The sequence below is a fragment of the Sphingobium vermicomposti genome (assembly GCF_011762025.1).
GTDB lineage: Bacteria > Pseudomonadota > Alphaproteobacteria > Sphingomonadales > Sphingomonadaceae > Sphingobium > Sphingobium vermicomposti.
Window position 1 is genome coordinate 281,213 of sequence record NZ_JAASQR010000003.1, and the last position, 220,690, is coordinate 501,902.

Here is a 220,690-nt window from a genome sequence, read left to right on the forward strand (position 1 = left end):
CCGACCGGGGCGATTGGCCGACGCTGCGTCTGCGCAAACGTCCACGCATCGGCTGGAAGCGCCCGCAGCGGATTGATCGCAGCGCGCGCGGCGAAGCCCCTGGGTTCGGCACGCTATAAGGAGCTACGCGATGACAATCACGCGCCGCATCATATTGGACGAAGGCCCCGGCGGCCTGTTCGAAAGCATGGGCGTGATCGACGATGCCGCCCCGGCACCGGTGCCCGGAATCCTCCTTTTCCCCAACGCATTGGGGACCAAGGAAGCCGACTTCGCCTACGCCGAAAAAGTGGCAGCCCTTGGCTATGCCGTGCTGGTCGCGGACCTTTACGGCCAGGGAAAGCGCCTGACTCGCGCCGATCCCGACCTCGCGCTCTACATGGCTGAACTGGATGGCGATCGGGCGTTGCTGCGCGACCGGGTAAATCGCGCCCATGCTCTTCTCAAGGACATGGCCGAAGTTGATAAGGGACGCACCGCCGCAATCGGTTTCTGCTTCGGGGGCAAATGCGTGCTGGACCTCGCGCGCAGCGGTGCTGACATCGCTGGCGGGGTCAGCTTCCACGGCATTTACGATCCACCGCCCTTCCCCAGCGCTTCGATCACGGCAAAGCTGCTGATCTGCCACGGCTGGGACGATCCGCTCGCACCGCCCGCATCCACCATGGCGTTGACGGGTGAGCTGACTGAAGCGGGCTGTGACTGGCAAATCCACGCTTATGGCCATACCGGCCACGCCTTCACCGACCAGGCGGCAAACCTGCCCGATCGCGGCCTTGCCTACAGCCCCGCCGCCGACCGCCGCAGCTTCCGCGCGATGCGGGACTTCCTTGCCGACCTGTTCGCCTGACGGAAAGCCCACTCTCCACAGCGCTCGCCTCTGCGACCTCAGATTTCGCTGACCATCTCCGCCAGCACCGCCAGGCAATCCTTGGCCAACTGCATTGACCGGGCAGGCGACCAGCCAAAATCGAGGTCGGGCAGGTCATCATTGTCCTTGAACGGCATTTCCAGCGTCATCGCCACAGCGCCGAAACGCTCGGCAACTTGATTGGTGGACATGGTGAGATTGGCCTTGCCCTCCGGCGCGGCAGGATAACCTTTGCGCGTCTGAAAATCCGGCGTTCGCAATGCCAACGTGTCGCGATAGCGATGAAACAACGCAAGCTGCCGCTCAGTGATCGAAGGGATGCCTTCGAATCCCGCCAAGAAGACGGCCGGGATAGCCTCATCCCCGTGCACATCCATCGCAAAGTGGACACCGCTTTCATCCATAGCCTGGCGGACAAGGAAGACCTCCGGGCTCCTCTCCATCGAAGGCTGGTGCCATTCGCGGTTCAGGTTCACTCCTGCGGCATTGGTGCGCAGGTGCCCGCGTCGGCTGCCGTCCGGGTTCATGTTGGGGACAATGTGAAAGGTCGCCTGTTTGCGCAGCAGTCGCGCTACCGCGTCCTCTGGATCACACAGCCGGTCAAGCGCGCCCTCCATCCACCATTCCGCCATAGTCTCGCCGGGATGCTGGCGGGCATAGAGCCAGACCTGCCTCGGCCCCTCTCCCAGCGTCAGCAGGTCGATCGGCTGCTGGTCGAGGGTAAGCCCCAGTTCGCGATGAACGACGCCCGGCTGCACCGCTGCCCAGCCGATCAGATCATGGTGCCGCTCCATCGAATAAGGCGCGAAATAGGCGACCCAAACGCTGTTCACCTCAGCCGACAGTCTTATGGTGAGCGTGTCTGCGGCGTAGCTGGTTTCAGCCTGACGCCAACTTTCACGGTCTTCACTGATGCGGGCTCGATAGCCGGGCCACCCGTCAGGATAGGCCGATTCACGGCAATTGGTGATCGCCAGTTCTACATTACGCCCTGCCACGCCCGACACGCGAAAGTGAAACCATTGGTAGAAATCGCTGTGCAGGTCCTTGACGATCTCCAGCTCCGCCCTGACCGCCTGCTCCGTGTCGGAAATGGAAATGACGCGAATGTTGCCGCTGTCGAAGCCGCTGGTGATGGAAATGGTCATCTGACGGTTATAGTGCGCCCCGATTCACCGGGATAGCCCCCGACCAGCGCAGCGGCCAGCTTTTGCGCGGCGATGCCCGGCTGGGCGGCGGGCGTCCCTTCCCGCGCCACCGACACGGCACGGCCTTCCCAGATCGTGGTCGAATCCGACCGGCGGCGGATTTGCACCTGCAATTCGGTCGCCACCTGATCCTTGGGCTTCCCCGACAGGTTGATGCCGATACCAAGGCCCAACCCTGAATAGCCGCCGCTGCCGACCGCCCCACCGACGCCAACACTCACTGGTCGCCCGCCCTCATCATATCCAGTGGGCCGGAAACTGCGGCGGAACGCCACCAGCGCCACATAGTCGCTCCTGACGCCGGTTGCGGCACCGGTAAAACCAGCGCGCAGCAATTCCTGCTCGACCGCAGCGGCATAGGTCCGAAATTCCAGGCCCACGTCAGGATTGCCGGGCAGCTCCTCTACCGAAATCGTGCCGCTGCGTGCCGGATCGCCCACATGAAATCGCGTGACTTCAACCGGCGGCACAGCCGTCGCGCACGCCGCCAGCGACAATGCTGACAAGGTTGACAGGATGATCCGCTTCACCATGAATGATCTCCAACCGGGATGTCCGTCCATAAACACTGCCAGACTGTATTTCCGTTGAACGTTTGAAGCCACGGCTTTGCTGCATGCGGGATGAACAGGGGCAAAAGAAGGGGCGTCGCCCTTGACTTTGCGCCTCCTCAGCCATAGGGGCTGCGCTTCAATTTTCCGATCAAGCAAGAATCATCAAAGGCTGGCTTCCATGAAGATCCGCAACTCGCTCAAGTCGCTCAAGGGCCGTCACCGGGACAACCGCGTGATCCGCCGTCGCGGCCGCACCTACGTCATCAACAAGACGAACCGTCGTTTCAAGGCACGCCAGGGCTGATCCATGGCGGACATCACCGCCGTCATCTTCGACGTCGGCAATGTCCTGTACCACTGGAATCCAAGGCTGCTGTACGAGCGTCTGATCCCCGATGATCAGGCGCTCGACGCGTTTCTGCGAGATATCGTCAGCCCCGAATGGCATTTTCAGCATGATGCCGGACGTCCCTTCGCGCAAACCAGCGCCGAACTGATCGCCCGCCACCCGGATCATGCAGACCTGATTCGCCTGTGGGGCGACAAGTTCATCGACAGCGTGAAACCGGCAATCTCTGGCATGCCGGAAATCATCCGCGACCTGGATGATGGCGGCGTTCCCCTGTTCGCCATCACCAATTTCAGCGCAGAATTCTGGGAACCCTTCCATGCGCGGGAGCAAGCCCTGTTTGCTCCGTTCCGGGATATCGTCGTGTCCGGCGCGGAAAGGATGGTGAAGCCCGAACCCGCCATCTATCGGCTGGCGCTCGCCCGCTTTGAAATTTCCCCTGAGCAGGCGCTGTTCGTGGATGATCGGGCAGAGAATGTCAGCGCCGCGCAGTCGGAGGGGATGCGGGGCCACCTGTTTCGCGACGCGGCCTCGCTCCGGGCAGAACTGGCCGCGCTCAACCTGCTCTAAGCCTAGTCCCGCCCACGCAGTTCATCGCCGCGCAGGGCGGTGACATGCAGCACATTGGTGGACCCCGGCGTTCCGAAGGGTACGCCCGCCAGAACAACGATCTTGCCGCCCTTTTCCGCCATGTCATGGCGCAGCGCCATGCGCCGGGCCTTGCCGACCATCTCCTCAAAAGTGCCGATATCCTTGGTCCGCACGGCATGCACGCCCCAGGTCAGGCCTAGCTTGCGGGCAGTATCCTGCCGTGGCGTCAGCGCCAGGATGGGCGTCATGGGCCGCTCACGCGCGACCCGGCGCACGGTGCTGCCCGACAATGTGAAACAGGTGATGGCGCTCGCCCCGACGACGGACACGATTCCCGCCGCACCTTCGGCTAGCGCATCGGCGGTGGTGGGGTCCGGCTTGGTCTCGGTAAAGTGAAGCCGCGCGAAATAACCGGGGTCGCGCTCGACGCTATGGGCGATGCTGTCCATCATGGCGACCGCCTCTTCCGGCCAGTCGCCAGCGGCTGTCTCTGCCGACAGCATGATGGCGTCCGCCCCGTCATAGACCGCGGTCGCGACGTCTGACACTTCGGCGCGGGTCGGTGTGGGCGACTTGATCATCGATTCCAGCATCTGCGTCGCCACCACGACGGGCCGCCCCATGCGCCGCGCGGTCGCGACGATCTGCTTTTGCAGCGGGGGAACGGCCTGGGGCGGCAGTTCCACGCCCAGGTCGCCGCGCGCCACCATGACGCCGTCGGCCAGCTCCAATATCTCCTCCAGCCGCTGCACGGCGGAAGGCTTTTCTATCTTCGCCATCAACGCGCCATGCCCGCCCATCAGCTTGCGCGCTTCGGCCAGATCTTCTGGCCGCTGCACGAAACTGAGCGCGATCCAGTCACAGCCCTGCTCGACCGCGAAGCTCAAATCCCGGCGGTCCTTTTCCGTCAGCGCGGGGACCGGCACGACCACGTCCGGCACGTTCACGCCCTTCCGGTTCGATAGCGCGCCACCCACTTCCACGACCGTATCGATGCGGTCAGCGGTCACTGCCTTGACGCGCAGGACCAGCTTGCCATCGTCCAGCAGCAGCCGGGTTTCGGGCAGCAATGCCGCATATATCTCTGGGTGGGGCAAATTCACGCGATCCGCATTGCCGGGTGCCGGGTCCCGATCCAGCACGAACGCCGCCCCCGTTTCCAGCACGGCAAGGCCGCGTTCAAACGTGCCGACGCGCAGCTTGGGGCCCTGAAGGTCGCCCAATATGGTGGTCGGTCGACCAAATTCCTTTTCCAGCGTGCGAATGATCGCGATCCGCGCGGCATGATCCTCATGCGAACCATGGCTCATGTTGATGCGGAACGCGTCGGCCCCTGCAACGAAGAGCGCCCGGATGATTTCCGGGCTGTCGCTCGCCGGGCCAAGGGTCGCCAATATGCGGACCTTGCGCGAACGGGGCGGTAATCGAGTCATTCAGAAATGCTCCTGATCGTCATGAATGCCTTCATTTGCCAAGGCGCCGTTTTCGATTATCCATGCTGCACGACAGGATGATGTAGATCAGCGAAAGGATCGCCGTGGCGGACAATATGCTCAACGATGCGGTTGCCGCAACCGCCTTCCGCAGGCTGGTGGCGCATTTGCAGCATCGCACCGATGTTCAGAACATCGATCTGATGGGAATGGCGGGCTTTTGCCGCAACTGCCTGGCCGACTGGATCGCGGAAGCCGACGGCGCGATGAGCAGGGATGATGCGCGCGCGATCATCCACGGAATGCCTTTTTCCGAATGGAAACAACGCTATCAGGGCGAAGCCACGCCTGAGCAGATCGCAAAGATGCAGGAGAGTGTGGCGAAGAACGCCGACACGCATTAGACGCGACCACCGACCGATTCACATTTACCCGGAGACAGACATAATGAGCGAGGGCAACGTCGCCGCCGACCAGCTACGCCTTCTGATCGAGAAGATCGAGCGGCTCGAAGAGGAAAAGAAGGGTGTCGGAGACGACATCAAGGACGTTTATTTAGAAGCTAAAGCGACGGGTTACGATCCGAAAATCATGCGACAAATCGTCCGTTTACGAAAAATGCCGCAGCACGATCGACAGGAAATGGAAGCGATCCTACAGACTTATCTTTCTGCTTTAGGGATGGAATAACAACTCAGTCGTCCAGTTCCCGATGCGCTCGCTCATACAAAGCCAGCGTATCGGGATCCCCAGCAACTAAATCTCCAATAATCTCCTTTGCCAGCGCCACATGTCTGCCAAAGGCTTTGACCGTCTGCTCCATCACTCCAATGGACGTGTCGAAGAACCAAAAGAAGCCGGTTTTCGCCGCCTCAATTTCCACATCGGACAATAGCAGGTCGCCATTGCTTTTGGGATGCGTAATCCGATTTCGGGCAGCGATGGCCCTCTTCAGATTTTCCCACTCAGCGCAGCCGAAATCCACGTCGATTTCTTTACAACAAGATTTAGCGACCTTGGTTGTCAGCCTGATCATCGCCGGAAGTGAAACATGGCGTGGCTGTTCGAGGATTTCCCCTGTTTGGCTGACAGAAAAAGAAGCCTCAGCAAAAGCCATTTCCATCAGCGGTGTGGCGACATCAAATTCCCTTGCGATGGACAACACATGCATCCGATAGACCCACGACATCCCCTCCGCTGCGGAAACCGTGGTTCGAAGCAGGTTTCGACGTTCGACAGGTCCGTCAGACGCATGGAGATGATCGAGCGCCCATTGCACATCATCTGTTAGCGACTGAATAAATGCGATCATTCCACGGTCCATATTGCCCCCCTTTGAGGAGCAAGTTCCTACTCAGCACCACCGCTAGCGTCTAGTTGCGCTTGGCCGGGACCGCCGCTAGAGAGCGCGCTTGGATCACAGATAAAATTTAGGAGCAGGCCGTGGCCGGCCATAGCAAATTCAAGAACATCATGCATCGCAAGGGCGCGCAGGACAAAAAGCGTTCGTCGATGTTCTCCAAGCTCAGCCGCGAAATCACCGTCGCGGCGAAGATGGGTCTGCCCGACCCTGACATGAACCCGCGCCTGCGGCTAGCGGTCAACGCGGCCAAGGCGCAGTCGATGCCCAAGGATAATATCCAGCGCGCCATCGACAAGGCGTCGAAGGGCGAGGGCGAGAATTACGAAGAGGTGCGCTATGAGGGCTATGGCCCCGGCGGCGTCGCCATCATTGTCGAGGCGCTGACCGACAACCGCAACCGCACCGCCACCAATGTGCGCACCGCCTTTTCCAAAAATGGCGGCAATCTGGGCGCGTCCGGCGCGGTCAGCCATGGCTTTGATCGCATGGGCCTGATCACCTATCCGGCGGGCGCTGGCGATGCCGACGCGATTTTCGAAGCAGCTCTGGAAGCGGGCGCGGAAGATGTGTCGTCGAACGAAGACGAACATGAAATCTGGACCGCCATGGACGCGCTGCACGAAGTCGCCAAGGCGCTGGAGTCCAACCTGGGTCCGGCGGACGGCGCAAAGCTCGCCTGGAAGCCACAGACCAGCGTCGACGTCGATGAAAGCAACGCAGCGACCCTGATGAAGCTGGTCGACACGCTGGAAGATGATGACGACGTCCAGACCGTGTGGGGCAATTATGACGTGTCCGACGAGGTCATGGAAAAGCTGGGCTAAAATGCCCGCCTTCCGTCCGTGATCATCCTGGGCCTTGACCCCGGCCTTGGCACAACGGGCTGGGGGCTGATCGCGGCGGACGGCAATCGCCTGACCCACATCGCCAATGGACAGATCAAGACGGACGCAGCCATGGCGCTGGCGTCCCGCTTGCTGGCGCTGGATCTGGCGCTGGCCGACCTGATCCTGGAACATCAGCCCAGCGGCGCGGCGGTCGAAGAGGTGTTCGTCAATGTGAACCCGCAATCGACGCTAAAGCTCGGCCAGGCGCGCGGCGTCGTCCTGCTCGCCGCGTCCCGTTCCGGCATGGATGTGGGCGAATATGCGGCCCGGCTGGTCAAAAAGTCCGTGGTCGGCGTCGGCAATGCATCAAAGGATCAGGTGCACGCGATGGTCGCCCGGCTGCTGCCCGGTGCAAAGATCGCCGGACCCGACGCATCGGACGCACTCGCAGTCGCCATAACCCACGCCCACCACCTCGCCAGCGCACGTCGCATTCCGCGAAAATGATGCGGCGATAGTGACCGTTAGAGCATGATCCGATCCGCCATGATCGGATCTTGCCTTAGTCGCCGTTGGCATCCACTGTGAAAATCATCGTTTTGCCTCGTGACGCGGGGTCCCATCCTGCCAATAACGCCGCCCGCACGCCCCTTGCGGCAATCGTGTCGTTGATGTGGGAACGCCCTTTCGGCAATCCTTTCATCAGGCGTTTGGGCGTGGGAAATTCCAGTACCGCCTCGCGCGGCATGTCTTGCTGACGCAATGAAACCGTCATGCCCTTCCAGCCATCGCCAGAAGATAGCTGAGGCTCGCTCAGGAGTTCCCAATCAAATTTGGATCCGTCGATTTCAACTGTGCCGCCATGGCTGCGGATATTGGACATGGCATCGCCCTAACATGCCAATGACGGCATTTCACCCCTTTCACTGATGGTGACCCCTCATTCGCCGATGGAGCGAACGCCCCCATCACCGCCAATCAAACGCCAGCGGGGCTTCGCGGAAGGCGAAGCGGTTCAGGTGGTCGGCGACTACCTGCTTGAAATTTTCGACATCGACGCCGTCCTGCGGTTCAATCGTCACGGACAGGGTTTCATCCGCCGCCGCCATTCGGATGGGTCCCATGGGGAATGCGATCACGCCTTGCTGGGCGTCGAAGTCGGTTTCGAACTTATGGCTCCAATGTTTGCAAAGCTGCTGGAGATAGCGGCTGCCATTCTTGGTCGGGACATTGGCGGTCAGGGTCATGCGGGGGAGCCTTTCAGTCTAGCCAGCCGCATGCCGGATCAGCGCAACGGCGTCAGACAGGTCTGGGGAGCCGAAGCTTCCCTTTCAAGCCCAGCGCCAATCACGCGCCAATCGGCCATGAAAAAGCCCGCCGAAACGCTGTCCGGCGGGCTTCTCATATATTCAGGCGGATCGCCGCTTCAGTCAGGCTTTTTCGCAACGCTGACCAGCGCGGGGCGCAGCAGGCGGCCCTTGATCGTGTAGCCCGGCTGCATTTCCAGCAGGACCGTCCCCGGCTCCGCTTCATCCGATGGGGTTTCCATCATCGCCTGATGCAGGTTGGGGTCGAGCGGCTGGCCGACCGACACCAGCTTTTCAATGCCGTTGCGTCCAAAGATATTGTCCAGTTCCCGCCCGGTGGCTTCCAGGCCAGCGACCAGACCCTTGAACTTGTCATCTTCCCGCAACTCCGCCGGAATCGCCTGAAGCGCGCGGCCCAGATTGTCGGCGACCGACAGCATGTCCCGTGCAAAGGCGGTCGCGGCATAGGCGCGCGCGTCGGCCAGTTCTTTTTCTAGCCGCCGCCGGACATTCTGCGTTTCGGCATGGGCGTAGAGGATTTCCTGCTTCGCTGCCGCCAGTTCGCCTTCCAACGCGGCGATCCGTTCCGCTGCGGCATCGCCCGCGGGCGCCGCATCTTCGGGAAGCTCGTCCACGACTTCGCTATTTTCGATATTCTGTGTTTCTTCAATCATCTCATCAATCTCGACAAGGTCTGCGCGGTGAAGTCCACCATGGGGATCACCCGCGCATAGTTCAAGCGCGTGGGGCCGATCACCCCGACTACGCCGACGACGCGGCCATCGGCCCCTCTATAAGGGGCGGCTATGACCGAAGAACCGGACAGGGAAAAGAGCTTGTTTTCCGAACCGATGAAGATTTTCGTCGCGCTGCCCGCCAGAGCGCTTTCCAGCACGCGCGAAATTTCCTGTTTGCCCTCCAGCTGTTCCAGCAACTGGCGCACCCGTTCCAGGTCGGCGGCGGTGCCGTCATCCAGCAAATGGGCCTGGCCCCGCACGATCAGGACGGGGCGATCGTCGGCGTCATGCGACCAGACGGCAATGCCGCGCTCCACCAGTTCCCGCGCCGCGCCCTGGAGCGCGCTGCGTTCATTGTCCATCTCCCGCTGCAGGGCGTCGCCCGCGTCGCGCAGGGTCATGCCGCCAAAGCGCGCCGACATGAAATTGGCCGCTTCATTCAACATCATCGGCGTCACGTCCGCAGGCAGGTCGAGCACGCGATTTTCAATCGACCCATCCTGTCCCACCAGCACGGCCAACGCCTGACGCCCGTTAAGGGGGACAAAGCCGAACTGGCGCAGGATCGGCTCCCGCTTTGGCACCATGACGATGCCCGCGCAGGCGGACAGGCCCGATAGCGCGGCGGTGGCGGCGGACAGGGCTTCTTCAATAGGGCCGCTTTCGCCGATGCCCGCTTCGATCGCGCGCCGTTCCTCCATCGACGGTTCGGCGGCCTGCATCATGCCATCGACGAACAGCCGCAGCCCCGTTTCGGTCGGCATCCGCCCGGCAGATGTGTGCGGCGCGGCGAGCAGGCCCAGCTCCTCCAGGTCCTGCATGACGTTGCGGATGGATGCGGGCGACAGGCTGAGCGAGGCCAGTTTGCTGATGGTGCGCGACCCCACCGGCAGGCCCGTGCCGAGATAGCTTTCCACCACCAGTCGAAAGACGTCGCGCGCCCGTTCGTTCAATTCGGTGATCGGAGTGACCGGCATGGGTCCCTATCTAGGCAAGCAAGGGCTAGCACTCAAGCCAATGCGCTAACGCGTGGCAGAAGGCTTCACCATGGGTTCGATCTGCAGCATCCGGGGAATGGACGCGATGGTGGCGCGCAGCTTTCCATAGCTGGCGTCCATGCAGCCGGACTGAAACTCCAGCCGGGTGGGCGGCGCTTCCCCCCTCACCCACTCGATCCGGTAACCGGCCATGTCGGTGGCGAAGCGGGCGCAATTTTCGCCATGGCCGATCCGTTTGGCCGTGCCAGCGGGCGGACGAAACTGATTCAGCGCGGCACGAAACCGGCGATATTGCGCGGGCGTGACCGTGAAGCGCGTGGGGCCGGGAACGGCGGTGAACCGCTCCGGCTCCAGCAGGCCCGATCCATCGGGGGTCACGCTTAGCGTGTAGGCGGGGCAGGTGCCGAAACAGGGTCCTGCGGAAAAACGAATCGTGTCGCCCACGGCCACCGGCTTTTCCAGTTCCGCTTTTTCCGTCGCGCAGCCCGAAAGGAGCGCCGCACAACCCAAAATCATCATCCATCGCAACTGCATGGCTGCTTCCTACCATCTTTCTGGCGGATCGCCACTGGCATGAGGGGACGCCCGGCGCTAAGTCCCCCCGATTGAACGTTTCGGAGTAGAAAATTTATGCGTCCTTCCGGCCGCGCGCCCGACCAGATGCGCGACATCACCATGGAGCCCGGCTTCACCATCCATGCCGAGGGCAGCTGCCTGGTCAGCTTCGGCGATACGCGCGTACTCTGCACCGCTTCGGTCGAGGAAAAGGTGCCCCCCTTCCTGCGCGGCAAGGGTTCGGGATGGGTCACGGCGGAATATGGCATGCTGCCCCGCGCCACCCACACGCGCGGCAGCCGTGAAGCAGCCAAGGGCAAGCAGTCTGGCCGCACGCAGGAAATTCAGCGCCTGATTGGCCGGTCGCTGCGCACCGTGGTCGACATGAAAAAGCTGGGCGAACGGCAAATCGTCGTCGATTGCGACGTGATCCAGGCCGATGGCGGCACCCGCACGGCGGCAATTTCCGGCAGCTGGGTGGCATTGCGCATCGCCATCGACAAGCTGATGGCGTCGGGCGCTCTGGCCGAAGACCCGATCATTCAGAAAGTCGCGGCGATCAGCTGCGGCATCTATAATGGCACCCCCGTCCTCGACCTCGACTATGCCGAAGACAGCAACGCGGAAACCGACGCCAACCTGATCCTGACAGGCGATGGCAAATTCGCCGAAGTGCAGGCAACCGCCGAAGGCGCGGCCTATGATGAGGAAGAGCTGCTGCGCCTGCTGCGCCTCGCCCGCATCGGCTGCTCACAAATCTTCGCGGCGCAGGACAAGGCCACGGGTCGATAATCGAAAAAATACCCCGTTCGTTTCGGTCGCAGGAAGATGATAGCGCAACTTGCGCGTTTCTCGTCTACGCTCGAAACGAACGGAGTGGGGTAAAGCATGAGCGACGAGTTCGGACAGGAACAGGCAATCCGCAAACTGGGTCCAGGCAAGCTGGTGATAGCGAGCCACAATCCCGGCAAGGTGCGAGAGATTGGCGAATTGCTGGCGCCCTTTGGCATCGAAACCGTATCGGCTGCGGCGCTGGATCTGCCCGAACCGGACGAAACCGGCACCACATTCATCGCCAATGCCGAATTGAAAGCAATGCAGGCCGCCGACCTGTCCGGCCTGCCCGCGCTGGCCGACGATAGCGGCCTTTGCGTGGAAGCACTAAACGGCGATCCGGGCATTTTTTCCGCGCGTTGGGCCGGCGAGACCAAGGATTTCGGGCTGGCCATGCAGCTGGTGTGGGACGCGATCCAGGCCAAGGGGCCGGATGTCGGGCATGACGCGCACTTCGTATGCGCCCTCGCCCTGGCCTGGCCCGACGGGCATGTCGAAGTGTTCGAAGGGCGCGTCGACGGCACGATCAGCTGGCCCCCACGCGGGACCAAGGGGTTTGGCTATGACGCCATTTTCCAGCCCAACGGCCACACGGTCAGCTTTGGCGAGATGGAGCCGGAACAGAAGCACGCGATGAGCCACCGCGCCGACGCCTTCGCCCAGATGGTGGCGGCGGTCTTCTGAACTGACGGGCGGGCGCTGACACTGGCCGCGTGGACCAAAGCCGTATAAGGACGCCCCGCCCATGTCCTTGCACCTGTCCAGTTCCGCGCCGCCATCCTCCGAAGCGATGGCCCTGTATATCCATTGGCCTTTTTGCGTGTCGAAATGTCCCTATTGCGACTTCAACAGCCATGTCCGTGCGGAGATTGACACGCAGGCCTGGCGCGACGCGCTGCTGAGCGACCTGGCCCACGAAGCGGCGCTGAATGAAGGGCGGGCGCTGGGTTCGATCTTCTTCGGCGGGGGCACGCCATCGCTCATGCCGCCTGACATCGTCGCCGCGCTGATCGATGCCGCAACCCGCTACTGGACGCCGGTGGCGGACATTGAAATCACGCTGGAGGCTAATCCCAGTTCAGTGGAGGCGGCACGATTCGCCGATATCGCGGCGGCGGGCGTCAATCGTGTGTCGCTCGGCCTCCAGTCGCTGGACGACGAAGCACTCCACTTCCTGGGCCGGGCGCATGATGTGCGCGAAGGGCTGGCGGCGCTGGATGTGGCGCAGTCGGTGTTCGATCGCGTCAATTTCGACCTCATTTATGCGCGACCGGGACAGAGCGAAACGGACTGGGAAAAAGAACTGGCCCAGGGCCTGTCCTTTGGCACCGGCCACCTGTCGCTTTACCAACTAACGATCGAACCGGGCACGCGGTTCGCAACATTGGTTGCCCAGGGTAAGCTGACCCCGGCGGACCCTGATCACGGCGCGACGCTATATGAAATGACGCAGGCCATGACCGGCGCGGCTGGCCTGCCCGCCTATGAAATCAGCAATCATGCCCGGCCGGGGCTGGAAAGCCGCCATAACCTGACCTACTGGCGCTATGGCGACTATGCGGGGGTCGGGCCGGGCGCGCATGGGCGGCGGTCAGGTATCGCCACGCTGCGTCACAAGAAGCCCGAAAACTGGATCGGGGCCGTGGGTCGCAACGGCCATGGCCTGCAACGCGAGGATGTGCTGGAACCAGCGGACAGGGCGCGCGAGGCGCTTCTGATGGGACTGCGCCTGGACGAAGGTATCGACCTCAACCGAATTGCGCGGCTGTCAGGGCTGGAGATAGGCGAACTGGTCGATGACGGCGCGGTGACCCGCTTAAGCGCGCTCGACCTGCTGGATCGCGACGGGCCGCTGCTGCGGGTGAAGCCTGCAGGGATGCTGTTGCTGGATGCGATCCTGCCCGAAATCGTCGCGATCTGACGATAGGCTGGAAACCGGGCGCGCCAGTAGGCCGACCCGCCGTCAGCTGGCGGGGGCGACGCCGCTTTCGGACATAAGCTGCTGAAGCTCCCCTGCTTCATACATTTCCATCATGATGTCGCTGCCGCCGACAAATTCGCCCTTCACATAAAGCTGCGGGATCGTCGGCCAGTCGGAAAAGCCCTTGATCCCCTGCCGGATCAGTTGATCCTGCAGCACATCGACCGTTTCATAGCCGACGCCCAGATGGTCGAGGATGGCGATAGCGCGGCTGGAAAATCCGCATTGCGGGAACAGGGGGGTGCCCTTCATGAACAGCACTACGTCATTGCTGTTCACGATGTCGGCGATCCGCTGGTTCACGGCGTCGGTCATGGGTCGATCCATTCTTGTCACGCGCCGGTTCAGCCCGGTCGCTCATAAAATTACAGGTCGTTAGTTGGGAACGGCGGTGGTCAGTTGCAAGGCATGGAGCACCCCGCCCATCCGCCCGCCAAGCGCCGCATAGACCGCTCGTTGCTGGGCGACGCGGCTCATGCCCCGGAAGCTTTCCGACACGACCCGTGCCGCATAATGATCGCCATCACCGGCAAGGTCGGTGATTTCGACCTGGGCATCGGGGATGGCGGCCCGGATCATGTCCGCGATGTCGTCGGCAGCCATCGGCATATCGGATCGGTCCTGTGCTTACGGCGCTTCGATAAACTGGCGGCGAGCGGCGACCTGCTGTTCTTCCAGCGCCGCGCGGACATCGGCTTCGGCGATGTCGACTCCGGCCTGAGTCATGTCGCCCAACAGCTTGCGAATCACATCCTCATCGCCTGCTTCTTCAAAGTCGGCCTGCACCACCGCCTTGGCATAGGCATCGGTTTCTTCGGGGGTCAGGCCCATGCGAACGGCGGCCCATTCGCCCAACAGCCGGTTGCGCCGCGCCTGGATGCGAAACTGCATCTCCTGATCATGCGCATACATATTTTCGAAGGCTTTTTCACGGTCGTTGAAAGTCGTCATGCCAGCGCCTTGCAGAAATAAGGAAGAAGTTTGTTTGAAATAGGAAGATCGGGACGGTTACGCAACGGCGGGAACCAGCCAGGGGCGAACCCCTGCATCCTTTGCCTCGAACTGGCCGATCGCGTCCGCTTGCCCCAGCGTCAGGCCGATCTCATCGAGACCGCCCAGCAAACAATGTTTGCGGAAAGGGTCAATCTCGAACGCAAAGCGGTCCTGGAAGCGGGTAGTGACTGTCTGCTGCTCCAGATCGACGTGGATCGGGTCCGTCCGGGCCACTTCCATCAGCCGGTCGATTGCTTCTTGCGGCAGCACGACGGTCAATATGCCATTCTTGAACGCATTACCCGAAAAAATATCCGAAAAACTGGGCGCAATCACGACCTTGATGCCCAGGTCCGCCAGTGCCCAGGCGGCATGTTCGCGGCTGGACCCGCAGCCGAAATTATCGCCTGCGATCAATATGGGGCTGCCCGCATATTCCGGGGCGTCGAACACATTGCCCGGCTCCTTGCGCAGCACTTCGAACGCGCCTTTGCCAAGACCCGTTCGCGAAATGGTCTTTAGCCAATGGGCGGGGATGACGATGTCGGTGTCGACATTCTTCATCCCGAACGGATAGGCCCGCCCTTCAACGACAGTCAGCTTTTCCATCAGTGCGCCTGCTGGGCTTGCGAACCCGAACTATCTTCCGCCCGCCCAAGGCTTGCTGCCATGGCGGCACTCGCCAGCGCGCCCAGCGCCAGCAGCCAGAATACCTTCTTCATGCGACCACCTCTCCCCTTTTTTCGTTGAGCAGCTCCCGCACGTCGGTCAGATGGCCGGTGATGGCGGCGGCGGCGGCCATGGCGGGCGACACCAGATGGGTCCGCGATCCGGGACCCTGCCGACCCATGAAGTTGCGGTTGCTGGTAGAGGCACAGCGTTCGCCGGCCGGCACCTTGTCAGGGTTCATGCCCAGGCAGGCCGAACAACCCGGCTCCCGCCATTCGAACCCGGCGGCCAGGAAGATGCGGTCCAGTCCTTCGGCCTCCGCCTGCTGCTTCACCAGGCCGGAACCGGGCACGACCAGCGCCTGCTTGATGCCGCTGGCCACATGCTTGCCCTTCAGCAGGGCGGCGGCAGCGCGCAGATCCTCTATCCGGCTGTTGGTGCAGCTGCCGATGAAGATATGTTCGACCGCCACATCCTCCATCCGCTGGCCTGCGGTCAGGCCCATATAGTCGAGCGACTTCTGCGCAGCGGCGCGCTTGGAGGCATCGGCGAAGCTTGCAGGATCGGGGACGACGCCCGTCACCGGCACGACGTCTTCGGGGCTGGTGCCCCAGGTGACGTTGGGCACGATGTCGGCGGCGTCGATGACGATGCTCTTGTCGAAGGTCGCGCCTTCATCGCTATGCAGCGTCTTCCAATAGGCGACGGCGGCGTCCCATGCCGCACCCTTGGGCGTGAGCGGACGGCCCTTCAAATAGGCGACGGTCTTGTCATCCGGCGCGAATAGGCCAGATCGCGCACCCGCCTCGATCGACATGTTGGCGACGGTCAGGCGACCTTCGATCGACATGTCCCGGAAGACAGAGCCGCGATATTCCATGACATAGCCGGTGCCGCCCGCCGTGCCGATACGGCCGCAGATCGCCAGCGCAACATCCTTGGCCGTGACGCCAAAGCCCAGTTCGCCTTCAACAACGACTTCCATCGTCTTCGATTGCTTCAGCAGCAACGTCTGGGTAGCCAGCACATGCTCGACTTCGGACGTGCCGATACCGAACGCCAGCGCGCCCAGCGCGCCGTGCGAACTGGTGTGGCTGTCGCCGCAGACCAACGTCGTCCCCGGCAGGGTAAAGCCCTGTTCCGGGCCGACGACATGGACGATGCCCTGTTCCAGATCGGCGTCCCCAATCAGGCGCACGCCAAATTCCGGGGCGTTGCGTTCCAGCGCGGCAAGCTGCTGCGCGCTTTGCGGGTCGGCGATGGGAATGCGCTGTCCCTGCGCGTCACGGCGCGGCGTGGTCGGCAGATTATGATCCGGCACCGCCAGCGTCAGGTCGGGACGGCGCACCTTGCGCCCGGCAAGGCGCAGACCTTCAAACGCCTGCGGGCTCGTCACCTCATGAATAAGGTGCCGATCGATATAGATGAGGCAGGTTCCATCCGGGCGGCGTTCGACGACGTGCGCGTCCCAGATCTTCTCGTACAGCGTGCGGGGCTTGGACATAACATCTTCCCCCTAGACCCAGAGCGGGCCGGGCGGAAGGGGGAATGGCGGCAATATTTGCTGTTCGCCCCGATAGCCGGTGCTAGGCGGCACGGTCATCGCGCGTGATGCGCCCGGCTGCGCCGACTTCCGCCTCATGACTATCCTCTCGCCAGGTTTCGATAAGCGCAGCCGCTTCCCATTCGCGCATCGCAGGCAGGGCCAGCATATGATCGGTCCAGCGCTTCGCCATCGGCCCCACATCCAGCCCATAGGTGCGGACCCGAAAGACGACCGGCGCGTAAAAGGCATCGGCCGCGGTAAACGTCGATCCGGCCAGAAATGGACCGCCAAAGCTGGAAAGCCCCTCCTCCCACAATTCCCGCAGGCGGGCGACATTGCGATTGAGCGCGGTCGACGGCATGTGCGGGTCGACCCGCACGCCGACATTCATCGGACAATCGTTGCGCAAGGCGGCAAATCCCGAATGCATTTCCGCGACGGCGCACTGCGCCCAGCCGCGCGCGGCTCCATCCTGCGGCCACACGCCGGCATGGCGATCCGCCAGATAAAGGGTGATGCCCAGCGAATCCCACAATGTGCGGTCGCCATCGATCAACGCGGGGACCTGCCCCGTGGGCGAAAAGTCGCGGAAGATGGCGTGGTTTTCAGCAGCGACGAAGGGTTCGATCCGGTCCTTGAACGGGATGCCGAGCGCCTTCATCAATATCCAGGGGCGGAGCGACCAGCTGGAATAATTCCGGTTTGCGGTGATCAGCGTGTAGGCCATCGGTGGCTCTCCCGTCGGGTCTGACAGCTTGAAGGATAAGCGTCCAGCGGTCGGGGCGAAAGCGTAAAGCGGCCTTTCATGTTGAAGCGACTGCAATCGGCAAAAAGCCCGCCGCCGTGGTCGCTGGCGGCGGGCTTCCTGTCATCGATATGCGCGATTAGCGCAGGCGACCGAGCCGATGGTAAAGGTTGGCGAACTTCACCGATTCCGGCGTATCCTTCACCTTCTGCAGATAATCGGCCACTGCCGTCTTGAGCAGCGAGAAATCCTCGGTCGAAAAGACCGCGCGGGACCTTGCAGGTTCAGTCATTTCGTCTTCCTTCCTTCTTCAGGCTGCGAACTGGTTCATCGTATTGTGCGCGCCGCCCGCCTTGAGCGCGGCGTCACCGGCGAAATATTCCTTGTGATCATCGCCCATGTCGCTGCCAGCCATATTCTGGTGCTTCACGCAGGCGATGCCCTGCCGGATTTCCTTGCGCTGGACGCCTTCGACATAACCCAGCATGCCTGCTTCGCCAAAATATTCGCGAGCCAGATTGTCGGTGCTCAGCGCCGCCGTGTGATAGGTCGGCAGGGTGATCAGGTGGTGGAAGATGCCAGCACGCGCCGCCGCATCCTTCTGGAAGGTGCGGATCTTTTCATCAGCTTCCCGGCCCAGATCGGTGGCGTCATAATCGACGCTCATCAACCTGTCCCGGTCATAGGCGCTGACGTCCCTGCCCTCTGCCTGCCAGGCGTCGAACACCTGCCAACGGAAGTTCAGCGTCCAGTTGAAGCTGGGCGAATTATTATAGACCAGCTTGGCATTGGGGATGACCGCGCGGATACGGTCGACCATGCCCGCAATCTGGTCGATATGCGGCTTTTCCGTTTCGATCCACAGCAGGTCCGCGCCATTCTGAAGCGAGGTGATGCAGTCGAGCACGACGCGGTCCTCGCCAGTGCCGGGACGGAACTGGAACAGGTTGGACGGCAGGCGTTTCGGGCGGAACAATTTGCCATCGCGCGCCAGCACGACATCGCCGCGCAGGCTGGCGATATCGCTCACCTCCTCGACATCGAGGAAGCTGTTATACTGGTCAGCCAAATCGCCGTCCTCACGGCTGTAGGCGATCTGCTTGGTCAGGCCAGCGCCCAGTGAATCGGTGCGCGCGACGATGATGCCGTCATCGACCCCCAGTTCCAGGAAGGCGTAGCGAACCGCCCGGATCTTCGCCAGAAAGTCCTCATGCGGCACCGTGACCTTTCCGTCCTGGTGGCCGCACTGCTTTTCATCCGAAACCTGGTTTTCAATCTGGATGCAGCAGGCCCCCGCCTCGATGAACTTGCGGGCGAGCAGATAGGTCGCCTCGGCATTGCCAAAGCCCGCGTCGATGTCCGCAATGATCGGGACGATGTGGCTTTCATACTGGTCGATGGCATTGGCCAGCCGCTGCATTTCAACGTCATTGCCTTCGTCCCGCGCCTTGTCGAATTCGCGGAACATCATGCCCAGTTCGCGCGCGTCCGCCTGGCGAAGAAAGGTGTAAAGCTCTTCGATCAGGGCGGGGACACTGGTCTTTTCGTGCATCGACTGGTCCGGCAGCGGCCCGAATTCGCTGCGCAGGGCGGCGACCATCCAGCCGGACAGATAGAGATAGCGGCCCTTGGTGGTGCCGAAATGCTTTTTGATGCTGATCATCTTCTGCTGGCCGATGAAGCCGTGCCAGCAACCCAGCGACTGGGTGTAGTTGGCGGGATCGGCGTCATAGGCGGCCATGTCGCGGCGCATGATGGCCGCGGTATGGCGCGCAATATCAAGCCCGGTGTGGAAACGGTTTTGCAGGCGCATGCGGGCGACCGGCTCGGCTGCGATGCCCTGCCAATGGCCCTGTTCACCGATGGTGGCGTCCGCCTTCGCGATTTCCTGTAAATAACTCATATGCCTCGTCCCTTTGAACTGGATTGAGACCGGCCTAGCCGTGCCCAGCGTTCGGCGGCAGAGGGTTCGAGGTTCAATTGTAGAAATTGACAAATTTCCTGTGTAAAGTTGTAAAGACCTGCACAGGAGCAATATGACAGATGGCCAAGGATCGCCCCGTCTATATGGGTCCCCGCTTGCGGCGGTTGCGGCGCGAGCTGGGACTGACACAGTCCGACATGGCGGCCGACCTGGAAATATCGGCGTCCTATGTTGCCCTGCTGGAACGGAACCAGCGGCCACTGACGGCGGACATGCTGCTGCGCCTGGCCCGCACCTACCGCATGGACATGAGCGAGCTGGCAGGCGACGGCGGCGCGGAGCAGACCGCGCGGCTGCAAGCGGTGCTAAAGGAAGCGATGTTCGCCGACATCGACCTGCCTGCGCTGGCGATGCAGGATGTCGCGGTCAACTATCCCGGCTTTACCGAAGCGCTGCTACGTCTGCACACCGCCTATCGCGAAGAACAGCTGACGCTGGCCGACCGGGGGACAGGCGGGACAGGTGACGCGACCGACACGCCCGATCCCGTTGCGGAGACGCGGCGCTTCATATCGGCGCGGCGCAACAGCTTCCCGCTGCTGGACGATGCCGGTGAAAGGCTGGCGGCGGAGATCGATCAGGCAGGCGGCATGGCGGGTTGGCTGAAGGCCAGGCACGGGCTGCGTATCAGGCGGCTGCCGTCGGACGTCATGGCAGGGTCGATGCGCAGGCTTGACCGGCATCGCGACGCGGTCCTGATCGACGATGCGCTGGATGAAGCGGGCAGCGGCTTTCAACTGGCGCTGCAAATTACCTATCTGGACATGCGCAACGATATCGACGCGCTACTGAAGGATGGCCAGTTCATCAGCGACAGCGGGCGGCGGCTCGCACGGCGGGCGCTTGCAAGCTATGGCGCGGCGGCGATCCGCCTGCCCTATGCCGCCTTTGCCAAGGCGGTGGAGGCGCGGCGTTATGATGTCGAAGCGCTCGCGCGCCAGTTCGGGGCGAGTTTCGAACAGGTCGCGCATCGGCTGACCAGCCTGCAAAAGCCGGGGCAGGAACGCATCCCCTTCTTTTTCCTGAGGGTCGATCCAGCCGGGAATGTCAGCAAATTGCTGGACGGCGCGGGCTTTCCCTTCGCGCGGCATGGTGGATCATGCCCGCTCTGGTCCGTGCATCAGCTGTTCGGTCGCCCGCGCCAGGTGGTGACGCAATGGCTGGAACTACCGGACGGCCAGCGTTTCTTTTCCATCGCCCGCACGGTGACGGCAGGTGGCGGGGGCTGGGGCGCGCCCCGCGTCGAACGCGCGGTCGCCCTTCTATGTGCGGCGGAACATGCGCACCGGCTAGCCTATACGCAGGGAGTTACGCCGTCGGAGCCTACGCCGGTGGGGATCACATGCCGCCTGTGCCACCGCAGCCAGTGCCTGGCCCGATCCGCCCCGCCGATCGGGCGCGACATGCTGCCCGAAGATTATCGCCGGGGCCATGCGCCATTCGGCTTTGCAGACGGCTGACCGCGAAGGGTTCACCCCTTCATCCGCCACTTTCATGCGCGGCGGATGGCAATTTGCAGGCAATGGCCCCGCCTGGGAATGCCGACCAGCAATTTCAAGACATGATGCACGATTGCCACAGATGCTTGTGCAATGCGGCAAGCCGATGTTTTCACGCCTTTACTGTTATGGCTGAAAATCTCTAAAGGGCTCGCGTTCGTGGGAAAACGAACTCAGGAGGAGACCCACTATGAAAAAACTTATCGCTTCGGCACTGCTGTTCGCCAGCGTCGCCACCCCCGCAATGGCGCAGGATGCTGTTCCCTTTTCCGGCCCCTATGTCGGTGGCGTCGTTGGTCTCGACCATTTCGACTTCACTGCCGATAACCATGACAGCGCCCTGCTCTATGGCGGCGTGATCGGTTATGACATCAACGTCAACGGCGCCGTGTTCGGCATCGAAGGCGAATATGCCGATTCCGACGCCAAGCTCGGCTCGACCCGTACTGACCGCGATCTGTATGCTGGCGTCCGCGTCGGTGGCGAAATCGTCCCCAACGTGCTGCTGTACGCAAAGGGTGGCTACACCAACGCCCGTCTGGAAGACGCCAACGACTCTGACGTCAATGTGAAGCTGGACGGCTATCGTCTGGGCGCAGGCGTCGAAACCACGATCCAGGGCTTCATCGCTCGCGCCGAATATCGCTATTCGAGCTATGAGCGCGTTGCCGGTTCCAAGCCGGAGCGTCATCAGGCCGCTCTGATCCTGGGCTACCGCTTCTGATCGGAAGCCTAGCGCTTTGAAATAAGAAAGGGGCGTCCTGACGGGCGCCCCTTTTTTATGGCCGATCACTCATCGATCAGGTCCAGATAGGCGACGACATCATTGTCGGTCGACAGGAACAAGCCGTCCTGAACATCCTGCGGTTGTTGCGCAGCAATGCGCAATGCTTCGTCCATCGACCCGTAGAACAGCGTCGAAGCCGCGCCGCCTTCCTGCGAATCGCTAAGATGATAGAGGCGAACAGTGGCCGAGCCATAGGTGGTGCGCATTGCCTTACCTTCGCGCGGAGCCGCCTGGGATGCAAGCAATCCCGCCACCGCACCGGCCCCGGCAGAATGCGCTTCGCCGCTGATCAGCCGCCGTTCAGCGGCGATCCGTCAGCTTGATACCACTGGCCAGCCGGTTGGGGCCGATCCGCACCGCATCATCGGTGAAGTTAGCGACAAAGCTGCTGTTGCGCTGCAGGCCGGGGACAAAGGAGGCACTGTTGTTCAGGATCGACAGACCGCTGCTGTCATTTTCCCGTCCTTCCGGCGCGATGGTGATGAACGCGCTGTGATTGTCCTTGTCCTTGCCCTGCACCATTTCATTGCGGCTGATTTCGCCGCTGGCACCGTTGGAAAGGTCGATCATATAGTTGGTCAGCCGACCGGCGCTGTCATCGAAGCTGTTGCCGGTCAGGGTGACGCGGGCGGAGCGGGTTTTCAGATAATGGCCGCCGTCGCCCTGATCGAAGCGCGAGCGGGTCACAGTCAAGCTGCCATAGCGGCCGATATAGATGCCATGCGCGCAGTCCAGATCGCGGTCGCAGCGGCCCAGATGGCGGAAGGTGGAGCGGTCGATGGTGACGCTGCCCTGCGGTGCGTCGCCGCTCAATATGCCCTCTTCGCTGTTGCGGAACATGCTGTTGGTGACGGTCAGGTTGCCGCTTTCCAGCCGGATGCCCGCTCCATTGCCATCGGGAACGCGCAGATTTTGAAAGACGATGCCATCCACGCTGGCCGACCGGCCACGCAGCACCAGCGCCGCCTTGCCCTCGCACGGCATGCCGTCCAGAATGACGGTTCCGGGCGTCCGCGCGCGAAAAGCAACCTCGCCAGCTTCCTGCACCGCGCACTGGGCATAGGTTCCCGACGCGATCAGCACGGTTCCGCGCCCCCCGCCAATCGCCGCGACCGCATCCTTCAGCGATGCATAGCCCTGGCCGCTTTCCTCCACGGTGAACGGAGTCGGTCGGCCTTGCGCCAAAGCGGTTGCACCGATGGCGGCGGAGACGAGCAGGGTCGTGGACAATATGCGCATGGCAGGCGGCATAGGCCCGCGATCCGGCCCGGCCAATGCGAACTCGTGGTTAACAAAATGCTGTTCCGGGATGGGACAGGTTCGGTGGCAGTCATGAAAGCGGCGATGGGCAGTATTAGCACGCGGCATTGGGTTGGCGGCGGCGCGCGGGCGCGTTACTCCTGATGCGCGCCATGACCATGCCTGCTTCCCCGCCCCGTCCGATCCTGACCTGCCTGATGGCTGGCGCTGCGGCGCTGGGCGCGGCGATGCTCGGCTCATGCTCGCAAAAGGCGAGCGGCCCGGTGGTCGTCAGCGTCGTTGGCACGCCTGTGGAACTGGCCAAGCCGCTCAACCATCTGCCCGCGCCTGCGGCCAAGCTGATGCTGGAAGCGACGGCGCAGGGACTGGTGGCCTTCGACGCCAGCGGCGACATATTGCCCGCACTCGCCCAGCGCTGGATCGTCGAGGATGACGGGCGCAGCTATATTTTCCGCCTGCGCCGCGCGCTCTGGCCCGATGGCGGCAAAGTGACCGCCAGCGATGTGGCGCGATTGTTGAAGGCCCGCATCGAAACGCTGCGGCGGCTGGACCCCGAAGGGCCGCTGGACGTGGTCGAAGCGGTAGTGCCGATGACCGGGGAGGTGATCGAGATCCGCCTGACCGCGCCGCGTCCCTATCTGCTGCAAATGCTGGCCCAGCCGCAAATGGCGATCCTGTCGCGGGAAGGTGGAACCGGGCCATATGCCGCGTCATCATGGGGCAAGGCCCTGTTGCTAAAGCCGGTCGATCCGGCATCCGATGACGAAGAGGAAGAAGGCGCGCCCGCGCCATGGCGCACCCGCATCCTGCGCGCGGAACGGGCGGAAATGGCCATCATCCGCTTTCGTGAGGGCATGGCGGCCATGGTGCTGGGCGGACGCTTCGCCGACCTTCCGCTGCTGGTGCCCGCCGGTGTCGACAAGGACGCCGTTCGCATCGACCCGGTCCAGGGGCTGCTGGGGCTGGCAGTAACCGGGAGGGGCAAGCTGCTGGACGATGACGATGTGCGGCGGGCGATCAACATGACGATCGATCGCAGCCAATTGCCCAAGCTGTTTCCGCTGGGCGGATGGGCCGTGACCGAACAGATCGTGCCAGCGCAGATGGACCTTCCCACGCCACCTACCCGCCCGGCCTGGGCGGATCTTTCGCTGGAGGACAGGCGAGCGCAGGCAGGGGCCGCGATCACACGCTGGCGCCGTGAAAATGGCAACCCGCCCGTGCTGAAAGTCGCCCTGCCCAAGGGGCCGGGCGCAACGGCGTTATTCGCGCTGATCCGCCATAATCTGGGAATGATCGGCCTGAGCGCCGAACGGGTGGACCCCAAGGACGAAGCCGACCTGCGATTGGTAGACGAAGTCGCGGCCTATGACAGCGCCCTATGGTATCTTGGCCGGATCGGGTGCGCGCGCAAAGTGCATTGCTCCGCCCAGGCCGATGCGCAGTTGCAGGCGGCAGGCCTGGCCACCAGCGCCGCCGAACGCATGGCGCGGGTGGCGCAGGCCGAAGCGATGATGCAGGCGCATAACGGCTATATCGCATTGGGCGCGCCGGTGCGCTGGTCGCTGGTCACACGGCGGCTGAGCGGATTCATGCCATCGCCCCGCGCTCGCCACCCATTGAACCACCTGTTCCGCAGCCCCAATTAAAGCGCAGGAGGAACGCATGGCATTATCGCAAGATCAGTTTGACCGCATGGTGCGCGACCTGCCGGGTTTCGGCCGCGACCCCGCATCGGTCCGGCGACGGATAGAGGCGATGGAAGCCTTGCTGGAAGGGCTGTTCGTCATTCCCGGCACCAACCGGCGCGTCGGGCTGGACAGCCTGGTCGGCCTTATCCCGATTGTCGGCGACCTTGCCACCGCAGCGATGGGCGGATGGATCGTGTGGGAAGCGCGGAATCTGGGCATGTCGAAATGGCAACTAACGCGCATGGCCGCCAATGTCGGCTTCGACACGCTGGTGGGCGCGATCCCCTTTGCCGGAGACATTTTCGACTTTGTGTTCAAATCCAACACCAAGAACCTGCGGATCATCCGCAAACATCTGGACCGACATCACCCTTCGACGGTGATAATAGAGGGTTAGAACGACGAGCGTTTTTAAATCGATATCACGTTCTTCCGTTCGCCCTGAGCTTGTCGAAGGGCTCTACTTTTCAGCTAGCATGTGGCGGAAGGAAGGACAGAGGCTTCGACAGGCTCAGCCCGAACGGGCGATGCCGACTGTCCACACTTCGCTCTAGACTGCGCCCCCGTTCGGACCATCATCGCCTAACTCGCGGGGACCTGCGCGTTGGGATCAAGGTCCAGCTTCAACATCGGACGCCGCGTCGGAACGGCGCGACCCTTGGGCGGCAATATATTGGGACCGGGCCGAATGCGCAGCCGCGTCTCATCCGGCGCGCCGCGCTGGCTGCCGGGGCAACGGGCATAGTCCATCGCCCGGTCCATGCAGAGCCTCACCTCGCTCAACCAACCGCCGCGCGCTGTCTTGATGCGGATCATGCCGGGCTTCAGCCCCTTATTGAGCCGAGCAAATTCGGCAACAAGCTGTCCGGCGGTCAGGGTCTGGCGGCGGGCAAGCACCGTCATGTTCGGATAACGGATCGCTTCATGAAAGGCGCGGCCCAGATTGAAATAAAGTTCGGGCCGCGTCGTCATGCAGGTCCCGTGCTTCGCCCATTCATGCTGGAGCAGTTGGACAGAGGGCGTCGTGCAGAGGTTTTGGCGAATGACGGCGCGGGGCAAAATCTGGGCCGGGCGGCAATATTGCGGCCAGTCCCGCCCTGCGCCTTCGGGCCAAAGGCCATGCAGGACGAAGCCGAACTGGCCATTGCGGCCACCGCACTGAAAGGCGGCGTCCGGTCCCCGCGCGGTGGCGCAATATTGCGGCGACCAACTGAGCGCGAGCGTGTAGCCGGCGGCGGGAAGAAGCCGCCGAGGCTCGCCCGTGGGCGGCAGTTCAGGCGGGGGGCGCGGTGGCTGATTGGGAACGGAGCAATAGGCCGCCTGCGCCAGCGCGGGGGCTGGCGCAGTAAGGATCAGGAGAGCCAGCAGCCCTTTAGGGTTTATCCCACGCAAAGGCGATCAGTGCTCCTGCGAAGGCAGGAGCCCAGCCCCGCCCTTTCGGCTTCACTCCTGCACGTCATAGTTGATGCCACCGGGAACCGCCTTCACGCAAAGGCAAAGTCCAACCCGACGTCGGCGGCGGGTGCCGATTGGGTCAGGCGACCGACACTGATATAGGTGACGCCGGTTTCCGCCTTGGCCCGGATCGTATCGAGCGTGACGCCCCCCGATGCTTCGGTGGGCACCCGACCGCCGACCAGCGTGACCGCGCCACGCAGCGTCGGCGCGTCCATATTGTCCAGCAGCAGATGGGTAGCCCCGGCGGCAAGCGCGGGTTCGATCTGGTCGACCCGATCCACCTCGACGATGATGCTCTTGATCCCGGCGGCGGCGGCGCGACGGACGGCTTCATCGACGGAGCCAGCGACCGCGACATGATTATCCTTGATCATCGCCGCGTCCCACAGCCCCATGCGATGATTGGTCGCCCCGCCCTGCCGCGTGGCATATTTTTCCAGCACGCGCAGGCCCGGAATGGTCTTGCGCGTGTCTAACAAGGTAGCGCCGGTGCCCATGATCGCATCGACATAGGCGCGGGTCATGGTGGCGATGCCGGTCAGATGCTGGACGGTGTTGAGCGCCGACCGCTCCGCCGTCAGCATGGCGCGCGCCCTGCCCCGGATGCGCATGATGTCGGTGCCCGGTGCAACACGGTCGCCATCCTGACGCAACAGCTCAATCTCCACATCCGGGTCCAGCGCACGAAAGAAGGCAGCGGCGATGGGCAGACCCGCCAGCGTCACCGCATCGCGGCTGTCCATCACGCCATCGAAAATGGCATCGGCAGGGATCACCGCTTCGCTGGTGACATCGCGGCCCTCAGGGCCAAGATCTTCCGCCAGAGTGGAGGCGATGAAGGCGTCAAGGTCGAAGCCGGGCAAGGTGAAGGTCATGGGATATTTGGCATCCATATTGTCCTCCGTTCGCCCTGAGCTTGTCGAAGGGTTCTACTTCTTTAAACAGTAAAGGGCTTCGACAGGCTCAGCCCGAACGGATTGTTGTCCGGTAGCAGAAGGTCAACGATTACCCACATCACCCTTCCCCACCGTGCCGCTGGCCAATTCCAGCATCCGGTCGAGGCTCTTCTTCGCGGCGAGGCGCAGCCCCTCCTCCATCTCGATACGGGGCTGAAGGTCACGAAGCGACAAATACAGCTTTTCCATCGTGTTGAGCGCCATGTAGGGGCAGATATTGCAGTTGCAGTTGCCGTCCGCGCCCGGCGCGCCGATGAAATTCTTGTCCGGCACCGACTTGCGCATCTGGTGGATGATGTGCGGTTCGGTCGCGACGATCAGCGTGTCGCCGGGCATCGTCTTGGCATATTGCAGGATGCCGCTGGTCGAACCGACATAGTCGGCATGATCGACGATATAAGGCGGGCATTCGGGATGCGCGGCGATGGGCGCGTCGGGATGCTGGGCCTTGAGCTTCAGCAGTTCCGTCTCGCTGAACGCCTCATGCACGATGCAAACCCCCGGCCACAACAGCATGTCGCGGTTGAACTTGCGCTTCAAATAGCCGCCCAGATGCTTGTCGGGACCAAAAATGATCTTCTGGTCACGCGGGATCTGGCTCAGGATCGTTTCCGCCGATGAGCTGGTGACGATGATGTCGGACAGCGCCTTCACTTCGGCGGAGCAGTTGATGTAGCTCAAAGCAATATGGTCGGGATGCGCCTCGCGAAACGCCTTGAACTGCGCTGGCGGGCAGCTGTCCTCCAGGCTGCAACCGGCGTCCATGTCGGGCAGGACGACGATCTTTTCCGGGCTCAATATCTTGGCGGTTTCGGCCATGAAGCGCACGCCGCAGAAAGCGATGACGTCCGCGTCGGTTTCCGCCGCCTTGCGCGACAGCTCCAGGGAGTCGCCGACAAAATCGGACAGGTCCTGAATTTCAGGCTTCTGGTAATAATGGCCCAGGATAACGGCGTTGCGTTCCTTGCGCAGCCGGTCGATCTCCGCGCGCAAGTCAGTCCCCTGCGGGATTCCGGTGATGGCGTTCATGTCCCTAACTCCTCACGGGCCTTTCCCGCGCCCCTAACGGGCGGCGCGGCGGTTGGCCAGTACCTCATTGACCGGGGTGGTCACGTCCCATTGTTCGCGATTGTCGCCCGCCCGCTCCGGCGGGAAGGTGACGATCACGCGCGCGCCGCCCTGCCCCGCCGCTTCCAACGGTGCGGTCATCAGCTTGGCGAGCGCCGCGCGGCCGAATTCACGGGCGCGCGCCATGCGGGCGGGCGAGCGGGCTTCCTGTTCGGCACGGCCCTGCGCATAGGCGGAAACCCGGCGGCTCAATTCTTCCCCCGCCTGACGCGTGACGAACAGGCCGTTGGTCCGCACCAGAGTCCGCGCGGCTTCATCGACATTCGCCTTGGCGGGCTTAACGTCCGGCGCGTTGACGATCAGCGTGCGGCTATCGGCATCCCATTCCAGATCATCCGCGCCGATGCCGCTGACATCGATGAAATAGTCCACTGAAAAGGGCATCTTCACGACCTGATCCGACTTCAGGAAGCCAAAGCCCCGCACGTCCCGCGCCGTGCTCTGGATCGTGCCGGACAGTGCCGAAACCTTCAGACTGGAAGCACCTGCGAACCGTTCGGCAACGACCTTCGTCACGGCGGACCCATCATCCTCGACACTCACCACATAATCGCGATCATAGGTGCGCCAGCCGACCAGCATCGCGCCCCCAACGATCAGAAGCAGCAAGGTGACGAGAACAGGCGTCCAGACCTTGTTCAGCGCAACCGCCATCGGCCATCCTCCGCTTCAGCGGCGATGCCCCGCCCGTCCAGGTCGATCAGGTGAGCCAGGACCGAACGCCCAGCCGCCGGGTGGAGGCGCGGATCGACGCCCTTATACATTTGCGCCACCATGGCGGGAATTTCCGACGCGCCGTGACGTTCAAGAAAGCGCGTAATCTGCCCTTCCCGCTGCTTGCGATGCCCCATCATGCCGCGCACCAGACGACGCGGATTGGCCACCGGATCGCCATGGGCCGGATAATAGACCGCATCCTCCCGGTCGAGCAGGCGCTGCATCGACCGCATATAGTCGGCCATGTCGCCATCGGGCGGCGAAATGACGCTGGTGGACCAACCCATGACATGATCGCCGGTAAAAAGCGCATTTTCCTCCACCAATGCAAAGCAGAGATGGTTGGAGGTGTGACCGGGCGTAGCGATTGCTTCGAGCGTCCATCCCTCCCCCGCCACCTGCTCGCCATCGGCAAGGATGCGGTCAGGAATATAGGAAGGATCGAAAGCGGCATCGGCGCGCGGGCCGTCATCCTCCAGCGTTAACGGCGCGCAACCGATGATGGGCGCGCCGGTTTGCGCCGACAGCGGCGCGGCGGCAGGACTATGATCACGATGGGTATGCGTGCACAAAATTGCCCGCACGGGCCGGTCGCCGATGGCGGCGAGCAGCGCAGCCAGATGATCGGCATCGGCGGGGCCGGGATCGATCACCGCCAGATCATCCGACCCGACCAGATAGGTCTGCGTGCCCGTATAGGTGAAGGGCGACGGATTGGGCGCAAGAACACGACCGACGCGCGGCGATATCTGCAACAGCGTGCCCGTGGGCATATCGACGGGATCATGAGCGGTGGCCATGCGTTCCATGTGCCCATCTGGCCGGGATTTTCAAGGCCCGGCGGTTCAGGGATTCCGTTTCGCGGAGGGCTGGCCTAAGCTGTCGGCCATGAGCGCGTCCAAAGATCTGGTGGAAGCATGGCGGCAGCATCTGGCGCTGGACCGGCGGCGATCCACGCATACGGTGCGTGCCTATATGGCAACGGCGGAGCGGTTGATCGCCTTCATGGAAGGGCATCGCGGCGAAGCCGTGACCGCAGCGGGATTGAGCAAGGTCGATCAGGCGGATCTGCGCGCGTTCCTGACCGTGCGGCGGAGGGACGGGATCGGCAATGGATCGGCGGCGCGGGAATTGTCGGCGGTGCGGGGTTTCCTGAAGTTTGTAGGTGGCGAGGATGCGCGGGTGCCGCTGCTAAAAGGGCCGAAGGTAAAGCGCGGCCTGCCCCGGCCAATCTCCCCTGACGAGGCGGTGGCGCTGGCGGGCGATATCGCGGAGACGGCCCGCGAAGGATGGATCGGCGCGCGCGACTGGGCGGTGCTGCTGCTGCTCTATGGCGCAGGGCTGCGGATCGGCGAAGCCATGGGGCTGATGGGCGATATCCTGCCGCTCAGCGACACGCTGCGAGTGACAGGCAAGCGCGGCAAGACGCGGATCGTGCCCCTGCTTCCACAGGTGCGGACGGCGATCGAGGCTTATGTGGCCGCTTGTCCCTATCCGGTAGCGCGGGAGGAAACGCTGTTTCGGGGCGCGCGAGGTGGTCCGCTATCGGCGGCGATCATCCGGCGCGCGGTGCAGGGCGCACGGGGGCGGCTGGGGCTGTCGGACAGGACGACACCGCATGCGCTTCGACACAGCTTTGCAACGCACCTGCTGGGCCGCGGGGCGGACTTGCGATCGTTGCAGGAACTGCTGGGCCATGCCAGCCTGTCATCGACGCAAATCTATACGCAGGTGGACGCTGCGCACCTGCTGGATGTGTACAGGAACGCGCATCCTCGGGCTTAGGCCGCAGGTTCAACTGAAAATCCGTTCGCCCTGAGCCTGTCGAAGGGCCTTTCTTCCTTCGGTAGTAAGGGGCTTCGACAAGCTCAGCCCGAACGGGGGTTAGGTGGTTTTGAACTATCGCGCCGTGCGCGTCACCCCCTCGGCTTCCAAGTCGCCAGACGCCAGATATAAAGCCCGATCGCCCCCACCACACAGGCCGTCGCCACCGGCCCCACATATTTATCAATCTCGCTAAAATTCTGGCCCAGGACATAGCCTGCATAGGCAAGGATGATGTTCCAGATCAGCGCCCCACCCGCCGTCCAGGCGAGGAATTTGACATGCCCCATCCGAAACAATCCAGCGGGAAGCGAAATCATCGTCCGAAAAGCAGGCAGGAAACGAAATACGAAGACGACGATCTGGCCATATTTCCCGAATATATGGTCAAGCGCCTCGACATCCCGCCACTCCAGCGTCGCCCAACGGCCATAGCGGTCCACCAGCGGCTTCAACCGGGCGAAACCCAATATGTGGCCGACCAGATACCAGAAATAATTGCCGACCGTCGTGCCCAGCGTCCCTGCGACGAGCAACCACTCCATCGCCATGCGGCCCTGCCCGACACGGATGCCGCCAATGCCCATTATGAGTTCCGACGGGATCGGCGGAAAGACATTTTCGATCACCATCAGGGCGAAAATGCCCCAATATCCGCCCGCGTCGATGAGGTGGAGGACCCAGTCAGTCAAATGTCGTCATTCCAGCGAAGGCTGGAATCTCTTTCGAGCGGATCGAGTGGCTCAAGCAGCCACCCTCGCCGCCAAACGCGCGTCGATGGCGTCCCAGATCATGCCGCCGGTATCCGTGCCGTTAAAGGCATCGATCGACACTATGCCCGTCGGCGAAGTCACGTTGATCTCCGTCAGCCACTCGCCCCCAATCACGTCGATGCCGACGAACAGCAGCCCCCGGCGCTTCAGCTCCGGTCCCATCGCGGCGCAGATTTCCAGCTCCCGGTCGGTAAGCTCGGTGCGGGCAGCCGATCCGCCGACCGCCAGGTTGGAACGGATTTCGCCAGCGCCGGGAATGCGGTTGATCGCGCCCGCGACTTCGCCGTCGATCAGGACGATACGCTTGTCGCCTTGCGCCACGCCGGGAATGAAAGCCTGAACCATGAAAGGCTCGACCCATGAGGCATTGAACAGTTCCACTAGCGCCGAAATGTTCGCGCCGGACTGCCCCACATGAAAGACCGCGTTGCCCGCATTGCCGTAAAGCGGCTTGACGACGATCTCGCCATGTTCGGCCAGGAAGCTGCGCACTTCGGCCAAATCACGGGTAATCATCGTCGGCGGCATGAAGCGCGCATAATCCAGCACGAACAGCTTTTCGGGCGCGTTGCGGACGGCGGCAGGATCATTCACCACCAGCGTTTCTTCCTGCACCCGTTCCAGCAGGTGGGTGGCGGTGATGTAGCTCAGGTCAAAGGGCGGGTCCTGACGCATCAAAACAACATCGACATCGCGGCCCAGGTCCAGCAGTTCAGGTTCGCCGAACGCGAAATGGTCCCCCTGCACCTTCTGCACCTTTACCGGGCGCGCCTTCGCCAGCACCCGACCGTCGCGATAGGTGAGGTCGGGCGCGAGATAATGATAAAGCCGATGCCCCCTCGCTTGCCCCCCCAGCATGATGTGGAAGGTGGAATCGCCCGCGATATTGACCCCTTCCATCGGGTCCATCTGCACAGCGACGGTGAGAGGGTTGAGTTGGGTCATCTGCTTGCTTCACCTTCCGTTCGCCCTGAGCTTGTCGAAGGGCTTCACTTCTCTTCAAGAACAAGAAACGGGCTTCGACATTTGGCCGAGACAAGGGACTCGGTCAAACAGCCCGAACGGAACAGGGTTATTCATCCCCCATGCCACACATTCGCCAGATGGCGTGGCGGGCGGCCCGGCGCAAGGAGGATCACGTCGATCCGCATATCATCGCCCGGCTCCGCAAGGTCGTGGAACAGGATTTCGGCGGCGGATGCCACGCGCGAAAGGCGGCGCTCGTCGATGGAAAGGTCCAGGTCTGCGGCAGTGGCGCGGGCCTTCACCTCGACAAAGGCCAGCATCGCGCCGCGCCGCGCGACGATGTCCACCTCCCCCGCAGGCGTGCGCAAGCGGCGGCCAACGATGCGCCAGCCTTTGAGCCGCAGCCACCATCCGGCGATGCGTTCCGCCTGCCGCCCGCGCTTTTCCGCCTGTTGTCTGACGGGGGTCTGGCGCGTCACCCTTTCAGCTCCAGCGCGCGATCATAAAGCGCGCGGCGGTCGAGGCCGAATTTCTTCGCCACCTCTCCCGCCGCCTTGGAAACGGGGAGCCGCTCCATCGCCTCCATCAGCGCGGCGTCAGCATCTTCGGCGCTGGCGGGCGGGGCTTCGCCGGGTGGGCCAACGATGACGACAATCTCGCCCTTGGGCGGGGCGTCGGCATAGCGGGCGGACAGTTCGGTCAGCGTGCCGGTGCGGGTTTCCTCAAATGTCTTGCTGATTTCGCGGGATACGGCGGCGTCGCGGTCGCCCAGATGCTCCGCCATGGCGGCCAGGCTTTCGGATAGGCGCGGCCCGCTTTCGTAGAAGATCAGCGTGGCGCGCAGGGCGACGACTTCCGCCAGAGTATCCGCCCGCGCCTTTTGCTTCACCGGCAGGAAGCCCATGAAGAGGAAGCGATCAGTCGGCAGCCCCGACAGGGTCAGCGCCGCGATGGCAGCGCTGGGACCGGGCAGCGTCGTGATATTGCGCCCCGCTGCGCGCGCATCGCGGACGAGCTTATAGCCAGGGTCGGAGATCAGCGGCGTGCCGGCATCCGAAAGCAGCGCAACCGATTCGCTCGCCATCCGCTCGATCAGGCGGGCGCGAACACCCTCGGCGCTATGATCATGATAGGGGACCATCGGGCGCTCCGATCCCGCGTGGCGCAACAAACGCGCGCTCACCCGTGTATCTTCCACGGCGATTACGTCGGCCAGCCGCAGGATTTCGGCCCCGCGCGGGCTAAGGTCTCCAAGGTTGCCGATCGGCCCCGCTACGATGTAAAGCCCAGGCTCAAGCCCAGAAGTTGAAGTTTCCATAAGGACGCCAGATGACAGAGACGGATACCCTCCGGCAAGCGGACATGTTCGCGGCAATGAAGCGCGGTGCGCGTATCCTGTTCGCCGCCAGCGCTTTGCTGGTCGCCGCCTGTCAATCGATTGTCCCGCGCGGGCCGGGTCCGGTGCGACCGACCGAGCCTGTTCCCAGCGGACCCGACGTGACGCAGGGCCTGCCCACCGACGCGCTGCGCCATCGCGTCGCGCTGCTGGTGCCGATGAGCGGACCCAATGCTGGCGTGGGCCAATCCATCGCAAACGCCACCACGCTGGCGCTGCTCGACACGCGGGCGGATAAGGTGCGCATCACCACCTATGACACCAGCATGGGCGCGGCAGCGGCGGCGAACAAGGCGCTGGCGGAAGGCAACCGCCTGATCCTGGGGCCGTTGCTGGCAGAGGATGCGCGGGTCGTAGGCCCCATCGCGGCGCGGGCGAAGGTGCCGGTCATCAGCTTTTCCAACGATGTGAGCGTAGCCGGGGACGGCGTCTACATCATGGGCTACAATCCCAACCAGTCGATCGACCGGGTGGTCGAGTTCGCCAAGACCAAGGGCCTGTCGAAATTCGCCGCCTTGATACCCAAGGGCACCTATGGCGAGCGGTCGGGCACGTCCCTGCTCCGCGCGGTGGAGGAGGAAGGCGGGACGGTCGTGTCGATGCAGACATTCGACCGGTCGACCGCTTCGATGACGGCAGCGGTCAAGAAATTGCAGGCATCGTCCAGCTATGACGCGCTGCTGATCGCCGACAGCGGTCGCGTGGCGATGCAACTGGCCCCGATCGTGCGCAAAAATGGCGGCGCAACCGCGCGCCTGCTGGGCACGGAATTGTGGAATACGGATCGCGGCCTGGCATCCACCCCAGCCTTGCGCGGCGCCTGGTTCGCCAGCGTGTCCGACGGCCTGTACGGCCAGTTGGCGAGCAAATATCGCGCACGCTATGGCAGCGCGCCTTTCCGCCTGTCCGCACTGGGTTATGACGCCGTCCTGCTGACCGTGCGTATCGCGCGCGACTGGAAGCCGGGAACGACCTTCCCCGCCGCCAGGCTGCGCGATTCGAGCGGCTTTTCCGGCATCGACGGCGCCTTCCGCTTCGACCGCAGCGGCATTGCCGAACGCGCGCTGGAAGTATCGGAAGTCAGCGCAGGCACCTATACCGTGGTGGCCGCCGCCCCGAAGGCCTTCACGGAATAACCCCTCTCCGTTCGCCCTGAGCCTGTCGAAGGGCTCTTCTTCCTTCAAAGAAAGTGAAGGCCTTCGACAAGCTCAGCCCGAACGGATTTGGAGGTCAGTTCTTGATCCGCCCCGTAGGCAGGATCAAAGGCCAATCCCCATCAACCTCGATACAAGCCGAAATGCCATAAACCTCCGCCAGGCTCTGTTCGGTGAGCACCTCCATGGGCTTACCGTCCGCGACCAGCCTGCCCTTGTCCATCAACAGCAACCGGTCGCAATAGCGCGCCGCCATCCCCAGGTCATGCAGGACAGTGACCACCAGCGACCCGGCCCGCGCTTCGGCCTTGAGCAGGTCCATGACATCGATCTGATGACCCGGATCAAGCGCCGCAAGCGGTTCATCGGCAATCAGCGCAGGCGCGCCCACCGCCAGCGCACGGGCCAGCAGCACACGGGCGCGCTCGCCCCCCGACAATTCCGTGGCGATCCGCCCTTTCAGATGAAGCACATCGGCACGGCTAAGCGCTGCATCGACAATCGCCTCATCCTGCTCTGACAACCGGGACAGCGGCCCCAGATGCGGCATGCGGCCCAGTGCCACCAGCCGCTCCACCAGCAGCGGCCAGTGCAGCGTCTGGCCCTGGGGCAGATAGGCGACACGGCGCGCAATGTCTTTCCGGCTAAGGCCCCCAATCGCGCTATCGTCGATCCAGACATCGCCGCTTTCGGGGCGGACGAGGCCCAGCAGGGCGCGGATCAGCGTCGATTTTCCCGCGCCATTGGGACCGATAATACCGACCAACTGCCCCGGCTCCAGCAAGGTGCTGACGCTGGATATGGCGACATGTCGGCCCAGGCGAACCACAAGGTCGCGGCTTCGGATCGTCACCATAGCCGCCGCTCCCGCATCAGATGGACCAGGAAAACGGGCACGCCCAGCAACGCGGTCAGGACACCCAGCTTCAATTCATTGCTGGTGGGGATCAGGCGCACGCCAATGTCCGCCAGCGTCAGCAGCGCCGCCCCGCCCAGCAGCGACGGAATCAGAATGGCCGAGGGCGAACGGTCGGTCAGCGGCCTGACAAGGTGCGGCACGATCAGGCCGACGAAACCAATCGCCCCCGACACCGCCACCGCGCCGCCCACGCCTATGGCGACGCCCAGCATCATGCGCAGCCGAGCCGTGCGCAAGTCCACCCCCAGCGCCTGCGCGCCCTCTTCTCCCAACGTCAGCGCATCCAGGCTGCGGCCATCGGCGATCAACAGCGCCGCGCCGATGGCGACGCAGGGCAGCGCCATCCAGACATGGGCATAGCTGCGATTCTCCAGGCTGCCCATCAGCCAGCTCATGATCTCCATCGCGGCAAAAGGATTGGGCGACAGGTTGAGCGACAGCGCAATCCCCGCCCCGGCCAGCGTCGCAACAGCGATGCCAGCAAGGATCAGGGTCAGCGGACTTTCCGAAGGGCCCGCCAGCAGGAACAGCGCGCCGATAGCGGCAAAGCTGGTGGCAATAGCCAGCACTGGCAGGATGAGCGGGTGAATATGGGAAAGGCCGAAATATAGCGCGCACACGGCCCCCAGCGCCGCCGCATTGGACGCGCCCAGCACTGACGGTTCGGCCAGCGGGTTACGCAAATAGCCCTGAAGCGCGGCTCCTGACAGGCCCAGCATGGCTCCAACGACAAGGCCCAACAGCATGCGCGGCAGGCGAAGGTCGATCAGGATGGCGCGTGCAACCTCATCACCCCCGCCGGTCACAACGGCAAAGATGCGGGCGGGGGACAGCGGAACCGCGCCCAGAGTGAGCGAGCCGAGCGCCGCCAAAAGGGTGAGCGCGATCAGGATGGGGATCAACAGCGGATGGCGACGGGCGCTCATGACTTGCACGCTCCCAGGCTGCTGTTAGGGAATGCCGTGCTTCTGCGAAGGCAGGAGCCCAGTGTTTGGTGGGGGCGGAATTGATGCACAGAAGGATCATCACGGCGGCCTTGGCCCTGGGCCTGACCGGCGCCGCGCCCGCACCGCCGCCACAGCGCATCGTCTCGCTCAACACCTGTTCCGACCAATATGTGCTGGCGCTCGCCGATCCGGGGCAGATCGCGGCATTGAGTCCCTATGGCCATGACCCCGAACTGTCGGCGGCGGTGGCAAAGGCGCGGCATTTCCGCGCGCTGAAACGACCTGCCGAGGAAGTGCTGGCGATCGGCCCGGACCTGCTGATCGGCTTTCCCAACGGCGCGGGGGGCGTGGTCGGCGCGCCGCCCGGTCAATGGCGCACATTGGGATTGGCGAGCGCGGACAGCTTCACGTCGATCAGGCAACAGGTGCGACAGGTTGCCGCCGCCGTCGGCCACCCCCGGCGTGGAGAAGCGCTGATCCGGGCGATGGAACGCGATCTGGCGACCCTTCCCAAGGCGCGGCGAGGCGGCATCGCCGCCTATTATCAGCGGCGCGGCTATATGACCGGAACCGGCACGCTGGTCGATGAACTGATGCGGCGGGCGGGGCTGGTCAACCTTGCGAGCAAGCTGGGCAAGCCCGCGCTGGCCCAAGTGCCGCTGGAACAGATGATCGCCGCCCGCCCCGACTTTCTGATCGTCGAGAGCGGGAGCGAGAAGGTCGTCGATCAGGGAACGGAAATGCTGCACCACCCGGTGCTGCGATCCATTCCGCGCATCCGTGTGCCGCAAGCCTGGACGGTGTGCGGCGGCCCAGCCTATGTCCAGGCCGCACGCAGCATCATCGCCCAGACGGATGCCGCAGGCAAAGGAAGGGCGCAGCCAAAGGCCGCGCCCCGGCGATAAGGGGTAGTCGCCCACCCCTCTCACCTTCCAACTTCAGAAGCGGACACGCACGCCGCCATAGGCCGACCGGCCGTAGGTGCCATAAGCATAGGCCGTGGCGTATTCCTGATCGAACAGATTGTCGATCCGGCCATAGACCTCGATCTTCTCCGTGATCGGGAAAGAGGCCCGTATGTCCGTGACTGCATAGCCGTCGATCTGCACCCGGTTGCGCGTGACGGGATCAAGATCGACGCTGTCGCTGACCATCGTGACGGTTGCGCCCGTCGACAGGCCAAAGGACCAGACATAATCGGCCGAGGCGCTGACTGCATTGGCGGCGCGACGCAGCAGGCGCTGGCCATAGGCCGTGCTGCCCGGCGAGCGATCACGTGCATCGACATAGCTATAGGCGGCGGTGAAGGTCAGCGCGTCGACCGGGCGTAGCGTCAGCGTCGATTCCACGCCCTTGGCACGGGTCCGCTCCAGGTTGCCATAGGTGAAGGTCGTATTGTCGTAGTTCAATTGATCCCGCGTGTCGCGCCAGAAGCCGGTGACCGACAACACCGCCCGGTCGCTGCCCAGATTTTGGTCAAAACCGACATCATAGCTTTTCGAACGCTCAGGCTTCAGGTTGGGATTGCCACTGAATGTATCGTAGAGTTGATAAAGCGACGGCGCCTTGAACCCTTCCCCATAGCTCAGGCGGAAATTTGTCGCGCCGCCGTTAGGGGTATAGTTGGCATTCGCGCCGAACGTGGTCGCGCCGCCGAACTGGCTGTGATCGTCATGACGCACGCCTGCGGTCACTGAAAGACCGTCCAACGGCTTCACCACCGCAAGCCCATAAACACTGTCGATATTGGCGCGATGGCTTTCCTGCGAACCAAAGCCGAAAAACTCATAGTCGGGCCGCTCATGCTCGTAGCCGAGCAGCAGCTTTACGTCATCGACGGGCTGATAGACGCCCTCATATTCAAAGCGCAGATTCGTGCCGGAATAGCCAAAGTCCGGATCATTGCCGCGAAGGAAATAATAGTCGCGGTCCTGCTGATACCAGGTCACAGCCGCCCGGTTCGTCAGCTTGCCATCGAACAGCGCGAAGTTGAGCCCCGCATAACCGACATATTGGTCCGATTTGGCAGCGTCAGGGCTGTCGGTGGGCGTGCCGAAGAAGCTGTCATAATCAAGATCGCCATGGATATAGTAGCCGCGCAGGTCCAGGCTCACATTGTCGGTAAAGGCAATCTTCAGTCGGGCATTGCCAGTGATATTTTCATAGCCATCCTTTTCCGTACCGCCGAAATCGGGGGAAACGGCGGAAATGCCGTCGGTGCGGAAATAGGCGACCCCGACGCCACCCGATACGATGCCGCTGGTGCCCGACACATCCGCCTTGGCGTTCAGCGTATCGGCATAGCCATAATCGACCGACGCCTTGCCCCCAAAACTTTCGCCCGGAATACCGGTCATGATGTTGACGACGCCGCCAATGGCTTGACTGCCATAGGCGATGGAATTGGAGCCGCGCAGCACTTCGATCCGCCGGATGTTGCCGACCAGCAGGTTGCCGAAATCATATTGATCGCCGATGCCGCTCGGATCATTGACCTTGACGCCGTCGATCAGCACCAGCGTCTGCGTGGTTTCCGCGCCGCGCAGCGACACGCTGGTGACGTTACCCAGGCTACCGGTGCGGTTGAAGCGGACGCCGGGCGTGGTGATCAGCAGATCGACGACGCTCACATTCTGGCGGGTCGCGATGGTCGTTTCATCGATCACGGTCACCGCTTGCCCAACCTCATCGGTAGGCTGCTGAATGCCCAGCGCCGTAACGACGATCTCGTCGGCCTCTTCGGCAAGCGCGGGGGTGGCGGCCAGCAGCGCCAGCAGTGAAATTCCGGTCCTGATCATATTTCTGTCTTCCCTGAGCGTCATGCGACATGAGCCCAGGGCCTCCGCACACGCGGCCAGTGCACGACAGAGGAAGACGCCAGCCCGCCCCGCGCACCGATGCGGCCCTGCGCCGCTTCGTCGCTCAGACGGAAAACCGTGCCCGGACCGATCCCTGGACCCAAGGCAAGAGCGACCATGCACCGGTAGGTTTCCTGGCTCGCGGGTCGTCGCGGTGATGCACGGCCTTCCCGGACTTGCGCCCAGTGGCTGGTCCCCCTCGCCTCCCCCTTTGAAGGCATGCGGGCTTCCATGTGCATCGCGCTCGCCGCTTACAGTTGCAGGGACAGCCGCGGAATTGGACGGTCATCCCGTCCGCACCGCATTCCCTTTCCGGCGCGATCTTCTTACGTGAACGGTTGCCCGCCCACGCCGCGCGCCATAGGGGAAAGTGAGGGTTCTGCCAAGGAGTGGATCGATGCGATTGCTGGGCGCGGTGCTGGCCGGGGGACGATCCAGCCGGTTCGGGAGCGACAAGGCGCTTGCCGTGATGCCGGACGGGCGCACGCTGATCGAACATGCGGTGACGGCGATCGCGCCGCATGTGGAGACGGTAGTGGTCTGCGGGCGGAGCGTGGAAGGCTTGACCGGGCTGACGGATCGACCCGCACCGGACATGGGACCACTGGGCGGGCTGAACGCAGCGCTGCATCACGCACGAAGCGCGGGTTATGACGCAGTGCTGACGACAGGGTGCGACATGCCTGTCTATCCGGCGGCACTGGCAGAGGCTCTAACGGGAAAAAACGCGGGAGTGCTAAAGGGTCAGCAGCTCGCCGGTTTCTGGCCTGCTATGCTGGCGGACGAGCTGGACGCACATCTGGCGGCAGACAATAACCGATCGATCTACGGCTGGCTGGAGCGGATCGGCGCTCGGGTCGTAGAGCGACCGGATATCGTGTTGCCGAATATCAACCGGCCAAAAGATCTGGAAAACCTCGCCCTCCCCCGTTCGGGCTGAGCCTGTCGAAGCCTTTTCTTTCTTAAAGGGATAGCAAGCCAGGCCAAACTGAGCTTGCCGAAGCCCCCTCCCTTCCTTCCAACTAAGTTCGGGGGCGTTCGACAAGCTCAGGGCAAAAGTTGCAAAGAGCCGGTCTTCAAAGCTGAAGAGCGACGCTGGCTGCAACCCCTACAGGCATGGACGTTCCCGCCACCGCTTCGCCGATCAGCAGCAGGGTCGGGTCTTCGTCACTGATAGTGGCGACCAGGAAAGCAAGGGCGGACAGCTTGCCCCTGATCAGCCGTTCGGTGGGGAGGGAGACGTTGACGGCCACCATCACCGGCGTTTCCGGGTCGCGCCCGGCAGCGATCAACTGGCGGCTAATCTCTCCGGCAGCAGCGCGGCCCATATAAATGCCCAGCGTGCCGCCGGGACGGGCCAGCGCCTCCCAATCCAACTTGAGCTGCTCACCGGCTTTCAAATGCGCGGTCACCAGCGTCAGGCCGCGCGCCTTGCCGCGCAGGGTGAGCGAAGCGCTGCCGCTCGCCGCCGCCGCGCTGGCGGTGGTGATGCCAGGGCAGATGTGGAAGCGGATGCCGTCGGCGGCGAGATGCTCCATTTCCTCGGATGAGCGGCCAAAGACGGACGGGTCGCCGCCCTTGAGGCGTACGACGCGCTTACCCGCCTTGGCGGCGGCGAGGAGGAGGTCGTTAATGCTTTCCTGCGCCTTTGAATGGCGGCCCGAGCGTTTGCCAACACTGACCCGCTCGACGCCTTCGGGGATCAGGTCGAGCACGCCGGGGCCGACCAGCGCGTCGTAAAAGACGATCTCCGCCGCAGCGATCAACTTCTCCGCCTTGCGCGTAAGGAGGTCCGGGTCGCCCGGCCCTGCGCCGACTAGCCAGACTTCACCGGGGGCGATCAGTTCATTCGGCTGCATGGAGCGTCTCCTGCGGGATTTGGGCCAGGATGTTGGCGAGCGCGGGGCGGCAGGACCCGCAATTGGTGCCCGCGCCGATCGCCTTGCCGATGGCAGGCACGTCGACCAGGCTCTGGTCGCGGATGGCGGCGACGATCTGGTTCAACCCTATGTCGAAGCAGACGCAGATGGTCGCACCCTTGTCAGGTTGATTGCCGGGACCGCGCGCAGCAAGCACCGACACGCCCACTTCCTCCGCCTCAAGCTGACCGATGAGCCAGTCGCGCGAGGGCAGCAGGCCGGTGCGGGTGACGAACAGCACGCCCGCCAGCTTGCCTTCGCGAATGATCGCAATACGGCGAGTGCCGCGCGCCAGGTCCACCGCTTCGACGCGGTCACCCTTGGGCAGGCAGGCTTCCAGGCGGGCCGGATCACCATTGCCCGCGACTTCGTAAAGCGCGCCGCCCGGCACGGTGACGCGGGTCGCCCACAGGCACGGCACCTTGGCAGGCTGTTCACCGCGCAGGATCAGGAAGCCCTTCCACTCGGTCGCAACCTTTTCGATGGCGGCGGGCGTCGATTTGAAGCCGGGCTGACCCGAATGCGGATCGACCAGCGGGCGCGGCAGCAAACCAGTGCGGCCACCGTTGGAAATCTGGTCGGTCCAGTGGATCGGCGTAAAGATTTCGCCCCGACGCTGGCCTTCGCTCAAAGACGCGCGGAAAATGCTGTTGCCCTGCGCGGTCTGGACGCGGGCAAGGTCGCCATCGGCGATGCCCAGGTCCCGCGCATCCTGCGGGTGAATGTCGACCAGCGGCTCCTCGCGATGGCGGGCGAGCTTGGGCGACAGGCCGGTGCGCGTCATCGTGTGCCACTGGTCGCGATAGCGCCCGGTGTTGAGCGTCATCGGCCAGGCCTTCAGCGGCTCCTGCAACTCCATCTGCTTGGTCAGCACCAGCCGCGCCTTGCCATCAGGCGTAGAAAAGCGGCCATCCGCGAAGGGCCGCTCGCCGCCCCAGCGGAAAGGCTCCATCGCTTCATAGGCGTCATTGCCGATGGTCGCCTGCGCGCGCAGGTTGAGCAGGCGCGCGCCGTCATTCTGATAGGCGGTCAGGCGGGCATGTTCGCGCCAGATGTCGGCGGGCCGATCATAGGCGAAAGCATTGCGCCAGCCCATGCGGCGGGCAACTTCCTTGACGATCCACCAGTCGGGCTTCGCCTCGCCGGGGAGCGCGAGGAAAGGCCGCTGGCGGCTGACGGTACGGTCGCTATTGGTGACGGTGCCGTCCTTCTCCCCCCATCCGGCGGCGGGCAGGCGGACGTCGGCATGCACGCTGGTGTCGGTGTCGGCGATGATGTCCGACACGACAAGGAAGGGAACGGCTTCCAGCGCCTCCCGCACGCTGCCCGCGTCGGGCAGCGAGACGGCAGGGTTGGTCGCCATGACCCAGAGCGCCTTGACCCGACCCTCATTGATCTGACGGAACAGGTCGACAGCTTTCAGGCCCGGCTTGGTCGCCATGGCGGGCGCAGCCCAGAAGCGCCCTACCCGCTCCACATTTTCCGGCGCGAAATCCATATGCGCGGCCAGTGTCGAAGCAAGCCCGCCGACCTCTCGGCCCCCCATCGCATTGGGCTGGCCCGTGATCGAGAAAGGTGCCGCGCCCGGCTTGCCGATCCGGCCCGTAGCGAGGTGGACGTTCAGGATCGCGTTGACCTGATCGGTGCCGCGGATCGACTGGTTGATGCCCTGGCTGAACATCGTGACCGTGCGCGGCGTGGCGGCGAACAGCTTGTAGAACTGTTCCAGCAGCGCTGGCGCGATGTCGCAAGTCTTTGCGGTAGTCCAAAGATCGTGGCCAGTGCGGATATGCTCCCAGAAACCTTCGGGCGCATTGACGTGATCCGCAACGAAGGCAGGATCGGTGATCCCCTCCGCATCGCACCACGCGAGCAACCCGTTCATCAAGGCGACGTCCGTGCCGGGCTTCACCGCCAAATGCAGGTCCGCCCCTTCGCAGGTCTCGGTGCGGCGCGGGTCGATGACGACCAGCTTGGTGCCGCGCGCCGCGCGGGCCGCCTGGATGCGCTGATAAACGATCGGGTGGCACCAGGCGGTGTTGGATCCGACCAGCACGATGAGGTCGGCTTCGTCCAGATCATCATAGCTGGCGGGCACGATGTCCTCACCAAAGGCGCGGTTGTGCCCGGCAACCGCGCTCGACATGCACAGGCGGCTGTTGGTGTCGATGTTGGACGTGCCGATGAAGCCCTTCATCAGCTTGTTGGCGACATAATAATCTTCGGTCAGCAGCTGGCCGGACACATAGAAAGCGACGCTGTCAGGGCCGTAGCGATCCACCGTCTCGCGAAACTTCTTCGCGACCAGATCCAGCGACTTGTCCCAGCTGGCGCGCTTGTTGCCGATCATCGGGTGCAGCAGGCGACCTTCCAGTCCCACGGTCTCACCCAGATGCGTGCCCTTGGAGCAAAGCCGCCCGCCATTGGCTGGATGCGCCTCATCGCCCTTGATCGTGACCGACCGCGGCCCGGTCGGCGTGGCCGAAATGCCGCAACCGACGCCGCAATAGGCGCAGGTGGTGCGGATGGCCTGGTTCATGCGATGCCCTTCTCTTTAGGAAGTGCTCCTGCGAAGGCAGGAGCCCAGTCCTGCCGTCTGAACTGGGTTCCTGCCTTCGCAGGAACACGATCCGCCTCAGGCAGGAAATGTTCTGAAAAGAATTGGGTGGGGGCGCATGCCGCAAGGGATGGCCAACAGGCAACCCCCACCCCGGTCCCCGCCTTTGTGGCTGGGGACCGAAAGCTCACGCCGCTGCCTTCATCGCCGCCGGACGAGCGATCAGCACGCGATCACCCTCCAGCTTGACGGCGATGGTCGGCGTGCAGCCCTCGTCATTGCCCTGCGCCTCGCCCGTTTTCAGGGCGATGTTCCAGTTGTGCAGCGGGCAGGCAACGCTGTGGCCATGGACGATGCCCTGGCTCAGCGGGCCTTTCTTGTGCGGGCATTCATTGACCAGCGCGAAGACCGTGTCATCGCTGGTGCGAAATACGGCGATTTCCTTCTCACCGGCAATCTGAACCGTGCGAGCGCCGCGCTGGGGAATGTCGGCCAGCGTGCCGATGTCGATCCATGTCGTCATATCATTCACTCCGCAGCGATGGCGCCAAAGGGCATGGAAGCGTCGAGATGCTGGTGCAATTCACTCTCCGCACCGGCTGCGCGCTGCGCCCAGGGATCATCCTGGCTGAAGCTCTGCGAATAAAGGAAGCGAGCACGCAACTCCTCTCGGCCAGCCTCATCCTCGACAATCCGCTGCTTCACATATTCCACGCCAACGCGCTCGATCCAGGGCGCGGTGCGCTCCAGATAGCGGGCTTCCTCGCGGTAGAGCTGAGTGAAGGCGGCACAATAATCGAGCGCTTCCTGCTCGGTCGCGACCTTGCAGAGCAGGTCGGTGGCGCGGAGATGGATGCCGCCATTGCCGCCGACATGCAGCTCATAGCCGCTATCCACGCAGACCACACCAAAGTCCTTGATCGTCGCCTCCGCGCAGTTGCGGGGGCAGCCGGATACGGCGATCTTGAACTTGTGGGGCATCCACGACCCCCAGGTCATCCGTTCCGTCTTGACGCCAAGGCCGGTCGAATCCTGCGTGCCAAAGCGGCACCATTCGGACCCGACGCAGGTCTTCACCGTGCGCAGCGACTTGCCATAAGCATGACCGGAAACCATGCCCGCGGCATTGAGGTCGGCCCAAACGGCGGGCAAATCTTCCTTCTTGATGCCGAAGATATCGAGACGCTGGCCGCCGGTGACCTTCACCATCGGCGCATCATATTTCTCGACCACGTCAGCAATCGCGCGCAGTTCCTTGGGGTTGGTCAGGCCACCCCACATGCGCGGAACGACCGAATAGGTGCCGTCCTTCTGGATGTTCGCGTGCATCCGCTCATTGACGAAGCGGCTCTGCTGGTCATCGACATATTCACCGGGCAGCGCACAAAGCAGATAGTAATTGAGCGCCGGGCGGCAGGAAGAACAACCATCCGGCGTCGACCAGTGCAGCTTCTGCATCACTTCGGGGATAGAGCGCATATTCTGCGCCACGATCTCGCGCCGCACATCGTCATGGCCAAAGCTGGTGCATTTGCACATCGTCTTCGGCCCCGACTGGACGTCGTCGCCCAGCACCACCGCCAGCAGATTCTCGACCAGACCCGTGCAGCTGCCGCAGCTGGCTGACGCCTTGCAGGTGCCGCGCACCGCATCCAGGCTGCATGCGCCCTTCTCGATGCAAGCCACGACCTGGCCCTTGCTGACGCCGTTGCAGCCGCAAATCTCGGCATCGTCCGAGAGCGCCGCAACGGCCGCCTTAGGGTCCAGCGCGCCTCCTCCAGAGGCGAAGGCCTGACCGAAGATCAGCAGGTCGCGGATTTCGCCGACATCCTCCTCGCGCTTGAGCATGTCGAAATACCAACCGCCGTCCGCCGTGTCGCCATAGAGCACCGCGCCGATGACCTTGTCATCCTTGACCACGACGCGCTTGTAGACGCCGCGTGACGCATCGCGCAGGACGATGTCCTCGCAACCTTCGCCGCCCGAAAAGTCACCAGCCGAAAAAACGTCCAGCCCGGCAACCTTGAGCTTGGTCGAGGTGACCGAACCCTTATAGCCCGTATGCTGGTCAGTCAGGCCGTCGGCCAGGCTGCGGCACATGTCCCACAACGGCGCGACGAGGCCGTAGACATTGCCGTCATGCTCAACACATTCGCCAACCGCCAGCACGTCAGGGTCGCTGGTGACCATATGGTCATCGACCTTGATGCCGCGATTGACCTCAAGGCCAGCTTCACGGGCGAGCGCCGTCGAGGGACGGATGCCCACCGCCATGACGACCAGGCTCGCGGGGATTTCCGTGCCATCCTTCAGGCGGACGCCCTCGACCTTGCCGTCGCCATAAATGGCTTCGGTATTGGCACCGGTCAGGATGGTCTGGCCGCGTCCTTCGAGCGCGGACTTCAAGAGCCAGCCCGCTGCCTCATCGAGCTGCCGCTCCATCAGCGTGTCCATCAGGTGGATCACGGTTACCTTCATGCCGCGCAGGGTGAGGCCATGCGCCGCTTCCAGGCCCAGCAATCCGCCGCCGATCACCACCGCAGAACCGCCCTTCCCGGCGGCTTCCAGCATGGTGTCGACGTCCTTCATGTCGCGGAAGCTGATGACGCCCGGCAGGTCCTTGCCCGGCACCGGAATGATGAACGGGTCGGAACCCGTCGCGATCAGCAGCTTGTCATAGCCAACAGTGCGACCCGACTGGCTCGTGACGGTCTTTGCAGTGCGATCGACCGCCGTCACCGGATCGCCGGCGATCAGCTCGATCCCATTTTCATCATACCATTCACGGCTGTTGATGACGATGTCATCGAAGCTCTTCTCACCGGCCAGAACCGGCGAAAGCATGATGCGGTTATAGTTCACATAAGGCTCTGCGCCAAAGATGGTGACGCGATAACGCCCCGCATCGCGCGCCAGCAGTTCCTCGACCGCACGGCAACCGGCCATGCCGTTGCCAACAACCACCAGATGTTCCCGCACGTCCTCTGACGGCACGAAGATATTCTCTTCGTTGGCCGTCTCCGGTTCGGCGTTGTTCTGAAAATCCATCCCTTGACTCCAGACAATAAAAAAGCCGCCATCCGGACCCCTGGGCTTTGAACCCAGGAGTCTGGATGGCGGCTTTGCCATCATTAACGCTTTGACGATCCAACCGTGGATCACCGCCGCTATATCAGTAGAGGACAACCTTGTCCTTCGCAGTGCAACATAAATGAAACGCGCTGGGGGTCAAGCGATTCGGCAGGAAAGTTTGAAAGTGCCGATAATCCCTCTCACCAAAACACCACCACCCGTTCGGGCTGAGCCTGTCGAAGGGCGAACGGAGGTAAGGTTTCAAAATAGGGCGGCGGCTCCTCTTTCGAGTGCCGCCGCCTCTCCTCTCCAACAACCCTAATCAGATGCGCGCACCGCTGCTCCAGGTCGCGCGCCAGCGAGCACGCACCAGCGAAATGCCCAGGAAAGCCGCCACGGACAGGCCCGCGAAGATCAGGAACCCAGGCGCAAAGCTGCCGGTAAACTGCTTGGCAAGACCCAGCGACGACGCCAGGTAAAAGCCGCCAATGCCGCCCGCCATGCCGACCAGGCCGGTCATGACGCCGATTTCTTCCTGGAAACGCTGCGGCACCAGCTGGAACACCGAACCGTTCCCAGCGCCCAGCGCCAGCATCGCGGCGACGAAAAAGCCCAGCGACGACACCAGGGTCGATGCGTAGGACACACCGGCAAGCGCCAGCGCAGCGGCGATATAGACCATCATCAGCGCCTTGATGCCGCCAATCTTGTCAGCCAGCGCGCCACCCATGGGGCGGACCAGCGAACCGGCGAACACGCAGCCCGCGGTGCAATAGCCCGCTGTGATCGGGGTCAGGCCGAACTGGTCGGTGAAGTAGATCGGCAGCGATGCGGCAAGGCCGACGAAACCGCCGAAAGTCACCGAATAAAATCCCATCAGCCACCAGGCGTCGGCCGTCTTCAGCGGACGGAAATAATCCACCAGCTTCTTGGGCGCAGGCGCGTTGGGCGCATTTTTTGCCATGAACATATAGGCAATGAAGACGATGGTGAGCGGGATGCAGGCCAGGCCCAGCACCGCGTTCCAGCCGAACAGCTTTGCCAGGATCGGCGCAAAGAGCGAGGCAAGCACGGTGCCCGAATTGCCCATGCCGGCCAGACCCATCGCCTTGCCCTGATGTTCAGGCGGATACCAGCGGCTGGCCAAAGGCAAAGCGATGGCGAAGCTTGCGCCCGCAAAGCCCAAAATCACGCCCAGCGCCAGCGTGCCGCCAAAGCTGTTGACGCCCATGAACCAGGCGCCAAAAAGGCCCAGGATCACGATGACCTGGCTGATCGCCCCGGCCTGCTTGCAACCGATGCGATCGACCAGCAGCCCGTTGACCACGCGCAACAGCGCGCCTGCAAGGGTTGGGACAGCGACCATCAACCCCTTTTCAGCGGGCGTCAGGCCCAATGTCTGGGAAATGGAGGGTGCCAATGGCCCCAACACCACCCACACCATGAAGGCCAGGTCGAAATAAAGGAACGCGGCGATCAGGGTCGGCGTGTGACCCGCTTTCCAGAAGCTGGTCGGCCCGGCTTCCCCCTCGCCGCCTTTTTCGCGGTCCCAATAAGCAGTTGCCATGATGACGTCCTTCAATCTTGTGAAATGGACACAAAAAAAGGCCGCTCGCCGAATGCTCGTTATTCACGAGACCCGGTCAGCGGCTTTGCTGCAAATTCTGTTTTGAGGAGAGCGCGACCCCATCCTTGGGCATGCTCATCCATGAACGCGCTTCGTCGCGCGACCTTTGCCTTATCTAATGATTCGCTTCATGTTGCAAGGCACAATTTTTCTGCCAATCCTCCCCATTGCCAAATGGGGAAGGATCAGAAGGTGGCAAGGAAATCCTCGATGCGTTCGGGGTCGAATATGCGACCGTCGAAAAACCGGTCGGGGCCCAGCGTCAGTTCACCCCGCTTGGAACCGACCGCTAGCGGCGAGGCGACAGCGCCTTCCACCTTCATGCTGGCGCCGGGGATCGGCACATTGCTTTCGGCCAACGCCCGGCGGAAAATGTCCGGGCGAAACACCGATCCGGCCTTTGCCGCATTTTCGGGCGTGTGATCCACCATCTTCCACCGCACGAGCTGCGAATAGAGCCAAAGCGCCTGGCTGCGCCACGGAAAAGGCGTCGCTTCACGCGAAAAGAGCATGAAGTCCGGCATGTCGACCGGCGGCATGTCCGCCCGTGCAACGATACGCCCCGACAGCCCGCGCAGGATCAGGTCGGCGGGCTGATCGACGAAATGGGGCTGCGACAAAAGATGCGCCAGCGCCTCATGATTGCCCGGATCGTCGCACCATGCGGCGGAACGGACCAGTGCGCGGATCAGTGCGTCCACCGTCTGCGGATTTTCCTCCAGCCAGGGCGTGCGGAACGCCAGCACCTTTTCCACGCCGCGCCGCCAGATGCGCTCGCCAATGGCCACGGCTTCGGCCAGGCCCGCCTCTACCGCCGCGCTGCCCCAGGGTTCGCCTGCGATGAAGCCGTCAATCTCGCCCCCACGCATCGCTTCCACCGTCAGCGACGGCGGCACCACGCGCAACAGGACATCGCGGTCGGGGTCAACGCCCGCACTGGCCAGCCAGTAACGCAGCATGATGGCGTGGCTGGAAAAGCGGTGGACGACGCCGATCACCGGCTTGCGCTTCCACAGGCCAATGGCGGTGGCGAAATCATGCGCGGTGCCCAGCGGATCGTTCAGCCGGGCGGTGACATCGGGGTCCAGCGCCAGGGCGAATTCCCGCGCCATCACCAGCATATTGCCGTTGACGTTGAGCTTATAGGGCGCGGCCAGCGGCGCGGGATGCTGGCTCAACCCCAGCGTCACGGCGATGGCGAGCGGGGCCAGCATGTGCGCGGCCTGCACCTGGCCGAACAGCAGCCGGTCGCGCAAAGTCGCCCAGCTGACCGTGCGGACCAGGTCGAGGCTCAGCCCCTCTTCCTCGGCAAAGCCTTTTTCCCGCGCCACCGCCAGCACGGCGGAATCGGTCAGCGGCAGATAGGCGATACGCAGCGAAGTCGTCCCAGTGCTCATCATACCCCCCCTCCCAACAAGTCGCTGGCTGTGATCAGGGCCTGGGCGACATCCACGATCTTTTTCCCCTGGTTCATCGCGCTCGACCGCAACAGCGCATAGGCATCCGGTTCGCTGATGCCTCGCTGGCTCATCAATATGGATTTGGCGCGGTCGACGATCTTGCGGTCGGACAAGGCGGTGCGCGCTTCGTCCAGTTCGGTCTGAAGCCGGGCAAAGGCGTTAAAGCGGCGGACGGCCAGTTCCAGCACCGGCTTTACCCGTTCCTTGCGCAGCCCGTCCACGACATAGGCGGAAACCCCCGCATCAATGGCGGCACCGATCATGGAATCGTCCGACTGGTCGACGAACATGGCAATCGGCGTGGCCAGCGCGCGGCTGACCGTCAGCATTTCCTCCAGCGTGTCGCGGCTGGGGCTGCCCAGGTCCATCAGGACGACGTCGGGTGCCATGCGCTCAAGTCGCGCGACAAAGCCCCCGCGTGGAGGAATGATATGAATATCGTCATAGCCCGCTTCGCGCAGTCCTTCTTCCAGAACCGTCGCGCGCAGGCCGCTGTCATCGATGATGACGATTCGCATGGACCCATAGCCTTTTCGCCATTCAATGACGGCGATGCTGCGCCGCGTCAATCAGCTCTCAAACGCGCCCATTTGTCAATGCACGGCTGAAGGATCGACCTTGCCCGTTGGCCGGGGGCCAAGCCAGATGAGGGCGGCGGCCAGGAACAGGAATATCGCCGCGATGAAAAACACATGGTCCATGGCGATCACCGTCGCCTGCTGATCGACCAGGTTCGACAAAATCTGGCGGCTCTGTTCGGGGGAGAAGCCGCTGCCGGTCAGCGGAGCCGTCGCGTCGGGGCCAAGTGTCGACACCATTTCGTTGCGCGACGTGCGCTGGCCATCGCCCCAGCCGGTCAGCACCACCGACGTGGTGATGGCGACCGCGATGGTGCGCAAAAAGCTCTGCATCCCGGCGGCAGACGCGGTTTCTTCCGGCAGGACAGACCCCAGCGTCAGAGTGGTGAGCGGGATCATGAAGAAAGGCATGGCGAACCCTTGCACAATCTGCGGCAGGGACAATCCCCAGAAATCCTCCGTGCCGGTCCACCCGGCCCGCCAGAATGTCGCCATGCCCAGCCACATGATCGCACCGGACACCAGGATGCGGGCATCCACCTTGCCCGTCGCCCGCGCCGCGATCGGAGCGGTCAGGATAGCCGTGGCGGCGGTAAAGGCGGTGACAAAGCCTGCCCAACTGGCGGTATAGCCCATCGACATTTGCAGCCATTGCGGGATGATGACGATGCCCGCGAAATAAGCGCCAAAACATAGCGCCAGCGATATGACGCCCGACGTGAAACCAATGTGGCGGAACACCCGCAGGTCGACGATCGGATGTTCTTCCGTCAATTCCCATATCAGGAATGCACACAGGCCGATCACCGCCATCACCGCGAGCACCACGATCAGCGGATCGCCGAACCAGTCACGATCGCGGCCAAGGTCCAGCATGATCTGCAGACAGCCGATCCAGAATATCAACAGGCCCAAACCGACATAATCGATGGGCAGCTTGCGCCGTTCGGTTTCCGCCGGACCCAGCAGCACCGCCGCCGCGAATACACAGACAGCCGCGATGGGCAGGTTGATGAAGAAGATCCAGTGCCAGCTCCAATTGTCGCTGATATAGCCGCCGATGATCGGTCCCGCCGCAGGCCCGACCAGCGTCGTCATCGCCCACAGCCCCATGACGCGAGCGCGCTGTTCGGGCGGGAAAATGCGGACGAGCAGGGTCTGGGACATGGGCATGATGGGACCGCCGCAAATCCCCTGCCCGATGCGGCATGCCACGATCATGCCCAACGTCATCGACAGGCCGCATAACAGCGAAAAAATGCCGAAGCCGACCATGGCGAATGTGAAGACCCGGACCGTCCCGAAACGTTGGGAAAGCCAGCCGGTCAACGGCACGCAGATCGCTTCCGCCACCGCATAGGATGTGATGATCCACGTGCCTTGATCCGGCGTGATGCCCAGATTCCCCGCAATGTGGGGAACGGACACATTGGCGATGGTCAGGTCCAGCACCACCATGAAATTGCTGAGCGCCAGCACGAACGCCGCCAGCATGCGCTGGCGTGGGGTCAGGGACGCGATGCCGTCGGCCAGGATGGTCACGCGCGGCCCCTCACCGGCCGGACAGGTAGATGTCGGCTTCCATCGACAGCCCGACCCGCAACGGGTGCGCGGCCAGTTCCTTGGGGTCCAGGGCAATGCGCACCGGCAGGCGCTGGACCACCTTGATCCAGTTGCCGGTCGCGTTCTGCGCCGGGATCAGCGCCATTGAAGACCCGGTTCCGCCCGAAAATCCGACGACCTTGCCATGATAGACCACGTCCCCGCCATACAGGTCGGACGTCACCTCGGCGGGCATGCCGATCTTTACCTCGCGCAGCTGCCGTTCCTTGAAATTGGCGTCGACATAGACCTGGTTCAGCGGAACTATGGTCATGATCGGCGTGCCCTGCGCCACCCGCTGGCCGACCTGGACCTGCCGTCGCGTGACCACCCCATCGATCGGCGCGCGGATGACGCTGCGCCCGATATCGAGCCGGGCGCTTTCAACCTTCGCCTTGGCGGCCAGCACGGCAGGATCGCTTTCTGCGGTCAAACCCTGAACCAGCGCATCATTGGCGGCCAGGTCACCCTGCGCCGCGCCGCGCGTGGCCTGCGCCATCGCCACTGCGGCGCGGGCCTGCGCCAGCCCCGCACGAGCGGCAGCGAACGCCTTGCGCGCGATCGTCACTTCATCGCCGGAAACAGCGCCTTCGGGGGCCAGCGCTTCACGGCGTTGCAGGTCGACGCGCGCCTTTTCCAAATCCGCCTGCGCGGTCGCCAATTGTGCCTGCGCCTGCGCGATATCGGCGCCGCGCGCTTCGACCTGCGCGGCGAGCGCGCTATTGGTCGCCGATGTCTGGCGGAAACGGCGGCGCGCTTCTGCCAGATCGGCCTCCGCCTGCGCCAGCGCGATCCGCGCATTGGTGGGGTCGAGCCGTACCAATATGTCGCCACGCTTGACCGCCTGCGTGTCGGACACCAGCACCTGCGTGGCCTGCGCCGAAATCAGCGGCGTCACCTGCGCGACTTCGGCATTCACATAGGCATTGTCGGTGCTGACATGGTTGCGCCCGATCAGCTGATACCACAGCAGGTAGATGAGGCCCAAAACGATGACCGCGACACCCAGGCGAATCAGCCAAGTCTTGCGCTGCCCCATCTTCGCCGCCCGTTCCGCCGTATCGGCGTCGGACGTGAATTCTGGCGTTGCGTCAGCCATGGGGCATATCCTTGGACAAGGCGTCGCGGGGCGTGAAGCCGCCACCTAGCGCGCGGATGAGAGCGATGTCGAGCGTGAAGGCGCTGGCCTCCAGCTCCGCCAAAGACTGACGCGTGGCCAGCATCTGGTCTTCGACGTTCAACACGTCGAGAAAGGTGAACAGACCGCCATCATAGCGTTTCCGGGCAATGGCATAGGCCTCTTCCGACGCGGCAAGCGCCTCGCGCGCTGCGGCCAGGCGGCGCTCCATATTGCGCCGGCCAGTGACCGCGTCGGCAACCTCCTGATAGGCACCCAGCACGGTCTTGTCATATATGGCGACCGCTTCGTCATAAGCCCCGCGCGCGCCGCGATAGCGCGCCCTGATCGCCCCGCCGTGGAAAATCGGCAGGCTGATCGCGGGACCGACGGACCCGAACAGCGAATCCTTGCTGAACAACGTGTCGGTGAAGGGGCGCGGACCAGAAGTGGTGGGAGCGAAGAAGTTCGTATTATAGCCCAGCGACTGGATGCCGATCAGGGCGCTCAATCGAATGGCGGGATAGAAATCGGCGCGCGCGACCTTGATGCGCTTTGCCGCCGCTTCCGCCCTGGCAAGCGCGGCGGCAATGTCCGGGCGGCGGGCGACCAGATTGGTGGTGACATCGGCGGGCAGCCCCGGCGCGGCCAGATTTTCCAGGCGCGGTCGCTGGATCGACAGGCCACGGTCGGGCCCCGCGCCGATCAACGCCGCAATCTGATGCTGCCGCATCGCAATGGATTGATCGAGTGCCGCCAGTTGCGCGCGCGCGGACGCGACCGTGGCATCGGCCTGCCGGACATTGCCGCGCGTTTCCAGGCCGTTGCGCTGCCGCTGCGCCACCAGCTTCTGGCTGGCGGAGCGAATGTCCAGCGTCCGCTGCTGAATGTCATGCTGGTCGTACAGGCGCGCCAGTTCGGCATAGGCATCGGCAATCGCGGTCGTCAGCGCCAGTTGCGCCTGCCGCGCGTCGATCCGCGCTGCCTCCGCCTCCGACGTCGCAGCGGCCAGGGTCGCGCGATTCTTGCCCCACAGGTCAAGGTCGAACGCCGCATCCAGCGCAATCCGGCCGGTGCCCAGCCAGCCCTGCGGCACGAAATCCTTGGGCATGCCCATATTATAGCTTTGCCGGGTCGCGGAAGCGCCGGCCTCCAGATCGGCAGATGGCAGCAACGCCGCGCCAGCTTCCCGCGCAGCGGCGGTCGCCTGGCGGAACCGGGCGGCGGCGGCGGCCATGTCGGGGGAGGCGCGAAGCCCCTCTTCCATCAACTGGTTCAGCTGCGGGTCGCCATAAGCCGTCCACCAACCTTCGACAGGCCAGGCAGAGGCCGCTTCCCGGCCCAGGCTTTCGCTCGCGGCGATGCTGTCGACCGACCGCAGCGTCGGCTCGCGGCCAAGGTCCGGCGTGGCGACGCAAGCGGAAAGCAAAAGCGCGGGAACAAGAACCCGACCCGCGCGGACAAGAAGAAAAGGACGACTCACGAATATCAACCGTACCAGACAGTATGAAAATCGCACTTGCGCTCGATTCTCAATCTAGTCAACCGAAATAGCATACTCTATGGTACGATTAATGTCGGAAGTGATCGCCCCCCCTGCCCTTAGCCGCCGCGATGCCCGCAGGCGCGACCGGCGCGACGCCATATTGGAAGTCGCGCAGCAATATTTCCTGGAACATGGCTATGCCGCGACGACCATGTCCGCCATCGCCGCGACCCTCGGCGGGTCCAAGGGGACGCTGTGGAACTACTTCCCAAACAAGGAAGAATTATTCTCCGCGGTGCTGCGCCGCGCCACGGCGGCCTATCACGCACGGCTGGCCCGGATATTGGACGAACATGGCGAACTGGAACCGACCCTGCGCTGCTTCGCCAGCGACCTGCTGCGGCAGGTGACCTTGCCCGAATCGATTGCGCTGGTCCGTCTGGCGATCACCGAAGCGGGCCGTTCGGACATGGGCGCGATCTTCTTTGAAATTGCACCTCGGCAAACCCGCGCGCTGCTGGCCAAATTTCTTTTGGGCGCGATGGAGCGGGGGCAATTGCGGCAGGCCGATCCCGAACGGGCGGCGCTCACGCTGATCACGCTGACGCTGTCGGGATGCCATCAAAAGATATTGTGGGGGCAGATGGACCAGCCGACCGCCGCGCAAATGGAATCCGACGTAGCCTTTGCGGTCGATTGTTTCCTGCGCGCCTATGCGCCCGAAACAGGCACGCATTAACCATTTTTTGGCGACTGCACTTCTATGCGCAAGATGGGGAGATTGAGCGCATGCAGTTTTTCAGGTCGAGGTCCCGGCTCCGGGATGAACGGGATGAACGAGGCGTCCAGGCCGCCGCAAGGCTACCTCGCCGCCGCAGCCTGCTGCTGGTGGACGAAGATGCAACGGCGCGCGCCGTCATCGCCCGGCGGCTGGCACACCTTCATTATGACGTCGTGCTCGCCGAAGATGGCTTCAACGCGCTCAACCGGCTGGTCGGTCGGACCGTAGACATCGTCCTGATCGACATGGGGCTGAAAAAACTGTCCGCCATCGCCACCATGAAGAAGATCCGGGCCGCTGGCGTCGCGGACAATGCCTGTTTCGTGATGATCACCGGAACGCAGGACAGCGCCTCCATTGTCGATGCTCTGAATGCGGGTGCCGACGACCATGTGGCCAAGCCGTTCGACTTCGACGTGCTGGACGCGCGGCTGCGCCATCTGTGCGAACGCGCCGAAGAACTGGGCGCGTTGGCGCGGCACAATGCGGAACTGGACGCCCGGATCGCCCGGCGCGCGGTCGAACTGGGGGAGACCCGCGACGCGCTCAAGGAAATGCAGGCCGACCGCGCGCTGCTGGTATCGTCCATCCAGGCGCTGCACGATGAAATCGCGCGGTTGAACACCACTCGCAACTGAAGCCTTATATGCCCGCCCCGCAGGCTGGCGTCAGCGCCGCAACCAGTGGGTGGCGAAAAACCAGCCGCCAATCGCCACGGCCATGATGGCGCACACAGCCACCACGCCCAAAAACGCCCATGGCTCATGCGCATAGGGAATGCCATCGACATTCATGCCCAGCAGGCCAGTCAGGAATGTCAGCGGCAGGAATACCAGCGCCACCACCGATATGATCAGCGCCTGCCGGTTCAACCGTTCAGCGCGCAGGTCCGTCAATTCTTCATGCGCGAGCGCCGACCGTTCGCGCACCGCCTCCAGTTCTTCCGCCATGCGGGCGCAGCGATCCGCCGCTTCCTGCAGGTGAAGCCGGTCATCGGGCTGCAACCAGGTCGCATCGGCCGCTGACAGCCGTTCCAGCGCCTGACGCTGCGGCGCGATGAAACGGCGATAACTGATCGCCGTCGCCCTTATTTCCGACACCTGGCGGCGGGCTTCCGCCGCGCTGCTTTCGCCCATGCCGCTTTCAATCTCGTCCAGACTGTCGCCAAGGTCGGCGATTTCGGGGTCCAGCGCTTCGGTGATGTGCCGGGACAGCTCGGCGATCAGGTCGCCGGGATCATGGATCGCCCCCGCCAGCATCCGGGCAATCACCGGCTCCATCGCGGCCAGCGGACGGTAGCTCACCGAAATGACGCGCGCCTGTTCGGCCCACAGGCGGATCGACACCAGCGCGTCGCCCGTCGGGTCATCCTGCACGCCCAGCCCGCGCAGGTTGATCAGCGCCCCTTCCCCCATCAGCGTGCAGCGTGGCCGGGTTTCCTGCGCGAGCAGTGCGGACAGCGCGGCCTCCGGCATATGGTCGCACCGCGACGCGACGGCGCGCGCATCCTCTTGCCAGCCATCGACATGAACCCAGCTGAACGGCGCATCTTCGGTCCGCGCGCAAAATGCGTCGAGCGAGATTTCCCGCGCCTGCGCCCCATCGCTGATGAAGACGCGGCTCATCGCGGCATTTCCAGCCACAGCGACAGACCTTCGCCGGGGTCCGCAGGCGCAGCGGCGGCAGGAATGCGAACCGCATCGGCGCGCGCGCGGTCAAGGATCGCAGGGGGCACGTCCGGCATATGATAAACCCGGTCAGCCTCCCCCAACAGCCGGGCCACGCGCAGGCTGAGGTCGTCGGGATCACTCGACAAAAGGCGCACGGGCACAAAGCGGGACGCAGCAACATCGCCCTGCCCGCTCAGCCAGTCCGGCACGGCATCGGCGGCATCGTCAACGAAGGGATCGATCATCCCCCCCTGCGAAAGCCCCGCATCGATGGCGCGGCGGCGGGCGGCGGCATCCGGCCAGCGCGCGCGTATCGCCGCCCGCGCATCATGCAGCGCAGTGGCGAGCGCGCCCAGCTTCTGCGGCAACAGCGCCTCGATCCGCTGGCGCAGCGCCTTGGCCAGCCCAGCCGACGCACCACCCGTGCCGATGGCGATCAGCACTGGCGCACGATCCACTATCGCAGGCAGGGTAAAATCGCACAGGTCAGGCCGGTCGGTCGCATTCACCAGCACGCCGCGCGCGCGAAGCCGGGCGACCGTCGCCTCATCCCCGTCCGCGACGATGGCAATCGCGGCCTGATCCTCTTCACCCACGATCCGCGCGCCCGCGCGTTCCAGCAGGCGGCGCTTGGCTTCTGCCGCATCGCCCTGCCCGGTCAGGATGACGGGGCGGCCCGTCAACACCAGGAAGACGGGCAGGCTCTGCATCAGCCGCGCACCCAATCGGGGATGCTGTCGCCTTCGATCAGCGCCTCGATTGGCGGGCGCGCGCGCACCACCGCCCATTTATCGTCCGACACCAGCACTTCGGGCGTAAGCGGGCGGCTATTATAGGTCCCCGCCATCGTCGCGCCATAAGCGCCGGCAGTCATGAAGGCGACCAGATCGCCCGCCTGCACCACGTCCATGTCGCGATGCATCGCAAATGTATCGCCCGTTTCGCATACCGGCCCCACCACATTGGCGGTTGCGCGTTGGCCCACCGGATGGATCGCGCGAATATCGTGCCAGGCGTCGTAGAGGCTCGGACGCATCAGGTCGTTCATTGCCGCGTCCACGATCACGAACGGGGCCTGCGCGCCCTGCTTCACCCGCACCACGCGGGACAGCAGCGCACCCGCATTGCCGACAATGACGCGGCCCGGTTCAAACATCAGCCGGACGTTCCAGCCATCGGTCACGCGCGTCACCATTTCGCCATATGCGGCGGGAAGCGGCGGGATGGGTAGCGACGGATCATAGGGAACGCCCAGGCCACCACCCAGGTCAGCGGTGCGGATATCATGCCCGTCACCCCGCAACTGTTCGATCAGCGCCCCGACCTTGACGAAGGCCGCCTCCAGCGGGGTAAGGTCGGTCAGCTGGCTACCGATGTGGACGGCAACGCCCTGCACGTCCAGCCCCGGCAGGTCGCGCGCGGCGGCATAGCTGACCAGAGCGCGGTCATAGGGGATGCCAAACTTGTTCTCCGACTTACCGGTCGAAATCTTGGCATGGGTTCCCGCATCCACATCGGGATTGATGCGGTAGGCGACCGGAGCCTTCCGGCCCATGGACAGCGCGACATCGGACAGCATTTCCGCTTCCGGCTCGCTTTCCAGATTGAACTGGAAAATGCCATGCTCCAGCGCCAGCCGCATTTCTTCCGCCGTCTTGCCGACGCCTGAAAAAACGATGCGGTTTGCCGGAATGCCTGCGGCGATGGCGCGCATCAACTCGCCGCCCGACACCACGTCCGCGCCCAGCCCCAGCTTCGCCAGCGTCGCCAGCACCGCGCCATTGGGGTTCGCCTTCACCGCGAAAGCGATCAGCGGGTCGGCCAGCCGCGACAGCGCATCGCGGAACACGCCGACATGGCGGGTCAGCGTGGCGGTGGAATAGATATAGACGGGCGTGCCAACGGCGTCGGCAATGGCGGCCATCGGCACCTGCTCCACATGCATGGCGCCGTTTACATAGTCGAAATGGTCCAAGGCTCTTTTGTCCTAGCGGGTCTGGTCAGGGCTGGCTTTCGGGCGGCAGGTCAAATTCATCATCCTCCCGAACGCGCGAACTGGTCAGCAGGTCGACGCTCCGTTCCGGGCGCGCCTGAATGGATGGCGTCATCAACTGCTGCGCGGTCGGCGCGGCAGTGGCACCCACCGGAACGGCGGGCATATTCTGCCCTTCAATGGGTTTGAGCGGCTGGCGACCGCCACATGCCGCAAGGGCCAGCGTCAGCATGGCGAAGGCGGCTTTGCGACTGATGTCGATCCTCATGCCTTCTCCTTCCGCGCCTGCGCAATCCGCGCGCGCACCTGATCGGGCGCGGTGCCGCCATGGCTTTTGCGGCTGGCAACCGACGCATCGACCGTCAACACCGCATAGATGCGATCATCGATGCGCGCGTCAATGGCCTTCAACGTCTCGATCGGCAGGTCGGCGAGCGGCGTGCCCGCGCTTTCCGCCGCCGCCACCGCACGCCCGGTGATGTGATGCGCTTCACGGAAAGGCACATTGGCTTCGCGCACCAGCCAGTCGGCAAGGTCGGTCGCGGTGGCAAAGCCACTCTCCGCCAGCGCGCGCATGCGGTCAGTGCGGAACGTCACCGTCTCGATCATCCCCGTCATCGCCGCGATGGACAGGCCCAATAGGTCATGCGCCTCGAACACCGGCGGCTTGTCGTCCTGCATATCCTTCGAATAAGCGAGCGGCAGGCCCTTCATCGTGACGCACAGCGCGTTCATGCACCCCATGATCCGCCCCGCATGACCACGCACCAGCTCGGCCGCGTCAGGATTGCGCTTCTGCGGCATGATCGAGCTACCGGTGGAATAAGCGTCAGGCAGCTTGATGAAGCCGAAGGGCTGGCTCGCCCAGATGATGAATTCTTCGGCCAGCCGTGACAAATGCAGCGACAGCTGCGTCGCCGCCATCAGATAATCCAGCGCGAAGTCGCGGTCCGACACGCTGTCCAGGCTATTGTCGGTCGGCTTGGCAAAGCCCAGCGCCGCCGCCGTCGCATGGCGATCGATCGGAAAGCCCGTCCCGGCCAGCGCCGCCGCGCCCAGCGGGCATTCGTTCAATCGCTCGCGCGCATCGGCAAAACGGCTGCGGTCGCGCCGGACCATCGCATGATAGGCCATCAGGTGATGGCCCAGCGTCACCGGCTGCGCGGACTGGAGATGGGTGAAACCGGGCATGACCGCGTCGGCATGCTCTTCCGCCCGCGCCAGCAGCGCCTGCTGCAGCGCGTCCAGCCCTGCCTCCACTTCGTCAATGGCGTCACGCACCCACAGGCGGAAATCGGTCGCCACCTGATCGTTGCGCGACCGCGCCGTGTGCAGCCGCCCCGCCACTGGCCCGATCAATTCGGCAAGCCGCGATTCCGTGACCATGTGAATGTCTTCCAGGTCCAGATTCACCGGCACGCCGTTCGCTTCATATTCAGCGGCGACCGTGTCGAGACCCTGGCTGATCGCCTGCGCGTCTTCGGCGGAAACAATGCCCTGTTTCGCCAGCATCGCGACATGCGCCTTCGACCCGGCGATATCCTGTTTCCACAATCGCTTGTCGAAGGGGATAGAGGCATTTATCTCGCGCATGACCGAAGCCGGGCCCGCTGCGAAGCGTCCGCCCCACATGCTGTTGGAGCTGTCCCCCGTGCGAACTTCCCCGTCCCGATCGACTTTGCCCTGCGTAATGACACTGCTCCTGCTGGCTGGCCTCGGCGCGTGCGATAGGCAATCACCGCCGTCGGGGCAAGATCAAGCCAATAGCAGCGCACAGGTCCCGCCGACAAGCGGAGAGGCCACCGGCGCTTCGCAGAGCACGGATGGCGCGTTCAGCTATACGCTCGACCGTTCAAAGGCCGGAAGCGCCGCCCCGGACTTTCCCTTCACCGGCTCCGACGGCAAGGACATGACCCTGCAGGATTTCGCTGGCAAGCCCGTCCTGGTGAACCTGTGGGCGACATGGTGCGCGCCCTGCGTCGCGGAAATGCCGACGCTGGACGCAGTCGCCAAGGCGCATGGGAAACAAGGGCTGGCGGTCCTGACCATATCGCAGGACAGCCAGGGCGAAACCGTGGTCAAACCCTTTTTCGCCAAGCATAAATTGCCCCATCTCAAGGGCTGGATCGACCCGGAAAACCAGTTCGGCTTCCACTACGCCACCGGCATGTTGCCCACCAGCGTGCTTTACGACCGGCAAGGCAAGGAAATGGTGCGCGTCGTCGGCGCGCTGGATTGGAACAGCCAGCAAGGGCGCGACCTCATTCGGGCAGCGCTGGAATCCTGACAGCATCGGCGTTTTGGTTCAGCATTAAAACACACTGACCAACAAGCGTTAAATCGCGATCCCCTCCCCCCGTTCGCCCTGAGCCTGTCGAAGGGCTCCACTTCTTCACGACGAGGCAGGCCCATTGAAGCAGCCCAAACGGAGGAAAGGTGATTTCGAGTTAACACTCACCCCACTATACCGCCCGCGCCTCCCGCAGCACCAGCACAGGCACGCCATCCCGCACCGGAAAGGCAAGGCCCGCCGCATCCGAAACCAGCTCCGACCGCCCCGCATCCCACCGCAGCGGCGTCCGCGTGACGGGGCAGACCAGCTTCGCCAGCAGCGTGGGATCGATGCCGCCGGTCATTGCATCGTGCCGCCGCCATTGCGCTCGATACGCCCGACGATCTGCATCAACTGGACGATACGTTCCGCCCGTTCGCGCAGACTGTCCGCCTCCAGCAACGTCTGCTTGGCCGCCGGGTCGAACGGCACGACCTGGGCAATACCGTTGATCAGCGACATGTCGTCCAGCCGCGACACAGCGGTCCAATCCACCACATAGCCCAGCGCTTCGGCGAAGCGCCGCGCCTCCAGCTCGACCGACGCGCGTTCGACAGCGGCCAGCACCTCATCCTCAGGGGCCTGCTCCACATCCGCCTCTATCTGGCGAAAGGCAGTGGACACATCCAGTTCGCGGATCACGCGGAAACGGGCAAGCCCGTTCAGGATGATGTTGAAACGACCATCCTCCAACGCCTCGATATGACTGATATGGCCCAGGCAACCCATGTCGAACAACGGTGCCTTTTCCCCTTCCGCGCGCGGCTGGATCATGCCGATGCGGCGGTCCCGCGCCATCGCATCGTGAATCAGCGCGCGATAGCGCGGCTCAAAGATATGGAGCGGCAGGTCCATGCCGGGCAGCAGCAACGCCCCCGACAGTGGAAAGATAGAGACGCGGGCGCGATTCACCGGACGGACCGTCAGGCAAACAGGATTTGCGACAGCTTCCGTCGCTGCGCCGCGACCCAGGGATCTTCCAGCCCCGTCGCTTCGAACAGCGTCAGCAACTGCGCACGCGCCGCGCCGTCATTCCATTCACGATCGCGGCGGATCATCTCCAGCAATTCTTCAGCCGCACGATCCCGCTCGCCATTGGCCATCAATCCGCCAGCCAGTTCGAACCGCGCTTCATGATCGTCGGGATTGGCGGCGACCCGCGCCTCGACCCCGGACAGGTCGGCAACCGGGCGCGCATCGCGTGCCAGAGCAATGGCCGCCCGCGCACGGTCGATCGCATGGTCCTTGGCAATATCGTCAGGCAGCGCCGCCAGCACCGCTTCCGCATCGTCCAGCCGCGCCAGCCCGACCAGCGCCCGCGCCTGACCCGACGCGACTTCGGCATTGTCGGGAAGCATCTGCGCGATCTGATCGAACACCGAAAGCGCGCGCTCATGCTCGCCACCGGTCAACAGCTCTTCACCCATGGCGATCAGCGGCGCGATTTCTTCAAGTTGGTCCTTCTCTTCCGAAGCGACCGGAAGCTGGGACAACAGTTGATCCAGATATTGCTTCAACTGCCCTTCGGTGCGCGCCTGGCTCAGGTCGGCGACCGGCTGGCCCTGGAACACGGCATAGACCGTCGGGATCGACTGCACGCGAAACTGGGCGGCGATGAACTTGTTTTCATCGACATTGACCTTGACCAGCTTGACGCCCTTGGCCGCATAATCGGCGCACACCTTTTCGATGATCGGGGTCAACTGCTTGCACGGGCCGCACCATTCGGCCCAGAAATCCACGATCACCAGCTGCGTGCGCGACGGGTCCACCACATCGCGGCGGAACGCCTCCACCGCTGCCTTATCGGTGTCGCTCATTCCAAGGGTCGCCACGTTTCATTCTCCTGCCATGCGGTTGGGTGCCGCGTCCATACAGCGCAATATGGGGGGCGTCACCCTACCGGAACAAGAGAGCATATTAGAAGGTGTAGCCAACGCCCACCGCGCCCGCCCACTGGCTGCGCGACCCCGCAATGCTGACCACCGGCGAGTCGGCATAATCGCCCAGCATCCGCGAATAGCCAGCCAGCGCGAACAGCGCCCAGCCCTTGCGCAGGTCGCCCGACAAGGACACACCGCCGGTCAGGTTCACGCCCACCCGCTTGAACCCCGCCTTGTCCCCGGCCCCCGAATAGGCAGGAAGGCCCGAAGCAAGCGATTCCGCCGTGTCGATGTCATAATAATAGCGGCCATAGCCCTTGCCGACATAATCGGCGGACACGCCCATGCCCACAAAGCTGCGGGTCGACAGCGGCGTGAAATATTCGATCGCGGGCGTGACAACCATGCTGCCATGCGCGCCCGCCACATCCTTGGTCACGGCGACGCGCGCCGACAGATTGTCATATGCGCTGGTGATGACCCCCGTCTTGCCGATGCCGACAAAGCCGCCGACTTCCACGGCCACATCCCGCTTGCCCAAATCGCGGACGGCGTCATCCTTGATATTCTTCAGGCTGGACCGATCAAAGCGGACGGTAACCACAGGCCCCAACTGAAAATCCAGTTCATTCGGGTCTCTATTGGGGATCGCATCGAAATAAAGCCCCGGCCCGCGCGTCCAAAAGGCGAAGTCGCTGACCTTGCCCCGCAGCTGGGGGACCGGAATGACCCGATAATCGTCAGACCCTTCATAGCTGGGAATCACCGCAGCACCCAGCCCCACGGTCAGCGAATTGCTGTCCTCCTGCGCGAACGCGGGATTTGCTGCCGCGATCGCCGCCAGGCACGCGCCGACGGTATAAAGGTGACGATAGTTCATGGATTCCCCTGTTTCCCTGAAGAAATATTGAAGCATGAAATGTTTCGATCCCATCACGGGTTCCAGACGACCGTGATCAAAGGAAATATTTCACCTTCACATACTGCCGCACCGCGCCCCCCGCGACGGAGAATGTAGCGGACCGAAAGCTCGGCGGGCCAAAACGGATCGGCGGATTGCGGGAAAATCCAACGCCCTCGCGCGGAATGCCGACGAACGTGTCCAGCTTTCCATTGGCGTTTTCATCATGGATGATCGCCAGGCCATAATCGCCGGGGGGCAAGTCGCCCAGCGGCATCGCATGGTCCGTCGCCGCGATGGTCAGGTGCCGCCGGTCGGGGTCCTTGCTGCAATCGGGGAAATAGCGCGCCTGCCGCGTGATGCAGACCAAAATCTGCCCCTTGGTGGACCGCAGGCCCTGCACGCTGATGCTGAGCGGTTGCGGTTGATCCGCCGGGGCTGATCCCGCCAGCATGACGCCGATGAAGGCACACAGAACAGGCTTCACGCCGTCTCCCCCTTAAAGCTGCCCAATCCCCGGTCGGTGCCGCAAAGCCGGTCCCAGAAACGGAAATAAAGGCCGTAATTGCATTTATACAGGTCATGGTGCCGCTGGTGATGGCTGGCGGTAATCAGCCATTTGCCCAGCGGCCCATGCACGATGAAGCGCGGAAACATTTCCCACCCCATATGATTGGACACGCCCATGACAGTCATGATCGTCAGCACCACGCCCAGCGCCGCGACATGGATGGGGATGACGAACACCAGCAGCGGGATGACGATAGCGCCGGTCAGCGCCTCCCACGGGTGAAAGCTCATCGCCGCCCAGGCCGTGGGCGGGCGGCTGGCGTGGTGGACGGCGTGCAGGATGCGGAACGGACCGGGCCTGTGCATCCAGCGATGCGTCCAGTAGAACCAGCTGTCATGCGCGGCCAGGTATAGCAGCACCGAAATCGGCAGATACCAGAGCGACCAGGCATGGACATCGCTATAGATGCGCGTCCACCCGTGCGCCTGCCATCCCCACGCGACAACGCCCGCAGGTACGCCATAAATCAGCGCGGCGGCCAGCGACCAGCCGATTTCCCGACCGATCTGCTGCCCAAGCCCATGATAGAGGCCCGGACGAAGCCTGTGGGTCGCCCACGCGAAACCGCCGCTGGTCAGCAGGTAGCGGGCAGCGACGATGGCGCTCATTATCAGAGCGGACGGGATCAGGGCCGCGACCATGGCACCCCTATAGCCACGCTTGCCCGCAGGCGAAAGCCGGATGCGGCGGACGCCTAGAGCCTTTTCCAGTCAGATGGCATCATCTGACAACTCGGAAAATGCGGAAAAACAACAGACAATTCATGCTCTACGTGCGGACGCGCGCCTGGGGATAGCTGCCCAGCATGCGCACCCACTTGCTGTGGAATTCCAGCTCGGCCAGCGCCCGGTCGACCGCCGGGTCGCCGGGCATTCCTTCGATGTCGCAGAAAAATTCGGTCGCCGCAAAGCTCGCGCTCCGCTGATAGCTTTCCAGCTTCGTCATGTTGACGCCGTTCGTGGCAAAGCCGCCCATCGCCTTGTACAGCGCGGCGGGCACATTCTTCACCTCGAACAGGAATGTCGTCATGACCGGCCCGGCATGGGGCTGGGGCATGTTGGGTTCCCGCGCCAGCACCAGGAATCGCGTCATATTATCGTCGCTGTCCTCGATATTTTCCGCGACCAGGCGCAGGCCGTAAAGCTCCGCCGCCAGATAGGGCGCGATCGCCCCCTCGCCCGGCTTGCCCGATTCCGCCACCAGCGCAGCCGCCCCGGCGGTGTCGGCATAGGCGATCGGTTGAATGCCCCGTTCGCGCAGATAGTGGCGGCACTGCCCCAAAGCCTGCGGATGGCTGATCGCGTTTTTCACCGGCACATCGTCCGCCGCCATCAGGCAGTGATGGATGGGCAGGAAATATTCGTCGATGATGTGCAGCCCCGATTCGGGCAGCAGGAAATGCATGTCGGCAACCCGGCCATGCAGGCTGTTTTCAATGGGGATGATCGCCCGCGCCGCCTGCCCCGAACGCACGGCGTCGATGGCGTCTTCAAACGCAAAGCAAGGCAGCGGCACGCAATCGGGCGCATATCCCAGCGCGGCAAGATGCGAATTGGCCCCCGGCGCGCCTTGATAGGCGACGGCGCGGGCAGGATCGGTCGCGGCCTTGGCGGTCAGGTCGGCAACGATGGCGCGAGCAGGGGCGGGATAGTTTTCCATGGACGCGAGCGCGCTTACGCACTCCCACGCGCGCCCGCAAGCGCGACGGCGACATTGACCGGCCAAAAGCACGCGCCATGACGTTCAACTTGGGTTGCGCGTTCGCAATTGCGCCATTATGGCAGCGCGCTAAAGGGGGCGCGGAAACCAAGCCGCCAGAACAGAAATTCAAGGGAATCCGAGCGAATGGGCGATCGTTTCAACACCGTTGCAGGCTGGGCGTTGTTCGCGGGAATCATTGCGTTGGGCGGCGGCATTGTCAGCTCCCACTTTTATCATGCCGAACGCCCCGAAAAGATGGGCTACGCGATCGAAGGCGTCGAAGCCGAAGGTGAAGGCGCAGCAGCCGGTCCCAGCCTCAACACCCTGCTCGCCAGCGCCGATGTCGCTGCGGGTGAAAAGGTCTTCGCCAAGTGCGCGGCCTGCCACACCGTCAATCAGGGCGGCGCCAACGGCATCGGCCCCAATCTGTTCGGCACCGTCGGCGAAGAAATCGGCCACGGCAAGGCTGGCTTTGCCTTCTCCGACGCGCTCAAGAGCAAGGGCGGCAACTGGACCTTCGACAATCTGGATCACTGGCTGAAAAGCCCGCGTGAATTCGCGCCCGGCACCAAGATGACCTTTGCCGGCCTGGGCAACCCCGCCGACCGCGCCAACCTCATCGCGTGGATGAACACGCAAGGCTCCAACCTGCCCCTCCCCGCCGCCGACGCCGCCCCGGCAGAAGCGAGCGCCACACCGGGCGAAGCCGCCGCCAACGCAACCAACGCCGCGCAAAGCGTCGAGGGTCAGGCCCCCGCCAACGCCGCCCCGGCTGACGGCCCAGCCGCCGCTGGCCAATAAAAACGGAAGGGGGCAACCCCTCCCAGACCAACCCGACGGGCGCGGCACTGGTTGCCGCGCCCGTTGCGTTTAAGGGTGCCGCGATCAGCTCAGCGCCAAACCCACAGCCTCCCCCTAAAGCTCTCGCAAACAGCGCCGCAGATCAATTTTCCGTCATGCCAGCGAAGGCTGGCATCTCCCACGACAGGGCACCCACCCTTCGCCGGAACAGGAAAGCGCAGAAAACGCACTTCCCTCATCCTCCCTATGTGACATGGGAGGGGGACCGCATTCAAAATGACAAGGATGTTCGCCCGATTTGCGTAACATCCAGGACGTAGACGAGCAACTTTTAGCTTCAATAAGCAGACATCTTTGAATCCGACCTGATTACCACGCGAGAATGCGGACAGTTATTACTCTTGATTTTCTTGGAAAGGCACAAGGAAAACCTCGTAAGACGCGTTATTCTGATTGAACAAGGGGGCTGTCTGCTCAAGTAAGTCTTTCAGTGAGGCTACCAAAGCCTCAACGGATTCTACATCAGCACTATCACCCCCGCCGTAGCGGAAGTAGAGACGATTCTCTCCGCGGACATTGTGGACGCGATTTGCGATCTTGATCGAGAAACGTGTACTATCGTTGAGCACTAAGCCGCGCTCCTGAGCCTTCTCCAAGGCTTCTTCGAGATCGTGCCCGATCGCCTTGATCTCAGTTGAGTCACCACCCGTTGCGAGGATTGCGGATTTCAGAAACAACTCGAAGGCAAAGCCCGCGAGAAACCAGATTGCTGGTGAGTGAGCGCCATTGTAGGCAGCCTTCCCAACATCTTTGTCATTACGCATTACCGCTACAGCCACTGCCACATGTGTAAGCTGGCAAGCCGATAGCCCAAAGCTATAGGCGCGACGAAACAAGTCACCGGCGAGACTATGCCAATTTGAATCCGCTTTGCTTTGGTTCATTCTGTGCAGTTACCGGGATTGGCAATTGGAAGCTATGAGCAAGTATTGCGCCCGTGAAGCTGATGGTCAGCGACCGGGGCGCTGGCTGAATGGCAGCTATGCGATTCCTTGGCGCCATCAACTTACAGTTTGGAATCGGCCAAAGGCCGCCTGCCAGCCGATCCCGCTACGCCAACCAATCCCGTCCCTCTACCGCTCCGCCACCAGCAGCTTGTCAATCTTGCGCCCGTCCATATCCACGATCTCGAACCGCCAGCCATTATCGTCCACAAAATCGCCCACTTCGGGCAAGCGTTTGAACAGCCACAGGGCGTGGCCCGCGACCGTGGCGTAATCGCGGTCGTCGGGCAGCTCCAGGCCGATGCGGTCCGCCAGCAGGTCGACCGGCATCTGCCCTGAAACCAGCAGGCTGCCATCTTCGCGTTCCACCATGTCCGGCTCATCATGCAGGTCGCGGTCGGACGCGAAATGGCCCGCTATGGCCGACAGCAGGTCGGCAGGCGTCGCGATCCCTTCGAAATGGCCATATTCGTCATGCACCATCACCATCGGCACGTCGGCACGGCGCAGCACTTCCAGCGCGTCCATGGCATCGACCTGGTCAGGCACCACCTCCACCCGGCGCATCAACGCTTCCAGGTTGAGCGCTTCGCCCCGGAACAATGCGGTCATGATGTCGCGCGCCTGCACGACGCCGATAATATCCTCCACCGTGCCCCGCCCCACCGGCAGGCGGGTGTGGGGCGTTTCCAGCAAGCGGGCGCGAATCGTTGCCTCATCAGCATGGACATCGATCCAGTCCACATCCATGCGCGGGGTCATGATCTCCCTCACCGGGCGGTCGGCCAGCCGCACGACGCCCGAAATGATCGCGCGCTCGCTTTCCTCGATCACGCCGGATCGGGTCGCTTCGGCGACGATCAGATGCAGTTCCTCCGCCGTCACATGGCTGTCCGATTCGCGGGTCATCCGCAACATGCGAAAGATCAGCGCGCTCGACCCGTCCAGCACCCAGACGACCGGGGCGGTGATCTTGGCCAGCCACAACATCGGTTTGGCAACCAGCACCGCGATCGGCTCCGGCGCGCGCAGGGCGAATTGCTTGGGCACCAGCTCCCCGATGATCAGCGACGCATAGGTGGTCAGGCCGATCACCAGAGCAAAGCCCAGATTTTCCGCCAGGTTGGGCGCAAGGCCCAGCGCCTGCAACCGCTCGCCGACCGGCCCGCCCAGGCTCGCGCCCGAATAGGCGCCCGCGACGATGCCGATCAGGGTGATGCCGATCTGGACCGACGACAGGAATTTGCCCGGATCGCTCCCGAGTTCCAACGCGGTCCGCGCCCCGCGCCGCCCGGCCTTTTCCAGCGCCTGCAGCCGTGGCCGACGGGCGGACACGATGGCCAGCTCCGACATGGCAAACACGCCGTTCAGCGCCACCAGCGCAAGGATGATGACAAGGTCGGCCCAGGGAAAGGGCGTGAGAGCGTGCGGGGGGATCGTGGCCATGGCGGTCAACTACGCCCTATAGCGTTGATTCTTGCAGTTTCACAACCATCCTATCAGCCATCGTTCAGTTCGCTCATGGAACAATCGGCCTTCCAGACCATTGGGAGCAAGCCGCGGCAGTCGGCGCAAGTTTATAAGGGAATTGAACAAATGAGGATTTCTCATCGCATCCTGGGCACGGCGGGGCTGGTTGCCATGCTGGCTACCACTGCCTGCACGACCGATCCCAACACGGGTCAGCGCCAGATTTCAAAGGCAGCCATCGGCGGCATCGGCGGCGCGCTGGGCGGCTATCTGCTGGGCGACCTGGTCGGCGGCAGGCGCGACCGGACGGAAAAAATCCTGGGCGCGGGCATTGGCGCGGTCGCTGGTGCCGGCATCGGTGCCTATATGGACGCGCAGGAACGCAAATTGCGTGAAGACACCGCAGGCAGCGGCGTGGACGTGATTCGCGACGGCGACAATCTGGTGCTGCGCATGCCGTCGGGCATCACCTTCAACTATGACAGCGCAGCGGTGCAGCCCCAGTTCCAGCCGACCCTCAACGACGTGTCGGCGGTGCTGGCGCAATATCCCAAAACCTATATCGACGTGTACGGCCACACCGACAGCGACGGCACGGACGCCTATAATCAGGGCCTGTCCGAACGGCGCGCCCAGGCGGTGGCCGATTATCTGACCACCCACGGCGTTCAGTCGGCGCGCATAGCCACACGCGGCTTTGGCGAAACCCAACCCATCGCGTCGAACGCGACCGAAGAAGGCAAGGCAAGCAACCGCCGCGTCGAAATCAAGATCGCACCGATCACGGAAAACGACGTCCGCACCTGATCAACACAGACCGGGCTCCCGCGCAGGCAGGAGCCCGGTCCCGCGCCTCCATGGCGACGAGCGTTAAGCCGATATCACTTTCCCCCGTTCGCCCTGTTCGAACGAGCCCCTTGTCTCGTTCGAATGTCGAAGGGCTCTCATTTTTCAGGTGCCATGCGTCAGAAGGAAGAAAAGAGGCTTCGACAGGCTCAGCCCGAACGGGCGATTCCGATTATCCACATTCCGCTAGAAACTCGCGTTCAACCCATCGATCACGAACTGCGCGGCCAGCGCGGCCAGCAACACCCCAAGCAACCGGGTGATCACCGCCTCGATCCGCGCGCCCAGCCACGCCATGATCGGCCCGGCCGCCAGCAGCGACCCCAGCATCAGGACCAACGTCGCCAGCACGGCCCCCGTGACGACGAGCCGCTCACTGATGCCATCGGCCCGCGACATCAGCAGCATCACGGTCGCGATCGATCCCGGCCCGGCGATCATCGGCATCGCCATCGGAAAGACCGACACATCCTCGACTTCAGGCGTTTCGGCGATCTTGTGCGCCCGATCCTCTCGCCTCTGGGTGCGCTTTTCAAACACCATGTCCATCGCGATGATGAACAGCATGATGCCACCGGCGATCCGAAAACTGTCGAGCGCAATGCCCAGCACGCCCAGCAATTGCTTGCCCCACAGCGCGAAAATCAAAAGGATGGCGGTGGCGATGCCGACAGCGCGGATCGCCATGGCCCGCCGCTGCGGACCGCTCGCCCCGGTGGTCAGGCTGGCATAGATCGGCGCGCAGCCCAGCGGGTCGATGACCACGAACAGCGTCACGAAGGCGGAAATGAAAAGCTCGGTCATGCACCATCCCCCGCCACGCGGTCGTCGATCACCATGTTATAGGCGCTGCCGTTCCACATGCGAACAGTCACATGCCGCCCACCGTCCGGGGCCGCGTCCGCGCTCCAGATCAGGCTGTCATCGACTGGCGGGACCAGGGCAGCCTCACCCTCTGGCCGGGGCTTGCAGCTGGCCACTTTGCCGATCAGAAATTCCGACGCCTTGCGCGGCTGGGCCAGAGTGTCGCCATGGTCGACAACCCACTTCCACGCGCCCTTCTTGTCCCGCCGCCAGATCGTGGTGAAATAGCCCACTGCCCCGTCCGCCCGCGTCCAATTGCCCGTCGACGCGGCCATATTGCCATCGCACGATACATAGATGGTGGACGGCGTCCAGCTGACCGGCTGAGCCGGATCGGCCCGGCCTTTCAGCCATTGTTTCGCCAACACCCGTTCCGGCACGAACATGATCGCGTCATCCGCCGCCGTCTCGCGAAAGGCGGTCCATTGCCCCTTGTCACGGACCAGTCGGTTAAAGGCGATTTCAGCGGCAAAAACCGAACTGGGGTCGGGCTGATGGCGCATCGGCGGGCGCGCGGCGGTCAGCGCAAGCAGCGCGCCCGCCAGCAAAACCGCCCGCCTTGCCGTCACAGCCCCTCCGGCTTGGGCAGCCCCGCGCGCGCATGAGCGGCGACCAGCGTATTGCGCAGCAGGACGGCTATCGTCATCGGCCCTACCCCGCCGGGAACCGGGGTGATCGCGCGGACATGGGCCAGCGCTTCGGCGGTGGCGACGTCGCCCACGATCCGCGCCTTGCCATCTTCCGTATCGGTCACGCGATTGATGCCGACGTCGATCACGGTCGCGCCGGGCTTGATCCATTCGCCCTTCACCATTTCGGCGCGGCCCACCGCGGCCACGACGATATCGGCGCGATGCACCACCGACGCCAGATCGCGGGTGCGGCTATGCGCGACCGTCACGGTGCAGTTTTCTGCCAGCAAAAGCTGCGCCATCGGCTTGCCCACGATGTTGGATCGGCCCACAATGACCGCTTCCATGCCGGACAGGTCGCCCAGCTCATCCTTCAACAGCATGACGCAGCCCAGCGGCGTGCAGGGCACCAGCGCTTCCTGCCCCGTCGCCAGCCGACCGGAATTGACGACATGAAACCCATCCACATCCTTGGCAGGGTCGATGGCGGCGATGACCGATGCCTCGTCAATATGATCGGGCAGCGGCAACTGGACCAGAATGCCGTCCACCCGGCCATCGGCGTTAAGCTCCTCGACCAGATCGAGCAGTTCATCCTCGCCGATGCTGGGGGGCAGTTTGAATTCCAGGCTTTCCATGCCTGCCTCGACCGTCATCTTGCCCTTGTTGCGGACATAGACGGCGCTGGCCGGGTCCTCCCCCACCAGCACCACGGCCAGGCCCGGCTTGCGCCCGGTCGATGCCATAAAAGCCGCAACGCCGTCCGCCACGCGAGCGCGCAGCCCTGCGGCGAACGCCTTGCCGTCGATGATTTTGCCGATGGTCATGCTGCCTCAACCCGTTCCATGATGATGGTGGAAAGCCGCGACATTATCAACGCCTGACCGCCGCCCTTGATCCGCAGCCGCTTTAGCCGGTTGGTGTCGCCTGACTCCAGAAAAATCGCGCTGCGGGGCCAATCAAGCCACTTCGCCACCAGCACGATCAGCGCCGCGTTTGCCTTGCCCTTTTCCGGCACGGCCCGGACCCGCGCGGACAGCCAGTCCGCTCCCTTCTCATCGGTCCACCGCCCCGCAACATCGTCCCGCGATGCGCCGGGCGTCAGCCGGATGGCCAGGATCAGGTCATCGCCGTCCTGGCTCCACACGGTCACGCCCAGACGGTCAAACCAGCCCGAAAATCGGCGGCAGGATCGCCTGGCGGATGATCAATATGGCCAGCAACACGACCATTGGCGACAGGTCGAGCGCCCCCAGGTCGGGCATGACCCGGCGGATGGGATTGTAGATCGGCGCCGTCATTCGATCGAGCGCCATGATGACCGTGCGGACCACGTCGCTGGACATATTGATGACGTTGAAGGCGATCAGCCAGCTCATGATCGCCTGAATGATGATGATCCACCACAGCACGTCGAGCAGGATGACAATAATCTGATAGAGCGCGTAGGCCATGCCGTCTCCGATTTGATTGCGGCTGCTTTAGCCGAGGCAGCCCCCCCGCCACAAGCGGCAAGCGCGCGATTCCCAAAGGTTATAAGGATGCTGGAGCTACGAGCGTTAGATCGCCCCCCCGTTCGCCCTGAGCCTGTCGAAGGGTTCTACTTCTTCAGGCACCATAGGTCAGAAAGAAAGAAAGAAAGGGGCTTCGACAAGCTCAGCCCGAACGGGAGATTTCTTTTTGCCACATCCGCTCTAACCGAATGAAGCAACGTGCTCCTGCGAAGGCAGGAGCCCAGCTGATACCGCAGGATCGGCCCCCACCTTCACCGCCGCACCAACGTCCCCGCACCCCGCTTGGTGAAGATTTCCAGCAGCATCGCATGCGGCACCCGCCCATCCAGGATGACCGCCGCATCCACCCCGCCTTCCACCGCCTTTACGCAGGTTTCCAGCTTGGGAATCATGCCGCCGCTGATGGTGCCGTCTTCCTGCAACAGCTTGATCGCCGCCGGGTCCAGATCGGTCAGCAACTGGCCCTGCTTGTCGAGCACGCCCGCAACGTCAGTCAGCAGGAAAAATCGTGACGCATGCAGCTCCGCCGCGATTGCGCCCGCCATCGTGTCGGCGTTCACATTATAGGTTTCGCCGTCCGCGCCGATGCCCACCGGCGCAACCACGGGGATGATGCCGCTGGCCGACAATGTGTCCAAAATGCTGCGGTCGACCTTCACCGGGTCGCCGACAAAGCCCAGGTCCACATTCCGCTCGATCCCCGAATTGGGGTCGGGCGCGCGCGAACTGCCGACCTTTTCACACAGCATCAGGCCGCCATCCTTGCCCGAAATGCCCACGGCCCGACCGCCCGCGCCGGTGATCCAGCTGACGATTTCCTTGTTGATGGACCCGGCCAACACCATTTCGGCGATCTGCGCGGTTTCCCGGTCGGTCACGCGCAGCCCGTTCACGAAACGCGATTCGACGCCCAGCTTCTTCAGCATCGCGCCGATCTGCGGGCCGCCCCCATGAACGACGACGACATTGATGCCGACCGCCTTCATCAGCACGACATCCTCGGCGAAATTGCGCGCGGCTTCGGGGTCGCCCATGGCATGGCCGCCATATTTGACGACGAAAGTCTGCCCCGCATAACGCTGCATATAGGGCAGCGCTTCAACAAGGGTTTCAGCCTTAGCGAGGAGCGCGGGATCGGGGGCGTGCTTATTATTCATGCGCGCGCGCATAAGGCCATATGACCATGGGGGCAAGCTGGCAGGACCTTTTGCTTTCGCGCAGAGGCGCAGCGAAGCCCCACCCCCGTTCGCCCTGAGCTTGTCGAAGGGCCTCTTTTTCATGAAGTGAAGGACCCTTCGACAAGCTCAGGGCAGGCTTCGACAGGCTCAGCCCGAACGGAAGATGGGTCTGTCTACGCCTCCTGCGCGAAACCAGAAATACCGGCAGGCTCCCACCTCACCAGGCCATCCGATATTTAACCCCCATGGCCTGCGCCAGATGGCGTTGCCGCCGTTCCACCGCTTCACCAAACAGGTCCGTATCGACACCGCGCAACCGCAGTTCCAGCGTATCGCCCACCATTTCCAGCCTGGACGCCAGCAACGGCCCCTCGACCCCGCCCGACAGCCGCTGGCCCAGCCGGATCGCCAGACCCCACAACGACGCCCGCTTCAGCGCCGCAGCGGACGCCAGACTTTCAATCCCCGCCGGAACAGACGTGCCGCCGCCAAAATTGCTGTATAGCGCCTGCGCCAGCATCGCCCGTTCCGCCACGGTGATGCCGACCCAATTGCTATGCAGCGCAATCTCCACACCGCGTTCAGCGCGGAAATCCGGGTTGGCGCGCCAGCCGACATCGGCCAGCAGGCACGCGGCGCGGCGGATTCGCCGCCATGCCTCGCCATCGTCCAGGAACAGCGGCCCGATCCAGCGGTCGATCATGTCGCCATGACCGGCAAAGCGTCCCTGCGCCTCCCCTTCCGCCTCCGCCGCGACCAGCAAAGGGTCATGGGCGCGAATGTCTGGCGGAAGGTCGCCGAACAGCAGCCCCTCGCGCAGGCCATAGGCCGACACGATCAGTTCGCTCGACTGCAACTGGCGGACGATGACGGACAGCAGCGCAGCGGCGTCCGGCAGGGTCGGGATGCGCGATCCCGTCATCGCCGGAATGTCCTTCAACCGGGCGCGGCCGACATGGGACACGATGCGAGTCAGCTGCTCCGCCCGGCTTGCATCCATCGCATATTGGTGGACCACCGGCAGCGGAAATTGCGTAAGCTGCATGTCGAAGCGGGCGAGCGAGCGCCACGACCCGCCGACCATGTAGAAAGGCAGGCCGGGTTCGATGCCGGGGTCCGCCTTGGCCAGCATCTTCTTCACCTGCCGTTCCAGCGCCGACGGACCCTTCGCCCGGATCTGCGGCAGGCGCAGCACGCCCAGCGGCAGGGATATGGTTTCGTGCACCGCCCCATCCCTGATCCGCGCCAGTTCCAGGCTGCCGCCGCCCAGGTCGCCAACGATGCCGTTCGCCGTGGGGATGCCCGACAACACGCCATAGGCCGCCGCCACCGCTTCCTGCACGCCGGACAGCAGCTCCACATCCAGCCCCATGGCCTTGGCGCGAACGATGAAATCCTGCCCATTGGCGGCGTCGCGCACAGCGGCGGTGGCGACACAGCGCACGTCCTGCACGTCCATGTCGCGGCACAGATGGGCAAAGCGGCCCACGGCGCGCAGACCCCGCTCCATCGCCTCTGCTTCAATCTGTCCGGTGCGACCCAATGACGCGCCCAGCCCCGCCATCACCTTTTCATTGAACAGGATGAAGGGGATGCGGCGCGGCCCGTCATAGACGACCAGCCGGACGCTGTTCGAACCGATGTCGATGATGGCGGTGCGCGCCTTCGCACGACCGGGCGATGTCACCATGGTATCGGCGATCGCCCGGACCTGGCTCAACATCGAATTCATCGGCGTCAGGCCCGCCCCCGCAACCTGAGCGTGGGCACGACCCCGCTGTCGATCGCCGCGCCGCGCCCTGAAAGCGATGGATTGGTCATGAAATAACGGTGCAGGTTGAACGGCTTGTCTCCCGGATCGACACGGGCATAATGGCCGTCACCGTCCAGTTCCCAGCTTTGCTCCGTATCGATCAGGTTGGCGACCATCACCTGATCCAATATCTGATCATGAACGGTCGGGTTTTCCACCGGCGCCAGAAACTCGACGCGGCGGTCGAAATTCCGCGGCATCCAGTCAGCCGAACTTATATATACTTTCGCGCCATTATTGGGCAGCGCCTTGCCATTGCCGAACACGGTGATGCGGCTATGTTCCAGAAAGCGACCGACGACCGACTTGACGCGGATGTTGGCCGACATGCCCGGCACGCCCGGACGCAGGCAACAGATGCCGCGCACGATCAGGTCTATCTGAACCCCCGCATTGCTGGCCGCATACAGCTTTTCGATGATGGCGGGGTCGACCAGCGAATTCATCTTGGCCCAGATGGTGCCGGGCCGCCCGGCGCGCACATGGTCGATTTCCGCATCGATCAGGCCGCACAACCGGTTACGCAGGTCGCGCGGGCTCATGACCAGCTTTTCAAGGCGCTGGGGTTCGACATAGCCGGTAATATAGTTGAACAGCGCCGCAGCATCGCGCCCATAGGCCGGGTCAGCGGTGAAGAAGCTCAAATCGGTATAGATGCGCGCGGTGACGGGGTGGTAATTGCCCGTGCCGAAATGGCAGTAGGTGCGAAACGCCTCCCCCTCCCTGCGGACGACCATCGACACCTTGGCATGGGTTTTCCAGTCGATGAAGCCATAGACCACCTGCACGCCCGCGCGCTCCAGCGCCCCGGCCCACATCAGATTCTGTTCCTCGTCGAACCGGGCCTTCAACTCGACCACCGCCGTCACCGACTTGCCCGCTTCGGCGGCGTCGATCAGGGCGCGGATGATCGCCGACTGCTTGCCCGCGCGGTAAAGCGTCTGCTTGATCGCGACGACATCAGGGTCCGACGCCGCTTGTTTCAGAAACGAAACGACAACGTCGAACGCTTCATAGGGATGATGGACGACAATATCCTTCGCCCGGATCGCCGCAAAACAATCCCCGTTATATTCCCGAATGCGTTCAGGAAATCGCGGCGCAAACGGTTCGAACTTCAAATCGGGCCGATTTTCCTCGACCACGCCCGACAGGTCGCCAATGCCGACAAAACCCTCCACCTCGGCGATCATCGCTTCATGGCCCTGAAGCATGTCCTGCAACATTTCCTCGACCGGTTCGGGAATGCGCTCTTCAATCTCCAGCCGGATAACCCGACCCCGGCGGCGGCGCTTGATGGCGCTGCGGAAATAGCGGACCAGATCCTCCGCCTCTTCCTCGATCTCGATGTCGCTGTCGCGGATGATGCGGAATACGCCGCTGTTGCGAACGCGATAACCGGGGAAGAGGTCGGCGGAAAAGCGCCGGATCACCGCCTCCAGCGCCATATAGCGCGCATGGACGCCCGGCACACGGACGAAACGCGCGAGCGAGGATGGGATCATCACCAATTCCCGGATCGGCTGCCGGTCGGACAGGCGTTCCAGGTCGAATACGATCGACAGTCCCTGGTTGGGGATGAAGGGGAATGGGTGCGCCGGGTCAAGCGCCTGAGGCGTCAGGATTGGGAAGACTTGGCTAAGGAAATGTTCGCGAAGCCAGCCCTCGCTGGCCTTGTCCATTTCGCTCCCCGGACCGATCACCTCGATCCCGACCTTGGTCAATTCACCATGCAGCGCGCCCCAGACCTTTTGCTGCGCGGCCATCAGGCGGGTCGTTTCATCGGCGATGGCGGCAAGCTGCTGCGCGGGGGTCAGCCCGTCCGCCGAATGCATGTCGACATCCTGCAACTGCTGCCCCTTCAGCCCCGCAACCCGGACGCTGAAAAATTCGTCGAGGTTCGCGCCAGAGATGGACAGGAAGCGCAACCGTTCCAGCAAAGGATGCGCGCGATTCATCGCCTCTTCCAACACCCGCTGGTTGAACGCAAGCCAGGACAGCTCCCGGTTGAAATAGCGGTCGCCCGGCAGGGTCATGCTGGCGGAGGGATCAGCTTCGGCCACGTTTCACTCGCGCTGGGTCAAAAATGACGGTCATCCCCGACTATAGGCAAAAATGCGGACCCGTGCAGGGTCTCTTTCGCCATAGCGACGGAAATCTTACGTCCCGATGACAGCGCGGCCTCATTCAGGATGCGCGTGACCCCCGCGATAGCGGCATAGCTCCGCTCGATCCGGCGCAGCAGCCAGTCGGGCAGGTCCGCCGCATGGGGCGCGCCCATCCGCGCCAGCGCCCGTTCGATCAGGGCGCGGGCCAGCGGCTCGTCGGGTTGATCGATGGAGATGAACGGAGCCGCGGCCAGACGCGAACGCAGGTCGGGCAGCGCGACCTGCCACTGCGTCGGCGGGTCCCGTCCGATCAACAGCAGCGGCAGGCGGCTGGTCTGGGCGTCGTTCCACGCGTTGAACAGCAACAGCTCATCCTGCCCCTGCGCATCGTCGATCACCACCCCGCCGCTCAACGCCGCGAAACGGCGGCCCAGCATGGAACGGCCCGACAGCGGCGGCCCGCCCAGCACGGTGACGGCCAGCGGCCAGTCCCGCCAGCCTTCCAGATGACGGACAGCGATGCGATTGGCCTCGCTGACCAGATAGTCATCGTCCGTCCCCTGCCCTGGCCAATCGAACGGCAGGCTGATCTGGCTCATTGCGGGGCCGACGCTCCGCCCGCCGGGGTCGCGCCCTGACGCCTGATGCGCAGGGTGGAGCCAGCGACGCTCACGCCATAGCCGCGCGCCTGCAACGCCGCGCGCAGCGTTTCGACCGATCCTTCGAAACTGACCTGCATGACGGACGTTCCGCCCAGCGCCAGACTGCTGGTGCTGGCGGACCGGACTCCCGGAATCCCGCGCAAGGCGGCCTCTCCCTGGGCGACGGACCCGACGTCAGGCGTGTCGAACTGGATCGAAAAACTGCTGGCGCCCCCTTGCGCACCGGGCAATTCAAAACCGTTCAGCGGCTGTTCGGCGGCACTTTCAATCTCAAGCGCGTCGGGGTCCACCGGCTCCTCGATAATCAACGACGGGTCGGGTCTCAGGCGGCCGTCATTAAGGGCGGCGGTGTAAAGCTGGTCAATCCGCCGCGCCGCTTCGTCCAGCATCTGCGGGATCGCGCTTTCCGCCGACGCGCGCAGCGAAAAGCTCGCGCCGATCAGCCGGTCATCCGGGCCATAGCGGGCGGTGAAGGTGCCGGTGACCGGCCCGCCGGGCCATTGCCGTTCCAGCCGGGCGATGGGCACAACGACATCCGCCGCGCCATATTGGTCGAGCAGCACGCGCCACCACAGCCGCCCGCGCCGACCGGTTTGCCCGGCATTCAACAGGATAGGATCGGCAATCGATCCGCTGACCCGCACATAGTCGATGGCGCTTTCCCCGGTGCGGAAACGCGCCCAGGCCTTCTGCCATTCATTGATGCGCTCATAGGACACCGCCGACCCGCCGTCCCACATGACCGGGATCACCAGCAGGGGCGGCGATCGGACGACCTGCCCCGAAACGCCCAGCAATTGCCCCGTGCGCGCGCGGTCGAACAACATGCCCAGCGTCGCGACATAGCGGGTGGGGCCGATCTGCTCATATTCTATCTCGATGCCGGAAATCATCGCTTCCAGCTGCGAATCGGAAAGGCTGGGGACGCCCGCCGCGCCATGGGTGCGGGTCCACAGCATGCGCCACGCCTGCCGCTGCGCCAACCGCCAGCCCGCCTGACGAGCGCTGTTCGCGTCCTTGCCCAGCACATCGACCTTGATCCCGCTCACCTGATAATCGCCGCCGCTGGCGATGGGCGGCACGCCGCGTTCGCCCTCCATCTGCGCAAACAGCGCCGCCGCAGCGAGGCCAAGCGCCACCGCCGCCACTATCTGGACGGGCCGCGACAGCAGGCGGATCAGCGAGGAAAGCCGGAAAGTCGGGCGGTGAATGAATGCGGATAGGCTCACGCGCGCCCTTTTGGCGAGATTTACCACTGATGCCAAGCGGCAACCCATTTGCCGTTCCGTTTTCCGCGTCATTGTTCTAGTGGGGCCAGCCATGAGCGACACCGAATCCTATAGCTACGCCAAAGCTGGCGTGGACATCGCGGCAGGCAATGCACTGGTCCGCGCCATCGCCCCCTTGGCCAAGGCGACCCGCCGCCCCGGCGCAGACGCGGAGCTTGGCGGCTTTGGCGGCTTCTTCGACCTGAAAGCCGCTGGCTATGACGACCCGCTGCTGGTCGCCGCCAATGACGGCGTCGGCACGAAGCTCAAGCTCGCCATCGACCATGACCGCCATGATGGCGTCGGCATCGACCTGGTCGCCATGTGCGCCAACGACCTCATCGTGCAGGGCGCTGAGCCGCTCTTCTTCCTCGACTATTACGCCACCGGCAAGCTGGAGAGCGGCGTCGCCGAACGCGTGATCGCGGGCATCGCCGAAGGCTGCAAGCAAGCCGGTTGCGCCCTTATCGGTGGCGAAACCGCCGAAATGCCGGGCATGTATGCCGCCGGAGACTATGACCTCGCCGGTTTCTGCGTCGGCGCGGTGGAACGCAGCAAGGCGCTGACCGGCAACCGGGTGAAGGCAGGCGACGTCCTCCTGGGCCTCACCTCGTCGGGCGTCCACTCCAACGGCTTCTCGCTCGTCCGCCGCCTCGCCGCCGACAAGGGCTGGAAGCTCGACCGCCCCGCCATCTTCGACAATGAAGTCCTGCTCATCGACGCGCTGATGGCCCCGACCCGCATCTATGTGAAGCCGCTGCTGCCGCTGGTGCGCGACGGCAAGATCAACGCGCTCGCCCACATCACCGGCGGCGGCCTGCTCGAAAACATCCCGCGCGTCCTGCCCGAAGGCTGCCATGCCGTGGTCGACGCCGACGGCTGGGAACAGCCGCGCCTGATGGCCTTCCTGCAAGCGCAGGGCCATATCGAACCGGAAGAAATGGCCCGCACCTTCAACTGCGGCGTCGGCATGGTGCTGGCGGTGGACGCCGATGCGGCGGACAGCGTCGCGGCGGAACTGGAAGCCGCAGGCGAAACCGTCGTCCGCGTCGGCATCATCGAAGCTGGCGAAAAAGGCTGCACCGTCAAGGGCAGCCAGGAAACCTGGAGCGCCAAGGCCGACTGGACCGCCACGCATCTGGGCTAAATCAGAAGGCCGAGATAAGAATAACCGTTCGCCCTGAGCTTGTCGAAGGGCTTCACTTCTCTTCAAAGAAAGGGAGGGGCTTCGACAAGCTCAGCCCGAACGGGGATGATATGACAAAGGCAAAAGTCGGCGTTCTGATTTCCGGTCGAGGGTCCAACATGGCGGCGCTGCTCTACGCCGCCAAACACCCGTCCTGCCCCTATGAGATCGTCCTGGTCGCCGCCAACGACCCGCAAGCCGCTGGCCTCATCCTCGCGCAGGCAGAAGGCATCCCCACCTTCGCCCAAAGCCACAAGGGCCTGAAGCGCGCCGAGTTTGACCAGATCATCGACGGTGAACTGCGCAAGGCTGGCGCAGACTATGTCGCGCTCGCCGGATATATGCGCCTGCTCTCGCCGGAATTCGTCGCGGGCTGGGAAAACCGGATGCTCAACATCCACCCCAGCCTCCTCCCCAAATATAAGGGCCTCGACACCCACCAGAAAGCACTGGACGCGGGCGACAGCCATGCGGGCTGCTCCGTCCATGTCGTCACCAGCGAACTGGACGATGGCCCGGTGCTCGCCCAGACGCCGGTCGCGATCCTCCCCGGCGACACCGCCGACAGCCTCGCCGCCCGCATCCTCATCGCCGAGCATCAACTCTACTCCCGCACCCTCGCCGACTTCGTCACGCGCGATCGCCAGCCACCCCTTCCAAAATAGGATTTCGCCTGATCTATCCTGCCGGATGGAACAGCCCCTTCCCACCCCGCCCGCCGCGCCTGACCTGACGCCGCCATCCAGCCATGGCCGCTGGACTCCGGCCCGTCAGCGCCTCTTCCTCACCGCCCTGCTCGAAACCGGCAACGTCTCCCATGCCGCGCGCTCGGTCGGCATGTCGCGATCCAGCGCCCATCGGCTGCGACAGCGCCTCGCCGATACCGCCTTCGACCGCTGCTGGACTGACGCGCTCAAGATTCACGCCGCCCGCATGGCCGATCCCTTCGCGCTTGAAACAGCCGCGCGCGCCCGCCCAACCCCGTCCTGATCCCGTCGCGCACCTGTCGCGTTCCCGCCGCAAACCCGGCGAGTTGCGGTCAAATTGCCCGACAACGGTGTGAACTTCGGCGCACCCGCCCTCTTTCCTTAACCGCCTGCGATCCCCATAGAGATCAGCCATGACCGAAACGACCCAAGCCGCCATCGAGATCACCAACCTGACCAAGGTCTATGCGGGCGGCAAGCGCGCGCTGGACAACATCAACCTCACCATCCCGCGCGGCCAGATCTACGGCCTGCTCGGCCCCAATGGCGCGGGCAAGTCGACCACGATCAACATCCTCGCTGGCCTCGTCAACAAAACCAGCGGCACCGCGAAAATCTGGGGCTTCGACATCGACCAGAACCCCCGCAATGCCAAGAACAGCATCGGCATCGTGCCGCAGGAAATCGTCTTCGACCCCTTCTTCACGCCTTATGAAACGCTGGAAAATCAGGCGGGCTATTATGGCGTACCGAAAGACCGCCGCCGCTCGCTCGAACTCCTGCGCGCCGTGCATCTGGAGGACAAGGCCAACGCCTATGCCCGCACCCTGTCCGGCGGCATGAAGCGCCGCCTGCTGGTGGCCAAGGCAATGGTCCACTCCCCGCCCATCCTCGTGCTGGACGAACCCACCGCAGGCGTCGACGTCCAGCTTCGCCAGCAACTCTGGGCCTATGTCCGCGAACTCAACGCGCAAGGCGTGACGATCGTGCTAACGACGCACTATCTGGAAGAAGCCGAAGAACTGTGCGACCGCATCGGCATCATCAACCATGGCCGATTGATCACCGACAAGCCCACCCGCGAGCTAATCGCCATGGCGCAGGAAAAGGTCGTGCAGGTGACCGTCGACCGCGACGTGGCGACGGTGCCGGACGCCCCCTGCTTCGAAAAGGTAGAACTCTCCGACCCGCGCACTCTGACCATCACCTATATGAAGGACCGCGCCAATGCCGGGCAGGTCTTGAGCGCGGTGCAGGCCAGCGGCCTCTCCATCGTGGACGTGGTCACGAGAGACCCAGACCTGGAGGATGTCTTTCTGAACCTTACGGCAGCAGCGTGAGGGAAGAGGCGCAATCTTCTGCTCCCACTCCCGCAGGCGGGAGGGGGCCGGGGGGTGGGCCAGCGCGACCTTTCAAAAACCGAAACACCGCTCGCGCAAAATCCCTGAGGAACGAAGCCTCCCCACCAGAACGCCTCCTGTGGCAACACCTCCGCAACCGCCAGCTCGACGGCCACAAATTCAGCCGACAGATCCCCATCGGCCCCTACTTCGCTGACTTCCTCTGCCGCGAGGCTAAGCTGATCATAGAACTGGACGGCCTCACCCACGACAACAGCGCGGACTATGACGCCCGCCGCGACTCTCATTGCCGCGCCCAAGGCTATTCCATTTTACGCTTCACCAATGCAGATGTGCTGACCAATTTGGAAGGCGTGATGTCCCACATAACCACCACACTTGCGCATTTGCCCACCCCCAACCCCTCCCGCCTGCGGGAGGGGAGCGAGTAAGTCCATGCCCACCACCACTCACGACGTCGTCATCATCGGCTCCGGCGCCGCCGGTCTCACCGCCGCCATCAACCTGGCGCAGGACCATAAGGTCGTCGTCCTCGCAAAGGCCGCGCTCGACAGCGGCTCGACCAACTGGGCCCAAGGCGGCATCGCCGCCGTCCTCGACGCGGGCGACAGTTTCGAAGCCCATGTCAACGACACCATGGTCGCGGGCGCTGGCCTCAACAACCGCGAAACGGTCGAATTCGTGGTCTCCGAAGCCCCCGCCGCCATCGAAAGGCTGGCCGAACTCGGCGTCCCCTTCAACGGCGGCGAAGAGTTCGGCGAACGCTGGCACCTGACCCGCGAAGGCGGCCACAGCCACCGCCGCATCGTCCATGTCGATGACGCTACCGGCCACGCGGTGCAAGTCGCCCTGCTGAAGGCCGCGTGCGCCAATCCCAACATCACGCTGATGGAAGACATGGTCGCCATCGACCTCATCACCTCCCGCCATGGCGAACGCTATTCGGGCGACGGCCATGTCTGGGGCGTCTACGCCTTCAACAAGCGGACCAAGCATGTCGACGCGCTGCTAGGCAAAGCGACGATCCTCTGCACCGGCGGCGCGGGCCGCACCTATCTCTTCTCGACCGCCCCGCGCGGCGCGACCGGCGACGGTATCGCCATGGCCTGGCGCGCGGGCTGCCGCGTCTCCAACATGGAAATGAACCAGTTTCACCCGACCTGCCTCTATAATCTGGAGGTCAAGAATTTCCTGATCACCGAAGCTGTGCGCGGCGAAGGCGGGCACCTGAAGCTCCCCCCCGGCGTCCCCGGTGGCGGCGAACGCTTCATGCCCCGCTTCGACCCGCGCGGCGAACTCGCGCCCCGCGATGTCGTCGCCCGCGCCATCGACCATGAAATCAAGCGCCTCGGCCTGGACTATGTCCATCTGGATATCAGTCACAAGGACCCCGAATTCGTTAAACAGCATTTCCCGACCATCTACGCCCGGCTGCTCGATATCGACATCGACATCACCAGGGAGCCGATCCCGGTCGTCCCGGCGCAACACTATACCTGCGGCGGCGTCATCATCGACCTGGATGGCCGCACCGACATGCCCGGCCTCTATGCGGCGGGCGAAGTCACCGAAAGCGGCCTTCACGGCGCCAATCGCCTGGCGTCCAACTCGCTGCTCGAATGCTTCGTCTTCGGCGATGCAGCGGCCCGTCACATCCGCGCCCATTGGGACGAACTGCCCACCCCTCCCCCGATCCGCCCGTGGGATGAAAGCCGCGTCACCAACAGCGACGAGGAAGTCATCGTTCAGCATAACTGGAAGGAAATCCGCCGCTTCATGTGGGACTATGTCGGCATCGTCCGCACCACCAAGCGGCTGGAGCGCGCGCAGCACCGCATCGACCTGCTCGCCAAGGAAGTGGACGAATATTACGGCCATTTCCGCGTGACGCCCGACCTTATCGAGCTGCGCAACCTGCTGGAAGTCGCGCGGCTGGTCGTCCGCTCCGCGCTCCGTCGCAAGGAAAGCCGGGGGCTGCACTATACGCTGGATTACCCCGACATGCTGCCAGCGGCTGTGGATACCGTGCTGGCACCATGAAATCGGGCAGGATCTTTCTAGCGGATCAGAAACTGCTCCAGCGCCGTCACAAAACGTGCAGGCTGGTCAGCCATGACGACATGGCCGCTGGGACCGATCGGGGCCAGCTTCAAACCTTTCTTGGCGGCATAGGCGGCGCGGAAGGTGCGGCTGATCTGCGCCGACTGCGCCGGATCGGACCCGACGGCATAGACCACCTCCATAGGCGCGCTGATCCGGCCCAGTTGCGGCCCCAGATCGACATTGGCCAGGTCGCGCAGGGCATTGGCGATCACGTCGGGATCGCTACCGCGCGCGCCCGGCGTTTCCGCCAAAATCTGCGCCAGATAAGCGCGCCCTGCCTTGGTCCCCGTAAAATATTGGCTCAATTGACCGGCAAGATAGCCCATGCCGCGCGCGGTCCCGCCGACCATCGCCGCGCCTGCGGGCAACATGTCCACAACCATGATCCGCGCCCCCACGCCCTTCAACCCCAGCATCATCGCCAGCGTCCCGCCCATGCTATGGCCGACCACGGCGGGCCGGACCAGACCGGCCGTGCGGACATAGCGGGCGATCTCATCGGCCAGCGGCTGGATCAGCGGCCCGCTGGCGTTCGCATCGGGGGCAAGTCCGGCAAAGCCGCGCACATGGACAAGGTGCCAGCGACAGCCGGGGACCTTGTCCAAAATGTCGGCCCACAGCCCCGGACCGCTCGCCAGGCCGGGGATCAACAACACATCGCGTCCGCTCCCCCGCGTCGTCATCGCAATCCTGCGCGACGCGAACGGTGCGGGCGCTGCCTTTGCCCCGTCTTGATCGAACAGGAACATCCCGGCGCAAGCACCCGCGCCGACCCGCAGCAATGCCCGCCTATTGATGTCCGAACCGTTCATGCCATGCCTCCTCACCCATTCCGGCTGAACGAAAGATGAGCGCCGCGCGTCAATCCGTTCAGCCTCCTTACATCGCAAATGTGGAATCATTCGTCGCATCTTCCTTGTCAGTGGAAGGGAGCGAAGCGCCTAATCACGGGAGAGTTCGGGGACATTGATGTTTAAGCGAAATGGTGGGCGCGGTTGGCGCCCGGAAGGCGGATCGGCCCGCCTGATATTGTTGGTAGCGGCGCTTTCAGCCTGTGTCAGCGCTCCGGTGGAGCCCCAGGCCCGTGCCACCCAAAGGGTGCAGCCAACCACCGCGACCTTTCCGATCAAGCGGGTCGCCAATCCTCCCAAACCGTTCCAGGAACTGGACGTCGACCAGCGGGAGACTCCCCCTCCCGCGCTGGTCAGCGTCGTGCGAAACCTGGGCCAAAGCTTCCAGGGCAAGGTCGGCATCGCGGTCCGCCGCATCGGCAGCGACTGGACGGTCGCCTGGAACGGCAACGCGCTCTTCCCCCAGCAGAGCGTGTCGAAACTGTGGGTTTCGATGACCTTTCTGGACGCGGTGGACAGGGGCAAGATCCGGCTGACCGACACCACGACCATCACCAGGAAAGACCTCACCCTCTTTCACCAGCCAAGCGCTGCGCTGGTCGGCACCAGCGGCTGGACGACCACCTATTCCGACCTGATGCGCCGGGCCATGACGCAGAGCGACAACACGGCGAACGACACGATGCTCCGCGCGGTCGGCGGACCGGAAGCGGTGCGCGCTTTTCTGGCGCGGCGGACGATCAAGGATATTCGCTTCGGCCCAGGCGAACGGCTGTTGCAGGCCACCACCGCAGGGCTTGATTGGCGGCAGGATTATTCCATCGGCCGCAACTTCTATGCGGCCCGGTCCAGGCTGCCCCAATCAGTGCGGGTGAAGGCGCTCGACAATTATCTCGCCAATCCGCCGGATGGCGCCGCCCCCACCTCCATCGTCAAGGCGCTGGCGAAGCTGAAGGAAGGCGACATGCTCTCGCCCGCATCGACCCAGCTGTTGCTGTCGACCATGAGCCAGGCGAAAACCGGACCGCAGCGCATCAAGGGCGGCGTCCCGGCAGGGTGGAAATATCTCCACAAGACCGGAACGGGACAGGATCTTGCTCCGCGCTCGACCGGCTATAACGACATCGGCATCATGACCGCGCCGGATGGCACCAGCTATGCGGTGGCGGTGATGATCGGCAGCACGACGCTGCCCATCCCATCCCGCTGGGAGTTGATGCAGGCAGTGGCAAAGGCGGTCGCGGCGAACCACGAAAAACGATAACCCTGCGGCAGGTTCTGCGCAGACGGTTCTTTTAGGGCCTCAATCCAAATTCGGCCGCAGCCAGCGCTCCGCCGTTTCGATATCCATCCCGATCCGCTCGGCATAATCTGACAGCTGATCACGACCCACGCGGGCGACGCCGAAATATTCCGCCTGACCATGCCCGAAGTAGAAACCGCTGACCGCTGCGGTGGGCAGCATGGCCAGGCTTTCCGTCAAGGTGATCCCGGTCGCATGATGCGCGTCCAGCATATCGAACAACAGCGGTTTCAGGCTGTGGTCGGGGCAAGCGGGATAGCCCGGCGCGGGGCGGATACCGCGATACTGCTCCCGGATCAGCGCTTCGTTGGTCAGCTGCTCACCCTCCGCATAGCCCCATAGGGCGGTGCGGACATAGTGGTGCAGCCGCTCGGCAAAGGCTTCGGCTAGCCGGTCGGCAAGCGCCTTGAGCAGGATGTCCGAATAATCGTCGATCGCGTTCTTGAACCGCGCCAGATGTGGTTCGATACCATGGATCGACACGGCAAAGCCGCCGATCCAGTCACCGTCATGGCTGATGAAGTCGGCCAGGCACATGTTGGCCCGCCCCTCACGCTTCGCAATCTGCTGCCGCAGCATAGGCAGACGGACATGACGCTCATCCTCGACATGGACAATGATGTCATCGCCCTCCCGACGGCAAGGCCACAGCCCCGCAACGCCGCGCGCCGTCAGCCATTTTTCGCTAACGATCCGATCCAGCATGTTCTGCGCGTCCTTGAACAGGCTGGTAGCGCTTTCACCGACCACCTCATCCTCAAGGATAGCCGGATAGTTGCCCGCCAATTCCCAGGCTCGAAAAAAGGGCGTCCAGTCGATATAATTGATCAAGTCTTTGAGGTCCCAATCGGGAAAGCGGTGGATGCCGGGCAGCCGCGGTCGGGGCGCTTTCAGCGCCTCATCCATTTCAAAAGCATTGGCGCGGGCATCCTCTATGCTCAGAAGCTGACTTTGCCCCTTGCCCGCGCGCGCCTTGCGCACATGATCATAATCCTCCTTCGTCTTCGTGACGAAATCACTTTTCTGCGTTTCGGAAAGCAATGCGGTCGCCACGCCCACGGCACGGCTGGCGTCCAGCACATGCACCACCGGCCCAGTAAAAGCCGGATCAATACGCAAGGCGGTATGCACGCGCGACGTGGTCGCACCGCCGATCAGCAGCGGCATGGTCATGTTGGCACGTTGCATTTCCTGCGCCACCGTCACCATCTCGTCGAGCGAGGGGGTAATGAGGCCGGACAGCCCGATCATGTCAGCGTCGTTCTCATTTGCCGCCTTGATGATGTCCTGCCAGGGAACCATCACGCCCATGTCGATCACTTCAAAGCCGTTGCACTGCAGCACGACGCCAACAATGTTCTTGCCGATATCATGCACGTCGCCCTTGACGGTCGCCATGATGATCTTGCCCTTGCCCTTGGCGCCCGGCTCCTTAGCCGCTTCGATGAAGGGCAGCAGATGCGCCACCGCCTTTTTCATGACGCGAGCGGATTTCACCACCTGCGGCAAGAACATCTTGCCCGCCCCGAACAGGTCCCCCACGACGTTCATGCCGTCCATCAGCGGGCCTTCAATCACTTCGATCGGCTTGGTAGCGGCAAGGCGGGCTTCCTCCGTATCCTCCACCACATACATGTCTATGCCCTTGACGAGCGCATGTTCCAACCGCTTGGAGACAGGCCAGCCACGCCATTCCTGCGCCGCCTTTTCCGACGCCGCATCCTTACCCTTGTAGCTCTCCGCCAGCGCGACGAGGCGGTCGCCCGCTTCGGGGTCACTGTTCAGCAGCACATCCTCACACGCCTTACGCAGCGCCGGGTCGATCGCGTCATAGACGTCGAGCTGACCGGCATTGACGATCGCCATGTCCAGCCCCGCCGGAATGGCGTGGTAAAGGAAGACGCTGTGCATCGCCCGGCGCACCGGCTCATTGCCACGGAAGGAGAAGGAGAAGTTCGACAACCCGCCCGAAATATGAACATGCGGGCAGCGCTTCTTGATCTCCCGGCACGCCTCGATGAAGTCGACGCCGTAATTATTATGCTCCTCGATCCCCGTCGCCACGGCGAAGATATTGGGATCGAAGATGATGTCCTCCGGCGGAAAGCCAATGGTCATCAGCAGCTTGTAGGCGCGCTCGCAAATCTCGACCTTGCGAGCCTGCGTGTCCGCCTGGCCGGTTTCGTCGAAAGCCATGACGACCACCGCCGCGCCATAGGCCATGCACTTACGGGCGTGGTCGAGAAAGGCTTCCTCCCCCTCCTTCATGCTGATCGAGTTGACGATCGGCTTGCCGCTGACGCATTTCAGACCAGCTTCAATCACTTCCCATTTGGAACTGTCGATCATCACCGGCACGCGGCTGATGTCCGGTTCGGAGGTCATCAGCTTCAGGAAGGTCGTCATTGCCTCGACCGCGTCGAGTAGGCCTTCGTCCATGTTGACGTCGACGATCTGCGCGCCGCTCTCCACCTGGTCGCGGGCGATGTCGATGGCGGCGGCATAATCGCCCGCCATGATCAGCTTTTTGAACTTGGCCGAACCGGTGACGTTGGTGCGCTCACCGATATTGACGAAAGTGGCGGTGGAGGTCTGGGTCATGGGATCAACTTTAATCCGTTCGGGCTGAGCTTGTCGAAGCCCAACCCTTCTTGAAGACAAGTATTGCCCTTCGACAAACTCAGGGCGAACGGAGGAGAGATGACTCCTCCGGTATTTCAGGCCGCGATATGCATAGGCTCCAGCCCGGCCAATCGCGTCACCACAGGGAGTTCGGGCACAATGCGGGGCTTGTGCCCCGCCAGCGCCTTCGCCACCGCGCCGATATGCGCGGGCGTCGTTCCGCAGCAGCCGCCGACCATGTTGACCAGCCCCTCATCCACCCACTGGCGAATGAGCGAAGCCGTCGTTTCCGGCAGTTCGTCATATTGCCCCAACTCATTGGGTAGTCCGGCGTTGGGATAGGCCAGGATCAGCGTGTCCGCATTCTTCGCCAACTCGCTCAGATAAGGCCGCAGCAGATCCGCCCCGAACGCGCAGTTCACCCCGATGGTCAACGGCTTCAGATGCCGCAGCGAATACCAGAAGGCATTGATCGTGTGCCCCGACAGGTTGCGACCCGACATGTCGGTGATGGTGAAGCTGAGCATCAGCGGAACCGGCCGCCCCGCCGCAGCCTCCGCCTCACGCGCGGCCATGCCGGCCGCCTTGGCATTAAGCGTATCGAAGCAGGTTTCGACCAGCAAAAAATCGACTCCCCCCGCGATCAGCGCGTCGCACTGTTCGCGATAATCCGCCTTCAGCGTGTCATAATCCACCTCGCGGTAGGCGGGGTCGTTGACATCGGGAGAGATGGACAGAGTCTTGTTCGTCGGCCCGATCGATCCGGCAACGAAACGCGGATGGCCATCCTTTGCAGTCGCCTTCTCGCACGCTTGCCGCGCCAGCTTCGCGGCGGCGATGTTGATGTCCCACACCAGATGTTCGCAGCCATAGTCGGCCATCGCGATCTTGGTGGAACTGAACGTGTTGGTCTCGATCATGTCCGCCCCGGCGGCGAGATAGGCGGCATGAATGCCTTCGACGATATCCGGCCGGGTCAGGCACAGAAGGTCGTTATTCCCCTTCTGGTCCTTGGCGAGATCCAGCGACCCGCGATAATCCGCCTCGGTCAGCCCATGTTTCTGGATCGACGTGCCATAGCCGCCATCGAAGATCATGATCTTTTCCGCCGCGACGGCGCGGAAGCGTTGTTCAGCGGTCATGCCGTCTTCTCCAGTCCAGCAGGCCGAAGCCCCAGCAGATGGCAGATCGCATAGCTCAATTCCGCCCGGTTAAGCGTGTAGAAATGAAAGTCGCGCACGCCGCCCGCATAAAGCTTGCGGCACAGTTCCGCTGCCAGCGTGCCGGAAACCAGTTGCCGCGCGGCGGGCAGGTCGTCCAGTCCTTCGAACAGCTTGCCCATCCAGCCGGGCACATCGGTATTGCACATCGCCGACATGCGCTGCACGGCGCCAAAATTGCTGACCGGCATGATGCCCGGAATGATGTCCGCCGTGATCCCAGCCGCCGCCGCCGTATCACGGAAGCGAAAGAAGGTTTCAGGTTCGAAAAAGAATTGCGTGATTGCCCGCGTCGCGCCTGCGTCCAGCTTGCGCTTCAAATTATCGATGTCGCTCTGCGCGCTCGCCGCATCGGGGTGGGTTTCGGGATAGGCGGCGACCGAGATTTCGAACGGATGACGCTTCATCAGGCCCTCGACCAGTTCGGCCGCACCTTGATAACCGTCGGGATGAGGGACGAACTTCGTCCCCGCTTCGGGCGGATCGCCACGCAGCGCAACGATATGGCGCACGCCTGCCTCCCAATAGCAGTCCGCCACGTCGTCAATCTCCGCCCGGCTTGCTGCGACGCATGTAAGGTGTGCCGCCGCCTGCAGCGACGTTTCGCGGGCGATCCGGGCGACCGTATTATGCGTCCGCTCCCGCGTCGAACCGCCTGCGCCATAAGTAACTGACACAAATTTGGGACCCAGTGGTGTCAGCGTTTCAATCGCCGACCATAGCTGGTCTTCCATCTTTTCCGTCTTGGGCGGGAAAAATTCGAAACTGACATTCAGGTCACCCGCAAGATCGGCATACAGCGGCGCTTCAAGCGCGCGCCGGGCCTCTTCGACGGAGGGGAAGGAAAGGGTCATGCGGAAATACGTCCTTCAATCGGCAGGATATGCGCGCCGCGACGCCGCCCCAGCCATAGTTTCACTGTCAACTCGTGGCCGGGCAGGCTTTCGACCCGATCAAGATCAAGCCCCGCCTGCACGAACCAGCTTTCCATCTGTTCATCGGAAAAACCGAGCCGCGCGTGCTGGTCGCGCAGCCGAAGTTCTTCCCGTTCATGCGCGGCGAAATCCGCGACCAGCACCCGGCCGCCCCCCGCCGTCACGCGCGCCGCTTCCGCAATCACCGCCTCAGGTGCCTGCGCATAGTGCAGAACCTGGTGCAGCACCACGGTGTCCGCATCGCCCGAGTCCAGCGGCAGCGCGCCAAAGTCGCCCAGCACCAGCGCATATTTGCCCGAATCCTCCGGCAGCTTGGCGCGCGCGATGCGCAACATGTCAGGGCTGCGGTCGAGGGCGGTGACCTGCTCCGCCGATGGGCCGAACAGTTCGATCATCCGCCCCGTGCCAGTGCCGATGTCGAGCAAGTGGCCGATCGGCTCCGCCTGCAACAGGGCCGTCATCGCCCGCTCTACATCCCGTTCGGGCACGTGCAGCGAGCGGATGGCATCCCACTTTTCAGCATGTTCCGCGAAATAGCTTTCCGCCGCGCGCGACCTGTCCGCACGCACCGCCGTCAGCCGCGCGAGATCCGCCTTTTGCCACAACTGCTCGCCTTCAGAGGGTGCAAGCTGGTCGAAGAGAGCGAGGAACGGTTCTGTTTGCCGACCCCGACGGAGGCGCAGGAATACCCAATTGCCTTCTTTCCGCCGTTCCACCAAACCCGCTTCGGCAAGGATGCGGACATGGCGGGATACGCGCGGCTGGCTTTGCCCCACCACCTGTGCAATTTCGCCCACGGCAAGCTCCATCGCCCGCAGCAGATGGATGATGCGCAGTCGCGTAGGATCGCCGAGCGCCCGGAAAATGTCGAGTGCCACACTCATCCAATGATCATATAAAGAAATCTTTATATGCGTCAATGATTGATCCCTAAACGCCCGATCCTGGCATGTTCAGCCTCTTACGCAGGAATGGGATTGCCTTGAGTCACCCAATTCACTACGAATCGGCTCCGCAGGCGCAAAAGGGGGGTGAACTTTTCTCCGAGAGTGGTCTGCGCAGTTTTTTTTCTCTGAGAGGGGTTTGCCCATGTCCAAGTCTATTGCTCTTTCGCTCGTTTTCGCCGCTTCGCTGGGCCTCGCTGCTTGCTCGGGCGGTTCGGAAAACGCCGCTAACGTTGCCGAAAATGCTGCTGAAAACGCTGCGAACGCTGCTGACAACGCGATGATGGCTGCTGAAAACGCCGCTGCCAACGCTTCGAACGCTGCCGAAAACGCCGCGAACGCTGCTGGCAACGCTGCCGCGAACGCGATGTAATTCCCGTTCGGGAATGAATTTCAGAAAGGGCCGCGCCGGTAACGGAGCGGCCCTTTCCTTATGGGAAGACATCAGAGCGATGGTGATCAACTCGCGGTCCATGTTCCTGCTACCGCTTTTTCTAGCCGGTTGCGGGTCGGGGATCGGTGACGACACTGGGCTCAGCCCCGGCGAAGCCAGCGCGCTGAATGAGGCCGCAGCCGAACTGGATACCCAAAGCCTCGCTCCGCAGGAGCAGGACAAGGGGCTCAACCCAGCGGCTTTGAGCGCAGCCACTGCCGACAGGCAGCGGACGGTACAATAAAAAAAGGCCGCCCAGAGGCGACCTTTTTCTTCATAATTTCCGGTCTACTAAGCGGCTCAGCAATCCCGGTCGATTGCCCGGCCCGCCAGTGCGCCCACGCCTGCCCCAACAATGGCGCCCGTAGTACCGTCGCCCCGACGCCCATAGCGTCCGCTACCCTTGCCAATCTCATTACCCAGCAGGCCGCCAGCGATGGCACCGATGATCGTTCCGCCCGTGCCGTTGTCACGGCAGCGATAGCCACCACGATAGCCGCGGTAATAATTGTTGCGGTAATAGCGCTCACCACGATAGCCGCGATAATGGTCTCCACGATAGCGACGATCACCCCGGTCGCCGCGATAATAGTCGCCGCGATCATAACGGCCCCAGCCGTCTCGGGCCTGTGCCGGAGCGGCAGTGACGACGAGGGAAGCTGCGGTCATGGCCAGCGCTGCCCCCATATTGATCAGAAACTTGGTTTTCATGGCGTTGCTCCTCGCATTTCCTTGCCGATGGCTGCTGCCCATCAGGCAACTGCATCGATTGACCCCTTTTTGCGCGATTCGCATTGAGCGAAGCCTGAATGGGCATGTCAGCCGCCGTTCAGGCAAATTTTTATGATCAGCCCTGCCGCTTGGGGAAGGGCGCGCGCCAGTCCGACCGGACGCGGGCATCGGTGCGATGGCAGTTGGTTCGGTGACCAGGATTGCCTATGGCATAAAGATGCGCCGAATCCTGATCGTATTATTGCTCGCGATCCTCCTCTTGCCAGCGCCGCACAAGAACAAGCCGGAGCTATTTGGACCGGGCCCTCTGCTCGTCAGGATCAGGCCGCTCCCGCTCAGTTCCATCGACCCTTCGATCCGGGAGGTGGGCGCGCTCCGTTATGTGGGTGGATGGCAGCTCAGCAGCCCGCATCAGGGCTTTGGCGGCATATCGTCGTTGCTGGTGGACTCGTCGGGGCAAGTCCTGGCGCTCAGCGATTCGGGGACGCTGATGGGCTTTGCCGTCCGGCCCAGGCCCGACAACCGCCACCCGTTCATCGCTCCGCTGCCCGTAAGGCCCAAGGACAGGGAGCAGCCGTGGTGGGCGTGGGATTCCGAGGCACTGGCCCATGACCCGACGACGGATCGTTACTGGGTCGGGTTTGAGATGCTGCAGAAGATTTGCCGCTATGGGCCGGGCTTTGCGCGGGCAGAGGCGTGCCGGACCTGGCCCGAGATCGAGGCATGGCCCGAAACCGGGTCGATCGAATCCATGACCCGCATGCCCGACGGCCGCTTCCTCGTCATCTCGGAAATGGGCATGACGGCTGACGGAAGCCACGACACGCTGCTGTTCAGCGGCGATCCGGCGGATGGAGCGACGCCCGCCCCGATTCACCTGCGCTACGTCCCACCACGCGGCTACCGCCCGACGGATGTGGTCGCGATCGACGATCGTCGCCTGCTCGTGCTCAACCGCAGGGTGACCTTGCAGGATCTGTTCACGGCAACGCTGGCCATAGTCGATCTACCCGCAGCCCCGCACCCCGGCCACAAGTTGAAAGCGCGCACCTTGGCGCGGCTGGCACCGCCACTATTGGCCGACAATTTTGAAGGCCTGGCCATCAGCCGTGAGCAGGGCCAGACGATGGTGTGGATTGTGTCGGACGACAATCACGAATTTTTCCAGCGCACCCTGCTTCTGAAATTTGCGCTGCGCCTCTGATCATCTGCGCCCAAATTGCTCCCGCCCGAATCATGGACATCGCAGCAGGGGAACGCAAAAAAGCGGCCCGTTTCCAGGCCGCTTCATGCCGAAGCAAATCGAACGAATGTCAGGCGGCTACAGCAGCCTGCTTCTTCGAGATGTCGCGCTTCAGGCGGCGCGCCTTCAGCGACAGCTTGTCGTCGTTGGTCTTCAGCAGCCAGTTGTCGAGACCGCCATTATGTTCCACCGAACGCAGGCCGTGGGTCGACACGCGCAGCTTCACCGTGGTTTCCAGCGTTTCGGAAATCAGCGAAACGTTCTGCAGGTTGGGCAGGAACACACGCTTGGTCTTGTTATTGGCGTGGGACACGTTGTGACCCACCTGGCGGCCCTTGCCGGTCAGCTCGCAGATGCGCGACATAGTCAATCAACCTTGTAATACATGTTCGATCGGAAAGCGGCGCGGATAACGGGATTCCCAGTCGCCGTCAACCCAGCGAAGTCGGCTAAAGGCGCAGCTTTCGCAACCCTTTCACCGGACAACGCGTTTGTGGTCCATATCTCGAAGGAGAGTGAAATGCGATTCATTGGTGGCCTGTTGCTGATCGTGCTGCTGATTCTTGCTGGCGGCATCGTCACCGGCTTTATCGATCTGCAGCAGACGCAGGAGGGCCGACTGCCCAAAATCGCGGTGCAAGGCGGCAGCCTGCCCAAATATGAGGCCAACGTCGCCAAGGTGGAGGTCGGCTCCCGCAATGAAACGGTGGAAGTTCCCACCGTCGATGTGAAAAGGCCGTGATCATTTCGTAACGCTGCACGATCCTGTATGGGGCGGCGATGGCATCGCCCTTCCCCCTTCCTGCACCGATGCGCCGCGCACTAGAACTGGCGCGGTTGGCGGAGACTGCGGGAGAGGTGCCGATTGGGGCCGTCGTGACGCTTGACGGCAGGATCATCGGCGAAGGCGAGAATCGTAACCGGCGCGACAATGACCCCACGGCTCATGCTGAGATCGTCGCGTTGCGCTCAGCTGCCCTCCATCTCGGGGATTTCCGGCTGGCCGGGTGCGACATCTGGGTGACGCTGGAACCCTGCCCGATGTGTGCGGGGGCTATATCTCACGCCCGGATCGCCCGCCTTTATTATGGCGCGGCCGACCCAAAGGGCGGCGCGATCGAACAGGGGCCTCGCCTCTATGCACAGCCCCAATGCCTCCACCGCCCGGACGTATATGGAGGGATCGCCGAGAAAGAGGCATCAGCGCTGCTGCGCGGCTTTTTCGCCGCCCGGCGCTGAATAATCGATGCGATAGAGCGTGTAGGGCAAGTCGACGCCGCTGCGCAGGGATATGGGCTTGAGCCAACCCGGCACTTCGCCCCGCATCAAATCAGCATAGAAGCCCTGTGGGCTGCGGGCCTGATAGACGGTTCCCTCGGGAAATCCGGGGCAGATCAACAGATAGGTCGCACGGTGTTGCGCCGCGATTGCCCGGAATGCATTGGCCGAGCCATCAAAACCATGATGGATATCGAGTATTGATTTGCCATTGCGATGATAGGGTCCGGCGATGGCGCTGTGATGGGTGGTGGCGATCAGCCGGGGGCCCAGGTCGACCATGGTGAAGATCGTGGCGGCGGGCAGTTGATCCAGCACCGCCAGCGCGGGCAGGCTGCGGCAGCGGGCGTTGGCCTTGTTGATGATCTTGTGCCGGGCGGCCACGACCGGGCGTTGCGGCTTGGCCACTTCGCCAGTCGTGCTGGCCCACAGGCGGTTCAACTGAGGATAGAGCGGGGTCGCGAAGACGGCCACGGCCAGGACCGCCGCGCCTGCGAGACCCGATAGCCGCGCGATCGGACGGCCGGTAAAAATGATCTGGATCACGCGGTGTGCGGCCCATGCAGCGGCGGGGATAGCGAGCAACTGCGCCGCCGGGCCTGCGCGCAACTGCCAAAAGAGGAGCGATGTGGAAAAGAGCATCATGAGGCCCACGGTCGCCCAGGCCCAGCATTTGTCGCTGTCGCGGCGCGAATCCCACAGACCCCAGATCAACCCAGCAAGCCCGGCCAGCGGGATCGCCATCAGCGGCACGACCAGATTGCGCGCCTGCGCGGTGATGGGCTTTGCTTCGCGGATGTTGGATAGCCAGAGCTTTTCCAGCTCAGGCGAGATCTGATAGGCGCCGGACAGGCATTGCGGCCAGTTGAGCCAGGCGAAGGCGGCGACCGCTCCCCCCACGATGATGCCCGCGCCTAGGCGACTGGGCCAACTGCGCAGGGGCAGCAATGCCAGCAGCGTCATGCCCGCACTAACAGCCGCAAATATGGCGACCCAGATGGGCGAGAGCGCATCGCACACCATCTGCCGGTTGGCATAGCTGGCGAACAGCAGGAACAGGATGGACACACTACCGCCCAGGCTGAGCGCATAGGGCAACATCCTGCGCCCCGCCCCTTCCTTGAACACCCAACGCAGCGCGATCAACGCCCCGCCAGCCGCCAGATAGACGATCATTTCCATGCCAATCGCGATCGACAGGGCGCTGCTCAACCCGGCGACCACGCCCCCGCGCAGCCAGTTGCGGTCGACAAGGCCCGCCAGCATCAGCACCGCCAAGGCCAGTTGCCAGCCATGATGGTCGACCCGCATCGGCATGAACATGCTGATGCCCATCTGCGCCGCAAAGGGTGCCAGCGCCGCCAATATCCAGCCATTGCCGCCAGCAAGCCTGCGACCGATGAAGCCCAGGCCCAGCATCAGCGGCAGCAGCGGCAGCAGCGGGGCAATGCCGCATGCCAGCCGATCCGCCTGCCCCTGTTCGACAAAGGCGCGGAAAAACAGCATCAGCGCGGCCAGCGGCAGATCGACCAGCCGCGACCAGTGGATGTCAAATCCGACGGGAGGATCGAGCCGATATTGCCGCAAATCGTACCAGCCCTGCCCCGCCAGCCAGTCCCGCACCTGCAGATAACGGATATTATCGTCCGTATCGTTCAAGGTCAGCCAGTGGATCGCAGGCCAGCACATGATGAGAAAGCAGACCAGGGCCGCCACCCACATCAGGAAGACAAGCCATTTCCAGTGTCGTTCCGCCCACCCCGGCAGACAGGTGAGCAGGGGCACGAAACGACCGCGCAGAGTGACGCCGCTTTGCAAGTTCATGGCGTGTGGATTAGAGGCTCCGCAACAAAGCGCAACGGGGCGATCCATGAAAATCCTTGGCCACTGGTCACCAGAGCGACAGGCCCTGTTCTGGCAAGTCGTGCGATACGGCGTCAGCGGCCTGTTCATCACCGCCTGCCAAGCCACGATCTACTGGACGCTGGCCGCGCCGGTCGGCCTGCACCCGCAGATCGCCAATGCCGTGGGGTATGGGGCGGCGGTGATGATCGGCTATGTGACCCACAGCGCCTTCACCTTTCGCGGCCATGGCGACCGCGACAATCAGGCCGCCCGCAGCGTCAGGTTCGTTGCCGTGTCGCTCGTCAGCTATGCGCTCAACGCGCTTTGGGTCTTTCTCTGCGTCACGCACATGCAATGGCCGGAATGGTCGCCCATCCCGGCCATGCTGTTCGTAACGCCCGCCGTTGTTTTCAGCCTTAACCGGCGATGGGTGTTTCGATGATGCTTGGGTTCTGAGTAGGTGGGAGCCCAGTACCAAGGCTGTTGATACAGGCAATCTCTGGACTGGGCTCCTGCCTGCGCAGGAGCACGGGGTGGTTAACCGACGATTTCGGTGAATAGGTCGCGCCATTGGGGGTTTGCTTCCTCGATCAGGCGCAGTTTCCAGTTGCGTTTCCATTTCTTCATGCGCAGTTCGCGCTGCCGGGCTTCCTGAAGGTCGTCATAAGCCTCGTAACAGACGAGGACGCGGCAACCATATTTGGCACTGAATTGCCCGCCAAAGCCGCTGCGATGCTGCCAGACGCGCTGGATCAGGTCGCTTGTCACGCCGAGGTAGAGGGTGCCGTTTTGGCCGCTCGCCATGAGGTAGACATAGCCGGGCTTGCTCATGCCGGACCTCTAGCGTGTTCCTGCGAAGGCAGGAACCCAGTTCCTGCCTCGTTAAATGATCTCGACGGCGGGACTGGGCTCCTGCCTTCGCAGGAGCACCCCTCCCCTTCAGTGGACGAAGCGGGCCACTACGTCGCGGTAGGAGCGGCTGACCTTTACCTGCGCGCCGGATTCCAGCACGAGGAAGCATTCGCCGTTGGTATGTGGTTTCACTTGGCGCACCTGGCTGAGATTGACGATGGTGGAACGGTGCACCCGCTGGAAATTACGGGGATCGAGCCGCTTTTCGAGGTCCTTCATCGTTTCACGCAGGATCAGTGAATTGTCGGCGGTGTAGATGCACATATAGTCGCCCGCCGCGTCGATCCGCTCGATCGAGTCCACGTCCACGCGGAAAATCTGGCCGCGATCCTTGATGTTGATGAGCTTTTCGAAACGATTGGCCGCCGGAGCGTCCCCGTCTGCGGCGAATTCATTCATTGCGTCCGGCGCGACTTCGGCCAGCACTTCGCGCAGCTTTTCCACTTCCTGCACCTGCCGCTTTTCGGACAAGCGCTGGCGCACGCGGTCAAGCGCATCGGCCAGGCGGCCTTCGTCCACCGGCTTCATCAGATAGTCGACGGCCTGCGCCTCGAACGCGCGGATGGCGTGGTCGCTATAGGCGGTCACGAAGATGAACAGCGGCGGTTCCACTTCCATCATCCCCTGCACGACGGAAAAGCCGTCGAAGCCGGGCATTTGAATGTCAAGGAACACAAGGTCGGGTTTATGCGTCTTGATAGCGCGGATGGCTTCACGGCCATTCGAGCAGGTTTCTACGATTTCGACATCCTCATGCGGATCCAGACGCAGCTTGAGGCCTTGAATAGCCAGGCTTTCGTCGTCGACGAGGATTGTTCTGATGGTCATGCGGCCACTTTCGATGGTTCATCCAGATTAAGCGGCATTTCGATAACGACCGAAAAACCGCTTGGCGTGGAACGCGTCTCTAGGCTTTGTCGTTCCCCGAAAGCCTGAATCAGCCGATCGCGGATGTTCGCCAAGCCAACCCCCGTCCCTTCGCTTGCCAGACTGTTCGGCCTGGTGAACCCTTCGTTCAATCCCGGGCCACTGTCCGATACGACGATCCGTACGTTTTCACCGGCAGGCTGCGCCGTGACGGAGATTTCGGCGCCATCTTCCTTCGGCGTGACGGCATATTTGATCGCATTTTCGACCAACGGCTGGAGCAGCAGCGAGGGCAAACGCGCCTGGGCCACGGCAGGATCGATGTTGAAGACAGGGCGTAGACGATCCTCAAACCGCATCTTTTCGATTTCCAGATAGAGTTTCAGTGTCTCCACCTCTTGCTCGATCGTGACCTGCGCCGTGGGTTCGTTGATCAACGTGTAGCGGAGGAAGGAGGACAGGCGTGAAAGCATCGCGTTCGCCCGGTCGGTCTGCTTAAGCAGTACGAGGGTGGAGATGCTGTTGAGCGTGTTGAAAAGGAAATGCGGATTGAGCTGGTATCGCAGCATCGCCAGCTGTGCGCTCGATGCCTGATTTTCCAGACGCAACAGCTGGTCGGCCTGCTCCTCCACCGTCAGGTAGAAATTGATCGCATAATAAAGCGCGGACCACGCCCCCAGCAACGTGATGCTGAGGTAGAATGCACCCAGGAACAATTGTAGCCCCGCCGTGTCGCTGCTTCTGTTCTGGGTGGAAAAGACCCAGGCATCGATAAAGGCGACCAGCCCCGCCGCCACGACCACGGTCACGATCGACGCGCCCCAGGTGACGATAGGCCGCTGTCGTTGCAGAAAGCGAAAGACCACCGCGATCAACAATGTCACCGAATAGCCCGTCACGGTCGAGATCACGACCGGGATGAGGCTGGACACCGGCTGGCCATTGGCGATGGTGGACGAACCGCGCAGCAGGAACGCGCCTGCCCATCCGGCAGATTGCAGGTTCCAGAAAGCGCGGTTCTTGTCAGCGAAAAAAGGCTGAGGTTGGATGCGATGCACAGACATTGCCATCAGCCTAGGCGATTTCGTTGCGGGGGTGAAGCCGCCCTGAAACGCCCACAGGTTCAGGCTGCTGCCGCCGGTTCCTCTGTCACCGGCTTCACTTCATCGGGGCATAGCCAGACCAGGTCGCTCAATTCCAGGGGGCGGCCGTCATGGGCTTGCACCACGATCTTGCGGATCGGCTGCCCATCCCGCCGGTCGGCGAGGACCTGGCAGGACAAGGGCGCGCAGCCCCATTTTTCGCCCCATTGCCGCAATGCGATCATCACGGGGGCGAGTTCCTGCCCTTTTTCAGTCAGGCGATATTCCACCTTGCGGCGGTCGCACTGCATCGGCTGGCGCACCATGATGCCATTTTCCACCAGCCGGGAAAGGCGATTGGCCAGGATGTTGCGGGCGATGCCAAGGCTCGATTGAAACTCTTCGAAATGGCGGATGCCGGACAGGGCACCACGCAGGATGAGGAACGACCAGCGTTCGCCCATCGCTTCCAGCGCGCTGGGTAGCGCACATTGTTCCAGATCCTGCGCCAGATTGTGCTTCATCGTCCCGCCTTAGATAGCGCAAAGCCACCGCTGTTGCAAAAGCGAAGCCTATTTCCATCAAAATGGGATTTTTTTGTTGCACAGCAAGGCGCTTCCCACACAATCGGGAAACGATGTTACGCCAGTACGAACTTGTCGAACGAGTAAAGCGCTACGATCCGCAAGCGGACGAAGCGATGATCAACCGTGCCTATGTCTTTTCGGTCCAGAAACACGGGTCCCAGAAGCGCGCCAGCGGCGACCCTTATTTCAGCCACCCGATCGAGGTGGCGGGGATCCTGACGGATTTCAACCTGGACGATCAGACGATCGTGACGGCCCTGCTGCACGACACGATCGAAGATACGCTGGTCACCTATGACGAGATCGAAGGCGCGTTCGGCAAGGATGTGGCGCGCATGGTCGACGGCGTCACCAAGCTGAGCAAGATCGAGGCGATGAGCGAGAATGAGCGGGCGGCGGAAAATCTCCGCAAGTTCCTGCTCGCCATGTCCGACGACATCCGCGTCCTGTTGGTCAAGCTGGCCGACCGGCTGCACAATATGCGCACGCTTCATTTCATCAAGAATGAAGGGAAGCGCCGCCGCATCGCCAAGGAGACGATGGACATCTATGCCCCGCTGGCGGAGCGGATCGGCATGTATGATTTCATGCGCGAAATGCAGCTGCTGGCCTTTCGCGAGCTGGAACCGGAAGCCTATGACAGCATCACCAAAAGGCTGGAGCAGCTAAAAGAAGGCGGCCATGGCAAGGTCGACCGGATCGGTGCCGAACTGCAGTTGCTGCTGGGTAGCCGGGACCTGAGCGTCACCGTGTCGGGCCGGGAGAAGCACCCCTATTCCATCTGGAAAAAGATGCAGGAAAGGCACATCAGCTTTGAACAGCTAACCGATGTCATGGCGTTCCGGGTCATCACCGAAACGACCGAGGACTGCTATCGCGCGCTGGGCGTCATCCACCAGACCTACAAGATGGTGCCGGGCCGGTTCAAGGATTACATCTCAACCCCCAAGCGCAACGGCTATCAGTCGCTGCACACCACCGTCATACATCAGGACAATGCCCGCATCGAAGTGCAAATCCGCAGCCGCGACATGCATCATGACGCGGAACTGGGGCTGGCGGCGCATTGGGCCTATAAGCAAAAGCGCGACGCGGACGACGATCATCGCGCGCCATGGCTTCGCGACCTGGTCGAAATTCTGGAACAGAGCCAGGATGCGGACGAGCTGCTCGAACATACCCGCATGGCGATGTATCAGGACCGGATCTTTGCCTTCTCGCCCAAGGGTGAGCTGCATCAGCTGCCCAAGGGATCGACGCCGATCGACTTTGCTTATGCCGTCCATACATCGCTGGGGAACCAGACCGTGGGCGTAAAGGTCAACGGTCGCGTGGTGCCGCTGCGCACGGCGCTTGAAAATGGCGATCAGGTCGAGATATTGAAGTCGGAGGGGCAGGAACCGCAGCCCGGCTGGCTGACCTTTGCCGTGACCGGCAAGGCCCGTGCCGCCATCCGCCGCTTCATCCGCCAGAAACAGCGCGGCGAGGAAATTGCGCTGGGCGAAAAACTCTATGAGGAAATGATCGGCCGCCTGTCCCCCGAACTGGCGAGCGAGCTGGGGGACAAGGCGTTGAAGGCTGCGCTCAAACGGCTGAAGCTGGAAGATCGCGCCGCGCTGATGATCGCCATCGCCACCCACCGGCTGCGCGATTTCGAAGTGATGGAAGCGCTCGTCCCCGGATCGACCAGCGCGGAAGGCAGGGAAGAAGCGCACCCGCGCCAGCATGCGCCCGTGTCGATCCGCGGCCTGACGCCGGGCATCGCCTATAATCTGGGCGATTGCTGCCATCCCGTGCCAGGCGACCGCATCGTCGGCATTCGCCGTACGGGCCAGCCGATCGAGGTGCATACGATCGATTGCCGTTCGCTGGAGACGGGGCAGGACGACGACTGGATCGACCTTTCCTGGGACAGCAAGTCCAAGGGCGGCACCGCGCGCCTGTCCGTCATCGTCAAGAACCAGCCAGGCGCACTGGCCGCCGTCACCAATGTGTTCGGCGCGACGAAGGCGAACATCCTCAACCTGCAACTGGTGAACCGCGACGGGCCGTTTCATACCGACATCATCGACCTGGAAGTGAACGACGCGCAGCATCTGAACCGGATTTTGTCCGCCTTGCGCGGGCTGGATACGGTGGTGCAGGCGGATCGGGTGTAGTTGCCGCGAAGGGCGGGAACGGCACCCTAAGTCAACTATCGGTTGATTCTGATCGCTATCCGCTATATGCGCGCCCCAGCAGGCCCTTCGGGGTCTTCCGTCCGAGACAGTCGGTGAAGGGAATTTGCCCTTCTTAATTTCCGGCCTAGACGGGGAAAAGTTCTTTACCGGCGTGTCTTTGGACCTGTCCGGGTCTGCCCTGTTCTCATCGGAGGATACGGGCCAGTCGATCTCTCCCCTTCGGACATTTGCCCCGCGCCAGTCGCGGGTTTTTGCCGTTCGTTCGGGTTTTCCGGGCGGACATGAAGTGGAGAATGGCATGGATCGTAATCAGAAGGCTGAGGTCGTTTCCGCGCTGAACGCACATCTGGCGGATGTTGGCGTGGTCGTAGTGACCCGCAACCTCGGCATGACCGTCGCACAGTCGACCGTCCTGCGTCAGAAAATGCGCGAAGCCGGCGGCACCTACAAGGTTACGAAGAACCGCCTCGCCAAGATCGCCTTTGAAGGCACCAGCTATACCAGCCTCAGCGACCTGCTGACTGGTCCGGTTGGCCTCGCCTCCTCAGCCGATCCGGTTGCAGCCGCCAAGGTTGCAGTCGAATTCGCCAAGACCAACGACAAGCTTGAGATCGTTGGCGGCGCAATGGGCGAAGTGCTGCTGAACGCGGAGGGCGTCAAGGCGCTCGCCTCGATGCCGTCGCTGGATGAACTGCGTGCGAAGATCGTTGGGTTGCTCGTTGCACCCGCGACCAAGCTTGCAACCGTCACCCAGGCACCGGCTGCGCAGCTCGCGCGGGTCTTCAACGCCTATGCGGAGAAGGACGCGGCCTAAGGGTCACGGCTTTTTCCAAAATACAGGTTTTCAACTCGTATCTCTGGGGCGCATGCCCCACCCAGAAGGGAATATAGTAACATGGCAGACATCAACGCACTGGTCGATCAGCTTTCGGCCCTCACCGTCCTCGAAGCCGCTGAGCTGTCGAAGGCTCTGGAAGAAAAGTGGGGCGTTTCGGCCGCTGCTGCAGTTGCCGTCGCTGGCCCCGCCGCTGGCGCCCCGGCTGCTGCCGCTGCTGAAGAGCAGACCGAGTTCGACGTGATCCTCACCGGCGACGGTGGCAAGAAGATCAACGTCATCAAGGAAGTCCGCGCCATCACCGGCCTGGGCCTGACCGAAGCCAAGGCTCTGGTCGAAGGCGCTCCGAAGGCTGTCAAGGAAGGCGCCAGCAAGGACGAAGCCGAAAAGCTCAAGAAGCAGCTGGAAGAAGCCGGCGCGACTGTCGAGCTCAAGTAATCGGTGCGCCCCGCCTAGTGCGGGGCCGCTGTCCGGCCAGGCCGGAGAAATCGGGCGGCACCTTCAGGTGTCGCCTTTTTTCTTGCCCTGATTAGGACCCAAGCCCGCCCCCTCGTCGAAACACGGCACCCACCACGGCGATGCGGTCCACATCCTGATAGGCATCGCTGGCCAGTTCATCCCCAAACACGTCCGGGTCCAGTTCCCGATAAGAGAGCGAACAGCCCTTGGCTTCGGCAAGGTCGGCCAGGGCCTTCCCCAAAATGTCGGCTCCATCGACGATGGCGGTGCCGGTATACAGGATAAACCGCCCGCCATTTGCGAGCCGGTCGAGCGCCCGTCGCGCCATGTCCAGCGCGACTGCCCCACCATGCAGCGCCCCGCCATCCCGATAGGCACGCTTTTCCGGGTCGATAATGTAAGGCGGATTCGCCAATATCAGGTCAATCGGACCCTCAATATCCACCAACCCGTCGCCCTCCACAAACTGCGCAGGCACCGCTGCGGCATGGGCATTGATACGCGCGAGCCGCAACGCCTTGGGATTGATGTCGGTCATGAACAGCCGCGCCGTCGGGCTGACCCTGTGCGCCACAATCGCGCCCACGCCCGCGCCTGCCCCCATATCGACAAGATGCGCGCTGGCCCCGGGCGGGCTGGCTTCCAGTTCCGACCTGATCAGATTGGCGAACCGATAGCTGTCCGGTCCAAAAAAGACGGCATCCCGATCATCCGTGGGAAAGGCCGAATGGACAAATAGTTCGCCCTGTAATGAGGAAACGCGAAATGCGGAGCGCCGTAACCCCTCGCCCGCATCGCGCAATGCGCCCGCTGTTTCCAGCAGGTCCATCACCTCCCGATCCAGCAGTCCATCGCGAAAAGGCAGGCTCCAGCCGAGCACATCTTCAATCCTGCGCGCTTCTTTGCGATCCGGGCGGCCAGTGACCAACCTATGCGTGGCAGGTGTGGGCGTTACGAAATGATAGCCGCGCCCCCGCAGCAGATGGAGCAGGGAAACAAGCGCCAGGTCCGCCGGATCTGCCAGAGTCTTGGGGTCGGTAAAAATACATGTCTGCATGCCCCGGATGACGGATCGGCTGTCAAAAGGTTCCGCCATCGCAACAATGATCGTGGCTTATAATCTCCCTTCCCGGCATGCCAGCGGGCCTCGGCCCGAATGGGGAGATCATCAGAGGGGGTCGGCGTCCAGATAGAGGTAGCTGAGATCGAACTCCGCCAGCATCTCAAGCCCTTTCAGGTCCAGTATGTTGGCTTCGCCACGATGATAGTCGAGCAGACGCTGGTCGCGTAACATTCGGAGCGTCCGGTTGACATGCACGGCGGTCATGCCGAGCGCATCGGCCAGCTGGGCCTGGTTCATGCCCAGGTTGAAACTGTCGCCGTTCATGTCGACCATGACCAACCGATAGTGCAGCTCGCAAAAAAGTGCCGCCAGCCGACCCGCTGCGGATCGCTGACCAAGCGACAATTCCCATTCGCGGTTCATGCTGGCGTCCAGATTGGTGCTGAACCAATATAGGCGGCCCAGCCGGGGCTGCTGCTCCACAAGGACCCGAATGCTTTCATGTGGGACAGCCGACAAAGTGCAGTCGGTGAGCGCCATGATATTATGTTCAAGGCGCTTGAGCGTGAAGGCATGGAGGTCGGCGAAATCCCCGCCCACGTGGATCTGGGTGATCTGCCGCTTGCCGTCGGGCATGTCCTTGTACCGGCACAACAAGCCGTCCAGCAAAAGGGTGCTGACTTCCAATCGTTTGCCTTCATGCACGATGATGCTGTTGCGCGGCACCTGGCGCGACGGAGGCACCAAGGCGCGGATCGCCTGTTCCTCGTCCGCGGACAAGCTGTGCCGGGCCCTGATTTTGGCGAGATGGCGTTCGATCACAGGAAGCTCCTGGTTAAGCCGCGGACACGCGAACCGGTCGAAGGCACAGCCGGGCGATGCAGCGACTTCCTGAAATCGATCCCAGCCGTCCCTGCGACAATGCCCTGCAAGGCAGCCGCGCTCAAGGTCAATCGGATGGCCTGGGCAGACGCGCCGCTGGGGGCTACCCTGTCGGGGTAGCGGCGCTGCGGCGCTATGTTCAGGATTTTTCAGGCAGGATGAATGGGAAAGGGAGCGCGTCTCACGACAGCGCGCTCCCTTTCCTTCGTGCGCGAACCGCTCAACGTTGGGCGATCAGAACAGGGCGATCTTTTTCCGCCTGCGCCATCGTTTGCGCGCGATATTGCGTGCGCAGGCTGTTGAGCATCTCTTCCTTTTCCGTGACATTGTTGGCCACGATGATCCACGCTTCGAATTTGCTGTTGGCGTTCATCTGGCGCGGCAATGGGAGAAGCGATCCCATCGACCTGATCGCGCGCAGGGAGATGCGGTTGATGCTACGGGAAGATGAAGGACCGGCCAATTCTATATTCTGGGGCTTTCCCTGATCGTTCAGGCGGAACTGGACGCGGCTATAGCCGGTGGAACTGGCGTCACGATACAGCGATCCGGCATTTCGAATGTTTCGGGACAGCCGCTCAGCCGCCCGGTCTGACCATTTTTCATAGCTTTCCGCATTTTTGTCCGATGCCACGACGGTAAGCTGATCCGATGCCCGCCGGGCATCCACCGTGACAGGCATGACTAAAAAGGCGCACAGCGCCACCATCACAGGTTTGGCATACATGGAAGCCTCCTCTGAGTATCTGTCGATTTGATTGAAGCTGCTGCGGCAGCGTCGGACCGCCGAGAGCAGGCGGGCTATATAGGCGCTTGCCGATGCGCTGGATAATTATTTTACCCTAGCGAAGTCATCAACATAGGGGAAATATCAAGAAGAGACAGAAAATTGAAATAATTGGACAAAAGACGTAGGCGGACGCCAAGTCTTTGTCCCCGTTCGATTTTCCACCGGGCGCTATGGCACCCGACTCCAACTGCTTCAGCCAGCCTGCCCGGCGCTGATCGCAAGTCCGATGGCTTCGGCCACCTTGATCCCGTCAATGGCGGCGGACAGGATGCCGCCCGCATAGCCCGCCCCCTCGCCCGCCGGGTAAAGCCCCGCGACGTTGAGGCTCTGATAATCTGCGCCACGGGTAATGCGGATGGGCGAAGATGTGCGGGTTTCCACCCCGGTCATGACGGCGTCGGGATGGTCATAATTGGCGATCTGGCGTCCAAAGACGGGCAACGCCTCGCGGAACGCATCGACCACGAAGCCAGGCAGGCAATTGGACAGGTCGGTTAGGGTAACGCCCGGCTTATAGGAAGGCGTCACCTCCCCCAGTCCAGTGGATGGCCGCCCTGCCAGGAAATCGCCCACTTTCTGCCCCGGCGCCCAATAGGATGAGCCGCCCGCCTGATAGGCCAGGCTTTCCCAATGCCGCTGAAGGTCGATGCCTGCCAGCGGGCCGCCGGGAAAGTCGCGCTCTGGATCAATGCCGACGACAAGGCCCGAATTGGCGTTGAATTCGGCCCGGCTATGCTGGCTCATCCCGTTGGTGACGACGCGCCCTTCCTCCGACGTGGCGGCGACGACACGGCCACCGGGACACATGCAAAAGCTGTAGACGGTGCGGCCATTGTCGCAATGATGCGCCAGGCTGTATGCTGCCGCGCCCAGCACCGGATGCCCGGCGCACTGGCCGAAACGCGCCCGGTCGATCCAGCTTTGCGGATGTTCGATGCGCACGCCGATGGAAAAGGGCTTTGGTTCGATATGCACGCCGCGCCGGTGCAGCATTTCGAAGGTAGGCCGCGCGCTGTGGCCGACCGCCAGCACGACATGATCCGCTTCGATGAAGCTGCCGTCCGACAGGTGCAGCCCGCGCAACCGCTGTGTGCCCTGATCCTGCCGTTCCAGCTCCAGCTCATCGACCTTATGCTGCCAGCGATATTCGCCGCCCAGCATCTCTATCTGGCGGCGCAGGCTTTCGACCATGGTGACCAGGCGGAAGGTGCCGATATGCGGATGCGCTTCGGTCAATATGTCCGATGGCGCGCCAGCCGCGACGAATTCATGCAGCACCTTGCGCCCCAGGAAGCGGGGGTCCTTGACCCGGCAATAGAGCTTGCCGTCGGAAAAGGTGCCCGCCCCGCCTTCGCCGAACTGCACATTGCTGTCGGGGTTCAGCTCTGCGCGACGCCATAGGCCCCAAGTGTCCTTGGTCCGTTCGCGCACGGCCTTGCCGCGATCCAGGATGATGGGACGAAAACCCATCTGTGCCAGGATAAGCCCGGCAAACAGGCCGCAAGGACCCGCGCCAATGACGACGGGCCGCTTGCCGCCCCAGCCTTCCGGCGCACGGGCCACGAACCGATAATCGGTGTCCGGCCGGGGGCGGACGTCATGATCCTTGGCGAAGCGGTCAAGCACCGCCTGTTCGTCCGCCAATTCAACATCGACCGTATAGATGAGTTGGATCGCATTTTTGCGCCGTGCATCATTGCCCCGGCGCACGACCGCATGGCTGATCAGGTCGGCAGAGGCGATGCCCAGCCGCGCGCAGATAGCGGCGGGCATCGCATCGGCCGGGTGATCCAGGGGCAGTCTGAGGCCGGACAAACGCAACATGGCCCCGCCCCTAGACCCATTTCCCCGCCCGCTCCAGCCCCCTAAGAGGATGAGGCGAACGCTGTGTCAGAAGCGGGCGCGCAACCCGCCATAAATGGCGCGCCGCTCGACGGGATTGAAAGTCGCCTGCCCGGTGTAAAGGACGACCGCCCCGATATCGCCCACCGCACGCTTTTTCGTCAGGTTACGCGCGTCGAGGAAGAGAGTGATGCCACTCTTCACCTCCGCCTGGGCAGTGACGTTCAGCATCGCATAGCCATCCACCCGCTTGCTGTTCTGATAATCAACCCACGCGCCCTGCGGCACCCATTCGACCGACGGCGACACGCTCAGCCTGTCGGTGCCAAGCCGCAATTCGGCGCGATAGAAATGGCGGGGCACGACGGGCAGGCGATTATTGCCGTAATCCGCATCGTCGCGGAAACGGAAGTCGCTATACTGATAGGCCTGCCGCAGCGTCGCCCATGGCGCGATCGTCAGGTCCAGCCCCGCTTCGATCCCCTGATGGCGGGTGCGTCCGGCATTGAAGGTCGATGCCGGAATGACGCCAGCCTGCACATTATATTGCAGCAGCTCCCCACGGATGTCGGCGCGATAGAAACTGACGTCCCAGCGCGCGATGCCCCAGCTTCCCCGCGTGCCGATCTCCGCCGTCCAGGCCCTCTGGGCATCGAGCGGCGTGAAGCCCGGCACTATGACGTTGTTGGCATCTCTTGCCGTTTGGCCAAGCTCGATAAAACCGGGCAGTTCCACCGAACGACTGTAATTGGCATAGAATTGCGCTGCCGGTGCGGGTTCGAACAATAGCCCAAATTTCGGAGAGAAGCTGTTGAACGAAGCCTCGCCGCTGCGCGTTGCGTCGCGGCGATTGTCCAGCTTGCGCTCGCCATGGGTATAGATCCCGCCAGCAATCAGCCAAAGCCCCGTCAGCGGCGCGATCCGCGCCTCGCCATAGCTGTTGATGGTCTGCGCACGGGCGCTTTGCACGGATGGGTATTGTGGGAACTGCGGTACCATGCCGATGGCGGGTTTGCCGCCCACATTCACAAACTGCCGAAACGTCCCCCTGCCGAAGCGTGCTTGGGTCCCCACTGTCAGTTCAGCAGGCATCGCACCCAGTTGCCCGGCAAGATCGAGACTGGCAAAAACACCCCGATCCTCCGATTTCTGGTCCACGATCGTATTGATCGGGTGATGGAGCGACTTGGCATTAAAGTAAGCACCAAAAGCCAGCTGCCCGCTATCCAGCGCCACGGTGGTGCGGTTCTGCAGGCGGATCGAATCGATGTCGCGCGCCTGATCGCCGACGAAATTACCTTTGCCAGGATCGTTCAGCACATCGGCTTCGGTCAACGCTCCCGACAGCTTCTGCCGGATCGTCTGCGCGTTGGCGTAGAAGCGCGTTTCCACCCGGTCGTTCAGCTTCAGCCCGACATTGCCGTTGAAGCGCAGCGCGCGGCGGCGGCCATGGTCGCGGTCGCCGTCGGATCGGTCGGCGGTGATCGCCGCCCATGCGTCACCACGCGCATCGGCATAGCCAAAGGCTGCCTTCGCTCGCAGCGTGTCAAAAGAGCCGCCATCGCCCCGCATTTCCGCGCCCGGTGCGCTTCGCCCCGTGGGCGTCACGGCGTTGATCGCGCCGCCCAGCGTGGAACCGCCCAACCGAAGGGCATTGCCGCCGCGATACACCTCCAGATGCTGGAAGACCTGCGGGTCCAACTCCTGAAAGTCGCCATTGTCGTCGGCCATGTTGATCGGAATGCCATCCTGCAACAGCGTCAGCCCGCGCATGTGGAAACCGCGTGACAGGCCGGAGCCGCGGATGGAAATGCGCACTTCCTGCCCAAAGCGCGGCTGGGTGTAGACGCCCGGTGAAAAGGCGAGCGCGTCGCGCAGCGACACGGCGACCTTATCCTCAAACTCCCTGGCCGAAACCACGTCCGCGCCGCCGGGGGTGCGGGTCACGCGGGCGTCGGCTTCCTCTACCGCGCGGGTGGCGGTGACGATGATCCGGCTTTGATCTGGCGCTTCATCGGCCAGCGCAGGAACTGCAAGGGTAGAAATGGCGAGGGCGCACAGCGAAACGCTGCGCGAAGCAAAGACGATGGACATGGAAAGACAACCTTCATGAAAAACAGCATCGACGCCGGACGAGACGAGCGGCGCAAAGAGGATTTTCAGAAGGTTGCAGGCGGCCCTGACGACGGTGGGGGTGGCGCGGCAAGCCGGGCGACAAGGCCGGTCTTGAGCGCGAAGGCGATTGGCCCGAACGCCAGCTGCCAGGCAGGCAGGGCGATGTCAGCGGCGGCGAGCGGCGGCACCAGCGGCTGCACCGATCCGGCAAAGGGGCAATGCTGCTGAACAGGAGCGCCGTCGTCCCCGGAATGCTCCTTGCCGGGCGCATGGCTGCGGTCGACCACGACGTTCACAGCACCCTGCCCCGTGCAAAGCGTGACGACAACGCCCCGATCCGTCCGCACCGGCATGAAACCGGAAGGCGCGATCAGCTGAATCGCCAGGACAAGCAGCGCCAGCGCAGCCAAAAGGCCCCGCGCGGCTTCTGATTGTCTGATCGCCCCCGTCATGCCGCCGCCCCTAGCCCCCGCCGCGTCACTTGTCATCAGGATAACAGCTCAAGGCCTGCACCACTCACCTTGACGTAAACGTAAAGCCTGCCTAGATTGCCCGCCATGGACCAGCGCACCAGCATCGCCGGCATCGAATTGCCGGATCATCGCGAACGACAGCATTATACGATCTCCGACCTGTCGGAAGAGTTTGGCGTCACGGCTCGCGCCTTGCGTTTTTACGAGGATGAAGGGCTGATCGCCCCGGAAAGACAGGGCCTGGCTCGCATATATTCGCGGCGGGATCGCGCGCGGCTGGCCTGGATCCTGCGCGGCAAGCGCGTCGGCTTTGGCCTGGCCGAAATCCGCGAGATGATCGACCTTTATGACGCGGACGAGGAGCATGAAGAGCAGCGGCGCGTTACCACGGCAAAATGCAAGGCGCGCATCGAACTGCTCACCCGCCAAAAAGACGATATCGACGCGGCGATCGCCGAATTGGCCGGGTTCGTGAGCGCGCTCGCAAAATAACGGCCCCATCAAAACAACAAAATTCCCGGAGAAGATCATGCCCAGCTACACCGCCCCTGTCCGCGAAACTCGCTTCGTGCTCGATCATGTTCTGGGGTTGGATCGCTATTCCAATCTTCCGGGGTTCGAAAATGCCACGCCCGACCTTGTCGACGCGATCCTGACCGAAGGCGGCAAGCTGGCGGCCGAAGTCCTCTTTCCCTTGAACGCCGTGGGCGACAAGGAAGGCTGCACCCGCAATCCCGACGGCAGCGTCACCACCCCGACCGGATTCAAGCAGGCGTTCGACACCTATGTTGAGGGCGGCTGGACCACCTTGCAGGCACCGGTCGAATATGGCGGACAGGCACTGCCCAACGTCGTGGGAACGGCTGTGGGCGAATATATCCTGTCAGCCAATCACTCCTTTGAAATGTATCATGGCCTGACCAACGGCGCGGTGGAAGCCCTGCTGGTGAAGGGCAGCGCGGAACAGAAGCAAAAATATGTGCCCAACATGGTGTCGGGCAAATGGACCGGCACCATGAACCTGACGGAGCCGCACGCAGGCACGGACCTTGGCCTTATAAAGACCAAGGCGGTGCCCAATGACGACGGCAGCTATGCGATTACCGGCACCAAGATTTTCATTTCGGCGGGCGAACATGACCTGGCCGAAAACATCATCCATCTGGTTCTGGCCAAAACGCCAGACGCGCCGGAAGGCAGCAAGGGCATCTCGCTGTTCGTCGTGCCCAAGATCATGGTGAAGGACGACGGGTCGCTGGGGCAGCGCAACGCGGTTTCCTGCGGATCGCTGGAACATAAGATGGGCATTCACGGCAATGCGACGTGCGTCATGAACTATGACGGCGCGACCGGATGGCTGGTGGGTGAGGAAAATAAGGGCCTCGCCGCCATGTTCATCATGATGAACGCCGCGCGTATGTGGGTCGGAATGCAGGGGCTGGGCCAGGCGGAGATCGCGTTCCAGAACGCCGTTCATTATGCGCGCGAGCGTCGGCAGGGCCGCGCACTGGCCGGGCCTAAGGACAGCGACGAAAAGGCCGATACGTTGTTCGTCCATCCCGACGTGCGCCGCATGCTGATGGAGGCCAAGGCGCTGACCGAAGGATTGCGCGCCCTGATGCTATGGGGCGGGCTTCAGGTCGACCTTGCCCATCGCGCCGCCACCGAAGAAGAACGGCAGGCAGCAGATGACCTGGTCGGCCTGCTCACGCCGGTCATCAAGGGCTATGGCACCGACAAGGGCTTTGACGTGACGGTCATGTGCCAGCAAGTGTTCGGCGGCCATGGCTACATCTGGGAAAATGGCGCCGAACAATATGTCCGCGACGCGCGTATCGCCCAAATTTACGAAGGCACCAACGGTATACAGGCGATGGACCTGGTCGGCCGGAAGTTGCCACTGAACGGCGGGCGGGCGTTGCAGGCCTTCCTGAAATTGGTGGCGGACGAAATCGCCGAGGCCAAAGACAATCAAAAGCTGGCCGCCTTCGCGCAGGCGCTGGAAAAGGCAAGCGGCCAATTACAGGCCGCGACCATGTGGTTGATGCAGAACGCGATGCAAAACCCGAACAACGCCGGGGCGGGCGCGGTGCCCTATATGCACCTGATGGGCATCGTCGCGACCGGCCTGATGTGGTTGCGCATGGCAAAGGCTGCGGCGGCCATGCTGGACGCGGGCGAAGGCGATGCCGCCTATCTGGAAGCAAAGCTGGTAACCGCCCGCTACTTCGCCGAACGCATCATGCCCGACGCAGGAGCGCTGCGCCGCAAGATTGAAGGCGGTGCGGAAAGCCTGATGGCGATCGACCCGGACATGTTCCTGGCGGGTTAAGGGACCAGTAGGGGCGCTTCTTCAGACGGGCGGCGGTTCATGCAAAGGCAGTAAGGGGGACATCCTTCTCCCCTCCCGCAGGCGGGAGGGGCCGGGGGTGGGCCAGCGCAACATTGGCGATGTTCTTCAAAGACTAGCCTTGAAGCCCACCCCTAACCCCTCCCGTCTATGGGAGGGGAATGTCCCGGAATGCTCGATAGCTGCCCTGATGCCGAGGCACGCCTGACGCCTTAATCGCCCCAAATTTCCTTGAGCTTGCTGAAGAAGCCCGTCGATTGCGGGCATTCATCGCCCGTTTCCGTTGCGCGAAACTCTTCGAGCAGTTCGCGCTGGCGGGCGGTGAGGCGGGTTGGGGTTTCGACGTCGACCTGAACGACCAGGTCGCCCTGCCCCCGACCGTTCAGCACCGGCATGCCCGCGCCGCGCTGGCGGATTTGCTTGCCGGACTGGATGCCGCTGGGGATCTTGATCTCGTGCCGCTGGCCGTCGAGGCCGGGCACTTCGATGCTACCGCCCAGCGCCGCCGTGGTGATGCTGACGGGGCAGCGGCAAAACAGCGTCGTGCCGTCGCGTTCGAAGATCGAATGCCGTTTTACATGAAGGAAGATGTAGAGGTCGCCCGATGGCGCGCCCCGCGCTCCGGCTTCGCCTTCGCCGGACAGGCGGATGCGGGTGCCGTCATCGACACCGGCGGGAATGTTGACCGAAAGCGTCTTGGGCTTGTCGACGCGCCCTTCGCCACGACAGCTGCGGCAGGGGCTTTCAATGACCTGGCCTGCGCCGTTGCAGCCCGGACAGGTCCGTTCGACGACGAAGAACCCTTGCTGCGCCCGCACCTGGCCATGACCATGGCAGGTCGTGCAGGTCTTGACCCCGGTCCCCGGCTGCGCGCCAGAGCCGTCACAGCTGTCGCAGGGCGCGGAAACCTCGATCTCGATCTCGGTCTGCTTGCCGTGATAAGCTTCGTTGAGGCTGATCTCCATGTCGTAGCGCAGGTCGGCACCGCGCCGCTGGGACTGACGCCCACCGCCGCCAAAGCCGTTCTGGCCAAAGATCGTCTCAAAAATATCGCCAAGGTCCGAAAAGCCGCCAGCGCCGCGGCCATTGAAGCCGCCGCCCCCGCCGCCGCCATTCTGGGCATTGGTATAGGCCGCATGGCCATATCGGTCATAGGCGGCGCGCTTTTGCGGGTCCTTGAGGCACTCATAGGCTTCGGACACGGCCTTGAACCTGGCCTCGCCATCGCTGCATCCCCCGGTCTTGTCCGGGTGATATTTCATGGCCAGCTTGCGATAGGCGCTCTTGATCACGCCTGCGTCCGCCGTCCGCTCGACTTCGAGCAGTTCGTAATAGTCCAATTCGCTACTCATCTCGCCCCCGGCGCGCGCACGTTCCGCGACTTCTTTTCCAGGACCCGTGCCGCACGGCGGTAGCAACTACCATAGCCGTACGGTTCGAGCGAAGTCGGGAAGCGCTTCATCGAGCCTTACGCCTTGTTGTCGTCCACTTCCGAAAATTCGGCATCGACGACATCATCATCGGCCTTGGGCGCATCTGCATCCGGGGAAGCTCCTTGAGCCTGCTCCTTTTCATAGATGGCCTGGCCCAGCTTCATCGCGACCTGGGCGAGTTCCTGCGCCTTGGTCTTCATCGCCTCGACGTCACCGCCTTCGACAGCGGACTTGGTCGCGGCAATCGCCGTTTCGATTTCCGACTTCAGCGCGGCGTCAACCTTGTCGCCATGCTCTTCCAGCTGCTTTTCCGTGGTGTGAATCAGGCTTTCGGCGTTGTTCTTCGCCTCGGCCCCCTCACGCCGCTTCTTGTCCTCTTCGGCGAAGCGCTCTGCATCCTTGACCATCTGGTCGATGTCAGCATCGGACAGACCGCCCGAAGCCTGGATGCGGATCTGCTGTTCCTTGCCCGTGCCCTTGTCCTTGGCATGGACATTGACGAGGCCGTTGGCATCGATGTCGAAAGTGACTTCGATCTGCGGCACGCCACGCGGTGCGGGCGGAATGCCGACCAGGTCGAACTGACCCAGCAGCTTGTTGTCCGCCGCCATTTCACGTTCGCCCTGAAACACGCGGATCGTCACCGCCTGCTGATTGTCGTCGGCGGTCGAATAGACCTGCGACTTCTTGGCCGGGATGGTGGTGTTGCGGTCGATCATGCGGGTGAACACGCCGCCCAGCGTTTCGATGCCCAGCGACAGGGGCGTCACGTCGAGCAGCAGCACGTCCTTGACGTCGCCCTGCAGCACGCCCGCCTGAATCGCCGCGCCCATGGCGACGACTTCGTCCGGGTTGACGCCGGTGTGCGGCTCCATGCCGAAAAAGTCCTTCACGGCCTCACGCACCTTGGGCATGCGGGTCATGCCGCCGACAAGGACGACTTCGCTGATCTCGCTTGCTGCAATACCGGCGTCGGCCAACGCCTTCTTGCAAGGCTCCATGGTCCGCTTGATGAGGTCCATCACCAGCCGTTCCAGGTCCGAGCGGGTGATATTCTTCACCAGATGCTTGGGACCATTCTGGTCAGCAGTGATGAAGGGCAGGTTGACTTCGGTCGTCTGCGCCGAAGACAGTTCGATCTTCGCCTTTTCAGCCGCTTCCTTGAGGCGCTGCAGCGCCAGCTTGTCCTTGGTGAGGTCAATGCCCTCATCCTTCTTGAAGCCTTCGGCCAGATATTCCACCAGCTTGGCGTCAAAATCCTCGCCGCCCAGGAAGGTGTCGCCGTTGGTCGACTTCACTTCGAACACGCCATCGCCGATCTCAAGGATCGAGATGTCGAAGGTGCCGCCGCCAAGGTCATAGACCGCGATGGTCTTGCCGTCCTGCTTATCCAGCCCGTAGGCGAGCGCCGCAGCGGTCGGCTCGTTGATGATGCGCAGCACTTCCAGGCCAGCGATCTGGCCGGCGTCCTTGGTCGCCTGACGCTGGGCGTCGTTGAAGTAGGCGGGAACGGTGATGACCGCCTGCGTAACCGTCTCGCCCAGATAGCTCTCGGCGGTTTCCTTCATCTTCTGCAGGGTGAAGGCGGAAATCTGCGAAGGCGAATAATCCTTGCCGCCCGCCTGGACCCATGCGTCGCCATTGCCGCCCTTCACGATGTGATAGGGGACAAGTTCCATGTCCTTCTTCGTCGTCGGGTCGTCGAAGCGACGACCGATCAGGCGCTTCACGGCGAAAATGGTGTTATCCGGGTTGGTGACGGCCTGGCGCTTGGCAGGCTGGCCGATCAGGCGCTCGCCATCCTTGGTGAAGGCGACGATAGACGGCGTGGTCCGCGCGCCTTCCGCATTTTCAATCACTTTGGGCTTGCCGCCATCCATCACAGCAACGCAGCTGTTGGTGGTGCCAAGGTCAATGCCGATTACTTTTCCCATTTCGTCCTCTTTAACCCCAATTCGTTCAGCGGTTGACGGCCCCATACCTCACGAAAGCGCCAAGGCAAGGCCATTTGCGGATGGGATATAGGCGCGATCTTTCTTGGCACAAGAAGCCGTGGCGATTAGCGTAACAATCGACCGGAAACGAGACAGTCACGAAAGCAACAGGCGATGCGCGCATTTTTATCCTTCCTTCCCCTTGCTGCTCCTATTTTGCTGACCGCATGCGGCGATCCCGCCCCCACCTATGTCGATCAGGCCTGGGTCCGGCTCAGCCCGAACAAGGACCGCCCCTCCTCCGGCTATTTCGTCGCACATGGCGGCGATGCGGACACGCAACTGCGCGGCGTCATGACGGATTATGCGCTGAAGGTGGAGATGCATGAAAGCATCAATGAAGGCGGCGTCATGAAGATGAAGGCGATCGATTCGGTCGATATCCCGGCCAAGGGCAAGGTCGCCTTCGCGCCGGGCGGCAAGCATCTCATGATCTGGGGCATCAACGACACCGCGATCAACCGGGGCAAGATGACCTTCACATTCCTATTGGCGAACGGCGACCGGCTGCTGGTTGACGCCGCCATTCAAAAGCCGGGCGGGGCAGAGCCTGCGATGGCCGCTGGCGGCGAGCATGAATAGCATTGAATAGCCGCGCCCTGACCCCTGCCGAAGCCACCCTTGCGCGGTCGGTGTTCGGAGGGGCCATCGACTATGACAAGGTGCGGGTGCACAATCGCAAATGGTGGCCGCTCCAGCCGCGTCGGGTGACCATGGCGCCAGACGGCAATCTGTGGTTCCATCCGGGCAGCGGACTGTTCTGCCCCGACTTTTGTGACGCGCCGCTACATCTTCAGGGGCATTTCATCCATGAAATGACGCATGTCTGGCAGGCGCAGAAAGGCGGCAAATGGTATCTGCCGCTGATGCGCCATCCTTTCTGCCGATATGGCTATGACATCGAGCCGGGCCGCCCGTTCCACCGTTACGGGCTGGAGCAGCAGGCGGAAATCGTGCGGCACAGCTTCCTGCTGAAACAAGGCGCGCGCGTCGAGGGCAAGCCACCGCTTGCCGTATATGAAGCGTTGCTGCCCTTCACCGCCGCCTGAGCGCACTGCGGAAAGCACCAGCTCTTAGAACTCCATCCATGCTATATCATCATCCATGCGCATCCTGACCGCCCTGCTGCCGCTGGCAGCCTTTCTCGCGACGCCAGCCTTCGCCGGGCAAGCTGAGCGCGCGGGGCATTATTATCTGCGCGGGGTGATGGAGACGGGATCGGAACTGATGCTCCATCCCGACGGGCGCTTTCAATGGTATCTCGTCTACGGCGCGCTCGACCTGTTTGCCGAGGGTGAGTGGAAAGAGGCAGATGGCGCGGTCATCCTTACCGCTCGCAAGAGCAAGGACGTCCCGAAGCCAGGGTTCGAAACGCTCGTGCTGACCGTCCATGACCGTGCGCTGATCCCGCCGGACGGGCGCGGTGCCTATACAAAGCCGTCGGACGAGAAGGACTAGCGCACTGCCGGTTCCAGCAGGCGGATGCTGCCAATATCAGCGTCAATCTCTGCCCGAACGCCGACCGGCAGGCTGAACTGGCTGGCGATATGGCCGATGGACGCGCCCTGAAAAGCGGGGACGCCCAGCGGCTCAAAATGCTGTTGAAGCACTTCCGACACGGTGAAGCCGCCATAGGACGGCTCGCTGGCGGCGCAGTTGGTGCATTGGCCAAAGACCACCCCGGCAACCTTGCCCAGCAATCCGGCGAGCGACAGCTGCGTCAGCATCCGGTCGATCCGGTAGGGCGCTTCGCCCACATCCTCCAGGAACAGGATGGCACCATCGAAATCGGGCAACCAGGGTGTACCCGCCAGCGCCGCCAGCACAGTCAGGTTGCCGCCCAGCAGCCGCCCCGTCCCCTTGCCGCCGCGAAAAGTGCGGATGCGCCCGCTGCGCTGAACAAGCCGGTCCTCATGACCAATAGGATTGACCAGCGTCGGAGTAGCGCCGTCAAAGGCAATCGCGCGAAAGGCATCCCAGGAAAATCGCGGCCAGCTGCTCGCGGCATTGGGACCATGAATCGTCGGAAATCCAGCGCGGGCAGCGAATGCCAGATGAAGCGCGGTGATGTCGCTAAAGCCGACCAGCAGCTTCGGATTGGCGCGGATCGTCGCGAAATCGAGAAGCGGCAGAATGCGCGCGCAGCCCCATCCTCCCCGCACGGCGAAGACGGCGCGAACGTCGGGATCGGCGAACATCGCGTTGACGTCGGCAGCCCGGTCCGCATCCGTCCCAGCCAGATAGCCCCGCCGTTCGGCCAGATGCTTGCCCAGCTTCGGCTTGAGGCCCATCGCGACGATGGTTTCCTGAACCACAGCCAGATCAAACAGATCGTCGGTAAAGCCCGCAGGCTCGATCAGGCCGACCGTATCGCCTGGACGCAGCCGGTGCGGCTTGCCCACGGGTGCGGACGCGGGAGCTTTCGCAGCGGCCAGAGCGCCGCCCATCGCCGCCAGCATCATGCGCCGGTCCAGTCCTGTCACCCCGGTCAAAATAGCCGCCCGTCCTTGTGGCTGTAAGTTCCCCCGGACCAACGAAGGTCTATGTCGGGATAATGCGCATCGCCCATTGGCACGCGACCGAACGCCAGAAATGCGCAGTCCGATCCGCTTTCATTCACCAGATGATGCCCGTCTGGATGCCCTTTTGGAAAGGCGGCCATGTCCCCGGCTTTCAGCAGCACTCGGCCAGCTTCCTCGACCAGCACCGCTTCGCCGCTCAGCATGACCACAAACTCATCCTCGTCCTCATGCCAGTGGCGCTGCGACGAAGCGGCCCCCGGTTTCAGCACGACATGACTGATGCCGAAATCGGCAAGTCCCGCCGCCGGGCCAAGCCGGCGCACCCAGCGGTCCGCGACAGCTGCGGCGAACTGCGGCGGATAGCCGGTGCGATTGGTCTGCTCCATGGCTGCAAGATCGATCTTGGGCATGATCTTTCCCTTCCGCTGGCAAAGGCGCTAGCCTTTCGCTAACGCAGCGCCATGATCATGACCAGCACCAATGCCGACGTAGTGAGCATAGCGAGCAAGCTGATAGCCTGCCCATCGGTGACGCCTGCGCGTGGCGAAGTGTTCGCCGTGATGGAATCGCTGCTGCTGCCGCTGGGCTTTACCGTCGACCGTTTCGTGACGGGCGAAGCGCCCGACGGCCCGGTGGAAAATCTGATCGCCTGGCGCACGACCGGCGCGGGACCGCATTTTGCCTTTGCAGGGCATCTGGATGTCGTGCCGCCAGGCAATGGCTGGGCCAGCGACCCATTCACGCCCGACATTCGCGGTGATTTGCTGCATGGCCGTGGGGCGGTGGACATGAAGGGGTCCATCGCCGCCTTCGTCGCCGCGCTCGCAGATATTCCCGGCGATTTGTCAGGCACCGTCAGCCTGATCATCACCGGCGACGAGGAAGGACCCGCCGTCTATGGCACGCTGGCCCTGATGGACCGAATGGCTGCCCATGGCCTGCGGCCCGACCTTTGCCTGGTGGGAGAACCCACATCATCCCAGCGGCTGGGGGATGTCATCAAGATCGGCCGACGTGGGTCGGTGAATATGTGGATCAAGGTCGATGGCGTTCAGGGCCATGTCGCCTATCCGCATCTGGCCGACAATCCCATTCCCCGGCTGGTCCGCATATTGTCGGCGATTGAAGCCGAGGTGCTGGACGCAGGCACGGACTGGTTCCAACCGAGCAACATCGAAATCACGGACCTTGAGGTAGGCAACCCCGCAACCAATGTGATCCCCGCCGCCGCCCATGCGCGCATTTCCATCCGTTTCAACGATCAACATAGCGGCGCGAGCCTGATCGACCGGATTACCGCAATTGCTGCGGTCGAAGGCGGCGTCGTGACCGCGAAGATCAGCGGCGAACCCTTCCTGACGCAGCCGGGCGCGCTTTCGGATCTGGTCGCGGGCGCGATCCGCGACGTCACGGGTGTAGAAGCGGAGCTATCGACGACGGGCGGGACATCGGACGCCCGTTTCCTTTCGCGGCTGTGCCCGGTGGTGGAATTCGGCCTTAACAACGGAACGATGCACAAGCTGGACGAAGCCGTCGCGATCGATGACCTGAAAGACCTGACCCGCATCTATGCGCTGGTCGTGCGCCGCGCGTTGGGGGGCTGAACGAGGGGTAAAGCTGGCGGTCAGACCGCCTGGCGCTGCGTCCGCCTATCGGGCGCGAAGCGGGCGAGATAATCCTCCTCTCCCGTAGGCCGCGCGACATGATAGCCCTGGAACAGGGTGCAGCCGATGACGCGCAGCATTTCCATCTGTGCTTCGGTTTCGACGCCTTCTACCACCACCTCCAGGCCCAGACCCTGGATCAGCCCCACGACCGCGCTGCAGATGGTGCGCGCTTCGGCGGAAATCACGATGTCGCGCACCAGACTGCGATCGATCTTCACACGATCGACCGGCAGTTCCTTAAGGCGCGAAAGGTTGGAATAGCCCGTGCCGAAATCGTCGATGGCGATCCGCACGCCATCCGTCCGCAGCGCGCTCAGTTGCTCCAGCACGCGGGCATCCATCTCCATTGCCAGCGATTCGCTGATTTCCAGTTCCAGCATGGGTGGGGGCGTGTGGTGCGTCGCCATGGCGTGACGCAGGCGCAGGAAGAAGTCGCCCTGCGACAGTTCGCGCGATGAGATATTGACGGCGATGCGTTGCCCCACCTCAGCCTGCGACCAGCGCGCCGCCGTTTCACACACGCGGCTCATCACCCAGTCGCCGAGCGCCACGATCGCCCCGCTTTCTTCCGCCACCGGCACGAAAAAACCCGGCATGACAAGGTCGCGCTCCGGGTGCGCCCAACGGATCAGGGCTTCGGCGGTGACAATCCGACCGCTGCCGATTTCAATCTGTGGCTGGAACTCCAGCAGAAATTCGTCGCGTTGCAGGGCGAGCAGCATGTCGCGCTCCAGCTCCGCCCGATCCGCCGCTTCCAGCGCCAGTTCGGCGGTGAACATTTCGGCCCGACCGCGCCCCTGACGCTTGGCATGATACATGGCGATGTCGGCGGACCGCAGCAGCGCCGACAATGTGTCCCCATGATCGGGGTAGCAGGCGATCCCGATCGACGCGCCCAGATCCACATGCTGGCTCCCCAGGTCGAACCGTTCGCTGAGGGCAAACTGGACCGCCCGCGCGATTCGCGCCGCGCCGCCCTGGCCGGGTATGTTGGGAAAGAACATGGTGAACTCGTCGCCCGCCAATCGCCCAAGGACCGGGTCGCTCATACCCGCACTGACCTGCGCCATCACCACTTCGCGCAGTCGTCCCGCCACGCGTGCCAACAACTGGTCGCCAGCGGCGTGGCCCAGCGTGTCGTTGACGCCCTTGAACCCGTCAAGGTCGATGAAGAACAGCGCGCCGTGCGCATCTTCGGCGCTTTCCGCCAGCAGCCGCTCTACCTGACGGCAAAAGCTGGCGCGGTTGGCAAGACCTGTCACCTGGTCGAACAGCGCCAGCGTCTGGACATGGTCCAGATTGGTGCGCACCTGACTGAACAGGCTTTCCATCGCCACGGCGAGGTCGGGCAGCTCGGCATTGATGTCAGGGGACACGGGCGAATGCAGATCGCCATGCGCAGCCGCGATCAGCCGTTCAGACGCGCTGTCGATGGCGGCGGCAGTGGTCGCGACATTCCGGCGCGCGGCGGCCCAGCTCATCGTTCCGCACAGAATCGCGACGATCAGCAAACGGCCGATGCCCACGACATCTGTCGCCTGCTGCTGTCCGAGCACGAGCGAGAGGATGAACACCAGCGCCCCCGCGGCGCAGGCGAAAGCGGTGGCGCGGCTTTTTAATGTCACGCCTTGCATGCGCCTCCTGCCAACCCATGACGCCCGGTAGGTCGCCGATGCAGCCGATATGAAGGACGCTGGTTAAAAAAAGGTCAGTGCGCAGACAGATAGCCGCTATTTTTTACGGCGCAGTATGACGTAGATCGCCCCATCCCCGCCATGGCGGGGATGGGCGAGCCGGACGCTGGCAATCCGGTCGGCATAGCTGCTGGTCTCAAGCCAGTGGCCAATCTCCCCGCGGATTGCGCCGCGACGGGGATCGCCGCCGGAGCCGCCTGATTTGGGCGGCTTGCCAGTGACAATGAGCATGACGCGCGCGTCCCGCGTCAAAGCCGTCGCAAGTGACTGGTTCAACCGGACATGCGCCGCTGATAGGCTATGACCGTGAAGATCGATCGTCATGTCGGGCGTCAACGTGCCGCCACGAATTCGCCGTTCCCAGTTGGCATCGAGCACCTTGGCGGGTGTGCGCGGCGGATCGGGGCGCATGGGCGCGGGCGGCTGCCCCTTTAAGCGGGTGGGCGCGCCGGATGCTGGTAGCGGCAATGAAGGCTGTTCAGGCAGGCGCGTGCCGGGCCGCAATGGGCGCACCGAACGGGCAAGGGCGTTCCACAGCGCCTGTTCATCCGACGAAAGATGTCGCCGCGCCATGGCCAGGGACCTTTATTGACGCGCCAGACGCGCCGCCGATCCGACCGGCAGCAGGATGAGCGCGCTGCCCCGTGCGGACATGCCGCCCGCAATGCCGCGCGCGCGGCTGCCCGCGCCCCAGAAGCTGTCGAACCGGTTGGCACCCTTGATCGCACCGCCCGTATCCTGCGCAATCCAGATGCCGTTGGGTTCTCCGCGATCAAGCGACAGCAGCACGGGTGCGCCCAGCGGCACATATTTGGGATCGGCGGCGACGCTGGCCTCAGCCGTCACGGGCACGCCCATCGCCCCCAGCGGACCGGATCCGGTCAATTCACGGAAGAAGACGAAGCTCTTATTCTCGTCCATGATCGCTGCGCCTTCCGCCGGATGAGCGCGCAGATATTGCATGATGTCCTGCATCGACCCGGCCTGGATAAGGCCGCGATCCTTCATCAGCTTGCCGATGCCGACATAGTCGCGACCATTCTGCCCGTCATAGCCGATCCGCATGACATCGCCGTTGGGCAGCAGCAGCCTGCCGCTGCCTTGCACCTGCAGGAAGAAAAATTCGACCGGATCAGCCGCCCAGGCAAGCTCCAGCCCCCGGCCCGCCAGCGAACCAGACACGATCTGCGCCCGTTCATCGAAGGGGACAAAATTGCTGCCCTGCACCTTGCCGCGAATGGTCTTGCCCTTCAGGCTGTCGCTGAACAGCCCCAGATTGACGTCGATCAGGTCAGGCGGGCGGCGATAAATCGGCACGTCATATCCGGCCTGCCGCGTGCGCGATCCGGCGATTTCCGGCTCATAATAGCCGGTGACGAACGCGGTGCCGTCGCCCACCTGCACCGCTTCGAAATAGCGTGAGAAAAATTCGCTGGCGCTTGTTTCCGGCCAGCTGGACGCGGCGGCGCAGGCATTATTCCAGTCGGACCCGCGCGTCAGGCCGCTTTGATCGGTGCGGCGCATGAGCGACGGACAGGAAATGCGGAACGCCTGCAACGCCTTGCGCGACCGTTCACCTGACGGGATCAGATCGGCGATGGCTGGACCCAGCGCAACACCCGCGCTCGCAGCTGTTCCCATGACGGCCGCCGGACTGGCCGGGGGCGTGACCGGCATCGGGGGTCGGGGCGTCGCGGGGACCGGGCGCACCGCGTTGCCCGTGGCCGCCCCACCCTGCACAGGCCGTGGCGGGGCCGGGCCGCTGGTTCCCGGCGGGATAACGCCGCCCGCGCACGCGGACAGCAGCAACGCCGCCAGCAGCGTCCCGCCCGACTGGCGCATTGTCATGCCGCTTCGTCGGTTTCGCTGAGCTTCCAGTTCGGGTCGTTACTGCGCAGGTCGCGCGTGAAGGTCCAGATATCGTTGGTGCTGACGGCGTCCGTCAGCGATCCAGCGACGACATTGCCATCCTTGTCGCGCGTGACGGCGGCGATGTCCGCTTCAAACCGCAGGGATACTTCGGCGACGCTGCCATTGACGCTGGCGTCGACAATCTGCGCCTTTTCAATGCGAACAAGCCGGTTGTCGAGCACATGGCCCGCGACTTCGCGCGAGGCGATCGCCTCTTCGAACGATGCAAGCACATCTGCGTCGCACAGCCACTCAAGTTCCTGACGGTCGCCCCGCCAGAAGGCTTCGAGCACCATGCGATAGGCGCTCCGCGCGCCTTCCACAAATTGTGGAACATCGAAATTGCGATCGGCGGCGATCAGCGCGCGCACGCCACCTTCACCCCCTGGGGCAATGAAGGCATCGGATAGACGGGTCGAATCACCCGGCACATCGGCCACGGGTCTGGGCTGCAGCACCGCCACCTTGGCGCGTTCTTCCGCGGTACGCAGCGCTGGCTCCTGCTCATGGCCAGTCCGCTTGCCCAAAACGGAGTAAAGCCGCAACGCCAGGAAGCCGGCGATCAGCGCGAGGATAACAATCACATACACGGGGCAAGGCACCCTTTGGCTAGCGCGAAAAACAGTAACGCAGCCAACATAGGCATGTTTCCCTTCATATTCAAATGCCGCTTCCGCCTGCCGCCATTGCCCTGCCCGGCTGCCCCTGCTAGACGCACGCCCCATCAACCGGGGGGTGCAGGCCGCCCGGCGTCAACCGGGATCATCAGGAAGCGCACATGGCCGACGAAGCCGACATCATCCAGACCGCCAACACGGGCAATGGCGCCGACAACGGGCCCCAGATCGCTCTCATCAGCCAGTATATCAAGGACCTGTCGTTCGAAAATCCGAATGCGCCTGCGGTATATCAGTGGCAGGATCAGCCGCAGATCGACGTGCAGTTCAATATCGGCGCGGACAAGGTCGGCGAAGAAGTGGTCGAAGTATCGCTGAAGATCGACGTCAAGGCTACCGCGCCGCAGGGCACGGCCTTTGCGGTTGAACTGGTCTATGCCGCCATCTTTGGCATGCGCAACGTGCCTGAGGATCAGGTTCAGCCGTTCGTCCTGGCCGAAGCCCCGCGCCTGCTCTTCCCCTTTGCCCGCCGCGTGCTGGCCGACGCCATCCGTGACGGCGGCTTCCCGCCGCTGCTGCTCGACCCCATCGATTTCGGGACGCTGTACATGCAGCAGGCGCAGGCCATGAACCAGACTGCGGGCGAACCGGCAGGCCACGCCTGAGGCCGAAATGACATCCGTTTCCGTTCGCCCTGAGCTTGTCGAAGGGCCGCCCTGTTCTTCAGGAAAGAACAGGGCTTCGACAGGCTCAACTCGAACGGGGGGAGAGATGGTGGGATGAAGCTCGTCAAAGCGTTTGGCTCGGTCGGCGGGCTGACGCTCGCCAGCCGTGTGCTCGCGCTGGTGCGCGACTCCCTCGCGGCGCGCTACGTGGGCGCAGGCTTTGCTTCGGACGCGTTCAACGGCGTCGCCTTTCGCCTGCCCAACATGTTTCGCGCCCTGTTCGCAGAGGGTGCCTTTTCCGCTGCCTTCATCCCCATGTTCAACCGCAAGGCGGCGGGACCGGATGGCGTCAGCGCAGGCTATCATTTCGCCGAGCGCGCGCTGGCGGTACTGCTGCCCGTGCTGATCCTGTTCACGGTCGCGCTGATCGTCGCGGCATGGCCGATCACCTGGCTGCTTTCTGGCGGCTTTGCGCGGCAAAATCCGACGCCGGACCAGTTCGCCTTCGCCGTCACGCTGTCACGTATCACCCTACCCTATCTGGCGCTCATCAGCCTGGCGTCCCTGCTGGGCGGCATATTGAATTCGCTCGACAAATTCTGGGCGAACGCCGCCGCGCCCATATTGCTGAACGTCGCGATGATCGCGGGCCTGTGGTTCTTTCACGGCGCGGATGAATATGAAACCGCGCGGGTGCAGGCGATATCGGTCACCGTCGGCGGCGCGCTCCAGCTGCTCTGGCTGATATGGGCCTGCCGCAGCGCCGGCGTTTCCCTGCGGATCAGGCGACCGCGCCTTGACGGCGACGTGCGTGAATTGTTGCGCCTGATCGTGCCCGCAGCGGCCGGAGCGGGCGCGCAGCAGATCAACCTGCTCGTGTCCACCGCGCTGTCCGGCTGGCTGCTGGCGTCCGGTTCCATCACCTACATCTATTATGCCGACAGGCTGAACCAGCTGCCCCTGGGGCTGATCGGCATCGGACTGGGCACCATCCTTCTGCCCACCATATCCCGCCTGCTGTCCACGGGCCAGGAACAGGTGGCCATGGAAACGCAGAATCGCGGCATCGAACTGGCCCTTTTCCTGACGCTGCCCGCCACCGTCGCCTTCATGACCGTGGCCGAGCCGATTGTGCGCGGCCTGTTCCAATATGGCCTGTTCACCGCGGAAGATGCGGAACGGTGCGGGTGGGCGCTGTCGGCCTTCTCGATCGGCCTGCCCTCCTATGTGTTGGTGAAGGTGTTGACGCCCGGCTATTATGCGCGCGGCGATACCCGGACGCCGGTGCGTTATGCGATGCTGTCGATCCTCATCAACATCATCGGGAATTTCGCACTGATCCCGTTGGTGGGCCATGTCGGCCCGCCTTTGGCGACCGCCCTGGCCTCCACCGTGAACGTCGTCATGCTCTATTCGACACTGGTCAAGCGTGGGCATTTCGCGGCGGACACGCAATTGCGCCGCCGTCTGCCCCGTCTGGCACTGGCGGCCATCGCCATGGGCGGCGTACTGTTTGCCGGAGAGGGGCTGCTGGAGCCATGGCTGGGCGGCGCAATAGCCACGCGTTATGCCGCGCTGGCCCTGCTTGTCGGCGCGGGCGTGGCACTCTACGGGGTAGCCTGTTTCCTTACGGGCGCTTATCGGGTGTCCGACCTCAAGGCGCTGATCCGCCGACGAGGGACCACCAGCAACATGAAGAACGGATAGAATATGCGCGTCCTTTCCGGCATCCAGCCGACCGGCAATCTGCACCTGGGCAATTATCTGGGCGCGATCCGCAACTGGGTGCGGATGCAGGATGAAATGGACGCGGCAAGCCAATGTTTCTTCTTCCTTGCCGACATGCACAGCATCACCGTGCATGAAGCGCGCGAGCAGCGCATCCGCAACGTGCGTGACATGGCTGCGGCGCTGGTCGCGGCGGGCATCGACCCTGAACGGTCGGTCCTGTTCAACCAGGCGCGCGTTCCGGCCCATGCGGAGTTGTGCTGGCTGCTCAATGGCACCGCGCGTATCGGCTGGCTCAACCGCATGACCCAGTTCAAGGACAAGGTGGGCAAGGACCGCGAGGGCGCTTCCATCGGCCTGTTCGTCTACCCGGTGCTCCAGGCCGCCGACATCCTTGCCTACAACGCCACCCATGTGCCGGTGGGCGAAGACCAGAAGCAGCATCTGGAGCTGGCCCGCGACATCGCGACCAAGTTCAACACCGATTTCGGCGTCGACCTTTTCACCCTGCCCGATCCGATCATTCCTAAGGAATCGGCGCGCATCATGTCGTTGCGCGACGGCACTGCGAAAATGTCCAAATCGGACCCGTCGGATATGAGCCGCATCAACCTGACCGATGACGATGATGCCATCATGCAGAAGGTGAAGAAGGCAAAGACCGACCCCGAACCGCTGCCCGATAGCGCCGAAGGTCTGGCCGGTCGCCCGGAAGCGAACAATCTCGTCGGCATCTACGCCACGCTGGCGGGCAAGAGCATGGACGCGGTGTGCGCGGAATTTGCGGGCAAGGGCTTTGGCGCGTTCAAGCCTGCGCTGGGCGAGTTGCTGGTCGAAACGCTGCGTCCCATCCGCACGCGCTTTACGCAATTGCGGACCGACGATGCGGCGCTGGACGCCATTCTGGAAAAGGGCGCGGCCAAGGCAAGGGCTGCCGCCGAACCGACCTTGCGCGCGGCCTATGACGCGATGGGCCTGATGCGCTGATCAACCACCATGTCCGCCCGCCTTTCGTTGGAGGGCGGGCATGGCGTGCGTCCATTTGCCCCTTTGAAGCGTTCAAATGATGTTCAGTTGCGTTCTGCTACTACGGAGCGCAATAGTGATGCCCTAGGCATTCGCCTGTTACAGGACGCGAATTTATGACCCGTTTCAGCAAGATCGGCTTAGTCGCGGCGCCCGCTCTGGCGCTCATGACCCTTTCGGGTTGCGCGACCTCCTTCAAGGCGGACGTTGCCCGGTTCCAGCAGCTCCCCGCCCCCGCCGGACAGAGTTTCACCATCGTCGCAGACGACCCCGGCCTGGCTGGCGGTCTCGAATTTGCTCAATATGCCGGTTTGATCGGACAGCGGCTCAGCCAGACCGGCTATGTGCCCGCGAACGATCCTGCCCGTGCGGACCTGATCGTGCGCGTCGCATATGGCGTCGACAATGGGCGTGAGAGGGTGCGTTCGACCAATTTCGGAAACGACCCCTTCTATGGCGGTTGGGGCTGGCGCGGTCGCTGGGGACGACCCTGGGGCTATGGCTTCTATGATCCCTGGCTGTTCGGCCCCGGCTATACCGACGTCAGCAGCTACACCGTCTACACCAGTGATCTAAGCATGAAAATCGATCGCGCGGCTGACAATCGCCGCCTGTTCGAGGGCAGGGCCTCTGCCCAATCGCTGTCGAACCGACTGACCTATCTGGTGCCGAATCTGGTCGATGCGATGTTTACCGACTTCCCCGGACAAAATGGGGAGCAGGTAAAGATCACGCTGCCACCCGAAAAGCGGGGCTGAAACCCTGGCGAAAGGGCGGCCACGCCCAATGACTGAGCGCCCGGCGATCCTGAATCGCCGGGTGTTTGCACAGGTCAGGGAATGCGCCGCGCGCTGATGATCCTGACCGGCGGTTCCAGCATCTGCCCCTTCATCACGCCTTCCCCCGCTGTCGAAGACTTCGGCGCGGCCACGATCTTGCGAACCACATCCATGCCTTCGACCACATGGGCGAAGACGGCAAAGCCCTGATTGTCGCCGGGCGCTTGTGGATTGGCGTCCATACCCGGCATCTGGCCCAGCACGATGAAAAAGTCGCCGGTGGCGCTGCCGGGCGCATAGCGGGCCATGGACAATGCGCCATCATCATGGGTGAGGCCGGTCTGCGTGGTTGGCTCATGCGCGACCGGCGGCAGAATCCGCGCCGGATCATTCTGCACGCCGCCCTGGACAAAGCCATAGTCGGTTGACCCGACCGCCCGATAGAAAAGCGTCCCGTCGAACCGTTTCCGGTCAACATAATGCAGGAAGTTAGCGGCGGTGACAGGTGCCTTGGCGGCGTGGACCGCCACGACGATCCGCCCCAACGTCGTGTCCAAGGCCACGCGTACATCGGAAGGGGCGGCAGCGGGGGGCGATTGCGCCAACCCCGGTGCTACGCACAGGAACGCCGCCAGCAACAGGGCGAGATGCCGGATCATGCGTTGCGCGATCATCCTCATTCCGCTGCCGCCAAGCAATCAGCTTTCCAGCTGACGCTGCAGCGCGCGAATGTCGGCGTCCATGTCAGGGCTTGTCTGCCGCAGCCCTTCGATCGTCTTCACGGCATGAATGACCGTGCTGTGATCGCGGCCGCCGAAGATCCTGCCGATCTCAGGCAAGGAACGCGGCGTCATCTTCTTGGCCAGGTACATGGCGACCTGACGCGGGCGGGCGACGGCACGGGCGCGGCGCTTGGACCGCATCTCGGCGGCATCGATCTTGTAATGAGCGGCGCAGACCTTCTGGATTTCGTCCACCGTAATGCGGCGTGCATTGGCGCGCACGGCGTCGGCCAACATCCCCTGGGCAAATTCCAGGTCGATGGATCGGCCCGTCAGCTGGCCATAAGCAATCAGCTTGTTGAACGCGCCTTCCAGTTCACGGACGTTGGAGCGGATCGAACGAGCCAGGAAATCGATGACGGCATCGGGAACCGGCGGGTCGCCAGCAAAGGCGCGCTTCGCTTCCAATATGGCGAGGCGCAGGTCGAGCCCGGCGGGACGGATGTCCGCGACCAGGCCGCCCGCCAGGCGCGACAGGATGCGCGGGTCAATCGAATCGAGCAGCTGCGGCGCGCGGTCGGCGGTCACCACGATCCGGGCACCCGAATCGATGAGGTCGTTGATCGTGTGGAGAAATTCCTCCTGCGTCGAACCCTTGCCCGCGATGAATTGAATATCGTCGATCAGCAGCAGCCGGGCGGCGCGCAGTCGTGCCTTGAAGGTCATGGTGTCATTGGCGCGCATCGCGTTCACGAATTCCATCATGAACCGTTCTGCCGACATATAGAGCACCGGGGCCGCCGGGGAGTGCCCAGAGAAGGTTCGGGCGATCGCGTGCAACAGGTGCGTCTTGCCCTGGCCGGTGCCGCCATGGATGAACAGCGGGCTGTATCGCGGCTGCGCTTCGCCAGCCATCGCCTCCGCCGCCGAACAGGCAAGCTGATTGGTTTCGCCGGTCACGAAATCTTCAAATCCATGGCGCGGCTGGAAATTGCAGGCGGCAGGTCCGTCATGCGGCTCCACCTCAGATGCGTCGGGCATCTCTGAAGTGGGGACCATTTCCAGCAGGCGCGGACCAACGGCATTGGGCGCACGCCGCAGGCGCACTTCGCGCACCCCTACCCCGGCAGAGCGCCAGGCCATGCAAAGCCGGTCACCGAAATGGCCCGAAACGAAATTGGCGGTGAAATCGGAAGTGAACAACAGGTCCAGCGTCTGCGAATCGGGGCAATAGTCCCCCAGCCGTGCCGTCTTCAGCCACTGGTCGAACATGCGCGCGCCAATGTCGCGGCGCAGACCAGTGCGGATGGCGTCCCAGGCCGCTGCGAGACGCGCGTGATCCTGCGCGTCCTGAACGGGCAAACTTCCTGTCAAAGCCGCAAAATCCTTCATAAACAGCCGACCCCCATCAACTGTGCCCCCGAACGGAGCTTTAAGACACAGTGGACCGTCTGGAAAAGCAGCGCCCTTCCAACACACTCGTGCCGACTAACTGTATAACGACCGCTCAATCGATTCGTGGGCGGCCAGAGAGAGGAAAATAGACAGGCATTATCTGCCTGATCAAGGGCAGCGCAGGTCAAAAATGTGAAATAAAGCCGTTGACTCTGCAAATCCGCGGAAATGCGTCGAAATTGAAAAATGCTATGTTTTTCAATATGTTAATTCGAACGATGTCGAGCGGATAACGCTCGAATCGCGGGATTCCGGTCATGCCGAAGATGAGGGGCCGATGTGCCGATATGTGACGCCTTAATGAAAAAGGCCCGCCCCGCTTATGCGGGACGGGCCTTCATGATCTGACGCTATGTTAGTTGCGGCTCAGGCGAGCGCGCCGACGCGCTTCGTCAGGCGGCCGAACTTGCGGGCCGCAGTATTCTTGTGAACAACGCCACGGGCCACGCCGCGCGCCAATTCAGGCTGCACCGACTGAAGCGCCGTGGCCGCAGCCGTCTTGTCACCAGCGGCGAGGGCGGCTTCCACCTTCTTCACCAGGGTGCGGATCCGGCTGATGCGGGCGCCATTGATTTCGGCGCGGCGGGCGTTGCGGCGGATGCGCTTCTTGGCTTGCGGCGTATTGGCCATTTACAGTCCTCGGTCTCGTCAAATCTCGGAAAGAGGGCCAGCCGGATTCCCCTGCCAGCCCCGTGAAGGTGCGCCCCTTACAGGGGATCGCCATCATCGTCAACCGGTCGCGCTGCTCTACCTCTGGCATCGGGGGCAGTGGAAAGTCGATCGCCCGCCGTCGATCCGGCGCTGGATCGTGCCCCCGCACGCGCAATTTTCGCCCTCCCGCCCATAGACGCGCCACTGTTTGGAAAAATAGCCCAGCTCGCCATCAGGCCGCGCATAGTCGCGCAATGTCGAACCGCCAGCCGCGATTGCCGCCGTCAGCACCTCCCGAATCGCATCGACCAGCAGGACAAGGCGGGCGCGACTGATCCGTCCGGCGGGGCGCGTAGGCGCTATGCCCGCCATGTTGAGCGCCTCGCACACATAGATATTGCCCAGACCCGCCACCACGCGCTGGTCGAGCAGTGCGGTCTTGATCGACGCCGTCTTGCCATCGAGCGCGCGCGCCAGCGTGCTGGCGGAAAAGTCCGGCCCCAGCGGCTCAGGCCCCATGCGCGTAAATGGGGCGTAGGCCTGCCACGCATCGCTGCGCACAAGGTCCACCGACCCGAAACGCCGCGGATCGTTGAGCGACAGCAGCAGACCGCCTTCCGTTTCGATCAACAGATGGTCATGCGCGCCAATGTCTGCCGGGGCGATTCGCCAGCGGCCCGACATCCCCAGGTGAAAGATCATCATGTCGCCGCGATCGGTTTCGACGAGCCCATATTTCGCCCGCCGGGACAGGGCGGTCACCCTGGCCCCGGTCAGCCGCTGGCGCAGGTCGACCGGTATCGGGAAACGCAGGTCGGCGCGCCGGGGCTCAACGCGGGTCAGCACCCTGCCTGCCAGGACGGCGCGCAGGCCAGCGACGGTAGTTTCGACTTCGGGAAGCTCAGGCATGACATCCCTCTAGGCGTTCGACGCGCGGGAGAGAAGCAGGCCATGAAAAGTCGGCTGGCATGGCGACCAATCTGTGGCTAGAGCGTGCTACCATGAACGAGACCGCATCCTTTGGCTATCGCGACGTCGATGCTACTGAAAAACAGGGGATGGTTCGCGCCGTCTTTTCCAATGTCGCGTCCAAATATGACCTGATGAACGACGCCATGTCGGTGGGCGCGCACCGTTTGTGGAAGGACCAGTTCGTGGCCCGGGTGAAGCCGCGCCGGGATGAGGCCATATTGGACATGGCGGGCGGCACGGGCGACATCGCCTTTCGCCTGGCAAAACATGGCGCGCAGGTCACCGTGTCGGACATCAATCCCGAAATGCTGGCCGTCGGGGTGGATCGCGCGCGCAAGAAGGGGCTGGAAGGCCTTGTCTGGTCGCAGCAGAATGCGGAGGAGCTGAGCTTCCCGGATCGCAGCTTCGACGCCTACACCATCGCCTTCGGCATCCGAAACGTCACCCATATCGACAAGGCGTTGCGGGAAGCACACCGGGTGCTGAAATATGGCGGACGCTTTTTCTGCCTGGAATTTTCCACCACCACCTGGCCCGGCTTCGCCGATGTCTACGATGCCTATTCCCACCGGCTGGTGCCCAAGCTCGGCAAGCTGCTGGCGGACGATGAGGACAGCTATCGTTATCTGATCGAATCGATCCGCAGGTTTCCGCCCATGCCGGAATTTGAAAGAATGATCCGCGCGGCCGGTTTTGTGCAGACCAAGGTAGAACCGATTCTGGGCGGGATGGTCGCGATCCACAGCGGCTGGAAGATCTAAGCAGCCGTGCCTTCCCATGTGACACATATCTGGCGGCTGCTGAAATGGGGCCGCACGCTGGCCCGCCATGGCGCGCTACGCGGGATCGAACGTGATCCCCTGACCCCCTCGCCGGTGCGGCGGCTGGTGAAACTGGCGCGGATCGGCGCGCGCGTTCCCCGCCAGCCGCGCTATGCCGACGCCTTTCAGGCGATCGGTCCTGCCGCGATCAAGTTGGGCCAGACGCTGGCGACACGCCCCGACCTGGTGGGTGAAGAAGCTGCCAACGACCTGTTGCGCCTGCAGGATGCGCTGCCGCCGGTCCCCTTCCCGACGATAAGGGCGCAGATCGAACAGAGTTTCGGACGACCGCTGGAATCGATTTACAGCCGCTTCGATGAAGAGCCGGTGGGCGCGGCGTCGATCGCACAGGTTCACCGTGCAGTGACAACGGACGGGCGTGAAGTCGCGGTAAAGATCATTCGCCCCAGCGTGACCGATCAGTTCAGCCGCGACATCCAGACCTATGAATGGGCGGCCGCTCATGCAGAGATGCTGGGCGGCGAAATCGCGCGGCTGCGTCCACGGCTGGTCATCGCCAATATGAAGCGCTGGACCGCGCGCGAACTGGATCTGCGGCGTGAGGCCGCGTCGGCATCGGAACTGGCCGAAGCCATGCAGGCGATGCCGGGCTATCGCGTGCCGCAGATCGACTGGGATCGCACGACCGGCAAGGTCATGACGATGGAGTGGATCGACGGGGTCAAGATTTCCGATCGCGACGCCCTGATCGCCGCCGGTCACGATGTGAAGGACCTCGCCGCGCGGCTAGTCAATGCCTTCCTGCGCCAGGCGATTGCCGAAGGCTTTTTCCACGCGGACATGCATCAGGGCAATTTGTTCGTCACCGCCAACAACGACATCGTCGCCATCGACTTTGGCATCATGGGCCGGATCGACCGCCGCGCGCGCATGTGGCTGGCGGAAATCCTCTATGGCCTGATCACCGGCAATTATAAGCGCGTGGCGGAAATTCATTTCGAAGCGCAATATGTGCCCGGCCACCATAATGTGGATGAGTTCGCCACCGCCCTGCGCGCCGTGGGCGAGCCGATGCGCGGAAAGCCCGTGCGCGAACTGTCCGTCGGCGGGATGCTGGACGGCCTGTTCGCCATCACTCGCGACTTCGACATGCAGACCCAGCCGCATTTGCTCCTGCTCCAGAAGACGATGGTCATGGTGGAAGGCGTGGCAACCGCGCTCGACCCCGACATCAACCTGTGGGAAACAAGCGGCCCCTATGTGAAGGAATGGCTGCGTTCCGAACTTGGACCTGAGGCGAAGGCCGCTGACGCGCTGATCGAAAATTGGCGTACGCTCCAGCGCCTGCCCGGCCTGGTGCGGCGGATCGAGGAAGCATTCCCTGAAAAAGGCGGTGCGCCACCCCCGCCGCCGCTTACCGAAGTCAGGCTGATCCGCGTCGGCGGGGGCTGGCGCTATGCGGCAGTCGCGGGCCTGGCCGCTGTGGCTGGAGCGCTGACCACCGCGCTGCTACATCTTCAACTATGACTCAGGCCCGCATCCTTCTGATCGTGTCCGGCGGCATCGCCGCATACAAGTCGCTGGAACTCGTCCGGCTGCTGAAGAAGCGGGGCTTTGCCGTGCGAGCGGTGCTGACGGACAGCGCGAGCCGGTTCGTGACGCCGTTATCCTTTGGCGTGCTGACCGAAGACCATGTCTATGGCGACATGTTCGACCTCAAGGAAGAACGCGAGATCGGGCATATTCAGCTGTCGCGTCAGGCCGATCTGGTGGTGGTTGCGCCTGCGACCGCGAATATCCTGGCAAAGATGGCGGCAGGCATTGCCGATGACCTTGCCACCACGCTGCTGCTCGCCACCGACAAGCCGGTGCTGGCCGTGCCCGCGATGAACGTGCGGATGTGGGATCATGCCGCGACGCAACGCAACCTTGCCCTACTGCGCGCCGACGGCGTCCACATCATGGAGCCGGATGAAGGCGAAATGGCCTGCGGTGAGTTCGGCAAGGGGCGTCTACCCGAACCCGAAGCGATCGCGGCGGAGATTGAACGCCTGCTGTCCATCGGGGCGGGGGCTGCGGGAAGCGCCCCCTTGAAAGGCCGGCACATTCTCATCACCGCCGGGCCGACGCACGAACCGATCGACCCCGTGCGCTACATCGCCAACCGATCTTCGGGCAAGCAGGGGTTCGCCATTGCCGCAGCGGCAGCCCGCTCCGGCGCGCGCGTGACTTTGGTGGCGGGTCCGGTGCGCCTGCCCACGCCCCCCGGTGTCGACCGCGTCGACGTGGAAACCGCGCGCGAAATGCTGGCGGCGGTTGAAGCGGCGCTGCCCGCCGACGCCGCCATCATGGTCGCTGCCGTCGCCGACTGGCGCACGGACACCGCCGCCGGGCAGAAGCTGAAAAAGGATGGGTCGGGTAAGCCTGCCCCGCTCACGCTGGTCGAGAATCCGGATATTCTGGCGACGCTGGGCCGTCATGCACATCGCCCCCGCCTGCTCGTCGGCTTCGCTGCCGAAACGGACAAGCTGACCGAATATGCGCAGGCGAAGCTGCAGCGCAAAGGCGCGGACTGGATCGTCGCCAATGACGTGTCCGGTGACGTAATGGGCGGCGACAGCAACAGCGTTCACATCGTCACTGCCGCTGGCGTCGAAAGCTGGGATCATCTGCCCAAGGACGCCGTCGCCACCCGCATCATCGAAAAGGTCGCTCATGCCCTCGCATCTTGCCCCGATTGAAATTCGCCTGAAGCGCCTGCCCCATGGAGAGGGCCTGCCCGCGCCCAGCTATGCAACCCAGCACGCAGCGGGGATGGACGTGGTTTCCGCCGAAGATGTGACCCTGCAACCGGGCGACCGCCATGCCGTCGCCACCGGCTTCGCCATGGCCATCCCGGTCGGCTATGAAGTGCAGGTCCGCCCCCGGTCCGGCCTGGCGCTCAAACATGGGATCAGCCTGCCCAACACGCCCGGCACCATCGACGCGGACTATCGCGGCGAACTGAAAGTCATCCTCATCAATCTGGGCGACGCACCCTTCGTCATCGCTCGCGGCGACCGGATCGCGCAACTGGTCGCCGCGCCGGTTCAGATGGCCCGCTTTGCCGAGGTGGAGGAACTGGACGCGACCGTCCGAGGTTCGGGTGGTTTCGGATCGACCGGAGTCAGTTCATCATGACCCCATCCGCACCCGTCCTGTCCGACGATCAGCTGGAACGCTATGCGCGCCATATCGTGCTCAAGGAAATTGGCGGGGCGGGACAGGCGCGGCTGCTGTCGGCGGACGTCGCGGTGATCGGTGCGGGCGGGATCGGCAGTCCGGCAATCCTCTATCTGGCAGCGGCGGGAGTCGGCACGATCCGGGTCATCGATGACGACCATGTCGCGCTGTCTAACCTGCAACGTCAGATAATGTTTGGCACCACGGATATCGGCGCGCCCAAGGCGGAATGCGCGATGGCGGCGGTTGCGCGGATCAACCCGGATGTAAAGCTGATCCCCATCAACGCGCGGATCGATGCCGAGAACGCGGCGCTGATGCTGCGCGACGCTGACGTCGTGCTGGATGGCTGCGACAGCTTCGCGACGCGGCTTGCTGTGGCGGACACGGCGCAGCGGCTCCGCATTCCGCTGGTGTCAGCGGCGGTAGGCCCGTTCGAAGGGCAATTGGCCACATATCGCGGATGGGAAGCGGACCAGCCCTGCTATCGCTGCCTGGTCGGCAACCCGGAAGATGCGCCGGAACGCAATTGCGCGGAGACCGGCGTGATCGGCGCGCTGACGGGTATGATGGGCAGCATGGCGGCGCTGGAGGTCATTCGTACCCTGGTGCCCTTTGGCGCGAGCATGGCGGGCAAGCTGATGATCGCAGACCTTTTATCCATGCGATTCCGCACGGTCAGCATCGCCAAGGACCCCGCCTGTCCGGGCTGCGCCGCCATATTATGCGCGACCTGAGGATCATCGTCACGACCGGGGATGCCGAACGGCTGCGGGGCGCTCTGGTGCTGGCCTGCGCACAGGCGGCGCTGGGCGGTCAGGCGAGCATCTTCCTGCAACTGGACGCGGTGGGGCTGTTGCAGCCATCTACGCAGGCACCACGGGACGATGCGCATCGCGCGGCAGGATTGCCGACGCTGGCGACGCTGGTGGAAGAAGCCGTTGCCCTTGGCGTCACGCTGACTGCCTGCCAAAGCGGATTGGCGCTGTATCGCCTGTCTGTGGGCGAGTTGCCCGACGGCGTAGAGGTTGGCGGACCCGTCTCTTTCTTGCAAGCCACGCATGATCAGGCCCGCCTTATTCTAGCCTGATCCGCGCCTTCCTGCCTGTCGGGCAAACGCCCTTCTATTGACAGCTAGGGCTGCCCATTTATGGGGAAAGCGCGGAATTTTGCGCCGCCCCACCTCAGTTACAGAAAGACTGCCCCTTGTCCGCCATGCTCAAGATCACCCTGCCCGACGGTTCCGTGCGTGAAGTCGCGCCCGGCACTACCCCGGCAGACATTGCGGCGGCGATCGGGCCGGGACTGGCAAAGGCCGCCATCGCCGCGCGAGTCGATGGCGAACTGCGCGATATCATGCGGCCGTTGGAGCAGGACGCGCAGCTGGCGCTGGTGACGTCAAGGGATGAGGCCGACGCGCTGGAACTGGCGCGGCACGACTTCGCGCACATATTGGCCGAGGCGGTGCAAGCGCTGTTTCCGGGAACGCAGATCACGTTCGGGCCTTCGACCGACGATGGCTTTTATTATGATTTCGCACCGAAGGATCGCCCCTTCACCGAAGAGGACCTGCCCGCCATCGAGGCGAAGATGCGGGAAATCATCGCCGCCGACAAACCGCTCCAGCGCGAGGTGTGGCAGCGCGAGGATCTGATCGCGCGCTGGCGGGCGGAAGGTGAGACGTTCAAGGCCGAATGGGCCGCCGAACTGCCTGAGGGAGAGGAACTGACGGTTTACCGGTCAGGCGGCGATTGGCTGGACATGTGCCGGGGACCGCATCTGGCCTCCACGGGCAAGCTCGATCCGGCAGCGTTCAAGCTGACCCGCGTATCGGGCGCCTATTGGCGCGGCGATCAGAAGAATGCGATGCTATCCCGCATCTACGGCACCGGCTGGCTCAACAAGAAGCAGCTGGCAGAGCATCTGACGCGACTGGAAGAAGCGGGCAAGCGCGACCATCGCAAGCTGGGCGCGGAGATGGACCTGTTCCACCTCCAACAGGAAGCGCATGGGTCGGTTTTCTGGCATCCCAAGGGCTATCTCATCTGGCGCGAACTGGAAGCCTATATGCGCCGAGCCATCGACGCGGCGGGCTATCGAGAGGTCAAGACGCCGCAGGTGATGGACGCGCGCCAGTGGGAGCAATCCGGCCATTGGGGCAAATATCGCGAAAATATGTTCGTCATCCCCGACGAAGTGCCCAACGCAGAGGATGAAGGTCCGCTCGTGTCGGACGACGCCAACTGGATGGCGCTCAAGCCCATGAACTGCCCCGCGCATGTCCTGATCTTCCGCCAAGGGATCAAAAGCTATCGCGACCTGCCCTTGCGCCTTTACGAAAACGGCTGCTGCCATCGCAACGAACCGCATGGCGCGCTGCATGGGTTGATGCGGGTGCGCCAGTTCACGCAGGACGACGCGCACATCTTTTGCCGCGAGGATCAGATTGTCGAGGAAGTGCGGGCTTTCTGCGCACTTGCCGACCGCATCTACAATGATTTCGGCTTTACCTATTCGATCAAGCTGGCGTTGCGCCCAGACAAACGCTTCGGCAGCGACGAAATGTGGGACAAGGCCGAAAATGAACTGCGCGATGCCGTCGCCGCCGCTGGCCTCAACACGCCGGAATATGGCTGGGAGGAACTGCCGGGCGAAGGGGCCTTCTATGCGCCCAAGCTGGAATGGCATCTGACCGACGCCATCGGGCGGACATGGCAGGTCGGCACCATCCAGTCAGACCGTGTTCTGCCGGAGCGACTCGACGCATCCTATGTGGCGGAAGATGGTGAGCGGCACCGACCGGTCATGCTCCATCGCGCGATCTTCGGGTCCTATGAACGCTTCATCGGCATATTGATCGAACATTATGCGGGCAAGTTTCCGCAATGGCTGGCCCCGGTCCAAGCTGTCGTCGCGACCATCGTGTCGGATGCCGACAGCTATGCGCAACAGGTGGTCGACAAGTTGCGGGCCGCCGGAATCCGGGCCGAAGTCGACCTGCGTAACGAGAAGATCAACTATAAGGTGCGAGAGCATAGCCTAGCGAAAGTGCCGAATTTGCTGGTCGTCGGCCGCCGCGAAGCCGACGAAGGCACAGTGGCGCTGCGCGAACTGGGCAAGGAGGGGCAGAGCGTCCTTTCGGTCGATGACGTGATCGAGCGCCTTGCAAAAGAAAGCCAGGCCCCCGATATGCGCTGAGGCAGCAATGCCACATGGGGCCGGTAATTTCGCGACAGCGGGCTTGCCGCCCCTTTCGGCTTTGCGCTAAAGGCCGCCAGAGCCGTTTTCGTGAATTACCATAGGAGAAGCCGCTATACGTCCCCCAATGATGCGCCGTCCACTGGCGCCGCCGCCGAAGTCCGGTCCCCGTTACAATGAGTTTATCACCGTGCCCAAGGTGCGCGTGATCGACGACGAAGGCGAAAATCTGGGCGTGATGTTTACGCAGGAAGCCATGGAGCGCGCTTACGAGATCGGGCTGGACCTGGTCGAAGTGTCGCCGACCGCCGATCCGCCGGTCTGCAAATTTCTGGACATCGGCAAGTTCAAGTACGAAGCCCAGAAAAAGGCGAATATCGCCCGCAAGACCCAGAAGACGCAGGAACTCAAAGAGATCAAGATGCGTCCGAACATCGATGATCATGATTATGATACGAAGATGAAGAAGGTCCATGATTTCATCGGCGACGGCGACAAGGTGAAGATCACCCTGCGTTTCCGTGGCCGCGAATTATCGCATCAGCAGCTCGGCATGCAACTGCTACAGCGCGTGGCGGAAAATGTAGGCGAGATCGCCAAGGTCGAAGCCTATCCGCGCATGGAAGGCCGCCAGATGCTGATGGTGCTGGCACCGAAATAAGCAGTCGTCACAGCTGACGCATTCAGCGGGCGGGGTCTGGCAACAGGCTCCGCCCGCTTGCGTTTGCGCGTGCGGGTGGCCGGGCATTTCCCGACATCACCACAAAAACGACCATTCCGAGACATTCCCCTCCCGTAGACGGGAGGGGTTAGGGGTGGGCACGAGCGAAGCGAGCTTCAAGCTTGGCCTTTGAAGAACATCGCCAATGTTGCGCTGGCCCACCCGCCCAAAGCCGCTACCAACGCTTCAGGCCGAAGGTTTGTCCCGGTATTGCGCCGGAAACATCGCCTTGAACGCGGCGAGTTTCGGGGCATCCCAGCGTTGAATATAGGGATGGCGGGGATTTCGGGTCATGAAGTCCTGGTGATAGGCATCTGCAGCCTGAAAGCCGGTAAATCGTTCGACACGGGTAACGATGGGGTCGCGCCACAGCTTCGCCTTGCCCAGCTGCGCGAGGTAGGCGCGCGCCGCCTTGTCCTGACCCGCATTCAATGGAAACAGCGCGCTGCGATAATGGGTGCCGCGATCGGGGCCTTGATAATTGAGCGTGGTGGGATCGGCGATCACTGAAAAGAAGATGCGCAGCAGCGTCCCATAGCTGACTTGTGCCGGATCATAGGTCACCCGCACGGCTTCGGCGAAGCCCGTATCACCCTTGGTGACCTGCCCGTAATTCACCTTGCGTCCCTTGGGTCCGCCCGCGAAGCCGGACACGACCGAATGAACGCCCTTCACATGCGAAAAAACGCCTTCCACACCCCAGAAGCAGCCGCCCGCAAAAATCGCAGTTTCGCGAGCCTGCCGAGATGAAGCATCGACGCTGGCCACAGGTGCAAGCACCGGGCGCTCAGCGCGCAAAGGCGAGGCGACCAAAAGGGCCGCAAGGACGGCAAGAGCTATATTGTCAGAGCGTCGCATCGGACGCAGCCATGGCCGAACTGACCAAGGCAGGCGGCTCACTGGGCTGGAACGCGAACATGCCCACGGCACCAAGCACAAACCCGCCAAAAAAGCGGAGGAAAAGGTCAGATTTCAAGAATGCCACCATGGCCTTCTTCCTTCGATCTTGGCCCCGGAAAGGGCGATGATTAGCAGCCGTCAGCTTAGCCATGGGTTAACAGCCAGGCGCGACTAACCAGTTTCGGATTGAAACGCGATATAAGTCGCCCCTTCTCCTGCGCAAGAGGAGCGAACGGAAAAACCGCTTCGGCATTTTCCTCGAAAGCATGGGGTGACAGGGCCGGGATGGCCCCTGCCCTACCCTCGCCAGCCTGACGCCGACTCCCTCCCCATTTTCAAAACAGGGAGGGTTCGTGCTTATTTCAGCGCAGCACAGGCTTCCTGGATGCGCGTGCAGGCCTTTGCCAGCACTTCTTCCGACGTCGCATAGCTGATGCGGAACGCAGGCGAGAGCCCGAAGGCGGCGCCATGAACGGCGGCAACCTTCGCTTCGTCCAGGAAATAGCCGATCAGCGTTTCATCGCTGTCGATCAGCAGCCCCTTCGGCGTCGTCTTGCCAATGACGCCGCTGGCGTCGGGATAGACGTAAAAGGCACCTTCCGGCGTCGGACAGTTGAGGCCAGGCGCGTCGTTCAGCATGGAAACGACCAGGTCACGGCGCTTCTGGAAAGCAGCGTTACGCCCGACCAGGAAGTCCTGCTCACCGGTCAGCGCGGCGACGGCGGCTGCCTGGCTGATCGAGCAAGGATTGCTGGTCGACTGCGACTGCAGCTTGCCCATCGCCTTGATCATCCATTCAGGACCACCGGCAAAGCCGATGCGCCAGCCGGTCATGGAGAAAGCCTTCGAACAGCCATTCACGGTCAGGGTGCGATCATACAGATCCGGGCACACCTGCGCGATCGTGGCAAACGGCGTGGGCGCGTACCAGACATGTTCGTACATGTCGTCGGTCATCACCAGCACATGGGGATGGCGCAGCAGCACCTCGCCCAGTTCCTTGAGTTCGCTCGCCGAATAGGCAGCACCCGAAGGGTTGGAGGGCGAGTTCAGTATGACCCATTTGGTCTTCGCGGTGATCGCCGCCTCCAACTGGGCGGCCGTGATCTTGTAACCCTGGCTGGCAGGCCCTTCGATAAAGACCGGCGTGCCGCCCGCGAAGTTCACGATATCGGGATAGCTGACCCAATAGGGCGCGGGGATGATGACTTCATCGCCAGCGTCCACCGTCGCGACCAGCGCGTTGAACAACGTGTGCTTGCCGCCGGAGTTCACGCTGATCTGGCCGCGCTTGTAGGTCAGGCCATTGTCGCGCTTGAACTTGAAAGCGACCGCATCCTTCAGTTCGGCGGTGCCGTCCACGTCGGTATAGCGAGTCAGGTTCTTGCGGATGGCGGCGATGCCAGCCTCTTTCACGAAATCGGGCGTGTCGAAATCCGGTTCGCCCGCCGACAGGCCAATCACGTCCACGCCTTCGGCTTTAAGGGCATTCACGCGCGCGCTCATCGCCAGGGTGGCGGAGGGCTGGATGCGACCGAGGGCAGCGGAAGTCTGGCTCATCGTAACACTCTCTCTGAAATATCCTCATGCCCGCGCATTGCGGACGCGAGGCTCCTTAAAGCGGTATGATGGAAGGGGCAACCGCCAGTAGGCTATTTGACGAGCGAGGCGGCCACCATCCCGCGCGCGGCGTTGCCGATGAAGAAGCCACCCTCCAGGTCTCCCGGTCGCAGGTCGCCTTCCACCGCTTCGCCCATCTCGATCAGGCTGCGGCGCAACACGCCCGGCAAGAGGCCGCGCGACAAAGGCGGCGTCACCAGCTTGTCGCCGCGCTCGACAAAGATGGACGAAAAGCAGCCTTCGGTCAGAAAGCCTTCGGCATCGGTCATCAGCACTTCATAAGTGCCGCCACGGTTCAATATGTCTTGGTAGAGCGAGCGGTCGGTCGTCTTGTGCAGCAGGCGCAGATCGTCGGCGGTGGCATTCCGGGGCACCACCGCCACCTGCATGATCGCCTGTGGCCAGGTGCGATGTTCCCGCACCTCGATCGCCGTCGATCCGCGTTGCGACACCAACAACCGCAGGCGGCTGCGCTCACGCAGGCGAAAAGTCGCCGCTTGCAGTTCGTTGCGGACATCGTGCCGGTCAAAGGCAAAGTCCAGCGCCGTCGCGCTGGTCCTCAGCCGTTCCAGATGCAGTTCCAGCAACCTGATGCCTTCGACCGGGTCGAAAGCCATGGTTTCCAACAGGTCGAACCGTCCGTCAGCCACCGACATCGAAACTATTCAAGCCCCCTGTAGCCCAAAATCAAGCCCCCGCCAGAAAACGCCCCTTGGCCAGGCATTCCGCCCATTCCGACGCTGCGCTGGAATCTGCGATGATCCCCGACCCCAGCCCCAAAAGCCCTTCCGTGCTTCCTTCTTCGACGCAAATCGTGCGGATGGCAACATTGAAGGCGGCGTCCCCGTCGGGATCGATCCACCCCACGGCTCCGGTATAGACTCCGCGCGGGAAAGGTTCGACCTCGCCGATGATCTCCATCGCCCTGACCTTGGGCGCGCCGGTGATCGACCCGCATGGAAACAGCACCCGAAGCACGTCAACGGGCGACAGGCCGGGGAGAAGGCGGGCGCGGATCGTCGATACCATCTGGTGCACCGTGGGATAGCTTTCCACATGGAACAGGTCTGGGACCGTTACCGTTCCGGCGCGCGACACGCGGGACAAATCATTGCGCAGCAGATCCACGATCATCAGATTTTCGGCGCGCTGCTTTGGGTCGGATTCCAGTTCGCGCGCCAGCATCGCATCGTGCCGGGCATCCGCGCTGCGGACTGCGGTCCCCTTCATCGGGCGCGCCGTCAACTGACCGCGAACGCTGGTAAAGAAAAGTTCGGGTGAAAAGGACAGGATGTCATGACTGCCCGTGCGGATCATGCCGCCATAGCCTGCGCGCTGGCGCGGCCTGACAGCGGCATAGAGCGCCATGAGGTCGCCGTGAAAACGCGTGGCGCAGGGGAAGGTCAGGTTCGCCTGATAGATATCGCCAGCGCGAATATATTCCTGCACCCTGTCGAAGGCCGCGTGATAGGCGGCTTCCTGGATCAAGGGCCGCAGCGGTTCGATCCGCACCCCGGACGGATCGGGCAGCAGGCCCGGCACCGCTTCGGGCTTGATGAACCGCAGGCCGTCGAACAGGCCGAACCACAGCAGCGGCGCTGATCCTGGCCGGCCCTGATGCCGCCGAGCCAGCGGGAGCAGCCGATCTTCCAGCGCCAGCCCCGCCTCGTAGCTCATATAGCCAGCGGCGTGCAGGCCCGCCTCCCCCGCTTCCGCAATGCGGTCGAGCGCGGGCTGCACTTCCTCCAGCCGGTGGGCAACGATGATCGAAACAGGGTCGCGATACAGCCGGGCGGGGGCAGCGTTGCGCTCCCGCGCATCGTCGAACAGGACAAAGGCTTCGGTGGGACCCGGCAGGCGCATCGTCGCGTCTTAACAGCCTTTCGCGCGGGCGGAAGAGCGGCGCTGCGATTATCGTCGCGGTTGCGCCCCGCCCGGCAGTGGATCATAGACGCGACGCATGAGCGATACGCCCCAGCCCAGCGATCTCGACCGCCCGCTGCGTCCCGCATTGGCCCTGGCGCTGCGGGGGCGCTGCCCCGCGTGCGGCGAAGGCCGGATGTTCAAAAGCTTCCTGAAACCATCCCCCTCCTGCGAACATTGCGGCGCAGGTTGGGACCTATCCCGGGCGGACGACTTCCCGGCCTATATCGTCATCTTGCTGCTGGGCCACATATTGGTGCCGCTGATGATCGAAGTGAACCGCGCGCTTGCCATTCCATTGGGCGTGCAGGCTGCTTTATGGCCTTGCCTGGCGGTGATCCTGGCGCTGTTGCTGATTCAGCCTGCCAAGGCCATGGTCATCACATTCCAATGGTCGCGGCGGATGGACGGCTTCGCCTGAAGCCGGTCAACTCAGCCCGGTTGACGCAGGAAATTCCGCTCCATCGCCTCACGCAGGCTTTCGTCAATCAGGCGACGGCCTTCGGCGCCATGGGTGACGACCGTCGTATCGCAGGTCGCGACGCACACGCCCTTCTGAAACGCGGCTGAACTGACCGTCCAGCTGGTGCGGCCGATATGGCCGATGCCGCAATGCACTTCGAACGGATAGGGGAAGTGTGATTCTTCCACAAAGTTGAGCGAAACCGCCGCGACCAGCCAGCGCACGCCCTGTTCCTGCGGATGGCGGCCCAGATGGTGATGAAAACGGATGCGCGCAGTTTCGAATATGCCGGATATCGCCACATTGTTGATGTGACCCATCGTGTCGACATCCTGAAAGCGCGTATCGAGCGTGGTAATGAAACTATACGCTTCCGGGGTCAGACGCCAAGCTTCTGGTTTGGCCATGTCCTGTTTTTCCAATACGCTATTTTTTATGTGTCTTAGCCTTTGCAGGCACGGATTCAATGATCGGGGGAAAATTGGCCCCACTGCGACCTTTTTGACACAGCCGCTATGGTTGAAGGCAGGTTGGTCAACGCAGTGTTTCCGCTGGCGACCATGGACTTTGGCTGCGACGCCCCATAGCTTCGCGCCCTTCCCATGGCCGGAGATTCCATGCGCCGCTACAGCCTGATCGCCATCTTCCTGCATTGGACGATCGCCGCCCTCCTTGCCTTTCAGATCAGTGTCGGATGGGCGCTGGAAGATCTCGGCGCGCGGGGGTTCTCCCTTTATCAGCTGCATAAATCGGTGGGGGTCAGCATTCTGGTCCTGACGCTGGTTCGGCTGGCCGTGCGCTTTGGGAAACCAAGGCCCGATCCGGTGGAACGCGGCTGGCAAGGCGCGCTGGCCAGCGCCGTGCATGGCGGCCTTTACCTGTTCATGCTGGGCGCACCACTCACGGGCTGGGCGCTGGTGTCTACGGCGCGGGTCAAGGTGCCCACCTTATTGTTCGGCGTCATCCCGCTCCCCCACCTTCCCCTGCCCGCCGACGCGCATCAATGGGCGGAAGGTGGACATGCGCTGCTGGCGTGGTTGGGCATCGCCCTTTTCCTGCTGCATGTGGCGGGCGCAATCCGGCACCATATGATGCTGCGCGACGGCCTGATCTGGCGGATGATGCCCGCGCGGTCGCCCGTGCTGCTGGTTGCGCTGCCCGGCCTGATGCTGTTGGGCTTGTTGCTGGGGAAGGCAATCCTGCCGGAGCCGGTTTCAAAGCCCGCCCGTCCGCAAAACGCTGCGCCCGCGATAGAGAGCGAAATCGCCCCGCCCGCACCCATTGACGCCAGCGTCGCCAATGCAGCCGAAGCCACAGTCGCGCCTGACAATGCAACGGCGCAGGTGGAAGAAACAATCGCGCCGCCATCTGCATGGACGGTGCAGCCGGGCGGGCGCATCGGATTTTCGGTCGACAACAGCGGCGAAACGATCAGCGGCGGTTTTTCCCGCTGGACCGCAAAGATCGTCATGGACCCCGATCACCCCGAAAGCGCCATCATCCGTGTGGAGATCGACCTTGCCAGCGCAAGCGTGGGCGACGCCTACCAGGACGGCATGCTGGCAGGCGACGAATTTTTCGACGTCGCTGCCCATCCCAAGGCCGTCTTCACCGCGAAGGGAGCGGAAAAGACTGGGCGAAACAGCTATCGCGCGGCGGGCACGCTCAGCCTGAAGGGCATGAGCCGCGCGCAGGCCATCCGCTTCACTCTTTCAGGGGCGGGCAATAGCCGCAAGGTCACGGGATCGGCCAACATCGCCCGCCTGCCCTTCGGCGTTGGCAACGGCGAAAGCAGCGCTGGCCTGGCACCGCGCGTGGCCGTCACCTTCCAATTCGATGCCCGTGCCGAGCGACCTTAGCTGCGCATGGATTTGCGGCGCGACTTCTGCCAAACCGCTAGCATGAACCACAAGCCGCAGAACGTCCGTATCGAAGATGGTGTCTTTCTGGGCTTCGTGCTGATCGTCTCGATCGCGTTCGCTCTGGTTATCGAACCTTTTTTCGCGGCGATCCTGTGGGGGGTGATCGCCGCGATTCTGTTCTCACCGTTCAACCAGACTCTGCTGGAAAAAATGCCGGGACGCCCCAACAGCGCCGCCGGGCTGACGCTGCTGATCATCATTTCCGTGGTGATCCTGCCGGCCATCATCCTGGGGGTCGCGCTGGTGCAGGAAGCGACCCTATTCTACGGTCGGATTGAGTCGGGCGAAATCAACATCGCTCAGGTCTTTGCTCAGTTTCAGGCTCGCCTTCCCGATTGGGCTTCGGCCTTCCTCGCCCGGCTTGGCATCACCAATTTCGCCGCCGTGCGCGAAATGTTGAGCGCGGGCATAGCCACCAGTTTCCGCGCGGTCGCCGCCCAGCTTTTCCAGATCGGCCAGAGCGCGTTCAGCTTCTTCGTGGCGCTCAGCGTTACGCTCTACCTCACCTTCTTCCTGCTGCGCGACGGGCCGTCGCTGGCGGTCCGTCTCGATCGCGCGGCACCACTGCGTTTGACCCACAGGCGCGCGCTGATGCAGCAGTTCGTCGTCGTCACCCGCGCGACGATCAAGGGCAGCATCGTCGTCGCCATCGTCCAGGGCATGATCGGCGGCACCGTCTTTTGGGCACTGGGAATACCGGCCCCCTTGCTCTGGGGCGTGCTGATGGGCTGTTTCTCGCTGATCCCCGCGGTCGGAACCGGGCTGGTATGGGTGCCGGTCGCGCTTTACCTGCTAGCCACCGGAGCGATCATCAAGGGCGTGATACTGATCGCCTGTGGCGTGTTCGTGATCGGCCTGGTCGACAATCTGTTGCGGCCGATTCTGGTGGGACGCGACACACGCCTTCCCGACTATGTCGTGCTGATATCCACGCTAGGCGGCATAGACATGTTCGGCATCAATGGCATCGTCATCGGGCCAGTGATCGCAGCCCTGTTCATCGCAACATGGAACATCGTGACGCGGATGCGGACGGGCGACGGGATAGAAGGGCCGCTGACGGCCCAAAGCGCGATCACGCAAGAACGCCCCCCACCCTTGTGAAAGCGTCCAGCTGAATCCCAATCGCTTTAATGCGCCTCCAGGGCGGCACTCGCCTCCATCCAGCTTTCCTCAATCACGCCCAGCTTCTTGTCGACCGCCGCCCGTTTCACCATCAGATCGGTCATCGTCATCTTCGATTCGGCACCCGATGCGCCCTTTGGGTCGAACAGGGCCTGGTCGATCCGGCTGCGTTCGGCGGCCAGGGTCGCCATCTCCTTTTCCGCCTTGCTGACCGCGGCTTTCAGGCTCTTCTGCTTTTCGCGCCATTCCGCCGCATTGCGCTTTTCCGCCTTCCGGTCGACCTTGGGCGCGTCGCCACCGCCGCCGTTGCCGTCCGCCTTGCGCAGGACGATGCTGGTATAATCTTCCAGGCTGCCCGCAAATTCCTGCGCCGTCCCGCCATCGACCAGCACCAGCCGGTCGGCCACCAGTTCGATCATGTGACGGTCGTGGCTGACGATCACCACCGCGCCCGAATAATCGTTCAGCGCATGGACCAGCGCCTCCCGGCTATCGACGTCCAGATGGTTGGTCGGCTCGTCAAGGATCAGCAGGTGCGGCGCATCACGAGTGATCAGCGCCAGCGCCAGACGCGCCCGTTCTCCCCCCGAAAGGCTCCCCACCTTCTGCGTCGCGCGTTCACCCGAAAAGCCGAATCGGCCCAGCTGCGCACGCACCGCGCCGGGGGTCGCCCCCTTCATCACCCGGGTCATATGGTCCAGCGGGGTGTCGTCGATATCCAGCTCCTCCACCTGATATTGGGTGAAATAGCCGACATTCATCTTGGACGAGCTGTTCATCGCCCCTTCCATCGGCGTGAGCTGGGCGGCGATCAGCCGCGCGAGCGTCGTCTTGCCATTGCCGTTGCGGCCCAGCAGCGCCAGCCGATCATCGGGATCGATACGCAGGTTCACCCGCTTCAGCACCGGCGTGTCGCCATAGCCGACCGACGCCATGTCCATGGTGATGAGCGGCGGACGCAATTCGGGCGGGCTGGGGAAAGCGAAGGCAAGGCTGGGGTCTTCGATCGCAGCGGCAATCGGCTGCATCCTGGCCAGCGCCTTGGCGCGGGACTGGGCCTGCTTTGCGGTAGACGCGCGCGCCGAGTTGCGGGCAACATAGTCCTGCAGCTTTTCCCGCTCCGCCTGCTGCTTGGCGCGCGCGGATTCCAGCTGGGCCAGCCGTTCGGCGCGCTGCCGTTCGAATGCGTCATAGCCGCCGGGGTAAAGGGTGATCTTCCCCCCTTCCAGATGCAGGATATAATCGACGACATTGTTGAGCAGGTCACGTTCGTGGCTGATCACCACAACCGTGCCGCGATAGGCCTTCAGGAAATTTTCCAGCCACAGCGTCGCTTCCAGGTCGAGATGGTTGGAAGGCTCGTCAAGCAGCAGCAGGTCGGGTTCCGAAAAGAGCAGCGCAGCGAGCGCGACCCGCATCTTCCAACCGCCTGAATAGCTGTCGAGCGGCCGCCCCTGCATTTCCTCGTCAAAGCCCAGGCCCACCAGGATGCGCGCCGCACGCGCCGGAGCGGTATAGGCATCGATGGCGTTCAGCCGCTCGTAAATATGGCCCAGCCGATCAGGATCTTCCGTATGTTCCGATTCGGCGAGCAAAATCGTGCGCTCCTCATCGGCGGCCAACACCGTTTCGAAAGGGGTAGCGGTGCCGTTGGGCGCTTCCTGCGCGATATAACCCAGCCGCGTGTCGCGCGGCATGTCGCAACTGCCCTCATCCGGGTCGAGCTGGCCGATCATCACCTTCATCAGCGTCGACTTGCCCGCGCCATTGCGGCCAATCAGCCCGACGCGGCTGCGAGGAGGCAACGCGGCGCTCGCGCGGTCCAGAATGGTGCGGCCACCCAGGCGCACGGTGATGTCTTTCAGGTTCAGCATGGGGGGCCCTTAGCAGGAGATCAGCGCAGGGTCAGCCCTTTGCTGCATGTGCGGTATAACCGTTCAAGCGGTCGCGAACAGCTTGGTCCCGACAACGCCGACGACGGTCAGCGCCATGAAACCGGCCTGCAACGGCGTCACCCTGTCGCCGAACAAAATCACCCCGCCGATGATGACGCCCACAGCGCCAAGTCCAGTCCAGACCGCATAGGCCGTGCCAGCGGGCAGGCCCCTCATCGCCAGCGCCAGCAAGCCCATGTTGAGGAAACTGAGGCTGATCGGCACCATCGACGCCTGCCACGTCGCCATCGTGGCGGCCCATTTCAAACTGAGCGCCCAACAGATTTCGGAGACCACGGCGATGCCAAGGATGAGCCACGCCATATAAGCGTTCCTTTTTCAGGCGGGCTCGAAAAAAGGATGCGCAAGCCGGAAACCCGAAAGAGGCGGCGCATCCGCAAGGCTGGTGGACAGGGTTGGGTTCGAACCAACGTAGGGGAAACCCCGGCAGATTTACAGTCTGCTGCCTTTAACCACTCGGCCACCTGTCCAGTGCCCTGACACGGTCGACAAAGATGATGTCACCGCGCTGGAGGCGCGCTCAATGGCGAAAGGAGGCTTGCCTGTCAATGGTCCGATGTGAAAAGAGCGGTCCATGAAAAAAGGACATCGAACCTCCAAGCCCAAGGGCAACTTCCCCCGCTTTTACGGTCGCCATGCCGTCATTGCGGCGCTTGCCAATCCCAACCGAACCGTTCGCAAGATCTGGGGCACGCGAGAGGCGCTGAACGCGCTGGACCTGCCGCCGGTCCTGCCCATCGTCTATGCCGATGTTGCTGACCTCGGTCGCATGGTGCCATCCGATGCGCCCCACCAGGGAATTGTGGCAGAGGTGGAGCCGCTGGACGATGTATGGCTGGGCGATGCGTTGGAAGCCGGACAGGACGACCGCCGCCCCGTACTGGTGCTCGACCAGGTGACCGACCCCCACAATGTCGGGGCGATTTTGCGATCGGCCGCCGCGTTCGACGCGCTCTGCATCGTGACGCAGGATCGGCATGCGCCACCCGAATCGGGCGTAATCGCTCGCGCCGCGTCCGGGGCGCTGGAAATCATGCCCTGGGTGCGTGTCGTGAACCTGGCCCGCGCGCTGGATGAAATTGCGGAGGCTGGCTATTGGCGCATCGGCCTGGATGGAGAAGCGGACACGACCCTGGGCGAAGCGATCGGCGAATCGCGCGTCGCGCTGGTGCTTGGCGCGGAGGGTGAAGGGCTGCGCCATAACAGCATGGCCCATTGCGACATATTGGCGAAACTGCCGATCAGCCCGCGCATGGAAAGCCTGAACGTGTCCAATGCGGCGGCCATCGCACTTTATGCGACGGCCAGTCGATAGGGCATCCATTACGAGCCGGTAGGTAATTCCCCCTGCTTCGAAAACGCTTTAACAACTATAGGCTGGTCCTGGCAGCGCAGCGGGCGATTGGCGCGCGATGCCGCCGGGACCATGAAGATGGGGGTTTTCAATGGCCGTTCTTTTCCGCTCGTTGAGCGCGATGGCTGCTCTTCTGGCACTTTCCGCCTGTTTGGTGACGCCGGGCAAGTTCGAATCGACGCTGGACATCCGGGCCGACCGCCAGTTCAGCTTCACCTATAAGGGTGAAATATTGGCGTCCGACATGAAGGGAATGGAGTCCTCTCCTGCCGACCCGGCGGAAAACACAGAGCCTCGCACGAAAGACAGCGCTTATACCAAGGCTGCGCTCAAGGACGGGCCGGATGAGCGGTTCGACACCAGCAATGCGGGCGGCAACGAAACGCAGATGCGGGGAATCGCCGCCGCTCTTTCAAAGGAAAAGGGTTTTCGTTCGGTGCGCTATATGGGCCGCAACCGTTTCGAAATCGACTATGCGATCAGCGGGCGGCTGACGCACAGCTTCCTGTTCCCCTTCAACAGCGATGCAAAGATCATTTTGCCATTCGTCGCCGTCGAACTGCGCGGCGACGACCGGGTGCGCGTGAAGGCCCCGGGCTATTCCAGCAATTTCGACCAGAGCGCGCCGCCCATGGCGCAAGGCGGATCGGGAAATGATGCGGCCAAGGCGCTGGACGGCGTCTTTACCCTGACCACAGACGCGGAAATCATCAGCCAGAATCAGGAAGATGGCGCGCAGGCTGCGGCCCAGGGAAAGCAGATAATGTGGAAGATCACGCCACTGACCACCGAAGCGCCCACGGCGACGCTGCGCGTCAGCCGCTAGCATGATCCGACCCGGCAGCTGATGCCACCGGGGTCGAAAATGCCCTATGCGCTTTGGAGGTGGGTCAGTCTTCCGGCGCGATGGTGACGCGAAGGCCGTCCAGATCTTCGTTCAGCGTGAGCTGGCAGGACAGGCGGCTGGTTTCATTCCGGTGATCGGAGCTGTCCAGCAGGTCGTTTTCATCCTCCCCGATCTCCGGCAGCTTGCCAGCAAAAGCGGGATCGACATAGACGTGACAGGTCGCGCAGGAACAGCAGCCACCGCACAGGGCCAGCAGCTCGTCGAAGCCATTGTCGCGAATGACCTCCATCACGGATAGGCCAACGTCGCCTTCGACGGCCTGTTCTTCACCTGATCGGTTGACCACAATCAGCTTGGGCATGTACTCAAATCCCCTAAAACTTCCTCGCCGCTCATAGGCTGGGTCGCCAATAAATCAAGAGCGGGAAGGCCAACGCGATGGTGACGACGGTAGAAAGGTTACGCGAAAGCCTGGATGCAATCGCTGCGCTCGAACCCGGATTTGCCGCGGCGATCGGGCGCGTGGGCTATCCCCCGCCCCGCATGCGGGAGCCGGGATATGAAACATTGCTGCGCACCATCGTCGGACAACAGGTCAGCATCGCCGCAGCCTCCGCCGTCTGGCGCAAGTTGGAAGCGGAACTGGGTGAAGGCTGCGCGCCGGACATCCTGTTGGACCGTGATTTCGACGCGCTGCGGAACTGCGGCCTGTCCCGGCAGAAGCAGGGCTATGCCCGCAGCCTTGCCGAAATGGTGACCAGCGGAGCCATCGACCTTCACGCCCTGCCGGAAGATGACGAGCAGGCAATCGAATTGCTGACGCGCATCAAGGGCATCGGGCGATGGTCTGCGGAAATCTACCTGCTCTTCGCCGAAGGACGTCCTGACATCTGGCCGGCGGGCGACCTGGCGGTGCAGATCGAAGTCGGTCGCATCCTGGGCCTGCCCGCTCGACCAAGCGAGCGCCAGACCCGCGAAGTCGCAGAACGTTGGCGTCCTCATCGAGGCGCAGCGGCCATTCTGGCCTGGCACCATTATAACACGGAGGTTCTTTAACCCATGCCCCTGCCCCACGCGCGTTACATCGTCCTTGAGCATGACGGTGAGTGGAAGATCAATCTGGACAACCGCTATTATGGTCCCTTCGCTACCCAGCAGGCCGCCGTCGACAGCGCGACCGGGACGGCACGCAAGGCTGGCGAAGACGGTTATCCTGCCAGCGTCCTGCTGATGCAGGGCACGAAGTTCGAAACGATCTGGACCACGGAAGCCGATCAGGCGCAGTAGCGGTCAGGGCCGGTCGGGGCGATCATACTCGCCCCGGTCGGAACCAGACCGGTTTTTGCGCATTTAATGCCTCCGGGGTCCTCTGGCAGAGACATGAACAAAACAGTCCTTATTATCGAAGACGAAATTTTCGTCGCACTGGAAATTGAACAGATCGTCGAGGATGCTGGTTTCAAGGTGGGCGCAATCGCAGCCGACCGGGAGACGGCTCTGGCTGCGGCGGCAAATTGCGATATTGCGCTGGTGGACCTTAATCTGCGAGATGGTCCAACCGGTCCCGGCATCGGCATGGAACTGGCGGGCCAGTTTGGAATCCAGGTCATCTACATCACCGCCAATCCCGCGCAGATCGGCGCGGCGGCGGAAGCGGCGCTGGGGGTCATTGCCAAACCCTTCCGCGCGGACAGCATTACCGCCACATTACAACTCATCGCTGACGACAGCGCTGAACTGGAAGCCGCTGAGATAGCAGGCTTCACGCCTTTCCGGCCGCTACCCGGCTCATGGAACGGAATGGGATCCTCAGCTTGATCGCCAATCCTTCCGGTCGCCAATCCCGCACCATGTCACCGCCCAGCTGACGTTCGACGCTAAGCTGCATGAGGCGGCTGCCAAAACCTTCGGCACTTGCCGGGGTGACGATTGGGCCGCCTTCCTCGTGCCAGTCAATTCGGATGTCGCCGTCTTCGCGGCGGACCATGATATGGACTCTGCCCTCCGGCACGGACAATGCGCCATATTTCGCGGCGTTGGTGGCAAGCTCGTGGAACAGCAGCGCGAGTGGGGTCGCCGATCGGTCGTCAATGGCGGGGTCTTCACCCGAAAAGACGATGCGGCTGCCGGTATCATCCTGATAAGGCGCGAAAATCTGCTCCAGAATGCCGCGCAGCCCGCCTTCCAGCGCGTTGCTCCCACTTTCATTGCCATGCGGGCGCACAAAGTCATGGGCGCGGCCCAGCGCCATGATCCGGTCGCGCAGATCATCGGCAACATCGCGTATTTGTGGATGGGTGCGGGCTGACAGTCCGATCAGGCCGGAAATCACCGAAAAGATATTCTTGATGCGATGGGACAGTTCATGCGCGATGATCTCTCGCTCTTCCAGCATCAGCCTCTGTTCGTGGATTTCGGTGCAGGTGCCGATCCATCGCGTGATCCGACCGTTCCCATCGCGGATCGGCAGGGCGCGTCCCAGCGTCCAGCGATATTCGCCACTATGGTGCCGCAATCGATATTCGATATCATAAGGCTCGCCCGTCTCCAGCGAGTGACGCCAGCACGCCCACGCCCGTTCCCGGTCTTCGGCATGGAACATGTCATTCCAGCCGTCGCCATCGGTCGATCCATCCGCCACCCCGGTATATTCGTACCAGCGCGCGTTATAATAATCATGATAGCCGTCAGCCAGCGTGGACCAGACCATTTGCGGCATCGTGTCGGCGAGGGTTCGAAACAGCCGATCGCTTTGTGCCACCATCTGGGCATCCTCGGCCTGCCGAGCGATCACATCCTGGTCGTGCCTGCGCCCCTCCAGTTCGACCATCACGTGGCGCGCCAGCAAGGCCAGCCCCTGGCGCTGCATCGCCGTCAGGTCCTGACGTGGCCGATCATCGATGACGCACAATGCGCCCAGCGGCACGCCTTCCCTGCCTAGCAATGGCGCGCCAGCGTAGAAACGGATGAACGGCGGCCCCGTGACCAGCGCATTGTCGCGAAAGCGCGGGTCCACACTGGCGTCGGGCACGACGAAGATGGCATCATCCAGCATCGCATGGGCGCAAAAAGACAGGTCGCGCGGCGTTTCGTCTGCATCCAGCCCCGTGCGCGCCAGGAAACGCTGCCGCTCATCCTCGACGATGCTGACCAGCGCGATCGGTGAACCGCAAAGGGCCGCCGCGAAATCCGTGATCTCATCCAGCGCGATAAAGCCGCCGGCATCCAGATCGTAGCGCGCCAGCAACGCGGCGCGATCCGTCTCCAGCCCGCCGCCGCCGTCAGCCATCGCTGACCCGTTCAATATCGGCACCCACCGCCGACAGCTTTTCTTCCAGCCGCTCATAACCACGGTCGAGATGATAGACGCGGTTCACCTGCGTCTCCCCTTCCGCCGCCAGGCCAGCCAGGATCAAACTCATCGACGCGCGCAGATCGGTCGCCATCACCGGCGCACCGACCAGCCGATCGACGCCCCGCACCACGGCGGTACGGCCGTTCACGCCGATGTCGGCACCCATGCGGGTCAGCTCTGGAACGTGCATGTAGCGGTTTTCGAAAATGGTTTCCGTCAACACGGACGCGCCATCGGCCTTGGTCAGCATCGCCATGAACTGCGCCTGCATGTCCGTCGGGAAAGCCGGGAAAGGCGCGGTCGACAATGTCAGAGGCTTCAGCTTGCCGTCGGACGACACGATGATGCCACCCTTTGTTTCCTGCACATCGACGCCCGCGTCGCGAAGCGCGGCCAGAATTGCGTGCATGTCGTCGGCGTTCGCGCCCGCCAGTTCCAACGATCCACCGGTGATCGCCGCCGCGCAGGCATAGCTGCCCGCTTCAATCCGATCGGGCATGACGCTGTAGGTAGCGCCATGCAGGCGATCGCGCCCATATATGGTCAGCTTGTCGCTGCCGATCCCTTCAATATCAGCGCCCATCGCGACGAGCAGCCTGCACAGGTCGACGATTTCCGGTTCGCGCGCGGCATTTTCCAGGATGCAGGTGCCCTTCGCCAGCACCGCCGCCATCAGCGCATTTTCCGTCGCGCCGACCGACACCACCGGGAAAGTGAACATTCCGCCCGGCAACCCGCCATCCGGCGCGCTCGCGCGGACATAGCCCGCGCTGATCTCAATCACCGCGCCAAAAGCTTCCAGCGCCTTCAGGTGCAGGTCGATCGGTCGGTTGCCGATGGCGCAGCCACCCGGCAGCGACACGCGCGCTTCGCCCGCGCGGGCAAGCAGCGGCCCCAGCACCAGGATCGACGCGCGCATTTTTCGCACGATGTCATAGGGCGCTTCGGTTGATGTCACCCGGCCCGCGCGCAACGTCATGACGCGACCGAAATCCTCTGGCCGCGCGCCTTCGATCATCGTCGATACGCCCAACTGGTTCAACAGATGGCCAAAGCTGTCGACATCGGCGAGACGGGGCAGGTTGCGCAGCGTTACCGGCTCATCCGTCAGCAATGCGCAAGGCAGCAGGGTCAGCGCAGCATTTTTTGCGCCGGAGATGGGAAGGCGGCCGTTGAGCGGGTTGCAGCCGCGAATATGAATACGATCCATCGACTGGGTTCTTAACGTTAATTGCGTCGCGCGCAAGGAGGGGGATCGCGACCTTCTGCAAAGCGCCGCAAACATTTGTACGATCCTGCGCACGATATTGATCGAGTTTAGTGCACGCGCCGCGAATGCAGCCAAAAGACAGCCGGGGCGTTCTGCCACCGTAACGACAATATTGAGAAAAGGTGTTTGGAGTGGCGACAAGTTGCTTCGCGGACAGGGTCGGCAAACATGTAAGCCTGTCCGATGCAGAGAAAAATGCCCTTTCCAGGCTGGAGGAAAATCCGCGCAAGGTGAAACGCGGCGCGATGATCCAACGTGTCAACGAAACGGTCACGGAACTTTTCGTCCTGCGCGAAGGACGGGCGATGAGCTATGTCCTTTTGCCTGACGGTAGCCGCCAGATACTGCGCGTCTATTTTCCGGGCGATTTCATCGGGTCGGCCAGCACCATCTACAGCAAGGCGCCCGAATCCCTGGTGGCGCTGACGGACGTCGTGATTTGTCCATTTGACAAACATGCGCTTCGCCGCTTGCTGGAAGAACATCCGCGCGTAGCAGCGCTGCTGTTCCTGCTGTCCAATGCCGAAAGGGTCGCCTTGACCGATCGGCTGGCTTCATTGGGCCGCACGTCGGCCAAGGCGCGCGTTGCATCGTTCCTGCTCGATATTTTCGATCGGCTGCGGGTGACCGACGATGGGATCATCGACAGCTTCGACCTCAAGCTCACGCAGGAGGAAATTGGCGATGCGATCGGCCTCACGTCCGTCCATGTGAACCGCATGGTGCGACAGATGGAGCAGGAAGGGCTGATCAGCCGGACCAATGGGCGCATCACCCTGATCGACATGCAGAGGCTGGAAGAGATTGGCCATTATACCAATCGCCACAAGGACATGGATTTCGACTGGTTTCCCAGCCAGCCGTAAACCGCTTCTCGCCGTTGTCAGGCGAGCAGTTCCACGTCCCAGTAAAGCCAGTCGTGCCAGCTTTCATGAAGATAGTTGGGCGGAAAGGCGCGGCCATGTTCCTGCAACTGCCAGTTGGTCGGGCGGATCGGCGTGACATGCAGCCGCATCGCCGCCTCCTTTGGCGTGCGTCCGCCCTTCTTCAAATTGCACGGGGAACAGGCAGTCGCGACATTTTCCCACGTCGTGCGCCCGCCCGCACGGCGCGGGATGACATGGTCGAACGTCAGGTCATTGCCCGATCCGCAATATTGACAGGCGAACCGGTCGCGCAGGAACAGGTTGAAACGGGTGAAGGCGGGATGTTCCGACGGTCGCACATATTGTTTGAGCGCGATGACGGACGGGATTTTCATCTGCAGGCTGGGGCTGTGAACTTCCCGCTCATAACTGGAAACAATGTCCACCCGCTCCAGAAACACCGCCTTGATCGCGGTCTGCCACGGCCAAAGGCTCAACGGATAATAGCTTAGCGGCGTATAATCAGCGTTCAAAACCAGCGCCGGGCAGTTTTCCGGATGCCGTATCAGGTCGGGATGGTACATAAGAACCCTCTATCCCCCTTGCCGCCGCTCTGATTGACCATGAACGTGACGAGAGCATGACAGCATTAACGACCCCGATCCGTCAAGGCCGAGTGTGATACCACCGTTGACGCCACAGCATATGGTGACGCGCTTTGCGCCCAGCCCGACCGGTCGGCTGCATGTCGGGCATGGCTGGTCGGCATTGCTGGCAATGGCGATGGCGCGCGAAAATGGTGGCTTGTTCCGCCTTCGGATCGAAGACATTGACGGAACCCGCAGCCGCCCCGAACATGTCGATGGCATCATCCGCGACCTGCAATGGCTGGGGATCGAATGGGACGGAGACATCGTCTTTCAGTCCGCCCGGCTCGACCATTATGAAGCGGCGCTGGACCGGTTGCGCGGCATGGGGCTGCTCTATCCATGCTTCTGCACCCGTGCGGACATCGCCGCCAGCACCACCGCGCCGCATGGCACGGAAGGCCCGACCTATCCCGGCACCTGTCGCCCCCTATCGAAAGGTGAGAGCGCCCGCAGGATCAGCGCGGGACAGGCGCATGCCTGGCGCATCGACATGGCTGCTGCCGTGGATAGAGCTGGTCCATTGTCGTGGGATGCCCTCCCCTTCCCTCCAGCCTCTACCACACAAGCCATACGCATGGCCGCTGATCCGCTGGCGGCGGGCGACGTCGTTCTCGCCCGCAAGGATGCGCCCGCATCCTACCATCTATCCTGCACGCTGGATGATGCGGCCATGGGGGTCAGCCATGTCCTGCGGGGTGAAGACCTGCGCGCCGCGACCGATGTCCATCGCCTGATCCAGGCCCTGCTGGGCCTGCCATCCCCCATCTACTGCCATCACCCGTTGCTCGTCGGAGCGGACGGGAAAAGGCTGGCGAAGCGGGACGGATCGATTGCGCTGGCGGACCTGCGCGCGCAGGGGATGGACCCCCGCCAGCTTGCGCAGGATTTGCAGGCGGCGCGCTTTCCGGTTGGCATTTCGCTGGCCAGCGCCTAGTTTCAGCACATGAACACAATCCTCGTCATCGCCCTCATCCTTGCCATGGGCGCGACCCTTTTCGCGCTGGTGCGGGGGATCATCGCCTTTCTTCAAGCGACCAAGGAACAGCTTAACTCGACGGACAGCGGGCCCAGCCGCTCCAGCCTGAAACAGAACAAGATGATGATGAACCGCATCCTGTTCCAGGCAGCCGCCGTCATCGTCGTCGCCATCCTGTTGCTCATGAAGGGCAATGGCTGACCCCGAACCCTGTTAAGGCGCGCGCGGCATGGTAAAGCTCAACAAGATTTATACCCGCACGGGTGACGCGGGCACGACCGGCCTTGTCGATGGATCGCGCCTGCCCAAACATGCGCCGCGCATGCAGGCCGTGGGTGACGTGGATGAAGCGAACAGCGCCATCGGCCTTGCCGTTTTGGCGATCGGCGATGCGCCCGAAGGGGCATGGCTGACCACCATCCAGAATGACCTGTTCGACCTGGGCGCGGACCTCGCCACCCCCATCCCGGATGGCGATGACGAACCCTGGGCGCTCCGCATCATCGCTTCGCAGGTCAAGCGGCTGGAAGACCAGATCGACACCATGAATGAACAGCTTGCGCCGCTCGACAGCTTCATCCTGCCCGGCGGATCGCCCGCAGCGGCGGCGGTGCACCTTGCCCGCGCGATCACGCGCCGCGCCGAACGCAGCGCCACCGCAGCGGCGGCAGAGACTGCCCTCAATCCGCAGGCGCTGGCCTATCTCAACCGGCTATCCGACCTGCTGTTCGTCCTGGCTCGCCGGTTGAACGGCAATGGCGCGGCCGATGTCAAATGGGTGCCCGGCGCGTCCCGCTGAACCACGGAATGGAATGTTACTTCACCACATCGGCGGTGAAGACTTTGATCCATTGCCGCGCGCCACGGCATTCCCCCATCGCGCTCGCTTGGGCCAGTCGAAATTGTGTCCCATCCCACACATAGGATTCGCTGCCGCCGCAGTCGCCCAATCCACGCCCTTTGGCATAGCTTTCCAACGTCGCGGTGTCCGCCAACCATGCCGCGTTGACCAGCATCGGATGGGTGGCAGCTTCGCTCCATCCCGGCGGATGGTCGAAGCTTGCAAAGCGGAAGGTCCGCCGACCGGCAATGCCGCTGGCGATGACAGGCACCGAAGTGAAATTATAGGCCCCTGCCCCGCATGGCGTCAGGACCAGTGACTCGGTCCTGGACAGGCGATGAAGTTCCGGCGGCGAAGCGTCACGCATCTCATCAGCGCAGCCGGTCAGCCTGCCCAATGCGGCCCGCTCTTCCCGCCACAGTGGCTGCGGGGCTGGGCCTGGGGGGATGTCTGCTCGACGGATAACGATTGGCAAAGGCGCTGACCGCACAACGCTGCGAGCCAGCGGCCCCCTCGCCACCAGGGCGGCACGGGTGCCAGCCGTACCCTGTCGCGCGTCCATATAGCGCAGCGCCGCCGCCGCGCCCGCCAACGACGGTTGCCCGACCAGCTTCGCGCCGACCAGCACGTCCATCCGGTTGCCACGGGCGATAGCCATGGCCAGCGTCGCGGCCTGGGCGCCGTCCAGCTTCGCCTCGCCTTCCTCACTGATTGCGGTGGCGACCTTCCGGTCGTCGATGACCAGTCCAAGCTGCTCCCGGCCCTTGCCGTCGCGGCTGATCCAGATTTCCGGTTCGCTCGATCCGCCCGGCTCCCGCACGATACCCACCGTGACCGGGTCATCGGGCCAACTGCCGCCTTCGGGCATCAAGGACACAGCTTCACATCGCCCGCGATTGTCGCAACCGATGGTCCAGTCCTTGTAGGTTTCGAGTGATCCGGGCCTTGGCGTTCCCGCAAATGCAGGTGCCAGACCTATGATCGCCGACAGCATAGCCGTCAGCGTGAATATGCGTTTCGCCCCCATGCGTTAACCATAACGCAATTTGCGCCTGGGGTGTAGTGGCATCATTGCAGGATCAAAATGATCCGCAAGCCCGCACAAAAAAAGAGCCCGATCCGGGTGGATCAGGCTCCTCTTTGTCGGTCTGAAATCAGGCCGCCTTGGCGCGCGACATGCGCTTACGCTCGTTCGGGTCGAGGTAGCGCTTGCGCAGGCGAATATTCTTGGGCGTCACTTCGACCATTTCATCGTCGTCAATATAGGCGATCGCCTGTTCCAGCGTCAGCTTGCGCGGCGGGCTCAGGCGAACGGCATCGTCCTTGCCCGAAGCGCGGAAGTTGGTCAGCGCCTTCGACTTCATCGGGTTGACTTCAAGATCTTCTGGCTTGGCGTTTTCGCCGATGATCATGCCTTCATAAAGCGCTTCGCCCACGCCAACCATCAGGATGCCGCGTTCTTCCAGCGGACCCAGAGCATAGGCATTGGCTTCGCCCGAGCCGTTGGAGATCAACACGCCATTCTTGCGGCCTTCGATCTTGCCCTTATGCGGACCGTATTTCTCGAACAGGCGGTTCATGATGCCGGTGCCGCGCGTGTCCGACAGGAATTCGCCATGATAGCCGATCAGGCCGCGCGAGGGCGCAGAGAAGGTGATGCGGGTCTTGCCGCCGCCCGACGGACGCATGTCGGTCATCTCGGCCTTGCGGATGTTCATCTTGTCGACGACCGTGCCGGAAAATTCATCATCCACATCGATGACGACGATTTCATAAGGCTCGGTCTTGTTGCCGGACTCGTCTTCGCCGAACAGCACTCGCGGACGCGAAATGCCCAGTTCAAAGCCTTCGCGGCGCATGGTTTCGATCAGCACGCCCAGCTGCAATTCGCCGCGACCGGCGACTTCGAAGCTGTCCTTGTCGTCGCTTTCCGTGACCTTGATCGCGACGTTCGATTCCGCTTCACGCGCCAGGCGGTCGCGGATCATGCGGCTCGTCACCTTGCTGCCTTCGCGGCCCGCCATCGGCGAATCATTGACGGCGAAGCGCATGGACAGGGTCGGCGGATCGATCGGCTGCGCCTTGATTGGCACGCTGACGGTGGTGTCGCAGATGGTATTCGCAACGGTCGCGACGGTCAGACCGGCGAGCGAAATGATGTCACCCGCCTTCGCTTCGTCCACGGGCACGCGATCCAGCCCACGGAAGGACATGATCTTCGACGCGCGGCCGGTTTCGATGACATTGCCGTCCATATCGAGCGCGTGGATCGGCTGGTTGACCTTCACCGTGCCCGACTGGACGCGGCCCGTCAGGATACGGCCCAGGAAATTGTCGCGGTCAAGCAACGTCACCAGGAAGCTGAACGGCGCGTCCTGATCCAGCGACGGCGGCGGCACATGTTCGACGATCTTCTCGAACATCGGCTCCAGCGTGCCTTCGCGGCGGCTGGGATTGTCGCTGGCATAACCGTTGCGACCCGAAGCGTAGAGCACAGGGAAGTCGAGCTGCTCATCGGTCGCTTCCAGCGTCACGAACAGGTCGAACACTTCGTCCAGCACTTCCTGGATGCGTTCGTCAGGGCGATCGACCTTGTTGACCACCACGATCGGACGCAGACCCAGCGCCAGCGCCTTGCCGGTCACGAACTTCGTCTGCGGCATCGCGCCTTCCGACGAATCGACCAGCAGGATCACGCCGTCGACCATCGAGAGGATGCGCTCCACCTCGCCACCGAAATCGGCGTGGCCGGGCGTATCGACGATGTTGATGCGGGTGCCGTTCCATTCGATCGAGGTAGGCTTCGCCAGGATGGTGATCCCGCGTTCCTTTTCCAGGTCGTTGGAATCCATCGCCCGTTCTTCGACCCGCTGATTGTCTCGGAAAGTGCCGGACTGGCGGAACAGTTGATCGACAAGAGTGGTCTTGCCATGGTCGACGTGCGCGATGATGGCGATGTTACGCAGGGACATGGATAATGCCTTTGGGATTTTTCGTTTTCCCGGCCGGCACCGCGCCTGACCAGAGTATCGGGCGCGCCCCTACAGGAAATGACGCGCTGCGGCAAGGGCGGCGACCACGACCGCGCGTTTGCATCCATGGCGATGCGCGACCATATTCCGCATTGATGATCACTGTTATAGCCGCATATAACAGCTTTGAGGAGACGATATGGCCAGCACCTCCCCCAGCACGGCGACGGCAGCCGACACGCTCAACCTGACGCCGCCCGACCCGGTGCCGCCGGTCACGCCCGACAAGGCCGCCGGCCTTGTGCCATTGGACGAAGAAAAGCGGTCGAAGCTGGAAGAGAAGGTCGGTGCCTTTGTCGCCGATCTGGTGGCGCAGGACGCCAATTCGCCAGAATTCGGCGCGCGGGTCGATCAGCTGACAAACATGGGCCGCAAGGAAATCGCGGAGGCAGCGGGCCATTCCAACCGCTTCCTCGATCGCCCCGTGCGGGCGATGGACAGCGACAACAAGGTCGGCGTCGACCTGGCCGAACTGCGCCGCACGGTCGAGGACCTCGATCCCGGCAAGCGCGGCAACCTGCTCGCGCCCCGAAAGCTGTTCGGCATCATCCCCTTCGGCAATCGCCTGCGCAACTATTTCGACGGCTATAAAAGCGCGCAGGGCCACATCAATTCCATCCTGGGATCGCTCGCGAGCGGGAAGGATGTCCTGATCAAGGATAATGCCGCGATCGATGTCGAGCGGCAGAATATGTGGGCGACCATGGGTCGGCTGGAACAGATGATCCACATCTCCCGGACGCTCGACGCCCAGCTTGAGGCGAAGACGCTGGAACTGGACGCGACCGACCCGGCAAAGGCCAAGGCGATCCGTGACAGCGCGCTTTTTTATGTTCGCCAGCGTAGCCAGGACCTGCTGACGCAGATGGCCGTGACGGTTCAGGGCTATCTGGCGCTCGACCTCGTCAAAAAGAATAATGTCGAACTGGTGAAGGGCGTGGATCGCGCCAGCACCACGACCGTTGCGGCGCTGCGGACCGCCGTGACCGTTGCCCAGGCGCTCGCCGGGCAAAAGCTGGTGCTGGAACAGATTACGGCGCTCAACACGACCACCGCCAACATGATCGATTCGACCGGGGAGATGCTGAAGACCCAGACCGCCGCGATCCATGAGCAGGCGGCGTCCAGCACCATTCCCATCGAAACGCTGCGGCGTGCGTTCCAGAATATCTACGACACGATGGACAGCATCGACACGTTCAAGGCCAAGGCGCTGGAAAATATGAAGACGACGGTGAACAGCCTGTCGGACGAGGTGGAAAAGTCCAAAGGCTATATCGCGCGGGCCGAAGGCCAGGCCCAGGCCGCACAGGATGCGCGCGCCGACAACCCGCTGCTCAGCGCGCTGGAGGCGTGACATTGATCGACGCGGTTTCTCTTTCCGCTGGAAAACAGGAGCCTGGGTTCAAGTGGCACCGTGAAAGCGCGCGATCATGAGCCGGGCCGACCGCGTCCTTGCTGAGGCCCAGGCGGTCCTTCACCGCCATGGCGACCGGCGGCGCAGCTTGTCGGCCCGCGCCCGCCAGCGGCGCATTGCTGCCCTGATGCGCAAGCTGAAATATACCCTATGGGCGGTCATCGCCGTGCTGGTGGCCAGCGGCGTGGCAGGGTTCTTCATTCCCCTGGGCACTACGGGCGTGATGCTGGCGCTGGGCGTGATGCTGGCAACGGTGCTGCTGATCGCCGCCCTTCCGCTTGAGCGTTCCGTGCAAGTCGGAGCGCTTGCGGAAACGCCGCTCAGCGCCCTGCCGCTGCAAACCGAAATCTGGCTCGAAAATCAGCGAAAGGCGCTTCCGGCACCGGCCGCCGCGTTGATCGACAGCATTGGGGTCAAGCTGGAAACGCTGGCACCGCAGCTTGAGCGGCTGGGCGATCAGGAACCTGCCGCGCAAGAGGTGCGCAAGCTGCTGGCCGACCATCTGCCCGAACTCGTCACAGGCTATCAATCCATCCCACAACCCTTGCGGCGCGAAGAGCGCAACGGTCGCATACCCGAACAACAGCTCATCGAAGGGCTGAATGTCATCGACACGGAAATAGGAAGGATGAGCGAAAGCTTCGCCAGCGGCGACCTAAACCGGTTGGCGATCCAGAATCGTTTCCTCGAAATGAAATATCAGGAGGCAAAGGAACTGGGGCATTAGTCCCCCGTCCTTTCCCCCATGATCCATCTCACGCTCATCATCGTCGATTTCCTGACTGGCCTGCTCGTCGCGGGCGCATGGGCATTGGCGTCGGCGGGAGGGGCAATTGCGGCGCTGTTGGGTGGCGGCGTGCTGGGGGTGTCGCTGTTCAGGAAATGGCGGCGGCGCAACTGAACCTCCGCCGTTTCAGCCCTGACGGATCAGCGCGTCGATCATCGGCTGCGTCAGCGGCTGGCTGAACTGTAGGCCAAAACGCTTGCCGTTGGCCCATTTCACCCTGCCACTCGTTTCCAGGTCGAGCGCGTGAACAAGGACATAGGTGCCTGCCTGTGGCGGGGCTTCGCAGTGAACCAGCGCGCCGGAAAAGGACAGGTCCAGGAAATGAGCCCGCACTTCGACGCCGCTCAAGGTGAGGGCCACCGGCTCGAACATCTTGTACCGCGGGGCGTGCCGCCGTTGCGCGGCGCCGGTGATCGGAGACCCATATTGGTCGGTCATGCCTTCCCCTCCCTTCCCCCATTCAACCACCAAAAGGTCAATTTCGTCACCAATATCATGGTTAACGCCCCGGCAAGCAGCTTCTCTGGGGCGGCGCGGTCAAAATCGCAGCGCGCAGGGGACGATCGAACCGGGTGAGGGGCGAGCGGCGATCCGACGAAAGCGGGCGAAATATCCGCCCGCTGTCGGCTTGGGAATCAACTCTTCCATTCGAAACCCCATCGCGGCCAGTTCGCAGGCCAACAGCCTTGGCGGGGTGCCGTGCTGGTCGGTCGGGCGGTTGGCATCGACGACGATCAATTCACCATCGGGTTTCAGCGCCGGGCTAAGATACCACAGAAAGGCATAAGGCTCCGCAATCTCATGATACATGTGGACCATGAAGATGCGGTCGAAGCTGTTTTCGGGCAGCTTCGGGTCCTCCGGTGCGCCCAGCCGGACGCTGACATTGCGCCAGTCTTCCCGCGTGATGCGTCGCGACAAGGCTTCAATCACTTCGGGCATGATGTCTTCGGCGAGCACCCGGCCCTCCGGCCCGACACGCTTGGCCAGCCGGACGGTATAATAGCCCTCACCCGCCCCGATGTCGGCGACGGTCATCCCTGGCCGGATTCCGGCCTTGTCCATGATGTCGTCCGCTTCATTGACTCGGTCACGCGCTTCTTCACTGGACCAGCGCGTCGATACAACGGGCGCGACCGGGCGGTCAGCGCGCGGAAACTCCTTGGCCGCCGCCGGGCGGTCCTTCTGCTGTTCCGATGAAAAGGGACCACACGCCGCCAGCAGGAGCGACAATCCCGCCAGCGCCACCCCTGTCACCGGCAGAAACTTCATCAATCGACATCCTCGACATCGACCTTTTCGCCCGTGACCTTTTGAGACAAGGCGGCGGCCATGAACGGGTCGAGCGCACCGTCGAGGACATCGTCGGGCGATGTGGAAGTGACCCCGGTGCGCAGGTCCTTCACCAGCTGATAGGGCTGGAGGACGTAGGACCGAATCTGATGTCCCCAGCCAATCTCCGTCTTGGCCTGATATTCACCCGAAGCCACTGCCTCCCGCTTTTGCAGTTCCGCTTCATAAAGGCGCGCCTTCAACATGTTCATCGCGGTCGCGCGATTCTTATGCTGCGACCGGTCATTTTGCGATGCCACGATGATGCCGGAAGGGATGTGGGTGATGCGCACCGCCGAATCGGTGGTGTTGACATGCTGCCCGCCCGCGCCGGATGCGCGATAGGTGTCGATCTTGAGGTCGCCTTCATTCACCTCAATCTCGATATTGTCGTCGATCACCGGATAGACCCACACGGATGAAAAGCTGGTGTGCCGCCGCGCCGAACTGTCATAGGGGCTGATCCGCACCAGGCGATGGACGCCGCTTTCGGTCTTGGCATAGCCATAGGCATTTTCGCCCTTGAACAGGAACGTCGCCGACTTGATGCCTGCCTGGTCGCCCGCCTGATAGTCGACCAGTTCCACCTTGTATCCGCGCCGTTCGCCCCAGCGGCGGTACATGCGGCTGAGCATTTCGGCCCAGTCCTGGCTTTCCGTGCCGCCTGCGCCAGCATGGATTTCCAGATAGGTGTCGCTCGCGTCAGCTTCGCCCGCCAGCAACGCCTTGATCTTGTCCTCGTCCGCACGATCAGCCAGCGCCTTCAGCGACGCGACGGCTTCATTGACCATGTCCTCATCACCTTCGGCCTCTGCCATTTCGATGAGTTCGGCGGTGTCGCTCTTTTCACTTTCGATCGCGCGCGTCGCGCCGATCGCGGCTTCCAGCCGCGTGCGTTCGCGCATCACTTCCTGCGCCATTTTCTGGTTATCCCAGAGCGTGGGGTCCTCGACGCGGGCGTTCAACTCGTCCAGCCGCCGCAAAGCGCGGTCCCAGTCGAGAAAGCGGCGCAGCAGGTCCAGCGCGGCGTCGATACGGTCGATATATTGCTGCGCTTCGGCGCGCATGGGAACTCTCCAAAAATATCGGGCGCTTCTGCTCGCCAGGCCGAAACGCACTAAACGGCTGCCCCTATCCGAGGGCGGCGGATTTGGGAAGATTCAATCCTGTTGCAGGGCGTGCTCCCCCCGAACCATTTGAGGACCCGGCCACCAGTGCATGGGCCGGGCATGTCCCCTTAATAAATCCCGCCCTGATCCTGCAGGAAATCGCTGTCCGTCCGCTGACTGCCCTGCCGCGTGGCGTCGCGCTGGGCTGCGGCCTTTTCCTGTGCCGCCACTTCTTCCTTGCGGATCGACCGGCGGGGTTCGGATTCGGGCTTGAACGCTTCCCATATGACAGCGGGCTTTGGCTCCTCGGTCGGCCAGACGCCATAGACACGCTTGCCCGATCGGCGGTCGATCGGGACCATACGGATGCCGGCGGGAGCGACAAACGGCGTCTTGGGCATCGTCTCCAGCACCGGAGCCATCGCCGCCTTCCAGATCGGCGCGGCGATGCGGCCACCCTGCGCCCAACCGCCCAGGCTGCGCGGCTGGTCATAGCCGATATAGACGCCTGCGACCAGGTCGGGCGAACCGCCCACGAACCACACATTGGTCGGTCCATTGGTGGTTCCCGTCTTGCCGAACAGCGGGCGTTTCAGGTCGGACAGCACGGTCGCGGTGCCGCGCTGAATCACACCCTCGGTAATGTGAACCACCTGATAGGCGGTCATGGGGTTCATGACCTGCCGCCCTTCAAAGCCGAAACGGGGCATGGGCTTGCCATCCCAATTGGCCATGTTGCACCCGTCGCAAGCACGCCAGCGCAGGGGCCAGATAACCTTACCATGGCGGTCCTGCACATAGTCCATGACCTTGGGGGCCATTTGCCGCCCGTGATTGGCCAGCGTGGCATAAGCGTTCACCATCCGCTCGACCGTGGTTTCGCCCGCCCCCAGCGCGAAGGAAAGATAGGGCTGGTAATCGCCGATGCCCATCGCCTTGATCGTGCGCACGACCCGATCCATGCCAGTCTGGCTGGCGGCGCGGACGGTCATCAGGTTGCGTGACTGTTCCACGCCCCAACGCATGGTCTGCGGCCCAGCGCTGCCGCCAGAGAAGTTGCGGAAGCATTTCTGCCCCAGCCCCGCGCCCTGATAGACGCACAGCGGCCCGTCCACGATGATCGAAGCAGGCGTCATGCCGCCGTCGAGTGCCGCGGCATAGACGAAGGGCTTGATGGTCGACCCTGGCTGGCGCATCGCCTGGGTGGCGCGATTGTAGGAGGACAGGCGGCTGTCGAACCCGCCCTGCATCGCGCGGATACGGCCGGAATGGGTTTCTTCGACAACCATGCCGCCGGAAACTTCAGGCACATTGCGCAAGGCCCAACTGGACCCGTTGCCCGTCACCACGATAAGGTCGCCGGCCTTCATGCTGTTGAAGGCGGGACCGCCCGCGCGACGATAAGGCATCTGCGCCGCGCCTGCGGGCAGCGTGCCGGTGGAACCGTCGGAAAAGCCGATCTCTGCGGATGACGAACCGCGGCTGATCACCACCGCGACGCGCCAGGACGCATAGTCGACACCGACATAGCTTGCAGCCAGTTCACGCCGCCAGCCGCGACCGATGTCGATTTTCCCCACCGGCCCGGACCAGCCCTTGCCCGCATCGAAGCGCAGCAGGCCGTTGCGCAATGCCGTGGCGGTCAGGTCCTGCATCTTGGGGTCGTAGGGACTGCGGACCCAAAGACCGCCCGCATAAACGCTATTGGGACCGTCCTCCGCCTTTTCGCCGAAGCGTTCGATCAGGCGGCGGCGCACCTCTTCCATATAATAGCCACCCGCCCGCGCGTCGTAGCCGGACCCGTGCGCCTGCACGGTGCCCAGCGGCTGTGCCTGCGCTTCGTTCCGCTGCGCCTCGGTGATCCAGCCATTCCTGACCATTTCACCCAGCGCCCAGTTACGGCGTTCCAGCGCGCGTTCGTGCCCGGTCGGGCTTTCCGGGCGGTAATTCGCTGGCCCCTTGGGCAGGATGGCCAGATAGGCCATCTCATGCAGTTGGAGGTCGGCGACATCCTTGTCAAAATAGGCGCGCGATGCCGCCTGAACGCCATAGGCATTGCGGCCCAGGAATATCTGGTTGAGGTAGAGTTCCAATATCTGCTGCTTGGTCAGCACGTCTTCCATGCGATAGGCGAGGATCATCTCCTTCACCTTGCGCGTGGGCGAATATTCATCGCCGATCAGCAGATTCTTGGCGACCTGCTGGGTGATGGTGGACCCCCCCCTGGCCCGCTGGCCCGATCCGATCTTCGTCACATAGTCGAATACCGCACCGAAAAAGCCGGGAACATCGACGCCGTGATGATCAAAGAATGTCTTGTCCTCCGCCGACAGATAGGCGCGGATCAGAAGCGGCGGATAATCGCTATATTGCAGCTGGACGCGCCGTTCGCGGGCATAGCTGTGCACCGGCTGGCCGTTGATGTCGCGCACGATGGTGGGCAACGGCGGCTCATATTCCAGCAGCGTGGCAGCATCGGGAAGACCGCGCGCGAAGATCAGCCAAAAGAGGAAGAACGCCGCCATGAGCCCGCCAAGGCCGATGGCGATCCACCGCACCCATCGGCGGTCCCAATGCGGGGCAAGCCGTTCCCGCAGACTCCCCGCGCGGTCGCGCAAGCGGCGGGTGAAGGACGATGATGCGGTGACGGGGCGGACCTCTTCCATGACGAACGAGGCTCTAAGGTCAAAATGGCCGCAGCGCCAGAGCGGATCGACGGGACGGTCAGTGCCTAGCGCGGCCCCAGCGGCACGTTGCGGGCGAAATGCACTTCGACAGCACGCGCCACACCGCGCGCTATCCGCGCCCGTCCCTCTCGCGAAGAAAGGAAAGCGGCGTCATCGCTGTTGCTGAGGTAGCCGGTTTCGAAAAGCACCGACGGCGTGTCAGGCGCCTTTAAAACCATGAGCGAAGCAAAGCGATGAAAGGGTGTGCGAAAACCCATATAGGGTGCAGCTTCCCGCTTCAGAACCTGCGCGAATTTCGCGGAATCATTCATGGTTTCCCTTTGCGTCAGATCAATGAGGATCGACGATATATCGTCCGTCTGACCACCCAGATTCACCCCATGCAATATGTCCGCCTTATTCTCCCGGGCGGCGAGCCGCGCGGCTTCCCGGTCCGACGCGACTTCCGATAAGGTATAGACGGTGGCCCCATGCGCTTCTTCATTCTCGGCAGAATCGGCGTGGACGGAAATGAACAGGTCCGCGTTCAGCCTGCGCGCAATGTCATAGCGTTCCTGCAGGACCAGGAAGCGGTCATCGTCTCGCGTCATCGCCACGCGAAGCCGCCCGAATTTTACCAGTTCATCACGGATCGCCTGCGCAATGGCGAGCGTCAGGTCCTTTTCCTGCTTGCCAAGCTTCGCATTGACGGCACCGGGATCATGGCCGCCATGGCCGGCATCGATCACGATGAGAGGGCGCGAGGCATCACGGGGGCCGTCGACACGAGGCAATTCCAGACCTCGCCCTGGGGGAGGAATGGGAACGGTGATGCTATGCACCCGCTTCGTGGGACGCGGAGCCATCTGCGCGACGGACATATGCGCCGCTCCGCCGTCATTGCCGGGCGTTGCGGAAAAAATCGCGCCAGCCAGGACAAGTGCATGGAACATCGCGCGCTTGTGCCGCGCGGACCTGCGATCGTCCAGCCAAATATGATCGGCGGGCAACACGGAGCTTCCCAAGCACGAAACAATATTTCGGGCGGGCGTTGCTAGCCCGCATTTTGACTGCTACCCATTCATATTCCTGAAAGCCTGTCCATTTTCCGGCAAGGCGCTTGGGAAGCTTTCAAGATCGCATCGGCGGGCGAACGACGCCCGGATTCGATGTCGCAACAGGTTGACGCTGCATGAGGCATGATTTCCATCCCCCGCTTGACCCGATCCCGGGCGATGCGGCGTGGATGGTGTGGACCGGCGAGTTGCCCGGCCCTGCCAACGCAGCAGACGCGAATATTACCCCACAAAACCGGACGATGCCGCGATCGGCGCCGCTAGCGGCGCAAACGCTGTCGTCCCTATTTTATCGCGTGACTGCCCGGCGAAGCGCCGTTGGCGGTCATCGCCGGAGACACATAAATGACAATGCGTATGCTGATCGATGCGCGCCACCGGGAAGAGACCCGGGTCGCGGTCGTCAAGGGAAACCGGATCGAGGAATTTGACTTCGAATCGGCCGAGCACAAACAGCTCAAAGGCAATATCTACCTCGCCAAGGTTACCCGCGTAGAACCGTCCCTTCAGGCGGCCTTCGTTGATTATGGCGGCAACCGCCACGGCTTCCTGGCCTTCAGCGAAATCCATCCTGATTATTATCAGATCCCGCGCGAAGATCGTGAGGCGCTGCTGCGCGAAGAACGCGAGCATGCCGAGGAAGAGGCCGCGCTGCGCGCCGATTTGGACGATGACGAGGAACATGGCGCGTCGGATGACGGCCTGGAACTGGTCGAGGCCACGCATCATCATGACGATGAGGAGCATGAAGGCGAAGCCACGGGCGGCGAAGCTGCGGAGAATGGCCGGAACGGTCGCGGGCGTCGCGGCAAGGGCGACGATGCCGCCGAAGAGTTGCGCCGCAAGCGCATGGCGCTGCGTCGCCGCTACAAGATTCAGGACGTCATCAAGCGTCGCCAGGTATTGCTGGTGCAGGTCGTCAAGGAAGAACGCGGCAACAAGGGCGCGGCCCTGACCACCTATTTGTCGCTGGCCGGCCGCTATTGCGTGCTGATGCCCAACACGTCGCATGGCGGCGGCATTTCGCGCAAGATCAGCAACGCGGCGGACCGCAAGCGTCTGAAGACGATCATCGCCGAAATGGCGCTGCCCTCTTCCATGGGCTGCATCGTGCGCACCGCCGGGCTGCAGCGCACCAAGCCGGAGATCAAGCGTGACTTCGACTATCTCGCCCGCTTGTGGGACGAGATTCGCGAAAAAACGCTCAAGTCCGCCGCACCCGCGCTGATCCACAATGACAGCGACCTCATCAAACGCGCGATCCGCGATATCTACAACAAGGATATCGAAGAGGTCATCGTTGAGGGTGAGGAAGGCTATAAGGCCGCCAAGGACTTCATGAAGCTGTTGATGCCCAGCCATGGACGCCGGGTAAAGCAATATGCCGACGCCGTGTCGCTGTTCCAGCGCGCCAGCGTCGAAGATCAGCTGGCGGCGATGTATAACCCCGTCGTCCAGCTGAAATCAGGCGGCTATCTGGTCATCAACCCGACCGAGGCGTTGGTGTCGATCGACATCAACTCGGGCCGTTCCACCCGCGAACATGGCATCGAACAGACCGCCGTCGCCACCAATCTGGAAGCCGCGCGCGAAATCGCCCGGCAACTGCGCCTGCGTGACATGGCGGGCCTGGTCGTCATCGACTTCATCGACATGGAGGTCAACTCCAACATCCGCAAGGTCGAGAAGGCGATGAAGGAGGCGTTGAAGGACGATCGCGCCCGCATCCAGGTCGGCCGCATTTCCGGCTTTGGCTTGATGGAAATGAGCCGCCAGCGCCTGCGCACGGGCGTATTGGAAGCATCCACCCGCCAGTGCCCGCATTGCGAAGGCACGGGCCTGGTCCGCACCGCTTCATCAGCGGGATTGTCGGCACTGCGCATGTTGGAAGAAGAAGCGGCACGGGGCCGGGGCAACCTGGTCACCCTGCGCGCCAGCCAGGAAGCCGCCTTCTACGTCCTCAACAACAAGCGTCGCGAACTGGACGAGATCGAACAGCGCTATGGCGTGACGATCGCGATCCTGCCCGATGGCGAGGTGGAAGGCGCACGCATGTCGGTCGAGGCCAGCGGGCCACGCCCGGAACGGGTCGTCACCTATGCCCCGCTGGTCGAGGACGACGATGATATCGACGTCGTAGAGGAACTGGACGAGGAAGAGATCGAAGAGGTCGAAGCCGCAGCCGAACGCGAAGACCGTAGCGACCGTGGTGAAGAGCGCGAAGGCGGCCGTCGCCGTCGTCGTCGCCGTCGTCGTCGCGGCGGGTCCGACCGCGCCGAAGGTGAAGGCGAGCATGACGTCCGGGCCGACGATGCAGAACAGGCAGAGGAAGGTGACATCGAAGCCGAGGCCGAGGAAGACGCGCAGGCAGCCGCGGAAACAGCGGACCAAGGCGATGAGCCGGGCCGCCGTCGCGGGCGTCGCGGGCGTCGTGGTGGCCGCCGTCGGCGCGAGGGCGGTGAAGGCGTGGCTGAGGAAACTCTGGCTGACAACGCTGAAACCACAGCCGAACCGGCGTCGGAAGAGCCGGCTGTAGAGGCTGCGCCTGTATCGGAAGCCGTTGCCGAAGCCGCGACCGAGGAAGACGCCCCCAAGGCGCGTCGCCGTCCACGTGCACGCAAGGCCAAGGTCAGCCCCGAAGCCGAAGTCGCCGAGGTTGCTGTCGAACAGCCTGCCGAAGCGCCCGCCGACGAAGCGCCGGTCAAGCCCAAGCGGACCCGCCGGAAAAAGGCGGATATCGAGGCTGAGGCTGCGGCAGAGGCATCGGCTCCCACCCCGGCCCCGGCAGAAGCCGAGGCAGAGGCTCCCGCCAAGCCCAAGCGCACCCGTCGGAAGAAAGCGGATGCAGCGCCCGCCGCTGCCGAAGCTGCCCCGGCAACTGACGATGTGAGCGCCAGCATTGTCGAACCGGCGGCGATGGAAAGCGCCGGAGGCGACGACGTTCAGACGGAAGATGACGGCTCCTCCCCCCGCCGGGGCTGGTGGCAGCGCACCTTCGGTCAGTAAGAAGAGCCAGCTATATGAAGCCGCGCCGCCATTTCACCGGTCTTCGCCGGGAAGTGGCGGCGCTGCTGCTTCAGGCCAAGTTCATGCTGCAGCGTGCATCGATTGCTGCCGATGCTGATCCCCGCCCCATCCCGGAGCGCTCTTTGATGAAACGGCGCTGGCTCCGCATGGGCGCAATCCTCGCTCTATGCGTGGCGATGACCGCGCGTCCGGCCATGGCACAGCAGATCCTGCGTGATGCGGAAACCGAAGCCTTCATGGCCGACATGTCCGCGCCGTTGGTGAGCGCGGCGGGAATGTCGCCTCGCAATGTCGAAGTGCTGGTCATCAGCGACCCGGAAATCAACGCGTTCGTTGCAGGCGGCCAATATGTCTGGGTCCATAGCGGCCTGATTGCTGCTGCCGACAATGTGAACCAGTTACAGGGCGTCGTAGCGCACGAATTGGGCCATATCGAAGGCGGGCACGTCATCCGGTCGGCTGAAGGAATGAAGGCAGCCACCGGCATCACCCTGCTGAGCCTGGTGCTGGGCGCGGCGGCGATCGCTGCTGGCGGGGCAGAAGCCGGCATGGGCATATTGGGCATGGGCCAGCAAGCGGCGATGGGCAAGTTCCTCGCCTTTTCCCGTGCGCAGGAAAGTTCGGCGGACCTTGCCGGTGCGCGCTATCTGAGCAAGGCGGGCTTGTCCGGCAAGGGCAGCCTGGAATTCTTCAAAAAGCTGCAGAACCAGGAATATCGCCTCGCGATTCCGCAGGATGACAGCTACGGCCGCACCCACCCACTATCGGGCGAGCGCATCAATGTCCTGCGGGAAGTTTATACGGTCGACCCGGCGTGGAATAAGCCTGTCGATCCCGGCTTGGAAGCGCGGTTCGAACGAATCAGGGCCAAGCTGGTCGGTTATGTGTCCGAGCCCCGGCAAACGCTGATCAAATATCCCGAAAGCGATCAATCGATCCCCGCACATTATGCGCGCGCCTATGCGTGGCATAAGAGCGCCTACCCCGACAAGGCGATGGCCGAAGTGGGCGCGCTGCTGAACGCTGCGCCGCATGATCCCTATTTCCTGGAGCTAAAAGGCCAGATCCTGCTGGAAAGCGGCAAGCCCGCCGACGCCATCGCACCTTTGCGCGAAGCGGTGAAGGCGACCAACCAGCCGCTGATCGGCACCCTGCTGGCGCACGCCCTGATCGCGACGGAGGACGAACAAAATTTCGCCGAGGCCGAGCGGGTGCTGCGCAATGCAGTGGCGCGCGACCGGGAAAATCCATTCGCCTGGTATCAGTTGGGGGTCGTTTATGAACGGCGCGGCGATATTCCGCGCGCCGCGCTGGCGACCGCCGAACGCTATGCGATGATGGGCGAATCCCAGATGGCGCTGCGCAGCGCGGATGCGGCGATGCAGGGATTGAAGTCCGGTACGGTTGACTATCTGCGGGCACAGGATATCGCCATGGTTTCACGCGCGGCGGTCGAGCAAAAGCGGAAGAAAAGATGACGCAAACAGACCGGCCGGGATTCCGTGCCGCCCTTTCCAACAGGACGATGCAGATGACCCTTGGCGCTTTGGCCCTTCTTGCCGCAGCTGCGGGCACTTCGCTCGCGATGCAGAATAGCCAGGGGGTCAACGCGGGCGACAAGGCCGCAATCGAACAGATTGTGCGCAACTATATTCTGGAACATCCCGAAATCATTCCCGAAGCGGTGGATCGGCTTCAGGCCAAGCGGATGGCGAACAATATCGACGCCAGCCGCCAGGCGATAGAAACGCCCTATGCCGGGGCGTGGGAAGGTGCCGCTAAGGGCGATGTCACGCTGGTCGAGTTTTTCGATTATGCCTGCGGCTATTGCCGCGCATCCCTTCCCCACCTCACGCGGCTGGTGAATGAGGATAAGGGGCTGAAAATCGTCTATCGCGAGCTGCCGATCCTGTCCGACGACAGTGGCGATGCGGCCAAGGTCTCGCTGCTGGCGGCGGAAAAGGGGCGATATATGCCGTTCCACCGCGCCCTGTACGAAGAAGGCAAGGTGACGCGCGAATCCATCCTGAAGGCTGCGTCCAGCGTCGGCATCGGTCGGGCAGAGGCGGAAGCGGCGATGGCCAGCGGCAAATATGACGCCGAAATTCAGTCGAACATCGCACTGGCGCAAAGGCTGCAGGCCAGCGGCACGCCGACCTTCGTCATCGGGGACCAGGTGTTGAACGGCGCGGTGGGATATGACGCGCTCAAAAAGGCGATCGAAACGGCGCGGAAGGAATAAAGGGGCGGCGAATGGCCGTCCCTGGAAGCCTTGCGAAAAGCGACTATCGCCGCCGCCAGCGCCATTGACTCAAGGTCGCCTTTTGCCTATCGGACGCCCCCTGACATGCGGCTGCCCCGTTGCGGCCCTTTTTTGTCACGCCCGATTTTTACGTTTGCTTTGAGGAATGAACGATGAAGCGCACCTATCAGCCGAGCAATCTGGTTCGGAAGCGCCGTCACGGTTTCCGCGCTCGCATGGCGACCCCCGGTGGCCGCACTGTGCTGCGCGCCCGTCGCGCCCGTGGCCGCAAGAGCCTGAGCGCCTGAACGACGCGCCGCCGACGCGCGCGCCTGCTATTTTAGGCCGGCGCGCCGATTTTCTGGCGGCGAATCGCGGACGGCGTGCACCCATGCCGGGTTTTGTCCTGCTGGTGCGCGAACGCGGCGATGGCGATCCGGCGATGCGTATCGGCATCACGGTCACAAAAAAGATTGGCGGCGCTGTCGTTCGTAACCGGATGAAGCGCCGTTTTCGCGTTCTGGCGCGGGAACTTCTCCCCATCCATGGCGTGGCTGGCGCGGATCATGTGCTGATCGGGCGGAACGACGGCGTGGAGCGCGACTTTGCGCTGCTCCGGTCAGAGCTGGAAAAGGCGCTGCGCAAGGTGATGTCGCGACCTGCGGGCGATGCTCGCGGACCACGCAGGAATGCCGCCAGCGCCAGGGATGCAGCTGATGGCAAGAGCGGAACCGTGGCCGCTCCGGCATCGGGAAACGGGCCGGAACAGCGATGATCTCTCGCATCCTCATCCTGGTCGCTCGCATCTGGCAGCTTGGCCCTTCCCGCATCCTGCCGCCCACTTGCCGCTATGCTCCATCCTGTTCGGAATATGCGATTCAGGCGCTCCGTAAATATGGTGCGGTCAAGGGTAGCTGGCTGGCAACGAAGCGGCTAATGCGATGCCACCCATGGGGCGGTTCGGGTTACGATCCGGTTCCATAATATCGATTTCAATACGGCGGAGCCGACAATCGTGGACGACAAGAAGAATATCATTCTGGCGGTGCTGCTGACCGCGGCGATCCTGTTCGGCTGGCCCTATATCGCCAATCATTTCTTTCCGGCGGCCAATCCGCCCGCCACGAAGATCGAAGGCGGCAAGACCAAGCCGCTGCCCAAGCCGGGTGCCGACCCGACGGCAGACAGCCCTTCGGCCATCCGCGACCGCAATCTGGTGCTGCAGGAAAGCCCGCGCGTGCCGATCCGCACGCCCAAGTTGACCGGATCGATCAACCTGAAGGGCGCGCGCATCGACGACATCGTGCTGCCGACCTATGGCGAAACAATTGCGAAAAACTCACCCGCCGTCCGGCTTTACAGCCCGTCGGGGACGAAGGACGCGGCGTTCGCCGGGTTCGGCTGGCAGGGCGAAGGGTTGCAGCTGCCCGACGCCAGCAGCGTGTGGACGGCCCAGGGCACAGAGTTGACGCCCACCAGCCCGGTCACGCTGCGCTGGAACAATGGCGCGGGCCAGAATTTCGAAATCCGCTTCACCGTCGACCAGAATTACATGATCACGGCCCAGCAGAAGGTATCGAACAGCGGCGCGGGCGTGGTGAGCGTGAAGCCTTATGGCTATGTCAGCCGGATGGGCATTCCGCACGATCCCGACACATGGACGATCCATATCGGGCCGATGGGCGTGTTCAACGGCGCGGCCAATTACGACGTCAACTATAAAGATCTGGATGAGGGTCCATCGACGCAGAGCTTCCAATCCACGGGCGGCTGGCTGGGCTTTACGGACAAATATTGGCTGTCCGCGCTGATACCCGATCAGAACACCGCCATTAGTGGGCAATTCCGCAAAGGCGCAGGCACTCAATATCAGGCGGATTACAGCTTGCAGCCCACCGTGCTGGCCCCTGGCAAGGCGATCACGCAGACCGCGCGCCTGTTTGTGGGCGCAAAGGAAGTGAAAACGCTGGAAGCCTATCAGGACGCAGGCGTTCCGCTGTTCGACCGCGCGATCGACTGGGGCTGGTTCTACTGGTTTGAAAAGCCGATCTTCGCATTGCTGCACTGGCTGTTCGAACATATCGGCAATTTCGGCGTCGCCATCATCTGCCTGACCTTCGTCGTCCGGGCGCTGATGTTCCCTGTCGCCCAGCGCCAATTTGCCAGCATGGCAGCGATGCGCGCGGTACAGCCCAAGATGAAGGCGCTGCAGGAAAAGCATAAGGACGATAAGCCCAAGTTGCAGCAGGAGATGATGGAGCTTTACAAGCGGGAGAAGGTGAACCCCCTCGCCGGCTGTCTGCCCATCTTCATCCAGATTCCGATCTTCTTCGCGCTGTACAAGGTGCTGCAGCTGACGATCGAAATGCGCCACCAGCCTTTCGTCCTGTGGATTCAGGATCTGTCCGCGCCCGATCCGCTGCACATTCTCAATCTGTTCGGCCTGCTGCCCTTCACGCCGCCGTCCTTCCTGGCGATTGGCGTGCTGGCGCTGCTGCTGGGCATTTCGATGTGGTTGCAATTCAAGCTGAACCCGGCCCAGATGGACCCGATGCAGCAGCAGATCTTTTCAATCATGCCGTGGATGATGATGTTCATCATGGCACCCTTTGCCGCAGGGCTGCTGGTCTACTGGATCACCAACAACTGTCTGTCGATGCTGCAGCAATGGTGGCTGTACAAACGCCACCCCGTGCTGAGCACGGCAGCCGCGAAATAAGGCGAGACCAGGTGAACGAGCAGGAACAGGCTGACCTGATAGAGGAAGCGCGCAAGGTTTTTGCCGGACCGATCACCTTCCTCAAATCTGCGCCCGACCTCAAATTCCTGCCGGACATGTCCGTCAACGAAGTGGCGTTCGCGGGCCGGTCGAATGTGGGCAAATCGTCCCTGCTGAACGCGCTGACCGGCCGCAACGGCCTTGCCCGCACATCGAACACGCCGGGCCGGACGCAGGAACTGAACTTTTTCGACGTAGGCGATCCGCTGCGGTTCCGGCTGGTGGACATGCCGGGCTATGGCTATGCGCGCGCACCCAAAGACATTGTGCGCAAATGGCAGTTTCTGGTGAATGATTATCTGCGTGGCCGCGCCAAGCTGAAACGCACGCTGGTGCTGATCGACAGCCGCCACGGCATCAAGGATGTCGACACCGACATTTTCAACATGCTGGATGGGGCCGCCGTCAGCTATCGCATCGTGATGACCAAGGCGGACAAGGTGAAGGCCAGCCATCTGGCAGAGGTGACGCAGGCGACAGCCGACGCCATCCGCAAGCGTCCCGCCGCTCATCCCGACATCATCCTGACGTCGAGCGAAAAGGGCATGGGCATAGCCGAGTTGCGCGCGGCGGTTCTGGAAAGCGTGACGCAGGGCTAAGGGCGGGTCCGCGCCACGCTGGCCCTTTTTTCGGGTCGGCTGAGCCGGATGATTGTGTTTGGAAGCCAGAGCCTTACTGTGCCGGGCCAATCCGACACAGGTTGAGAGAGCGATGACCCGGCACATACCCTGGATCTTGATAGCGATCGTCGGCGCGGCTGCTTTGTCGGTGGTCGCCCTGTCCCGTGGTGAGGCCGTCAACGCGCTGTGGATCGTGGTTGCCGCGATCAGCAGCTTCCTGGTCGCCTACCGCTATTATGCGCTCTACATCGGTCGGGTCGTGATGCGGTTGGACGATGGCCGCCCCACCCCCGCCGTGCGGCGCGCCGACGGGCTGGATTATGTGACCACGGACAGGGTGGTGCTGTTCGGTCATCATTTCGCGGCCATCGCAGGCGCAGGGCCTTTGGTCGGCCCGGTCCTCGCGGCGCAGATGGGCTATTTGCCGGGCACGATCTGGATCATCGCGGGCGTGGTGCTGGCAGGCGCGGTGCAGGATTTCATGGTCCTGTTCATCTCCATGCGCCGGGACGGCAAGTCGCTGGGCGAACTCATCCGCATGGAAATGGGTCAGGTGGCGGGCACGATCGCGCTGTTCGGTGCCTTCATGATCATGGTCATCATCCTGGCCGTGCTGGCGCTGATCGTGGTGAAGGCGCTCGCCGAAAGCCCGTGGGGCATGTTCACCGTCGCGGCGACCGTGCCACTGGCGATGTTCATGGGTGCCTATACCCGTTGGATCAGACCGGGGCGGATCGGCGAAGTGTCGCTGATCGGGCTGGTCGGGTTGCTGGCGGCGATCGTTTACGGCCAATCCATCGCGGCATCGTCCTTTTGGGGACCGGTCTTCACCTTCACCCCGTTGCAGCTTTGCTGGATCCTGATCGGCTATGGCGCGGTGGCGTCGGTGCTGCCGGTGTGGCTGTTGCTCGCGCCGCGCGATTATCTGTCGACCTTCCTCAAGATCGGCGCGATTGCCGCGCTGGCGATTGGCATCGTCATCATGGCCCCGCCGCTCAAAATGCATGCGGTGACGCAGTTTGTGAACGGCAACGGCCCGGTCTGGTCGGGCGGCCTGTTCCCCTTCCTGTTCATCACCATCGCCTGCGGGGCGGTGTCGGGCTTTCACGCGCTGATCGCGAGCGGGACCACGCCCAAGCTGATCGCGCGGGAAAGCGATGCGCCGATCATCGGCTATGGCGCGATGCTGATGGAAGCCTTTGTCGCAATCATGGCGCTGGTCGGTGCTTCGATCCTCGACCCCGGCATCTATTTCACCATGAACAGCCCGGCTGCGGTGATCGGCACCGACGCCGCCAGCGCGGCGGCAGCCGTGACGGCAATGGGCTTTCCCATCGCGCCTGACGTCATCGCCCAGACGGCCAGGGACGTTGGCGAACATACGATCATTTCGCGCACCGGCGGCGCGCCGACACTGGCGGTGGCGATGGCGGAGATTTTCTCCCATGTGGTGGGCGGACCCGCGATGAAGGCATTCTGGTATCATTTCGCGATCCTGTTTGAAGCGCTGTTCATCCTGACTGCGGTGGATGCGGGCACGCGCGCCGGACGATTCATGCTGCAGGACCTGATCGGGCTGGTGGTGCCGGCCTTCAAGGAAACGGCTTCCCTATTGCCCGGCCTGGTCGCGACCGCGCTGACGGTCGCGGCCTGGGGGTTTTTCCTGTATCAGGGGGTCACCGATCCGCTGGGCGGCGTTAACACGCTATGGCCAGTGTTCGGCATTTCCAACCAGATGCTGGCGGCCATCGCGCTGATGCTGGCGACGGCGGTGCTGTTCCGCATGAAGCGGGAACGCTATGCCTGGGTCACGATTGTGCCGACCGTCTGGCTGCTCATCTGCACCCTGTCAGCGGGGCTGTTGAAGCTGTTTTCCGCCGATCCCAAGGTCGGGTTCCTTGCCCATGCCGACCGGTTCAGCGCGGCTGCGGACAAGGGCGATGTGCTGGCCCCCGCCAAGTCGATGGCGGAAATGCGGCAGATCATCTTCAACGATCGGGTGGACGCTGGCCTAGTTGCGCTGTTTTTGGCGGTAGTGCTGTCGGTGCTGTTCTTCACCATCCGCTCCTGCCTGTCCGCAAGGCGGGACGCCCAACCCACCGCCAGGGAAATCCCGGCGCAACTGGTGGCAGCGGAATGAGCGCCTGGCTCCCCCGGATGCGGCGCATCGCCGCGATGATGGTCGGCATGCCCGATTATGACGCCTATCTGGCCCATATGCGCAACCACCATCCCGGCCAGCCTGCAATGGACCGCACACAGTTTTTTCGGGAGCGGCAGGAGGCGCGCTATGGCGGTCGGAACGGCGGCAAGTGCTGCTGAGAGTCAGCCCCTGGCGTTGAACCCCGCGATCATGCCCGCCGCGATCGACAGGGCGATCTCCGCTGGCCCCACTGCGCCGATGTTCAGCCCGGCGGGTCCGTCAATCCGTGAAAGGTCGGCGGAGGAAAAGCCCATGGCGCTCAGCCGTTCGAGCCGAGCGGCATGGCTTTTGCGCGATCCCAGGGCGGCGACATAGCCGGTAGGCGCCCGCAGCGCGGCGGCGAGCGCGGGGTCGTCAATCTTGATGTCGTGGCTAAGCGTCACCACGGCGGTGGACTCGCCCGGACGATAGGCGTCGATCGCCTCGTCAGGCCAGCGATCGTCCAATGCAATGCCGGGAAACCGCTCTTCGGTCAGGAAACGCCCGCGTGGATCGATGACGACCGGTGTGACGCCGATGGCCTGGGCCAGTGCGCTTAAGGACTGGGCGATCTGAACCGCGCCCACGATCAGCAGGCGGCGGGGCGGATCATAGCGATTGTGGAATTGGCCCTCGATCACTCCTTCGCGGGTGATGGCGGAGTCGAGGTCGGTGGACAAGGTGAGTGCCCTGCCCGCGTCGCTCGCCGCGATGATGCGATCGAATAATGTCGGCGCAAAACCTTCCTTTCCGACCGGCTGCACCAGCACACGAATCTCTCCACCGCAGGGCAACCCAACGGCCCATGCATCGCCATCGGCCACGCCATAGCAAGCGAGATGGCCGGGCCGTCCGGCGATGACTTCCTCTGCGCGTTGCAGAATGTCCGATTCGACGCAGCCGCCAGAAATGCTGCCTTCGAAGCGACCGTCCTGGTGGATGATCATATGGCTGCCACGGGGGCGAGGTGCCGAACCCCAGGTGAAAATGACTGTCGCAAGCGCCATGGGCGCGCCACGCCATTCCATCGCCTTGCGGATCACCGCGTCATTGTCATTCACCCGCATGTCTCCTGCCGCCCGTAAATAGGCGCGCGCTGCCGCAGCGCCAAGCTAGCCGAGGCGGCGGCCGGTCCACACCACCCGGCCAACAATAGCGACCAGCGCCGGATCAATGTCGATCCAGTCGGGATAATGGGCGTTGTCGCTGAGTATGCTGAAGACACCCCGCCGCGGCCCGAGCGCGATGCGCTTTACCATCAGCACGCCATCCAGCCGCAGCACATAGACGCCGTCGCGCATCCGCGCGCCATCATCGTCATGGTCGACCATGATTTCGTCGCCATCGTTGAGCGTCGGGGCCATCGATTCCCCGTCCACCCGGATGATGGAGACGCGTTGCGGGCGGACGCCCAGATGCCGCAGCCAATTGGCGTCGAAAGCCATTGCGCCGGTCGCCCGTTCATCTTCGTCCAATGTTCCAGGGCCAGCGGACGCGCCCAGCGAAAGGCGCGGGATGGTGACCACGGCGGGCAGGGCGCGGGACCGGCGGATGGGCTCCGCCACTGATCCACCACCCAGTAATTGTTCGGCCACGCCGAAATAGCGGGCAAGGACGCGCCGGTCCTCTTCGTCCAGCTTACGGGGCGTGCCGCGCTTGATAAATTGCTGAATGTAGGCGGGATTGCGCTTCAGCAGCCGGGAGAGGTCGGCATAATTCTCCCCCCGCTCAGCGATGAGCCGTTCCAGCACGACGCGAGGATCTTGTCCATTACCGACCATGTCTCATCCATAATGATAGGATTTTTCCTAGACAAGTAGGAAATAGGTTTTCAGATAGGAATGCACCTGTCGAATCGCAGCGGGCGAATCGAACCGAATGAGGAGAAAGAAGGCCATGCTGATCCGCACCGTTGAAAAATTCATGCGGGAGTTTGGCGTTCCACCCACGCGTTTTGGCCGCGAAAGCGTACGCGACCCGCGCTTGGTCTTCGATCTTCGTCAGGGCCGCGAGCCGGGCGAACGGATAAAGAGACGGATAGAACATTTCATGAACACGTATCGCAGGAGCGCCGGTCAATGACAAGCATGGATATCGTCCGACGGCTGGACAATTTGGTCCCAAATGAAGCGAAGAGGATAGGCAGCCGCGACCCATTGCCCCGGCTTCTTGCACAGTTGGTGGCGCGTGCGGGCGAGCCGGTGACCGTCGAGCGCGCGACCAGCCGCCCTTGGGCCAGCGCGCTGTTTGAAGGGCGCCGTCATGTCGTGGCTCTGCGGCTGACTGGCGTAGATGCGCGGGAGCGGCGCGTGCGCTTTGACGCCGGGCTGGAAGAGGCCGAGTGGACGCTGCCCGGCCATTTCGTCGCTGACATCAGCATAGATGAACAGCGATCGACACCGCAGGACGAGTGGATAGAGCTGTCCGCCCTGACCATCGAGGACTGGTGAGGGCGCGGGCGGTTAGCGGGTGCGCCCCGCCATGGCGCGCAGCGTGCCCAGGGCAGCGCGCAGTGCCTGGTCGACTTCATCCTCCACGCGATCGCGCACGGGGATGGCCTGTTCGACCGGCATGTCCGCGATCACGCCTCGTCCGGCGGGCGCATGGCGTTCGCGCTGGGCGAGGCCTCGTTCGAGGCGGGCCGTCAGGTCGGCAAGGGTCATCGGCTCCGCGCGGGGGGCCGACATGGGGCGAGCCGTCTCTGCAAAGGTTTCGGCAGGGGCCGCCGGTTCTGCAACCTCAACCACCTCTTCAAATTCGGCATCCGACACATCCGGGGCCAGCGCCTGCTGCGTTGGCGGGAGAGGCAGGGTGACGACGACAGGCTGCTCCGCCGCCTCCACCGGTTCAGGGGCTTCCACGCGAGCGGGTGCGATGCGGGGGAAGATATCCAGCCCGTCAAAGTCGCGGCTCGCGAAAATCGGCGTGCGCGCCGGTGCGTCCGGGTGGGCGTCCGCGCGGCGCAGGGCGGGGCGTCCACCGCTCGGCCTGATATTCCGGCCCCGCGAAAGCCAGCCCAGCTTCGACAATGCAAAACCCATGTCACTCACTCCCCGAACGCCATCCCGGCGTCCATAATCCTGTAAAAGAGGCGTCGAGACGCTGCCGCGCCCTACCCAAGCAAATCCCATCACCATCAGCGCGCCGAATCCGGCGATCAGCAGCCGCGCCTTCAACCCCAGTGGCGGCGCGGCGGCAGGCCAGGCTTCACTCAGCCCGCTCGACGCCACGATCGTTTCCACCAGGCCGACCGGCATCGCCAGAAGGACCAGTGCCGCGACAAGCCCGCCCAGCGCGGCGGGCAGGAACGTGCGGCTGGATCGAATCGCCATCGGCACAGCCATTCACGCCGCCGCGCGCAGGCGGTGGGGGATGGCGAGCAGCCGCTGATAGACCGGCTCATAACGCAGAATATTTGACGACCAGTTACGCTCGCGCTCGACAAAGGCGCGGGCGGTTGCGCGCCGTTCGGCCCAGAATCCGCGGTCGGCGAACATGCCCCCCAATGTCGTTGCGATGGAGGCGGGGTCGCCCGGCGTGAACAAGGCGCCGGTAACGCCATCCTCAATCAATTCGCGATGCCCGCCCACGTTCGATGCTGCGACGAGGCGGCCCTGCGCCATCGCTTCCAGCGGCTTGAGCGGCGTCACCAGTTCCGTCAGGCGCATCGCCTTGCGCGGATAGGCAAGGATGTCGACCTGCGCATAATAATGTTCGACCTGATCGTGCGGCACCCGGCCAACAAACAGGATATGGTCCGCAAAGGGCGACGCCATGGCCTGGTCGCGCAGAGCCTGTTCGCATGGGCCGCCACCGACCAGCAGCAGCTTGACCTTGGGCCGCAACCGCACGAGTCGCGGCATCGCGGCTATCAGGTGATCCAGCCCTTCATAATCGTAGAAACTGCCGATGAAGCCGACCACGTCCGCGCCTTCCAGCCCCAGCCGGGCGGTCAGGGCCGGATCGCGCGGCAACGGATCGCCAAACTGGTCCATGTCGACGCCATTGGGCGACACGATGATCTTGTCTGCATCGACACCCCGCGCAAGCAGGTCGGCGCGCAGCCCTTCGCAAATGACCGCAACCGCATCGGCGGCGCGGACGGCATGCGTTTCCAGTTGGCGCGTCAGCCAGTAGCGGGGGCTTCCCTCCGTCCCGGTGCCGTTGCCGACCGCCGCATCTTCCCAAAAGGCGCGGATTTCATAGAGCATGGGGATGTCGTGCCGCTTCGCCACGCGCTGGGCAGCGATGGCGTTCAGCACCGGGCTGTGGGCGTGGATGATGTCCGGTCGCCACTGAGCAACCAGCGATTCGATGACATCTGTATGAGCCGCTATGTCGCGCCATTCGCGCAACAGCGGATTGCCGGTCGCGGCATCGCCCGGCGTGCGGTGAAAGCGCAGGCCGTCGACGACCTCCTCCATCGGCCCCGGCGCACCGTGGCGGCGGCCCGTGATGCCGCGCACGTCCCATCCTTTCGCCATTTGGGCGCGCAGGATCGCACGGGTGCGAAAGGTGTAGCCGCTGTGCATCGGCAGGCTGTGATCGAGCACGTGGAGTATCCGAGTCATGAGTAATGTTGTGCCGGAAAAGGTTTAACGGCCCGTCAACTCTGCCGCTGTAGGGAAAGGGGCATGGCCCTGGACCACACTCGCACGCGATGATCGACGCCCTTTCCCTACTGGTCAGCCATAGCGTGATCATGTTGGCCGCATGGCGCCTGCTGTCGCGCGCCGATCTGGATGACGAATCCGCGCAGGAGCAGGCCCCCGATGCGTGACCTGTTCTTCGTCGCCTTCCTGGGCGCATTCTTTCTGCTGGGCCTGCGCCGCCCTTTCCTGCTGGTCGCGGTCTATGCCTATATCGACATCGTGTCGCCGCAGCGGCTTTCCTATTTCCTGCTGAACAGCATACCCATTTCCGCCATCGCCTTTGCGCTGGCAGTCGGAACGTGGCTGCTGGTGGACAAGAAAGCGGACTGCCGCTTTTCCATGCGGCAACTGTTGCTGCTGATCCTGCTCGCCTGGTGCGGCTATACCACCGCGACGGCCGATTTCCCGCTGAATGCCCAGACAAAGTGGGAATGGGTGTGGAAGGCGATGATCTTTGCGATCTTCCTGCCGTTGACGCTGCGAACCCGGCTGCGGCTGGAGGCGCTGGCGCTGTTCATGGTGCTATGTGCCAGCACAATCATCATCAACGGCGGCATGAAGACCGCGCTGTCGGGCGGCGGATACGGCGTGCTGAACCTGATGGTCGACAATAATAGCGGCCTTTACGAAGGCAGCATCATTTCCTGCGTCGCCATATCGCTGATCCCGCTCCTCCTCTGGCTTGCGAAACATGGGACGATCTTTCCGCCCGACTGGCGCGTGCGCGGTTTCGCCTATGCGCTCTGCCTGGCCTGCCTGCTGATGCCGATCGGCACGGAAGCGCGCACCGGCCTTGTCTGCATCGTCATCCTGGCGGGCATGATGTTGATGCGGTCGAAGCGGCGCTTCGTCTATGGCCCATTATTGGCTGTCGCCGCGCTTGCCGCCATCCCCTTCCTGCCGGCCAGCTTCACCCAGCGCATGTCGACAATCGAAAACCACCAGGGCGATGAAAGCGCTGCGACGCGTCTCGCCGTGTGGAAGTGGACGCTCGACTATGTGAAGGAGCATCCCGGCGGCGGCGGCTTCGACAATTATCTGCAGAACAGCTTTACCTATTTCACGCAGGAACGCGTGATCGACAGCGGCGGGTCGCGCGTGGAGCGCCGCCTGGTCACCGACAAGGGCCGCGCCTATCACAGCGCCTATTTCGAAATGCTGGGCGAGCAGGGCTATTTCGGCTTTGCGGTCTGGGCGTTGCTGCACCTCATCTGCTTCATCAGGACCGAATCGATCCGTCGGCTCTATCGCAATCGCGATGGCCCAGCCGAAGCCTGGGTCGCTCCTTTCGCGCTGGCGCTGCAACAGGGGCATGTCATCTACATGGTGGGGTCGCTATTTGTCGGCATTGCCTACCAGCCGTTCATTTTCATGATGCTGGCGCTTCAGATCGGGCTGGACACCTATTTGACCCGCAAGCGCCGGGCAGCGGCGCGCCAGCAATTATCGCCATTCGGCCCGTTGCGGCCGGCACGAGGGGGAGTGTGATGAGAGGAGAATTGCGCATTCTGGGCATGGCCCACGGTCTGCTGCTGGGCCTGGTGCTGGCGTCGCCGATGATCGGGTCGAGCGCCCTGCCCTGGGGCGTCGAAGCGCTGTTCATCATTGCCGCCTTTCAGTTGCGGCTGGCCGACCGCCGGTGGGACGCGCGCGCCGGGCTTCGCGGCTGGGCGAGCCACATCCGCATGGCGCCCGCACGCATGGTGCCATGGGCGGGGACGGCGGTCGTCGCCGTCATCGCCGGGCCGGAACAGGCGGCGTTGGCAGGATCGATCCTGACCGCGGTGATATTGGGCGAACTGCTGATCTACCCCATCGGCGCGAACCTGCTGGGTCGCTTGCCGCGCCCAGGGCTGGCGGGGCTGATCCTGCTGCTGATCATCGGATGTGGTTTGAGCGAACCCGGACAGGCAAGCCGTTTTGCCGTCGCCTTTGCCATCGGGATGACCGGCTGCGTTTTCTGGATGCGCGGTCCCGATGGCGAAATGCGGTCGACGATGATTGCTACCGCAATAGCCACGGCGGCATTCCTGGCCGCGCTGTTTCATCCGGAAAGCGCGCGCTGGGTGATCCCGGCAGGCGCGCTGGCGGCGACCCTTGCGCTGGCCCATCTGTCCGTCATTCGCCGCCAGCCGCAGCATTGGCGGATCGCTGGCGGTGCGCGCGCCTTTCGGTCGTTGCTATCGCGGCCCTGACCATCGCCGCCACGCGCCGCGCGGAACGGAACGAAGCGCGAAAATAAGGGTTTCCTTCGCCTGAGAAGGAGCCCAATGCCCCATCGCCGCATCGTCCATGCCAATGACAGCCTGCCAGGAATTTCGCGCCGGGCGCTGAAGCGCGGCTGGGCCTATTATCTGCCCGATGGTGCCCGCATCACCGACCGCGAAGAGATTGACCGGCTGAACGCTGTCGGGATGCCGCCCGCCTATCGCGACTGCTGGTTCTGCCTGAAACCCAACGGCCATATCCAGGCCACCGGCTATGACGACCGGCGGCGCAAGCAATATCGCTACCATCCTGAGTTTCGCGCCGCGCGTGAGGCGGAAAAATATGGCGGCTGCGCAGCATTCGGGCGGGCGCTGCCCAAGCTGCGCGCCCGGATCGAGGCGGACCTGTCCACCCGTGGCTTACGCAAGGAACGCACTTTGGCCGCAGTGGTGCGCCTGCTCGACCTCGCCAAGGTGAGGGTGGGCAATGAGCAATATGCCGCCGCGAACAAGAGTTTCGGCGCGACGACGCTGCGCCGCCGCCACCTTGACCTGAAAGGCCAGCGGATGCGGTTGCGCTATCGCGCAAAGTCGGGCCGCGAACATGACCTGACCATCACCGATCGACGACTGTTGCGATTCGTGCGGGCGATGCAGGATTTGCCGGGGCAGCATTTGTTCCAATATCTGGATGAAGACGGCGTTGCGCGGCCGATCAGCTCAGGCGACGTCAACGCCTATATCGCCGACGCAATGGGCGGTGATTTCACGGCCAAGCATTTCCGCACCTGGGGGGCGTCCACCGTCGCCTTTGAAACGCTGGCGTCGGGACCTGTGTCCTTGAACCAGATGATTGCCCCCGTTGCGCAAGCGCTGGGCAATACGCCTGCGATCAGCCGCAAAAGCTATATCCACCCCGCCCTGATCGAACTTTGCAAGTCGGGACAGGATGAATGGCGAGAGGGGCTTCGCTTGCCGCGCAGCACGCGCTATCTGACCCGTTACGAACGCGGATTGATCGCTTTTCTGGACGAGTGCGGCGGAACGTCCGCGCTCGCCGTGGCGGCCTGACCGCTCGCCAATGCAGGAATGTTCATGACCGCGATAAAAGAGCCCGTGCCAATCGACATGACAGCGCGCCCACGAGACCTGGCGGAGATGTGGCGTTCAACCACCGAATGGCTCAGCGTCCATTCGCTGCAAATCCTGTTCGCGGTCGGGGCGGCGGTCCTAATCTACCTGGCGATTGCGGCCTTGCGGGGATTTGGTAAACGCATGATCGGCAGGCCCGGCGACGCGCTGGGGCTATCGCATGTCGCCGGTCGCGCCATCGCGCGGACCAACCATTTCTTCATGGTCATGGTCGCAGCCCGACTGGTCGTCAGCTACGCCAATCCGCCTGAGCTTGCGTTCAAGACGATCAGCTTTCTCTTCACCATAGCCGCCGTGTTCCAGGCCGCAATCTGGGCGCGCGAGATCATCCTGGGCTTGGTCGAACGCAGGACATCGGCCGAAGATGGGCATGGCGAAACCCTGGCCAACGCGATGGGGCTGATCCGGCTGCTGGTGACCTTTGCCCTGTTCGCCATCGCCACCGTCGTCGTGCTGGACAATCTGGGCGTCAACGTCACTGGCCTGGTGGCGGGCCTGGGCATTGGCGGCATCGCCATCGGCCTGGCGGCGCAGGGCATATTTTCCGACCTGTTCGCCGCCCTGTCGATTATCTTCGACAAGCCGTTCCGCCGGGGGGAAGTGATCACCTACGACCAGACCACCGCGCGGGTCGAGCGCATTGGCCTCAAATCCACGCGTCTGCGCGCCATGTCCGGGGAAAAGAAGGTCATTTCCAACGCGAATCTGCTGCAGAAGGAGATTACCAGCCTGCAGACCCTGGCGCAGCGGCGCGTGACCTTTGGCCTTGGCATCATCTACCAGACATCCGACGAAAAGGCCGACGCGATTCCCGATATGCTGCGGCAGATAGTGGAGGCGGAAGGGTTCCTGTTCATCAATGCCGGGCTAGTGCGATTTGGCGCCAGTTCGCTGGATTATGAGCTGAACTTCGACGTGCCCGATCCTGACCTGCACGATTATTTCCTGTCGCGTCATCGGGTGGGGTTGGCGATATGGAAGCGGTTCAAGGCGGAAGGCATAGAGTTTGCCTATCCCACCCAGACCAGCTTCACCGCCGCGCCCGATGGCAGCACCATCATGCCCTATCCCGAACAGATCCACGTCGACGGCGCGGCCCGTCGGCTCACCTGAACCCATTTTCGATTCGGCTTATCCTGCCTCCGCTTGCCCCGGGGACGCCCTGGATTCAGGGAAGGCACTGAATTCTGGCTGGGAAAATAAGATGATGTTCTATCGGGAAAAACTCGCCATCGGCGCGGCGGTCGCGATGCTGGCGATCGCCCCTGCCGCCCACGCCGGAGGGCTGGGTGCGGAGGTCAATTATGGGCGGGCGCAAGGCGATTGGGGTGCTGAACTGGGTGCGGGCTACGCATTCGACCTGGCGGGGTTCAGCCTGACGCCCAGCGCCGGCGTCTATCTGAACGATGGCGACACGTCGATCTACGGCAGGGTCGAGGCGACCTACACGCTGCCCGCCGCCGCGACCATTGGCGCAGGCGTCCGTTTCAGCGACGACGACCCGCGCCCCTATGCCACCATCGCCATGCCGCTGTTGCCCAAGCTGCGGGTGAAGGGGAATGTCGGCCCCAAATATTACGCCGTTGGCCTGACGCTGGGCTACTGACCCGTTCCCCATAGGGTGCCGGGCTGCAGCAGGCCGTCGCGCAGGGCGAGGCCGCCCTCCCGGTCACTCGCCAACAGCAGCGCGCCGTCTAGGTCGATCCAGTCCGCCCCCTGCGCGACCAGCGCGGCGGGCGCGATGCCCAGCGACGTGCCGAGCATGCACCCCACCATGATGCGAAAGCCCCGGCTGCGTGCTTCCTGCGCCAGCGCCAGTGCCTCGGTCAGCCCACCCGCCTTGTCCAGCTTGATATTCACCGCATCGAAATCCCCCAGCCGGTCGAGATCGGCGCGGGTGTGGCAGCTTTCATCAGCGCACAGCGGCAAGGGAGCGCAGATTCCCGCCAGGCGATCCTCGCGGCCATGGACGATCGGCTGCTCCACCATTTCGACGCCCAGTTGGGACAGTGCCAGTGCCTGCCCGACGATGTCGAGGTCGTGCCAGCTCTCGTTAGCATCAACGATCAGCCGCGCCTGCGGAGCGCCCGCTCGGACAGCGGCGATCCGGGCCAGATCGCCCTCCCCGGTCAGCTTGCATTTGAGAAGGGCAAAGCCCCGTCCCGCCGCCGCCCGCGCATCGCTTTCCATCTGGGCAGGATCGTTGAGGCTGATGGTGAAAGCGGTAGACAGGGGCGCGGGTGGTTCCAGCCCGGCGAGCTGCCATACGGGCGACCCCGCCTTCTTCGCCTCCAGATCCCACAGCGCGCAATCGAGCGCATTGCGCGCCGCGCCGCGCGGCATGGTTTCCAGCAAGACTTCCCGGTCCAAGGGCCCGTCATAGGCATTGATCGCCGCCGCGCAGCCTTCCGCCGTTTCCCCTTCATAATAGATGGCTGTCCCTTCCCCCCGGCCGGACAGTTCGCCATCCCTGACAAGGCAGGTCACGACATCGACCGATGTCTTGGCACCACGGCTGATGATGAAGGCACCCGCTACCGGCCAGCGTTCAACAGTCGCGGAAATTATGCGGGTCATCGGTGTTCCCTGTCAGGAGAATATACGGGAGCAAATATCGGCCCTATGCGAAAAACCGCAAGCCGTCGCATGATCCCTTGGACTTGGCTGAATAGAAGATCACCCGCGCGCCGGGAAGCACCGATCCTCGTTGAGGGTTGGTCCGGGGGCTGCTAAGCGCCCCCGCATGGAAGATGCGGAAAAGCCCATGGCGCGCGCGGGCGCGCAGTCCACTCTTGGCAGTCTGCGGATGTTGTGGCGCTTTGCGGCGCGCTATCCGGGTCGCATCGCAGCGGCTCTCGGCGCGCTAATCGTTTCGTCCGCCGCGACATTGGCGATCCCGAGCGGTTTCAAACTGGTCATCGATCGCGGCTTCATGGGTGGCGGCAACATTGACCGCTGGTTCCAATATCTCTTCCTGATCGTGATCATCCTGGCCCTGGCGACGGCGGCGCGCTTTTACTTCGTGTCGTGGTTGGGCGAGCGGGTCGTCGCCGATATCCGGTCGGCGACACAAGCCAATTTGCTGCGGCTGGAACCTCGTTTTTTCGAAGAGAACCGACCTTCCGAAATCGCGTCGCGGATGACGGCGGACACGGCGATCATCGACCAGATCGTCGGCTCCACCGTATCGGTGGCGCTGCGCAATATTGTGACGGGCACTGGTGGCCTGATCTATCTTTTCGCGCTGGCGCCCAAGCTGGCGGCAATGCTGCTGCTGGGCATTCCGATCATATTGCTGGTGATGATCAGCCTGGGAAGGCGCGTCCGAAAGCTTTCCCGTGCCAGTCAGGACCGACTGGCGGCGGTCGGCAGCATCACCGCCGAAGTGTTGGGCGCGATGAAGATCGTCCAGGCATTCGGACAACAGGACCGCGAAGCGGCACGGTTCGACGCCGCCGTGGGCGAAGGTTTCGCTACTGCCCGCCGCCGGATCATATTGCGGGCGGCAATGACTGCGGTAGTCATCGCCATCGTGTTCGGGTCGATCACGGCGGTCATGTGGCAGGGCGCGCTGGACGTTGCCGCCGGGCGGCTGTCGGGCGGCAGCATTGCCGCCTTCGTTCTGACCGGGGGCCTCGTCGCGGGCGCATTCGGCGCGCTTTCCGAAACATGGGGGGATTTGCTGCGCGGCGCGGGCGCGGCAAGCCGCCTGCATGAACTTATGACCGCAGTCCCGCAGATCGTGGCACCCGCTCAGCCTACCCCCCTGCCCCGGCTGTCCCATGGCGCGCGGCTTCAGTTTGATGACGTGCATTTCAGCTATCCGACGCGACCCGACCAGGCGGCGCTGCACGGCGTGACACTCGACATCGCGCCGGGCGAAACTGTTGCCGTCGTCGGTCCTTCAGGCGCGGGCAAATCCACGCTGATTCAGTTGGCGCTTCGCTTTTATGATCCAGATTCAGGCGTAGTCAGGCTCAATGGCGTTCCGCTGCCCGAAAGCGATCCTGCACAGGTGCGCGACATGATGGCGATGGTGCCGCAGGACAGCGTGATCTTTGCCGCTTCGGCGCGGGACAATCTGCGCTTCGGTCGATGGGACGCGAGCGACGAGGAAATATGGGACGCGGCACGCGCGGCCAATGCGGAAGGCTTCCTGAGGGCGCTCCCAGAGGGCCTGGACACCTATCTGGGCGAAGGCGGCGCGCGTCTATCGGGTGGACAGAGGCAGCGCCTGTCGATCGCGCGCGCGCTGCTACGGGATGCCCGGATATTGTTGCTGGACGAAGCCACTTCCGCGCTCGACGCAGAATCCGAACGGCTGGTGCAGGACGCGCTCGCGCGATTGATGACGGGACGCACGACGATCGTCATCGCCCACCGGCTGGCGACCGTGCGCGCGGCTGACCGAATCGTCGTTCTGGATGAGGGCCGTGTGGTGGAACAGGGCAACCATGCATCGCTGATGGCCGAAAGCGGGCTTTACGCGAGGCTCGCCAGCCTTCAGTTTCAGGACGCTCCGGTCAGTTGAAACCCGACTTCGGGGGCGTCAGCGTCGGACCGGAGATAGGCCCAGCCTATCGGCTGATACGCAAGATGTGATCCAGGATGGCCGGATGCAGCGGGCGTTCAAAACGGCATCCTGCTTCATGACCGCTGGTCCACAGAACCAGGGCGCGGCGGCCTTCAAAACCTGGCAACATGATCCAAAGGCTGTCGCCTCTGGACAATTTCATGAAGCTTTGCAGACGGAAGCCGGTGACCGAGAGATCGGCGACCTTGCTCCTGAACCAGGTTTCGCCGGGCCGCCGAACCCTTACGGACACAGTCGCGGAGCGGCGTTCGGCACGGCGGCCGTCATTCCAGGAGACGTCTATTTGAAATTCAGCGCCCATGATGCCCATCGCAATCCTCGACAGGATAATCCCTCACCTAGGTGAAAAAAGGGTGAATGGGGTCGCCACAAATGAAAAAGGGGCCGCATCAGCGGCCCCTTGGGTCAGCGTCCGATATATACTGATATGCTACCCTGTCCACGCCCGGAAACGGGAAGTCGTATCCCCGGCCAAACAGTGGCGGCATGTTCAGCCGTCAGAACTGACCATATTGCTCGTTGCCGACGAAGCCCAGCTTCGTCACGCCCGCGCGTTTGATTTCTGCAAGCACCTGGTCAACGATCACATAGCGCGTCGCCGCATTCGGCTGGAACTGCAGTTCGGGTTCAACCGGCAACCGCAGCGATTGCTGCAGATACTGACGCAGGGTCAGCAGGTCGATGGCCGAACCGTTCCAGGTGATCAGGCCGCCAGCATCGATTGCAACCTTGTTCTTGACAGGGTCGATGACGCTGTCGGTCGGCGGCGCATTCTGCGGCAGGTCGATCTTGACCGCGTGGGTCTGGATCGGGATCGTGATGATGAACATGATGAGGAGAACGAGCATGACGTCGATAAGCGGCGTCGTGTTCATTTCCATCATCGGTTCGCCGTCGTCAGTTCCGGCACTCATTGCCATCAGGCGATACTCCTAAAAACTTACAGCCGCTGAACCGACGTACCCGGTTCGGGTTCGGAGATGAAACCGACCCTCGGGAAACCGGCGCGCTGCATCGTGTAGATCGTGCCGCCAATACACCGATAGGGCGTATTGATGTCACCGCGAATGTGCACTTCGGGCAGATCCTCAGGTGTCATATTCTCGACACCGCCCGCCTTCTTGATGTCCGCTTCGAGCTTCGCGACCGCGCGATTGAGCAGATCGTCAGAAGATACTTTGGTCATGTTCCAATAGACCGCACAGCTGCCATCGGCACCCGTCGTGATCGACAGGGAGACATTTTCCGGCTTCGTCGTCGTCGGCTCGAACGCGACCTTGGGGAGCTGCAGCTGAACCGTCTGGACGACGACCGGGACCGCGATAAGGAAGATGATGAGCAACACCAGCATGACGTCGACGAGCGGCGTCGTGTTGATGTCGGACATCGGCTTTTCTTCACCGCCGTCGGAGCCAACACTCATTGCCATTGATAATTTCCTAACATGCGTGTCGATGGCGCCCCGTCATTCGGGGCCCATGGCCGGTGGGAAACCATGGCGGTCGCAGCCCGCCCGCCGGTCTCCCACCGGCGCTTGACCCAATCAGGCCTTGGTCGCAGCCGTGGCGGGCTTGGCGGCAGGAGCTACCGGGGCCGCAGCGAGCGAGGGGCGTACCGCGCCGTTCGATACCAGGTGCGCCAGAAGATCGACGGTGAAGCCGTTGAGCTGTTCCGCGATCGACTTGTTGCGGCGCTGCAGGAAGTTGTAGGCGAGCACCGCGGGAACGGCGACGGCCAGACCCAGGGCGGTCATGATCAGAGCTTCACCGACCGGGCCGGCAACGGCATCGATCGAAGCCTGACCGGCAGCGCCGATCTTGATGAGGGCGCGGTAGATACCGATAACCGTACCGAACAGGCCGATGAACGGCGAGGTCGAACCGACGGTAGCGAGGAAGGCCAGACCGCCACCCAGCTTCGAGTTGATCGACGCTTCCGAACGAGCGAGCGAGCCGTGCAGCCAGTCATGGGCTTCGACGGGATCGGTCAGCTTGGTATGTTCTTCCTGGGCCTTGATGCCGTCATCGACGATCTGCTTGTAGGCCGAATTCTTTTCGAGCTTGGCGGTGCCTTCCTTCAGGGAAGGGGCGCGCCAGAAGGTCGCACGAACCTTCTTGCCCTGATTGATGACCTTCTGCTGTTCGATCAGCTTGGTGAACAGGACATAAAAAGTACCGACGGACATGCCCACCAGAATGATGAACACGGTCCAGGCAATGGTGCCACCCTGTTCCAGAGCTTCCATAAGCCCATAAGGGTTCTCGGGCTTAGGCGCGGCTGCGGCTGCGAGATACATCAACATTTTCAAGACTTCCCTCTCAAAGGATCAATAACAAGGGAAGGCGGCAACGCCAGCCTTCCCGTCAATATCATTCCGGCAGTCGCCACGTAATGCGACCGTTATAGGTGTCGGACATTGCGCCCCCGCCCGCAGCCGTCGCCGGCTTGAACCGCGCGCGGCGCGGCAGCAGGCGGCAGGTCGCCTCGTCAAGGTCCGAATGGCCCGTAGATGAGGTGATGGTGCAGTCGGTGACACGGCCATCAGGGCCGATCTGAAGCCGGAAACCAGCGGTGCCCGAGCGTTCTTCACGCTGCGCGCGGCTGGGATAATCGGCATCGCTGAGCCAACCGCCCGGCGAACTGCGCGGCGTCGCACGCGTTGCGGGCGTCGGCGGCGGGGCCGGAGGTGGCGGCGGAGCCGCAACCGGAACCGGGTTGAATACCGGCGGAGGTGTGCGAACGGTCTGGATCGGCGGCGCGGGGGCCGGCGTCTGAACGATCGGTGGGGGAGCAACTACCGGCGGCGGTTCGACCGGCTGGTCTGGCGGCGGTGGCGGCGGCTCCTCATCGGGTGGCGGCGGTTCCTCTTTCACGTCGATCACGTTCAGCTGTTCTGCCGCCTTTTTGACATATTTCATGCCAAGGCCGGTGACGAAAGCATAACCGAGAACAGCGTGAACAAGGGCGACGATGATGATCGAGATCGTCCGACTCGATCCTTGCGAGTGGTCAGCATAGGCCATTCGGCAACGACACTCCTTAACTCAGCTTACCAGTTGATTATAAGCTAATAAGCGAAAAGCGACCCGAGCTGGCCGGGCTATCCCCGGTCACCTTTGGCCCCTATCCTCTCATTTGCTACCTTGCGAACTCCTATCGCGGCGCATCGTGGCACGCAAACGCTTTATCGATACGGTCAATTGCCATTAATATTTTGCACCAGAATGTCTTGCGTGTGACAACGATGTCACGCCTGATGACCCGTAGGACGAATATGAAAATCAAATCCTCCATCCAACCCGCATATTTTTTCCTCTCATGCCTCATTTCCGCCTCATACCCCAGCATTTCCGGGGCTCAGCCCGTTGGCAATGGCCCGGTCGCTGCGGCGCGCGATTCTTTATCCTATGCCGACATGGCGGACCTTGCCGACGCGTCGTCGCTGGTCGCGGTGGTGCAGATTCGCAGCGTAGTAACTCTGGATGCTGAACGGGCCGGCGCGGTCCCTGAAGGCTATCGACGGCTCTATATTGAGGCCGATGTGACCAGCCTGATTCGCGGAGACGGCGGAATCAGCCCGACGGTTCGCTATCTTTATGACGCCCCCCTCAGTCCCAGGGGCAAGCTGCCCAAGCTGAAGAAGGCGCAGATGATCCTCTTTGCCCGGCGAGCGGATCGGCCCGGCGAGATCCAGCTCGTCGCGCGCGATGCCCAGATCCCGGCGGACGCTCCCACGATCCAGCAGGTGAAGGCGATATTGTCCGAGCTGGTGGCAAATGGCGCTCCACCCCGGATCATTGGTGTCGGTGACGCTTTTCACGTCAGGGGCACGGTGGCGGGGGAGAGCGAGACCCAGATCTTCCTGCGCACGCAAAACGGCGATCCGGTGTCACTGTCCATCCTTCGCCGTCCGGGGCAGGAACCACGCTGGGCCGTCGCCTTGGGTGAGATTGTGGACGAAGCCGCCCAGCCGCCCGCGCGCGGCAGCCTGCTCTGGTATCGGCTCGCCTGCGGATTGCCACGGAGCCTTCCGGCCCAATCCGTCCGCTCGCTTCCCATTGCGGACGCAGATGCTGCGCGCGCAGATTTCGCCTTGGTGATGCAGGCCCTGGGCGTGTGCGAGCGCAGCCGGGCGATTTCCTGATGCCCCCAATCAGCAGTTTGACCGTCTTTTCCTTGGACAGCGGAGGATTGGAGGTTATCAGCGCCGCTTCACGCCAGCCTGAGGACAAAGCAAAGCCATGACCAATCTTCACCGCCATGCACCGCTGCGCGTCGCGCTTGTCGGCCTGGGCACGGTGGGCGGCGGCGTCATCAGGCTGTTGCAGGCCAATGCCGAATTGATCGCGCGCAGGGCCGGCTGCCCAATCCAGATCGTGGCTATATCCGCGCGGGACCGGAATAAGGATCGCGGCGTCGATCTGTCGCCTTATGATTGGGTCGATGACATGACGACCTTGCCCGGCCGCGACGACGTCGATGTGGTGGTGGAACTGATCGGCGGGGCGGACGGCCCTGCCCTCACCCTGGCACGGCAGTGCCTGGCGGCGGGCAAGCCTTTTGTCACCGCCAACAAGGCAATGCTGGCCCATCATGGGCTCGATCTGGCGACATTGGCCGAAAAGGCCGGCATCGCGTTGAAATATGAAGCAGCGGTTGCGGGCGGCATCCCGGTGATCAAGGGCATGCGCGAAGGCGCGGCGGCCAATGAGATCGCGCGCGTCTATGGCATCCTGAACGGCACCTGCAATTATATCCTGACCACGATGGAAAAGGATAAGCGCAGCTTCGATGATGTGTTGAAGGAAGCGCAGGAACTGGGCTTCGCCGAAGCCGATCCCAGCTTCGATATTGACGGTATCGACGCGGCGCACAAACTGACCATCCTCGCCAGCCTCGCCTTTGGCACCGAACTCGATTTCGACAATGTGGCGACGACCGGCATCCGGCATGTGATCGCCGCCGACATCGCCGAAGCCGCTGCCCTGGGTTTCCGTATCCGCCTGGTCGGCATGGCGCAGAACGGCCCGGAGGGCCTGTTCCAGCGCGTCCACCCCATGCTGGTCCCACTCGATCATCCCCTTGCCCATGTCGACGGTTCGCTGAACGCTGTCGTCGTGGAAGGCAATTTCGTCGGACGGCTGTTCTTTCAGGGGCGCGGCGCTGGTGACGGCCCGACCGCTTCGGCTGTGGTGGCCGACCTGATCGACGTCGCGCGCGATGAATATGGCGATGCGTTCGCGATGCCCGTCTCCGCTCTTACGCAACAGCAGCCCGCCGATGCGGGCGCACGGATAGGGCGCGCCTACCTGCGCTTCAAGGTGAAGGATCGCCCCGGCGTGCTGGCGGAAATCGCCGCCGCGATGCGCGACGCCGGGGTATCGATTGAAAGCATGATCCAGCGTGGCAATCATCAGGAAGATGGCGTGCTGATCGCCATCGTTACCCATGCGGGCGAAGAACGCTGCGTCCTCGACACGCTGGAACGGCTCGCCGGGTCCGACAGCCTGCTGCAGACGCCGATGGTAATGCATATATTGGACTGATCGCTAAGGTTCCGCGCTCATCGCGGGCCGAAGCTCTTCAATAGCGTCTCAAGCAGGGGTTCCCCAAGCTGGAACAGTTTGAGGCGCGCCCGTTTGGGGCAACCCATATTGCCTATCACACGGCAAGGACGGGCGTCGAAGCGGTAGGCGCTCATCTTGATATCACTTGCCTGGGCCGGACGATCCAGCGCGGGATGCGCGACTGCCGGTTCGGTCGTCGTCGTCAGGCATAGCGAAGGCACGGCATGACATGGCGCGGCCCCGGCGGTCTTGCCCGGAAGAAGGATCGCAGGACTGGCGAGGCTCACGGCAATCATGGCAGCGATCATCTATAAAGCCTTTGAAAGTCCAACCTGCTATAAATGCACCGTTCGACAAGATGTTGCATCTTCAATATGAAATGCCGGGCCGCGACGCCGCATGGCTCGACAAGGCGGGAGCGACCTCCTATCGCCTGCTGCAAATAGAGACAGCGAAGGAATAACTATGGTGCAGGCTAGTTCGATTCTCGACCGCGTCTTGGTGCTGGAAATGGTGCGTGTCACCGAAGCCGCCGCCATCGCCGCTTCCAAGCTGATCGGGCGCGGGGATGAAAAGGCCGCCGACGCCGCAGCGGTTGAGGCCATGCGCCTCGCCTTCAACGATCTTTACATGGATGGCACCGTCGTCATCGGCGAGGGCGAACGCGACGAAGCGCCGATGCTCTATATCGGGGAAAAGGTCGGCAATGCGATCGGCACCGGGCCGAAGATCGACATCGCGCTTGATCCGCTGGAAGGCACCACGATCACGGCAAAGGCCGGTCCCAACGCGCTGGCCGTGCTCGCGATTTCCGAAGAAGGCGGGCTGTTGAACGCGCCCGACGTCTATATGGAAAAGCTGGCGGTCGGCCCTGGCTATCCCGAAGGCGTGATCGACCTCAACCGTTCGGTGAAGGAAAATGTCGAGGCTGTGGCCAAGGCCAAGGGCGTTGAGCCGGGCGAACTCATCGTATGCGTCCTGGACCGCCCCCGTCATGAGAAGCTGATCGCGGAACTGCGCGCCATCGGCTGCGGCATCATGCTGATTCCCGATGGCGACGTGGCCGGCGTGATCGCAACCACCGACCCGGAAACGAACATCGACATCTATATGGGATCGGGCGGCGCACCTGAGGGCGTGCTGGCTTGCGCTGCGCTGCGCTGCGTGGGCGGCCAGTTCAAGGGCAAGCTGTTGTTCCGCAATGACGATGAACGTGGCCGCGCCCGCAAATGGGGCATCACCGATCTCGACAAGGTCTATGACCTCAAGGAACTGGCGAAGGGCGATTGCATCTTCGCAGCGACCGGCGTTACCGACGGATCATTGCTCGCGGGCGTAAAGCGCCTGCCGGGTGGCAAGCTGACCACCGACAGCGTCGTGATGCGCGCCAGCACCGGAACCGTGCGTTGGGTCAAAGGCGAACATCATCTGGATCGTAAGCAAGCCTGATCCGGGCAGCAACGTCACAATGAAAAGGGGACCGCGCAGGTCCCCTTTTTTATGGCATGGGATCGATCAGCGGCCTGCGCGGTGATTGAGATCATGGCCTAGCGCCAGGATCGCTACCCCTAGCAAGGTATAGGCGCTTTCCTGCCACCCATGATCCAGGGTCATCGCCCCTGCCATGATGCCCAGACCCAGAGCACCGACCGCTGCCGGCATCATGTATCCATGAGCGATAGCGCCATGCCCCAGCGCCACCGCGCCGAGCAGGATCGCCAACACCAGCCCAACCTCATGGAAGAGGGGATTGTCAAAAATCCCCCCCGCCGAAGCGAGCATGCCGAGCAGCACAGCGGTCCCCAGGCAATGCGCCACGCACATGCCCGAAATAGCGATCGCAATGCGGTCAAGGCGGCCCGTCGACAGGCTGGATCGGAAGCTGGTGGCCATGGTGGCGGATACATAGGGCAGTAGAGATGAAGTTACAACATATCATTGGCAACTTTATCACGCTCCGCCAGATGTCCGATCATCTGGGGCAAGCGCGCCATCAACATGCATCGCCGGGACGAGCACCAAGCAGCCGTAAATCTACCCTCAGGCAGCCAGGCGCAGGCAGTTTCGCCCGCCATTTTTGGCCCGATAAAGCGCCTTGTCGGCCGCCTCCAGCAATTCGGTCGCCCCGGCTGCACTCTTCAGTTCGACGAGACCGGCACTGAACGTGACAGATATCGCCTCACCCGTGTCTGTCCGCATGGGATGGGTAGAAACCGAATCACGCAGCCGTTCGCAAATCATGCTGGCGCGATGGACGTCCACCCCGACCAGCAGGATGGCGAACTCCTCGCCGCCCAGTCGTCCAATACTATCCATTCCGCGCAACCCAGGGCGCAAGCGAGAGACAAAGCCGGACAATATCTTGTCACCGATGATATGGCCGTAGCGGTCATTGACCGATTTGAAATGGTCGATGTCGATCAGCAGGAGACAGGAACGTTCCCCCGCGGCGGCCCGCCGGATCTCTCCTTCCAGCTTTTCCAGAAACGCCGACCTGCTGTCTGCACCGGTCAGCGAATCGGTGGACGCCGCCCTTTGAAGCGCTCTCTGCCGCGCCTTGTGCCGCGACATATCCCGAATCGTGCTGATCACGCCCGTTGGCATGCCGCGCTCATCGACCACCGCGCGCGTCACCATCTCGCACCAATCGAGATCTGCGACGTGCAGACCGGGGCGGAACTCGACAGTCTGGACCTCACCTGGATGGGCGAGCGCGCGCCGGTGCGAACGGGCCACTTCCGCCCTGTCCTGCGGATCGACGAAGTCGGCCGCATCGCGTCCGATCAGCATATCCGGTTCGCATCCCAACTGATCGATCGCGGAAGGCGATGCATATTGGATGACGCCATCGACGCCCAGTTCCAGCACAACGTCGCCGCTATGTTCGGCAATGGCGCGATAACGTGCTTCGCTTTCCTGCAGCATCTGGAACAACCGACGGCGCCGGTTGAGTTCGGCGGCGACAGGGATCGTCAGCAGGAAGCTGAAGGAGAGAAACAGTTGTAGAAATTGTATCCGTTCACCCAGGGTGCCGGGCACCATATGGAAAGGCCCATGCCCCATCATGGTCGCCCCTCCGCCGATGACCGCAAGAATGACTACCGAAGCGGCTGCACCCAGATAACCAGTGCGGAATGCAATCGCCACCATCGGCAAAAGAAGCACGAACAACATGGGATAGCGCGCAAGATAAAAGACGTGGACCGTCACTGCAGCGAAAAAGATCAGAAGCCCCAATGCCTCCCACTTGCTCTTGCGCGACGTTTCCCGGCTCCAGCGCCGGGCCTCCCCCTGGAAGAACATCATCAGAATTGGTGCGAAAGTAAGGCCGCCAAGCACATGGCCGCTATACCATTGCAGCCATGAGGCCCCGAACGTCACGGGCGTAAGGGAAGAAGCAACATAGGCGGCGGCAAGCCCGGCGATTACATTGGCCGGAATGCTGAGCGCCAGGACAAAGACCAGCAGCGGGCGTTTCGACGGGTCGGTCAGGTGGCGGTCGGGTTCGAAGCGACGGCACAGCAGGACGACGATCAAAGCTTCCGCAATATTGATCAGGGCCATCGGCGCAGCCGCGATCGGTCCCATGCCGAACAGCGATGTCGATATCATGCTGGCGATACCGCAGCACAGGATGATGCCAGGCCATTGCCGAGTCTGTGACCTCTGAAGCTCCGCCATCAACAGCGCGTTTGCCAGCCAGATATAGGCCAGTCCGCCTTCAAAGCGAGAAATGAGCAACGCTATGGTGGCTAGAAGGAAATAAGCCACACCCGCGATGAGCGGCGCAAAACGAGAAACGAAAGAGGGTGAAGAGAGGCTCATGCCCAACGACATTTAGCTCTGCGTGGTTAACATATGCTAACCACGGGCGCTGCCGGTTGGAACGCAGCAAGGCTGCGTCAGACGTTAAAGGCGACTGGAGGCGGCGGTGGGCACCTGACCCCGGCCCGTCGAGATATGCTCAGGCCTTTTCGAGCGTGCACTGAAGCGGGTGCTGGTTCTGCCGGGCGAAATCCATCACCTGGTTGACCTTGGTTTCCGCAACTTCATAACTGAAGACACCGCAGATGCCGACGCCGCGCTGGTGAACGTGCAACATCACGCGTGTCGCCTCTTCCATATCCATGCGGAAAAACTGCTGCAGGACGTGGACGACAAATTCCATCGGCGTGTAGTCGTCGTTCAGCATCAGCACCTTGTAAAGGGACGGTTTTTTCGTCCGTGTGCGTGTGCGAGTCGCGACGCCGACATTGGGACCGCCCGGCCCTTCGCCCTGGTCGTCCTGATCCTTGCCCGCCATCATCGCGGGATATGTCGATTTGCTGGTGCTGCTCATGTCGAGCGAGAATATGGCGATTCGATCCGTCATGGCAAGGGCAGGCTGGCGCCGCGGGGCGCGATCATGCCATGCAGAAAAGGAGACGGCCCCCACCCGAGGGTGAGAGCCGTCTTTTATCCCTGTCGTTAAGTGCTTCGGCCGATCAGGCGGCGAAGGACTTAACCTTGTCGGTGACGACAGTTACGCGCGCGGTCAGCGGCTGGGCGACGTCGCCCGCCAGCTTGATCAGCGCTTCGCTGCTCTTCGCCGCTTCCTTGGTCAGCTCGTCAAAGCTGGCCGAGAACAGCTGGCTCTGCAGCTGGAAGAATTCGGTCGGCGTCTTGACGGTCGAAAAGCTCTTGATCGACGCGGTTGCCTTTTCAAAATTCTTGCGGCTGTAGTCGACGGCATCCTGGCCCAGGCTTTCCATGCCCTTCGCGGCAATCTTGCCGGATTCGACCAGTGCTTCGACATTGCCCTTGGCGATGTCGCTCATCTCTTCAATCGCCTTGGTCGACTTCTCGACGCCAACCTTCGCCTTTTCGTTCAGGTCGGTATAGACCGACTCGAGCTTGGCCTTGGTATCTTGGGCGAACTTCTTTCCGGTTTCCATCACGTCGTTCATCATCTTCGTTCCTTCTGTGGCGGGCAGCAATACGGGCTCTACCGGCCCGGCCTGGGATGACAGGCTCTTAATGTCTTTCAGTTCCACCGGAGCTTCATCTGCTACGGCAATCGAATCGGAGGGGGCAGGCTCTACAGCCACGCTCGCACCGGCTGGCTCAGGCGCGGCATCCACTGCGGTTGTCGCCGCAGCGATCACGACTGGATCAGCCTTGACCGTCGGAGCTGGTTTCGCACGTGCCGGCGCTTTAGCCGGTTTTGCGGGGGCCGACGGCGGTGATCCGGGGCTGGAACCCACTGCCGCTTCCGCAGCCTTCAATGCCTCGCCGGCCGACAGAGTGGACGAAGTCTTGTTCACCACAGTCCGTTTGCGAGGAACTGGCTTGGGTTTCATTGCCATGGTCACCCTCCTTTGCTGCAATGCACAATAAGCGAATCGGACTACAGTTTCAAGCTTATTTTTGTGCAGTGCAGCAAAGTGGGTTTTCGACACGCATTGTTGCAGAAAAAACAGTGACAACTCTGTATGTTAGCGGGTCTTGACGTAACGTCCGGGCGCATCCTCTATCGCCTTGAGCGCGCCCCCGCCCGGCTTTCGAGCGCCCTTTACCAGCACGGTGGAATCACCCAAAGAGGCTATCCAATCGCGCCAATCGGGCCACCAGCTGCCTTTCGTCTCCGTGGCCTGTTCAATGAAATCGTCCAGCGTGACCTGGGACTGGTCCGTGGCCCAGAACTGATATTTGCCTGCGGACGGCGGATTGACGACCCCGGCAATATGCCCCGATCCCGCCAGGATGAACCGGACCGGCCCTGAAAGATGCTGGGTCAGCTTCCACACGCTCTGCGGCGGTGCAATATGATCCTCGCGTCCCGCCTGAATATAGGCAGGGGTCTCGATCCTGCGCAGGTCCAGCGGCGTCCCGTCGATGCTCAACGCATCAGGCGCGACCAGCAAATTGTCCCGATACAGCTGCGTCAGATAATCCTTGTGCCAGCGGGCGGGCAGGTTTGTCGTGTCGCCGTTCCAATACAGCAGATCGAACGGCGGATAATCCTGCCCCAGCAGGTAGTTGTTGACCACATAGTTCCAGATGAGGTCGCGACCGCGCAGCAGGTTGAAGGTCGCCGCCATATACCGGCCGTCGAGGAACCCACCCGACGACAGCTGGTCCAGCAGCTTCATCTGGTCATCGTCGATGAAAAGGCTGAGGTCGCCCGCTTCGCTGAAATCCACCTGTGCCGTGAAGAAGGTGGCGCTGGCCACCTTGTCCGCCTCTCCGCGCGCCGCCAGCAGCGCAAGCGTCGCGGCGAGCGTCGTTCCGGCGACACAATAGCCGATGGTGTGAACCGCCGGAACTCCCAGCAGCTCTCGCACGGTGTCGATCGCATCCACTTGCCCGCGCAGGATATAATCGTCCCACTGCAAATCCTTCATCGACGCATCGGCGGACTTCCAGGACAGGAGGAAGACGCTGATCCCCTGGTCCAGCGCCCATTTGACGAAGCTTTTTTCAGGCGACAGGTCGAGGATGTAGAAGCGGTTGATCCAGGGCGGGAAGATGAGCAGCGGCGTTTCCATCACCCGCTCGGTCGTCGGCGTATAATGGATGAGCTGGTAAAGCGGCGTTTCCTTGATCACCTTGCCAGGTGTCGCCGCAATGTTGCGCCCGACTTCGAAGCTGCTGCCATCGGTATGGGTAAGCTGCCCCTTTTCCAGATCGGCGAGCATGTTCTGCAGGCCCTTGACCAGGTTTTCGCCGCCGCTTTGAAGCGTTTTTTCAACCACTGTCGGGTTGGTGAAGGCAAAATTGCTGGGTGCCATGGCATCGATCATGCCGTTGGTGGCGAAACGCAGCTTCGCCTTCTGCTTGGGGTCGGCACCGTCGACCGTGTCTGTCAGCTGTAGCAGATAGTCAGACAGCAGCAGATAGCTTTGCCGGATCAGATCGTAAAAGGGGTGATTGGACCAGGCCGGATCGGCGAAACGGCGGTCCCGTGCCGCAGCGGGGCTGCCGGGTGGTGGCGGTTCAGGCTGGTCGCGCAACATGCCGCCTGAAGTCAGGAAGCGCTGCCATAGCGCCAGCCCTTCATCGGCAAAGCTCGTCTGTATCCGCGCGACAGCGTCGGCGTCGAACGGCAGCGTGCGGCCTACCGCGCCCGCCGCCTGTTCCAGCAGAAGCTGCTGGGCCCGACCGAGCATGTGAGTCCATTGCTGCATCTGTTCAAGCGTCGGCAGATGGGGTTCATTCAGGTCGTTCGCTTTCATGGCCACCATCCCTTTTCCGGCATCGCCCGGTCCGCCGCTTTCGCTAGCGCGTCGCTGCCGGGCGCGTTATAGCCAAACCGTGCCACGCCCTGCGTGCGCAGGCTACTATCCCCCACGGAGACCTTTCAGGAAAGCCTATAATGTCCGAAGAATTTTACCGCATGAAGCGCCTGCCGCCCTATGTCATCGCCGAAGTCAATGCGATGCGAGCGGCCGCGCGTGCGGCGGGCGAGGACATTATCGACCTGGGGATGGGCAATCCCGACCTGCCGCCGCCGGACCATGTCATCGCAAAGCTGTGCGAAGTCGCGCAGAAACCCAGCGCGCATGGCTATTCCCAGTCGATGGGAATTCCGGGACTGCGCAAGGCCCAGGCAAATTATTATGGCCGCCGTTTCGGCGTAGACGTTGACCCTGAAACCGAGGTCGTCGTGACGATGGGATCGAAGGAGGGGCTGGCCAGCCTTGCCAATGCGATCACCGCGCCGGGCGACGTCGTGCTGGCACCCAACCCCAGTTACCCCATTCACATGTTCGGGTTCATTATCGCGGGCGCGACCATCCGGTCGGTGCCGACGACGCCGGACGAAAATTACTGGAAATCGCTTGAGCGGGCGATGGCGTTTACCGTGCCGCGCCCCTCCATCCTCGTCGTTGGCTATCCCAGCAACCCGACAGCCGAAACGGTCGATCTCGCCTTTTACGAGCGGCTGGTGGCTTGGGCGAAGGAGAATAATGTCTGGGTTCTTTCGGACCTTGCCTATTCGGAACTTTATTATGACGGCAATCCAACGCCTTCCATCCTCCAGGTGCCGGGGGCAAAGGATGTTGCGGTCGAATTCACCTCGCTCAGCAAGACCTATTCGATGGCCGGTTGGCGGATTGGCTTTGCCGTCGGCAACCGGCAGCTGATCGCCGCGCTCAAGCGGGTGAAATCCTACCTCGACTATGGCGCGTTCACGCCGATTCAGGCAGCGGCCTGCGCCGCGCTGAATGGGCCGCAGGATATAGTGCAAAAGAACCGCGAACTCTATCACAGGCGTCGCGATGTCATGGTGGAAGCCTTTGGTCGCGCGGGCTGGGAAATTCCCGCGCCCCGGGCCTCGATGTTCGCCTGGGCCCCGCTGCCGCCCGCGCTGAAAGACATGGGCAGTCTGGAATTTTCCAAGCAACTGCTGACTCATGCCAAGGTCGCCGTCGCCCCCGGCGTCGGCTATGGCGAGGATGGTGAAGGCTATGTCCGCATCGCCATGGTCGAAAATGAGCAGCGGCTGCGGCAGGCGGCGCGCAACATCAAGCAATATCTGAAGTCCATGGGCGTCGACACGCCTGCCAAGGGTGCCGCCTGAGCGAGGATGGCGGACAAGGCTATCGGTCGCACATTCTGGGGAATGCGTGCGGCTGCATCGCGGCAATCTTGTTCCTGATGGGATCAGCCACCGTCTTTATTGGGTCGGTGTTCGGCGATTGCACGATCGATTCGGACTGCGCGCGAAAGAATGATGCAGGTCATATACTGTGGATCGCCCCGCTTTCCGCCCTTGTCATTTTCTTCGCAATACGCTGGTTTGTCGAAAAGATGAAAGCAAGCACGCGATGAACCCCATTCCCCAATTTGCCGACGTATCCCAGGTTTCACAGGTCGCGCAGACAATCCAGCTGGCCCTCGCTCCGGTATTCCTGCTGGCGGGTATTGGGGCGTTTCTCAATGTCTGCGTGGGGCGGCTTGCTCGCATCATCGACCGCGCGCGGCGGGTGGAAGAACGCATCCTGACCAGCCGGGGCAGGGAACATGACCGCATGGTCGCCGAAATCCGGGTGCTGGATCGTCGGATGAGCGTGGTCAACAGCTCGATCTTCCTGACCGTGGTATCGGCCTGCGCGGTCTGTCTGGTCGTTATTCTGTTGTTCGCGGGCAATCTGTTTGGTGCGCACCTGGGCACGTTGATCGCGATATTGTTCAGCCTGGCCATGCTGTTGCAGGCCGCTGCCTTTGGCACATTCATCCAGGAAATCCGGCTCGGCTCACGCATCATCCACATCCGCAATGAAGTGCTATATCATGAGGCGGAGGTGGAAGACGCGTCATGACGAAATTCACCGTCAACGACCGTCCCGTCCAATATCGCATGGACCCCGACACGCCGCTGCTATGGGCGTTGCGTGACGCATCCAACCTGACCGGGACCAAATATGGCTGCGGCACGGGGGACTGCGGCGCGTGCACGGTCGATATTGACGGCGAAGCGGTCAGGTCATGCCAGGTCACGATTGGCTATGCGGAAGGGCGCTTCGTCACCACGATCGAAGGGCTATCGCCTGACCGTGGCCATCCGCTGCAACAGGTCTTCGCCGCCGACAATGTCTCGCAATGCGGCTACTGCATTCCCGGCATGATCATGACCGCCGCCGTCCTGCTGAAACGGAATAACGACCCCAGCGATGATGAGATGGACACCGCCATCACCAACATCTGCCGCTGCGGCATCTACCCCCGCCTTCGCGCCGCCATTCGCCGCGCAGGCCGCATCATCCGCGGTGAGGAGCAGGTCGAAGCAGCCCCGCCACCCGGCATCACCCCCGAAGAGGCCGCTCGCACCGTCCCGGCGCTGCGCAGGCTCTGACCTTTAGCCGAAACGGTAGGCTGACACAGTCCAGCCCAGCACCGTGCTGCGATGGTCCAACCGTGCAGCATCGTCCGCCCCCGCGCCCAATGCCACCATCAGCGGCAACAAATGCTCTTCACGCGGATGAGCGAAACACGCCTCAGGCAATTGATCCCAGGCACTGACGCGCGCTGCCCGTCTCTGCGGGTCAGCATCGGTCACGGCGCTGGCCAGCGCATCATCCCATTCCACCGCGCGATCGGTTCCTTCCGGGCCGCGCACGCGCATATTGTGAAAACTCATCCCCGATCCAACGATCAGCACCCCTTCGTCCCGCAGCGCCGCGAGCGCGCGTCCCGCCGCGATGTGAGCGGCCGGGTCAAGATCCCGCCGCAGCGACAGTTGCACGACCGGGATTCCAGCATCAGGCAATGCCACCTTCATCGGGATGAAGACGCCATGATCCCACCCGCGCTCCTTTTCTTCGGCAACCGGGAAGTCGGCGTCCCTCAACAATGAAGTGACGCGCCTCGCCAATCCGGGATCGCCCGGCGCATCCCATCGCAAAGCGTAGGTGTGCGGCGGGAAGCCGTTATAATCGAACAGCAGCGCAGGCCTGGCCCCGCCATGGACCGTGAACAACGGTTCTTCCCAATGCGCTGATACGATCAGCATCGATCGGGGCCTTTCGGGCAAATCGGATATCAGCCCGGCCAGATAGTTCTGCATCGGGTGCCACATGGGGTCGCTGTGCAGACGGTCGGGATCGGAAGGGTCCATGAAGAAGCACGGACCGCCGCCATGCGGGATGAAGAGGCTGGGTTGTTTCATGACGCCAAGATCATGCGCTTTGTCGCCATGCGCAACATCGCGCGCTGAAACAATGCGTTTCAACCCAAGCCGCTTCCTATCCGACTGCGCCGGCCAAGCTGTTCAGGATCGGCCTTCCTCATCGACCAACGGAGCGATGGCTTGGGCGAGCGTCGCGCCCGAATATGGCTTTTTGAGTAGGGTGACATGATTGTAACGCGCGGGCAGTTCCAGCCCGTCGCCATAGCCGGTCGCGAAAATGAAGCTCACCCTCCGTTCGGTCAGCAAATCCGCGATGGGCAGGCTGGTTTCATTCCCCAAGTTGAAATCAAGCACGGCGAAATCGACCTTGCGCAACGCGATCGCTTCGCGCGCACGGCCTATGCTGGCTGCGGTGATGACGTCGGCACCAAGATCGCGCAGCGCATCCTCTCCGTCCATGGCGATGATCATATTATCTTCGACCAGCAGCACGGTGCGGCCCTTGAGCAATTCGGGCGTGGCGTCGGGCACGGCCTGGGCGCGTTCCTTGTTCACGATGTCCGGCAGCACCGACGCCACATAGGTCGATGGAATACAGAAGTGCGCTTCTACCCCTGCGAGCCGATAGGACACTTCCGCCTTGCCACCCAGGTCGTAAGGAATGGACCTTTCTATGACCGTCGACCCGAAACCTCGGCGGGTGGGCGCGACCACGGCGGGGCCGCCATTTTCTATCCAGTGGAGCAGCAGGCTGCCATCCACATCGACATGCCAGTCGATGGAGACCACGCCGCCGTCGGACAATGCGCCATATTTGGCAGCATTGGTCAAAAGTTCATGGATCACGAGCGCCATGACCGTAAAGGCCGAAGGCGTCAGCAATATATTGGGGCCGGTCAGTTTTACCCGGTCCCGCCTTTCGCCAAGATAGGCACCCGCCTCCACCTCGATCAGGTCATACAGCCGCGCGGGCGACCAACGATCAGCCGTGATCTGGTCATGGGCGCGCGCCAGGGCGTGAACCCGGCTCTCCAATGTCCCGATGAACTCTTCCACCGATCCAGCGCTGCCGCGCGTCTGCGACAGCAATCCGCGGATCACGGACAGGATATTGCGAACGCGATGGTTAAGCTCAGCGATGAGAAGTTCCTGCTTCTCATGCGCGCGGTGCCGTTCCTCATTGGCGGAATCCGACAGGCGCAGCACCACCTCCAGCAAGGCCGTGCGCAACGCTTCAGCGACGCGCAATTCCGGCGGCGTGAACGGCACGGCGGTGCCCTTCACCAGTTGCGACCATTCCTCGAAACTCTTGCGCGGCGTCAAACGGGGGCCGTTCGGCCCATATTCGATATGCTTTTCCTGATTGCCTGCCCAGCGAACCGAACGGAGTTGTTCGGGCCTGAACAAAACCACATAATCACGCGGGCGACGCGACAGCGGGATGGCGAGCAGCCCAGCGGCGCGGTCGGCAAAGGCGGCGGCTTCCGGCATGATGCGGGACAGGCTGTCGGTGGTGTAGACTTGGCTGGCGGCGGTGCGATTGAGCAGGTTTATCAGCGCTGCGAAGGATGTTTCATCAGGCGTCAATCCTGACAGCGTCATCTGGCCGTCAATATAAACCCCCACGCCTTCAGCCGGGATCGTGTCGAAAATGACGTCGCCCAGCCACCGGGCATTGGACAAAAGATCATTATCCTGCGCGACAGCCGACATCAGTCGGTCAGCCACCTGCCGCGCTTTGCCCTCATAGTCCGCAACTTCGGCACGCTCGCGGCTTTCCAGCATCATGGAAAATATCTGGCCGAACAGTTCGGCGGCACTGCGCTGCGCGAAACTGGGCAGGCGCGGGCCATAATGGTGGCAGGCGAAAAGGCCCCACAGCCTTCCTCCCACGATGATGGAAATGGAAAGCGATGCGCCCACACCCATATTGCCGAGATATTCGATATGAATGGGAGAGACTGCCCGCAACAGGCTGAGCGACATGTCGAGCGCCACCCCTGACGGGTCGAGCACGGGCACGACCGGCACCGGCTCTGCCTTCACATCCGCGATCACGCGGAAGATGTTGCGCAGGTAAAGCGCGCGCGCTTGCTGCGGAATGTCCGATGCGGGGTAATGAAGCCCGAAAAAGCTGTCTATGCCCGGCCGCAAGGCTTCGGCGACGACTTCACCGTCTCCGCCCTCGGCGAAGCGGTAGACCATGACCCGGTCGAAGCCCGTCAGCGCCCGCACCTGGCGCGCGCCATCGCGCAGGAACGGCGACATGCCGTCTGCCTGCGCCAGTCGCGCCACCATGGAACGGACCATGCCGGTCGCTTCCATCTCATCGGCGCGGGCAGGTTCCGCCTCAATGATCACGAGTGAACCGGAGAAATGCACGGCCACGTCGAAGGGTGGGCATCCATCGACCAGGACGAGGGAGAACATCCGCTCAACCGCATCCGCCCCGCGCAGGAGCGTGATTCGGTTGCGTAAGGTGTGGATCGCGTCGGGAGAGAAGATGTCGCTGATCGGGTGGCCCAGCATGTCCTGTGGCGTCAGCTTGATGAACTGGTCGATATTCGCCGATACGCGCGACACCAGCCAGTCGGAGGTCAGCGCGACCAGAAACCCGAAAGGCTGGATCATGCCCGGAACGTGGATCGGTTCGCGGTCGCAATTGCTGATGTCGACGGCAAAGCCTGCACCCTCTGGTTCGGGGCCATCAGCCATGCGTCAATGCCTGCTCGCTGGACGCGGCGGCGGCGAACAGCGCAAAGGCCGCTTCGGCACCTTGTACCGCTTCACCGATCCAATCATCGCCCTCCCCTTCAGCCGCGGCGTCGAGCGACTGCTGGAAGGCCTGCCACCCACCCTTTTCATGCACCGACGAAAGATAGGCGCGGGGAAGGCCGGTAGCGACCCGGCGTTCGAGCACGGACCCACCCAGCCGCGACCCTTCCAGCGCGTACAGCGCGCCCCAGCGGAACGCGTCGCTGTCTGACGTCTGCATGATGAGGGCGTCAGGCATTGATTCACCCAGCGCCGCGAGATCCGCCGCCAATTTGGGCAGGCGCGACGCGTCAGGCCGGGCCATCGCCTCCAGCGGAGCAAGCGCGCGGGCATGGGCCTTCAAAAAGGCACCATAGCTTTCCGGCGTGTCCAGGGAAAAACGGGAAAACAAATCGTCGACGCGCTGATGCCCCGCCATCGTCGCTTCACGCAGGGCCTGTCGCACACGGCCAGAAATAGGCATTCTCTTCACTCGGCATTCCTAATGGCAGTTATCGGGTCGCGCCTTGATGCAAATCAGCTTATTCGGCTTAGTCGCTCGGTTCGTGGGGTTTTCTTTCCCCCCGAAGATCCGAGACTCTATTTTCCTACGACCGTGCGCTAACAATAGGGCCCTTTCAAATTGCTGACAAACAAGTTCAGCCTCTCGACATGGCAGCTAAAGTAACAAGGCAGCATGAGGGCGCGATGCCCTAACGGAAAGCGAAGATCATGTTGAAGAAAATCATGCTGTTGGGACTGATGTCGGCGACAATATTAGGCGGCACAGCCCCCGCTTATGCCCAACGTGGGGACGATAGTGGATGGCGCGGTCGCAGCGAGCGGCCCGCCGCCCGTGCCGACAGCGGACGTCAGGGCGGCGAAGCGCGTCAGCAGCGCCAGGGCCAGCGCGCGCAACAGCAACGCCGCGACGATCGACCTGCCGCGCGGGTGGTACAGCCACGACCCCAGGCACGCTGGCAGGGTGAGGCGCGCAGGCCCAATAACATAGGCACCGAACGCCGCGAAGGCTGGCGCGTCATGCGCTCATCGCAGGATGGCCCTCGTGCATTGCAGGAAAACCGGCGTGAAACACGCGATAACCGCCGAGAGGACCGCCGGGTCGATCGGCGAGACGACCGTCGGGGCAATGAGCGGTGGAATAATGACGATCGGCGCTGGCGCGGCAATGCCGCCGTTGGCCGACGGTTCGACGATCGCACCCGCTGGAGCAGCCAGCGGCGCTGGAACAATGACTGGCGGCAGGATCGCCGTTACGACTGGCGCAGCTATCGCTCCCATTATAGCGATCGCTACCGCGTCGGACGTTATCATGCCCCGCGCGGATGGAGTTACGGCTATAATCGCTATTCGATAGGGATCGTCCTCAACAGCCTGTTATTCTCCAACAGCTATTGGATCAACGACCCCTGGTCATACCGCCTGCCGCCCGCTTATGGGACGCTGCGCTGGGTCCGCTATTATGACGATGCGCTGCTGGTCGACATTCGCGATGGCTATGTCGTCGATGTGATCCACGACTTCTTCTGGTGAACGACATCCGCGAATCATATTGCAACGGCTGAATGACCTTCAGACTGATTGGACCCGAAGTCACAGGCTTCGGGTCTTTTTCATTTGCGGCGTCGGGATCAACGGTGGCAGGAAGCGTTCATGACTGCTGTGATCGATGATGGAGGCGTTGCATCCGCCGCTCGTGCACGGATCGGGCAGACCGTGCGTGCCCGGCTGGACCGCAATCCCATGGTCAGCCGCATCAACGCCCCCTTACTGGAAATCTACGGACGCCGCGATTTTTTGAGCGAGGCTGAGTGCGCGGATTTGCGGGCGCTGATCGACGCGGGCGCGCAGCCTTCCACCCTGTTTTCAGATGGTGCCAATGCCGAATATCGCACCAGCCATAGCTGCAACCTGGACCCGGCGAACCCGCTGGTCATGGCGGTCAGCGACCGGATTTGCGCGCTGACCGGCCTGCCCGCCGATCATGGCGAAACGCTGCAGGGCCAGCGCTATGTCGCAGGCCAGGAATATAAGGCGCATTGCGACTATTTTCCGGTCACCGCCAACTACTGGCCCGCCATGCGCAAGTCGGGCGGGCAGCGAAGCTGGACCGCGATGATCTATCTGTCCGCCGTCGACGCAGGGGGTGAAACCCATTTTCCGCACTGCGAATTCATGGTGCCACCGGTTGAGGGCATGATCCTGGTCTGGAATAATATGAATCCCGACGGCGCACCCAATCCCAACAGCCTGCATGCCGCCAAGCCGGTGGAAGGCGGGATGAAATATGTGGTCACCAAATGGTTTCGTGAACGGCGCTGGGGAGCCTGAGGCATCCTGCCGCCTTCATCATCTATGATACACATTGCGACATAAATGACCGGTAGCTGACCGACCCGTTCGCGGTCGGTTCAGCGCAAGCCGGGCATAAGCATCATGTTGGCGGCGGATCCTGCCAAAGGGCTGAAAAGTTAAGCCTCGCAGGTTCAACCGCCAAGATGATGGGAGAAATTATATGCGTAAGTTGATCATCCTGGGCCTGATCGCA

At 62.9% G+C, this 220,690-nt stretch carries 232 protein-coding genes, 1 tRNA gene, 1 pseudogene and 1 riboswitch (2 of these 235 cut by a window edge); of the genes and pseudogenes, 100 read left to right on the top strand and 134 right to left on the bottom strand.

Features of this window, described 5'->3' with window-relative positions:
• Nucleotides 1-119, top strand: the end of a protein-coding gene (locus FHS54_RS11020) for a 50S ribosomal protein L11 methyltransferase (protein WP_167303865.1). 877 nt of this gene lie to the left of the window's left edge; only the last 119 of its 996 coding nucleotides appear in the window; the start codon falls outside the window, past its left edge; it ends in the stop codon at nt 117-119.
• An 11-nt stretch (nt 120-130) separates the two neighbouring features.
• Nucleotides 131-850, top strand: a complete 720-nt coding sequence (locus tag FHS54_RS11025) for a dienelactone hydrolase family protein (RefSeq protein WP_167303866.1) — start codon at nt 131-133, stop codon at nt 848-850.
• A gap of 38 nt (nt 851-888) precedes the next feature.
• Here FHS54_RS11025 and FHS54_RS11030 read toward each other — a convergent pair whose 3' ends face one another.
• Both FHS54_RS11030 and FHS54_RS11035 read right to left on the bottom strand, forming a co-directional pair.
• The gene (locus FHS54_RS11030; protein ID WP_167303867.1) at nt 889-2,019 is read right to left on the bottom strand and encodes a M14 family metallopeptidase; all 1,131 of its coding nucleotides are present in this window, start codon (nt 2,017-2,019) and stop codon (nt 889-891) included.
• Nucleotides 2,016-2,612, bottom strand: a complete 597-nt coding sequence (locus FHS54_RS11035) for a DUF4136 domain-containing protein (protein ID WP_167303868.1) — start codon at nt 2,610-2,612, stop codon at nt 2,016-2,018. Before FHS54_RS11035 ends, FHS54_RS11030 begins: the two co-directional genes overlap by 4 nt.
• Before the next feature lie 199 nt (nt 2,613-2,811).
• Between FHS54_RS11035 and ykgO the strand changes: the two genes are divergently transcribed.
• Together ykgO and FHS54_RS11045 are read left to right on the top strand one after the other, a co-directional pair.
• Nucleotides 2,812-2,937 carry a type B 50S ribosomal protein L36 gene (gene ykgO / locus FHS54_RS11040; RefSeq protein WP_004210176.1) on the top strand — a complete coding sequence of 42 codons (126 nt, stop codon included), beginning with the start codon at nt 2,812-2,814 and terminating at the stop codon, nt 2,935-2,937.
• Between the two features lie 3 nt (nt 2,938-2,940).
• Complete coding sequence (locus FHS54_RS11045; protein WP_167303869.1) at nt 2,941-3,552, top strand: HAD family hydrolase; 612 nt, start codon at nt 2,941-2,943, stop codon at nt 3,550-3,552.
• A gap of 2 nt (nt 3,553-3,554) precedes the next feature.
• Here FHS54_RS11045 and pyk read toward each other — a convergent pair whose 3' ends face one another.
• Nucleotides 3,555-5,006 (bottom strand): pyruvate kinase, encoded by a 1,452-nt coding sequence (gene pyk / locus FHS54_RS11050; RefSeq protein WP_167303870.1) that lies wholly within the window; start codon nt 5,004-5,006, stop codon nt 3,555-3,557.
• A gap of 116 nt (nt 5,007-5,122) precedes the next feature.
• On the opposite strand from pyk, the gene FHS54_RS11055 reads away from it, so the two are divergent.
• Together FHS54_RS11055 and FHS54_RS11060 are read left to right on the top strand one after the other, a co-directional pair.
• Nucleotides 5,123-5,410, top strand: coding sequence for a DUF1244 domain-containing protein (locus FHS54_RS11055; RefSeq protein WP_208404943.1), 288 nt, complete (start codon nt 5,123-5,125; stop codon nt 5,408-5,410).
• A 43-nt stretch (nt 5,411-5,453) separates the two neighbouring features.
• Nucleotides 5,454-5,696 (top strand): DUF2312 domain-containing protein, encoded by a 243-nt coding sequence (locus FHS54_RS11060; RefSeq protein WP_167303872.1) that lies wholly within the window; start codon nt 5,454-5,456, stop codon nt 5,694-5,696.
• 4 nt (nt 5,697-5,700) lie between these two features.
• On the opposite strand, the gene FHS54_RS11065 is transcribed toward FHS54_RS11060, so the two are convergent.
• Complete coding sequence (locus FHS54_RS11065) at nt 5,701-6,318, bottom strand: hypothetical protein (protein ID WP_167303873.1); 618 nt, start codon at nt 6,316-6,318, stop codon at nt 5,701-5,703.
• 131 nt (nt 6,319-6,449) lie between these two features.
• Here FHS54_RS11065 and FHS54_RS11070 point away from each other — a divergent pair, with 131 nt between their 5' ends.
• Both FHS54_RS11070 and ruvC read left to right on the top strand, forming a co-directional pair.
• On the top strand, nt 6,450-7,193 hold the full coding sequence (locus FHS54_RS11070; RefSeq protein ID WP_167303874.1) for a YebC/PmpR family DNA-binding transcriptional regulator: 744 nt from the start codon (nt 6,450-6,452) through the stop codon (nt 7,191-7,193).
• 18 nt (nt 7,194-7,211) lie between these two features.
• Nucleotides 7,212-7,703, top strand: coding sequence for a crossover junction endodeoxyribonuclease RuvC (ruvC, locus tag FHS54_RS11075; RefSeq protein ID WP_167303875.1), 492 nt, complete (start codon nt 7,212-7,214; stop codon nt 7,701-7,703).
• Nucleotides 7,704-7,758: 55 nt separating this feature from the next.
• Here ruvC and FHS54_RS11080 read toward each other — a convergent pair whose 3' ends face one another.
• From FHS54_RS11080 to FHS54_RS11100, 5 genes are all read right to left on the bottom strand, one after another.
• Nucleotides 7,759-8,079, bottom strand: coding sequence for a hypothetical protein (locus tag FHS54_RS11080; RefSeq protein WP_167303876.1), 321 nt, complete (start codon nt 8,077-8,079; stop codon nt 7,759-7,761).
• A gap of 85 nt (nt 8,080-8,164) precedes the next feature.
• A complete protein-coding gene (locus tag FHS54_RS11085) occupies nt 8,165-8,443 on the bottom strand; it encodes a DUF2218 domain-containing protein (protein ID WP_167303877.1) in 279 nt (92 codons plus the stop codon).
• 179 nt (nt 8,444-8,622) lie between these two features.
• Nucleotides 8,623-9,177 (bottom strand): nucleotide exchange factor GrpE, encoded by a 555-nt coding sequence (grpE, locus tag FHS54_RS11090; protein WP_167303878.1) that lies wholly within the window; start codon nt 9,175-9,177, stop codon nt 8,623-8,625.
• The gene (hrcA, locus tag FHS54_RS11095) at nt 9,174-10,217 is read right to left on the bottom strand and encodes a heat-inducible transcriptional repressor HrcA (RefSeq protein ID WP_167303879.1); all 1,044 of its coding nucleotides are present in this window, start codon (nt 10,215-10,217) and stop codon (nt 9,174-9,176) included. Before hrcA ends, grpE begins: the two co-directional genes overlap by 4 nt.
• A 45-nt stretch (nt 10,218-10,262) precedes the next feature.
• Nucleotides 10,263-10,772, bottom strand: a complete 510-nt coding sequence (locus FHS54_RS11100; protein ID WP_167303880.1) for a DUF6438 domain-containing protein — start codon at nt 10,770-10,772, stop codon at nt 10,263-10,265.
• A 96-nt stretch (nt 10,773-10,868) separates the two neighbouring features.
• On the opposite strand from FHS54_RS11100, the gene rph reads away from it, so the two are divergent.
• The 3 genes from rph (at nt 10,869) to hemW (ending at nt 13,548) form a co-directional block, all read left to right on the top strand.
• Nucleotides 10,869-11,585, top strand: coding sequence for a ribonuclease PH (gene rph, locus FHS54_RS11105; RefSeq protein ID WP_167303881.1), 717 nt, complete (start codon nt 10,869-10,871; stop codon nt 11,583-11,585).
• Nucleotides 11,586-11,681: 96 nt separating this feature from the next.
• Nucleotides 11,682-12,311 (top strand): RdgB/HAM1 family non-canonical purine NTP pyrophosphatase, encoded by a 630-nt coding sequence (gene rdgB / locus FHS54_RS11110; RefSeq protein ID WP_167303882.1) that lies wholly within the window; start codon nt 11,682-11,684, stop codon nt 12,309-12,311.
• 61 nt (nt 12,312-12,372) lie between these two features.
• On the top strand, nt 12,373-13,548 hold the full coding sequence (gene hemW, locus FHS54_RS11115) for a radical SAM family heme chaperone HemW (RefSeq protein ID WP_167303883.1): 1,176 nt from the start codon (nt 12,373-12,375) through the stop codon (nt 13,546-13,548).
• A gap of 42 nt (nt 13,549-13,590) precedes the next feature.
• Here hemW and grxD read toward each other — a convergent pair whose 3' ends face one another.
• The 8 genes from grxD to FHS54_RS11155 all read right to left on the bottom strand — a co-directional run bounded on the left by grxD (nt 13,591) and on the right by FHS54_RS11155 (nt 19,464).
• The gene (grxD, locus tag FHS54_RS11120) at nt 13,591-13,923 is read right to left on the bottom strand and encodes a Grx4 family monothiol glutaredoxin (protein ID WP_167303884.1); all 333 of its coding nucleotides are present in this window, start codon (nt 13,921-13,923) and stop codon (nt 13,591-13,593) included.
• Between the two features lie 60 nt (nt 13,924-13,983).
• Nucleotides 13,984-14,217: a BolA family protein gene (locus tag FHS54_RS11125; protein ID WP_021225255.1), complete on the bottom strand. Its 234-nt coding sequence runs from the start codon at nt 14,215-14,217 to the stop codon at nt 13,984-13,986.
• Nucleotides 14,218-14,235: 18 nt separating this feature from the next.
• Complete coding sequence (locus FHS54_RS11130) at nt 14,236-14,559, bottom strand: DUF1476 domain-containing protein (protein WP_167303885.1); 324 nt, start codon at nt 14,557-14,559, stop codon at nt 14,236-14,238.
• A 57-nt stretch (nt 14,560-14,616) separates the two neighbouring features.
• Nucleotides 14,617-15,210 carry a 3-isopropylmalate dehydratase small subunit gene (gene leuD / locus FHS54_RS11135; protein WP_167303886.1) on the bottom strand — a complete coding sequence of 198 codons (594 nt, stop codon included), beginning with the start codon at nt 15,208-15,210 and terminating at the stop codon, nt 14,617-14,619.
• A 109-nt stretch (nt 15,211-15,319) separates the two neighbouring features.
• Nucleotides 15,320-16,774, bottom strand: a complete 1,455-nt coding sequence (gene leuC / locus FHS54_RS11140) for a 3-isopropylmalate dehydratase large subunit (protein WP_167303887.1) — start codon at nt 16,772-16,774, stop codon at nt 15,320-15,322.
• An 82-nt stretch (nt 16,775-16,856) separates the two neighbouring features.
• Nucleotides 16,857-17,543, bottom strand: coding sequence for a glutathione S-transferase family protein (locus FHS54_RS11145; RefSeq protein ID WP_167303888.1), 687 nt, complete (start codon nt 17,541-17,543; stop codon nt 16,857-16,859).
• Between the two features lie 157 nt (nt 17,544-17,700).
• Entirely contained in the window at nt 17,701-17,853 is a 153-nt protein-coding gene (locus tag FHS54_RS11150; protein WP_167303889.1) for a hypothetical protein, read from the bottom strand.
• Nucleotides 17,854-17,871: 18 nt separating this feature from the next.
• Complete coding sequence (locus FHS54_RS11155) at nt 17,872-19,464, bottom strand: isocitrate lyase (RefSeq protein WP_167303890.1); 1,593 nt, start codon at nt 19,462-19,464, stop codon at nt 17,872-17,874.
• Nucleotides 19,465-19,604: 140 nt separating this feature from the next.
• On the opposite strand from FHS54_RS11155, the gene FHS54_RS11160 reads away from it, so the two are divergent.
• Nucleotides 19,605-21,005 carry a helix-turn-helix domain-containing protein gene (locus tag FHS54_RS11160; RefSeq protein WP_167303891.1) on the top strand — a complete coding sequence of 467 codons (1,401 nt, stop codon included), beginning with the start codon at nt 19,605-19,607 and terminating at the stop codon, nt 21,003-21,005.
• 229 nt (nt 21,006-21,234) lie between these two features.
• Nucleotides 21,235-21,768 (top strand): porin family protein, encoded by a 534-nt coding sequence (locus FHS54_RS11165; protein WP_167303892.1) that lies wholly within the window; start codon nt 21,235-21,237, stop codon nt 21,766-21,768.
• Between the two features lie 65 nt (nt 21,769-21,833).
• Here FHS54_RS11165 and FHS54_RS11170 read toward each other — a convergent pair whose 3' ends face one another.
• Both FHS54_RS11170 and FHS54_RS11175 read right to left on the bottom strand, forming a co-directional pair.
• On the bottom strand, nt 21,834-22,037 hold the full coding sequence (locus FHS54_RS11170) for a hypothetical protein (protein WP_167303893.1): 204 nt from the start codon (nt 22,035-22,037) through the stop codon (nt 21,834-21,836).
• 94 nt (nt 22,038-22,131) lie between these two features.
• On the bottom strand, nt 22,132-23,070 hold the full coding sequence (locus FHS54_RS11175) for a right-handed parallel beta-helix repeat-containing protein (protein WP_167303894.1): 939 nt from the start codon (nt 23,068-23,070) through the stop codon (nt 22,132-22,134).
• A 179-nt stretch (nt 23,071-23,249) separates the two neighbouring features.
• Between FHS54_RS11175 and FHS54_RS11180 the strand changes: the two genes are divergently transcribed.
• Nucleotides 23,250-24,740: an ABC transporter substrate-binding protein gene (locus FHS54_RS11180; protein WP_167304415.1), complete on the top strand. Its 1,491-nt coding sequence runs from the start codon at nt 23,250-23,252 to the stop codon at nt 24,738-24,740.
• 16 nt (nt 24,741-24,756) lie between these two features.
• Nucleotides 24,757-25,179, top strand: a complete 423-nt coding sequence (locus FHS54_RS11185) for a DUF4112 domain-containing protein (RefSeq protein WP_167303895.1) — start codon at nt 24,757-24,759, stop codon at nt 25,177-25,179.
• A gap of 185 nt (nt 25,180-25,364) precedes the next feature.
• Here the strand turns inward: FHS54_RS11185 and FHS54_RS11190 are convergent, their stop codons facing one another.
• The 5 genes from FHS54_RS11190 to FHS54_RS11210 all read right to left on the bottom strand — a co-directional run bounded on the left by FHS54_RS11190 (nt 25,365) and on the right by FHS54_RS11210 (nt 29,841).
• Nucleotides 25,365-26,174 (bottom strand): ribonuclease T2 family protein, encoded by an 810-nt coding sequence (locus FHS54_RS11190; RefSeq protein ID WP_208404888.1) that lies wholly within the window; start codon nt 26,172-26,174, stop codon nt 25,365-25,367.
• 92 nt (nt 26,175-26,266) lie between these two features.
• Nucleotides 26,267-27,115, bottom strand: a complete 849-nt coding sequence (gene nadC / locus FHS54_RS11195) for a carboxylating nicotinate-nucleotide diphosphorylase (protein ID WP_167304418.1) — start codon at nt 27,113-27,115, stop codon at nt 26,267-26,269.
• A gap of 123 nt (nt 27,116-27,238) precedes the next feature.
• Nucleotides 27,239-28,225, bottom strand: a complete 987-nt coding sequence (gene nadA, locus FHS54_RS11200; protein ID WP_167303896.1) for a quinolinate synthase NadA — start codon at nt 28,223-28,225, stop codon at nt 27,239-27,241.
• 33 nt (nt 28,226-28,258) lie between these two features.
• Nucleotides 28,259-28,978: a DUF4230 domain-containing protein gene (locus FHS54_RS11205; protein WP_167303897.1), complete on the bottom strand. Its 720-nt coding sequence runs from the start codon at nt 28,976-28,978 to the stop codon at nt 28,259-28,261.
• On the bottom strand, nt 28,963-29,841 hold the full coding sequence (locus FHS54_RS11210) for an MBL fold metallo-hydrolase (protein ID WP_167303898.1): 879 nt from the start codon (nt 29,839-29,841) through the stop codon (nt 28,963-28,965). Before FHS54_RS11210 ends, FHS54_RS11205 begins: the two co-directional genes overlap by 16 nt.
• 88 nt (nt 29,842-29,929) lie before the next feature.
• Here FHS54_RS11210 and FHS54_RS11215 point away from each other — a divergent pair, with 88 nt between their 5' ends.
• Complete coding sequence (locus FHS54_RS11215) at nt 29,930-30,826, top strand: tyrosine recombinase XerC (protein ID WP_167303899.1); 897 nt, start codon at nt 29,930-29,932, stop codon at nt 30,824-30,826.
• Between the two features lie 131 nt (nt 30,827-30,957).
• Here the strand turns inward: FHS54_RS11215 and FHS54_RS11220 are convergent, their stop codons facing one another.
• The 4 genes from FHS54_RS11220 to rsmI form a co-directional block, all read right to left on the bottom strand.
• Complete coding sequence (locus FHS54_RS11220) at nt 30,958-31,557, bottom strand: DedA family protein (RefSeq protein ID WP_167303900.1); 600 nt, start codon at nt 31,555-31,557, stop codon at nt 30,958-30,960.
• A gap of 51 nt (nt 31,558-31,608) precedes the next feature.
• Nucleotides 31,609-32,583 (bottom strand): glutathione synthase, encoded by a 975-nt coding sequence (gshB, locus tag FHS54_RS11225; protein WP_167303901.1) that lies wholly within the window; start codon nt 32,581-32,583, stop codon nt 31,609-31,611.
• Between the two features lie 131 nt (nt 32,584-32,714).
• Entirely contained in the window at nt 32,715-33,083 is a 369-nt protein-coding gene (locus tag FHS54_RS11230) for a YraN family protein (protein ID WP_167303902.1), read from the bottom strand.
• Nucleotides 33,080-33,922, bottom strand: coding sequence for a 16S rRNA (cytidine(1402)-2'-O)-methyltransferase (gene rsmI, locus FHS54_RS11235; protein WP_167303903.1), 843 nt, complete (start codon nt 33,920-33,922; stop codon nt 33,080-33,082). The genes FHS54_RS11230 and rsmI overlap by 4 nt, the downstream gene beginning before the upstream one ends.
• Nucleotides 33,923-33,933: 11 nt before the next feature.
• On the opposite strand from rsmI, the gene FHS54_RS11240 reads away from it, so the two are divergent.
• Nucleotides 33,934-35,136 (top strand): penicillin-binding protein activator, encoded by a 1,203-nt coding sequence (locus tag FHS54_RS11240; RefSeq protein ID WP_425057311.1) that lies wholly within the window; start codon nt 33,934-33,936, stop codon nt 35,134-35,136.
• A 94-nt stretch (nt 35,137-35,230) separates the two neighbouring features.
• Here the strand turns inward: FHS54_RS11240 and FHS54_RS11245 are convergent, their stop codons facing one another.
• Both FHS54_RS11245 and FHS54_RS11250 read right to left on the bottom strand, forming a co-directional pair.
• On the bottom strand, nt 35,231-36,010 hold the full coding sequence (locus tag FHS54_RS11245; protein ID WP_167303904.1) for an ABC transporter ATP-binding protein: 780 nt from the start codon (nt 36,008-36,010) through the stop codon (nt 35,231-35,233).
• Nucleotides 36,004-36,999, bottom strand: coding sequence for a FecCD family ABC transporter permease (locus FHS54_RS11250; RefSeq protein ID WP_167303905.1), 996 nt, complete (start codon nt 36,997-36,999; stop codon nt 36,004-36,006). Before FHS54_RS11250 ends, FHS54_RS11245 begins: the two co-directional genes overlap by 7 nt.
• 83 nt (nt 37,000-37,082) lie before the next feature.
• Here FHS54_RS11250 and FHS54_RS11255 point away from each other — a divergent pair, with 83 nt between their 5' ends.
• Nucleotides 37,083-37,925, top strand: coding sequence for an ABC transporter substrate-binding protein (locus tag FHS54_RS11255; protein WP_167303906.1), 843 nt, complete (start codon nt 37,083-37,085; stop codon nt 37,923-37,925).
• A gap of 33 nt (nt 37,926-37,958) precedes the next feature.
• On the opposite strand, the gene FHS54_RS11260 is transcribed toward FHS54_RS11255, so the two are convergent.
• A complete protein-coding gene (locus FHS54_RS11260; protein ID WP_167303907.1) occupies nt 37,959-39,818 on the bottom strand; it encodes a TonB-dependent receptor plug domain-containing protein in 1,860 nt (619 codons plus the stop codon).
• 167 nt (nt 39,819-39,985) lie between these two features.
• A riboswitch (cobalamin riboswitch) is annotated at nt 39,986-40,210 on the bottom strand.
• Nucleotides 40,211-40,275: 65 nt separating this feature from the next.
• On the opposite strand from FHS54_RS11260, the gene mobA reads away from it, so the two are divergent.
• Nucleotides 40,276-40,818: a molybdenum cofactor guanylyltransferase gene (gene mobA, locus FHS54_RS11265; RefSeq protein ID WP_167303908.1), complete on the top strand. Its 543-nt coding sequence runs from the start codon at nt 40,276-40,278 to the stop codon at nt 40,816-40,818.
• A 136-nt stretch (nt 40,819-40,954) separates the two neighbouring features.
• Here the strand turns inward: mobA and cobA are convergent, their stop codons facing one another.
• The 10 genes from cobA to FHS54_RS11315 all read right to left on the bottom strand — a co-directional run bounded on the left by cobA (nt 40,955) and on the right by FHS54_RS11315 (nt 55,299).
• Complete coding sequence (cobA, locus tag FHS54_RS11270) at nt 40,955-41,737, bottom strand: uroporphyrinogen-III C-methyltransferase (protein WP_167303909.1); 783 nt, start codon at nt 41,735-41,737, stop codon at nt 40,955-40,957.
• Nucleotides 41,724-44,336 (bottom strand): nitrate reductase, encoded by a 2,613-nt coding sequence (locus FHS54_RS11275; RefSeq protein WP_167303910.1) that lies wholly within the window; start codon nt 44,334-44,336, stop codon nt 41,724-41,726. The genes cobA and FHS54_RS11275 overlap by 14 nt, the downstream gene beginning before the upstream one ends.
• Before the next feature lie 205 nt (nt 44,337-44,541).
• Nucleotides 44,542-44,877 (bottom strand): nitrite reductase small subunit NirD, encoded by a 336-nt coding sequence (gene nirD, locus FHS54_RS11280; RefSeq protein ID WP_167303911.1) that lies wholly within the window; start codon nt 44,875-44,877, stop codon nt 44,542-44,544.
• 5 nt (nt 44,878-44,882) lie between these two features.
• Entirely contained in the window at nt 44,883-47,402 is a 2,520-nt protein-coding gene (nirB, locus tag FHS54_RS11285) for a nitrite reductase large subunit NirB (RefSeq protein ID WP_167303912.1), read from the bottom strand.
• A 346-nt stretch (nt 47,403-47,748) separates the two neighbouring features.
• Nucleotides 47,749-48,993 carry a nitrate/nitrite transporter gene (locus FHS54_RS11290; protein WP_167303913.1) on the bottom strand — a complete coding sequence of 415 codons (1,245 nt, stop codon included), beginning with the start codon at nt 48,991-48,993 and terminating at the stop codon, nt 47,749-47,751.
• Between the two features lie 245 nt (nt 48,994-49,238).
• A complete protein-coding gene (locus tag FHS54_RS11295) occupies nt 49,239-50,453 on the bottom strand; it encodes a CmpA/NrtA family ABC transporter substrate-binding protein (RefSeq protein ID WP_243855735.1) in 1,215 nt (404 codons plus the stop codon).
• On the bottom strand, nt 50,450-51,031 hold the full coding sequence (locus tag FHS54_RS11300; protein WP_167303914.1) for an ANTAR domain-containing response regulator: 582 nt from the start codon (nt 51,029-51,031) through the stop codon (nt 50,450-50,452). The genes FHS54_RS11295 and FHS54_RS11300 overlap by 4 nt, the downstream gene beginning before the upstream one ends.
• Nucleotides 51,032-51,106: 75 nt before the next feature.
• Nucleotides 51,107-52,585: a DHA2 family efflux MFS transporter permease subunit gene (locus tag FHS54_RS11305; RefSeq protein WP_167304423.1), complete on the bottom strand. Its 1,479-nt coding sequence runs from the start codon at nt 52,583-52,585 to the stop codon at nt 51,107-51,109.
• A 58-nt stretch (nt 52,586-52,643) separates the two neighbouring features.
• Nucleotides 52,644-53,792 (bottom strand): HlyD family secretion protein, encoded by a 1,149-nt coding sequence (locus FHS54_RS11310; protein WP_167303915.1) that lies wholly within the window; start codon nt 53,790-53,792, stop codon nt 52,644-52,646.
• Nucleotides 53,785-55,299, bottom strand: a complete 1,515-nt coding sequence (locus FHS54_RS11315; RefSeq protein ID WP_167304425.1) for an efflux transporter outer membrane subunit — start codon at nt 55,297-55,299, stop codon at nt 53,785-53,787. The genes FHS54_RS11310 and FHS54_RS11315 overlap by 8 nt, the downstream gene beginning before the upstream one ends.
• An 85-nt stretch (nt 55,300-55,384) precedes the next feature.
• Here FHS54_RS11315 and FHS54_RS11320 point away from each other — a divergent pair, with 85 nt between their 5' ends.
• Together FHS54_RS11320 and FHS54_RS11325 are read left to right on the top strand one after the other, a co-directional pair.
• Nucleotides 55,385-56,035, top strand: a complete 651-nt coding sequence (locus tag FHS54_RS11320) for a TetR/AcrR family transcriptional regulator (RefSeq protein ID WP_167303916.1) — start codon at nt 55,385-55,387, stop codon at nt 56,033-56,035.
• Between the two features lie 50 nt (nt 56,036-56,085).
• Complete coding sequence (locus FHS54_RS11325; RefSeq protein ID WP_167303917.1) at nt 56,086-56,715, top strand: response regulator transcription factor; 630 nt, start codon at nt 56,086-56,088, stop codon at nt 56,713-56,715.
• Nucleotides 56,716-56,745: 30 nt separating this feature from the next.
• Here the strand turns inward: FHS54_RS11325 and FHS54_RS11330 are convergent, their stop codons facing one another.
• From FHS54_RS11330 to argH, 5 genes are read right to left on the bottom strand one after another with little or no spacing between them, the layout of a single operon-like run.
• Nucleotides 56,746-57,702 (bottom strand): zinc transporter ZntB, encoded by a 957-nt coding sequence (locus tag FHS54_RS11330; RefSeq protein WP_167303918.1) that lies wholly within the window; start codon nt 57,700-57,702, stop codon nt 56,746-56,748.
• On the bottom strand, nt 57,699-58,457 hold the full coding sequence (locus tag FHS54_RS11335) for a precorrin-2 dehydrogenase/sirohydrochlorin ferrochelatase family protein (protein ID WP_167303919.1): 759 nt from the start codon (nt 58,455-58,457) through the stop codon (nt 57,699-57,701). The genes FHS54_RS11330 and FHS54_RS11335 overlap by 4 nt, the downstream gene beginning before the upstream one ends.
• Nucleotides 58,457-59,722, bottom strand: coding sequence for a diaminopimelate decarboxylase (lysA, locus tag FHS54_RS11340; RefSeq protein WP_167303920.1), 1,266 nt, complete (start codon nt 59,720-59,722; stop codon nt 58,457-58,459). Before lysA ends, FHS54_RS11335 begins: the two co-directional genes overlap by 1 nt.
• A 25-nt stretch (nt 59,723-59,747) precedes the next feature.
• Nucleotides 59,748-60,008 carry a hypothetical protein gene (locus tag FHS54_RS11345; protein WP_167303921.1) on the bottom strand — a complete coding sequence of 87 codons (261 nt, stop codon included), beginning with the start codon at nt 60,006-60,008 and terminating at the stop codon, nt 59,748-59,750.
• On the bottom strand, nt 60,005-61,372 hold the full coding sequence (gene argH / locus FHS54_RS11350; protein WP_167303922.1) for an argininosuccinate lyase: 1,368 nt from the start codon (nt 61,370-61,372) through the stop codon (nt 60,005-60,007). Before argH ends, FHS54_RS11345 begins: the two co-directional genes overlap by 4 nt.
• Before the next feature lie 58 nt (nt 61,373-61,430).
• On the opposite strand from argH, the gene FHS54_RS11355 reads away from it, so the two are divergent.
• Nucleotides 61,431-62,027, top strand: a complete 597-nt coding sequence (locus FHS54_RS11355; RefSeq protein WP_167303923.1) for a TlpA family protein disulfide reductase — start codon at nt 61,431-61,433, stop codon at nt 62,025-62,027.
• Between the two features lie 175 nt (nt 62,028-62,202).
• Here the strand turns inward: FHS54_RS11355 and FHS54_RS11360 are convergent, their stop codons facing one another.
• The 7 genes from FHS54_RS11360 to FHS54_RS11390 form a co-directional block, all read right to left on the bottom strand.
• On the bottom strand, nt 62,203-62,376 hold the full coding sequence (locus tag FHS54_RS11360; protein ID WP_167303924.1) for a Trm112 family protein: 174 nt from the start codon (nt 62,374-62,376) through the stop codon (nt 62,203-62,205).
• Complete coding sequence (locus tag FHS54_RS11365; RefSeq protein ID WP_167303925.1) at nt 62,373-62,984, bottom strand: LON peptidase substrate-binding domain-containing protein; 612 nt, start codon at nt 62,982-62,984, stop codon at nt 62,373-62,375. Before FHS54_RS11365 ends, FHS54_RS11360 begins: the two co-directional genes overlap by 4 nt.
• 11 nt (nt 62,985-62,995) lie before the next feature.
• A complete protein-coding gene (locus tag FHS54_RS11370) occupies nt 62,996-63,892 on the bottom strand; it encodes a tetratricopeptide repeat protein (protein WP_167303926.1) in 897 nt (298 codons plus the stop codon).
• Nucleotides 63,893-63,992: 100 nt separating this feature from the next.
• A complete protein-coding gene (locus FHS54_RS11375; RefSeq protein ID WP_167303927.1) occupies nt 63,993-64,835 on the bottom strand; it encodes a MipA/OmpV family protein in 843 nt (280 codons plus the stop codon).
• A gap of 76 nt (nt 64,836-64,911) precedes the next feature.
• Nucleotides 64,912-65,310: a DUF2141 domain-containing protein gene (locus tag FHS54_RS11380; RefSeq protein WP_167304427.1), complete on the bottom strand. Its 399-nt coding sequence runs from the start codon at nt 65,308-65,310 to the stop codon at nt 64,912-64,914.
• Between the two features lie 29 nt (nt 65,311-65,339).
• Complete coding sequence (locus FHS54_RS11385) at nt 65,340-66,068, bottom strand: sterol desaturase family protein (RefSeq protein ID WP_167303928.1); 729 nt, start codon at nt 66,066-66,068, stop codon at nt 65,340-65,342.
• Nucleotides 66,069-66,195: 127 nt separating this feature from the next.
• On the bottom strand, nt 66,196-67,086 hold the full coding sequence (locus FHS54_RS11390; protein WP_167303929.1) for a prephenate dehydratase: 891 nt from the start codon (nt 67,084-67,086) through the stop codon (nt 66,196-66,198).
• A gap of 186 nt (nt 67,087-67,272) precedes the next feature.
• On the opposite strand from FHS54_RS11390, the gene FHS54_RS11395 reads away from it, so the two are divergent.
• Nucleotides 67,273-67,929, top strand: coding sequence for a c-type cytochrome (locus FHS54_RS11395; protein ID WP_167303930.1), 657 nt, complete (start codon nt 67,273-67,275; stop codon nt 67,927-67,929).
• Nucleotides 67,930-68,324: 395 nt separating this feature from the next.
• Here the strand turns inward: FHS54_RS11395 and FHS54_RS11400 are convergent, their stop codons facing one another.
• Nucleotides 68,325-68,873 (bottom strand): hypothetical protein, encoded by a 549-nt coding sequence (locus tag FHS54_RS11400; RefSeq protein ID WP_167303931.1) that lies wholly within the window; start codon nt 68,871-68,873, stop codon nt 68,325-68,327.
• A gap of 189 nt (nt 68,874-69,062) precedes the next feature.
• Complete coding sequence (locus FHS54_RS11405) at nt 69,063-70,379, bottom strand: hemolysin family protein (RefSeq protein ID WP_167303932.1); 1,317 nt, start codon at nt 70,377-70,379, stop codon at nt 69,063-69,065.
• Nucleotides 70,380-70,529: 150 nt separating this feature from the next.
• On the opposite strand from FHS54_RS11405, the gene FHS54_RS11410 reads away from it, so the two are divergent.
• Entirely contained in the window at nt 70,530-71,210 is a 681-nt protein-coding gene (locus FHS54_RS11410) for a YiaD family glycine zipper/OmpA-like lipoprotein (protein WP_167303933.1), read from the top strand.
• 225 nt (nt 71,211-71,435) lie between these two features.
• On the opposite strand, the gene FHS54_RS11415 is transcribed toward FHS54_RS11410, so the two are convergent.
• The 10 genes from FHS54_RS11415 to FHS54_RS11460 form a co-directional block, all read right to left on the bottom strand.
• On the bottom strand, nt 71,436-72,053 hold the full coding sequence (locus FHS54_RS11415) for a MarC family protein (protein ID WP_167303934.1): 618 nt from the start codon (nt 72,051-72,053) through the stop codon (nt 71,436-71,438).
• Nucleotides 72,050-72,616, bottom strand: a complete 567-nt coding sequence (locus tag FHS54_RS11420; RefSeq protein ID WP_243855763.1) for a YybH family protein — start codon at nt 72,614-72,616, stop codon at nt 72,050-72,052. The genes FHS54_RS11415 and FHS54_RS11420 overlap by 4 nt, the downstream gene beginning before the upstream one ends.
• A gap of 62 nt (nt 72,617-72,678) precedes the next feature.
• On the bottom strand, nt 72,679-73,572 hold the full coding sequence (folD, locus tag FHS54_RS11425) for a bifunctional methylenetetrahydrofolate dehydrogenase/methenyltetrahydrofolate cyclohydrolase FolD (RefSeq protein ID WP_167303936.1): 894 nt from the start codon (nt 73,570-73,572) through the stop codon (nt 72,679-72,681).
• Nucleotides 73,569-73,898 (bottom strand): DUF167 family protein, encoded by a 330-nt coding sequence (locus FHS54_RS11430; protein ID WP_167303937.1) that lies wholly within the window; start codon nt 73,896-73,898, stop codon nt 73,569-73,571. Before FHS54_RS11430 ends, folD begins: the two co-directional genes overlap by 4 nt.
• 10 nt (nt 73,899-73,908) lie before the next feature.
• Nucleotides 73,909-74,199 (bottom strand): YggT family protein, encoded by a 291-nt coding sequence (locus tag FHS54_RS11435; protein ID WP_167303938.1) that lies wholly within the window; start codon nt 74,197-74,199, stop codon nt 73,909-73,911.
• 311 nt (nt 74,200-74,510) lie between these two features.
• A complete protein-coding gene (gene argB, locus FHS54_RS11440) occupies nt 74,511-75,428 on the bottom strand; it encodes an acetylglutamate kinase (protein WP_167303939.1) in 918 nt (305 codons plus the stop codon).
• Between the two features lie 226 nt (nt 75,429-75,654).
• The gene (locus tag FHS54_RS11445) at nt 75,655-77,169 is read right to left on the bottom strand and encodes a Ppx/GppA family phosphatase (protein WP_167303940.1); all 1,515 of its coding nucleotides are present in this window, start codon (nt 77,167-77,169) and stop codon (nt 75,655-75,657) included.
• A 5-nt stretch (nt 77,170-77,174) separates the two neighbouring features.
• Complete coding sequence (locus FHS54_RS11450) at nt 77,175-79,313, bottom strand: RNA degradosome polyphosphate kinase (protein WP_167303941.1); 2,139 nt, start codon at nt 79,311-79,313, stop codon at nt 77,175-77,177.
• Nucleotides 79,314-79,330: 17 nt separating this feature from the next.
• Entirely contained in the window at nt 79,331-79,957 is a 627-nt protein-coding gene (locus tag FHS54_RS11455; protein WP_167303942.1) for a P-loop NTPase family protein, read from the bottom strand.
• Nucleotides 79,954-81,249, bottom strand: a complete 1,296-nt coding sequence (locus FHS54_RS11460) for a heavy-metal-associated domain-containing protein (RefSeq protein ID WP_167303943.1) — start codon at nt 81,247-81,249, stop codon at nt 79,954-79,956. The genes FHS54_RS11455 and FHS54_RS11460 overlap by 4 nt, the downstream gene beginning before the upstream one ends.
• Nucleotides 81,250-81,340: 91 nt before the next feature.
• Between FHS54_RS11460 and purM the strand changes: the two genes are divergently transcribed.
• The 6 genes and pseudogenes from purM to nadB all read left to right on the top strand — a co-directional run bounded on the left by purM (nt 81,341) and on the right by nadB (nt 86,582).
• Nucleotides 81,341-82,435, top strand: coding sequence for a phosphoribosylformylglycinamidine cyclo-ligase (gene purM, locus FHS54_RS11465; protein ID WP_167303944.1), 1,095 nt, complete (start codon nt 81,341-81,343; stop codon nt 82,433-82,435).
• A gap of 110 nt (nt 82,436-82,545) precedes the next feature.
• Nucleotides 82,546-83,124: pseudogene (gene purN, locus FHS54_RS11470) on the top strand (phosphoribosylglycinamide formyltransferase); the annotation flags it as partial.
• A 40-nt stretch (nt 83,125-83,164) separates the two neighbouring features.
• The gene (locus FHS54_RS11475) at nt 83,165-83,464 is read left to right on the top strand and encodes a terminase small subunit (RefSeq protein WP_167303946.1); all 300 of its coding nucleotides are present in this window, start codon (nt 83,165-83,167) and stop codon (nt 83,462-83,464) included.
• Between the two features lie 130 nt (nt 83,465-83,594).
• On the top strand, nt 83,595-84,521 hold the full coding sequence (locus FHS54_RS11480) for an ABC transporter ATP-binding protein (protein WP_167303947.1): 927 nt from the start codon (nt 83,595-83,597) through the stop codon (nt 84,519-84,521).
• Nucleotides 84,518-84,973 carry a DUF559 domain-containing protein gene (locus FHS54_RS11485; protein WP_167303948.1) on the top strand — a complete coding sequence of 152 codons (456 nt, stop codon included), beginning with the start codon at nt 84,518-84,520 and terminating at the stop codon, nt 84,971-84,973. The genes FHS54_RS11480 and FHS54_RS11485 overlap by 4 nt, the downstream gene beginning before the upstream one ends.
• Before the next feature lie 4 nt (nt 84,974-84,977).
• Nucleotides 84,978-86,582 (top strand): L-aspartate oxidase, encoded by a 1,605-nt coding sequence (gene nadB, locus FHS54_RS11490; RefSeq protein WP_167303949.1) that lies wholly within the window; start codon nt 84,978-84,980, stop codon nt 86,580-86,582.
• A 17-nt stretch (nt 86,583-86,599) separates the two neighbouring features.
• Here nadB and FHS54_RS11495 read toward each other — a convergent pair whose 3' ends face one another.
• The gene (locus FHS54_RS11495) at nt 86,600-87,457 is read right to left on the bottom strand and encodes an alpha/beta fold hydrolase (protein WP_167303950.1); all 858 of its coding nucleotides are present in this window, start codon (nt 87,455-87,457) and stop codon (nt 86,600-86,602) included.
• Nucleotides 87,458-87,614: 157 nt separating this feature from the next.
• On the opposite strand from FHS54_RS11495, the gene FHS54_RS11500 reads away from it, so the two are divergent.
• Nucleotides 87,615-88,760 carry a serine hydrolase gene (locus FHS54_RS11500; protein WP_167303951.1) on the top strand — a complete coding sequence of 382 codons (1,146 nt, stop codon included), beginning with the start codon at nt 87,615-87,617 and terminating at the stop codon, nt 88,758-88,760.
• Nucleotides 88,761-88,799: 39 nt separating this feature from the next.
• Here the strand turns inward: FHS54_RS11500 and metH are convergent, their stop codons facing one another.
• From metH to FHS54_RS11520, 4 genes are all read right to left on the bottom strand, one after another.
• A complete protein-coding gene (gene metH, locus FHS54_RS11505; RefSeq protein ID WP_167303952.1) occupies nt 88,800-91,400 on the bottom strand; it encodes a methionine synthase in 2,601 nt (866 codons plus the stop codon).
• A gap of 116 nt (nt 91,401-91,516) precedes the next feature.
• On the bottom strand, nt 91,517-92,563 hold the full coding sequence (locus FHS54_RS11510; protein ID WP_167303953.1) for a homocysteine S-methyltransferase family protein: 1,047 nt from the start codon (nt 92,561-92,563) through the stop codon (nt 91,517-91,519).
• On the bottom strand, nt 92,560-93,495 hold the full coding sequence (gene metF / locus FHS54_RS11515) for a methylenetetrahydrofolate reductase (RefSeq protein WP_167303954.1): 936 nt from the start codon (nt 93,493-93,495) through the stop codon (nt 92,560-92,562). The genes FHS54_RS11510 and metF overlap by 4 nt, the downstream gene beginning before the upstream one ends.
• A complete protein-coding gene (locus FHS54_RS11520; protein ID WP_167303955.1) occupies nt 93,492-94,460 on the bottom strand; it encodes an ArsR/SmtB family transcription factor in 969 nt (322 codons plus the stop codon). Before FHS54_RS11520 ends, metF begins: the two co-directional genes overlap by 4 nt.
• A gap of 205 nt (nt 94,461-94,665) precedes the next feature.
• Between FHS54_RS11520 and FHS54_RS11525 the strand changes: the two genes are divergently transcribed.
• Together FHS54_RS11525 and FHS54_RS11530 are read left to right on the top strand one after the other, a co-directional pair.
• Nucleotides 94,666-94,893 (top strand): circumsporozoite protein, encoded by a 228-nt coding sequence (locus tag FHS54_RS11525; RefSeq protein WP_167304428.1) that lies wholly within the window; start codon nt 94,666-94,668, stop codon nt 94,891-94,893.
• 79 nt (nt 94,894-94,972) lie between these two features.
• Nucleotides 94,973-95,197, top strand: coding sequence for a hypothetical protein (locus FHS54_RS11530; protein ID WP_167303956.1), 225 nt, complete (start codon nt 94,973-94,975; stop codon nt 95,195-95,197).
• 56 nt (nt 95,198-95,253) lie between these two features.
• Here FHS54_RS11530 and FHS54_RS11535 read toward each other — a convergent pair whose 3' ends face one another.
• Nucleotides 95,254-95,664 carry a glycine zipper 2TM domain-containing protein gene (locus FHS54_RS11535; RefSeq protein ID WP_167303957.1) on the bottom strand — a complete coding sequence of 137 codons (411 nt, stop codon included), beginning with the start codon at nt 95,662-95,664 and terminating at the stop codon, nt 95,254-95,256.
• A gap of 238 nt (nt 95,665-95,902) precedes the next feature.
• Between FHS54_RS11535 and FHS54_RS11540 the strand changes: the two genes are divergently transcribed.
• Nucleotides 95,903-96,889, top strand: a complete 987-nt coding sequence (locus FHS54_RS11540; protein WP_167303958.1) for an esterase-like activity of phytase family protein — start codon at nt 95,903-95,905, stop codon at nt 96,887-96,889.
• A gap of 109 nt (nt 96,890-96,998) precedes the next feature.
• On the opposite strand, the gene rpmB is transcribed toward FHS54_RS11540, so the two are convergent.
• Nucleotides 96,999-97,292 (bottom strand): 50S ribosomal protein L28, encoded by a 294-nt coding sequence (rpmB, locus tag FHS54_RS11545; RefSeq protein ID WP_167303959.1) that lies wholly within the window; start codon nt 97,290-97,292, stop codon nt 96,999-97,001.
• A gap of 156 nt (nt 97,293-97,448) precedes the next feature.
• On the opposite strand from rpmB, the gene FHS54_RS11550 reads away from it, so the two are divergent.
• Together FHS54_RS11550 and FHS54_RS11555 are read left to right on the top strand one after the other, a co-directional pair.
• Nucleotides 97,449-97,670: a hypothetical protein gene (locus tag FHS54_RS11550; protein ID WP_167303960.1), complete on the top strand. Its 222-nt coding sequence runs from the start codon at nt 97,449-97,451 to the stop codon at nt 97,668-97,670.
• 38 nt (nt 97,671-97,708) lie between these two features.
• Nucleotides 97,709-98,167: a nucleoside deaminase gene (locus tag FHS54_RS11555; protein ID WP_167303961.1), complete on the top strand. Its 459-nt coding sequence runs from the start codon at nt 97,709-97,711 to the stop codon at nt 98,165-98,167.
• Here the strand turns inward: FHS54_RS11555 and FHS54_RS11560 are convergent.
• Nucleotides 98,129-100,030 (bottom strand): hypothetical protein, encoded by a 1,902-nt coding sequence (locus FHS54_RS11560; RefSeq protein ID WP_167303962.1) that lies wholly within the window; start codon nt 100,028-100,030, stop codon nt 98,129-98,131. The genes FHS54_RS11555 and FHS54_RS11560 overlap by 39 nt on opposite strands.
• Before the next feature lie 46 nt (nt 100,031-100,076).
• On the opposite strand from FHS54_RS11560, the gene FHS54_RS11565 reads away from it, so the two are divergent.
• Complete coding sequence (locus FHS54_RS11565; protein ID WP_167303963.1) at nt 100,077-100,493, top strand: GtrA family protein; 417 nt, start codon at nt 100,077-100,079, stop codon at nt 100,491-100,493.
• A gap of 95 nt (nt 100,494-100,588) precedes the next feature.
• On the opposite strand, the gene FHS54_RS11570 is transcribed toward FHS54_RS11565, so the two are convergent.
• The 4 genes from FHS54_RS11570 to FHS54_RS11585 form a co-directional block, all read right to left on the bottom strand.
• Nucleotides 100,589-100,882: a GIY-YIG nuclease family protein gene (locus tag FHS54_RS11570; protein WP_167303964.1), complete on the bottom strand. Its 294-nt coding sequence runs from the start codon at nt 100,880-100,882 to the stop codon at nt 100,589-100,591.
• Nucleotides 100,883-100,990: 108 nt separating this feature from the next.
• Nucleotides 100,991-101,791, bottom strand: a complete 801-nt coding sequence (locus FHS54_RS11575) for a LytR/AlgR family response regulator transcription factor (protein ID WP_167303965.1) — start codon at nt 101,789-101,791, stop codon at nt 100,991-100,993.
• A complete protein-coding gene (locus FHS54_RS11580) occupies nt 101,788-102,894 on the bottom strand; it encodes a sensor histidine kinase (RefSeq protein ID WP_167303966.1) in 1,107 nt (368 codons plus the stop codon). Before FHS54_RS11580 ends, FHS54_RS11575 begins: the two co-directional genes overlap by 4 nt.
• 59 nt (nt 102,895-102,953) lie before the next feature.
• Nucleotides 102,954-103,436, bottom strand: coding sequence for a winged helix-turn-helix transcriptional regulator (locus FHS54_RS11585; protein ID WP_167303967.1), 483 nt, complete (start codon nt 103,434-103,436; stop codon nt 102,954-102,956).
• 113 nt (nt 103,437-103,549) lie between these two features.
• Here FHS54_RS11585 and FHS54_RS11590 point away from each other — a divergent pair, with 113 nt between their 5' ends.
• The 3 genes from FHS54_RS11590 (at nt 103,550) to rplL (ending at nt 106,952) form a co-directional block, all read left to right on the top strand.
• A complete protein-coding gene (locus FHS54_RS11590) occupies nt 103,550-105,658 on the top strand; it encodes a RelA/SpoT family protein (protein WP_167303968.1) in 2,109 nt (702 codons plus the stop codon).
• Between the two features lie 319 nt (nt 105,659-105,977).
• A complete protein-coding gene (gene rplJ, locus FHS54_RS11595) occupies nt 105,978-106,493 on the top strand; it encodes a 50S ribosomal protein L10 (protein ID WP_167304430.1) in 516 nt (171 codons plus the stop codon).
• 81 nt (nt 106,494-106,574) lie between these two features.
• Nucleotides 106,575-106,952, top strand: a complete 378-nt coding sequence (gene rplL, locus FHS54_RS11600; RefSeq protein WP_167303969.1) for a 50S ribosomal protein L7/L12 — start codon at nt 106,575-106,577, stop codon at nt 106,950-106,952.
• 91 nt (nt 106,953-107,043) lie between these two features.
• Here rplL and FHS54_RS11605 read toward each other — a convergent pair whose 3' ends face one another.
• From FHS54_RS11605 to FHS54_RS11630, 6 genes are all read right to left on the bottom strand, one after another.
• The gene (locus tag FHS54_RS11605) at nt 107,044-108,069 is read right to left on the bottom strand and encodes a methyltransferase (RefSeq protein WP_243855737.1); all 1,026 of its coding nucleotides are present in this window, start codon (nt 108,067-108,069) and stop codon (nt 107,044-107,046) included.
• Nucleotides 108,070-108,141: 72 nt separating this feature from the next.
• A complete protein-coding gene (locus FHS54_RS11610) occupies nt 108,142-108,858 on the bottom strand; it encodes a helix-turn-helix domain-containing protein (RefSeq protein WP_167303970.1) in 717 nt (238 codons plus the stop codon).
• Between the two features lie 280 nt (nt 108,859-109,138).
• Nucleotides 109,139-109,645 (bottom strand): energy transducer TonB, encoded by a 507-nt coding sequence (locus tag FHS54_RS11615; RefSeq protein WP_167303971.1) that lies wholly within the window; start codon nt 109,643-109,645, stop codon nt 109,139-109,141.
• A 255-nt stretch (nt 109,646-109,900) separates the two neighbouring features.
• Entirely contained in the window at nt 109,901-111,532 is a 1,632-nt protein-coding gene (locus FHS54_RS11620) for an NAD(P)/FAD-dependent oxidoreductase (RefSeq protein WP_167303972.1), read from the bottom strand.
• 66 nt (nt 111,533-111,598) lie between these two features.
• On the bottom strand, nt 111,599-113,644 hold the full coding sequence (locus tag FHS54_RS11625) for a TonB-dependent receptor family protein (protein WP_167303973.1): 2,046 nt from the start codon (nt 113,642-113,644) through the stop codon (nt 111,599-111,601).
• A gap of 65 nt (nt 113,645-113,709) precedes the next feature.
• Nucleotides 113,710-114,117 carry a DUF2946 family protein gene (locus tag FHS54_RS11630; protein WP_167303974.1) on the bottom strand — a complete coding sequence of 136 codons (408 nt, stop codon included), beginning with the start codon at nt 114,115-114,117 and terminating at the stop codon, nt 113,710-113,712.
• 105 nt (nt 114,118-114,222) lie between these two features.
• Here FHS54_RS11630 and FHS54_RS11635 point away from each other — a divergent pair, with 105 nt between their 5' ends.
• Together FHS54_RS11635 and FHS54_RS11640 are read left to right on the top strand one after the other, a co-directional pair.
• Nucleotides 114,223-114,630, top strand: coding sequence for a MerR family transcriptional regulator (locus tag FHS54_RS11635; protein WP_167303975.1), 408 nt, complete (start codon nt 114,223-114,225; stop codon nt 114,628-114,630).
• Between the two features lie 37 nt (nt 114,631-114,667).
• Nucleotides 114,668-116,470: an acyl-CoA dehydrogenase C-terminal domain-containing protein gene (locus tag FHS54_RS11640; RefSeq protein WP_167303976.1), complete on the top strand. Its 1,803-nt coding sequence runs from the start codon at nt 114,668-114,670 to the stop codon at nt 116,468-116,470.
• A gap of 230 nt (nt 116,471-116,700) precedes the next feature.
• Here FHS54_RS11640 and dnaJ read toward each other — a convergent pair whose 3' ends face one another.
• Nucleotides 116,701-117,840 (bottom strand): molecular chaperone DnaJ, encoded by a 1,140-nt coding sequence (gene dnaJ, locus FHS54_RS11645; protein ID WP_167303977.1) that lies wholly within the window; start codon nt 117,838-117,840, stop codon nt 116,701-116,703.
• Nucleotides 117,841-117,956: 116 nt separating this feature from the next.
• A complete protein-coding gene (gene dnaK / locus FHS54_RS11650; RefSeq protein WP_167303978.1) occupies nt 117,957-119,855 on the bottom strand; it encodes a molecular chaperone DnaK in 1,899 nt (632 codons plus the stop codon).
• A gap of 174 nt (nt 119,856-120,029) precedes the next feature.
• Here dnaK and FHS54_RS11655 point away from each other — a divergent pair, with 174 nt between their 5' ends.
• From FHS54_RS11655 to FHS54_RS11665, 3 genes are read left to right on the top strand one after another with little or no spacing between them, the layout of a single operon-like run.
• On the top strand, nt 120,030-120,497 hold the full coding sequence (locus FHS54_RS11655) for a copper chaperone PCu(A)C (RefSeq protein ID WP_167303979.1): 468 nt from the start codon (nt 120,030-120,032) through the stop codon (nt 120,495-120,497).
• A gap of 2 nt (nt 120,498-120,499) precedes the next feature.
• Entirely contained in the window at nt 120,500-120,964 is a 465-nt protein-coding gene (locus FHS54_RS11660; RefSeq protein ID WP_167303980.1) for a vgr related protein, read from the top strand.
• A 55-nt stretch (nt 120,965-121,019) separates the two neighbouring features.
• Nucleotides 121,020-121,373, top strand: coding sequence for a hypothetical protein (locus tag FHS54_RS11665; RefSeq protein WP_167303981.1), 354 nt, complete (start codon nt 121,020-121,022; stop codon nt 121,371-121,373).
• Here FHS54_RS11665 and FHS54_RS11670 read toward each other — a convergent pair.
• Entirely contained in the window at nt 121,370-122,377 is a 1,008-nt protein-coding gene (locus tag FHS54_RS11670; protein WP_208404958.1) for a S66 peptidase family protein, read from the bottom strand. The genes FHS54_RS11665 and FHS54_RS11670 overlap by 4 nt on opposite strands.
• Before the next feature lie 26 nt (nt 122,378-122,403).
• A complete protein-coding gene (locus tag FHS54_RS11675) occupies nt 122,404-122,847 on the bottom strand; it encodes a cupin domain-containing protein (protein ID WP_167303982.1) in 444 nt (147 codons plus the stop codon).
• Nucleotides 122,848-122,898: 51 nt separating this feature from the next.
• On the opposite strand from FHS54_RS11675, the gene dapE reads away from it, so the two are divergent.
• Complete coding sequence (dapE, locus tag FHS54_RS11680; RefSeq protein ID WP_167303983.1) at nt 122,899-124,041, top strand: succinyl-diaminopimelate desuccinylase; 1,143 nt, start codon at nt 122,899-122,901, stop codon at nt 124,039-124,041.
• 20 nt (nt 124,042-124,061) lie between these two features.
• Here the strand turns inward: dapE and FHS54_RS11685 are convergent, their stop codons facing one another.
• The 4 genes from FHS54_RS11685 to FHS54_RS11700 all read right to left on the bottom strand — a co-directional run bounded on the left by FHS54_RS11685 (nt 124,062) and on the right by FHS54_RS11700 (nt 128,299).
• Nucleotides 124,062-125,738, bottom strand: coding sequence for a putative bifunctional diguanylate cyclase/phosphodiesterase (locus FHS54_RS11685; RefSeq protein ID WP_167303984.1), 1,677 nt, complete (start codon nt 125,736-125,738; stop codon nt 124,062-124,064).
• 96 nt (nt 125,739-125,834) lie between these two features.
• A complete protein-coding gene (locus FHS54_RS11690; protein ID WP_167303985.1) occupies nt 125,835-126,371 on the bottom strand; it encodes a Smr/MutS family protein in 537 nt (178 codons plus the stop codon).
• Nucleotides 126,372-126,383: 12 nt separating this feature from the next.
• Nucleotides 126,384-127,646, bottom strand: a complete 1,263-nt coding sequence (gene mltA / locus FHS54_RS11695) for a murein transglycosylase A (protein ID WP_167303986.1) — start codon at nt 127,644-127,646, stop codon at nt 126,384-126,386.
• Nucleotides 127,643-128,299 carry a Tim44/TimA family putative adaptor protein gene (locus tag FHS54_RS11700; RefSeq protein WP_167303987.1) on the bottom strand — a complete coding sequence of 219 codons (657 nt, stop codon included), beginning with the start codon at nt 128,297-128,299 and terminating at the stop codon, nt 127,643-127,645. The genes mltA and FHS54_RS11700 overlap by 4 nt, the downstream gene beginning before the upstream one ends.
• A gap of 188 nt (nt 128,300-128,487) precedes the next feature.
• On the opposite strand from FHS54_RS11700, the gene secB reads away from it, so the two are divergent.
• The 4 genes from secB (at nt 128,488) to FHS54_RS11720 (ending at nt 132,503) form a co-directional block, all read left to right on the top strand.
• The gene (gene secB, locus FHS54_RS11705) at nt 128,488-128,991 is read left to right on the top strand and encodes a protein-export chaperone SecB (protein WP_167303988.1); all 504 of its coding nucleotides are present in this window, start codon (nt 128,488-128,490) and stop codon (nt 128,989-128,991) included.
• 114 nt (nt 128,992-129,105) lie between these two features.
• Nucleotides 129,106-130,698 (top strand): murein biosynthesis integral membrane protein MurJ, encoded by a 1,593-nt coding sequence (gene murJ / locus FHS54_RS11710; RefSeq protein WP_167303989.1) that lies wholly within the window; start codon nt 129,106-129,108, stop codon nt 130,696-130,698.
• A 3-nt stretch (nt 130,699-130,701) separates the two neighbouring features.
• On the top strand, nt 130,702-131,706 hold the full coding sequence (trpS, locus tag FHS54_RS11715; RefSeq protein WP_167303990.1) for a tryptophan--tRNA ligase: 1,005 nt from the start codon (nt 130,702-130,704) through the stop codon (nt 131,704-131,706).
• Between the two features lie 155 nt (nt 131,707-131,861).
• Nucleotides 131,862-132,503 (top strand): DUF4136 domain-containing protein, encoded by a 642-nt coding sequence (locus tag FHS54_RS11720; RefSeq protein ID WP_167303991.1) that lies wholly within the window; start codon nt 131,862-131,864, stop codon nt 132,501-132,503.
• Nucleotides 132,504-132,577: 74 nt separating this feature from the next.
• On the opposite strand, the gene FHS54_RS11725 is transcribed toward FHS54_RS11720, so the two are convergent.
• The 4 genes from FHS54_RS11725 to mutM all read right to left on the bottom strand — a co-directional run bounded on the left by FHS54_RS11725 (nt 132,578) and on the right by mutM (nt 136,261).
• Entirely contained in the window at nt 132,578-133,183 is a 606-nt protein-coding gene (locus tag FHS54_RS11725) for a peptidylprolyl isomerase (RefSeq protein WP_167304436.1), read from the bottom strand.
• 39 nt (nt 133,184-133,222) lie between these two features.
• Nucleotides 133,223-134,638, bottom strand: coding sequence for a chromosomal replication initiator protein DnaA (gene dnaA, locus FHS54_RS11730; protein ID WP_167303992.1), 1,416 nt, complete (start codon nt 134,636-134,638; stop codon nt 133,223-133,225).
• A 429-nt stretch (nt 134,639-135,067) separates the two neighbouring features.
• Nucleotides 135,068-135,331: a 30S ribosomal protein S20 gene (gene rpsT / locus FHS54_RS11735; protein WP_167303993.1), complete on the bottom strand. Its 264-nt coding sequence runs from the start codon at nt 135,329-135,331 to the stop codon at nt 135,068-135,070.
• 117 nt (nt 135,332-135,448) lie between these two features.
• Nucleotides 135,449-136,261 carry a bifunctional DNA-formamidopyrimidine glycosylase/DNA-(apurinic or apyrimidinic site) lyase gene (mutM, locus tag FHS54_RS11740; RefSeq protein WP_167303994.1) on the bottom strand — a complete coding sequence of 271 codons (813 nt, stop codon included), beginning with the start codon at nt 136,259-136,261 and terminating at the stop codon, nt 135,449-135,451.
• Nucleotides 136,262-136,353: 92 nt separating this feature from the next.
• Here mutM and FHS54_RS11745 point away from each other — a divergent pair, with 92 nt between their 5' ends.
• From FHS54_RS11745 to infC, 8 genes are all read left to right on the top strand, one after another.
• Nucleotides 136,354-137,085 carry a class I SAM-dependent methyltransferase gene (locus tag FHS54_RS11745; RefSeq protein ID WP_167303995.1) on the top strand — a complete coding sequence of 244 codons (732 nt, stop codon included), beginning with the start codon at nt 136,354-136,356 and terminating at the stop codon, nt 137,083-137,085.
• Between the two features lie 6 nt (nt 137,086-137,091).
• The gene (ubiB, locus tag FHS54_RS11750; RefSeq protein ID WP_167303996.1) at nt 137,092-138,633 is read left to right on the top strand and encodes a 2-polyprenylphenol 6-hydroxylase; all 1,542 of its coding nucleotides are present in this window, start codon (nt 137,092-137,094) and stop codon (nt 138,631-138,633) included.
• Nucleotides 138,630-139,847: a bifunctional phosphopantothenoylcysteine decarboxylase/phosphopantothenate--cysteine ligase CoaBC gene (gene coaBC, locus FHS54_RS11755; protein ID WP_167303997.1), complete on the top strand. Its 1,218-nt coding sequence runs from the start codon at nt 138,630-138,632 to the stop codon at nt 139,845-139,847. The genes ubiB and coaBC overlap by 4 nt, the downstream gene beginning before the upstream one ends.
• Nucleotides 139,822-140,286 carry a dUTP diphosphatase gene (dut, locus tag FHS54_RS11760; protein ID WP_167303998.1) on the top strand — a complete coding sequence of 155 codons (465 nt, stop codon included), beginning with the start codon at nt 139,822-139,824 and terminating at the stop codon, nt 140,284-140,286. Before coaBC ends, dut begins: the two co-directional genes overlap by 26 nt.
• Nucleotides 140,283-141,065 carry a HesA/MoeB/ThiF family protein gene (locus tag FHS54_RS11765; protein ID WP_167303999.1) on the top strand — a complete coding sequence of 261 codons (783 nt, stop codon included), beginning with the start codon at nt 140,283-140,285 and terminating at the stop codon, nt 141,063-141,065. The genes dut and FHS54_RS11765 overlap by 4 nt, the downstream gene beginning before the upstream one ends.
• Entirely contained in the window at nt 141,053-141,418 is a 366-nt protein-coding gene (locus tag FHS54_RS11770) for a DsrE family protein (protein WP_167304000.1), read from the top strand. The genes FHS54_RS11765 and FHS54_RS11770 overlap by 13 nt, the downstream gene beginning before the upstream one ends.
• A 125-nt stretch (nt 141,419-141,543) precedes the next feature.
• Nucleotides 141,544-143,526, top strand: a complete 1,983-nt coding sequence (gene thrS / locus FHS54_RS11775; protein WP_167304438.1) for a threonine--tRNA ligase — start codon at nt 141,544-141,546, stop codon at nt 143,524-143,526.
• A 127-nt stretch (nt 143,527-143,653) separates the two neighbouring features.
• On the top strand, nt 143,654-144,187 hold the full coding sequence (infC, locus tag FHS54_RS11780) for a translation initiation factor IF-3 (RefSeq protein ID WP_167304001.1): 534 nt from the start codon (nt 143,654-143,656) through the stop codon (nt 144,185-144,187).
• A gap of 246 nt (nt 144,188-144,433) precedes the next feature.
• Here infC and msrA read toward each other — a convergent pair whose 3' ends face one another.
• The 5 genes from msrA to pabB form a co-directional block, all read right to left on the bottom strand.
• Nucleotides 144,434-145,105: a peptide-methionine (S)-S-oxide reductase MsrA gene (msrA, locus tag FHS54_RS11785; RefSeq protein ID WP_167304002.1), complete on the bottom strand. Its 672-nt coding sequence runs from the start codon at nt 145,103-145,105 to the stop codon at nt 144,434-144,436.
• On the bottom strand, nt 145,092-145,235 hold the full coding sequence (locus FHS54_RS11790; protein WP_167304003.1) for a hypothetical protein: 144 nt from the start codon (nt 145,233-145,235) through the stop codon (nt 145,092-145,094). The genes msrA and FHS54_RS11790 overlap by 14 nt, the downstream gene beginning before the upstream one ends.
• A 269-nt stretch (nt 145,236-145,504) precedes the next feature.
• Nucleotides 145,505-146,707 (bottom strand): pyridoxal phosphate-dependent aminotransferase, encoded by a 1,203-nt coding sequence (locus tag FHS54_RS11795; RefSeq protein ID WP_167304004.1) that lies wholly within the window; start codon nt 146,705-146,707, stop codon nt 145,505-145,507.
• 92 nt (nt 146,708-146,799) lie between these two features.
• Nucleotides 146,800-147,423 carry an aminotransferase class IV gene (locus FHS54_RS11800; protein WP_167304005.1) on the bottom strand — a complete coding sequence of 208 codons (624 nt, stop codon included), beginning with the start codon at nt 147,421-147,423 and terminating at the stop codon, nt 146,800-146,802.
• A gap of 31 nt (nt 147,424-147,454) precedes the next feature.
• On the bottom strand, nt 147,455-148,630 hold the full coding sequence (gene pabB, locus FHS54_RS11805) for an aminodeoxychorismate synthase component I (protein ID WP_167304006.1): 1,176 nt from the start codon (nt 148,628-148,630) through the stop codon (nt 147,455-147,457).
• Between the two features lie 97 nt (nt 148,631-148,727).
• On the opposite strand from pabB, the gene FHS54_RS11810 reads away from it, so the two are divergent.
• Nucleotides 148,728-149,111, top strand: coding sequence for a DUF983 domain-containing protein (locus FHS54_RS11810; protein WP_167304007.1), 384 nt, complete (start codon nt 148,728-148,730; stop codon nt 149,109-149,111).
• Nucleotides 149,112-149,122: 11 nt separating this feature from the next.
• Here FHS54_RS11810 and FHS54_RS11815 read toward each other — a convergent pair whose 3' ends face one another.
• Nucleotides 149,123-149,560: an acyl-CoA thioesterase gene (locus FHS54_RS11815; RefSeq protein ID WP_167304008.1), complete on the bottom strand. Its 438-nt coding sequence runs from the start codon at nt 149,558-149,560 to the stop codon at nt 149,123-149,125.
• A 210-nt stretch (nt 149,561-149,770) separates the two neighbouring features.
• On the opposite strand from FHS54_RS11815, the gene FHS54_RS11820 reads away from it, so the two are divergent.
• On the top strand, nt 149,771-151,012 hold the full coding sequence (locus FHS54_RS11820; RefSeq protein WP_167304009.1) for a cytochrome b/b6 domain-containing protein: 1,242 nt from the start codon (nt 149,771-149,773) through the stop codon (nt 151,010-151,012).
• A 42-nt stretch (nt 151,013-151,054) separates the two neighbouring features.
• Nucleotides 151,055-152,179 carry an AI-2E family transporter gene (locus tag FHS54_RS11825; protein WP_167304010.1) on the top strand — a complete coding sequence of 375 codons (1,125 nt, stop codon included), beginning with the start codon at nt 151,055-151,057 and terminating at the stop codon, nt 152,177-152,179.
• Nucleotides 152,180-152,205: 26 nt separating this feature from the next.
• Here FHS54_RS11825 and FHS54_RS11830 read toward each other — a convergent pair whose 3' ends face one another.
• The 3 genes from FHS54_RS11830 to FHS54_RS11840 all read right to left on the bottom strand — a co-directional run bounded on the left by FHS54_RS11830 (nt 152,206) and on the right by FHS54_RS11840 (nt 154,625).
• Nucleotides 152,206-154,074, bottom strand: coding sequence for an ABC-F family ATP-binding cassette domain-containing protein (locus FHS54_RS11830; RefSeq protein ID WP_167304011.1), 1,869 nt, complete (start codon nt 154,072-154,074; stop codon nt 152,206-152,208).
• A gap of 63 nt (nt 154,075-154,137) precedes the next feature.
• Nucleotides 154,138-154,458, bottom strand: a complete 321-nt coding sequence (locus tag FHS54_RS11835; RefSeq protein ID WP_167304012.1) for a DMT family transporter — start codon at nt 154,456-154,458, stop codon at nt 154,138-154,140.
• Nucleotides 154,459-154,538: 80 nt separating this feature from the next.
• Nucleotides 154,539-154,625 (bottom strand) — tRNA-Tyr (locus tag FHS54_RS11840).
• Nucleotides 154,626-154,729: 104 nt separating this feature from the next.
• On the opposite strand from FHS54_RS11840, the gene rlmB reads away from it, so the two are divergent.
• Together rlmB and FHS54_RS11850 are read left to right on the top strand one after the other, a co-directional pair.
• The gene (gene rlmB, locus FHS54_RS11845; RefSeq protein WP_167304013.1) at nt 154,730-155,470 is read left to right on the top strand and encodes a 23S rRNA (guanosine(2251)-2'-O)-methyltransferase RlmB; all 741 of its coding nucleotides are present in this window, start codon (nt 154,730-154,732) and stop codon (nt 155,468-155,470) included.
• A 130-nt stretch (nt 155,471-155,600) separates the two neighbouring features.
• Nucleotides 155,601-156,335, top strand: coding sequence for a hypothetical protein (locus tag FHS54_RS11850; protein WP_167304014.1), 735 nt, complete (start codon nt 155,601-155,603; stop codon nt 156,333-156,335).
• Between the two features lie 64 nt (nt 156,336-156,399).
• On the opposite strand, the gene FHS54_RS11855 is transcribed toward FHS54_RS11850, so the two are convergent.
• Nucleotides 156,400-156,717: a 2Fe-2S iron-sulfur cluster-binding protein gene (locus FHS54_RS11855; RefSeq protein ID WP_167304015.1), complete on the bottom strand. Its 318-nt coding sequence runs from the start codon at nt 156,715-156,717 to the stop codon at nt 156,400-156,402.
• Between the two features lie 77 nt (nt 156,718-156,794).
• Here FHS54_RS11855 and FHS54_RS11860 point away from each other — a divergent pair, with 77 nt between their 5' ends.
• From FHS54_RS11860 to FHS54_RS11870, 3 genes are all read left to right on the top strand, one after another.
• Nucleotides 156,795-157,412 carry a DNA-3-methyladenine glycosylase family protein gene (locus tag FHS54_RS11860; RefSeq protein ID WP_167304016.1) on the top strand — a complete coding sequence of 206 codons (618 nt, stop codon included), beginning with the start codon at nt 156,795-156,797 and terminating at the stop codon, nt 157,410-157,412.
• Between the two features lie 3 nt (nt 157,413-157,415).
• A complete protein-coding gene (locus FHS54_RS11865) occupies nt 157,416-157,643 on the top strand; it encodes a DUF2188 domain-containing protein (protein WP_167304017.1) in 228 nt (75 codons plus the stop codon).
• A 93-nt stretch (nt 157,644-157,736) separates the two neighbouring features.
• On the top strand, nt 157,737-158,174 hold the full coding sequence (locus FHS54_RS11870; RefSeq protein ID WP_167304018.1) for a response regulator: 438 nt from the start codon (nt 157,737-157,739) through the stop codon (nt 158,172-158,174).
• On the opposite strand, the gene FHS54_RS11875 is transcribed toward FHS54_RS11870, so the two are convergent.
• Both FHS54_RS11875 and murA read right to left on the bottom strand, forming a co-directional pair.
• Nucleotides 158,119-159,645, bottom strand: coding sequence for a sensor histidine kinase (locus tag FHS54_RS11875; protein ID WP_167304019.1), 1,527 nt, complete (start codon nt 159,643-159,645; stop codon nt 158,119-158,121). The two genes, FHS54_RS11870 and FHS54_RS11875, sit on opposite strands and share 56 nt — an antisense overlap.
• Nucleotides 159,638-160,921: a UDP-N-acetylglucosamine 1-carboxyvinyltransferase gene (gene murA, locus FHS54_RS11880; protein ID WP_167304020.1), complete on the bottom strand. Its 1,284-nt coding sequence runs from the start codon at nt 160,919-160,921 to the stop codon at nt 159,638-159,640. Before murA ends, FHS54_RS11875 begins: the two co-directional genes overlap by 8 nt.
• 191 nt (nt 160,922-161,112) lie before the next feature.
• On the opposite strand from murA, the gene FHS54_RS11885 reads away from it, so the two are divergent.
• Nucleotides 161,113-161,847 (top strand): helix-turn-helix domain-containing protein, encoded by a 735-nt coding sequence (locus FHS54_RS11885; RefSeq protein WP_167304021.1) that lies wholly within the window; start codon nt 161,113-161,115, stop codon nt 161,845-161,847.
• A 17-nt stretch (nt 161,848-161,864) separates the two neighbouring features.
• Here FHS54_RS11885 and FHS54_RS11890 read toward each other — a convergent pair whose 3' ends face one another.
• The gene (locus tag FHS54_RS11890; protein WP_167304022.1) at nt 161,865-162,431 is read right to left on the bottom strand and encodes an HNH endonuclease; all 567 of its coding nucleotides are present in this window, start codon (nt 162,429-162,431) and stop codon (nt 161,865-161,867) included.
• Nucleotides 162,432-162,552: 121 nt separating this feature from the next.
• Here FHS54_RS11890 and gluQRS point away from each other — a divergent pair, with 121 nt between their 5' ends.
• Genes gluQRS through FHS54_RS11905 form a run of 3 tightly spaced genes read left to right on the top strand, consistent with a single transcriptional unit; the run spans nt 162,553 to nt 164,272 of the window.
• Nucleotides 162,553-163,431 (top strand): tRNA glutamyl-Q(34) synthetase GluQRS, encoded by an 879-nt coding sequence (gluQRS, locus tag FHS54_RS11895; protein ID WP_167304440.1) that lies wholly within the window; start codon nt 162,553-162,555, stop codon nt 163,429-163,431.
• Nucleotides 163,432-163,440: 9 nt separating this feature from the next.
• Nucleotides 163,441-163,674 carry a twin transmembrane helix small protein gene (locus FHS54_RS11900; RefSeq protein ID WP_167304023.1) on the top strand — a complete coding sequence of 78 codons (234 nt, stop codon included), beginning with the start codon at nt 163,441-163,443 and terminating at the stop codon, nt 163,672-163,674.
• Between the two features lie 28 nt (nt 163,675-163,702).
• A complete protein-coding gene (locus FHS54_RS11905; RefSeq protein ID WP_167304024.1) occupies nt 163,703-164,272 on the top strand; it encodes a cob(I)yrinic acid a,c-diamide adenosyltransferase in 570 nt (189 codons plus the stop codon).
• Between the two features lie 16 nt (nt 164,273-164,288).
• On the opposite strand, the gene FHS54_RS11910 is transcribed toward FHS54_RS11905, so the two are convergent.
• A complete protein-coding gene (locus FHS54_RS11910) occupies nt 164,289-165,341 on the bottom strand; it encodes a DUF1176 domain-containing protein (protein ID WP_167304025.1) in 1,053 nt (350 codons plus the stop codon).
• Between the two features lie 127 nt (nt 165,342-165,468).
• Entirely contained in the window at nt 165,469-167,286 is a 1,818-nt protein-coding gene (gene typA, locus FHS54_RS11915) for a translational GTPase TypA (protein ID WP_167304026.1), read from the bottom strand.
• 199 nt (nt 167,287-167,485) lie between these two features.
• On the opposite strand from typA, the gene FHS54_RS11920 reads away from it, so the two are divergent.
• The 3 genes from FHS54_RS11920 to FHS54_RS11930 all read left to right on the top strand — a co-directional run bounded on the left by FHS54_RS11920 (nt 167,486) and on the right by FHS54_RS11930 (nt 169,664).
• Nucleotides 167,486-168,703 carry a toxic anion resistance protein gene (locus FHS54_RS11920; RefSeq protein WP_167304027.1) on the top strand — a complete coding sequence of 406 codons (1,218 nt, stop codon included), beginning with the start codon at nt 167,486-167,488 and terminating at the stop codon, nt 168,701-168,703.
• A 76-nt stretch (nt 168,704-168,779) separates the two neighbouring features.
• A complete protein-coding gene (locus FHS54_RS11925) occupies nt 168,780-169,490 on the top strand; it encodes a hypothetical protein (RefSeq protein ID WP_167304028.1) in 711 nt (236 codons plus the stop codon).
• A gap of 18 nt (nt 169,491-169,508) precedes the next feature.
• Nucleotides 169,509-169,664 (top strand): hypothetical protein, encoded by a 156-nt coding sequence (locus FHS54_RS11930; RefSeq protein ID WP_167304029.1) that lies wholly within the window; start codon nt 169,509-169,511, stop codon nt 169,662-169,664.
• A gap of 12 nt (nt 169,665-169,676) precedes the next feature.
• On the opposite strand, the gene FHS54_RS11935 is transcribed toward FHS54_RS11930, so the two are convergent.
• The 5 genes from FHS54_RS11935 to FHS54_RS11955 form a co-directional block, all read right to left on the bottom strand.
• Nucleotides 169,677-169,988 (bottom strand): PilZ domain-containing protein, encoded by a 312-nt coding sequence (locus tag FHS54_RS11935; protein ID WP_167304030.1) that lies wholly within the window; start codon nt 169,986-169,988, stop codon nt 169,677-169,679.
• A gap of 99 nt (nt 169,989-170,087) precedes the next feature.
• The gene (locus FHS54_RS11940; protein WP_167304031.1) at nt 170,088-170,822 is read right to left on the bottom strand and encodes a class I SAM-dependent methyltransferase; all 735 of its coding nucleotides are present in this window, start codon (nt 170,820-170,822) and stop codon (nt 170,088-170,090) included.
• Nucleotides 170,822-171,949, bottom strand: coding sequence for a peptide chain release factor 2 (gene prfB, locus FHS54_RS11945; RefSeq protein WP_167304032.1), 1,128 nt, complete (start codon nt 171,947-171,949; stop codon nt 170,822-170,824). The genes FHS54_RS11940 and prfB overlap by 1 nt, the downstream gene beginning before the upstream one ends.
• 170 nt (nt 171,950-172,119) lie before the next feature.
• Nucleotides 172,120-174,657 (bottom strand): penicillin-binding protein 1A, encoded by a 2,538-nt coding sequence (locus tag FHS54_RS11950; RefSeq protein WP_167304033.1) that lies wholly within the window; start codon nt 174,655-174,657, stop codon nt 172,120-172,122.
• Between the two features lie 65 nt (nt 174,658-174,722).
• Entirely contained in the window at nt 174,723-175,670 is a 948-nt protein-coding gene (locus FHS54_RS11955) for an N-acetylmuramoyl-L-alanine amidase family protein (RefSeq protein WP_425057312.1), read from the bottom strand.
• A gap of 408 nt (nt 175,671-176,078) precedes the next feature.
• Between FHS54_RS11955 and FHS54_RS11960 the strand changes: the two genes are divergently transcribed.
• The 10 genes from FHS54_RS11960 to FHS54_RS12005 all read left to right on the top strand — a co-directional run bounded on the left by FHS54_RS11960 (nt 176,079) and on the right by FHS54_RS12005 (nt 186,723).
• Nucleotides 176,079-178,739: an Rne/Rng family ribonuclease gene (locus FHS54_RS11960; RefSeq protein ID WP_243855738.1), complete on the top strand. Its 2,661-nt coding sequence runs from the start codon at nt 176,079-176,081 to the stop codon at nt 178,737-178,739.
• A 146-nt stretch (nt 178,740-178,885) separates the two neighbouring features.
• Entirely contained in the window at nt 178,886-180,238 is a 1,353-nt protein-coding gene (locus FHS54_RS11965; RefSeq protein WP_167304446.1) for a M48 family metalloprotease, read from the top strand.
• Entirely contained in the window at nt 180,235-181,002 is a 768-nt protein-coding gene (locus FHS54_RS11970) for a DsbA family protein (protein ID WP_208404891.1), read from the top strand. Before FHS54_RS11965 ends, FHS54_RS11970 begins: the two co-directional genes overlap by 4 nt.
• 173 nt (nt 181,003-181,175) lie before the next feature.
• Nucleotides 181,176-181,310 carry a 50S ribosomal protein L34 gene (gene rpmH, locus FHS54_RS11975; protein WP_167304034.1) on the top strand — a complete coding sequence of 45 codons (135 nt, stop codon included), beginning with the start codon at nt 181,176-181,178 and terminating at the stop codon, nt 181,308-181,310.
• A gap of 83 nt (nt 181,311-181,393) precedes the next feature.
• Nucleotides 181,394-181,777, top strand: coding sequence for a ribonuclease P protein component (gene rnpA / locus FHS54_RS11980; RefSeq protein ID WP_243855739.1), 384 nt, complete (start codon nt 181,394-181,396; stop codon nt 181,775-181,777).
• Nucleotides 181,774-181,986, top strand: coding sequence for a membrane protein insertion efficiency factor YidD (yidD, locus tag FHS54_RS11985; protein ID WP_167304035.1), 213 nt, complete (start codon nt 181,774-181,776; stop codon nt 181,984-181,986). The genes rnpA and yidD overlap by 4 nt, the downstream gene beginning before the upstream one ends.
• Nucleotides 181,987-182,017: 31 nt before the next feature.
• Entirely contained in the window at nt 182,018-183,721 is a 1,704-nt protein-coding gene (gene yidC, locus FHS54_RS11990) for a membrane protein insertase YidC (protein ID WP_167304036.1), read from the top strand.
• Between the two features lie 11 nt (nt 183,722-183,732).
• Nucleotides 183,733-184,380 carry a ribosome biogenesis GTP-binding protein YihA/YsxC gene (yihA, locus tag FHS54_RS11995; RefSeq protein ID WP_167304037.1) on the top strand — a complete coding sequence of 216 codons (648 nt, stop codon included), beginning with the start codon at nt 183,733-183,735 and terminating at the stop codon, nt 184,378-184,380.
• Between the two features lie 112 nt (nt 184,381-184,492).
• The gene (locus tag FHS54_RS12000; RefSeq protein WP_167304038.1) at nt 184,493-186,541 is read left to right on the top strand and encodes a carbon starvation CstA family protein; all 2,049 of its coding nucleotides are present in this window, start codon (nt 184,493-184,495) and stop codon (nt 186,539-186,541) included.
• Nucleotides 186,538-186,723 carry a YbdD/YjiX family protein gene (locus tag FHS54_RS12005; protein ID WP_167304039.1) on the top strand — a complete coding sequence of 62 codons (186 nt, stop codon included), beginning with the start codon at nt 186,538-186,540 and terminating at the stop codon, nt 186,721-186,723. Before FHS54_RS12000 ends, FHS54_RS12005 begins: the two co-directional genes overlap by 4 nt.
• A 3-nt stretch (nt 186,724-186,726) precedes the next feature.
• Here FHS54_RS12005 and FHS54_RS12010 read toward each other — a convergent pair whose 3' ends face one another.
• Both FHS54_RS12010 and FHS54_RS12015 read right to left on the bottom strand, forming a co-directional pair.
• Nucleotides 186,727-187,644 carry an XdhC family protein gene (locus tag FHS54_RS12010; RefSeq protein ID WP_167304040.1) on the bottom strand — a complete coding sequence of 306 codons (918 nt, stop codon included), beginning with the start codon at nt 187,642-187,644 and terminating at the stop codon, nt 186,727-186,729.
• 51 nt (nt 187,645-187,695) lie between these two features.
• Nucleotides 187,696-188,364, bottom strand: coding sequence for a S24 family peptidase (locus FHS54_RS12015; protein ID WP_167304041.1), 669 nt, complete (start codon nt 188,362-188,364; stop codon nt 187,696-187,698).
• A gap of 115 nt (nt 188,365-188,479) precedes the next feature.
• Between FHS54_RS12015 and FHS54_RS12020 the strand changes: the two genes are divergently transcribed.
• Both FHS54_RS12020 and FHS54_RS12025 read left to right on the top strand, forming a co-directional pair.
• Nucleotides 188,480-188,665, top strand: coding sequence for a hypothetical protein (locus tag FHS54_RS12020; RefSeq protein ID WP_167304042.1), 186 nt, complete (start codon nt 188,480-188,482; stop codon nt 188,663-188,665).
• Nucleotides 188,662-189,033 (top strand): hypothetical protein, encoded by a 372-nt coding sequence (locus FHS54_RS12025; protein ID WP_167304043.1) that lies wholly within the window; start codon nt 188,662-188,664, stop codon nt 189,031-189,033. Before FHS54_RS12020 ends, FHS54_RS12025 begins: the two co-directional genes overlap by 4 nt.
• Nucleotides 189,034-189,045: 12 nt before the next feature.
• Here the strand turns inward: FHS54_RS12025 and FHS54_RS12030 are convergent, their stop codons facing one another.
• Entirely contained in the window at nt 189,046-189,915 is an 870-nt protein-coding gene (locus tag FHS54_RS12030; protein WP_167304044.1) for a hypothetical protein, read from the bottom strand.
• A gap of 12 nt (nt 189,916-189,927) precedes the next feature.
• Nucleotides 189,928-191,154, bottom strand: coding sequence for a TIGR04063 family PEP-CTERM/XrtA system glycosyltransferase (locus FHS54_RS12035; RefSeq protein WP_167304045.1), 1,227 nt, complete (start codon nt 191,152-191,154; stop codon nt 189,928-189,930).
• A gap of 201 nt (nt 191,155-191,355) precedes the next feature.
• Here FHS54_RS12035 and FHS54_RS12040 point away from each other — a divergent pair, with 201 nt between their 5' ends.
• The 5 genes from FHS54_RS12040 (at nt 191,356) to FHS54_RS12060 (ending at nt 196,200) form a co-directional block, all read left to right on the top strand.
• On the top strand, nt 191,356-192,723 hold the full coding sequence (locus tag FHS54_RS12040; protein WP_167304046.1) for a putative O-glycosylation ligase, exosortase A system-associated: 1,368 nt from the start codon (nt 191,356-191,358) through the stop codon (nt 192,721-192,723).
• The gene (locus FHS54_RS12045) at nt 192,723-193,430 is read left to right on the top strand and encodes a hypothetical protein (RefSeq protein ID WP_167304047.1); all 708 of its coding nucleotides are present in this window, start codon (nt 192,723-192,725) and stop codon (nt 193,428-193,430) included. The genes FHS54_RS12040 and FHS54_RS12045 overlap by 1 nt, the downstream gene beginning before the upstream one ends.
• 75 nt (nt 193,431-193,505) lie before the next feature.
• Nucleotides 193,506-194,513, top strand: a complete 1,008-nt coding sequence (locus FHS54_RS12050; RefSeq protein ID WP_167304048.1) for a DNA topoisomerase IB — start codon at nt 193,506-193,508, stop codon at nt 194,511-194,513.
• A gap of 24 nt (nt 194,514-194,537) precedes the next feature.
• The gene (locus tag FHS54_RS12055; RefSeq protein ID WP_167304049.1) at nt 194,538-195,707 is read left to right on the top strand and encodes a mechanosensitive ion channel family protein; all 1,170 of its coding nucleotides are present in this window, start codon (nt 194,538-194,540) and stop codon (nt 195,705-195,707) included.
• A gap of 94 nt (nt 195,708-195,801) precedes the next feature.
• Entirely contained in the window at nt 195,802-196,200 is a 399-nt protein-coding gene (locus FHS54_RS12060) for a hypothetical protein (protein WP_167304452.1), read from the top strand.
• Here the strand turns inward: FHS54_RS12060 and dgcA are convergent.
• Nucleotides 196,194-197,171 carry an N-acetyl-D-Glu racemase DgcA gene (gene dgcA, locus FHS54_RS12065; protein WP_167304050.1) on the bottom strand — a complete coding sequence of 326 codons (978 nt, stop codon included), beginning with the start codon at nt 197,169-197,171 and terminating at the stop codon, nt 196,194-196,196. The two genes, FHS54_RS12060 and dgcA, sit on opposite strands and share 7 nt — an antisense overlap.
• 166 nt (nt 197,172-197,337) lie before the next feature.
• Between dgcA and FHS54_RS12070 the strand changes: the two genes are divergently transcribed.
• Nucleotides 197,338-199,125 (top strand): ABC transporter transmembrane domain-containing protein, encoded by a 1,788-nt coding sequence (locus FHS54_RS12070; RefSeq protein WP_167304051.1) that lies wholly within the window; start codon nt 197,338-197,340, stop codon nt 199,123-199,125.
• A 46-nt stretch (nt 199,126-199,171) separates the two neighbouring features.
• On the opposite strand, the gene FHS54_RS12075 is transcribed toward FHS54_RS12070, so the two are convergent.
• From FHS54_RS12075 to FHS54_RS12095, 5 genes are all read right to left on the bottom strand, one after another.
• Nucleotides 199,172-199,489 carry a PilZ domain-containing protein gene (locus FHS54_RS12075; protein ID WP_167304454.1) on the bottom strand — a complete coding sequence of 106 codons (318 nt, stop codon included), beginning with the start codon at nt 199,487-199,489 and terminating at the stop codon, nt 199,172-199,174.
• Between the two features lie 196 nt (nt 199,490-199,685).
• Nucleotides 199,686-200,108: an ExbD/TolR family protein gene (locus tag FHS54_RS12080; RefSeq protein WP_167304052.1), complete on the bottom strand. Its 423-nt coding sequence runs from the start codon at nt 200,106-200,108 to the stop codon at nt 199,686-199,688.
• 20 nt (nt 200,109-200,128) lie between these two features.
• On the bottom strand, nt 200,129-200,617 hold the full coding sequence (locus FHS54_RS12085; protein WP_167304053.1) for an ExbD/TolR family protein: 489 nt from the start codon (nt 200,615-200,617) through the stop codon (nt 200,129-200,131).
• Between the two features lie 114 nt (nt 200,618-200,731).
• Nucleotides 200,732-201,490: a MotA/TolQ/ExbB proton channel family protein gene (locus tag FHS54_RS12090; protein ID WP_208404893.1), complete on the bottom strand. Its 759-nt coding sequence runs from the start codon at nt 201,488-201,490 to the stop codon at nt 200,732-200,734.
• Between the two features lie 67 nt (nt 201,491-201,557).
• Nucleotides 201,558-202,211: an energy transducer TonB gene (locus tag FHS54_RS12095; RefSeq protein ID WP_167304054.1), complete on the bottom strand. Its 654-nt coding sequence runs from the start codon at nt 202,209-202,211 to the stop codon at nt 201,558-201,560.
• A 251-nt stretch (nt 202,212-202,462) separates the two neighbouring features.
• On the opposite strand from FHS54_RS12095, the gene FHS54_RS12100 reads away from it, so the two are divergent.
• A complete protein-coding gene (locus FHS54_RS12100) occupies nt 202,463-203,332 on the top strand; it encodes a hypothetical protein (RefSeq protein WP_167304055.1) in 870 nt (289 codons plus the stop codon).
• Nucleotides 203,333-203,429: 97 nt separating this feature from the next.
• Nucleotides 203,430-204,734, top strand: coding sequence for a homoserine dehydrogenase (locus tag FHS54_RS12105; protein ID WP_167304056.1), 1,305 nt, complete (start codon nt 203,430-203,432; stop codon nt 204,732-204,734).
• 17 nt (nt 204,735-204,751) lie between these two features.
• Here FHS54_RS12105 and FHS54_RS12110 read toward each other — a convergent pair whose 3' ends face one another.
• Nucleotides 204,752-205,063: a hypothetical protein gene (locus tag FHS54_RS12110; RefSeq protein ID WP_167304057.1), complete on the bottom strand. Its 312-nt coding sequence runs from the start codon at nt 205,061-205,063 to the stop codon at nt 204,752-204,754.
• A gap of 157 nt (nt 205,064-205,220) precedes the next feature.
• Between FHS54_RS12110 and glpX the strand changes: the two genes are divergently transcribed.
• Nucleotides 205,221-206,204 carry a class II fructose-bisphosphatase gene (gene glpX / locus FHS54_RS12115; RefSeq protein ID WP_167304058.1) on the top strand — a complete coding sequence of 328 codons (984 nt, stop codon included), beginning with the start codon at nt 205,221-205,223 and terminating at the stop codon, nt 206,202-206,204.
• Nucleotides 206,205-206,270: 66 nt separating this feature from the next.
• Here the strand turns inward: glpX and FHS54_RS12120 are convergent, their stop codons facing one another.
• The 5 genes from FHS54_RS12120 to FHS54_RS12140 all read right to left on the bottom strand — a co-directional run bounded on the left by FHS54_RS12120 (nt 206,271) and on the right by FHS54_RS12140 (nt 211,969).
• The gene (locus FHS54_RS12120; RefSeq protein WP_167304059.1) at nt 206,271-206,648 is read right to left on the bottom strand and encodes a MerC domain-containing protein; all 378 of its coding nucleotides are present in this window, start codon (nt 206,646-206,648) and stop codon (nt 206,271-206,273) included.
• A 147-nt stretch (nt 206,649-206,795) separates the two neighbouring features.
• Nucleotides 206,796-208,580, bottom strand: a complete 1,785-nt coding sequence (locus FHS54_RS12125; protein ID WP_243855740.1) for a sensor domain-containing diguanylate cyclase — start codon at nt 208,578-208,580, stop codon at nt 206,796-206,798.
• Between the two features lie 139 nt (nt 208,581-208,719).
• On the bottom strand, nt 208,720-209,127 hold the full coding sequence (gene clpS, locus FHS54_RS12130; RefSeq protein WP_167304060.1) for an ATP-dependent Clp protease adapter ClpS: 408 nt from the start codon (nt 209,125-209,127) through the stop codon (nt 208,720-208,722).
• Nucleotides 209,128-209,239: 112 nt separating this feature from the next.
• Nucleotides 209,240-210,100: a phasin family protein gene (locus tag FHS54_RS12135; RefSeq protein WP_167304459.1), complete on the bottom strand. Its 861-nt coding sequence runs from the start codon at nt 210,098-210,100 to the stop codon at nt 209,240-209,242.
• 129 nt (nt 210,101-210,229) lie between these two features.
• Complete coding sequence (locus FHS54_RS12140) at nt 210,230-211,969, bottom strand: PHA/PHB synthase family protein (protein WP_167304061.1); 1,740 nt, start codon at nt 211,967-211,969, stop codon at nt 210,230-210,232.
• Between the two features lie 140 nt (nt 211,970-212,109).
• On the opposite strand from FHS54_RS12140, the gene FHS54_RS12145 reads away from it, so the two are divergent.
• The 3 genes from FHS54_RS12145 (at nt 212,110) to FHS54_RS12155 (ending at nt 214,593) form a co-directional block, all read left to right on the top strand.
• Nucleotides 212,110-213,318, top strand: a complete 1,209-nt coding sequence (locus FHS54_RS12145) for an LL-diaminopimelate aminotransferase (RefSeq protein ID WP_167304062.1) — start codon at nt 212,110-212,112, stop codon at nt 213,316-213,318.
• A 247-nt stretch (nt 213,319-213,565) separates the two neighbouring features.
• The gene (locus FHS54_RS12150; RefSeq protein WP_167304063.1) at nt 213,566-214,060 is read left to right on the top strand and encodes a DUF2721 domain-containing protein; all 495 of its coding nucleotides are present in this window, start codon (nt 213,566-213,568) and stop codon (nt 214,058-214,060) included.
• Nucleotides 214,057-214,593 carry a (2Fe-2S)-binding protein gene (locus FHS54_RS12155; RefSeq protein ID WP_167304064.1) on the top strand — a complete coding sequence of 179 codons (537 nt, stop codon included), beginning with the start codon at nt 214,057-214,059 and terminating at the stop codon, nt 214,591-214,593. Before FHS54_RS12150 ends, FHS54_RS12155 begins: the two co-directional genes overlap by 4 nt.
• A gap of 3 nt (nt 214,594-214,596) precedes the next feature.
• Here the strand turns inward: FHS54_RS12155 and FHS54_RS12160 are convergent, their stop codons facing one another.
• The 3 genes from FHS54_RS12160 to FHS54_RS12170 form a co-directional block, all read right to left on the bottom strand.
• On the bottom strand, nt 214,597-215,406 hold the full coding sequence (locus FHS54_RS12160) for a DODA-type extradiol aromatic ring-opening family dioxygenase (RefSeq protein ID WP_167304065.1): 810 nt from the start codon (nt 215,404-215,406) through the stop codon (nt 214,597-214,599).
• A gap of 102 nt (nt 215,407-215,508) precedes the next feature.
• A complete protein-coding gene (locus FHS54_RS12165; RefSeq protein WP_167304066.1) occupies nt 215,509-218,082 on the bottom strand; it encodes an HWE histidine kinase domain-containing protein in 2,574 nt (857 codons plus the stop codon).
• Nucleotides 218,075-218,605 (bottom strand): biliverdin-producing heme oxygenase, encoded by a 531-nt coding sequence (locus FHS54_RS12170; protein ID WP_243855768.1) that lies wholly within the window; start codon nt 218,603-218,605, stop codon nt 218,075-218,077. Before FHS54_RS12170 ends, FHS54_RS12165 begins: the two co-directional genes overlap by 8 nt.
• A 248-nt stretch (nt 218,606-218,853) precedes the next feature.
• On the opposite strand from FHS54_RS12170, the gene FHS54_RS12175 reads away from it, so the two are divergent.
• From FHS54_RS12175 to FHS54_RS12185, 3 genes are all read left to right on the top strand, one after another.
• Complete coding sequence (locus FHS54_RS12175; protein ID WP_243855741.1) at nt 218,854-219,675, top strand: RcnB family protein; 822 nt, start codon at nt 218,854-218,856, stop codon at nt 219,673-219,675.
• Between the two features lie 120 nt (nt 219,676-219,795).
• On the top strand, nt 219,796-220,473 hold the full coding sequence (locus FHS54_RS12180; protein ID WP_167304067.1) for a 2OG-Fe(II) oxygenase: 678 nt from the start codon (nt 219,796-219,798) through the stop codon (nt 220,471-220,473).
• 184 nt (nt 220,474-220,657) lie between these two features.
• Nucleotides 220,658-220,690, top strand: partial view of an RcnB family protein gene (locus FHS54_RS12185; protein WP_167304068.1) — the 5' end (the start) only. 438 nt of this gene lie beyond the right edge of the window; the window shows 33 of its 471 coding nt (coding positions 1-33); its start codon is at nt 220,658-220,660; the stop codon falls past the right edge of the window.

What these genes read in the sequence shown, in the direction of transcription:
- FHS54_RS11920 (WP_167304027.1), top strand. Translation starts at nt 167,486, where the DNA reads ATGGCCAGCACCTCCCCCAGCACGGCGACGGCAGCCGACACGCTCAAC.
- FHS54_RS12085 (WP_167304053.1), bottom strand. Translation starts at nt 200,617, where the DNA reads ATGGCAATGAGTGTTGGCTCCGACGGCGGTGAAGAAAAGCCGATGTCC.
- FHS54_RS11770 (WP_167304000.1), top strand. Translation starts at nt 141,053, where the DNA reads ATGCGCGACCTGAGGATCATCGTCACGACCGGGGATGCCGAACGGCTG.
- FHS54_RS11480 (WP_167303947.1), top strand. Translation starts at nt 83,595, where the DNA reads ATGACCGAAACGACCCAAGCCGCCATCGAGATCACCAACCTGACCAAG.
- FHS54_RS11255 (WP_167303906.1), top strand. Translation starts at nt 37,083, where the DNA reads ATGCACAGAAGGATCATCACGGCGGCCTTGGCCCTGGGCCTGACCGGC.
- grxD (WP_167303884.1), bottom strand. Translation starts at nt 13,923, where the DNA reads ATGACCGACGCCGTGAACCAGCGGATCGCCGACATCGTGAACAGCAAT.
- FHS54_RS11360 (WP_167303924.1), bottom strand. Translation starts at nt 62,376, where the DNA reads ATGACCGGCGGCATCGATCCCACGCTGCTGGCGAAGCTGGTCTGCCCC.
- FHS54_RS12070 (WP_167304051.1), top strand. Translation starts at nt 197,338, where the DNA reads ATGGAAGATGCGGAAAAGCCCATGGCGCGCGCGGGCGCGCAGTCCACT.
- FHS54_RS11495 (WP_167303950.1), bottom strand. Translation starts at nt 87,457, where the DNA reads ATGAACGGTTCGGACATCAATAGGCGGGCATTGCTGCGGGTCGGCGCG.
- FHS54_RS12095 (WP_167304054.1), bottom strand. Translation starts at nt 202,211, where the DNA reads ATGGCCTATGCTGACCACTCGCAAGGATCGAGTCGGACGATCTCGATC.
- FHS54_RS11335 (WP_167303919.1), bottom strand. Translation starts at nt 58,457, where the DNA reads ATGCAGAGCCTGCCCGTCTTCCTGGTGTTGACGGGCCGCCCCGTCATC.
- dapE (WP_167303983.1), top strand. Translation starts at nt 122,899, where the DNA reads ATGATCATGACCAGCACCAATGCCGACGTAGTGAGCATAGCGAGCAAG.
- grpE (WP_167303878.1), bottom strand. Translation starts at nt 9,177, where the DNA reads ATGATTGAAGAAACACAGAATATCGAAAATAGCGAAGTCGTGGACGAG.
- FHS54_RS11405 (WP_167303932.1), bottom strand. Translation starts at nt 70,379, where the DNA reads ATGGCCACGATCCCCCCGCACGCTCTCACGCCCTTTCCCTGGGCCGAC.
- FHS54_RS11570 (WP_167303964.1), bottom strand. Translation starts at nt 100,882, where the DNA reads ATGAGCAAGCCCGGCTATGTCTACCTCATGGCGAGCGGCCAAAACGGC.
- gshB (WP_167303901.1), bottom strand. Translation starts at nt 32,583, where the DNA reads ATGACCCAACTCAACCCTCTCACCGTCGCTGTGCAGATGGACCCGATG.
- leuD (WP_167303886.1), bottom strand. Translation starts at nt 15,210, where the DNA reads ATGGAAAAGCTGACTGTCGTTGAAGGGCGGGCCTATCCGTTCGGGATG.
- FHS54_RS11245 (WP_167303904.1), bottom strand. Translation starts at nt 36,010, where the DNA reads ATGGTGACGATCCGAAGCCGCGACCTTGTGGTTCGCCTGGGCCGACAT.
- FHS54_RS12100 (WP_167304055.1), top strand. Translation starts at nt 202,463, where the DNA reads ATGAAAATCAAATCCTCCATCCAACCCGCATATTTTTTCCTCTCATGC.
- FHS54_RS11825 (WP_167304010.1), top strand. Translation starts at nt 151,055, where the DNA reads ATGAACCACAAGCCGCAGAACGTCCGTATCGAAGATGGTGTCTTTCTG.
- FHS54_RS11690 (WP_167303985.1), bottom strand. Translation starts at nt 126,371, where the DNA reads ATGGCGCGGCGACATCTTTCGTCGGATGAACAGGCGCTGTGGAACGCC.
- FHS54_RS11320 (WP_167303916.1), top strand. Translation starts at nt 55,385, where the DNA reads ATGTCGGAAGTGATCGCCCCCCCTGCCCTTAGCCGCCGCGATGCCCGC.
- FHS54_RS11535 (WP_167303957.1), bottom strand. Translation starts at nt 95,664, where the DNA reads ATGAAAACCAAGTTTCTGATCAATATGGGGGCAGCGCTGGCCATGACC.
- FHS54_RS11810 (WP_167304007.1), top strand. Translation starts at nt 148,728, where the DNA reads ATGAGCGATACGCCCCAGCCCAGCGATCTCGACCGCCCGCTGCGTCCC.
- rpmH (WP_167304034.1), top strand. Translation starts at nt 181,176, where the DNA reads ATGAAGCGCACCTATCAGCCGAGCAATCTGGTTCGGAAGCGCCGTCAC.
- FHS54_RS11960 (WP_243855738.1), top strand. Translation starts at nt 176,079, where the DNA reads ATGACAATGCGTATGCTGATCGATGCGCGCCACCGGGAAGAGACCCGG.
- FHS54_RS12020 (WP_167304042.1), top strand. Translation starts at nt 188,480, where the DNA reads ATGCTGATCCGCACCGTTGAAAAATTCATGCGGGAGTTTGGCGTTCCA.
- FHS54_RS11380 (WP_167304427.1), bottom strand. Translation starts at nt 65,310, where the DNA reads ATGCTGGCGGGATCAGCCCCGGCGGATCAACCGCAACCGCTCAGCATC.
- FHS54_RS11765 (WP_167303999.1), top strand. Translation starts at nt 140,283, where the DNA reads ATGACCCCATCCGCACCCGTCCTGTCCGACGATCAGCTGGAACGCTAT.
- hemW (WP_167303883.1), top strand. Translation starts at nt 12,373, where the DNA reads ATGTCCTTGCACCTGTCCAGTTCCGCGCCGCCATCCTCCGAAGCGATG.
- FHS54_RS11055 (WP_208404943.1), top strand. Translation starts at nt 5,123, where the DNA reads ATGCTCAACGATGCGGTTGCCGCAACCGCCTTCCGCAGGCTGGTGGCG.
- FHS54_RS11355 (WP_167303923.1), top strand. Translation starts at nt 61,431, where the DNA reads ATGACACTGCTCCTGCTGGCTGGCCTCGGCGCGTGCGATAGGCAATCA.
- FHS54_RS11640 (WP_167303976.1), top strand. Translation starts at nt 114,668, where the DNA reads ATGCCCAGCTACACCGCCCCTGTCCGCGAAACTCGCTTCGTGCTCGAT.
- rplJ (WP_167304430.1), top strand. Translation starts at nt 105,978, where the DNA reads ATGGATCGTAATCAGAAGGCTGAGGTCGTTTCCGCGCTGAACGCACAT.
- hrcA (WP_167303879.1), bottom strand. Translation starts at nt 10,217, where the DNA reads ATGCCGGTCACTCCGATCACCGAATTGAACGAACGGGCGCGCGACGTC.
- FHS54_RS12135 (WP_167304459.1), bottom strand. Translation starts at nt 210,100, where the DNA reads ATGGCAATGAAACCCAAGCCAGTTCCTCGCAAACGGACTGTGGTGAAC.
- FHS54_RS11395 (WP_167303930.1), top strand. Translation starts at nt 67,273, where the DNA reads ATGGGCGATCGTTTCAACACCGTTGCAGGCTGGGCGTTGTTCGCGGGA.
- FHS54_RS12155 (WP_167304064.1), top strand. Translation starts at nt 214,057, where the DNA reads ATGACGAAATTCACCGTCAACGACCGTCCCGTCCAATATCGCATGGAC.
- FHS54_RS11260 (WP_167303907.1), bottom strand. Translation starts at nt 39,818, where the DNA reads ATGATCAGGACCGGAATTTCACTGCTGGCGCTGCTGGCCGCCACCCCC.
- FHS54_RS12035 (WP_167304045.1), bottom strand. Translation starts at nt 191,154, where the DNA reads ATGACTCGGATACTCCACGTGCTCGATCACAGCCTGCCGATGCACAGC.
- FHS54_RS11290 (WP_167303913.1), bottom strand. Translation starts at nt 48,993, where the DNA reads ATGGCAACTGCTTATTGGGACCGCGAAAAAGGCGGCGAGGGGGAAGCC.
- FHS54_RS11030 (WP_167303867.1), bottom strand. Translation starts at nt 2,019, where the DNA reads ATGACCATTTCCATCACCAGCGGCTTCGACAGCGGCAACATTCGCGTC.
- FHS54_RS12120 (WP_167304059.1), bottom strand. Translation starts at nt 206,648, where the DNA reads ATGGCCACCAGCTTCCGATCCAGCCTGTCGACGGGCCGCCTTGACCGC.
- FHS54_RS11060 (WP_167303872.1), top strand. Translation starts at nt 5,454, where the DNA reads ATGAGCGAGGGCAACGTCGCCGCCGACCAGCTACGCCTTCTGATCGAG.
- FHS54_RS11370 (WP_167303926.1), bottom strand. Translation starts at nt 63,892, where the DNA reads ATGAGCGACACCGATAAGGCAGCGGTGGAGGCGTTCCGCCGCGATGTG.
- clpS (WP_167304060.1), bottom strand. Translation starts at nt 209,127, where the DNA reads ATGACGGATCGAATCGCCATATTCTCGCTCGACATGAGCAGCACCAGC.
- FHS54_RS11375 (WP_167303927.1), bottom strand. Translation starts at nt 64,835, where the DNA reads ATGAACTATCGTCACCTTTATACCGTCGGCGCGTGCCTGGCGGCGATC.
- dgcA (WP_167304050.1), bottom strand. Translation starts at nt 197,171, where the DNA reads ATGACCCGCATAATTTCCGCGACTGTTGAACGCTGGCCGGTAGCGGGT.
- nadB (WP_167303949.1), top strand. Translation starts at nt 84,978, where the DNA reads ATGCCCACCACCACTCACGACGTCGTCATCATCGGCTCCGGCGCCGCC.
- FHS54_RS11130 (WP_167303885.1), bottom strand. Translation starts at nt 14,559, where the DNA reads ATGACGACTTTCAACGACCGTGAAAAAGCCTTCGAAAATATGTATGCG.
- FHS54_RS11100 (WP_167303880.1), bottom strand. Translation starts at nt 10,772, where the DNA reads ATGCAGTTGCGATGGATGATGATTTTGGGTTGTGCGGCGCTCCTTTCG.
- FHS54_RS11900 (WP_167304023.1), top strand. Translation starts at nt 163,441, where the DNA reads ATGAACACAATCCTCGTCATCGCCCTCATCCTTGCCATGGGCGCGACC.
- FHS54_RS11635 (WP_167303975.1), top strand. Translation starts at nt 114,223, where the DNA reads ATGGACCAGCGCACCAGCATCGCCGGCATCGAATTGCCGGATCATCGC.
- argH (WP_167303922.1), bottom strand. Translation starts at nt 61,372, where the DNA reads ATGTGGGGCGGACGCTTCGCAGCGGGCCCGGCTTCGGTCATGCGCGAG.
- FHS54_RS11295 (WP_243855735.1), bottom strand. Translation starts at nt 50,453, where the DNA reads ATGATGAGCACTGGGACGACTTCGCTGCGTATCGCCTATCTGCCGCTG.
- FHS54_RS11500 (WP_167303951.1), top strand. Translation starts at nt 87,615, where the DNA reads ATGTTTAAGCGAAATGGTGGGCGCGGTTGGCGCCCGGAAGGCGGATCG.
- mutM (WP_167303994.1), bottom strand. Translation starts at nt 136,261, where the DNA reads ATGCCTGAGCTTCCCGAAGTCGAAACTACCGTCGCTGGCCTGCGCGCC.
- FHS54_RS12105 (WP_167304056.1), top strand. Translation starts at nt 203,430, where the DNA reads ATGACCAATCTTCACCGCCATGCACCGCTGCGCGTCGCGCTTGTCGGC.
- FHS54_RS11300 (WP_167303914.1), bottom strand. Translation starts at nt 51,031, where the DNA reads ATGCGAATCGTCATCATCGATGACAGCGGCCTGCGCGCGACGGTTCTG.
- FHS54_RS12075 (WP_167304454.1), bottom strand. Translation starts at nt 199,489, where the DNA reads ATGGGCGCTGAATTTCAAATAGACGTCTCCTGGAATGACGGCCGCCGT.
- FHS54_RS11310 (WP_167303915.1), bottom strand. Translation starts at nt 53,792, where the DNA reads ATGGCTGACGCAACGCCAGAATTCACGTCCGACGCCGATACGGCGGAA.
- FHS54_RS12140 (WP_167304061.1), bottom strand. Translation starts at nt 211,969, where the DNA reads ATGAAAGCGAACGACCTGAATGAACCCCATCTGCCGACGCTTGAACAG.
- FHS54_RS11435 (WP_167303938.1), bottom strand. Translation starts at nt 74,199, where the DNA reads ATGGCCTACGCGCTCTATCAGATTATTGTCATCCTGCTCGACGTGCTG.
- FHS54_RS11620 (WP_167303972.1), bottom strand. Translation starts at nt 111,532, where the DNA reads ATGTTGCGTTTGTCCGGCCTCAGACTGCCCCTGGATCACCCGGCCGAT.
- FHS54_RS11585 (WP_167303967.1), bottom strand. Translation starts at nt 103,436, where the DNA reads ATGAAGCACAATCTGGCGCAGGATCTGGAACAATGTGCGCTACCCAGC.
- FHS54_RS11240 (WP_425057311.1), top strand. Translation starts at nt 33,934, where the DNA reads ATGACAGAGACGGATACCCTCCGGCAAGCGGACATGTTCGCGGCAATG.
- FHS54_RS11855 (WP_167304015.1), bottom strand. Translation starts at nt 156,717, where the DNA reads ATGCCCAAGCTGATTGTGGTCAACCGATCAGGTGAAGAACAGGCCGTC.
- FHS54_RS11445 (WP_167303940.1), bottom strand. Translation starts at nt 77,169, where the DNA reads ATGAATTCGATGTTGAGCCAGGTCCGGGCGATCGCCGATACCATGGTG.
- FHS54_RS11530 (WP_167303956.1), top strand. Translation starts at nt 94,973, where the DNA reads ATGGTGATCAACTCGCGGTCCATGTTCCTGCTACCGCTTTTTCTAGCC.
- nirD (WP_167303911.1), bottom strand. Translation starts at nt 44,877, where the DNA reads ATGACGACATGGATCGACATCGGCACGCTGGCCGACATTCCCCAGCGC.
- purM (WP_167303944.1), top strand. Translation starts at nt 81,341, where the DNA reads ATGAGCGACACCGAATCCTATAGCTACGCCAAAGCTGGCGTGGACATC.
- FHS54_RS12055 (WP_167304049.1), top strand. Translation starts at nt 194,538, where the DNA reads ATGACCGCGATAAAAGAGCCCGTGCCAATCGACATGACAGCGCGCCCA.
- murJ (WP_167303989.1), top strand. Translation starts at nt 129,106, where the DNA reads ATGAAGCTCGTCAAAGCGTTTGGCTCGGTCGGCGGGCTGACGCTCGCC.
- FHS54_RS12175 (WP_243855741.1), top strand. Translation starts at nt 218,854, where the DNA reads ATGTTGAAGAAAATCATGCTGTTGGGACTGATGTCGGCGACAATATTA.
- metF (WP_167303954.1), bottom strand. Translation starts at nt 93,495, where the DNA reads ATGACCCTTTCCTTCCCCTCCGTCGAAGAGGCCCGGCGCGCGCTTGAA.
- FHS54_RS11180 (WP_167304415.1), top strand. Translation starts at nt 23,250, where the DNA reads ATGCCTGCTTCCCCGCCCCGTCCGATCCTGACCTGCCTGATGGCTGGC.
- FHS54_RS11575 (WP_167303965.1), bottom strand. Translation starts at nt 101,791, where the DNA reads ATGACCATCAGAACAATCCTCGTCGACGACGAAAGCCTGGCTATTCAA.
- FHS54_RS11815 (WP_167304008.1), bottom strand. Translation starts at nt 149,560, where the DNA reads ATGGCCAAACCAGAAGCTTGGCGTCTGACCCCGGAAGCGTATAGTTTC.
- FHS54_RS11305 (WP_167304423.1), bottom strand. Translation starts at nt 52,585, where the DNA reads ATGCTGGCGGCGTTCGTGCTGGCGCTCAGCAATTTCATGGTGGTGCTG.
- FHS54_RS11455 (WP_167303942.1), bottom strand. Translation starts at nt 79,957, where the DNA reads ATGAGCCAGATCAGCCTGCCGTTCGATTGGCCAGGGCAGGGGACGGAC.
- FHS54_RS11865 (WP_167304017.1), top strand. Translation starts at nt 157,416, where the DNA reads ATGCCCCTGCCCCACGCGCGTTACATCGTCCTTGAGCATGACGGTGAG.
- FHS54_RS11275 (WP_167303910.1), bottom strand. Translation starts at nt 44,336, where the DNA reads ATGAACCAGGCCATCCGCACCACCTGCGCCTATTGCGGCGTCGGTTGC.
- FHS54_RS11910 (WP_167304025.1), bottom strand. Translation starts at nt 165,341, where the DNA reads ATGGGGGCGAAACGCATATTCACGCTGACGGCTATGCTGTCGGCGATC.
- FHS54_RS11720 (WP_167303991.1), top strand. Translation starts at nt 131,862, where the DNA reads ATGACCCGTTTCAGCAAGATCGGCTTAGTCGCGGCGCCCGCTCTGGCG.
- FHS54_RS12150 (WP_167304063.1), top strand. Translation starts at nt 213,566, where the DNA reads ATGAACCCCATTCCCCAATTTGCCGACGTATCCCAGGTTTCACAGGTC.
- FHS54_RS11210 (WP_167303898.1), bottom strand. Translation starts at nt 29,841, where the DNA reads ATGGCCACCGCTCATGATCCCGTCGATATGCCCACGGGCACGCTGTTG.
- FHS54_RS12045 (WP_167304047.1), top strand. Translation starts at nt 192,723, where the DNA reads ATGAGAGGAGAATTGCGCATTCTGGGCATGGCCCACGGTCTGCTGCTG.
- FHS54_RS11965 (WP_167304446.1), top strand. Translation starts at nt 178,886, where the DNA reads ATGAAACGGCGCTGGCTCCGCATGGGCGCAATCCTCGCTCTATGCGTG.
- FHS54_RS12030 (WP_167304044.1), bottom strand. Translation starts at nt 189,915, where the DNA reads ATGGCGATTCGATCCAGCCGCACGTTCCTGCCCGCCGCGCTGGGCGGG.
- FHS54_RS11685 (WP_167303984.1), bottom strand. Translation starts at nt 125,738, where the DNA reads ATGCAAGGCGTGACATTAAAAAGCCGCGCCACCGCTTTCGCCTGCGCC.
- FHS54_RS11925 (WP_167304028.1), top strand. Translation starts at nt 168,780, where the DNA reads ATGAGCCGGGCCGACCGCGTCCTTGCTGAGGCCCAGGCGGTCCTTCAC.
- ykgO (WP_004210176.1), top strand. Translation starts at nt 2,812, where the DNA reads ATGAAGATCCGCAACTCGCTCAAGTCGCTCAAGGGCCGTCACCGGGAC.
- FHS54_RS11080 (WP_167303876.1), bottom strand. Translation starts at nt 8,079, where the DNA reads ATGTCCAATATCCGCAGCCATGGCGGCACAGTTGAAATCGACGGATCC.
- FHS54_RS11065 (WP_167303873.1), bottom strand. Translation starts at nt 6,318, where the DNA reads ATGATCGCATTTATTCAGTCGCTAACAGATGATGTGCAATGGGCGCTC.
- FHS54_RS11550 (WP_167303960.1), top strand. Translation starts at nt 97,449, where the DNA reads ATGCGATTCATTGGTGGCCTGTTGCTGATCGTGCTGCTGATTCTTGCT.
- FHS54_RS11860 (WP_167304016.1), top strand. Translation starts at nt 156,795, where the DNA reads ATGGTGACGACGGTAGAAAGGTTACGCGAAAGCCTGGATGCAATCGCT.
- mltA (WP_167303986.1), bottom strand. Translation starts at nt 127,646, where the DNA reads ATGACAATGCGCCAGTCGGGCGGGACGCTGCTGGCGGCGTTGCTGCTG.
- FHS54_RS11970 (WP_208404891.1), top strand. Translation starts at nt 180,235, where the DNA reads ATGACGCAAACAGACCGGCCGGGATTCCGTGCCGCCCTTTCCAACAGG.
- trpS (WP_167303990.1), top strand. Translation starts at nt 130,702, where the DNA reads ATGCGCGTCCTTTCCGGCATCCAGCCGACCGGCAATCTGCACCTGGGC.
- FHS54_RS11385 (WP_167303928.1), bottom strand. Translation starts at nt 66,068, where the DNA reads ATGGTCGCGGCCCTGATCCCGTCCGCTCTGATAATGAGCGCCATCGTC.
- msrA (WP_167304002.1), bottom strand. Translation starts at nt 145,105, where the DNA reads ATGCGACGCTCTGACAATATAGCTCTTGCCGTCCTTGCGGCCCTTTTG.
- rph (WP_167303881.1), top strand. Translation starts at nt 10,869, where the DNA reads ATGCGTCCTTCCGGCCGCGCGCCCGACCAGATGCGCGACATCACCATG.
- FHS54_RS11420 (WP_243855763.1), bottom strand. Translation starts at nt 72,616, where the DNA reads ATGCGCCATCAGCCCGACCCCAGTTCGGTTTTTGCCGCTGAAATCGCC.
- FHS54_RS12025 (WP_167304043.1), top strand. Translation starts at nt 188,662, where the DNA reads ATGACAAGCATGGATATCGTCCGACGGCTGGACAATTTGGTCCCAAAT.
- FHS54_RS11510 (WP_167303953.1), bottom strand. Translation starts at nt 92,563, where the DNA reads ATGACCGCTGAACAACGCTTCCGCGCCGTCGCGGCGGAAAAGATCATG.
- FHS54_RS12005 (WP_167304039.1), top strand. Translation starts at nt 186,538, where the DNA reads ATGAGCGCCTGGCTCCCCCGGATGCGGCGCATCGCCGCGATGATGGTC.
- nadA (WP_167303896.1), bottom strand. Translation starts at nt 28,225, where the DNA reads ATGAACGCCATCACCGGAATCCCGCAGGGGACTGACTTGCGCGCGGAG.
- FHS54_RS12080 (WP_167304052.1), bottom strand. Translation starts at nt 200,108, where the DNA reads ATGGCAATGAGTGCCGGAACTGACGACGGCGAACCGATGATGGAAATG.
- FHS54_RS11665 (WP_167303981.1), top strand. Translation starts at nt 121,020, where the DNA reads ATGCGCATCCTGACCGCCCTGCTGCCGCTGGCAGCCTTTCTCGCGACG.
- FHS54_RS11025 (WP_167303866.1), top strand. Translation starts at nt 131, where the DNA reads ATGACAATCACGCGCCGCATCATATTGGACGAAGGCCCCGGCGGCCTG.
- murA (WP_167304020.1), bottom strand. Translation starts at nt 160,921, where the DNA reads ATGGATCGTATTCATATTCGCGGCTGCAACCCGCTCAACGGCCGCCTT.
- FHS54_RS11160 (WP_167303891.1), top strand. Translation starts at nt 19,605, where the DNA reads ATGGCCAAGGATCGCCCCGTCTATATGGGTCCCCGCTTGCGGCGGTTG.
- glpX (WP_167304058.1), top strand. Translation starts at nt 205,221, where the DNA reads ATGGTGCAGGCTAGTTCGATTCTCGACCGCGTCTTGGTGCTGGAAATG.
- rsmI (WP_167303903.1), bottom strand. Translation starts at nt 33,922, where the DNA reads ATGGAAACTTCAACTTCTGGGCTTGAGCCTGGGCTTTACATCGTAGCG.
- FHS54_RS11045 (WP_167303869.1), top strand. Translation starts at nt 2,941, where the DNA reads ATGGCGGACATCACCGCCGTCATCTTCGACGTCGGCAATGTCCTGTAC.
- FHS54_RS11745 (WP_167303995.1), top strand. Translation starts at nt 136,354, where the DNA reads ATGAACGAGACCGCATCCTTTGGCTATCGCGACGTCGATGCTACTGAA.
- FHS54_RS11325 (WP_167303917.1), top strand. Translation starts at nt 56,086, where the DNA reads ATGCAGTTTTTCAGGTCGAGGTCCCGGCTCCGGGATGAACGGGATGAA.
- FHS54_RS11345 (WP_167303921.1), bottom strand. Translation starts at nt 60,008, where the DNA reads ATGAGGATCGACATCAGTCGCAAAGCCGCCTTCGCCATGCTGACGCTG.
- FHS54_RS11085 (WP_167303877.1), bottom strand. Translation starts at nt 8,443, where the DNA reads ATGACCCTGACCGCCAATGTCCCGACCAAGAATGGCAGCCGCTATCTC.
- rnpA (WP_243855739.1), top strand. Translation starts at nt 181,394, where the DNA reads ATGCCGGGTTTTGTCCTGCTGGTGCGCGAACGCGGCGATGGCGATCCG.
- FHS54_RS11655 (WP_167303979.1), top strand. Translation starts at nt 120,030, where the DNA reads ATGCGCGCATTTTTATCCTTCCTTCCCCTTGCTGCTCCTATTTTGCTG.
- coaBC (WP_167303997.1), top strand. Translation starts at nt 138,630, where the DNA reads ATGACTCAGGCCCGCATCCTTCTGATCGTGTCCGGCGGCATCGCCGCA.
- FHS54_RS12015 (WP_167304041.1), bottom strand. Translation starts at nt 188,364, where the DNA reads ATGGTCGGTAATGGACAAGATCCTCGCGTCGTGCTGGAACGGCTCATC.
- FHS54_RS11150 (WP_167303889.1), bottom strand. Translation starts at nt 17,853, where the DNA reads ATGACTGAACCTGCAAGGTCCCGCGCGGTCTTTTCGACCGAGGATTTC.
- FHS54_RS12050 (WP_167304048.1), top strand. Translation starts at nt 193,506, where the DNA reads ATGCCCCATCGCCGCATCGTCCATGCCAATGACAGCCTGCCAGGAATT.
- FHS54_RS11625 (WP_167303973.1), bottom strand. Translation starts at nt 113,644, where the DNA reads ATGTCCATCGTCTTTGCTTCGCGCAGCGTTTCGCTGTGCGCCCTCGCC.
- FHS54_RS11795 (WP_167304004.1), bottom strand. Translation starts at nt 146,707, where the DNA reads ATGAGCCAGACTTCCGCTGCCCTCGGTCGCATCCAGCCCTCCGCCACC.
- nirB (WP_167303912.1), bottom strand. Translation starts at nt 47,402, where the DNA reads ATGGATTTTCAGAACAACGCCGAACCGGAGACGGCCAACGAAGAGAAT.
- FHS54_RS11930 (WP_167304029.1), top strand. Translation starts at nt 169,509, where the DNA reads ATGATCCATCTCACGCTCATCATCGTCGATTTCCTGACTGGCCTGCTC.
- FHS54_RS11540 (WP_167303958.1), top strand. Translation starts at nt 95,903, where the DNA reads ATGCGCCGAATCCTGATCGTATTATTGCTCGCGATCCTCCTCTTGCCA.
- FHS54_RS11565 (WP_167303963.1), top strand. Translation starts at nt 100,077, where the DNA reads ATGAAAATCCTTGGCCACTGGTCACCAGAGCGACAGGCCCTGTTCTGG.
- FHS54_RS11580 (WP_167303966.1), bottom strand. Translation starts at nt 102,894, where the DNA reads ATGTCTGTGCATCGCATCCAACCTCAGCCTTTTTTCGCTGACAAGAAC.
- yidD (WP_167304035.1), top strand. Translation starts at nt 181,774, where the DNA reads ATGATCTCTCGCATCCTCATCCTGGTCGCTCGCATCTGGCAGCTTGGC.
- FHS54_RS11725 (WP_167304436.1), bottom strand. Translation starts at nt 133,183, where the DNA reads ATGATCCGGCATCTCGCCCTGTTGCTGGCGGCGTTCCTGTGCGTAGCA.
- FHS54_RS11670 (WP_208404958.1), bottom strand. Translation starts at nt 122,377, where the DNA reads ATGATGCTGGCGGCGATGGGCGGCGCTCTGGCCGCTGCGAAAGCTCCC.
- rplL (WP_167303969.1), top strand. Translation starts at nt 106,575, where the DNA reads ATGGCAGACATCAACGCACTGGTCGATCAGCTTTCGGCCCTCACCGTC.
- dnaK (WP_167303978.1), bottom strand. Translation starts at nt 119,855, where the DNA reads ATGGGAAAAGTAATCGGCATTGACCTTGGCACCACCAACAGCTGCGTT.
- FHS54_RS11870 (WP_167304018.1), top strand. Translation starts at nt 157,737, where the DNA reads ATGAACAAAACAGTCCTTATTATCGAAGACGAAATTTTCGTCGCACTG.
- FHS54_RS12180 (WP_167304067.1), top strand. Translation starts at nt 219,796, where the DNA reads ATGACTGCTGTGATCGATGATGGAGGCGTTGCATCCGCCGCTCGTGCA.
- FHS54_RS11400 (WP_167303931.1), bottom strand. Translation starts at nt 68,873, where the DNA reads ATGAACCAAAGCAAAGCGGATTCAAATTGGCATAGTCTCGCCGGTGAC.
- FHS54_RS11555 (WP_167303961.1), top strand. Translation starts at nt 97,709, where the DNA reads ATGGCATCGCCCTTCCCCCTTCCTGCACCGATGCGCCGCGCACTAGAA.
- FHS54_RS12110 (WP_167304057.1), bottom strand. Translation starts at nt 205,063, where the DNA reads ATGATCGCTGCCATGATTGCCGTGAGCCTCGCCAGTCCTGCGATCCTT.
- FHS54_RS12090 (WP_208404893.1), bottom strand. Translation starts at nt 201,490, where the DNA reads ATGTTGATGTATCTCGCAGCCGCAGCCGCGCCTAAGCCCGAGAACCCT.
- FHS54_RS11390 (WP_167303929.1), bottom strand. Translation starts at nt 67,086, where the DNA reads ATGGAAAACTATCCCGCCCCTGCTCGCGCCATCGTTGCCGACCTGACC.
- FHS54_RS11615 (WP_167303971.1), bottom strand. Translation starts at nt 109,645, where the DNA reads ATGTATGCCAAACCTGTGATGGTGGCGCTGTGCGCCTTTTTAGTCATG.
- FHS54_RS11675 (WP_167303982.1), bottom strand. Translation starts at nt 122,847, where the DNA reads ATGCCCAAGATCGATCTTGCAGCCATGGAGCAGACCAATCGCACCGGC.
- FHS54_RS11950 (WP_167304033.1), bottom strand. Translation starts at nt 174,657, where the DNA reads ATGGAAGAGGTCCGCCCCGTCACCGCATCATCGTCCTTCACCCGCCGC.
- FHS54_RS11330 (WP_167303918.1), bottom strand. Translation starts at nt 57,702, where the DNA reads ATGAGCCGCGTCTTCATCAGCGATGGGGCGCAGGCGCGGGAAATCTCG.
- FHS54_RS11475 (WP_167303946.1), top strand. Translation starts at nt 83,165, where the DNA reads ATGGAACAGCCCCTTCCCACCCCGCCCGCCGCGCCTGACCTGACGCCG.
- FHS54_RS12170 (WP_243855768.1), bottom strand. Translation starts at nt 218,605, where the DNA reads ATGCCTATTTCTGGCCGTGTGCGACAGGCCCTGCGTGAAGCGACGATG.
- rpmB (WP_167303959.1), bottom strand. Translation starts at nt 97,292, where the DNA reads ATGTCGCGCATCTGCGAGCTGACCGGCAAGGGCCGCCAGGTGGGTCAC.
- infC (WP_167304001.1), top strand. Translation starts at nt 143,654, where the DNA reads ATGATGCGCCGTCCACTGGCGCCGCCGCCGAAGTCCGGTCCCCGTTAC.
- FHS54_RS11830 (WP_167304011.1), bottom strand. Translation starts at nt 154,074, where the DNA reads ATGCTGAACCTGAAAGACATCACCGTGCGCCTGGGTGGCCGCACCATT.
- dnaA (WP_167303992.1), bottom strand. Translation starts at nt 134,638, where the DNA reads ATGAAGGATTTTGCGGCTTTGACAGGAAGTTTGCCCGTTCAGGACGCG.
- FHS54_RS11875 (WP_167304019.1), bottom strand. Translation starts at nt 159,645, where the DNA reads ATGGCTGACGGCGGCGGCGGGCTGGAGACGGATCGCGCCGCGTTGCTG.
- FHS54_RS11630 (WP_167303974.1), bottom strand. Translation starts at nt 114,117, where the DNA reads ATGACGGGGGCGATCAGACAATCAGAAGCCGCGCGGGGCCTTTTGGCT.
- FHS54_RS12040 (WP_167304046.1), top strand. Translation starts at nt 191,356, where the DNA reads ATGCGTGACCTGTTCTTCGTCGCCTTCCTGGGCGCATTCTTTCTGCTG.
- FHS54_RS11835 (WP_167304012.1), bottom strand. Translation starts at nt 154,458, where the DNA reads ATGGCGTGGCTCATCCTTGGCATCGCCGTGGTCTCCGAAATCTGTTGG.
- FHS54_RS11145 (WP_167303888.1), bottom strand. Translation starts at nt 17,543, where the DNA reads ATGGCCTACACGCTGATCACCGCAAACCGGAATTATTCCAGCTGGTCG.
- pabB (WP_167304006.1), bottom strand. Translation starts at nt 148,630, where the DNA reads ATGCGCCTGCCGGGTCCCACCGAAGCCTTTGTCCTGTTCGACGATGCG.
- dut (WP_167303998.1), top strand. Translation starts at nt 139,822, where the DNA reads ATGCCCTCGCATCTTGCCCCGATTGAAATTCGCCTGAAGCGCCTGCCC.
- FHS54_RS12125 (WP_243855740.1), bottom strand. Translation starts at nt 208,580, where the DNA reads ATGAGCCTCTCTTCACCCTCTTTCGTTTCTCGTTTTGCGCCGCTCATC.
- FHS54_RS11035 (WP_167303868.1), bottom strand. Translation starts at nt 2,612, where the DNA reads ATGGTGAAGCGGATCATCCTGTCAACCTTGTCAGCATTGTCGCTGGCG.
- secB (WP_167303988.1), top strand. Translation starts at nt 128,488, where the DNA reads ATGGCCGACGAAGCCGACATCATCCAGACCGCCAACACGGGCAATGGC.
- FHS54_RS11185 (WP_167303895.1), top strand. Translation starts at nt 24,757, where the DNA reads ATGGCATTATCGCAAGATCAGTTTGACCGCATGGTGCGCGACCTGCCG.
- FHS54_RS11175 (WP_167303894.1), bottom strand. Translation starts at nt 23,070, where the DNA reads ATGCGCATATTGTCCACGACCCTGCTCGTCTCCGCCGCCATCGGTGCA.
- FHS54_RS11125 (WP_021225255.1), bottom strand. Translation starts at nt 14,217, where the DNA reads ATGCCGATGGCTGCCGACGACATCGCGGACATGATCCGGGCCGCCATC.
- rdgB (WP_167303882.1), top strand. Translation starts at nt 11,682, where the DNA reads ATGAGCGACGAGTTCGGACAGGAACAGGCAATCCGCAAACTGGGTCCA.
- FHS54_RS11905 (WP_167304024.1), top strand. Translation starts at nt 163,703, where the DNA reads ATGGTAAAGCTCAACAAGATTTATACCCGCACGGGTGACGCGGGCACG.
- dnaJ (WP_167303977.1), bottom strand. Translation starts at nt 117,840, where the DNA reads ATGAGTAGCGAATTGGACTATTACGAACTGCTCGAAGTCGAGCGGACG.
- FHS54_RS11250 (WP_167303905.1), bottom strand. Translation starts at nt 36,999, where the DNA reads ATGAGCGCCCGTCGCCATCCGCTGTTGATCCCCATCCTGATCGCGCTC.
- FHS54_RS11820 (WP_167304009.1), top strand. Translation starts at nt 149,771, where the DNA reads ATGCGCCGCTACAGCCTGATCGCCATCTTCCTGCATTGGACGATCGCC.
- argB (WP_167303939.1), bottom strand. Translation starts at nt 75,428, where the DNA reads ATGCGCGCGCGCATGAATAATAAGCACGCCCCCGATCCCGCGCTCCTC.
- FHS54_RS11890 (WP_167304022.1), bottom strand. Translation starts at nt 162,431, where the DNA reads ATGTACCATCCCGACCTGATACGGCATCCGGAAAACTGCCCGGCGCTG.
- FHS54_RS11520 (WP_167303955.1), bottom strand. Translation starts at nt 94,460, where the DNA reads ATGAGTGTGGCACTCGACATTTTCCGGGCGCTCGGCGATCCTACGCGA.
- FHS54_RS11605 (WP_243855737.1), bottom strand. Translation starts at nt 108,069, where the DNA reads ATGGCGGAACCTTTTGACAGCCGATCCGTCATCCGGGGCATGCAGACA.
- cobA (WP_167303909.1), bottom strand. Translation starts at nt 41,737, where the DNA reads ATGCAGCCGAATGAACTGATCGCCCCCGGTGAAGTCTGGCTAGTCGGC.
- rpsT (WP_167303993.1), bottom strand. Translation starts at nt 135,331, where the DNA reads ATGGCCAATACGCCGCAAGCCAAGAAGCGCATCCGCCGCAACGCCCGC.
- gluQRS (WP_167304440.1), top strand. Translation starts at nt 162,553, where the DNA reads ATGGTGACGCGCTTTGCGCCCAGCCCGACCGGTCGGCTGCATGTCGGG.
- leuC (WP_167303887.1), bottom strand. Translation starts at nt 16,774, where the DNA reads ATGTCCAAGCCCCGCACGCTGTACGAGAAGATCTGGGACGCGCACGTC.
- FHS54_RS11215 (WP_167303899.1), top strand. Translation starts at nt 29,930, where the DNA reads ATGAGCGCGTCCAAAGATCTGGTGGAAGCATGGCGGCAGCATCTGGCG.
- FHS54_RS11170 (WP_167303893.1), bottom strand. Translation starts at nt 22,037, where the DNA reads ATGCGCACCACCTATGGCTCGGCCACTGTTCGCCTCTATCATCTTAGC.
- FHS54_RS11560 (WP_167303962.1), bottom strand. Translation starts at nt 100,030, where the DNA reads ATGAACTTGCAAAGCGGCGTCACTCTGCGCGGTCGTTTCGTGCCCCTG.
- FHS54_RS12060 (WP_167304452.1), top strand. Translation starts at nt 195,802, where the DNA reads ATGTTCTATCGGGAAAAACTCGCCATCGGCGCGGCGGTCGCGATGCTG.
- typA (WP_167304026.1), bottom strand. Translation starts at nt 167,286, where the DNA reads ATGTCCCTGCGTAACATCGCCATCATCGCGCACGTCGACCATGGCAAG.
- rlmB (WP_167304013.1), top strand. Translation starts at nt 154,730, where the DNA reads ATGAAAAAAGGACATCGAACCTCCAAGCCCAAGGGCAACTTCCCCCGC.
- FHS54_RS11410 (WP_167303933.1), top strand. Translation starts at nt 70,530, where the DNA reads ATGAGGATTTCTCATCGCATCCTGGGCACGGCGGGGCTGGTTGCCATG.
- FHS54_RS11155 (WP_167303890.1), bottom strand. Translation starts at nt 19,464, where the DNA reads ATGAGTTATTTACAGGAAATCGCGAAGGCGGACGCCACCATCGGTGAA.
- nadC (WP_167304418.1), bottom strand. Translation starts at nt 27,115, where the DNA reads ATGACCTTCACCTTGCCCGGCTTCGACCTTGACGCCTTCATCGCCTCC.
- FHS54_RS11590 (WP_167303968.1), top strand. Translation starts at nt 103,550, where the DNA reads ATGTTACGCCAGTACGAACTTGTCGAACGAGTAAAGCGCTACGATCCG.
- FHS54_RS12160 (WP_167304065.1), bottom strand. Translation starts at nt 215,406, where the DNA reads ATGAAACAACCCAGCCTCTTCATCCCGCATGGCGGCGGTCCGTGCTTC.
- mobA (WP_167303908.1), top strand. Translation starts at nt 40,276, where the DNA reads ATGCGATTGCTGGGCGCGGTGCTGGCCGGGGGACGATCCAGCCGGTTC.
- FHS54_RS11165 (WP_167303892.1), top strand. Translation starts at nt 21,235, where the DNA reads ATGAAAAAACTTATCGCTTCGGCACTGCTGTTCGCCAGCGTCGCCACC.
- FHS54_RS11790 (WP_167304003.1), bottom strand. Translation starts at nt 145,235, where the DNA reads ATGGTGGCATTCTTGAAATCTGACCTTTTCCTCCGCTTTTTTGGCGGG.
- FHS54_RS12165 (WP_167304066.1), bottom strand. Translation starts at nt 218,082, where the DNA reads ATGGCTGATGGCCCCGAACCAGAGGGTGCAGGCTTTGCCGTCGACATC.
- FHS54_RS11935 (WP_167304030.1), bottom strand. Translation starts at nt 169,988, where the DNA reads ATGACCGACCAATATGGGTCTCCGATCACCGGCGCCGCGCAACGGCGG.
- FHS54_RS11850 (WP_167304014.1), top strand. Translation starts at nt 155,601, where the DNA reads ATGGCCGTTCTTTTCCGCTCGTTGAGCGCGATGGCTGCTCTTCTGGCA.
- FHS54_RS11525 (WP_167304428.1), top strand. Translation starts at nt 94,666, where the DNA reads ATGTCCAAGTCTATTGCTCTTTCGCTCGTTTTCGCCGCTTCGCTGGGC.
- FHS54_RS12000 (WP_167304038.1), top strand. Translation starts at nt 184,493, where the DNA reads ATGACCCGGCACATACCCTGGATCTTGATAGCGATCGTCGGCGCGGCT.
- thrS (WP_167304438.1), top strand. Translation starts at nt 141,544, where the DNA reads ATGCTCAAGATCACCCTGCCCGACGGTTCCGTGCGTGAAGTCGCGCCC.
- FHS54_RS11415 (WP_167303934.1), bottom strand. Translation starts at nt 72,053, where the DNA reads ATGACCGAGCTTTTCATTTCCGCCTTCGTGACGCTGTTCGTGGTCATC.
- metH (WP_167303952.1), bottom strand. Translation starts at nt 91,400, where the DNA reads ATGACCCAGACCTCCACCGCCACTTTCGTCAATATCGGTGAGCGCACC.
- pyk (WP_167303870.1), bottom strand. Translation starts at nt 5,006, where the DNA reads ATGACTCGATTACCGCCCCGTTCGCGCAAGGTCCGCATATTGGCGACC.
- FHS54_RS11940 (WP_167304031.1), bottom strand. Translation starts at nt 170,822, where the DNA reads ATGAAGTTTCTGCCGGTGACAGGGGTGGCGCTGGCGGGATTGTCGCTC.
- FHS54_RS12145 (WP_167304062.1), top strand. Translation starts at nt 212,110, where the DNA reads ATGTCCGAAGAATTTTACCGCATGAAGCGCCTGCCGCCCTATGTCATC.
- prfB (WP_167304032.1), bottom strand. Translation starts at nt 171,949, where the DNA reads ATGCGCGCCGAAGCGCAGCAATATATCGACCGTATCGACGCCGCGCTG.
- folD (WP_167303936.1), bottom strand. Translation starts at nt 73,572, where the DNA reads ATGACCATCGGCAAAATCATCGACGGCAAGGCGTTCGCCGCAGGGCTG.
- FHS54_RS11800 (WP_167304005.1), bottom strand. Translation starts at nt 147,423, where the DNA reads ATGTCGGTGGCTGACGGACGGTTCGACCTGTTGGAAACCATGGCTTTC.
- FHS54_RS11205 (WP_167303897.1), bottom strand. Translation starts at nt 28,978, where the DNA reads ATGGCGGTTGCGCTGAACAAGGTCTGGACGCCTGTTCTCGTCACCTTG.